Source organism: Kribbella sp. DT2 (assembly GCF_049844575.1).
Classification (GTDB): Bacteria; Actinomycetota; Actinomycetes; order Propionibacteriales; family Kribbellaceae; genus Kribbella.
In genome coordinates this window covers 1,659,318-1,830,336 of the sequence record NZ_JBNCLH010000001.1, presented here as the reverse complement: position 1 = coordinate 1,830,336, position 171,019 = coordinate 1,659,318, and the positions used below count along the sequence as shown (strand labels likewise).

The 171,019-nt window shown below is 69.2% G+C and carries 169 protein-coding genes, 1 tRNA gene, 1 rRNA gene and 1 pseudogene (1 of these 172 running past the window's edge); 41 read left to right on the top strand and 131 right to left on the bottom strand.

Features of this window, described 5'->3' with window-relative positions; genetic code table 11:
- The 3 genes from ACLQ2O_RS08775 to ACLQ2O_RS08765 all read right to left on the bottom strand — a co-directional run.
- A 16S ribosomal RNA gene (locus ACLQ2O_RS08775) occupies positions 1-66 on the bottom strand; the annotation flags it as partial.
- Positions 67-586: 520 nt separating this feature from the next.
- Complete coding sequence (tyrS, locus tag ACLQ2O_RS08770; protein WP_425829034.1) at positions 587-1,870, bottom strand: tyrosine--tRNA ligase; 1,284 nt, start codon at positions 1,868-1,870, stop codon at positions 587-589.
- A gap of 76 nt (positions 1,871-1,946) precedes the next feature.
- Positions 1,947-2,984 (bottom strand): App1 family protein, encoded by a 1,038-nt coding sequence (locus ACLQ2O_RS08765; RefSeq protein ID WP_425829032.1) that lies wholly within the window; start codon positions 2,982-2,984, stop codon positions 1,947-1,949.
- Between the two features lie 75 nt (positions 2,985-3,059).
- Here ACLQ2O_RS08765 and ACLQ2O_RS08760 point away from each other — a divergent pair, with 75 nt between their 5' ends.
- Together ACLQ2O_RS08760 and ACLQ2O_RS08755 are read left to right on the top strand one after the other, a co-directional pair.
- Complete coding sequence (locus ACLQ2O_RS08760; protein ID WP_425829030.1) at positions 3,060-4,007, top strand: LLM class flavin-dependent oxidoreductase; 948 nt, start codon at positions 3,060-3,062, stop codon at positions 4,005-4,007.
- A 257-nt stretch (positions 4,008-4,264) separates the two neighbouring features.
- Positions 4,265-5,236, top strand: coding sequence for a phosphotransferase (locus tag ACLQ2O_RS08755; protein ID WP_425829028.1), 972 nt, complete (start codon positions 4,265-4,267; stop codon positions 5,234-5,236).
- Between the two features lie 120 nt (positions 5,237-5,356).
- Here ACLQ2O_RS08755 and ACLQ2O_RS08750 read toward each other — a convergent pair whose 3' ends face one another.
- From ACLQ2O_RS08750 to ACLQ2O_RS08710, 9 genes are all read right to left on the bottom strand, one after another.
- Positions 5,357-6,109, bottom strand: a complete 753-nt coding sequence (locus ACLQ2O_RS08750; RefSeq protein ID WP_425829026.1) for an alpha/beta fold hydrolase — start codon at positions 6,107-6,109, stop codon at positions 5,357-5,359.
- Positions 6,106-6,546: a GNAT family N-acetyltransferase gene (locus tag ACLQ2O_RS08745; RefSeq protein WP_425829024.1), complete on the bottom strand. Its 441-nt coding sequence runs from the start codon at positions 6,544-6,546 to the stop codon at positions 6,106-6,108. The genes ACLQ2O_RS08750 and ACLQ2O_RS08745 overlap by 4 nt, the downstream gene beginning before the upstream one ends.
- 117 nt (positions 6,547-6,663) lie before the next feature.
- Positions 6,664-7,716: a tRNA (adenosine(37)-N6)-threonylcarbamoyltransferase complex transferase subunit TsaD gene (tsaD, locus tag ACLQ2O_RS08740; protein ID WP_425829022.1), complete on the bottom strand. Its 1,053-nt coding sequence runs from the start codon at positions 7,714-7,716 to the stop codon at positions 6,664-6,666.
- Positions 7,713-8,204, bottom strand: coding sequence for a GNAT family N-acetyltransferase (locus ACLQ2O_RS08735; protein ID WP_425829020.1), 492 nt, complete (start codon positions 8,202-8,204; stop codon positions 7,713-7,715). The genes tsaD and ACLQ2O_RS08735 overlap by 4 nt, the downstream gene beginning before the upstream one ends.
- A complete protein-coding gene (gene tsaB / locus ACLQ2O_RS08730; RefSeq protein ID WP_425829018.1) occupies positions 8,201-8,869 on the bottom strand; it encodes a tRNA (adenosine(37)-N6)-threonylcarbamoyltransferase complex dimerization subunit type 1 TsaB in 669 nt (222 codons plus the stop codon). The genes ACLQ2O_RS08735 and tsaB overlap by 4 nt, the downstream gene beginning before the upstream one ends.
- Positions 8,870-8,871: 2 nt before the next feature.
- Positions 8,872-9,801: a tRNA (adenosine(37)-N6)-threonylcarbamoyltransferase complex ATPase subunit type 1 TsaE gene (gene tsaE / locus ACLQ2O_RS08725; protein ID WP_425829016.1), complete on the bottom strand. Its 930-nt coding sequence runs from the start codon at positions 9,799-9,801 to the stop codon at positions 8,872-8,874.
- On the bottom strand, positions 9,798-10,907 hold the full coding sequence (locus ACLQ2O_RS08720) for an alpha/beta fold hydrolase (protein ID WP_425829014.1): 1,110 nt from the start codon (positions 10,905-10,907) through the stop codon (positions 9,798-9,800). Before ACLQ2O_RS08720 ends, tsaE begins: the two co-directional genes overlap by 4 nt.
- Positions 10,907-12,046, bottom strand: coding sequence for an alanine racemase (gene alr, locus ACLQ2O_RS08715; protein ID WP_425829012.1), 1,140 nt, complete (start codon positions 12,044-12,046; stop codon positions 10,907-10,909). Before alr ends, ACLQ2O_RS08720 begins: the two co-directional genes overlap by 1 nt.
- 39 nt (positions 12,047-12,085) lie before the next feature.
- Complete coding sequence (locus tag ACLQ2O_RS08710; protein ID WP_425829011.1) at positions 12,086-12,727, bottom strand: HAD family hydrolase; 642 nt, start codon at positions 12,725-12,727, stop codon at positions 12,086-12,088.
- Positions 12,728-12,800: 73 nt separating this feature from the next.
- Between ACLQ2O_RS08710 and ACLQ2O_RS08705 the strand changes: the two genes are divergently transcribed.
- Positions 12,801-13,556: an META domain-containing protein gene (locus tag ACLQ2O_RS08705; RefSeq protein WP_425829107.1), complete on the top strand. Its 756-nt coding sequence runs from the start codon at positions 12,801-12,803 to the stop codon at positions 13,554-13,556.
- A 9-nt stretch (positions 13,557-13,565) separates the two neighbouring features.
- Here the strand turns inward: ACLQ2O_RS08705 and ACLQ2O_RS08700 are convergent, their stop codons facing one another.
- From ACLQ2O_RS08700 to ACLQ2O_RS08690, 3 genes are read right to left on the bottom strand one after another with little or no spacing between them, the layout of a single operon-like run.
- Positions 13,566-16,547 (bottom strand): sugar-binding protein, encoded by a 2,982-nt coding sequence (locus tag ACLQ2O_RS08700; RefSeq protein ID WP_425829009.1) that lies wholly within the window; start codon positions 16,545-16,547, stop codon positions 13,566-13,568.
- A gap of 58 nt (positions 16,548-16,605) precedes the next feature.
- The gene (locus ACLQ2O_RS08695; protein ID WP_425829007.1) at positions 16,606-17,997 is read right to left on the bottom strand and encodes an NAD(P)H-hydrate dehydratase; all 1,392 of its coding nucleotides are present in this window, start codon (positions 17,995-17,997) and stop codon (positions 16,606-16,608) included.
- 1 nt (position 17,998) lies between these two features.
- Positions 17,999-18,349 (bottom strand): holo-ACP synthase, encoded by a 351-nt coding sequence (locus tag ACLQ2O_RS08690; RefSeq protein ID WP_425829005.1) that lies wholly within the window; start codon positions 18,347-18,349, stop codon positions 17,999-18,001.
- Between the two features lie 108 nt (positions 18,350-18,457).
- Between ACLQ2O_RS08690 and coaA the strand changes: the two genes are divergently transcribed.
- Positions 18,458-19,423, top strand: a complete 966-nt coding sequence (coaA, locus tag ACLQ2O_RS08685) for a type I pantothenate kinase (RefSeq protein WP_425829003.1) — start codon at positions 18,458-18,460, stop codon at positions 19,421-19,423.
- Here the strand turns inward: coaA and ACLQ2O_RS08680 are convergent.
- From ACLQ2O_RS08680 to ACLQ2O_RS08650, 7 genes are all read right to left on the bottom strand, one after another.
- On the bottom strand, positions 19,420-20,397 hold the full coding sequence (locus ACLQ2O_RS08680; RefSeq protein ID WP_425829001.1) for a LuxR C-terminal-related transcriptional regulator: 978 nt from the start codon (positions 20,395-20,397) through the stop codon (positions 19,420-19,422). The two genes, coaA and ACLQ2O_RS08680, sit on opposite strands and share 4 nt — an antisense overlap.
- A 279-nt stretch (positions 20,398-20,676) precedes the next feature.
- Positions 20,677-21,618, bottom strand: coding sequence for an MFS transporter (locus ACLQ2O_RS08675; RefSeq protein WP_425828999.1), 942 nt, complete (start codon positions 21,616-21,618; stop codon positions 20,677-20,679).
- Between the two features lie 103 nt (positions 21,619-21,721).
- Positions 21,722-23,005, bottom strand: coding sequence for a PLP-dependent aminotransferase family protein (locus tag ACLQ2O_RS08670; RefSeq protein WP_425828998.1), 1,284 nt, complete (start codon positions 23,003-23,005; stop codon positions 21,722-21,724).
- Positions 22,998-24,125 carry an alpha-hydroxy acid oxidase gene (locus ACLQ2O_RS08665; RefSeq protein ID WP_425828996.1) on the bottom strand — a complete coding sequence of 376 codons (1,128 nt, stop codon included), beginning with the start codon at positions 24,123-24,125 and terminating at the stop codon, positions 22,998-23,000. Before ACLQ2O_RS08665 ends, ACLQ2O_RS08670 begins: the two co-directional genes overlap by 8 nt.
- Positions 24,115-25,008 carry an alpha/beta hydrolase gene (locus ACLQ2O_RS08660; protein ID WP_425828994.1) on the bottom strand — a complete coding sequence of 298 codons (894 nt, stop codon included), beginning with the start codon at positions 25,006-25,008 and terminating at the stop codon, positions 24,115-24,117. Before ACLQ2O_RS08660 ends, ACLQ2O_RS08665 begins: the two co-directional genes overlap by 11 nt.
- 16 nt (positions 25,009-25,024) lie before the next feature.
- Entirely contained in the window at positions 25,025-26,395 is a 1,371-nt protein-coding gene (locus ACLQ2O_RS08655) for a cytochrome P450 (RefSeq protein ID WP_425828992.1), read from the bottom strand.
- A 6-nt stretch (positions 26,396-26,401) separates the two neighbouring features.
- Complete coding sequence (locus ACLQ2O_RS08650; RefSeq protein WP_425828990.1) at positions 26,402-27,697, bottom strand: SGNH/GDSL hydrolase family protein; 1,296 nt, start codon at positions 27,695-27,697, stop codon at positions 26,402-26,404.
- 192 nt (positions 27,698-27,889) lie between these two features.
- Between ACLQ2O_RS08650 and ACLQ2O_RS08645 the strand changes: the two genes are divergently transcribed.
- Genes ACLQ2O_RS08645 through ACLQ2O_RS08630 form a run of 4 tightly spaced genes read left to right on the top strand, consistent with a single transcriptional unit; the run spans position 27,890 to position 32,550 of the window.
- Complete coding sequence (locus ACLQ2O_RS08645; protein ID WP_425828988.1) at positions 27,890-29,443, top strand: class I adenylate-forming enzyme family protein; 1,554 nt, start codon at positions 27,890-27,892, stop codon at positions 29,441-29,443.
- On the top strand, positions 29,440-30,840 hold the full coding sequence (locus ACLQ2O_RS08640) for an MFS transporter (protein WP_425828986.1): 1,401 nt from the start codon (positions 29,440-29,442) through the stop codon (positions 30,838-30,840). Before ACLQ2O_RS08645 ends, ACLQ2O_RS08640 begins: the two co-directional genes overlap by 4 nt.
- A gap of 32 nt (positions 30,841-30,872) precedes the next feature.
- Positions 30,873-31,574 carry an SGNH/GDSL hydrolase family protein gene (locus ACLQ2O_RS08635; protein ID WP_425828984.1) on the top strand — a complete coding sequence of 234 codons (702 nt, stop codon included), beginning with the start codon at positions 30,873-30,875 and terminating at the stop codon, positions 31,572-31,574.
- A gap of 1 nt (position 31,575) precedes the next feature.
- Complete coding sequence (locus ACLQ2O_RS08630; protein ID WP_425828982.1) at positions 31,576-32,550, top strand: methyltransferase; 975 nt, start codon at positions 31,576-31,578, stop codon at positions 32,548-32,550.
- A 5-nt stretch (positions 32,551-32,555) separates the two neighbouring features.
- Here the strand turns inward: ACLQ2O_RS08630 and ACLQ2O_RS08625 are convergent, their stop codons facing one another.
- From ACLQ2O_RS08625 to ACLQ2O_RS08565, 13 genes are all read right to left on the bottom strand, one after another.
- Positions 32,556-33,917 (bottom strand): hypothetical protein, encoded by a 1,362-nt coding sequence (locus tag ACLQ2O_RS08625; protein WP_425828980.1) that lies wholly within the window; start codon positions 33,915-33,917, stop codon positions 32,556-32,558.
- The gene (locus tag ACLQ2O_RS08620) at positions 33,908-35,266 is read right to left on the bottom strand and encodes a hypothetical protein (protein ID WP_425828978.1); all 1,359 of its coding nucleotides are present in this window, start codon (positions 35,264-35,266) and stop codon (positions 33,908-33,910) included. The genes ACLQ2O_RS08625 and ACLQ2O_RS08620 overlap by 10 nt, the downstream gene beginning before the upstream one ends.
- On the bottom strand, positions 35,263-36,231 hold the full coding sequence (locus ACLQ2O_RS08615; RefSeq protein ID WP_425828976.1) for an alpha-ketoacid dehydrogenase subunit beta: 969 nt from the start codon (positions 36,229-36,231) through the stop codon (positions 35,263-35,265). Before ACLQ2O_RS08615 ends, ACLQ2O_RS08620 begins: the two co-directional genes overlap by 4 nt.
- A complete protein-coding gene (locus ACLQ2O_RS08610; protein WP_425828974.1) occupies positions 36,231-37,181 on the bottom strand; it encodes a thiamine pyrophosphate-dependent dehydrogenase E1 component subunit alpha in 951 nt (316 codons plus the stop codon). Before ACLQ2O_RS08610 ends, ACLQ2O_RS08615 begins: the two co-directional genes overlap by 1 nt.
- Before the next feature lie 4 nt (positions 37,182-37,185).
- Entirely contained in the window at positions 37,186-37,971 is a 786-nt protein-coding gene (locus tag ACLQ2O_RS08605) for a DUF3050 domain-containing protein (protein WP_425828972.1), read from the bottom strand.
- Positions 37,972-37,983: 12 nt separating this feature from the next.
- Complete coding sequence (locus tag ACLQ2O_RS08600) at positions 37,984-38,892, bottom strand: phytanoyl-CoA dioxygenase family protein (protein WP_425828970.1); 909 nt, start codon at positions 38,890-38,892, stop codon at positions 37,984-37,986.
- On the bottom strand, positions 38,889-39,962 hold the full coding sequence (gene hppD / locus ACLQ2O_RS08595) for a 4-hydroxyphenylpyruvate dioxygenase (RefSeq protein WP_425828968.1): 1,074 nt from the start codon (positions 39,960-39,962) through the stop codon (positions 38,889-38,891). The genes ACLQ2O_RS08600 and hppD overlap by 4 nt, the downstream gene beginning before the upstream one ends.
- A 9-nt stretch (positions 39,963-39,971) precedes the next feature.
- Positions 39,972-41,246: a beta-ketoacyl-[acyl-carrier-protein] synthase family protein gene (locus ACLQ2O_RS08590; RefSeq protein ID WP_425828966.1), complete on the bottom strand. Its 1,275-nt coding sequence runs from the start codon at positions 41,244-41,246 to the stop codon at positions 39,972-39,974.
- A complete protein-coding gene (locus ACLQ2O_RS08585) occupies positions 41,243-43,282 on the bottom strand; it encodes an AMP-binding protein (protein WP_425828964.1) in 2,040 nt (679 codons plus the stop codon). The genes ACLQ2O_RS08590 and ACLQ2O_RS08585 overlap by 4 nt, the downstream gene beginning before the upstream one ends.
- Entirely contained in the window at positions 43,279-43,785 is a 507-nt protein-coding gene (locus ACLQ2O_RS08580; RefSeq protein ID WP_425828962.1) for a beta-ketoacyl synthase chain length factor, read from the bottom strand. Before ACLQ2O_RS08580 ends, ACLQ2O_RS08585 begins: the two co-directional genes overlap by 4 nt.
- Positions 43,782-44,663, bottom strand: a complete 882-nt coding sequence (locus ACLQ2O_RS08575) for a beta-ketoacyl synthase N-terminal-like domain-containing protein (RefSeq protein ID WP_425828960.1) — start codon at positions 44,661-44,663, stop codon at positions 43,782-43,784. The genes ACLQ2O_RS08580 and ACLQ2O_RS08575 overlap by 4 nt, the downstream gene beginning before the upstream one ends.
- A gap of 298 nt (positions 44,664-44,961) precedes the next feature.
- Positions 44,962-45,267, bottom strand: a complete 306-nt coding sequence (locus ACLQ2O_RS08570) for an acyl carrier protein (protein ID WP_425828958.1) — start codon at positions 45,265-45,267, stop codon at positions 44,962-44,964.
- A gap of 68 nt (positions 45,268-45,335) precedes the next feature.
- Positions 45,336-45,590, bottom strand: a complete 255-nt coding sequence (locus ACLQ2O_RS08565; protein WP_425828956.1) for an acyl carrier protein — start codon at positions 45,588-45,590, stop codon at positions 45,336-45,338.
- A 17-nt stretch (positions 45,591-45,607) separates the two neighbouring features.
- On the opposite strand from ACLQ2O_RS08565, the gene ACLQ2O_RS08560 reads away from it, so the two are divergent.
- Complete coding sequence (locus tag ACLQ2O_RS08560) at positions 45,608-46,408, top strand: 4'-phosphopantetheinyl transferase family protein (protein ID WP_425828954.1); 801 nt, start codon at positions 45,608-45,610, stop codon at positions 46,406-46,408.
- Here ACLQ2O_RS08560 and ACLQ2O_RS08555 read toward each other — a convergent pair.
- From ACLQ2O_RS08555 to ACLQ2O_RS08495, 13 genes are all read right to left on the bottom strand, one after another.
- Positions 46,339-47,739, bottom strand: a complete 1,401-nt coding sequence (locus tag ACLQ2O_RS08555) for a class I adenylate-forming enzyme family protein (protein ID WP_425828952.1) — start codon at positions 47,737-47,739, stop codon at positions 46,339-46,341. The two genes, ACLQ2O_RS08560 and ACLQ2O_RS08555, sit on opposite strands and share 70 nt — an antisense overlap.
- A 237-nt stretch (positions 47,740-47,976) precedes the next feature.
- Complete coding sequence (locus tag ACLQ2O_RS08550) at positions 47,977-49,005, bottom strand: GNAT family N-acetyltransferase (protein ID WP_425828950.1); 1,029 nt, start codon at positions 49,003-49,005, stop codon at positions 47,977-47,979.
- A 165-nt stretch (positions 49,006-49,170) separates the two neighbouring features.
- On the bottom strand, positions 49,171-50,061 hold the full coding sequence (gene murQ, locus ACLQ2O_RS08545; protein ID WP_425829105.1) for an N-acetylmuramic acid 6-phosphate etherase: 891 nt from the start codon (positions 50,059-50,061) through the stop codon (positions 49,171-49,173).
- 34 nt (positions 50,062-50,095) lie between these two features.
- Positions 50,096-50,998, bottom strand: a complete 903-nt coding sequence (locus tag ACLQ2O_RS08540; RefSeq protein ID WP_425828948.1) for a MurR/RpiR family transcriptional regulator — start codon at positions 50,996-50,998, stop codon at positions 50,096-50,098.
- A 35-nt stretch (positions 50,999-51,033) separates the two neighbouring features.
- The gene (locus ACLQ2O_RS08535; RefSeq protein WP_425828946.1) at positions 51,034-52,761 is read right to left on the bottom strand and encodes a serine hydrolase; all 1,728 of its coding nucleotides are present in this window, start codon (positions 52,759-52,761) and stop codon (positions 51,034-51,036) included.
- Entirely contained in the window at positions 52,758-54,050 is a 1,293-nt protein-coding gene (locus ACLQ2O_RS08530) for an exo-beta-N-acetylmuramidase NamZ family protein (RefSeq protein ID WP_425828944.1), read from the bottom strand. Before ACLQ2O_RS08530 ends, ACLQ2O_RS08535 begins: the two co-directional genes overlap by 4 nt.
- A 26-nt stretch (positions 54,051-54,076) precedes the next feature.
- Entirely contained in the window at positions 54,077-56,620 is a 2,544-nt protein-coding gene (locus ACLQ2O_RS08525; protein ID WP_425828942.1) for a glycoside hydrolase family 3 N-terminal domain-containing protein, read from the bottom strand.
- 5 nt (positions 56,621-56,625) lie between these two features.
- The gene (locus tag ACLQ2O_RS08520; RefSeq protein ID WP_425828940.1) at positions 56,626-58,431 is read right to left on the bottom strand and encodes a glycoside hydrolase family 3 protein; all 1,806 of its coding nucleotides are present in this window, start codon (positions 58,429-58,431) and stop codon (positions 56,626-56,628) included.
- 52 nt (positions 58,432-58,483) lie between these two features.
- Complete coding sequence (locus ACLQ2O_RS08515) at positions 58,484-59,572, bottom strand: Gfo/Idh/MocA family protein (RefSeq protein ID WP_425828938.1); 1,089 nt, start codon at positions 59,570-59,572, stop codon at positions 58,484-58,486.
- Complete coding sequence (locus tag ACLQ2O_RS08510; RefSeq protein ID WP_425828936.1) at positions 59,565-60,341, bottom strand: ThuA domain-containing protein; 777 nt, start codon at positions 60,339-60,341, stop codon at positions 59,565-59,567. Before ACLQ2O_RS08510 ends, ACLQ2O_RS08515 begins: the two co-directional genes overlap by 8 nt.
- Positions 60,342-60,359: 18 nt before the next feature.
- Entirely contained in the window at positions 60,360-61,175 is an 816-nt protein-coding gene (locus tag ACLQ2O_RS08505) for a carbohydrate ABC transporter permease (protein WP_425828934.1), read from the bottom strand.
- A 9-nt stretch (positions 61,176-61,184) separates the two neighbouring features.
- Positions 61,185-62,129, bottom strand: coding sequence for a carbohydrate ABC transporter permease (locus ACLQ2O_RS08500; protein ID WP_425828932.1), 945 nt, complete (start codon positions 62,127-62,129; stop codon positions 61,185-61,187).
- 5 nt (positions 62,130-62,134) lie between these two features.
- A complete protein-coding gene (locus tag ACLQ2O_RS08495) occupies positions 62,135-63,361 on the bottom strand; it encodes a sugar ABC transporter substrate-binding protein (protein WP_425828930.1) in 1,227 nt (408 codons plus the stop codon).
- A gap of 139 nt (positions 63,362-63,500) precedes the next feature.
- Between ACLQ2O_RS08495 and ACLQ2O_RS08490 the strand changes: the two genes are divergently transcribed.
- Positions 63,501-64,511: a LacI family DNA-binding transcriptional regulator gene (locus ACLQ2O_RS08490; RefSeq protein ID WP_425828928.1), complete on the top strand. Its 1,011-nt coding sequence runs from the start codon at positions 63,501-63,503 to the stop codon at positions 64,509-64,511.
- A 3-nt stretch (positions 64,512-64,514) separates the two neighbouring features.
- Here ACLQ2O_RS08490 and ACLQ2O_RS08485 read toward each other — a convergent pair whose 3' ends face one another.
- Both ACLQ2O_RS08485 and ACLQ2O_RS08480 read right to left on the bottom strand, forming a co-directional pair.
- A complete protein-coding gene (locus tag ACLQ2O_RS08485; RefSeq protein ID WP_425828926.1) occupies positions 64,515-65,198 on the bottom strand; it encodes a hypothetical protein in 684 nt (227 codons plus the stop codon).
- Positions 65,195-65,944 (bottom strand): TetR/AcrR family transcriptional regulator, encoded by a 750-nt coding sequence (locus ACLQ2O_RS08480; protein WP_425828924.1) that lies wholly within the window; start codon positions 65,942-65,944, stop codon positions 65,195-65,197. The genes ACLQ2O_RS08485 and ACLQ2O_RS08480 overlap by 4 nt, the downstream gene beginning before the upstream one ends.
- Positions 65,945-66,260: 316 nt before the next feature.
- Between ACLQ2O_RS08480 and ACLQ2O_RS08475 the strand changes: the two genes are divergently transcribed.
- Entirely contained in the window at positions 66,261-66,686 is a 426-nt protein-coding gene (locus ACLQ2O_RS08475) for a hypothetical protein (protein WP_425828922.1), read from the top strand.
- Between the two features lie 223 nt (positions 66,687-66,909).
- Here the strand turns inward: ACLQ2O_RS08475 and ACLQ2O_RS08470 are convergent, their stop codons facing one another.
- From ACLQ2O_RS08470 to rplM, 4 genes are all read right to left on the bottom strand, one after another.
- Entirely contained in the window at positions 66,910-67,251 is a 342-nt protein-coding gene (locus tag ACLQ2O_RS08470) for a glutaredoxin domain-containing protein (RefSeq protein ID WP_425828920.1), read from the bottom strand.
- Positions 67,252-67,358: 107 nt separating this feature from the next.
- A complete protein-coding gene (gene glmM, locus ACLQ2O_RS08465) occupies positions 67,359-68,705 on the bottom strand; it encodes a phosphoglucosamine mutase (protein ID WP_425828918.1) in 1,347 nt (448 codons plus the stop codon).
- A 7-nt stretch (positions 68,706-68,712) separates the two neighbouring features.
- On the bottom strand, positions 68,713-69,234 hold the full coding sequence (rpsI, locus tag ACLQ2O_RS08460) for a 30S ribosomal protein S9 (RefSeq protein ID WP_425828916.1): 522 nt from the start codon (positions 69,232-69,234) through the stop codon (positions 68,713-68,715).
- Between the two features lie 36 nt (positions 69,235-69,270).
- Entirely contained in the window at positions 69,271-69,714 is a 444-nt protein-coding gene (gene rplM, locus ACLQ2O_RS08455; RefSeq protein ID WP_425828914.1) for a 50S ribosomal protein L13, read from the bottom strand.
- A gap of 281 nt (positions 69,715-69,995) precedes the next feature.
- Here rplM and ACLQ2O_RS08450 point away from each other — a divergent pair, with 281 nt between their 5' ends.
- Entirely contained in the window at positions 69,996-71,282 is a 1,287-nt protein-coding gene (locus tag ACLQ2O_RS08450) for a citrate synthase (RefSeq protein ID WP_425828912.1), read from the top strand.
- A 216-nt stretch (positions 71,283-71,498) separates the two neighbouring features.
- Here ACLQ2O_RS08450 and ACLQ2O_RS08445 read toward each other — a convergent pair whose 3' ends face one another.
- Positions 71,499-71,954, bottom strand: coding sequence for a nuclear transport factor 2 family protein (locus tag ACLQ2O_RS08445; RefSeq protein ID WP_425828910.1), 456 nt, complete (start codon positions 71,952-71,954; stop codon positions 71,499-71,501).
- 124 nt (positions 71,955-72,078) lie between these two features.
- Here ACLQ2O_RS08445 and ACLQ2O_RS08440 point away from each other — a divergent pair, with 124 nt between their 5' ends.
- The 4 genes from ACLQ2O_RS08440 to ACLQ2O_RS08425 are packed head-to-tail and all read left to right on the top strand — an operon-like array spanning position 72,079 to position 75,454.
- Positions 72,079-72,627 (top strand): TetR/AcrR family transcriptional regulator, encoded by a 549-nt coding sequence (locus ACLQ2O_RS08440; RefSeq protein WP_425828908.1) that lies wholly within the window; start codon positions 72,079-72,081, stop codon positions 72,625-72,627.
- A 58-nt stretch (positions 72,628-72,685) separates the two neighbouring features.
- Complete coding sequence (locus tag ACLQ2O_RS08435) at positions 72,686-73,720, top strand: hypothetical protein (protein WP_425828906.1); 1,035 nt, start codon at positions 72,686-72,688, stop codon at positions 73,718-73,720.
- 52 nt (positions 73,721-73,772) lie between these two features.
- Positions 73,773-74,393 carry a TetR family transcriptional regulator gene (locus ACLQ2O_RS08430; protein ID WP_425828904.1) on the top strand — a complete coding sequence of 207 codons (621 nt, stop codon included), beginning with the start codon at positions 73,773-73,775 and terminating at the stop codon, positions 74,391-74,393.
- A 5-nt stretch (positions 74,394-74,398) separates the two neighbouring features.
- Positions 74,399-75,454: an NAD(P)-dependent alcohol dehydrogenase gene (locus ACLQ2O_RS08425; RefSeq protein ID WP_425828902.1), complete on the top strand. Its 1,056-nt coding sequence runs from the start codon at positions 74,399-74,401 to the stop codon at positions 75,452-75,454.
- On the opposite strand, the gene ACLQ2O_RS08420 is transcribed toward ACLQ2O_RS08425, so the two are convergent.
- Positions 75,400-77,082 carry an ABC-F family ATP-binding cassette domain-containing protein gene (locus ACLQ2O_RS08420; protein ID WP_425828900.1) on the bottom strand — a complete coding sequence of 561 codons (1,683 nt, stop codon included), beginning with the start codon at positions 77,080-77,082 and terminating at the stop codon, positions 75,400-75,402. The genes ACLQ2O_RS08425 and ACLQ2O_RS08420 overlap by 55 nt on opposite strands.
- A 105-nt stretch (positions 77,083-77,187) precedes the next feature.
- Between ACLQ2O_RS08420 and ACLQ2O_RS08415 the strand changes: the two genes are divergently transcribed.
- Positions 77,188-78,192, top strand: coding sequence for a hypothetical protein (locus tag ACLQ2O_RS08415; protein ID WP_425828898.1), 1,005 nt, complete (start codon positions 77,188-77,190; stop codon positions 78,190-78,192).
- A gap of 3 nt (positions 78,193-78,195) precedes the next feature.
- Here ACLQ2O_RS08415 and ACLQ2O_RS08410 read toward each other — a convergent pair whose 3' ends face one another.
- The 11 genes and pseudogenes from ACLQ2O_RS08410 to infA form a co-directional block, all read right to left on the bottom strand.
- Entirely contained in the window at positions 78,196-78,951 is a 756-nt protein-coding gene (locus tag ACLQ2O_RS08410) for a hypothetical protein (RefSeq protein WP_425828896.1), read from the bottom strand.
- The gene (locus tag ACLQ2O_RS08405) at positions 78,944-79,462 is read right to left on the bottom strand and encodes a SigE family RNA polymerase sigma factor (RefSeq protein ID WP_425828894.1); all 519 of its coding nucleotides are present in this window, start codon (positions 79,460-79,462) and stop codon (positions 78,944-78,946) included. Before ACLQ2O_RS08405 ends, ACLQ2O_RS08410 begins: the two co-directional genes overlap by 8 nt.
- A 16-nt stretch (positions 79,463-79,478) precedes the next feature.
- The gene (locus ACLQ2O_RS08400) at positions 79,479-80,099 is read right to left on the bottom strand and encodes a class I SAM-dependent methyltransferase (RefSeq protein WP_425828893.1); all 621 of its coding nucleotides are present in this window, start codon (positions 80,097-80,099) and stop codon (positions 79,479-79,481) included.
- The gene (gene truA / locus ACLQ2O_RS08395) at positions 80,092-80,904 is read right to left on the bottom strand and encodes a tRNA pseudouridine(38-40) synthase TruA (RefSeq protein ID WP_425828891.1); all 813 of its coding nucleotides are present in this window, start codon (positions 80,902-80,904) and stop codon (positions 80,092-80,094) included. The genes ACLQ2O_RS08400 and truA overlap by 8 nt, the downstream gene beginning before the upstream one ends.
- Positions 80,905-81,094: 190 nt before the next feature.
- A pseudogene (gene rplQ / locus ACLQ2O_RS08390) lies at positions 81,095-81,673 on the bottom strand (50S ribosomal protein L17); the annotation flags it as partial.
- A 67-nt stretch (positions 81,674-81,740) separates the two neighbouring features.
- A complete protein-coding gene (locus ACLQ2O_RS08385) occupies positions 81,741-82,766 on the bottom strand; it encodes a DNA-directed RNA polymerase subunit alpha (protein ID WP_425828889.1) in 1,026 nt (341 codons plus the stop codon).
- A 103-nt stretch (positions 82,767-82,869) separates the two neighbouring features.
- A complete protein-coding gene (gene rpsD / locus ACLQ2O_RS08380) occupies positions 82,870-83,478 on the bottom strand; it encodes a 30S ribosomal protein S4 (RefSeq protein ID WP_184798727.1) in 609 nt (202 codons plus the stop codon).
- A 24-nt stretch (positions 83,479-83,502) separates the two neighbouring features.
- A complete protein-coding gene (gene rpsK / locus ACLQ2O_RS08375; protein WP_012923659.1) occupies positions 83,503-83,910 on the bottom strand; it encodes a 30S ribosomal protein S11 in 408 nt (135 codons plus the stop codon).
- 53 nt (positions 83,911-83,963) lie between these two features.
- Positions 83,964-84,335: a 30S ribosomal protein S13 gene (gene rpsM / locus ACLQ2O_RS08370; protein ID WP_184798729.1), complete on the bottom strand. Its 372-nt coding sequence runs from the start codon at positions 84,333-84,335 to the stop codon at positions 83,964-83,966.
- A 183-nt stretch (positions 84,336-84,518) separates the two neighbouring features.
- Positions 84,519-84,632, bottom strand: coding sequence for a 50S ribosomal protein L36 (gene rpmJ, locus ACLQ2O_RS08365; protein ID WP_008361054.1), 114 nt, complete (start codon positions 84,630-84,632; stop codon positions 84,519-84,521).
- 30 nt (positions 84,633-84,662) lie between these two features.
- Complete coding sequence (gene infA, locus ACLQ2O_RS08360; protein ID WP_012923661.1) at positions 84,663-84,884, bottom strand: translation initiation factor IF-1; 222 nt, start codon at positions 84,882-84,884, stop codon at positions 84,663-84,665.
- Positions 84,885-85,116: 232 nt separating this feature from the next.
- On the opposite strand from infA, the gene ACLQ2O_RS08355 reads away from it, so the two are divergent.
- Entirely contained in the window at positions 85,117-85,980 is an 864-nt protein-coding gene (locus tag ACLQ2O_RS08355; protein ID WP_425828883.1) for an NAD(P)-dependent oxidoreductase, read from the top strand.
- Here the strand turns inward: ACLQ2O_RS08355 and ACLQ2O_RS08350 are convergent.
- From ACLQ2O_RS08350 to rpsL, 30 genes are all read right to left on the bottom strand, one after another.
- Positions 85,964-86,776 (bottom strand): hypothetical protein, encoded by an 813-nt coding sequence (locus tag ACLQ2O_RS08350; protein WP_425828881.1) that lies wholly within the window; start codon positions 86,774-86,776, stop codon positions 85,964-85,966. The genes ACLQ2O_RS08355 and ACLQ2O_RS08350 overlap by 17 nt on opposite strands.
- Positions 86,773-87,225 carry a DUF1707 SHOCT-like domain-containing protein gene (locus tag ACLQ2O_RS08345; RefSeq protein ID WP_425828879.1) on the bottom strand — a complete coding sequence of 151 codons (453 nt, stop codon included), beginning with the start codon at positions 87,223-87,225 and terminating at the stop codon, positions 86,773-86,775. Before ACLQ2O_RS08345 ends, ACLQ2O_RS08350 begins: the two co-directional genes overlap by 4 nt.
- Before the next feature lie 100 nt (positions 87,226-87,325).
- Positions 87,326-88,150, bottom strand: coding sequence for a type I methionyl aminopeptidase (gene map, locus ACLQ2O_RS08340; protein ID WP_425828877.1), 825 nt, complete (start codon positions 88,148-88,150; stop codon positions 87,326-87,328).
- A gap of 265 nt (positions 88,151-88,415) precedes the next feature.
- Positions 88,416-88,988 carry an adenylate kinase gene (locus ACLQ2O_RS08335; protein ID WP_425828875.1) on the bottom strand — a complete coding sequence of 191 codons (573 nt, stop codon included), beginning with the start codon at positions 88,986-88,988 and terminating at the stop codon, positions 88,416-88,418.
- Positions 88,988-90,289 carry a preprotein translocase subunit SecY gene (gene secY, locus ACLQ2O_RS08330; protein WP_425828873.1) on the bottom strand — a complete coding sequence of 434 codons (1,302 nt, stop codon included), beginning with the start codon at positions 90,287-90,289 and terminating at the stop codon, positions 88,988-88,990. Before secY ends, ACLQ2O_RS08335 begins: the two co-directional genes overlap by 1 nt.
- Positions 90,290-90,421: 132 nt before the next feature.
- Positions 90,422-90,862: a 50S ribosomal protein L15 gene (gene rplO / locus ACLQ2O_RS08325; RefSeq protein WP_425828871.1), complete on the bottom strand. Its 441-nt coding sequence runs from the start codon at positions 90,860-90,862 to the stop codon at positions 90,422-90,424.
- A gap of 1 nt (position 90,863) precedes the next feature.
- Positions 90,864-91,046 (bottom strand): 50S ribosomal protein L30, encoded by a 183-nt coding sequence (gene rpmD, locus ACLQ2O_RS08320; protein ID WP_020388092.1) that lies wholly within the window; start codon positions 91,044-91,046, stop codon positions 90,864-90,866.
- The gene (gene rpsE / locus ACLQ2O_RS08315; RefSeq protein ID WP_425828869.1) at positions 91,046-91,645 is read right to left on the bottom strand and encodes a 30S ribosomal protein S5; all 600 of its coding nucleotides are present in this window, start codon (positions 91,643-91,645) and stop codon (positions 91,046-91,048) included. The genes rpmD and rpsE overlap by 1 nt, the downstream gene beginning before the upstream one ends.
- A 31-nt stretch (positions 91,646-91,676) precedes the next feature.
- Positions 91,677-92,060: a 50S ribosomal protein L18 gene (gene rplR, locus ACLQ2O_RS08310; protein WP_425828867.1), complete on the bottom strand. Its 384-nt coding sequence runs from the start codon at positions 92,058-92,060 to the stop codon at positions 91,677-91,679.
- 2 nt (positions 92,061-92,062) lie between these two features.
- Positions 92,063-92,605: a 50S ribosomal protein L6 gene (gene rplF, locus ACLQ2O_RS08305; RefSeq protein ID WP_425828865.1), complete on the bottom strand. Its 543-nt coding sequence runs from the start codon at positions 92,603-92,605 to the stop codon at positions 92,063-92,065.
- Between the two features lie 27 nt (positions 92,606-92,632).
- Positions 92,633-93,040 (bottom strand): 30S ribosomal protein S8, encoded by a 408-nt coding sequence (gene rpsH / locus ACLQ2O_RS08300; RefSeq protein ID WP_184798754.1) that lies wholly within the window; start codon positions 93,038-93,040, stop codon positions 92,633-92,635.
- A 94-nt stretch (positions 93,041-93,134) separates the two neighbouring features.
- Complete coding sequence (locus ACLQ2O_RS08295) at positions 93,135-93,320, bottom strand: type Z 30S ribosomal protein S14 (RefSeq protein WP_012923674.1); 186 nt, start codon at positions 93,318-93,320, stop codon at positions 93,135-93,137.
- Between the two features lies 1 nt (position 93,321).
- Positions 93,322-93,894 carry a 50S ribosomal protein L5 gene (gene rplE / locus ACLQ2O_RS08290; RefSeq protein ID WP_425828862.1) on the bottom strand — a complete coding sequence of 191 codons (573 nt, stop codon included), beginning with the start codon at positions 93,892-93,894 and terminating at the stop codon, positions 93,322-93,324.
- Complete coding sequence (gene rplX / locus ACLQ2O_RS08285; RefSeq protein WP_425828860.1) at positions 93,894-94,301, bottom strand: 50S ribosomal protein L24; 408 nt, start codon at positions 94,299-94,301, stop codon at positions 93,894-93,896. Before rplX ends, rplE begins: the two co-directional genes overlap by 1 nt.
- 1 nt (position 94,302) lies before the next feature.
- Entirely contained in the window at positions 94,303-94,671 is a 369-nt protein-coding gene (gene rplN, locus ACLQ2O_RS08280) for a 50S ribosomal protein L14 (protein ID WP_077019238.1), read from the bottom strand.
- A 106-nt stretch (positions 94,672-94,777) separates the two neighbouring features.
- The gene (gene rpsQ, locus ACLQ2O_RS08275) at positions 94,778-95,074 is read right to left on the bottom strand and encodes a 30S ribosomal protein S17 (RefSeq protein ID WP_425828858.1); all 297 of its coding nucleotides are present in this window, start codon (positions 95,072-95,074) and stop codon (positions 94,778-94,780) included.
- On the bottom strand, positions 95,071-95,367 hold the full coding sequence (gene rpmC, locus ACLQ2O_RS08270; protein WP_425828856.1) for a 50S ribosomal protein L29: 297 nt from the start codon (positions 95,365-95,367) through the stop codon (positions 95,071-95,073). Before rpmC ends, rpsQ begins: the two co-directional genes overlap by 4 nt.
- Complete coding sequence (gene rplP, locus ACLQ2O_RS08265; RefSeq protein WP_344181539.1) at positions 95,367-95,786, bottom strand: 50S ribosomal protein L16; 420 nt, start codon at positions 95,784-95,786, stop codon at positions 95,367-95,369. The genes rpmC and rplP overlap by 1 nt, the downstream gene beginning before the upstream one ends.
- Positions 95,787-95,789: 3 nt before the next feature.
- Complete coding sequence (rpsC, locus tag ACLQ2O_RS08260; RefSeq protein ID WP_425828853.1) at positions 95,790-96,647, bottom strand: 30S ribosomal protein S3; 858 nt, start codon at positions 96,645-96,647, stop codon at positions 95,790-95,792.
- Positions 96,647-97,123, bottom strand: coding sequence for a 50S ribosomal protein L22 (gene rplV, locus ACLQ2O_RS08255; RefSeq protein WP_425828851.1), 477 nt, complete (start codon positions 97,121-97,123; stop codon positions 96,647-96,649). The genes rpsC and rplV overlap by 1 nt, the downstream gene beginning before the upstream one ends.
- Positions 97,124-97,174: 51 nt before the next feature.
- Positions 97,175-97,456: a 30S ribosomal protein S19 gene (gene rpsS / locus ACLQ2O_RS08250; protein WP_077019233.1), complete on the bottom strand. Its 282-nt coding sequence runs from the start codon at positions 97,454-97,456 to the stop codon at positions 97,175-97,177.
- 17 nt (positions 97,457-97,473) lie between these two features.
- Positions 97,474-98,307 (bottom strand): 50S ribosomal protein L2, encoded by an 834-nt coding sequence (rplB, locus tag ACLQ2O_RS08245; RefSeq protein WP_425828849.1) that lies wholly within the window; start codon positions 98,305-98,307, stop codon positions 97,474-97,476.
- Complete coding sequence (gene rplW / locus ACLQ2O_RS08240; RefSeq protein WP_425828847.1) at positions 98,307-98,612, bottom strand: 50S ribosomal protein L23; 306 nt, start codon at positions 98,610-98,612, stop codon at positions 98,307-98,309. Before rplW ends, rplB begins: the two co-directional genes overlap by 1 nt.
- Complete coding sequence (rplD, locus tag ACLQ2O_RS08235) at positions 98,609-99,304, bottom strand: 50S ribosomal protein L4 (protein ID WP_425828845.1); 696 nt, start codon at positions 99,302-99,304, stop codon at positions 98,609-98,611. Before rplD ends, rplW begins: the two co-directional genes overlap by 4 nt.
- The gene (rplC, locus tag ACLQ2O_RS08230; protein ID WP_425828843.1) at positions 99,301-99,957 is read right to left on the bottom strand and encodes a 50S ribosomal protein L3; all 657 of its coding nucleotides are present in this window, start codon (positions 99,955-99,957) and stop codon (positions 99,301-99,303) included. Before rplC ends, rplD begins: the two co-directional genes overlap by 4 nt.
- A 14-nt stretch (positions 99,958-99,971) precedes the next feature.
- A complete protein-coding gene (rpsJ, locus tag ACLQ2O_RS08225) occupies positions 99,972-100,280 on the bottom strand; it encodes a 30S ribosomal protein S10 (protein WP_012923688.1) in 309 nt (102 codons plus the stop codon).
- Between the two features lie 382 nt (positions 100,281-100,662).
- Positions 100,663-101,856, bottom strand: a complete 1,194-nt coding sequence (gene tuf / locus ACLQ2O_RS08220) for an elongation factor Tu (RefSeq protein WP_425828839.1) — start codon at positions 101,854-101,856, stop codon at positions 100,663-100,665.
- A 72-nt stretch (positions 101,857-101,928) separates the two neighbouring features.
- Positions 101,929-104,010 (bottom strand): elongation factor G, encoded by a 2,082-nt coding sequence (fusA, locus tag ACLQ2O_RS08215; RefSeq protein ID WP_425829103.1) that lies wholly within the window; start codon positions 104,008-104,010, stop codon positions 101,929-101,931.
- A 100-nt stretch (positions 104,011-104,110) separates the two neighbouring features.
- Positions 104,111-104,581 carry a 30S ribosomal protein S7 gene (gene rpsG / locus ACLQ2O_RS08210; protein ID WP_184798782.1) on the bottom strand — a complete coding sequence of 157 codons (471 nt, stop codon included), beginning with the start codon at positions 104,579-104,581 and terminating at the stop codon, positions 104,111-104,113.
- Positions 104,581-104,955 carry a 30S ribosomal protein S12 gene (gene rpsL / locus ACLQ2O_RS08205; RefSeq protein ID WP_012923692.1) on the bottom strand — a complete coding sequence of 125 codons (375 nt, stop codon included), beginning with the start codon at positions 104,953-104,955 and terminating at the stop codon, positions 104,581-104,583. The genes rpsG and rpsL overlap by 1 nt, the downstream gene beginning before the upstream one ends.
- A 455-nt stretch (positions 104,956-105,410) precedes the next feature.
- On the opposite strand from rpsL, the gene ACLQ2O_RS08200 reads away from it, so the two are divergent.
- Entirely contained in the window at positions 105,411-107,186 is a 1,776-nt protein-coding gene (locus ACLQ2O_RS08200; protein WP_425828836.1) for a DUF1800 domain-containing protein, read from the top strand.
- 60 nt (positions 107,187-107,246) lie between these two features.
- Positions 107,247-108,614, top strand: a complete 1,368-nt coding sequence (locus tag ACLQ2O_RS08195; RefSeq protein ID WP_425828834.1) for a DUF1501 domain-containing protein — start codon at positions 107,247-107,249, stop codon at positions 108,612-108,614.
- A gap of 49 nt (positions 108,615-108,663) precedes the next feature.
- On the opposite strand, the gene ACLQ2O_RS08190 is transcribed toward ACLQ2O_RS08195, so the two are convergent.
- From ACLQ2O_RS08190 to ACLQ2O_RS08125, 14 genes are all read right to left on the bottom strand, one after another.
- Entirely contained in the window at positions 108,664-109,929 is a 1,266-nt protein-coding gene (locus tag ACLQ2O_RS08190) for a nuclear transport factor 2 family protein (protein ID WP_425828832.1), read from the bottom strand.
- Positions 109,930-110,145: 216 nt separating this feature from the next.
- Positions 110,146-114,006 carry a DNA-directed RNA polymerase subunit beta' gene (locus tag ACLQ2O_RS08185; protein ID WP_425828830.1) on the bottom strand — a complete coding sequence of 1,287 codons (3,861 nt, stop codon included), beginning with the start codon at positions 114,004-114,006 and terminating at the stop codon, positions 110,146-110,148.
- Between the two features lie 71 nt (positions 114,007-114,077).
- Complete coding sequence (gene rpoB / locus ACLQ2O_RS08180) at positions 114,078-117,563, bottom strand: DNA-directed RNA polymerase subunit beta (RefSeq protein ID WP_425828828.1); 3,486 nt, start codon at positions 117,561-117,563, stop codon at positions 114,078-114,080.
- A gap of 257 nt (positions 117,564-117,820) precedes the next feature.
- Positions 117,821-118,447 (bottom strand): hypothetical protein, encoded by a 627-nt coding sequence (locus ACLQ2O_RS08175; protein WP_425828826.1) that lies wholly within the window; start codon positions 118,445-118,447, stop codon positions 117,821-117,823.
- Entirely contained in the window at positions 118,447-118,941 is a 495-nt protein-coding gene (locus tag ACLQ2O_RS08170) for a hypothetical protein (protein ID WP_425828824.1), read from the bottom strand. The genes ACLQ2O_RS08175 and ACLQ2O_RS08170 overlap by 1 nt, the downstream gene beginning before the upstream one ends.
- Positions 118,938-120,230 carry an MCE family protein gene (locus ACLQ2O_RS08165; RefSeq protein WP_425828822.1) on the bottom strand — a complete coding sequence of 431 codons (1,293 nt, stop codon included), beginning with the start codon at positions 120,228-120,230 and terminating at the stop codon, positions 118,938-118,940. The genes ACLQ2O_RS08170 and ACLQ2O_RS08165 overlap by 4 nt, the downstream gene beginning before the upstream one ends.
- The gene (locus ACLQ2O_RS08160; protein WP_425828820.1) at positions 120,227-121,459 is read right to left on the bottom strand and encodes an MCE family protein; all 1,233 of its coding nucleotides are present in this window, start codon (positions 121,457-121,459) and stop codon (positions 120,227-120,229) included. The genes ACLQ2O_RS08165 and ACLQ2O_RS08160 overlap by 4 nt, the downstream gene beginning before the upstream one ends.
- Complete coding sequence (locus tag ACLQ2O_RS08155) at positions 121,456-122,655, bottom strand: MCE family protein (protein ID WP_425828818.1); 1,200 nt, start codon at positions 122,653-122,655, stop codon at positions 121,456-121,458. Before ACLQ2O_RS08155 ends, ACLQ2O_RS08160 begins: the two co-directional genes overlap by 4 nt.
- A complete protein-coding gene (locus ACLQ2O_RS08150) occupies positions 122,652-123,665 on the bottom strand; it encodes an MCE family protein (RefSeq protein ID WP_425828816.1) in 1,014 nt (337 codons plus the stop codon). The genes ACLQ2O_RS08155 and ACLQ2O_RS08150 overlap by 4 nt, the downstream gene beginning before the upstream one ends.
- Positions 123,662-124,696, bottom strand: coding sequence for an MCE family protein (locus tag ACLQ2O_RS08145; RefSeq protein WP_425828814.1), 1,035 nt, complete (start codon positions 124,694-124,696; stop codon positions 123,662-123,664). The genes ACLQ2O_RS08150 and ACLQ2O_RS08145 overlap by 4 nt, the downstream gene beginning before the upstream one ends.
- Entirely contained in the window at positions 124,693-126,012 is a 1,320-nt protein-coding gene (locus tag ACLQ2O_RS08140; protein WP_425828812.1) for an MCE family protein, read from the bottom strand. The genes ACLQ2O_RS08145 and ACLQ2O_RS08140 overlap by 4 nt, the downstream gene beginning before the upstream one ends.
- Positions 126,009-126,836: an MlaE family ABC transporter permease gene (locus ACLQ2O_RS08135; protein WP_425828810.1), complete on the bottom strand. Its 828-nt coding sequence runs from the start codon at positions 126,834-126,836 to the stop codon at positions 126,009-126,011. Before ACLQ2O_RS08135 ends, ACLQ2O_RS08140 begins: the two co-directional genes overlap by 4 nt.
- A gap of 1 nt (position 126,837) precedes the next feature.
- Positions 126,838-127,611 (bottom strand): MlaE family ABC transporter permease, encoded by a 774-nt coding sequence (locus ACLQ2O_RS08130; RefSeq protein WP_425828808.1) that lies wholly within the window; start codon positions 127,609-127,611, stop codon positions 126,838-126,840.
- A complete protein-coding gene (locus ACLQ2O_RS08125; protein WP_425828806.1) occupies positions 127,608-128,555 on the bottom strand; it encodes an ABC transporter ATP-binding protein in 948 nt (315 codons plus the stop codon). Before ACLQ2O_RS08125 ends, ACLQ2O_RS08130 begins: the two co-directional genes overlap by 4 nt.
- 183 nt (positions 128,556-128,738) lie before the next feature.
- Between ACLQ2O_RS08125 and ACLQ2O_RS08120 the strand changes: the two genes are divergently transcribed.
- Together ACLQ2O_RS08120 and ACLQ2O_RS08115 are read left to right on the top strand one after the other, a co-directional pair.
- Positions 128,739-129,983: an acyltransferase family protein gene (locus ACLQ2O_RS08120; protein WP_425828804.1), complete on the top strand. Its 1,245-nt coding sequence runs from the start codon at positions 128,739-128,741 to the stop codon at positions 129,981-129,983.
- Positions 129,980-130,714, top strand: coding sequence for an acyltransferase family protein (locus ACLQ2O_RS08115; RefSeq protein ID WP_425828802.1), 735 nt, complete (start codon positions 129,980-129,982; stop codon positions 130,712-130,714). The genes ACLQ2O_RS08120 and ACLQ2O_RS08115 overlap by 4 nt, the downstream gene beginning before the upstream one ends.
- A gap of 69 nt (positions 130,715-130,783) precedes the next feature.
- On the opposite strand, the gene rplL is transcribed toward ACLQ2O_RS08115, so the two are convergent.
- Complete coding sequence (rplL, locus tag ACLQ2O_RS08110) at positions 130,784-131,170, bottom strand: 50S ribosomal protein L7/L12 (protein WP_425828800.1); 387 nt, start codon at positions 131,168-131,170, stop codon at positions 130,784-130,786.
- Between the two features lie 67 nt (positions 131,171-131,237).
- The gene (gene rplJ, locus ACLQ2O_RS08105; protein WP_425828798.1) at positions 131,238-131,861 is read right to left on the bottom strand and encodes a 50S ribosomal protein L10; all 624 of its coding nucleotides are present in this window, start codon (positions 131,859-131,861) and stop codon (positions 131,238-131,240) included.
- A gap of 316 nt (positions 131,862-132,177) precedes the next feature.
- Between rplJ and ACLQ2O_RS08100 the strand changes: the two genes are divergently transcribed.
- The 4 genes from ACLQ2O_RS08100 to ACLQ2O_RS08085 are packed head-to-tail and all read left to right on the top strand — an operon-like array spanning position 132,178 to position 137,297.
- Positions 132,178-132,933: an ABC transporter ATP-binding protein gene (locus ACLQ2O_RS08100; RefSeq protein ID WP_425828796.1), complete on the top strand. Its 756-nt coding sequence runs from the start codon at positions 132,178-132,180 to the stop codon at positions 132,931-132,933.
- Positions 132,930-135,407, top strand: a complete 2,478-nt coding sequence (locus ACLQ2O_RS08095; protein ID WP_425828794.1) for an FtsX-like permease family protein — start codon at positions 132,930-132,932, stop codon at positions 135,405-135,407. Before ACLQ2O_RS08100 ends, ACLQ2O_RS08095 begins: the two co-directional genes overlap by 4 nt.
- 19 nt (positions 135,408-135,426) lie before the next feature.
- Positions 135,427-136,665, top strand: a complete 1,239-nt coding sequence (locus ACLQ2O_RS08090) for a sensor histidine kinase (RefSeq protein ID WP_425829101.1) — start codon at positions 135,427-135,429, stop codon at positions 136,663-136,665.
- Entirely contained in the window at positions 136,653-137,297 is a 645-nt protein-coding gene (locus tag ACLQ2O_RS08085) for a response regulator transcription factor (protein ID WP_425828792.1), read from the top strand. The genes ACLQ2O_RS08090 and ACLQ2O_RS08085 overlap by 13 nt, the downstream gene beginning before the upstream one ends.
- Here the strand turns inward: ACLQ2O_RS08085 and ACLQ2O_RS08080 are convergent.
- From ACLQ2O_RS08080 to ACLQ2O_RS08065, 4 genes are read right to left on the bottom strand one after another with little or no spacing between them, the layout of a single operon-like run.
- Positions 137,294-138,481 carry an MFS transporter gene (locus ACLQ2O_RS08080; RefSeq protein WP_425828790.1) on the bottom strand — a complete coding sequence of 396 codons (1,188 nt, stop codon included), beginning with the start codon at positions 138,479-138,481 and terminating at the stop codon, positions 137,294-137,296. The two genes, ACLQ2O_RS08085 and ACLQ2O_RS08080, sit on opposite strands and share 4 nt — an antisense overlap.
- Before the next feature lie 52 nt (positions 138,482-138,533).
- The gene (locus ACLQ2O_RS08075; protein ID WP_184798828.1) at positions 138,534-138,938 is read right to left on the bottom strand and encodes a RidA family protein; all 405 of its coding nucleotides are present in this window, start codon (positions 138,936-138,938) and stop codon (positions 138,534-138,536) included.
- Positions 138,939-138,953: 15 nt separating this feature from the next.
- Positions 138,954-139,688 (bottom strand): IclR family transcriptional regulator, encoded by a 735-nt coding sequence (locus tag ACLQ2O_RS08070; protein ID WP_425828787.1) that lies wholly within the window; start codon positions 139,686-139,688, stop codon positions 138,954-138,956.
- On the bottom strand, positions 139,685-140,680 hold the full coding sequence (locus ACLQ2O_RS08065) for a sugar kinase (RefSeq protein WP_425828785.1): 996 nt from the start codon (positions 140,678-140,680) through the stop codon (positions 139,685-139,687). The genes ACLQ2O_RS08070 and ACLQ2O_RS08065 overlap by 4 nt, the downstream gene beginning before the upstream one ends.
- A gap of 124 nt (positions 140,681-140,804) precedes the next feature.
- On the opposite strand from ACLQ2O_RS08065, the gene ACLQ2O_RS08060 reads away from it, so the two are divergent.
- The 4 genes from ACLQ2O_RS08060 (at position 140,805) to ACLQ2O_RS08045 (ending at position 145,897) form a co-directional block, all read left to right on the top strand.
- Positions 140,805-142,118 (top strand): amino acid deaminase, encoded by a 1,314-nt coding sequence (locus ACLQ2O_RS08060; RefSeq protein ID WP_425828783.1) that lies wholly within the window; start codon positions 140,805-140,807, stop codon positions 142,116-142,118.
- Positions 142,118-143,701, top strand: coding sequence for an N-acyl-D-amino-acid deacylase family protein (locus ACLQ2O_RS08055; RefSeq protein ID WP_425828781.1), 1,584 nt, complete (start codon positions 142,118-142,120; stop codon positions 143,699-143,701). Before ACLQ2O_RS08060 ends, ACLQ2O_RS08055 begins: the two co-directional genes overlap by 1 nt.
- Before the next feature lie 95 nt (positions 143,702-143,796).
- The gene (locus tag ACLQ2O_RS08050) at positions 143,797-144,426 is read left to right on the top strand and encodes a bifunctional 4-hydroxy-2-oxoglutarate aldolase/2-dehydro-3-deoxy-phosphogluconate aldolase (protein WP_425828779.1); all 630 of its coding nucleotides are present in this window, start codon (positions 143,797-143,799) and stop codon (positions 144,424-144,426) included.
- An 82-nt stretch (positions 144,427-144,508) separates the two neighbouring features.
- Positions 144,509-145,897: a GntP family permease gene (locus tag ACLQ2O_RS08045; protein ID WP_425828777.1), complete on the top strand. Its 1,389-nt coding sequence runs from the start codon at positions 144,509-144,511 to the stop codon at positions 145,895-145,897.
- On the opposite strand, the gene ACLQ2O_RS08040 is transcribed toward ACLQ2O_RS08045, so the two are convergent.
- A complete protein-coding gene (locus tag ACLQ2O_RS08040; protein ID WP_425828775.1) occupies positions 145,890-147,011 on the bottom strand; it encodes a hypothetical protein in 1,122 nt (373 codons plus the stop codon). The genes ACLQ2O_RS08045 and ACLQ2O_RS08040 overlap by 8 nt on opposite strands.
- Before the next feature lie 288 nt (positions 147,012-147,299).
- Between ACLQ2O_RS08040 and ACLQ2O_RS08035 the strand changes: the two genes are divergently transcribed.
- Both ACLQ2O_RS08035 and ACLQ2O_RS08030 read left to right on the top strand, forming a co-directional pair.
- Positions 147,300-148,355 (top strand): alpha-hydroxy acid oxidase, encoded by a 1,056-nt coding sequence (locus ACLQ2O_RS08035; protein WP_425828773.1) that lies wholly within the window; start codon positions 147,300-147,302, stop codon positions 148,353-148,355.
- A 191-nt stretch (positions 148,356-148,546) separates the two neighbouring features.
- On the top strand, positions 148,547-148,750 hold the full coding sequence (locus ACLQ2O_RS08030; RefSeq protein ID WP_425828771.1) for a hypothetical protein: 204 nt from the start codon (positions 148,547-148,549) through the stop codon (positions 148,748-148,750).
- Positions 148,751-148,820: 70 nt separating this feature from the next.
- Here ACLQ2O_RS08030 and rplA read toward each other — a convergent pair whose 3' ends face one another.
- The 5 genes from rplA to ACLQ2O_RS08005 form a co-directional block, all read right to left on the bottom strand.
- Complete coding sequence (gene rplA / locus ACLQ2O_RS08025; RefSeq protein ID WP_425828769.1) at positions 148,821-149,540, bottom strand: 50S ribosomal protein L1; 720 nt, start codon at positions 149,538-149,540, stop codon at positions 148,821-148,823.
- 117 nt (positions 149,541-149,657) lie between these two features.
- Positions 149,658-150,092: a 50S ribosomal protein L11 gene (gene rplK, locus ACLQ2O_RS08020; RefSeq protein WP_425828767.1), complete on the bottom strand. Its 435-nt coding sequence runs from the start codon at positions 150,090-150,092 to the stop codon at positions 149,658-149,660.
- 9 nt (positions 150,093-150,101) lie between these two features.
- Positions 150,102-150,959 carry a transcription termination/antitermination protein NusG gene (nusG, locus tag ACLQ2O_RS08015; protein ID WP_425829099.1) on the bottom strand — a complete coding sequence of 286 codons (858 nt, stop codon included), beginning with the start codon at positions 150,957-150,959 and terminating at the stop codon, positions 150,102-150,104.
- Positions 150,960-151,342: 383 nt separating this feature from the next.
- Positions 151,343-151,585, bottom strand: coding sequence for a preprotein translocase subunit SecE (gene secE, locus ACLQ2O_RS08010; protein WP_145802759.1), 243 nt, complete (start codon positions 151,583-151,585; stop codon positions 151,343-151,345).
- A 55-nt stretch (positions 151,586-151,640) separates the two neighbouring features.
- Positions 151,641-151,713 (bottom strand) — tRNA-Trp (locus ACLQ2O_RS08005).
- Between the two features lie 279 nt (positions 151,714-151,992).
- On the opposite strand from ACLQ2O_RS08005, the gene ACLQ2O_RS08000 reads away from it, so the two are divergent.
- From ACLQ2O_RS08000 to ACLQ2O_RS07985, 4 genes are all read left to right on the top strand, one after another.
- Entirely contained in the window at positions 151,993-153,186 is a 1,194-nt protein-coding gene (locus ACLQ2O_RS08000) for a pyridoxal phosphate-dependent aminotransferase (protein WP_425828765.1), read from the top strand.
- A gap of 104 nt (positions 153,187-153,290) precedes the next feature.
- Positions 153,291-154,346 carry an adenosine deaminase gene (locus ACLQ2O_RS07995; protein WP_425828763.1) on the top strand — a complete coding sequence of 352 codons (1,056 nt, stop codon included), beginning with the start codon at positions 153,291-153,293 and terminating at the stop codon, positions 154,344-154,346.
- A complete protein-coding gene (locus tag ACLQ2O_RS07990) occupies positions 154,346-154,804 on the top strand; it encodes a histidine phosphatase family protein (RefSeq protein ID WP_425828761.1) in 459 nt (152 codons plus the stop codon). Before ACLQ2O_RS07995 ends, ACLQ2O_RS07990 begins: the two co-directional genes overlap by 1 nt.
- Positions 154,805-154,813: 9 nt before the next feature.
- Positions 154,814-156,187 carry a TrpB-like pyridoxal phosphate-dependent enzyme gene (locus tag ACLQ2O_RS07985; RefSeq protein WP_425828759.1) on the top strand — a complete coding sequence of 458 codons (1,374 nt, stop codon included), beginning with the start codon at positions 154,814-154,816 and terminating at the stop codon, positions 156,185-156,187.
- Positions 156,188-156,190: 3 nt separating this feature from the next.
- Here ACLQ2O_RS07985 and ACLQ2O_RS07980 read toward each other — a convergent pair whose 3' ends face one another.
- Positions 156,191-156,700, bottom strand: coding sequence for a hypothetical protein (locus ACLQ2O_RS07980; RefSeq protein WP_425828757.1), 510 nt, complete (start codon positions 156,698-156,700; stop codon positions 156,191-156,193).
- A 34-nt stretch (positions 156,701-156,734) separates the two neighbouring features.
- Between ACLQ2O_RS07980 and ACLQ2O_RS07975 the strand changes: the two genes are divergently transcribed.
- Positions 156,735-157,184: a hypothetical protein gene (locus tag ACLQ2O_RS07975; RefSeq protein ID WP_425828755.1), complete on the top strand. Its 450-nt coding sequence runs from the start codon at positions 156,735-156,737 to the stop codon at positions 157,182-157,184.
- 1,255 nt (positions 157,185-158,439) lie between these two features.
- Positions 158,440-159,768, top strand: coding sequence for a hypothetical protein (locus ACLQ2O_RS07970; protein WP_425828753.1), 1,329 nt, complete (start codon positions 158,440-158,442; stop codon positions 159,766-159,768).
- 590 nt (positions 159,769-160,358) lie between these two features.
- Here ACLQ2O_RS07970 and ACLQ2O_RS07965 read toward each other — a convergent pair.
- The 6 genes from ACLQ2O_RS07965 to ACLQ2O_RS07940 are packed head-to-tail and all read right to left on the bottom strand — an operon-like array spanning position 160,359 to position 167,899.
- The gene (locus ACLQ2O_RS07965; RefSeq protein WP_425828751.1) at positions 160,359-162,572 is read right to left on the bottom strand and encodes an FAD-dependent oxidoreductase; all 2,214 of its coding nucleotides are present in this window, start codon (positions 162,570-162,572) and stop codon (positions 160,359-160,361) included.
- A gap of 11 nt (positions 162,573-162,583) precedes the next feature.
- Positions 162,584-163,471 (bottom strand): MurR/RpiR family transcriptional regulator, encoded by an 888-nt coding sequence (locus ACLQ2O_RS07960; RefSeq protein WP_425828749.1) that lies wholly within the window; start codon positions 163,469-163,471, stop codon positions 162,584-162,586.
- Positions 163,472-163,481: 10 nt separating this feature from the next.
- Positions 163,482-164,855, bottom strand: a complete 1,374-nt coding sequence (locus ACLQ2O_RS07955) for a hypothetical protein (protein WP_425828747.1) — start codon at positions 164,853-164,855, stop codon at positions 163,482-163,484.
- A 14-nt stretch (positions 164,856-164,869) separates the two neighbouring features.
- On the bottom strand, positions 164,870-165,685 hold the full coding sequence (locus ACLQ2O_RS07950; RefSeq protein WP_425828745.1) for a carbohydrate ABC transporter permease: 816 nt from the start codon (positions 165,683-165,685) through the stop codon (positions 164,870-164,872).
- Positions 165,678-166,607, bottom strand: a complete 930-nt coding sequence (locus ACLQ2O_RS07945) for a carbohydrate ABC transporter permease (protein ID WP_425828743.1) — start codon at positions 166,605-166,607, stop codon at positions 165,678-165,680. The genes ACLQ2O_RS07950 and ACLQ2O_RS07945 overlap by 8 nt, the downstream gene beginning before the upstream one ends.
- A complete protein-coding gene (locus ACLQ2O_RS07940; RefSeq protein WP_425828741.1) occupies positions 166,607-167,899 on the bottom strand; it encodes an ABC transporter substrate-binding protein in 1,293 nt (430 codons plus the stop codon). The genes ACLQ2O_RS07945 and ACLQ2O_RS07940 overlap by 1 nt, the downstream gene beginning before the upstream one ends.
- Before the next feature lie 406 nt (positions 167,900-168,305).
- Between ACLQ2O_RS07940 and ACLQ2O_RS07935 the strand changes: the two genes are divergently transcribed.
- Genes ACLQ2O_RS07935 through ACLQ2O_RS07925 form a run of 3 tightly spaced genes read left to right on the top strand, consistent with a single transcriptional unit; the run spans position 168,306 to position 169,862 of the window.
- The gene (locus tag ACLQ2O_RS07935; protein ID WP_425828739.1) at positions 168,306-168,662 is read left to right on the top strand and encodes a helix-turn-helix domain-containing protein; all 357 of its coding nucleotides are present in this window, start codon (positions 168,306-168,308) and stop codon (positions 168,660-168,662) included.
- Positions 168,659-169,459: a hypothetical protein gene (locus tag ACLQ2O_RS07930; RefSeq protein ID WP_425828737.1), complete on the top strand. Its 801-nt coding sequence runs from the start codon at positions 168,659-168,661 to the stop codon at positions 169,457-169,459. The genes ACLQ2O_RS07935 and ACLQ2O_RS07930 overlap by 4 nt, the downstream gene beginning before the upstream one ends.
- Positions 169,460-169,475: 16 nt before the next feature.
- Positions 169,476-169,862, top strand: coding sequence for a pyridoxamine 5'-phosphate oxidase family protein (locus ACLQ2O_RS07925; protein WP_425828736.1), 387 nt, complete (start codon positions 169,476-169,478; stop codon positions 169,860-169,862).
- A gap of 345 nt (positions 169,863-170,207) precedes the next feature.
- Here ACLQ2O_RS07925 and ACLQ2O_RS07920 read toward each other — a convergent pair whose 3' ends face one another.
- Positions 170,208-171,019, bottom strand: the 3' portion of a protein-coding gene (locus tag ACLQ2O_RS07920; RefSeq protein WP_425828734.1) for a type IV toxin-antitoxin system AbiEi family antitoxin domain-containing protein. 58 nt of this gene lie beyond the right edge of the window; the window shows 812 of its 870 coding nt (coding positions 59-870); the start codon falls outside the window, past its right edge; its stop codon occupies positions 170,208-170,210.

Sequence of the window (171,019 nt, the reverse complement as noted above, 5' to 3'; positions counted from 1 at the left end):
CTCGACTTGCATGTGTTAAGCACGCCGCCAGCGTTCGTCCTGAGCCAGGATCAAACTCTCCGTTGAAATCTATATGTTTAACTGCGGCGAACCACAGAAAACAGACAAAACGAAAAACGATCCAATGCAATCAGAAACAAATCAAACTGACTTGAATCCAGAAAAATTACAAAGGAATCCAATCACGAAACCATCAAAGATGACTCGTGAATGGGGGTTAATGCTAAATTTCGGCATTGACTTTCGGCACGCTGTTGAGTTCTCAAGAATCGGGCGCACACCGCGTCCGTGACTTTTCAGCCAGGACTCCGGGGCAACCTGCGTTACTCTACCGGATCAGATCCACCGAGTCAAGACCCGATTTTTCCGACCACCTCCCCGCGCCAGATCCGCCGACCCGAGTCCGAAGACGCGTTTCGACTGCGCTAACTTCTGGGGGTTCGGAGCGACCGGCCGCTTTCGCGTCCCGCGCCTCGCTCCAACAAGAAGAACAGTACGTGGCTGTGAGGTAGCCGGTCAAATCGGCGTCCGGTGGCCAGCATCACAACGGTGTAATTTGCCTCCGGCATCGACCCCGTGGCATACGTCAGCCGGCCAGAACCCCTGCGAACGAACGCTTCCCGCGCCGCAGCACCAGCGCGCCACCCGGCAGCAGGTCGTCGGTCGTCGGCACGTACTCGGCGTCGCTGACCTTCTCGTTGTTCAGGTACGCGCCACCTTCGGACACCGTCCGGCGCGCTGCCGACTTGCTCGCCACCAGGCCGGCCTGCACCAACAGGTCCGCCACCGTCGGCATGGCCGCGGCAGACACCTCGGTGTGCGGCGCCTCCCGGAGCGCGGCGATCAGCGTCTCCCCGTCGAGCTCCCGCAGATCGGACTGCCCGAACAGAGCCTTCGCAGCCAGCTGCACCTGTGCCGTCTCTCCAGCACCGTGCACCAGCGTCGTCACGTCCTCCGCCAGCACCCGCTGCGCCTCCCGTGCGTGCGGCCGATCAGCAGTCGCCTTCTCCAGCTCCGCGATCTCGTCCGCCGTGCGGAAGGTGTAGTACCGGACCAGCTGCATCACGTCGCGGTCGTCGGTGTTGAACCAGAACTGGTAGAACGCGTACGGCGACGTCAGCTCCCGGTCCAGCCAGACGGTCCCCGACTCGGTCTTCCCGAACTTGGTCCCGTCCGCCTTCGTCACCAGCGGAGTCGCCAGCGCGTGCGCCTTGCCCGACTCCGTACGGCGGATCAGCTCCACCCCAGCGGTCAGGTTCCCCCACTGGTCACTGCCACCGGTCTGCAGGGTGCACCCGTACCGCCGGTAGAGCTCCAGGTAGTCCAGCGACTGCAGCAGGACGTAGCTGAACTCCGTGTAGCTGATCCCCTGCTCGAGCCGGGCCTTCACGACCTCCCGACCGAGCATCCGGTTCACCGGGAAGTGCTTGCCGATGTCCCGGAGGAAGTCGAGGGTGTTGAGGTCCTTGGTCCAGTCGTAGTTGTTCACCATCCGCGCCGGGTTCGGCAGCGAGGTGTCGAAGTCCAGGAAGCGCTCCACCTGGCTCCGGACCCGCTCCACCCACTGCTGGACGACGTCCTTCGGGTTCAGCACCCGCTCGGAGGTCTCCTTGGGGTCACCGATCAGTCCGGTGGCCCCACCGACCAGGCCGATCGGGTTGTGCCCGGCCAGCTGGAGCCGGCGCAGCGTCAGCAGCTGCAGCAGGTTCCCCATGTGCAGGCTCGGCGCGGTCGGGTCGAAACCGACGTACGAGGTGATCGGTCCCTCGGCCATCGTGGCGCGCAGGGCGTCGGGATCGGTCGAGTGCGCGATCAGGCCGCGGCTGTCCAGGTCGTCGAGCACCTGCGTGCGGCTTGCGCTGTCGGTCACTGTCGGTTCTCTCCTCGGGTACGTCGGAACACCCCAAGCCTGCCAGGCGCTCCCCCGCCCAGCACGAGCGGACCGCCTACATGGCCTCCGGCCGAGACAGTACGGCGCGCAGCTGCGCCACCAGAGCGTGCCCGTCCGGCCCGTGCACGGTCGCCGCGGTCGGACGCTGCGGGTCGTGAGCACCCGGGTCCGGGTTGGGCACCGGGAGACCGTGGGACAGCACCTGCTCGGCCGGGGTCAGCTGGCGGATGCCGATCGCCCGGACGTGGTCCGGATGCGTCTGCGCGAAGTCGCCGTACAGCTGCGGGTCGTGCTGCCCGTCGTCGCCGACCAGGACCCAGCGAACCGCCGGGAACTCCTTGGCCAGCCGGCGCAGCGCGGTGCGCTTGTGCTCCTGCCCGCTGCGGAACCAGCCCGTGTTGGTCGGTCCCCAGTCGGTCATCATCAGCGGACCGGCCGGGTACCCGTGGCGGGCCAGGAAGCGGGTCAGGGTGGGCGCCGTGTTCCAGGCGCCGGTCGACAGGTAGAAGATCGGCGCGCCGGGCTGGTCGGTCAGCAGCTCGGCGTACATCTCCGCCATGCCCGGTACGACGCGACGCGCCTGCTCGTCGCGGACGAACGTGTTCCACGCGGCGATCAGCGGTCGCGGCAGCATCGTCAGCATCACCGTGTCGTCGATGTCGCTGACCAGGCCGAAGGTGGCGTCCGGGTCCGGCACGTACACCTTGCCGCGAGCCTGCCGCTCCCCGTGCACACCCAGGCTGATCTCATGCCAGCCAGGGGGCAGCACCACCGGTACGGCGAGGTCGACGAAGCCGCCGCGGTCGGTCAGCGCGTCGAAGCTCTCGCCGGCGACGGTGACGGAGACCTGGACCTTGGTGGCGGGCGCGGTGACGAACATCTTCCAGCCGCGCACCACCTGGTCCTCGTCGTACCGGGGCTGGTTGCGGGGGTCGCGGCTGAGCACGACCCGGGCGAGCACGCGGACGTACTCGGAGTTGCCGTAGCCGACGTGCGGGATGATCCGCTCCCGCCAGCCACGCCGGCGCAGGAGCGCACCGATCCCGAGGTTGAACCAGTCCTCCAAGCGGGAGGAGTAGTGCGGACGGGCCATGTCCCGAACCTACCCGTCCACAGGTCCCGTACGCCTACCGGGACGACTGTCGGTCCAGACCTTTACGTTCTCGGTATGACAGCAATCGGAATGTGCTTCCCGCGGACCTGGCCCGCTGCCCTGGTGACCGACGTCGCGCGCCGGCTGGACGCCGGTGGTGCCGACGAGCTGTGGATCATCGAGGACTGCTTCTACACCGCCGGGCCGACGCTGTCCGCGGCGGCACTGAGCGTCACCGAACGGCTCACGGTCGGCCTCGGCATCCTGCCCGCCGTCGCCCGTACGGCGGCCGTCACGGCGATGGAGATCGCGACGCTGTGCGCGCTCGCGCCGGGGCGCTTCCTGCCGGGCATCGGGCACGGCGTGCAGGAGTGGATGGGCCAGATGGGTGTTCGGCCGAAGTCGCCGTTGACCGCGCTCGACGAGGTGACTGTCGCCGTCACCCGGCTGCTCGCCGGGGAGACCGTGTCGGTGGACGGCAAGACCGTCTTCCTCGACAACGTGAAGCTGGATGCTCCCCCGGCCGACCCGCCGCCGATCCTGCTCGGCGTCCGCGGCCCGAAGTCACTCGCCCTGGCCGGTCGCGTCGGCGGCGGTGTCGTGCTCGCCGAGCCGGCCTCACCGTCGTACGTGCGCGCCTCGGTCGAGAACGCGGGATCGCCCGACGGCTTCGTGGTCGCCGCGTTCAGCGCCTTCTGCGTCCGCGCCGACCGCAAGACGGCGTACGAGTGGACCGCGCCCTGGCTGGCCGGCCTGCTCGAGCAGAAGAACCCGGCCCTGCCGGCGCTGCCGTTCTACGACGACCTCGTACTCCGGTACGAGGCGTCCGGCGTACCGGGACTGGTCTCGATGCCCACCGAGTGGTGGCTGGAGCTCGGCCCGATCGGCACTCTGGACGACGCGGCCACGCACCTGGACGCACTGGAAGCTGCCGGCGTGCACCACGTAGGCCTGTTCCCCGACCCGGAGGTCGAGCACGGCCTGCCGCAGCTGGAGCACGTACTGGCCCTGGCCAACCGGTAGGAGCCGTCGTCCCGAGGGTCGATCGTGGACCCCGCGGATCAGCGCACGGCCCAGGAACTCGGTGGGCCAAGACGGCCCAGCAGGCTGGCGGCCCGGACCGCCCAGCAGCCCGGTGGGCCTGGACGGCCAACTGGCCGGCGCCGCCGGTGGTCCCTTGGGTCAACAGGGTTTCACCGGCGACCATGCCTGCGGCTCTGGAGAGCGAGCAATCGCGCTCTTGAGGCGCGGATGGCATTCCGGGCTGGAATGCTGAGCGCGTGGGCCGTGCCGAGATCGCGATGACGCCGGAGATCGCGTCGGCGGTGGAGACCGAGTGGGGGCTGGGCAGCTTCTCCACCGAGACCGCCGAGCGGCTGACGGGTGGGGAGGAGTCAGCGGCCTACCGGGTCGACCTCCGCGCCAGGCCCGGCGGGACCGGCGGGACCGGCGGGACCGGCGGGACCGGCGGGACCGGCGGGACCGGCGGGACCGGCGGGACCGGCGGGACCGGAAGGTCAGGCGGGACCGGAAGTGCCCGCGGGGTGGTTGTCCGGCTCGGGCCCGTCCGCCGTGGAAGTGCGGTGATGGAGTGGTGTCACCAGGTGGCTGCCTCGGCCGGGGTCGGGGAGGTGGTGGTGCCGCTCCGGACAGCGGGAGGCGCGAGCGTCGTACGGGTTGATGGGCGGCCGGTGAGTGTGTGGCCGTTGGTGGGCGGGCGGTGGCTGGATGCGGGTGAGCCGGCGGAGGTGGAGCAGGCGGCGCGGTTGTTGGCTCGGCTGCATCGGGGGCTGCGGGATGTGGCGATGCCCCCTCGGCCGGAGAGGTCGTACCTGGAGTTCGGTGGGGAGACCGGGGAACTGCAGGACGTAGAGCTGGATCGATGGCTGGCAGGGTTCACGCGGAAGAAGCAGCCGCTGCACGGGGACTACTACCGGGGGAACTTGCTGGTCGACCGCGGGCGGATCAGCGGGGTGATCGACTGGGACGAGGCCTGGGTGGGGGCTCCCGAGGTCGAACTGGCGGGGGCGGCGCGGGAGTTCGGGGATCAGTGGTCGACGGAGCTGGGTCGGGCGAAGGCGTTTGTCGCCTGGTACCACGCCGCGGGTGGGACTGCGGGAGCACTCGACGACGAGACGTTGGTGCAGCTGATCAGGCACCGGTTGCGGGCTGAGGTGGTCGCGTTCGGTGGGGACGGGAGCGACGAGTACTACGACCGGCTACGGAAGCTCTTCGCCGATCTCCGGCCCTAGCCGGAGGATCCGTTCGGCGCGGCGTCGAGCGTTGACTGACGCGCAGTTTCACGACTGGCGCGATGTATCGCGGCAGCCGTCGAACAACGCGCTGGTGAAGGCGGGGGCAGCGGTCGCGCGTTAGAGGCGGGCGGTGACGCGCAGGGTGAGGCGGGTGCGGGCGATGTCAGCGATGGCGGCTGGTGCGGCGTCGCCTTGGTGAGTGGTGGGGACCTCGTCAGTGCGGTTGGTGGTGGTGATGAGGGGGCAGCCGGCCGATGGGTCGATGGCGTGGGTGACGAAGCGGCGGACGATGTCGTTCCAGTCGGGGGCTCGGTGGAGCATCGCGTGCTTCTCGCCGTCGAGGGTGAGCAGGGCGACGGGGATCTCGGCGGCGCGGAGGCGGGCGGCGTACGACGCGGTGGCTGCCGGTGAGGTGATGCGGTCGGCGGTGCCGTGGGCGAAGGCGACCGGGCCTCGGAGGTGGACGAGGGGCTCGCCCTCGGGGAGCCAGGGGGCCAGGCCGAGCACTCCGGCGACCAGAGGATGATTGCCAGCAGCAACTACTGCTCGGCCGCCCATGGAGTGACCGATGAGAATGACCCGGCCGAACCGGGCCGCGGACGCCGCGGTCAGGCGGTCGAGGACGGTGCGCAGGTCCGTGGCGGAGTCGGCGGCGGCGCCGTTCCAGCCTTGGTAGCGGTAGCGCATCAGGCCGATCGCGGCGTGCGGTGCTGCCTTGCGGGCGACGGCGGCGAACGGCCACATGCGGAGGATCGGCGCGCGCCAGCTGTGCGGGGTGGCGGTCGAGTTCTCCATGCCGCCGTGCGCGAGCAGAATCAGGTCGCGCGCGCCGGCGGGTGCGGCGACCAGATCGATGCCGGGGGCACTCACTGGTAGAGCACCGTCGGATCCTGGGAGATGTGCAGGAAGGCGTCCGGCTTGTCCAGCGCCCGGAAACCGTACGACTGGTACAGGGTGTGTGCGTCGGCGGTCGCGAGCAGCGTCCGCCGCAACCCCTGCAGCTCCGGGTGCTCCAGCAGCGTCGACACGACGAACCGCCCGAGACCGTGCCCGCGCGCGCTCTCGACGACGAACACGTCAGCGATCCACGCGAACGTCGCCCGGTCCGTCACCGCCCGCGCGAACGCGACCTGCGCGCCGTCGGCCGCGTAGACCGCGACGCACAGGCTCCCGTCGAGCGCCTTCCGCACCAGCTCGCGCGAGATCCCCGGCGCCCAGTACGACGTACTCAAGAACCCGTGCACCACGTCGACGTCGATCCGCCCCCGGTCGTCGTCCGCAACGAACTCCCCAGAAGTCCACTGCATCAGCAATCCCCCACAATCGTCGTCATCAGCGATCCACCCCGGCGAGCCCGTCGCCGCACGCACCCGGAGGACGGCCGACGACCACAGGGAGCGCCGGGGCCCCACCGCGGTCGAGCATCAGTTCAGCACGGTGGTGATCGGCATCGACGAGTCCGCCGGCAACCCGAGTGGCGACGGCGTCTTGCCCGCGCGTACCAGCTCCGACCCGAGCGCGGCGACCATCGCGCCGTTGTCCGTGCACAACCCCGGCCGCGGAACCCGTACGGCGATGCCCGCCGCCGAGCACCGCTCCTCGGCCATCTGCCGCAGCCGCGAGTTCGCCGCGACGCCGCCGCCGATCAGCAGGTGCTCGTAGCCCCGGTCCTTGCAGGCGTCGATCGCCTTGCGGACCAGTACGTCGCAGACCGCCTCCTGGAAAGCCGCCGCGACATGGTTCACCGGGACGTCCTCGCCGTCGCGCCGCTTCGCCTCGACCCACCGAGCCACGGCGGTCTTCAACCCGGAGAACGAGAAGTCGAACCGGTGCTGCTCCAGGTCGCGCTGGCTGGTCAGCCCGCGCGGGAACTTCACGTACGCCCGGTCCCCACCGTCGCGTGCCGCTTTGTCGACATACGGACCACCGGGGAACGGCAGGCCGAGCACCCGCGCGACCTTGTCGAAGGCCTCCCCCGCGGCGTCGTCGATGGTGCTGCCCATCGGCTCGACGCCGTCGGTGATGTCCTCGACCGCGAGCAGCGACGAGTGCCCGCCGGAGACGAGCATCGCGATCGCGCCCTTCGGCAGCTCGCCGTGCTCGAGGGTGTCGACGGCGACGTGCGCGGCGAGGTGGTTCACGCCGTACAAGGGCTTCTCGAGCGAGAGCGCGAGGCCCTTCGCGGCGGCGACGCCGACCAGCAGCGCGCCGGCCAGGCCGGGCCCGCTGGTGACGGCGATCGCGTCGACGTCGGACGGTTTGACGCCCGCGGTCTCGCACGCGCGACGGATGGTCGGGACCATCGCCTCCAGGTGCGCGCGACTGGCGACCTCCGGTACGACGCCGCCGAAGCGGGCGTGCTCGTCGACGCTCGACGCGATCGCGTCGGCCAGCAGCGTGTGCCCGCGGACCAGCCCGACACCGGTCTCGTCGCAGGACGTCTCGATGCCGAGGATCAGCGGCTCGTTCTCACTCATCGTGGTTCTCCAACGCGTTGCATGACGACGGCGTCCTCGCCGCCGGTGTAGTACCCCCGCCGCCGGCTGAGCTCGGCGAACCCGAACCCGGCGTACAGGCCGATCGCCGCTTCGTTGCCAGCAGCAACTTCCAGCAGGACGGAGCGGGCCTGGTGCTGCTCGAGAGCTGCCGCGAGCAACCGTCTGCCCAATCCTGTACGCCGGTACGCCGGGTCGACGGCGATCCGCAGCAGGTCCACCGGATCGTCCTCGACGGCCGGCACCAGCAGCACCACGAACCCCCGCAAGCGTCCCGAGTCGGCACCGCTTGTGCTGGGAACGACTGGGGAGCTCTCGCCGGCCGAAGGTCCGGCGACCAGGATCTCGCGGTCGGCTCGGGTGAACTCGCCGGCCCAGGAGCCGGAGCTCCAGGCGTCCTTCGGAAAGCACGCGGCATCGAGCGCGACGACCGCTGGTTGATCAGAAGCTGTAGCCGGTCGGATGCTCACTTCGGCAGCACGCTCTTCGGCCCGCCCGACATGGTGACGTCCGGCCGCCGCAGGTACAGCGGATCAGGAGCAGTCACCTGCAAGGTGCCGGTGGCAACACCGGAAGCAAGCACCTCCGCCGACGGGTACTCGAGCACGTCCACAGCTTCCGCTCCGAGCACCTCGCCGTACAGCACAGCTCCTCGACCGATCACCGGAAGACCCGCCAACACATGCGCGACGTCGGCAGGCTTGTCCACCGCCGGCCCCTCCAACCGCCGCCGACTTCCATCCGCAGCAGGCCCGTCGTACAACGCCCAGTAGATCTCTTTACGCCGAGCATCCGTGGCGACGGCGACCGGCAAAGCCAGGTTCGACTGCTTGGCGAGGATGTCGAGGCTGCACACCCCAACGACCTCGATCCCGAGCACATCCCCCATCGTCCGCGCCGTCACCAGACCGACCCGCAACCCCGTGAACGGCCCAGGCCCAGCACCAACGGCGATCCGCGAAAGCTCCTTCACTCCACACCCGGCAGCAGCCAGCACCTCGGCGATCGCCGGAGCCAGCAACTCCCCGTGCCGCAACGCGTCCACCGTCGTCGACGAGGCAGCAACAGCCCCGGAGACCGGATCGGCGAGAGCGACCGTCACCGCCGCGCTGGAGGTGTCAAAAGCAAGCAGCACGATCAGTTCACCTCAGCAGTAGCAGTCAAACGAACCCCAACGGCGGCCCAGCGAGGCCCGGCCGGCGCGATCCGCAGCGACCGAGACTCGTCCACGTCGTCGTCCCCACGAGTGATCGTGAGCTCCAGCCGATCAGGAGCGAGCGACTCCGCCAGCCCATGCCCCCACTCGACCACCGTCACGGCGTCGTCGAGCGAAGCATCCAGATCCAGGTCGTCCAGCTCGGCGATCCCACCGAGCCGGTAGGCGTCGACGTGCACCAACGCCGGCCCACCGACCAACGACGGATGCACCCGCGAGATCACGAACGTCGGCGACGTGATGTCACCCCGGACCTTCAGCCCGGCCCCCAACCCCTGCGTGAACGTCGTCTTCCCGGCCCCGAGATCACCCGACAGCACCAGTACGTCGCCCGCCCGCAACTGCCCTGCCAGCTCTTCGGCCAGGGACCGCATCTCGTCGGCCGTCGGCACCACGCGCTCGAGAGGCATCGCCTTCGCGTGGATCAGGTTCTGCCCTTCCCGCGCGACGATCGAGTACCCCCGCCGTCCCCAGAACTCGACCGTCTCCGGCAGCTCGACCCGCGCGACCAGCCGCACCCGCGCCAGCCCCCGCGCCCGCGCCGCCTCCTCCGCGCACCCGACCATCGCCGACGCGACCCCGCGTCCCTGGAAGCGCGGGTTCACCGACACGCGCCGCAGCTCGAGCACGTCGCCGTTCACGTGGAACAGCATCGCGCCGGCCGGCGCGCCACCGATCCGCGCCAGCAGTCCGCCGTACGCCGCCACCGCCTCGCCGACCGTCGTCGCGTTCTCCGTCAGCGCGGTCGACGGCGGGTCGAGGGTGCGCCGGTTCGCGAAGGCGTGATGGATCACGCCGACGATCTCGTCCACGTGCTCGGCCGTGGCGTCCACCACGTGCAGGTCGGTCATCTGTGTCCCAAGGATTGTTCGGCCCGCTCGATCATCCCGAGCAGGGCGGCGGTGAACTCGCGGTGATGCTCGATCAGCCCGAGGTGCCCGCAGTTGCGGACCTCGACCAGCTCCGCGCCGGGCACGTGCCGGACGATCTCCTCGGAGTGCTCGAACGGCGTCAGGTGATCGGAGTCGCCGCCGACCACCACGCACTCCACCTTCTGCAGCGGCTCCAGCGACCCGGTCTTGTCGTGCAGCGCGAAGATCGGGTAGAACTCCGCGATCACCGAGATCGGGGTCGCGGCGATCATCTCGTTGACGAACTCGGTGAAGGCCGGCGGCACCTCGGAGCCGAACGAGTACTTCCGGGTCAGCAGGTAGCTGATGTCGGTGCCGGCCTTGCGGCTGCGCTCGACCACGTCCGGGATCCGCGCGAGCGCGGCGACCGTCGGGGTGGCGAGCGCGCGGGCCAGCATGCCGACCCGGCCGGGGAACACGATCGGTACGCCGTCCAGCCCGGCCGCGCTGGTCGAGCACAGGCCGACGCCGATCACCCGGTCGCCGAACAGCTCCGGGTGCTGCTCGGCCAGCGCCATGATCGCCATGCCGCCCATCGAGTGCCCGATCAGGATCACCGGACCGCTCGGCGCGTACTCCTGCATGATCCCGTACAGGTCGCGGCCGAGCTGGTCGATGCTGACGTTCTCCTTCGGCGACCGCCCGGACCGGCCGTGCGACCGCTGGTCGTAGAAGACCATCGTGCCGATGCCGGCCAGGTCGCGGCGCTCGAAGTGCCAGCAGTCCATGTTCAGCCCGTAGCCGTGCGCGAAGATCAGCGTCAGGTCGTCCGGCACGGCCTGTTTGCGCAGCCGGCGCCGCTGCGGCGCGGGCCGGCGGGACCGCTTCAGGCCGTCGACCTCGACGTACAGCTCGACGCCGTCGTCGGCGGTGAACACGTGCGGCGTCCCGCGCAGCGACCCGAACGGCTCGGCTTCCAGCTGCGCGCGCTGACCGGACCGGCGGCCGATCACCTGCCGCTCGACCGCGACCCCGGCCGCCGCTCCCGCGGCCAGCACCCCGACCGCCGCGCCGATCAGGCCTGCGGTGCGACCTGCCTTGGACATCAGTCGAGCTCCTCGTTCACGTAGCGACGGGGGATGCGGGGACCGAGCCGGGTGACGATCTCGTAGTTGATGGTTCCGGCGGCGTCGGCCCAGTCGTCCGCGGTCGGCTCACCACCGGTACCCGGCCCGAAAAGCACGACCTCGTCCCCGGCCGCGCCCTCGTCGTCCTCGAGGTTCACCACGCACTGATCCATGCAGATCCGGCCGACGACCGTACGCCGGACGCCACGCGCCTGGACCGGTCCGCCGTTCGACGCGTGCCGCGGCAGGCCGTCGCCGTACCCGATCGGGATCAGTCCGAGCGTCGACGGCCGCGGCGCCGTCCAGGTCAGGCCGTACGAGACGCCGGCGCCGGCCGGGACCCGCTTGACCATCGCCAGCCGCGCCGTCAGCGTCATCGCCGGCCGCAGCCCGAGCTCCGACGACGGGAGCGCGTGCCCGAACGGCGACAGCCCGTACGTCGCGATGCCGGGCCGGACCAGGTCGAAGTGCGTCTCGGGCAGGGCGAGCGTGGCCGCCGAGTTCGCCAGGTGCTTGAAGCCCGGGTCGATGCCGAACGCCTCGGCGACGTCGACGGCCGCGGTGAAGGTCTCCAGCTGGGCCTCGTTCGCCGGGCTCTTCGGCTCGTCGGCGGACGCCAGGTGCGACCAGATGCCGGTGATCACGACCCGGCCGGACCGCTGCGCCTCGAGCGCGGCGCGGATCAGCGTCGGCCACTCCTCCGGTACGGCGCCGCCGCGGCTCATGCCGGTGTCGATCTTCAGGTGCACCCGGGCCGGCCGCTCGGTGACGCCCGCGGCGATCTCGTCGATCTCCCAGGGCGCTCCGGCGGACAGGTCGATGTCGTTGGCGATCGCCTGGGCCAGCGGCTCGCCCGGGGTGGTCAGCCAGCAGAAGATCGGGCCGTTGTCCCCGGCGGCGCGCAGCTGCAGCGCTTCTTCGAGCACAGCGGCGCCGATCCAGTCCGCGCCGGCCTGCCGGGCGGCCCGCGCGACGGGCACCATGCCGTGGCCGTAGGCATCGGCTTTCACCACGGTCATCAGCTCGGCCGACGTCAGCCGGTCACGCAGCGTGGCGACGTTGTGCCGGACGGCGGCGAGATCGACGATCGCCTCGGCACGGCGCAGCGCACGATGCATGGAGGGCTCCACAGACTCAGACATAGCCCTACCAGTGTCTCAGGCGGCCCCGATGAGGGCGGGGAGGGCGCTCATCTGGTGGAAGATCGCGTCCGCGGAGGCCAGTTTCGCCGGGTCGGTCATCGCGGCGTACCCGAAGACCGTCATGCCGGCCGCGTTGGCCGCGGCGACCCCGAGCGGGCTGTCCTCGACGACGACGCAGTCGGCCGGCTTCGTGCCGAGCGAGCTCGCGGCGTACAGGAAGAGGTCGGGCGCGGGCTTGCCGTGCTCGACGTCCTCGGAGCTGAAGATCCGGCCCTCGAACCGGTCCCAGAAGCCGACCGCGGTCAGCGCGGTGTGGATCCGCTGGTGGGTGCCGGAGGAGGCGAGACAGTACGGCGTACCGGTGGCGTCGAGGTGGTCGAGCACCGCGCCGACGCCGTCGACGGCCTGCAGGTGGGCGAAGCCGTCGAAGAGTCGCTGGTGGTAGCGGTCCTCCAGGTCGGCGGGCAGCGGCCGGCCGAGCTGGGCCTCGGTCTTCTGCCGCATCGAGACCATGCTGCCGCCCATGAAGTCGCGGACCGCCTCCTCGAAGGTGTACGGCAGCCCGGCCTCCGTCAGCAGCTCGGCCAGGATCGTGTTGGCCAGCCGTTCGGAGTCCACCAGCACGCCGTCGTTGTCGAAGATCACCAGAGCGGTCACATCGGCACCTTACAAACTGCAACGCCTGGCCGCTCAGGGGCGTCCGTAGGGCGTGAGGACATCTTTCGTGGTGATGGCAGCAGCGGGACTCGTCGTACTGACCGCCTGCGGTGACGAGTCAGGCGCGGGTGGATCGAGTGGGCTGAGCGGCAAGACCTACCTGGCGACCGCCCTGACCGAGAACGGCGCCCCGAAGAAGCTCGCGCCGAGCACGCAGATCTCGCTCACGTTCAAGGACGACGGCTCGCTGGGCGCGAACGCCGGCTGCAACTCGATCGGCGGCACGGCGTCGACCGACGGCGGCACGCTGAAGGTCGCCGACCTGAACATGACCAACATGGCCTGCGACACACCGCGGCAGCAGCAGGAGGACTGGCTGCTCTCCGTCCTGAACAGCGAGCCGACCTGGAAGACCGAGGCCGACCAGCTGACGATCACCGGGCAGGACAAGGTGATCGTGCTGCAGGACCGCGAGACCGCGCAGCCCGACGTCGCGCTGGACAGCACGAAGTGGGTCCTGGAGAGCGTGATCGCCGGCGAGACCGCGTCCACCCCGGGCAACGGCGGCGCCTACCTGACCATCAACGGCGGCCGCGTCACCGGTTCGACCAGCTGCAACGAGCTGCAGGGCGTCGTCGCGCGGACCGGCGACAAGCTGACCTTCGGCGAGATCGGTACGACGCGCCGCGCGTGCTCCGGCGCGGCCGGCGCCCTGGAGAAGACCATGCTGGCGACGCTGAACGGCGAGGTCACCTACACCCTCGACGGCGGCAAGCTCCAGCTCCGGACCCCGGCCAGGACCGGCCTCGACTTCAAGGCCGGCGGCTGAGCCGGACCGTCACCGCCTGAGCTTGACGTCGAAGGCCTGCACCTTGTTGTCCGGGGTCTCGTAGGAGAGCAGCAGGTGGCCGTCGGTCTTCAGCTTCGTCTGCTGGGCTGCGGTCAGCGGGAGCGACCAGTGCTGCACGCCACGCGTCAGCTGCTTGGACGACTGCTTCACCAGATGCCCGCTCATGTCCGGAGCCCACGGCGGAATCCCGCCGTCGGTCACGGCACACGGCGTCAGGCCGTAGTCCGGCGGCGGATCGGTCGTGCAGCTGGTCGTGTAGACCGGGATCGCCGCCAACTCCCCCGTCGTCAGGAAGCTTCGCGCAGTACCAGGCCCCTTGGCCAGAGTGATGAGGTCAACACCACCCGGCCGCAGCCCGGCGTACAGGATCTTCAAGTCGTCCGTCGGCACCCGCCCCGAGATCGGCACGTGGTTGCGCGCCGACTGCGCGATCGTCTGCGGCGAGAGCGCGCCGTTCAGGTTCGGGTTCGACACGTCCGGCGGCGCCGGCGTGGTCGGCCGGTCGGCAGGCGGCGTGTACCCCGGCAGCGTCGCGCGCCCCCAGCGGTACGGATCCGACTGCACCGACCCGATCGCCGACCACCCGAGCCGGGTGCTCTGGTCGATGTGCCGCAGCGTCGTCGTGCCCGGCGCGGACGTGTCGTCGTTGTCGTACGGCGTGATGTTCAGCCCGAGGTTCGCCGGGTCGGCAGCAGCCGGGAGATCGGCGAGCGGGATCTTCACCTCGAGGTCGTAGCCGGTGTAGGTGTGCGGGACGGTCGTCTCGTTGCTGCCGACCCAGGTCGCCGTCGACTTGACCTCGACACCGGGCGCGTTGCCGGTGTCGAGCGATCCGCTGGAGTAGCCCTGGTGATTGTCGGCGTCCCGCGACCAGCACGGGCCGTTGCCGTTGGCGGCGTCGTTGCTGAACGGGAAGATCCCGAGCTTGAACGTGTTCGCCGTGTCCATCAGCGCCTGCGACGCCGTACCGCGCGGGTCGAGCAGGATCTCGACCGAGTCGGCCTGCCAGTGCCCGACGCACTCCGCCGGCGTCACGGCGTACGACTGGTAGTCGTCGCGGACGTGGACGAAGAAGTAGAGCGCGTCGTCGGACCAGCTGACCTTCGCCGTGCTCCCCTCGCCGGTCGGTGAGACGCCGCAGTCGTCGACGCCGGTGCAGGTGTTCGCGCCCTGCCAGATCCGGCCGAGGTCGAGCGTCTGCCCCGGGTACTCGCCGTCAGAAGCCTTGCCGTCGACGGTCGGCGCCGCCGTGGTCTGCGCGATCGCGGTCGTCGGTACGACGGACAGCGTGAGCGTCTCGCTGCCGGTGCCCCCGGCGTACGTGGTGGTGATCGGGACGTCGACGTTCTGGTTCGCGGGCAGGGTCGTGTCGGTGTTGGTGACCTTGAAGGTCACCGTGGTCTCGGCGCCGGGAGCGATGCTCGGGTAGGTCTTGCTCGCCGCGTCGACGGTGAAGTTCGGCGGCAGGGTCAACGACACCGCGCCGGTCTGCGGCTCGGCCGACCAGTTGTGCACGACCACCGGTACGTCGAGCGTGCGGCCGACGCCGATCGACTGGATCGCGGGCGAGCGGCCGAGGCGGGTCGCCTGCGGCGCGGTCTCGGCCAGCCACTCGTCGTACTCCTGCCAGTTGCCCCAGCGCTGGAACCGGCCCTCGGTCGCCGAGACGATCCGCACCACGTTGTCGGTGTAGCCCGTGGCTTTGCCGGTGCTGTAGAGCGCGGAGATCTTGGCGAGCTGGTTGACGGGCGCGGTTGCCGACGGCGTGACCGTGAACGTGATCGCGGCGTCCGCGCGGCTCGGGACCTGCCGCGGGCCGTCGGTCGTCCAGCCCGGCGGCACGGTCAGCTTGAGGTTGCCCTTGGCAAGCTTTCCGCGCGGCGCCTGCAGGTGGACGGTGGCCTGGAACGGCTCACCCGCGACGTTGGCGAAACGGGAGAAGGTCAGGTACTGGAGCGTGCCGACCGGCAGGCCACCAGGATCGGGCTTGGCCGCGCCGAACAGGATCGCCTCGTCGAGCCCGGCCTTGGGGTTGGCCGTGCCGTCGGGCAGCGTGTTCGGCTGGAACGGCACGAACGCCTGCGTCATGCCGAACCGCGAGCAGGCCGGTGCCGAGGTGCCCTTGAACATCACGCGGCTCTGGGTCGGGTACGCCGCGCGGCCCTCGTCGGCGACCTGCTGCCAGGACTTCGCCGTACCGGCCGGTTGTCCCTGGACGTTCCCGGCCGGCCACTTGGATGGCGAGTCGTAGCCGGTCCAGACGCCGGCGACGGTGTCCGGGCCGCTCGGGACGAGACCGGTCGTGCAGTTCGCGGCGGTCGTCGTACCGCCGGTTCCCGCGGTGCTGCCGCCGGAGAAGACCTTCTTGACCTGCCAGGTGCTCAACGCGTTCTTCCCCTGGAGCTGCTCGGGGAACTTCGTCGGGTCGGCCGCGGCGAGCACGCCCTCCCAAATCAGCCGGCCCGCCTGCTGGTGGTTGCCGTGGCCGGCGGCAAGCGTCGGGGTGAAGCCGATGTAGATCTCCGGCTGCGTCGTACGGATCACGCGGGTGACCCGGCGCAGCGTCTCCTCCTCGTCCCAGAAGTACTGCGTCAGCGGCGCGCTCTGGTTGTAGAAGAAGTCGATCCGGTCGAGGTTGAAGATGTCGACCGTGCCCGAGCGGTAGTGCGCGACCCGGTCCTCGTTCTCCCGGCGCAGCCCGAGGTCCGGGCCCAGCTCGGTCCCGGCCGCGTTGCCGCCGCCCTCACCGCGCGTCACCATGATCACGCCGCACTTCACGCCGTACCGCTGGTGCCACACCCCGCACGGTCCGATGATGCTGGTGTCGTCGTCGGGGTGCGCCCACTCCCCCATCACGTCGATCTTCGTTGCCCGGTCCGCCTTGTACGGCGCGGCCTTGGCCTGGGCCGTCGCCGGGAGGCCGGCAATCAGCAGAACGACAACAGCGAGCAACACACCAAGACGCTTCACGCGCGAACTCCCAGGGCGGCGGGACACCAACAGGTCCGTCCTATCCCGGGCGCACCAGTCAGTACAAGATCTGACCGGTCGCCACGGGCAGAGCGCGCGCGATTGCCATCGCCGTGATAGGCCCTGCCTCTGACGCCAGCTGCGCGGCCGCCGCGTGCAGGTAGGCACCGACACTTCCCGCGTCCAACGGGTCGAGTCCGGACGCCAGCAGCGCGCCGCAGAGTCCGGCCAGTACGTCGCCCGACCCGGCCGTCGCCAGCCAGGGCGTCGCGTTCGTGTTGACCCGCGTCCGGCCGTCCGGAGCGGTGATCACCGTGGTCGAGCCCTTCAGCAGCACCGTCACGTCGTAGTGCTCAGCGGCCAGCCGCGCGTGCTTCAGGCGCTCGGCCTCGACCGTTGCCCGGTCGACGTCGAGCAGCCGGGCGAGCTCACCGGCGTGCGGCGTGATCAGCACGTTGGTGTGGTCGCCGGAGTCGTCCAGGGCTTTGAGGCCGTCGGCATCCAGCACCACCGGTTCCTCGGAGTCGAGCAGCTCGCGGACCTTGTCGACGTCCAGCTCCTCGCCGAGACCTGAGCCGATGGCCCACGCCTGCACCCGGCCTTCACCGGCGACGATCTCCGGGTGCGCCGCCCGGACCTCGTCGGCGACCGCGTCCGGACCGACGTACCGGAGCATGCCGAGCGGACCCGCGAGCGCACCCGACGTCGCGATCACCGCGGCGCCCGGGTACTGCTTCGATCCGGCCATCAACCCGAGCACACCCCGCGAGTACTTGTCCGACTCCCCGCGCGGTACCGGGTACAGCGCCCGTACGTCGGCCGCCTGCATCGCCTCCACCCCCGGCGGCAGCTCCAGCCCGATGTCGACCAGGTGCACCGGCCCGCACGCCGACGCCGCCGGGTCCACGAAGTGGCAGATCTTGTGCGTCCCGAACGTCACGGTCAACGCGGCGCGGACGTGCTCAGCAGGAGTCTCGCCGGTGTCGACATCTACTCCCGAAGGCATGTCGACGGCAACCACCGGCACTCCGTACTGCTCCGCCAACCGGACCGCGGCCAGCGCCTCGGGCTTCAGCCCGGGCCGCCCACCGATCCCGACGATTCCGTCCACCACCACGTCGGCCCGCGCGATCTCCTCCGCCGCACCGACTCGCCCGCCCGCGACGCGCAGCGCCTGCAGCCCTTCCGGGTGGACCTTTTCCGACAGCAGGACGGCGACCACGTGCGCGCCGCGCCGGGCCAGCTTCTCCCCGGCGTACAGGGCGTCGCCGCCGTTGTCGCCCGAGCCGACGAGCAGCACCACGCGGACGCCGTACGTCCGCCCCACGAAGTTGCCAATGGCAACGGCCAGCCCGGTCGCGGCCCGCTGCATCAGCGTGCCCTCCGGCAACCGCGCCATCAACGCGGCCTCGGCCGCCCGGACCTGCTCGACCGTGTGTGCCCGACGCATCTCAGCCCTCCAGTACGACGACCGCCGACGCGATCCCCGCGTCGTGGCTCAGCGACAGGTGCAGGCTCTGGACGCCCAGCTCGGACGCCTTCGCCGCGACCGTCCCGGTGACCTCGAGCCACGGGCGGCCGGTCTCGTCGCTGCGGACCTCCGCGTCGTGCCAGTGCATCCCGCCGGGCGCACCGAGCGCCTTGGCGAGCGCCTCCTTGGCCGCGAACCGCGCCGCGAGCGACGCCGGCGGCCGGACCGCCTCGGTCGGGGTGAAGACCCGGTCGCGCAGGCCCGGTGTCCGCTCCAGGGTCTTCATGAAGCGTTCGACGTCGACCACGTCGATGCCCACGCCGACGATCACGAGAGGGGTCCGGACGAGGTTCCTGATGTGACAACTACCACACCCGCAGAGTCAGTGCCGCACATGCCGGTCAGCGTAGCCCGGGGTGATGTGGGAACAATGGGGCCCATGCTGCAGCCGCCACGGGAGGTGACTCCCTACACCGAGCTGGACCGGGCCGCCTGGGCGCAACTGGCCGAGACCACCGAGTCGCCGCTCACCGCCGCGGAGATCGAGCGGCTGCGCGGTCTCGGCGACGAGATCGACATCGACGAGGTGCGGGAGGTCTACCTGCCGCTGTCGCGGATCCTGTCGCTGTACGTCCGGCACGCCCGCGCGCTGCACACCGACACCGAGGCCTTCCTCGGCAACCAGGCGCTCGGGCACACCGCGACCCGGACGCCGTTCGTGATCGGCATCGGCGGCTCGGTTGCCGTCGGCAAGTCGACCACCGCGCGCCTGCTCCGCGAGCTGCTGGCCCGCTGGCCCGAGCACCCGCGGGTCGCGCTCGTCACGACCGACGGCTTCCTCTGGCCGAACGCCGAGCTGGAACGCCGCGGCCTGATGCTGCGCAAGGGCTTCCCCGAGTCCTACGACCGCAAGGCGTTGCTGCGGTTCATCATCGAGGTCAAGTCCGGGATGGACGCGATCGAGGCGCCGGTCTACTCGCACCTGCACTACGACCGGATGCCCGACGTACGGACGACGGTCGAGCAGCCCGACATCCTGCTGCTCGAAGGCCTCAACGTGCTGCAGCCCGCGCCGCGGCACGCCGACGGCAAGAGCGGCCTCGCGGTCAGCGACTTCTTCGACTTCTCCGTGTACGTCGACGCCGCCGCGGACGACATCCGCTCCTGGTACGTGCACCGCTTCCTGAAGCTGTGGGAGACCGCGTTCCGCAACCCCGAGTCCTACTTCGTCCGGTACGGCGAGCTCAGCCGCGGCGAAGCGGTCGCCAAGGCCGAGTCCCTCTGGGACGGCATCAACGGCCCGAACCTGCGCGAGAACATCCTCCCCACCCGCTCCCGGGCCACCCTCGTGCTCCGCAAGGGCGCTGACCACGCCGTCCGCTGGGTCCGGCTGCGCAAGCTCTAACGCGCCAGGTACCGGCGGACGTCGTCGGCGACCTGGACGCGGCTGTCCATCTCGTACTTGCGCAGGATCGTGCCGAGGTGCGACTTCACGGTGTTGAGGCTGATCCCCAGCTCGGCGGCCAGCGCGTCGTTGTCGAGGCCCTGGACCAGCAGCACCGCGATGCCCTGCTGCGCCTTGGTCAGCCGCCCAAACCGTTGCTCAGGGCCCTCATCCGCGTCGAGCATCATCTCGATCAGCTCGGACTGGATCTGTTCGGCCGTCGTCCGCAACGTGGTCAGCTGTCCGCGCAGCGGCTCACCCCGCGCCTGCGGCTCCTCGAGCGCCCGGTCGGCCAGACCACGCAGTACGCCGATCCGGTTGGACAGGTACTCCATCACGTGGTCCGACGTGAGCAGGTTCGGCGTCTCCTCACCGGCCGGCAGCAGCCTGAGCGCCTCGCGGTCCTCGGCCTCCCGGTTGAGCACCCGGGCCACGGTCCCGGTCAGCCACTCGAACGCGCGCACCGCGTTGTCGTCGTACGCGTCCGGCCGGTAGCTCTGGATCGACATCATCCCGAGCATCCGCTCGCCGCCGGCCCGGAACATCGGCACGATCACGGCGTCGGCCGACACCTTGTTCACGTCACCGCACGGGATGCCGCCGTTCAGCACCGCGCCGTTGTCGTAGGCGAACCGGTACGTCTGCCGCTGGGCCAGTAACCAGGCCGTCGGCCCGTTGGGCCCGAACGTGTGGGTCGCCGGGTCGTCGTACTTCCCGTCCTCGTAACCGAACGGGTACCGCACCCGGTTGGCCCCGTGCAGCAGCCCGACGTAGAACGTGTCGACCCGCGCGATCTTCGCCGCCACCGCCCGCGCGTAGTCGTACAGCCCGTAGTGGTTCCCCCGGAACTGCGCGTCGATCTTGTGGTAAGCCTCCCGCAGCACGATCGCGGTCCCCGCGTCGAACCGCGACGGCACGACCTTGCCGTCCCCCATCGGACCCCCTCGGTGCCCCTCCGGACACCGAGCCACTATCCCGCGACTACACACAGTTGCCAAGCCTTCAGGCCCGTGAGCTCCCCGTCGCGGTCCCGATGCCGGGACCGTCGATCACGGTCCCGGCCCTCCCCCCGGAGTGGGACCCAGCCTGTCACCGACCGTGTTCGTGGGCCATCGCCCTACGGATGAGGCCGCGGGGCCGGCGGTCTCATCCCCAGGGTGACGGTCTCATCGCCAGGGTGACGGTCTCATCGCCAGGGTGAAAGGGGCGGTCCTTCAGGCCGACTTCACTCCGCGGACCGCCGGACCGATCGCCAGCGCGACGATCGCCGCGGTCAGTGCGAAGGCGGTCGGATAGCCGATGCCCGCGACGACGAAGCCGAACAGGATCGCGCCCGTGCCCCAGCCGCCGTCGTACGCGAGGTTCCACAGCGCGCTGACCTGGCCGTAGCGGGAGCGCGGCGAGCGGTCGTACATGATCGCGAGCGTGAGGTTCTGGGCCGCGCCGAAGCCGATGCCGAAGAGCGCGGCGCCGCCGAGCACCGCCGCCGGAGTCCCCACGAAGGCCAGCGCTCCCGCGCCGAGGGCCGCCAGCGCCAACGCCGGTACCAGCAACCGTCGCGGTCCGATCCGGTCGCCCAACCACCCGGCGACCCAGCGTGCGCCCGGCGCGGTCACCGCTTGGACGAGTAGCGCGGCCGCCACCAACTTGTGGTCCTGCGAGGCCAACGGGAGAAAGGTGACACTGATGCCCGCGGCGAGAGTCACCGCTGCGAACACTCCGGCCGGCATCAGCAGCCCGCTGCCCCGCAGACCTCCGAGCACCTTCACGTGGTGCTCCTCGTCGGTGACACAGGCCGGTCCACCAGGGAGGACGGCGAGCCCGGCCAACGAGCTGACCGCGGCGAGGACGAACAAGGTCTCGAACCCGACCACACCGGTGAGGTAGACACCGAGCGGCAGACCGAGCGCGGCCGGGAGGCCAACCACCACGCCGTACACGCCGAGTGCTTCGCGACGCCGAGCTGCCGGGGTCACCTCGGCGACCAGCGCGACGGCGCCGGAGGCCGCGAGGTAGAGCGGCACGACCGAGGTCAGCAGGTACATGCTCAGGCCGGAGCCGAAGATCACCAGCAGCAAACGCGCGAACTGCGCGGTGACAAGACGTCCGGGCCGGAGCCGCACGGCGGCGGTGGGTTCACAGGCGAGGCTGGTCATACGACCACGCTAGGAACGGACCGGTCTGGCCGACAGATCCAGTTGGCCGGCCGGGTAGAGGACCAGTTGCGGCGGCCCGGGTTGCCGTTGCCCAGCCGACCGCTCAGAGCTGGTCGCGAATCAGCGCGGCCAGCCGGTCCAGGGCCGGTTCGAGCTCCGCCGGGGTGACCGAGCTGCAGGACAGCCGCAGCGCGTTGACCGGCGCATCGGCGTCGTAGAAGTGGCTCATCGGGGTCCACAGGACGCCGTAGTCCTGCGCCGACTTCGCCAGCAGGGCGTCGTTGACCGGGAACGGGACCGTGACGACCAGGAAGAACCCGCCGGACGGGACGTTCCAGGTGACCTCGCCGTCAGGAAATCGAGCAGCGAGGCCCTCGGTCAGGGCTCTGAGGTTCGCCGCGTACGTCGAACGCTCACGGGTGTTGGCCGCGACCAGGCTGCAGCCGTGCTGAAGCAGCTTGCCGCCGATCATCGCCTGGCCGATCGCCGACGTGTTCACGGTGACCATGCTCTTGATCTTCGACAGCTCGTCGGCGAGCAGGCTGGTCGTGCCGTCCGGGTGCGCGACGAGCTGGTCGGCGACGACGTACCCGACCCGCGCGCCGGGCAGCGCGGTCTTGGCGAACGATCCGAGGTAGATCACCCGGCGTTCGGTGTCGAGCGCCTTGAGCGTCGGCACGCGGTCGACGCCCTCGGCGGGGAACAGGCCGTACGGGTTGTCCTCGAGCAGCAGCAGGTCCTGCTCGGCCGCGACGTCGAGCAGGCGTTGCCGGGTCTCCAGGTCGAGGCTCAACCCCGACGGGTTCGCGAAGTCCGGCATCACGTAGCACGCGCGTGGCCGCAGCCCGTCGGCCCGGGCGGCCTTGACCACGGCCACGAGATCCTCGAGATCGATCCCGTCGTTGCCCCCGGCAACTGGCAGCACGGGGAGGTCGAGCAGACGCGCCGCGCCGGTGATGCCGACGTACGACGGTGCGACCGCGAGCAGGACGTCGTGGGAGTCCTTGCGCAAGGCCCTCAGTGCGAGCACCATCGCTTCCTGGCAACCGACCGTCACGACCAGCGCCTCGGGATCGACGGTGATGCCCTCGTCGGCGAGCAGGTTGCGCGCGACGAGCCGGTGCACGATGCCCTTCGTGCGCCCGTACTGGAAGACCGTCCGCCGTACCGCCGCGTCGTCGTACCCGAGCTCGTCCCGCAGGTGGTCGCAGAAGGTGTCGAGGTAGGAGTGCAGGTCCTCGATCGCGTAGAACTCCTCCGCGGGGCGGCCTGCGGCGAGGGAGATCGCGTCGGGGTAGTGCTGGGCGACCTCGTTGAGGAAGTTCATCGAGTTGAGTGCTTTGTCGGTGAGCGCACCGTGCAGATCCGCGATGTCGAGATCAGCCATCGTTCCTCCAGCTCAGTTCCTTGACGGCCGCCAGGTCGGCGCACCCCGCGAGCAACATGGCGTCGGTCAGCTCGGTCCGCAGCAGCCCGAACGCCTCGTCGCAGGCATCCACAGCCAATGCCCACAGCAACGGTCTTCCGACCAGTACGCCGTGCGCACCGACGGCGAGCGCCTTCAGGACGTCGGTGCCACTCCGGATGCCGGAGTCCATCAACACCTCGATCTCGTTGCCCACCGCATCGACAACCGCCGGCAACGCGTCGATCGAAGCCACCGCGCCATCCAGCTGACGCCCACCGTGGTTCGACACCACCACCGCACTGGCACCGGCCTCCACAGCCCTTCGCGCGTCCCGCGGATCCAGAATCCCCTTCACCACCAGGGGAAGCTCGGTCCTCCGACGCAGCCACTCCAAGTCACTCCAGGACACCGTTGGCGAGAAGGCCGACTGCGTGTGCGCTGCTACGGCCGACAACCCCGGCACCGCGGTGTGCGCTTCTTTCGTGGTCTCCAGGTTCGCCGCCACCACACCGTCCGGCAACGCGAACCCGTTCCGCACGTCCCGCAACCGTCGTCCCATCACCGGCACATCCACCGTCACCACCAACGCCGAACACCCAGCAGCCCGAGCAACCAACTCCTCAACCACCCGCCGATCCCGCAGCCAGTACAGCTGGAACCAGCAGTCCCCCGGAATCTTCTCCAACGGCACGCTGCTCAACGTCGACACCACGTACGGCACCCCGGCTACGGCCGCAGCCCGAGCCAGCTCCAACTCCCCCTCCGAATGCACCAACCGCTGATAAGCCATCGGCGCCACAGCAACCGGCAACGAGGCCGCCGTCCCCAGCAACTGCTGCGTGGGATCGGCAACCTCAACCCCCGCCATCACCCGCGGGGTGATCCGTACGCGTTCCAGCGCACGCCGATTACCGTCCAGGGTCGACTCGGTTCCGCTCCCACCAGAGATGAAGTCACGCAGTGGCTCGGGGAGCAGGTCGCCGGCGAGATGCTCGTAGTCGGCCAGGCACACGGCGCCCGCGCGCCTACCGGCAACACCCGCCGAGGCGCCGGCGCGCGGAGCGTGCTCGGCTTCGGGGGCGATCGGCTCAATCCCCACCGAACAGCTCCCTCAGCCAGGTTGCTGCCTCGGCGATCGCTCGGCGGCCGCCGTCCAGGGCTCCGGACATCGCGAAGAAGCCGTGGACCATGCCGTCGTAGCGGGTCAGCGTGGTCGGGACTCCCGCGGCGTACAGCTTTTCGGCGTAGAACTCCCCCTCATCGCGGAGCGGGTCGTACTCGGCGGTGATCACGAGGGCCGGCGGCAAACCGCTGTGGGAAGAGGCGAGCAGCGGGGACGCCAGCGAGTCGGCGCCCTGGGAAGGATCGGTCAGGTAGTGGTTCCAGTACCAGCTGACCGACGTGCGGTTGAAGAGGTGCGGGTCGGTGCCGGCGCGCATCGACGCGGTGTCGGAGCCGTACAGGGTGTTGGGGTAAACAAGCAGCTGGCCCGCAAGCGCAGGGCCGTTGTCTCGGGCAAGCAGAGTGGTTGCCGCCGCCAAGTTGCCACCGGCACTGTCGCCGCCGACGACCAGACGGTCGGGGTCGACGAACGGCGCCTTCGCGATCCACTGGGTCGCGCGGTGGCAGTCGTGAACTGCCGCAGGAAAAGGGTTCTCGGGCGCGAGGCGGTAGCCGACGGTGATGACCTGGCAGCCGGCGGCGTTGACCAGCCGGCGACAGATGCCGTCGGCGATCTCGATGCTGCCGAGCGTCCACCCACCGCCGAAGAAGTACACCAGCGTCGGCAACGGGCCGTCACCGAAGGGCCGGTAGATGCGCAGCGGCACCCCGAGCTCGTCGACGAAGGCGTCCTCGACCGAGTGCACAGGCTCGACCTCACCGCCCGCGGCCTGGATCGACGCGAGGTCCGCGGCGCGCGCCTCGGCGAGGGTCTGGGTGTAGAGCTGCGGTACGTCGTCCGCCGCGCGCTGCGCACGCATCGCTTCCACCTGCGGGTCAAGGGGCATCGCACACCTCCACTGGCATCGACTCGTACCCCCGCAGGAACTGCTGCGGGTACCGCACCGCCGCCCGAGCCGCCCGAAGCCCTGGCAACCGCTCCATCAGGAGAGGAAACGCCAGCTGCGCCTCGGTCCGGGCAAGAGCAGCACCCAAGCAGAAGTGTGGTCCCGCCCCGAAACTCAGAGGTCGAGCACCCGTGGGAGTGGGGGGCGTGGCGGCGCGCCCCCGACCCGCGTCGCCTGCGGCGCCGCGAGCAACACCCCCGGCTACGGCTGAGTCCCCGGCCGCGTCTCCTCGCCTCCCCACCCCACCCGCTCGACGTTCTGCGGTGTGGATCTCGGGGTCCGGCATGAACCGGGCCGGCTCGAAGCGATCTGCGTCCGAGAAGGTCTCCGGGTCGCGGTTGGCGGCGCCGAGCATCACCAGGACGACCTCCTTCGGCGGGATCGTCGTCCCGGCGACCTCCACAACATCATCGGCGTACCGAGCGACGAACTGCACCGGCGACTCGTACCGCAACACCTCCTCGACGAAAGGCTCGACCGGGTACGAGCGAAGCTCCGGATGCTCCAGCAGCAGCGACAACCCGTTGCCCAGCAGGTGGATCGTCGTCACGAAGCTCGCGTTGAAGAGAACCAGCAGGTTGCAAACGAGCTCCTCGTCCGAAACCTCGGAGGAGCCCTCGGCAACCAATCGGCTGATCAGATCGTCAGCAGGCGCAGCACGCCGTACGGCGATCAACCGCCGGTAGTAGTCGCTCAGCTCAACCGTCGCCTCGTCCGCCCGACGCAAGACCTCGGCCGTCTTGCCCGTCACGTCCAGGAACTCGTTGATCCGCTGCACCCGCGGCCGGAACCACGCCAGGTCCTCCGCCGGAATCCCCAGCAACGCCGCGACCACCGAGCTCGGCAGGAGGTAGGCGAACTCCGCCATGAAGTCCGCCTCCCCGTCTGCCGCCAGCCGCGCTTCGAGCCCGTCGATCAGCAACGAGATCTGCGCGACCATCGCCGGCTCCAGCTCCTGCACGCGCCGCGGCGTGAAGACCTGCTGGAACAACCCCCGCGCCGCACCGTGCCGCTCACCGTTGCTGTACATCATCGAGTTGTTGAGCGCGGCAAGTAGCGGATGAGCACGCCACGCCGTTCCACCGTGCGTGTCGGAGAACGCGTCGTCGGTGACCCGCACCCGCGGGTCGCGCAGCACCTGGTTCACCGCGTCGTACCCGGTGACCACCGCCGGGTAGGGGCCGCTGCCCCCGATGAGGGAGACGGGACCGTGTCTTCGCAGCTCGGCGTAGTACCGGTACGGGTCCTCGAGACCCGCTGCGCTGAACAGTCCTTGCAGCACCTGGGCGGCGGTGGTCATCTCAACTCACCGGACCAGCTGCAAGGGGATCGAGTTCGCCATCGCCTGGTACCCCGCGTCCGTCAGGTGGATGTGGTCGCCCGCGTCGTACGCGGCCTTGAGCTTGGTCGGCGCCGCGGGATCGCGGACCACCTTGTCGAAGTCGATCACCCCGTCGAACTCGTGCGTGTTGCGCAGCCACGAGTTCACCGCCTGCCGGTTCGCCTCCCGCTCGGCCGTCCAGCCGCCGGGCGTGGTGAACCCCTCGTACGGCGTGATGGTCGCTCCGATACTGCGGATCCCGTGCTCCTCGAGCTGCGCGTTGATCTGCTTCAGCGACGCGATAATCTGGTCCGCGGACGCGTTGTCCATCCACAGGTCGTTGACCCCGAGGTGCGTGATCACCGCCTTCGGCCTGGTCTGCCCGAAGACGTCCTCGTTCAGGCGGGCCAGTGCGTTCGGCCCGATCTGCTCGAACCCGGGCGTGCCCAGGATCGGGTCGGTCCCGTCGCGGTTCAGCCGGCTGCCGGAGATCCCGACGTTGAGCACCCCGGCCGAGCCGTGCCGGCGGTCGGCGGCGAGCCGCTCGGCCAGCTGGTCGGGCCAGCGGTTGTTCGCGTTCGCCGTACTGCCGACGCCGTCCGCGATCGAGTCACCCAGTACGACGACCGCGCCGTCGGCCTCGTCGGTCTGCACGTCGACGCCGGACAGGAACGTCCAGCAGCACGCCCGCGTGGTCGTGTACGCCGTACCGGCGGCCTCGTTGGTCAGGTCGCCTGGGCCGAAGTAGTTCTCCTGGAACGACTGGGCGTGCCAGGACACCGGGCCGGTGGCAGTCGGGTAGTAGACGCTGATCACCAGCGTGGCCAGGTCGGGGACGCGCAGGTTGACCGGGTCGCTGAGCAGTTCGCCGCCCTTGTTCATCGTGGCGGTGGTCTTGCCGCCGAAGGTCAGCGCGCGCTTCGAGGCCGGCTCGAGGTCCGACATCGCCGGAGTCGCGGTGTTCGCCTTGGCGACGGTCGCGGCACCGATCTGGACCGGCCGGTCGCCGTAGATGTTGGAGAAGCGGATCCGGACCTTGTCGCCGCCGACCGACGGGCGTACGACGTACCGGGCGCTCTGGTTGGTCAGGCCGGTGGCGCTGAAGCCGGTGGTCTCGGCCTTGGTGACGGCGGTGGTCCAGCTACCGACCCACGTCGACCGGCCCCCCTGCGACGACGTGCTGGTGCTCTGCGCCTCGGAGCCGGTGAAGACCAGCGCCGAGCCGGCGAGTGAGACGGCCGCGGCGAGCGCGGCCGTTCGGATGGTACTGGGAATGCGCATGGAACAACCCCCCATTGGGTTGAAGCGCGGCGGGCCAGAAATACCCGGCGCGAGTGGCGTGACGGAAACCTAGTTCCGGAAACCTGTCGCGTCAACGGATACTTTTAATCGGCCACTTGAATTCACCCGACACCTGGTCGCCGGGTAATTCCCCAAGTACAGTCCTGCCCGGATCGAGAAGGGTGGGGTGCCATGTCGGTCGATCTCGTGGTGGGCGAAAACCTGGAGCATTCCGATTCCTACGTGGTGACCGCGCTCGGCCTGTTCGCCGCGTACGGCGACCGGCCCGCGATCGTCGCCGGGGACCGCCGGCTGAGCTACGCCGAGCTCCGGGCCCAGGTGCTCGACCTGGCCGCGACGCTGCAGGAGCGCGGCGTCGGTCCGGGTACCGGTGTCCTGGTGCTGGCCGGGAACACGCTGGAGCTGCCCGCACTCCAGCTGGCCCTGCACCTGGTCGGCGCACGGAGCATGTGGATCGCACCGATCGCCGGGCGCCGGGAGATCGAGGCGTTCGCGCGGCTGTCCGCGCCGGACGTGTTCGTCTACGACCCGACGAGCAAGGCCGTGCTGGGCGAGCGCCTGGCCGTCCAGCTCGGCGTACCGGTGCACTGCCTGGGTCCTGGTGGGCTCGGCCCCGACCTGCTGCGGCCGCCGTCGGGACCCTTCACAGCCGAGTACGACGACGCTGAGCCGACCACCTGCCTCCAGACCAGCGGCACAACCGGCGAGCCGAAGCTGGTGCACCACCGCCAGGCGTTCTACGAGCAGATCCTCACGCTGGCCGCGGACTACCTGGCGGCCGGGCTGCCGGTGCTGCGGCACCTGACGCACTCGCCGATGGCGTTCGCCAGCGGGCAGATCACCACGTTCTTCAACCTGTTCCAGGGCGGCGTGCTGTACGTCGAGGACCAGTGGGACGCCGGGGGTGCACTGGCGACGATCCAGCGTGAGCGGATCAACTCGACGTACGTGTCACCGCCCCTGCTCTACCAGCTGCTCGACCACCCGGACCTGGCGACGACCGACGTGAGCAGCATGTTCATGCTGAACGTCGGAGCCGGACCGGCGGCGCCGTCGCGGCTGCGGCAGGCCATCGCGCGGTTCGGGCCGGTGCTGCGGATCGTGTACGGGCTGAGCGAGGTCATCGTCGTCACGGCGCAGCCGGGGCTCACCGAGGACCCTGAGCACCCGGAGCGGCTGCGGTCGTCCGGCCTGCCGTACGGGGACGTGCGGGTGGAGATCCGGGAGGCCTCTGGCGGGGTCCTGCCCGCTGGTGAGACCGGGGAGATCTACGCGACCAGCAAGCTGCGCTTCGCGGGCTACTGGGGGCGGCCGGACCTCACTGAGCGGGCCATCGTCGACGGGTGGGTGCGGACGGGCGACCTGGGCTACCTGGACGCCGACGGCTACCTGTACGTCGTCGACCGGGTACAGGACACGATCGTCACCGGAGCGAGCAACTGGAACGTCTACTGCCGGCCGATCGAGGACCTCCTCGCCGCGCAGCCCGGGGTCCGGGCGGCGGCGGTGGTCGGCGTACCGGACGAGGAGTTCGGTGAGGTGCCGCACGCGTACGTCGTCCGGTACGACGGTGCGCCGGTCGACGCCGCGACGCTGCAGGCGGTGGTCCGGGACGAGTTCAACGACATGTGGGTACCACGGTCGGTCGAGTGGCTGGACGAGCTGCCGCTGACGTCGGCCCACAAGATCGACAAGGTCGCCCTGCGCTCCCGGCACGCGACATGAGGCCGTCCCCTCGCAACGCCCTGATCAGCCTGTTCACCGCGGACATCCTCTCCGCGCTGGGCACCCGCGTCTCGGCCGTCGCGATCCCCTGGCTCGTCCTCACGACCACCGGCAGCGCCGCCAAGATGGGCGTCATCGCGGCCGCCGAGATGCTCCCGTACGCGCTCACCGGAGTCCTCGCCGCGCCGCTCGCCGACCGCTTCGGCCACCGCCGGACGTCGATCGTCGCCGACACCGGCAGCGCCCTCGCGCTGATCGCCATCATCCTGATCCCCGGCACCACGTTCCTCCAGCTCGCCCTGCTGGTGGCCGTCGGAGGATCCCTCCGCGGCATCGGCGACCGGGTGAAGCACGTGATGCTCCGCCCGCTGGCCGAGCAGTGCGAGGTCTCGATGCTCCGCATCACCTCCCTGTACGAGGGCCTCAGCCGATCGGCCACCCTGGTAGGAGCCCCACTGGGAGGCCTCCTGATCGCCGCCCTGGGCACCCACGGAGCCCTCTGGGCAGACGCGTTCAGCTTCGCCGCGTGCGCACTCCTCGTCGCCACCCTCGTCCACCTCCCCGCGGAACCGGGGGTGGGGGAAGGGGGGCCTGCCGCCCCGGCGCCAGTCGCCTCCGGCGACGGCGAGACACCCGTGGCGCTCTCCGCCGAAGTCGCCGGAGGCGACAAGCCCGGCGGGGCCGCGACGCCCCTCCCCCGCTCTCCCGCCGAGGCCGCCGCAGGCGGCGAGGCGAAGCCGGCCCCCGAGCCTTACTGGACCGCTCTCCGGGGTGGGTTCACGTTCCTCCGGGGGGACCGGGTGCTGATCGGGATGATGCTGATGACCTTCGCCATCAACGTGTTCGGGCAGGCCAGCGCGGCGGTCTACACGCCCTTGTGGGTGGAGGAGGTGGTGGGGACGCCGGTCGTGCTGGGCCTGCTGTTCGGCGGGTTCGCCGGTGGCGCGCTGCTCGGCAACGTGATCTTCACCGTGTACGCCGACCGCATCCCGCCGTACCGGGCGTTCGTCATCGGGGCTCTGATCGGCGGGGCGCCGCGCCTGCTGACCATGGGGCTGTCGGACACCGTCTGGCTCGTCGTGTCGGTCAGCTTCCTGTGCGGGATCGCCAACGCCTCGCTCAACCCGGTCATCGGCGCCACCCTCTTCGAGCGGGTCCCAGCAACCCTTCAGACCCGCGTCTTCGGCGTCATCGGCGCCCTGACCTTCGCAGGCATCCCCGTGGGCAGCCTGCTCGGCGGCTGGAGCGCCTCGGCGCTCGGACTGCGCCCGGCGCTCCTCCTGTCCGGCGGACTCTTCCTGCTCGCCACGCTCATCCCCGTCGTGCAGCTCTACCGCCGCCCTGGCTCGACCCCGCAGTTCAGCGGCGCCGCCAAACCCAAGGAGGAGCCCGCTTGAGCGGGCTCCCCGACCCCAGGCCGGGAGGCCCCATGACCGAGGACACCGACCCCCACTGCCTCCGCCCAGGCGAGTCCACCGAGCTGCTGGCCGGCCACCCCTGGCGCCGTTTCGTCGTACTGGGTGACAGCGTCGCGGAAGGCCTGTGCGAACCCCTCCTGGGCTACAGCGACCTCCAGTGGGCCGACCGCCTCGCCGCCGAGCTCACCGCGGCAGCGCCCGAGCTGGAGTACCTCAACCTCGGCGTCAGCGGCCTCCGCGCCCACGAGATCCACCAGACCCAGCTGGCCCCGGCGCTGGCCTTCCAGCCCGACCTGGCCCTCGTGGTCGGCGGTGGCAACGACGCCTTCAGTGCCCGGTACGACGCCGACCGCGTCGACGCCGAGCTGGAGACGATGATCATCGCCTTGAAGGTCGCGGGCGCCGACGTGATCACGCTCGGCATGTTCGACGTCTCGGCCAGCCCGGCCATCCAGGGCTGGCTCCGCCCAGGCCTGCACCAGCGCATGCGGCTGCTCTCGGAACGCACCCGCGCACTGGCCGAGAAGCACCGCACGATCCACGTGCACCTGACGACCCATCCGCTGTCCACCGACCCCGGGTTGTATTCCAGCGACGGCCGGCACGGAAATGCGCGCAGCGACGCCGTCGCCGCAGCGGAAACAATTCGAATTCTGGGCACGCGAAAGCGCCGCAACGACAAATACACACATTCAGCTCGGAGAGGCCAGTGAAATGACGTCCCTCGGACTGCTCGAATTCTGGGCGATGACCGACCTGGTCACGCCGATGGCTTTACGGACCGTCGCGACCCTGCGCATCGCCGACCACCTCGCGGAAGGACCACGCGACCTCAAGGACCTGGCCCTCGCGACGAACGCCGACGCGGACGCCCTCGGCCGCGTCCTGCGCTACCTGGCGGCCCGCGGCATCTTCGAGGCGGGCGACGACGACCGCTTCGCGCTCGGCGAGACCGCCCGCTGGCTCCTGGACGACGACCCGAGCGCGGCCCGCCGCTGGCTCGACCAGACCGGGTACGGCGCGACGATGGACCGCGCCCACCTCGACCTGCTCGGCGTCACCAGCCGAGGAGGACCAACGGCGGCCGCCAACAAGACCAGCCTCGACGCGACCGCCGCCGCGTCGTACGACCAGCTGATGGAGGCCAACACCCGGAACGAAGCGGTGCTGCTCGTCCGCGCGATCGGCTGGAGCCGCTTCGAGCACCTGGTCGACGTCGGCGGCGGGACCGGCGTACAGCTGGCAGCGATCCTCGCGGCCACCCCGGAGATGCGCGGCACGCTGGTCGAGCTGCCGACCAGCGTCGACAGCGCCGAGCAGCGCTTCGAGCAGGCCGGCCTGACCGGCCGCTGCGCCATCCTCGCCGGCGACGTGCTGCAACTGGAGCTGCCGACCGCCGACGCGTTCCTGCTCCGGATGCTGCTGCACTCGTTCGAGGACGACCAGGCCGTCGACGTGCTGACCCGCTGCCGCCGGGCGCTGCGTCCCGGCGGCTCGGTCTTCGTCGCCGAGGCGGCCGACACCCATCAGGCGGCCTTCACCGCGATGGACCTGATCGTCCTGGTGCTCGGACACGGCCGCGAACGCACGCTCGCCCAGTACGACGAACTGGCGGCCGCGGCCGGCCTGCGCCGCACCGGCATCCACACCCCACCGGCGGGACCCCGCGCGCTCGAGTACACGGCCTGACCACGTCATTCGACCAGCAGCGGGCCGGTGACGTGCACGGCCCGCTTGAGGTTGAGCACCTCGCCGTGCTCGTGGGACCCGACCCGCAGGAAGCACCCCGCCGCCTGGCGCCCGAAGGTGTACTGGCCGACCGAGTACGGCACCTCGGCCTGCAACTGCTCACCGGTCTTCACGTGGACGAAGTCCATCGTCAGCCGGTCCGGCCGCACGTAGTCCTGCAGCAGGAACGACCCGTTCCCGGCAACAGCCTCGGCCAGCCCAGCCCGCCACTCGTCGACCGGACACTCGTGCCCGACCAGTACGCCGGACCCGCCGTACTCGTCGGCCGGCTTGAGCACGAGCTCGGCCTGCCGCTCGGTCGCGGCCTCGACCAGCTCGGGCGTCATCACCCGGCTCCACGGGATGTGCCGCCGTACCAGGACCTGATCGTCAGGGCTGAGCAGGTCCAGGTCGTCCCACAGCCAGGCGAGCAGCAGCTTGTTCGCCAGCAGCCATCCAGCCGACGAGGTGAACAGCCTCGATTGCCCGGACGCGACCGCCGCCTTCAGCGCGGCCTGCCCCTCGTTCTGCGGCATGTCCGTGCAGACGAACAAGCGGAACACCGACTCCACGAGGCGCCCCTGGTTGACCAGCCTCCCCTCGTCATCGGCCGACAGCCAGTGCACCGGAGCGACGTCGACGTCGAGCCCGAACGCCTTGCCCCGCTCGATGAACGGGTCGAGCAGCTCGAGGATCGCCGGGATGTTGTCGCTGCCCGGGTACTCCCCCTCGGTCCGCAGCACCATCGTCAACCGGCTCCCGGGCTCCAGCCCGAGCAGGTCCACGATCGCCTGGTACCGCCGGTCGACCGGCGACGGCGGCGCGTCCACGCCGAGCAGCGAGTCGAGCCCGTGGTTGCGCCACATCTCCAGGAACCGCGTCGACACCCCCTCGGTGTCCCACACGCACCCGACCTCGCTGCCGATGTTGAACTCGACGAACTTCGGGATCCCACCACTGATCAGTACGTCGGGCCGCCCGGACTGCAGCAGGTGCTCGCCGAGCACCTCGTCGTCGTCCAGGTACTCGATCAGGCCGTCCGGTGTCCCGAGCAACTTCCGCAGCTCCCCGGCGGTGGTTGCCCGGCGCAACGCGGTCTCCAGGACCAGGCCGAGCAGCCGGTCCATCACGCGGCCCAGTTCGTCGTACCGGCCGCGGTCGATCAGGACCGGGCGCAGCGGCCGCCAGGACCGGTTGAAGGTGAGGACCCGGTCGAAGACCCGCTTCCAGTCCTCGTGGCCGGCGGCAAGCACCTTCTCGCGCGTTGCCTGAGGCACCTTCTCCCACACGTCGAACGGCTCGGCCCGCCAGTCGTAGCTCAGGTCCATCGCTTCAGCTCCGTTTCGTCCACGAGCAGCAGACCGCCGGTCAGCGCGCCCTGGGTGAGGTTCACGACGCCACCGGCTCCGGGTGGCGAGAAGCGGGTGAAGACACCCGCGGGGATCCGGTCGAACAGGTACGTCGACACGCAGTACGAGACCTCGGCCTCGACCACGTCACCGCTCGCCGGCTGGAGGAACTGCATGGTCAGCGGGTCCGCCTCGATCAGCTCCTGGATGATGTGCGGCCCGGTCGCCGCGTCCAGCGCGGCCACCCAGTCCTCGTCCGAGGTCAGCGGGCCGATGAAGACGCCGTGCCCGCCGTAGTCGTCGGTCGGTTTGAGCACGAGCCGCGCGCGGTCGTCGATCGCGCGCTGCCGCAGCTCCGGCCCGTACACCCAGGTCTGCGGGACGTGCGCCCGGATCACCTCGGCGTCCTCATCGGGCAGGCTGTCCAGGTCCTCCCACAACCAGGCGAAGATCGTCTTGTTGCTCAGCAGCCAGACCGCGCTCGGCAGGTACATCCGGAACGTCCCCGCCTCATGCGCGAGGCGCACTGCCGCCATCCCAGGGCTGTCCTGAACGTACGGCGGCACGAACATCCGCCACACCGCGTCCAGCGTCAGCTCACCGGCGACCAGCCGCCCCGCGGCATCCTGCTCGATCCACTCGACCGGATAGACGACCAGGTCGACCCCGAGCTCGCGTCCCCGGTCGGCGAAGGGCCGCAGCCGGTTGATCAGGTAGTTCGGCCGGTCCGCGCCCGGGTAGCCACCCCCCGCGGTGAACAGCATCGCCGTCACCTTGCCCGGCCCGACGTCGGCCCGGATCGCGTCGAACCGCGCGTCGATCGCCGACGGCGGCGCGGCGGCCTTCAGCTCGCGGAACATCGGCTCCTCGGCGTACGCCGCCATCCACCGCTTGATCACGCCGTCCGCGTCGAGCACCCCGCCGAGCGCGCTCTCCACGTTGCACTCGACCATCCGCGGGACGCCGCGCTCGAGCAGCAGGTCGGAACGGATCGCGTTGATCAGCCGCCCGGTCAATGGCTCGCTGTCGTCGAGCAGCTGGATCCGCCCTTCCGGTACGCCGAGCAGTTCGCGCAGCTCGCCCGCCGTACGGGCTCGGCGGCGGCAGCACTCGAGGACGAGCCGCGACACCTCCTGGGTCACCCGGTTCATCTCGTCGTACGCCGCGTGCGTGGCGACCGGCGACCTCAGCGGGATCCAGTTCTGGTTCTGCAGCGCGACGTCGTGGTACACCTGCTCCCAGTGTTCGTGGCCGTAGGCAAGTAACTTGGCGCGCACCGGCTCCGGCAGCACCGGCCACAGCTCGGCAGCCGACGGTCGCTGCGTCATCGCTCCCCCTCCAGTACGGCGTGAATCGCGGCCAGCAGGTGGTCCCGCCCCGGCTGCACCGCGCGATCGAGCGCCGGCGCGAACGGCAGCACCGCGCCGTCCGGACGCGTCACCCGGCGCGGCGGAACGGCCAGCTCGAAACGCTCAGCGGCGACCGCGAGCACCTCGGCGCCGAACCCGCTGGTCCGGTTCGAGTCGTCGATCACCACCAGCCGCCGGGTCTTCGCCACCGACGCGGCGATCCCGTCCACGTCCAGTGGGTAGACCGTCCGCGGATCGAAGACCTCGACCCGGCCGGGCAGCTCGTCGGCCACCGCCAGGGCCTCCTGCACGAGGTGGCCCAGGGCAACGACTGTCACGTCGGACCCCTCCCTGACGACCTGCCCTCTACCCAGCGGCACCGCCTTCAGGTCGGCGTACTCGACGTCGTCCCGGATCCCCAACGCGCCGGCCGGCGCGAAGACCACCACCGGATCGTCGTCCCGGATCGCCGACAGCATCAGCCCGTACGCATCGGCCGGCGACGACGGCACGACCGTCTTCACCCCGACGTGCGCGAACAGGTTGTACGGATGGTCGGAGTGCTGCCCGGCCCAGCCGGTGCGTGAGCCGGAGCCGGTGACGACGTACGTGACCGGCACCCGGCACTGCCCGCCGGTCATCAGCGAGAACTTGTGGGCCTGGTTCGCGATCTGCTCGAACACCAGGAACAGCAGCGATGGGATCTGGAACTCGATCACCGGCCGCAACCCGGCCAGCGCCGCGCCGGTCGCGAAGTTCGTGAACGCCTGCTCCGACAGCGGCGTGTCCAGCACCCGCTCAGGGCCGAACCGGGCGAACAGCCCGGCGGTCAGGTTGGAGGCCGCCACCCGGACGTCCTCGCCGAGCACGAAGACCGCGTCGTCCGCCGCCAGCTCGTCGCCGAGGGCGCGGTTGAGCGCCTTCAGGTAGGAGAGTTTGGGCATCAGCGCATCACCTCCGGGGACGCGTACAAGAACTCGAGAGCGGCAGCCGGGTCGGGATGGGCGGAACCCATCGCGATCCCGGCCGCCGCGTCGAGCAGGGCCTCGACCTCGGCATCCACGGCTGCCCGTTGTTCGGCAGCCAGCCGTGCGCCCTGGATCTCCACTGGGTCCCGCGACCGCCCAGTCGAGAGCTCTTCGGTACTGCGGTAGGTCAGCCTGGTCCGGTGCTCGAACGTGTGGTGCGCGTCGAACCGGTACGTCGTGCACTCCAGGAACGTCGGCCCCTTGCCGGACCGGGCCCGGCCGACGGCGGCAGTGGTTGCCGCCAGCACCTTCTCGGCGTCCTGGCCGTCGATCGTGAAGGCCGGCATCCCGAACGCCCGGGCCCGGCCGGTGATGCTGCCCGCGACCGCCGACCCCACCGGCATCGTGGTGGCGTAGCCGTTGTTCTCGCAGACGAACACCACCGGGACCCGCCAGAGCGCGGCCAGGTTGAAGGCCTCCAGCAACATTCCCTCGTTCATCGCCCCGTCACCGAAGAAGCTGACGGCAACGATGTCCTTGCCCTGGCGCTGGTACGCCCAGGCGGCGCCGGTCGCGATCGACCCGGCCGCGCCGACGATCGCGTTCGCGCCGAGGATGCCCAGGCCGAAGTCGGCCGCGTGCATCGAACCGCCGCGGCCCTTGTTCAGCCCGCCTTCGCGGCCCATCAGCTCGGCGAGCATCCGGGCCGGGGCCGCGCCCTTCGCCAGCACGTGACCGTGCCCGCGATGGGTGCTGGTGATCACGTCGTCCGGGCGGAGCGCCGCGCACACGCCGGCCGCGATCGCCTCCTGGCCGACGTACGGGTGAATGCCACCGACGATCTCCCCGGACCGGACGAAGGCGATCGCCCGCTCCTCGAAGCGCCGGATCAACCGAACGGTCCGGTAAAGATCGACGGTGGTCATCTCGTCAGCCCTTGATCGCCGCGAGGATGGCGTCCCACAGGCGGGCGCGAGCGGCCAGCGCGGTGTTGATGGTGTCCGCGCACTGGTCCCACTTGGTGTCGTCGTCACCGCACAGGTCGGCGACCATCTGCATCGCCATCGGGGTGTGGAACTCGCCGTCCACCTCGATGTGCCGCTCCAGGTAGTCCACGAACGTGTTCAGCTTCTTCGACCGCTCGTTCACCGAGACGACCTGCGTGAACATGTCCGGGATCAGGTCCTCGCGGCCGAACGCGAACGCCGCCGCCTGGCAGTGCACCGGCGCCTGCTCGATGATCTGCCAGGTCGTCCCGGCGAAGTCGATCGACGCCTGCGGTACGCCGGCCGCGTGCAGCGACTCCACCACCGTGCCGCCGTCGCGCAGCAGGTCGATCAGCTTCTCGATCGCCGCGGTGCCGGCGCCGGCCTCCTTCATCCCGTTGACGTACAGCTCGAAGTGGCTGATGAAACCGTTGCCGAGCTCGTCGGACTCCTCGACCATGACGATGTCGTTGATCAGCCGCCGGCTGCCGGTGTGCGCGGTCGGGATCCACGGCACCGTGACGCAGGTCAGCTCGCGCTGCAGCGACTTGAGCAGTGACATGAAGTCCCACACCGCGAAGACGTGGTGCTCCATGAACGTGACGAGCGACTCGTGCGTGTCCAGGTTCGCGTACAGCGGGTGCTGGACCACGGTGTCGCGGGCCTCGCCGACCGCCTTCTCCAAGCGCTCGATGCCCGGGTGGGTCTGACCCCAGTCGTAACGTGACATGACTTTCTCCTTCTAGCGGTCGGCCCAGAGGGTGGGGCAGAAGTCGGGATCGGCGTAGTCGGGCCGTCCGTCCGGCGTACGACGGACGACGGCGTCGTGGTTGTACGCCGCCAGGGTTCCGTCGCTGAGCGGGAACTCCCGGTAGGAGTTGCCGCCGTCCTGCAGGTGCAGCGAGATCGCGCGGCGCGGGCGGTCGCTGACGTTCGCGCCCGAGCCGTGGTAGGTCCGGCAGTGGTGGAAGTTCAGGTGCCCGCGCGGGATGGTGACCGGGACCTTCACCACCTCGACGCCGTTGTGCTCGGCGTTCTCGGTCAGCATCTGGTCCAGCTGCGAGCGGTCCCGCTCGGCGAAGTGCCGGACGACGGTGTCGTCGGAACCGATCTCCTGCCAGCGGTGGCTGCCGTCGACCATCGTGATCGTGCCCATCTCGGGCGGGCAGTCGTGGAACGGGATGAACGCGGTCAGCATCCGCTCCGAGGACGACGACGACCAGTAGTGCTTGTCGAAGTGCCAGGGCACGATGTTCGACGGCTCGCCGGAGATCGGTGGCTTGTAGATCAGCGTGGACTGAAAGATGCGGATCTCGTCCACCTGCGCCAGCCGGGCGGCGACCGCACCGATCAGCGGCTTGCGCAGGATCTTCGCCAGGCCGTCGTGCTCGTAGTGCACGTAGTCGTTGTGCCGCTGGACGTCGCCCTTCGACGGGTCCCAGTAGGCCAGCTTCGGCGGTGCCGTCGGCAACGTCCGGTCCCGCTCGCCGGCGTAGTACCGCTCGCTGGCGTTGACCAGCTCGTCGGTCTCGTCGTCGGTGAGCAGCTTCTTCGACAGGTACCAGCCGTGCTCGGTGTAGAACGCGACGTCCTCGTCGGACGGCAGCAGCGCGACCTCTTCCTCCGACAGCCGGAACTCGAGCGCGGTCATACCTCGACCCCCTGCAGCTCGCGCTCCTTGGCCTCGTACAAGGCCTTGATGTTGCCGCTGCCGAACGTCATCGCGCCGCGCCGCTCGATGATCTCCAGGAACAGCGTTCGTCGGACGTGCATCGACTCGGTGAAGATCTGCAGCAGCTGGCCCCAGTGGTCGCGGTCGACCAGGATGCCGAGCTTCTCCAGATCCTCGATCGGCGTCTCCACCTCACCGACCCGCTCCGGCAGTGCCTGGTAGTACGTCGACGGCGAGGCGAGGAAGTTCACGCCGCGCTCGGCGAGCGTGCCGACCGCCTCGACGATGTCGCTGGTGCGCAGCGCGATGTGCTGCACGCCGGCGCCGGCGTGCCAGGTGAGGAAGTCGTTGATCTGGCCCGGGCGGCGGTTCGGGTCCGGCTCGATCAGCGTGAACGTGACGTGCTTCGACGGGCTCTGCACGACCGTCGACTCCATGCCCTGGCCCGCGACCTCGATGTACTCGTCGAAGATCGGCAGGAACCCGAAGACGTGCTCGTAGAAGTCCACCGTCGGCTTCAGCTGCCCGGACGGGACGCAGATCGCCAGGTGGTCGATCTCGCTGAACAGCTTCTCGTCCGGCCCGCTCGACGGCTCGCTGATCTGGAACGCGCCGGGCAGGAACTCCCGCCGCGGCCCGTGCCGCTCGACCAGCCGGTGGATCACGTCGCCGAAGCCCGCGACCTCCGCGACCACGACGGTGGTCTCCAGCTCGTCGGTGTACGACGTCGGCTCGGTGACCGACTCGGCGCCGCGGGCCAGCAGCTCGGTGTAGGCGACGGAGGCGTTGTCGACCTCCAGGCCGACCACCGCGACCCCGTCCCCGTGCCGCTGCACGTACTCGGCCGCCGGGTGCTCCGAGGACAGCCCGGAGGTGAGCACGATCTGCACCGCACTCTCCCGCAGCAGCAGCGATCGCTGGTCGGCCAGCCCGGTCTCCGGCCCTCCGTGGCCGTGCACCTGCAGCCCGAACGCGTGCGTCAGGTAGAACGCCGCCTGCTTCGCGTCACCGACGTACAGCTCCACATGGTCGATCCCGTAGATCTCCATCCCGTCCCCTCACTGGTTGTTCTCTGTGCGCGGTGTGTTGTGCTCTGTCCGCGGCGCGCTCGTCGGTCCGAGCAGCAGGCTCACGTTCTGGCCGCCGAACCCGAACGAGTTCGACAGCGCGTACTGCGGCCGCGCGGCGCGCGGTTCCTTCCGGACGTGGTCCAGCGGGCATGCCGGGTCCGGGTCGTCGAGGTTGTACGTCGGGGGCAGCAGCCCGCGCTGCACGGCGAGTGCGCTCGCGGCGGCCTCGACGACGCCGGAGGTGCCGAGCAGGTGGCCGGTCAGTGCCTTGGTAGAGCTGACGGCGGGGGTTGCTGTGCCGAACGCCAAGGCGATCGCTGTCGACTCGGCGACATCGCCCAGCTTGGTGCTCGTCCCGTGGGCGTTGACGTAGCCAACCTGCCCGGGCGTGACGTGTGCGTTGGCGAACGCCTTGCGCATGCAGTCCGCCGCGCCCGTGCCGTCCGGCCTCGGCGCTGTCGGGTGGTGGGCGTCGGCGTTGACGCCGTACCCGGCGAGATCGGCGTAGCCCTTGGCGTTGCGGGCTATCGCGTGCTCGGCGCTCTCCAGGACGAGGAGGCCGGCGCCCTCCGAGAGCACGAACCCGTTCCTGCGCAGGTCGAACGGCCGGCTCGCCTGGGTCGGGTCGTCCCACCCTCTGGCCAGCGCTCTGGCGTTGGCGAAGGTCTCCGCGAAGGTCGGGAACAGCGGCGCCTCGCTCGCTCCCGCCAGTACGACGTCCGCCTCGCCCGAACGGATCAGCCGCACCGCGTCGGCGATCGCCTGCGCGCCGGACGCGCACGCCGTACCGACCGAGCTGGTGTACCCGCGGATGCCGAACCGGATCGCGACCCGGGCGGCGGGCATGTTGGGCAGGATTCCTGTCAGCAGGTAAGGACTGACAGCAGCCCGCCCCCGCTCGGCCCGCGCCAGGACCTGGTTCTCGAGCGTGGCCATGCCGCCGACGCCCCCGATGATCACGCCGATCCGGTCGGGGTCGACGTTCTCTCCGATGCGCAGCCCGGCATCGTTGAGCGCGTCCTCCGCGACGAGCTGGGCGAGGATGACCGTCCGGTCCATCACCTTGCCGTCGGGGCCCTTGGTGATCTCCCCGGTGTCGACCTCTCCCAGGAACCCGCCCAACTCCACGGAGTTTTCTACGGGATGCCCCTCCGGCGGCCGGCTGATCCCCGACCGCCCGTGCAGCAAGGCATCGAAGACTTCTTCGACCCCACGCCCCACAGGCGTGAGCAGGCCCATCCCGGTGATCGTCACTGCACTCATGGCGACACCAACCGGTCCTGCCGAAGCGCCACCTTGCGGACCTTGCCCGTCACCGTCACCGGGACGTCGTCCGCACCCACCACGGTGACCCGCCGGATCGTCGCGGCAACCTCTTCACCAACAGCCGCCTTGACCTGTTCTTCCAGTTCGGCCTCGGAGTCCGGCTTCAGCTCCAGCAGCACATCCGTGACGAACCCATCGCCCTCGGGCACCACGATCACCGTGCAGTCGAGCACCTCCGGCAGTGCTGCCAGAATCCGCTCCTCGGACAGCGACGTGTACAGCTGCGGCCCGTCGAACCCGGCCACCGCGTCAGGAACCCTGTCCAGGTGGAAGAAATGCCCACCCGCATCCCGGTACGCCAGATCCCCGGTCAGGAACCACCCGTTCAACCGGAACCGGTACGTGTTGACCGAGTCGTTCCAGTACCCCGGCGACACCGACGGCGACCGGAACCCGAGCATCCCCGGCGTACCGTCCGGCAACTCGTTGCCCTGGGCATCAAGCACCGCCGCCTGGGCGAACTGGTAAGGCTTCCCGATGCACCGCCCGTAGTGCGCGGAGTCCGGCGTGTGCGTGATGTGGAACCCGTTGTGCCCCATCTCGCTCGACCCGAGTCCGTCGACGAAGTGCGACCCCGGCACCGTCACGCGCCCCTCCCGCGTCACGGCCTCCCGCGACCCGGCCGCAACCAACTTCCGAATGTGCGGCTCGTGCGCGCAGTCCCCCGTGTTGAACCACATCCGCACCGAGCCCACGGCGTACCGGCTCAGGTCCTCCCGCGCGAGCCCGGCCCACGTCACCGCGAACCCGTACACACCACGCGGTTGCCACCGCTCGATCGCAGCCAGCACCACCGGCGCGTCCTGACTCGACAGCAACAGCATCTCGGCACGATTCCCGAGCACCTGGTTCACCATCAGGATCGTCGCCGTGTGCGGAACCGGCAGCGCGTTCAAGATCCGGTCGGTCCCCTGCGCCTGCGGCATCGTCAACAGATGCTTGAGCGCGGCGTACAAGGTGGTGTGCGTGTGCAGCACCGCCTTCGGCACCCCGGTCGTCCCGCTGGTGTGAGTGATGACGACCGGATCATCCCGGTGATGCTGGTAATGCCCAGGCGCCTTCGCCGGATCCCCGGCCCCAAGCTCCTTCAGCGTCCCCAGAATCGGAGCCCCGTGCAACAAGCTCGGCCCGGCGCCCGGCGCGCCTCCTACGCCCACCGCTCCCCCGCCAGGCGTAGCCGGCCCGGCGCCCGAACCACCCGCCTCACCCACCGCTCCCCCGCCAGGCGTAGCCGGCCCGGCGCCCGAACCACCAGGCGCGGCCGGCCTGGCGCCCGCCTCACCCACGGCTTCGCCGGCAGGCATCGCCGCCGCGACTACCCCTGCAGTTTCTCCGGCGGGCATCGACCTCAGCCCGGCAGCGACCTCTTCCGCCGCATCGCCAACAGCCCTTCCCCTGCCAGGCCTAGCCAGCCCGGCGCCCGGCGTGCCCGCCTCACCCACGGCTTCGCCGGCAGGCATCGCCGCCGCGACTACCCCTGCAGTTTCTCCGGCGGGCGCCGACCTCAGCCCGACAGACACCTCTTCCGCCGCATCGCCGACAGCCTTGCCCCGCGCCTGTTCTTCCAGCAACGCGCGATGCGCGTTGTCGGCCAAGATGCCGTTCACGCGGAGGCGGCGGATGTACTCCGAGGCGATCGGGGGCGCCATCTTGCCGTTCAGCAGGGCGGGGATCGCGCCGACTCGGGTGAGCGCGAGGAAGCTCAGGACGATGTCGGCGGCGTCGGTCGCCCAGATCGCGACCACGTCGCGCCGGCCGATCCCCCGCGCGTGCAACCACGCCGTACGGGCTTGGACCCGCTCGTCCAGCTCGCCCAGCGTGAGCGGGCGCTCGGCCGGGAAGTGGTCGACGGCGGTATCGAAGGTCAGACCCGGTCCGTTCAGGTCGGCGCCGAGTGCGATCACCGTGGCCAGGACGTTGCCGGTGCCGACGGACGGGTCCGCGGCCAACTGGGCCCGGAGGCTTGTCTTCACTGTTCTCCCCCACTCACCAACAGGGCGACTGCGGTGTCGCCGGTGCTTGCTTGTTCGACCAGGACGACAAGGACCTGCTCGGCCTCCCCGTCGGCCAGCAGCAGCGCGGCCTCGTCGAGCCCGGCGCGATGCGGGTCGTTCGACGGGCTGACGCACACCACCGGCCCGTGCAGCCCGAACCGGCTGGCGACGTACCCGGCAACCGAGTTCGGGACGGACTGGAAGAAGTAGAGCGGACCGATTCGCTTGCCATTGGCAACGGCTTCGCGGACGTGCTGGGTGCTGTCGAGGTCACCGGTGCGGCTGACCAGGACGATCCCCGTGCGCTCCAGCGGAGTCGCCTGCGCGAAGCAACGCTCCGCGACGACGGCGACCATCGGGCTGAACGTCGACCCGACGAAGCCTGGCAGCGCGGGCGGGCCTGCCACCGCGTCGTCACCCGGCTGCGGCCAGTGACTGACGGTGACCACGACGGGGTCCGGGATTCCGAGCGTGGGGATCATGCAGCACGCACCAGCAGGGCCGTGTTGGCGCCACCGAAGGCAGCGTTCAGCGTCAGCCCGTACGCCGAACCAGCCGGACGCGGCGCGTCGGCGATGACGTCGAGCCTGCAGTCCGGGTCGGGCGTGGTGTAGCCAGCGTTGACCGGAAGCTTGCCTTCGCGCAGCGCCTGGATCGTGATGATCAGCTCGAGCAGGCCGGAGGCCTCCAGCGCGTGACCGTGCACGGCTTTGGTCGAGCTGACCGGTACGCGGGGGCCACGTGAAGGTCGGCCACTGGGATCAGCCTGCTGAGACCGTACGTCGGCCGCGAAGACCCGGTTGATCGCGGCGGCTTCGGAGGCGTCGCTGAAGCTGGTACCGGTCGCGTTGGCGTTGATGTACCCCACGACCTCAGGCGGAAGCCCAGCTCGGTCGAGCGCGGACCCGATCGCCCGAGCCAGCCCGCGGCCATCGGGATCGGGTCGGCAAGGGTGGTAGGCGTCCCCCGCCCGCCCCCAGCCGGCGATCTCCGCGATCCCCTCCCCCGCTTCCAACACCACTGCCGCTACCCCGTCGCCCAGCAGCAACCCCCGCCGGTCCAAGCTGAACGGCCGAACCACCCCGTCGTCAGCCAGCGCCCGCCCCGCGTCGAACAACGCGAACTGGTCAGCCTCCACGAGGTAGCCCGCGGCAACCACCACCCGATCAACCACCCCCCGGCTGATCAAGCTCGCCGCATCGGCAACCGCCGTACTGGCCGAAACACAAGCGCTCGTGTAGATCCGGCTCGCCCGCGATGCCAACGCCCGCACCTCGGACCGCCCGTGCACCGCCAACATCAACGGCGCCCCGGCCCGCTGCCCAGGAGTCAGCCCCGCCCCCGCACACGCGATAGTCACCGCTTCCAGCAGTTCTTCTTCCAGGGTCCCCGCATCCCCAGCAGTAGCCGCAACCCGCACCCGCCGCTGCCCAGTCCCAAACCGCAACACCTCGCTGAACGCCGAGGCCGCCGTCAACGCCCCCGCCAACTGAGCCTCAGGCCCCCGCCCCAACGCACTCATCACCGAAACCCCGGTAACAGCCACCGGCCGCCGCACCCCCGCCCGCCCCGCACCCGCGGTGCCCACCGAAGCGGTGCCCGCCGGAGCGGCACCCGCCTTCCGGCCTGCGGGCGGGGCGGCGGGTGGGGATTGGGAGTCAGACATGGACGGTCAGCGCTTTCGCCAGTACGGCGACGGCGTCGTCGATGGTGTGGATCTGGTCCAGGTGGTCGTCGGTGAGCTCGACGGCGTAGCGCTGCTCGACCTGGTGGACGAGCCACGCGAGCTCCATCGAGTCGATGCGCTCGTTGCCCGCCGGACGCTCACCGAGGCCGGCGAGCCAGTCGACGATCTCCGCACGCCCGGGCGGGGGCGGAGCGGCCTGGGCCCCGGGCTGCGGCAGCGCCTGGACCTGGAGCCCGGGCGGGGGCGGAGCCTGCGCCTGAGACACGGGCTGCGGCAACGCCTGGCTCCGAGCCCCGGGCTCTGACAGAACCTGGGGCTGAGACGGGGGCGGGAGAATCTGGCTCATCAGACCTGCTGCGCAACCCGGCCGGCCACCTCGGAGGTGAACTCACCGACGGTCATCAACGCGAGCTGCTCGGACTCGTCGTCCGAGAACCGCACGCCGAACTTGTCCTCGACGCGCACCGACAGATCCGCCAGTGCCAGCGACTCCAGATCGACGCCGGCCGGGCCGAGCGTCGTACCGTCGTCGACTCCCTCGACGTCGTAGTTCATGTCCACCAACTGCGCGAGCACGAACTCGCGAACTTCATCCCTCATCGCGTTACCTTCTCCCTGTGAACCAACCCGCGGGCCCCACTCCGGAACCCGTGCACGTCTGGGTGAGCACCACCACCGACAACCCCCGCGATGCCGCCCACCATCTGCTCCGGCAACTCGCCAACTCCCTCGGCCACCAGGCCCCGTTGACCCACACCCCCACCGGCCAACCACTCATCGAGGGCCTCCACATCTCCCTCACCCACACCACCGGCGTGGCCGCAGCAGTCGCCACCCACGCGGGCCCAGTCGGCATCGACGCAGAACTCTTCCGAGACTTCCCAGTCGCTGAGCTGTCCCGCCGCTGGTTCGCCCCAACCGAGGCCACCAACACCCCCGAGACGTTCCTGCACCTCTGGACCGCCAAAGAAGCAGTAGGCAAAGCCCTCGGCCGCGGCCTGAGAGGCAACGGCCTCAGCCGCCCCATGCCCCCCGCCCTGGCGGGCGGGGGTGGGGGGAAGGAGCCGAGCGCCCCCGAGCCGATCGCCTCCGGCGACGGCGGCGTGGACGAGCGCAAGCTCGTCGCCGGAGGCGACGGTGGGGTTGGAGGGGCCGGGGAGGCGGCTGGCGCCGTCGGCAGCCCGCGGCAGCTGGTCGCCGGAGGCGACCGCGTCCCGGGTGAGGGCGGCACCCTCCTCGCTCAGGTGGTTCCGTCCGAGCCGGAGTTCGCCGTTGTACACGTTGGTGTTCGGCCCGACCTGGTACTGGCTCTGGCGTTTCCCGTAGGGGTGACCGAAGTGGTGCTTCATCACGGGACCGCCTTGCGGAGCACCGTCAGGTCTCGGACGAGCTTTCCCGTTGTTGTGCGGGGCAGTTGAGTCAGCAACCGGACAGTCCGGGGACGCTTGTACGGCGCCAGCTGGTGGGCCAGTTCGGCTTCCAGGGAAGGGATTTCTCGGGGCTGGTTCAGCTGCACGTACGCCGTGATCGCGTTGTCGTAGACGACCACCGCGGACTCCACGCCCTGCAGCGTGTTGAGGGTGTACTCGACCTCCGTGAGGTCGACCTTCAGGCCGCCGACGGAGACCTGGGAGTCGAGGCGGCCTCGGACGGAGACCAGGCCGGACGCGGGGTCTACGACTCCGGCGTCCTTCGTGTGGAGCCAGCCGTTGGACCAGCGGGCGGGGTCCGACAGGCCCAGGTACGGCGAGTCGGGGCGGCAGATCTGGAGCTCGCCGTCGACGGCGCGGACCTCGATGCCGGGGGCGGGCAGGATCTGCGGGCGGTGGGCACCGAACAGGTCGGTGCCGATGACACCGACCTCGGTCATCCCGTACATGTTGCCCAGCGGTACGCCGTACTTGTCCTCAAAAGCCGAGGACACCGAAGCGGGCACCAGCTCTCCACCGGTCGTCATCCGCTTGAACTGCGGCAGCGACGGCGGCTGCTCCACCGACGCCAGCAGCCCGATGTGGAAAGGCACGCCCAGCACCGTCGCCGGCTTGGAGCCGGAGGCAATGGCCTGCAGGATCGCGTCCCCGGTCAGCCGAGCCGGCGGGACCAGCTCGACGCCCGCGTGCAACCCGTACAGAAGCCCACCGACGAGCCCGAGCACGTGCACCATCGACGGCAGCAGGATGATCCGCTCGCCAGGCTCCGGCACCCCGTCGATCTGCGTGTACCGGAGGACCTCTTCGACCAGGTCCTCAGCGGTCCGCCCGATCACCTTCGACGGCCCGGTCGAACCCGAGCTCAGCTGGACGACGGCGTGCGAGGTCCCCGCCGGGTGCCCCGAGTACGACGCGACGTCCGTGTCGATGTCCACGAACGTCCGCAGCCCCGACGCGACCGGTCGTTGCGGCGACACCAGGACCTGCGGCACCAGCCGCTCGATCGCGCGCCGGACCTCGTAGTCGGTCAGCCGGTGGTCGAGCAGGATCGCCTGCCCGCCGCTGCGCCAGACCGCCAGCAAATGCGTCACAAATGCCAATGACGGCGGTAAACGCAATGCGGCGGCCCCACCGGCGCGTAAACCGGACTGGGCCAATTCCAGTTGCCGGTCGCGGACCAGCCGCCGCAGCATTCCGCGGTCGACAGCACCGGGCAAGGAAAAGCAGACGTCGCCTGCCGGTCCAGCCAGCAGCACGTCGTCGACCCACTGGGCACCCACGGTGGTTCCGGGCACCACGACAGCACCGTCCATGGTCATCAGGGCTCCGAGTTCGCCTTGAACACAAAGGATTCGAAGCACCAGCACCCCCACCAAGGCCTGGCGATGACGTGACGATACGACACGGAACGGAGCGTGCGCTACGGACCGAAAGTGATGGACTTACTACCTAAAGCAACCGGCGGTACGGACCTGTGAAAAAGCCTCGGAAACCAAGCGCTGGATCATAAAACAAACCACAGATTCAGCGCTTGCCGGTTAGCTTTTACGAGTACTTCAGTTTCCCGCAAGGGTCTCGGCGCGCAGAATTTTCTGCCACTCCTCGTGCCGTTCGACGGGCTGGAAGCCGAGCTGGGCGTTGACCGCGTTCATCGCGGTGTTCTCCTCGCCGTTCCAGGTGTGCACCACCAGCGGCTCGGTGTGCGTCTTCTGCAGCTCGCGGTGGTTGTGGGCCTTGAGCCCCAACCCGAGCCAGTGCCCGCGGTGCGCGGGCGCGACGAGCGTTCCCCACTGGAACACCTTGCCCGGATCGTGCTCGCCCTTCACCAGTTCCGTGTGCCCGGCCAGCGTCCCGTCCGGCGCGACGGCGACCGTGGTCCACGAGTTCCGCCCCTGAGCGACGTTCTGCTCCTCGTTCAGCCGGATCCGCGCCGCGTCCCAGTGCTCGGCCTCGACCTCCAGGTCCCCTGTCGGCGCCTCCAGCACGAACGTGGTCTGCAGCGCCGCGAACGCATCCACCAGATCGTCCGGGCAACGGTCCCGCCAGCTGCGCAGCGCGTAACCCTGGTGCCGCTCAGCCGCCTTCGCGGACAGTTCGTCGAGCAACTCCGGCGCCAGCGGCAGTTCCAGCACCCGGTGCACCTCGAAGTTCGCCGCCGAGAACCCCAACGCCGTCGCGAACCGCTGTCCCGGAGTCGACTCCGTGGCTCCGCTCGGCACCTCGACCTGGGAGATCAGCACCGACCGCCCGTGCTCAGCGGCCCGCTCGTCGAGCAGCCGGCCCAGAGCCCGGCCGTGTCCTCGCCGCCGGGCGTCCGCCCGGACCGCCACGATCCCGCTGATCAGCGATGTGTTGTCGAGCAGCGGAGCCTCCAGCTCCAGCCCACCGACGATCTCGCCGGCCTCCCGCAGCGCCCAGAGCTCCTTGAGCTTGTACGGATTCTCCCGGGTCAGCGCGGCCCGCATCTCCTCGCGGGCGAACCCCACGGGGTACTGCCGGCCGTCGTCCACGGCCACGCTGAAGACGTCGTACCAGCTATCGAAGGAGGAAGTGTCGTGCGGGTCGACTCGCTCAGGTGTGCTCACCTACTCACTGTAGGGACGTTCCCAAGACCAATAACAACTCCCCCGAGGTTTTGGGGCCGTCCGCTCTGGACTGAGGAGAGAGGGAGCGCAGCGACCGAACGACGAGGGAAGAGCGGGCGAAAAGCCCCAAAACCCGCCGAGCCGGAGGCGAGGCCAAAAGCACAGCTACGCGGGCGCGCCGAGCTTGCCGAGCGCGACGGCCACCCGGCCGTCAGCCTCCGCCAGCGCCTCACGGGCCGCGGAGACCGGGCTGCCGGTCAGCAGGTGCACCAGCGCCGGCTTGAGCTCACCGTCCGCCTCGACCAGCGCGGCCGCGCACGCGTCGGCGTCAGCGCCGGTCGCCTCGGCCAGGATCCTCAGCATCCGCCCGCGCAGCTTGTTGTTGGTGGCAACCATGTCGACCATCAGGTTGGACCAGGTCCGGCCGAGCTTGATCATCAGCGTGGTGGAGAACGCGTTCAGCACCATCTTCTGCGCGGTCCCGGCCTTCAGCCGCGTCGACCCGGCGATGACCTCGGGCCCGGTGTCGGCAGCGATCAGTACGTCGGCCAGCGGCGCGAGCGGCGCCTCCGGGTTCGACGTGATCAGCGCGGTGGTCGCCCCGACCGACCGCGCCTGCCGCAGCGCACCCGCCACGTACGGCGTACTGCCGGAGGCCGCGAGCCCGATCACCACGTCCAGCCCGGTGACCTCGGAGGCGTCGGCCGCGCCACCCTCCTCGGAGTCCTCGACGTTCTCGACCGCGCGCAGCAGCGCGGGCATCCCGCCCGCGTGGTGCGCGACGACCAGGTCGTCGGGCGCGTGGAACGTCGGCAGCAGCTCAGCGGCGTCCAGGACGGCCAGGCGGCCCGACGTACCGGCGCCGAAGTAGTGCACCCGCCCACCGGCCCGGACGGCCTCCACGGCCGCGTCGACGACCTTGGCGATCTCGGGAACGACGGCACCCACCGCGGCGGCGACCCGCGCGTCCTCGGCGTTCATCATCGCCAGGATCTCGGCGGTACCCACCGCATCGATCGCGAGCGTCCGGGGGTTGCGCGCTTCCGTGGGTGTCATCACCCCTCGATGTTAGTTTTCTACTGAAGATATTTCAATTCTGTTGATCGTTGACGGAACTCTTCACCCGGTGCCCACGGACCGCGGTCGCGGTCTCCTCGAGCGCCTTGCGGGCGTCCGGGAGCACCGACTGGGCCACCCCGATGAACAGGCAGTCGATCACCATCAGCTGCGCGATCCGGCTCGACATCGCTCCCGACCGGTACGTCGTCTCCCGCGCGGCCGTGGTCAGGACCAGGTCCGCCGTCTGCGCCAGCGGCGAGCGCGGGAAGTTCGTCACCGCGACCGTGGTGGCGCCGTGCCGCTTGGCCTCCTGCAGGGCCTCGATCACCTCGACCGTGGTCCCGGTGTGCGAGATCCCGATCGCGACGTCCTCGGCGCCCAGCAGGGCCGCGCTGGTCAGCATCACGTGCACGTCCGACCAGGCGAACGCGACCCGGCGGATCCGGTGCAGCTTCTGCTGCAGGTCGAGCGCGACGAACGCGCTCGCGGCCACGCCGTACAGGTCGACCCGCGGCGCCTTGGCGACCGCGGCCACGACCTTGGTCAGCGCGGCCACGTCGAGCTGCTGGGCGGTCTCGCGGACCGCCCGCTCGTCGGCGAACGCGACCTTGCCGACCACGTCGTCGAGCGAGTCACCCGGTTCGATGTCACCGCCGACCTCGGGTCTGACCATCTCCCGCGCCGACTGGGCCGCCAGCTGCAGGCGGAGCTGCGGGTAGCCCGGGACGCCGATCTGCTTGCAGAACCGGATGACCGTGGTCTCTGAGGTGGAGGCCACCTCGGCCAGTTCGGAGATCGTCATCGCCGCGACGCCGCCCGGGTCCGCGAGGACCGCGTTCGCCACCCGCTGCTCGGCCGGGGCCAGCGCGGGCATCACCGCGCGGACCCGGACCAGCAGCGGCCCCGTGGGTTCAGGAGAGGTCGAGGTATTCATGACGCCACGGTACGGCGAATGAGCACCCGACGGGGTCACCGACGCGAAAGTCTCCAACCTGTCGCGGTAAATGCCTCCGGGCTGCGCTCACCGTCGAAAAGCACCTTCCGGCCGTCGGTGAGCTTCACGCCGTCCACGAAGACTCCCCGGCCCTGGTACAGCGGGTCGGACGTGTAGCGCCAACGCAGTGTCTGCTGACCGCCCGGGACCTCCGCCGACACCTGGTGCCAGTGCCGGTCACCGGACCCGCTGATCGAGCCGTCGGTGTCGATCACCGTCCCCCGGTCGCGCACGGTGAACGGGACCTTGGTCCACGTCGCCCCGTCCGTCGAGCTCTCCAGGTACAGCAGGTCGGTGTCCTCGGTGTCCACGAACAGGTCGAAGGCCAGTTTCGCACCAGCAGCCGGTACGGCGACCGGCAGCGCGAGCATGGTCGTCGCGGCGTCCGTCGTACCGGAGAACCAGGCGTCCTTGCCGTGCCGCGGCCCGACCCCGAGCGACAGCGCCAGCCCCTGGACGACCGCGCGCCGGGCCGGGTTGTTGCTGCCCCAGTTCCGGCTCGGGTGCACCCGGTTGCTCAGCAGGATCGCGAACGAGCGGGAGTCGAAGTCGATCACGATCGACGTCCCGGTGTACCCGGTGTGGCCGGCCGCGCGGGGACCGGACAGGCCGCCCATGTACCAGCGCTGGTTGAGCTCGAAGCCGAGGCCGTGGTCGTTGCCCGGGAAGCCCTGGTTGAAGTTCGTGATCATCGCGGTGACGGAGCTTTCCTTCAGGATCCGGGCGTGCCGGTAGCTGCCGCCGTTCAGGAAGGTCTGCGCCAGCACGGCGAGATCGTCGGCGGTGCTGAACACGCCGGCGTGACCGGCGACGCCGCCGAGCGACCAGGCGTTCTCGTCGTGCACCGAGCCCCAGACCATGCCGCGGTCCGGCGCGACCTGGAACTCCGTCGCGGCGATCCGCGGCTTCTTCTTCGGGTCCGGGTTGTAGCCGGTGTCCTTCATCTGCAGCGGCTTGGTGATGCCGTCGGCGACCAGCTTGTCCAGCGTCTTGCCGGTCACCCGGTGCGCCAGCTCGCCGAGGGAGATCAGGTTCAGGTCGCTGTAGAGGTACGTGCTACCCGCCGGGTTGACCAGCTTGGCGGTCAGCGCCATGTTCATCCGCGACGCCGGGTCGGGCTGCGCGCTCCACAGCGGCAGGAACGCGGGCAGGCCGGTGGTGTGCGTGAGCGCCTGCCGGACCGTGATGGCGGCCTTGCCGTTCTCGGCGAACTCCGGCACGTACGTCGCGATCGGCTCGTCCAGCGAGACCTTGTTCTTCTCCACCAGCTGCAGCACGACGATCGAGGTGAACAGCTTCGAGACCGAGGCCATGTCGAAGATCGTGTCGTCGCGCATCGGGATCTGCTGGTCCTTGGGCAGCTCGGTGCCGCTGCCGTCGGCGTACTTCAGCGCGAGCCCGGTCGCCTCGCGGGTGACGATCTTGCCGTCGTGACCGAGCAGCGTGACCGCACCGGCGTACAGGGGTTTGACCGTGCCGCTCGGCTGCGTCCAGCCGGCCACCTGGGCCAGTGCCGCGTCGATCGGCGCCGGGTCGAGACCGGCCTTGGCAGGAGTCGCGTCGCGCAGCAGCGTTCCCTTCGGCGCGTAGCCGGAGAACGGCTCGTCGAAACGTCCGGATTTGTTGCCCGTAGCAACTGCAGGGGCGGCCATGGTGAGCATCAGGGACGACACTACCGCCACACCGAGTACGGTTCTCTTCACCGGTGGTCTCCCTTGTACAGCAGGTACTTGGCGCGTCGCGCGGTCCACGCGTTGGTCTCGGACTTCCAGGCCGCGACGATCGCCTCGGCGGTCGCGCCACCGTCCAGCATCGTCCGGAAACGGTCCGACCCGGTCAGCAGGTCGATCCACCGGCCGGGCGGGTTGTCACCGGTCCGCCAGGCGAAGCCCGGGTAGAGCTTCTTCGCCTCGACGATCATGTGCGTCGCCGCGACGATCGCCTCGACCTTGTGCGGGTCGGTGATCTGCACCTGGACGCCGCCGCACAGCACGTTCGCGTTCTTGGAGATGAACGGCGTGAAGTACGCCTCGCGGAAGTCGATGCCCGGGATGTTCTTGGCCTGCAGCGCCTGCGCCCACTTGTAGTCGATGTACGGCGCACCGATCAGCTCGAACGGCCGGGTGGTGCCACGGCCCTCGGACATGTTGGTCGCCTCGAACAGGCAGGTGCCCGGGTAGAGCAGGGCGGTGTCCGGCGTCGGCATGTTCGGGCTCGGCATCACCCAGGTCAGGCCGGTGTCGGTGAAGATCTGGTCGCGCTTCCAGCCCTCGACCTTGATCACCTGCAGCTCCTTGAGCCGGGCGCCGTTCGCGTCCACCGGGAGGTACTCGGCGTTGAACAGCCGGGCCAGCTCGCCCACCGTCATGCCGTGCTGCTGGATGATCTCCTCCTTGCCCACGCCGGAGGTGAAACCGGGCTTCAGCATCGGCCCGCGCGCGTACCCGCCGACCGGGTTCGGACGATCCAGTACGACGAACTTCGCACCGGTCCGGACCGCCGCGAGCATCGCCTCGTACATCGTCCAGATGTAGGTGTAGAACCGCGCGCCGACGTCCTGGATGTCGAAGACGACCGTCTCGACACCGGACTTCTGGTAGAGCGTGACCAGCTTGGCCGCGTCCGCGCCGTACGCGTCGTAGACCATGATCCCGGTCCGCGGATCGACGTGGTCGCCCTCGGAACCGCCGGCCTGCGCGCTGCCGCGGAAGCCGTGCTCGGGCCCGAAGACCGCGACCACGTTGACCTTGCCGGAGGCGTGCATGGTGTCGACGACGTGGTTCAGGTCGTTCAGGATGCCGGTCGGGTTGCTGATCACGCCGACCTTCTGGCCGGCCAGTGCCCGCCAGTTGTCCTTGGCCAGCGCCTGGGCGCCGGTCAGCACCCCCTTGCTGCCGTGCTTGGGCTGCTCGGCCGCGGACGCGGCCTGGGTGGTGATCAGCGGTGCGGCGGCCAGGGCTCCGGCACCCGCCAGCAGACTGCGGCGCTTCATCGGGGTTCTCCTTCAGGCAGGGGAGGTTACGGGCGGAAGTGCAGACCGGCCACCACAGGGCGATGGTCGCTGGCCTCGGACTCTTGAGGTACGGCGGCGTGCGCGACCCGGAAGCCGCGGCCGACGGTGACGAAGTCGATCCGCTTCACCGGTACGCCGGCCGGGTAGGTCGACGGACCACCGGTGGTCGTCGCGGCGGCGGTCCAGCTGTCGTCGAGCTTGCGCCACACCTTGGCCAGCTCGGGCGCCGACGCCTCGGCGTTGAAGTCACCCGTGAGGATCTGCAGGTCCTTCGCCCGGTCCCGGGCCAGGATCTTCACCGTGTCGTCCACCTGCGCCCGGCGTACGGCGGGATCCTCGCGGTAGTCCAGGTGGGTGACGTAGACGTGCACCCGGCGGCCGCGCACGTCGAGCTCGGCCTCCAGGAACCCGGGTCCCGGCGCGGGCACCGGGTTCGGGTCCTGGGTCGACAGCCGGGTGATCGAGTGGTTCTCCGTGCGCACCAAGGGGAAGCGCGACAGCAGCCCGACGCCGTACTGACGTCGCGGCTGCCCGGCGGCGGGCGGGTCCAGGTCGTAGATCGGCGCGAACCCGGCGTGCATCCCGAGCTTCTCCGCCAGCGAGCCGAGCGTGTCGAGCCACTGGCTGCGCGCGTCCCAGTGCACGTCGACCTCCTGCAGACCGATCACGTCCGCGTCGAGCGCCTTCAGCGCCAGCGCGGTCCGGTCGAGGTCGAACACGTTGTCCTCGCCGGCGCCCGCGTGGATGTTGTACGACGCCACCGTCAGCCGGGTCTCCCGCGCGTCCCAGGTGAGCCCGTGCCCGAACGGGTGCAGCGGTTTCGACGGATCGTCCACGGTCGGGACGTCCACCGGCAGCTTGCCGGTCGGCGCGACCTCGCCGGTCAGGACCTTGGCCAGCGCCTCCATCGACACCGCGGCGTACGAGTACGTCGCCAGCGTCGTGGCAGCGGCCGGGAAGCGCGAGACGTCGTACGGGTCGCGCACGGCGACGACGACCACGGGACGGCCGGTGGCGAGCAGGTCGTTGACCAGCTTCTGCTGCTTGGCCTGCTTGTCGGTGACGTCGGTGTCCCACGCCTTCATCGTCAGTACGACGGTGAGGTCGGCCGCCTCCGACGCCGCGACCGCCTCGGTGATCTTCGCGTCGGTCGGCGTCGCGCCGGTGTCCTTCACGACGGTCGTGTGCCCGCGGCTCTGCAAGGCCGCGCCGAGCCCGGCCGGGGTGTAGCCCGCGACCAGGATCGTGCGCGGCGCGGACGAGAGCGGGAGCAGCCCGGCGTCGTTGCGCAGCACGGTCGTGGTGTGGTCGGCGATCTTCTGCGCGACGGCGTAGTTGGCCGGCGTACCGACGACCTTCGCGACCTGCGCGAGCTCGACGTACGGGCGGTCGACGACACCGGTCTTGAGCTTGAGCTTCAGCACCCGCTCGACGCTCTGGTCGATCCGCTGCTCGCTGATCCGGCCGCTGCGCACCGCGCTCAGGACCGAGTTGTACGCCAGGTCCAGGTCGACCGGCATCAGCAGCTGGTCGACGCCCGCCTCGAGCGCGCGCAGCGGGATCTCGGCGTCGCCGTACTTGTCGCGCACGCCCTGCATGCCGAGCGAGTCGGTGATCACGACCCCGTCGAAGCGCAGCTGCTCGCGCAGGATCCCGGTCAGGATCGGCTTGCTCAGCGTCGCCGGGTCGCCGGACGGATCCAGCGCCGGTACGACGATGTGCGCGGTCATGATCGAGTCGATCCCGGCCCGGATCGCCGCGTCGAACGGCGGCCGGTCGATCGCGTTCCACTCCTGAACGGTGTGGTTGATGACCGGGATCCCGGTGTGGCTGTCGGTCGCGGTGTCGCCGTGGCCCGGGAAGTGCTTCGCGGTCGAGACGATCCGGCCGTCGCGCTGGTAGCCCTGCACCTGCGCGGCGGTCAGGTCCGCGACCAGCTTGGTGTCGGACGAGAACGAGCGGACGCCGATCACCGGGTTGAGCGGGTTCACGTTCACGTCGGCGACCGGCGCGAAGTCGGTCGTCACGCCGACGGCCTTCAGCTCGCGACCGCCGATCCCGCCCGCCTGACGGGCGAACTGCACGGACCGCGTTGCCCCGAGCGCCATCGCGCCCGGGAACTGCGTGGCCGGCGGGCCGACCCGGAACACGACGCCGTGCTCCTGGTCGGTGCTGATCTGCAGCGGGACGCCGCCGGTGCCGAGGGCCGCCGACTGCAGGCCGTTCGACAGCCGGGCGATCTGCTGCGGGTCCTTCACCGAGTCGGTCCAGGCGAAGTAGATGACACCGCCGAGGTGGTACTTGCGGACCACCTCGGCCGGCGTCGCGACGCCGTACAGGTCGGTGTTACGGGGATCGGCGGTGGAGGCGGCCGGGCCGTAGGCGTAGCAGACGAACAGCTGCCCGACCTTCTGCTCCAGCGACATCCCGTGCAGGGTCTCGCGGACCCAGCGACTGCCCGCCGCCCGCGCGGGAGCAGTCGCACCGAGCGTCGTACCGGCGACAGCCGCGGCCGCGAGGCCGAGCGTCTGCCGTCGGGTGAGCTCCATCCGGGTCACCAGCTCAGACCGTGGCCGAACGGGTAGAGCGGAGTGGCCGGCTGACCCGCCACCGGGATGTCGACCGGGAGCTTGCCGGTCGGCTTGATCTCGCCGTACAGGACCTTGGCCAGCGACTCCATCGAGACCGCCGCGTAGCCGTAGGTCGCCAGGTAGGTCGGGGCCTCGTCGAAGTACGCGATGTCGTACGGGTCGCGGACGGCGACGACGATCACGGTCTTGCCGGTGGCGAGCAGGTCCTTGACCAGCTTCTGCTGCTTGGCCAGCTTGTCGGTGACGGTCGTGTCCCACGCCTTCTGGGTCAGTACGACGGTGACGTCGTTGGCCTGGGCCTTCGTCACCGCGTCGGTGATCGCCGCGTCCGTCGGGGCCGCGCCGGTCTGGGCGACGGTCGTGGTCGCGCCGCGCTTGGTCAGGCTGTCGCCGAGCGCCTGCGTGGTCGAGACTCCCCACCCGGTGACCAGGACCTTGCGCGGGGTGTTGCTGAGCGGCAGGTTCTTGGTGGTGTCCTTGACCAGCGTCACGGACTTGTCGACGATCTTCTGCGCGGTGGCCAGGCTGGCCGGCGTACCGACCTTGCTCGGGATCTGCGCCGGGTTCGAGAACGGCGACAGCAGGCTGCCGTTCTTCAGCTTGACCAGCAGGATCCGCAGCAGGCTCTCGTCGATCCGGCGCTCGCTGAGCCGGCCGGACTTCACGGCGTCGACAACGGCCTTGAACTGTACGTCGGGAGCCGGCGGCAGCAGCAGCTGGTCGGCACCGGCCTCGAGCGCGCGGACCGCGACCTCGGCGTCGCCGTACTTGGCCCGGACCGCGGCCATCTCCAGCGCGTCGGTGATGATCAGGCCCTTGAAGCCGAGCTGGTTGCGCAGCACGCCGGTCATGATCGGCTTGCTCAGCGTCGCCGGGTCGCCGGACGGGTCGAGCGACGGGACCGCGATGTGCGCGGTCATGATCGAGTCGATCCCGGCCTTGATCGCGGCCTTGAACGGCGGCGCGTCGATCGTGTTCCACTCCTGCAGGGTGTGGTTGATCGTCGGCAGCGAGTTGTGGCTGTCGTCGCGGGTGTCACCGTGGCCCGGGAAGTGCTTCGCGGTCGCCGTGATGCCGGCGTCGCGCTGGTAGCCCTGGACCTGGGCGACGGTCATGTCGGAGACCAGCTTCGGGTCGCTCGAGTAGGAGCGGACACCGATCACCGGGTTGAGCGCGTTCACGTTCACGTCGGCGTCCGGCGCGTAGTCCTGCCGGATGCCCATCGCCTTCAGCTCGCGGCCGGTGATGCCGGCCGCGGTCCGGGCGTCCGTCGTGCTGCGAGTGGCGCCGTGGGCCATGTTGCCGCCGAACTGCGTGGCCGGCGGACCGATCCTGACCACGACGCCCTGCTCCTGGTCGGTCGCGATCGTCAGCGGCAGGTGCAGTCCGGTCTTGAGGGCCGCCGTCTGCAGCTGGTTCGAGTACGTCGCCAGCTGCGTCGGGTTCTGCACGTTGTCGCGCGCGTTGAAGTAGATCCAGCCGCCCGGCTTGTACTTCGCGACGACTTCGGCCGGCGTCGCGACGCCGTACAGGGCGGTGTTGCGCGGATCGGGCTTGCTCGCGTCCGGGCCGTAGGCGAACAGCACGAACAGCTGGCCGATCTTCTCCTCCAGCGACATGCCCTGCATCGCCTTCGTGGCCTGCTGAAGGCTGGTGATCGGCTGCCGCGGTTCGGGTGGCGGCGCGGCGCCCGCAGCCGCGGGAAGGAGGCCGGCCACGGTCGCGGCGGCAAGACTGGCGATGGCAGTACGGCGGCGCAACGACGACATGACCGGCCCCTTGAGGTAATTGAGTTACACGCATCTCCCCCGCACGCGAAAGTTACCCACGCCTCGCAGGTGGGTCAAGGGGAAACGGCAAGTCATCCTCCCAGGCCTTCAGCGTTTCCAGCAGTTCCGGCTGCTGAACCGTGGCCAGCGCGTCGGTGAACGCGGCGCTCACGACGTCGGCGATCCGCACCGGCACACCGAGACCAGCAGACCGTACGGCGGCCTCGACCATGGCGACGCTGACCAGGTTGGAGTGGACCTCCGACTGCGGGGTCCTCCCGGACCGGACCGCCTCGACGAACTCGGCCAGCGAACCGGCGATCTCTTCCGGCTCGTCGGGCAGTTCGGCGCCAAGGCCCTCGGAAACAGGTGGGTTGTCGCCGTCCCAGGTTGCCGTGCCGGCGGCAGTGACGGCTCGCCAACGGCCGTTCCACGAGGTTTCCTGGCCGGCGGCGCACCAGCTCCCGGTGAAGGAGAACCGGGTGCCGTCGGCGAACGTGAAGATCGCGTTCGCCGCCGCGTTCCCGGCGAACCAGCTCCAGTCCGGGTTGTACGACTCGCAGTACACCGACACCGGTTCGGCACCGATCAGTTTGCGCGCCAGGTCGAACTGGTGGATCGCCATGTCGACCAGCAGCGGCTCGGCCATCCGCTCGCGGAACCCGGCGAAGTGCGGAGCCTTGAAGAACTCGCACGACAGCGACCCGACCGGGCCGAGCTCGGCGAGCTGCCGGCCGAACGCCGTACCGGCCCGGAAGTAGCGCCGCGACTGCGAGACCATCAGCAGCTTGCCGCTCACCTCCGACGCGGCGACCATCGGCAGGCACTCCCGCACCGTCTCGGCCAGCGGCTTCTCGCAGAGCACCGGCAGCCCACGCAGCAACGCGCTGATGCTGACCGTCGGGTGTGCCGCCGGGACGGTCACGTCGATCACCGCGTCGGCCCCGGCCGCCAACTCGTCGAGCGACCGGGCCACCGGTACGTCGGCGTGGCCGTGCTCGGCGGCCGCCGTACGGGCGACGTCCAGGTCGAGGTCGACCAGGCCGGCCAGGGCGACGTCGTCGTTGGCGGCGATCGTGCGCAACCAGGCCCGGCCCATCCCTCCTGCCCCGACCTGGATCAGGCGCAACGGATCAGGCATCGGCAGGCTCCTCGATCGCGCCCTGGTAGCCGTGCCCGGTGAAGAAGTCGCCGGACTCGTACCGCAGCAACGTCGGTACGGCGCGCTCCGGCCGGACCGTCCGCGCCCAGGCGACGCCGTTCGCGATCACCCTGCGGACGTCCTTGTGGTGGTAGACCGGGAAGTCCTGGTCGCCGGGCGAGAAGTAGAAGATCTTGCCGTGCCCGCGCCGCCAGGTGCACCCCGAACGGAACACCTCTCCGCCGGAGAACGACGAGACGAAGATCAGCTCGTCCGGCACCGGGATGTCGAAGTACTCGCCGTACATCTCCTGCTGCTCGATCTCGATCGGGTGCGGAACGCCCTGCGCGATCGGGTGCGTCGGCGCGACCGTCCAGACCAGCTCACGGTCGCGCTCGCTGCGCCAGCGCAGCGTGCACGACGTCCCCATCAGCTTGCCGAAGATCTTCGACCAGTGCCCGGAGTGCAGCACGACCAGGCCCATCCCGGCCAGCACGTGCTGGTGCACGCGGTCGACGACCTTGTCCTCGACCTCGCCGTGCGCGGCGTGGCCCCACCAGACCAGGACGTCGGTGGTGGCCAGCACCTCCTCGGTGAGGCCGTGCTCGGGTTCGTCGAGCGTCGTCGTACGGACTTCTGCCTGGTCACCGAGGTTTTCCGCGATGCCGGCGGCGATCGCTCCGTGCATGCCGTCGGGGTAGAGCTCGGCGACGTGCGGCTCGACCTGCTCGTGCCGGTTCTCGCCCCAGACCAGAACTTTCAGCGTCATCTGCGTTGTCCTTCGAGGTTATTTGACCGCTCCGCCGACGGCGCCGGCGGCGATGTACTTCTGCGCGACGACCAGCAGCACGACGGCCGGGATCGCCGAGAGCACCGCGGTGGCCATCACCGCGTTCCAGTTCTGCACCTGGGTGCCGAGGTACTGGTAGATCCCGAGCGTCACCGGCCGGACGCCGTTCTTGGTGGTCAGCGTCAGCGCGAACAGGAAGTCGCTCCAGGAGAAGAGGAAGCTGAACAGGCCCGCGGTGATCAGCGAGTTCTTCGAGATCGGCAGCACGATCGCGACGAACGCGCGGACCAGCCCGGCGCCGTCCACCCGCGCCGCCTCCACCAGCGACGGTGGCAGCGAGAGCATGAACGAGCGCAGGATCAGGATCGCGAACGGGATCCCGCTGCTGCAGTTGGCCAGGATCAGCCCCGGGACCGAGTTCAGCAGCCCGATCCGCTCGTACGCCGTGTAGAGCGCGTTGGCGATCACGATGCCCGGGATCATCTGCGAGATCAGGATCGCCAGCAGCCCGATCGACACCCACCGCGAGCGGAACTGCGAGAGCGCGTACGCGCACGGCGTGGCGATCAGCAGGCTGAGCACGACCGTCCCGGTCGCGATGATCAGGCTGGTGACCAGGTGCCCGCCCTGCTCGCTGAGCGCCCGGCGGTACCCGGAGAAGCTCGGATCGAGCGGGAGCAGCCCCGCGGTCAGCGTGTTGCCGGACGGCTGCAGCGACGCGTTCACCATCCAGTAGACCGGGAACAGCATCACGATCAGGATCAGGACGCCGAGCACGGAGAAGACTGTCCGGCGTACGGTCGAGTCGGTCATCTGGGCCTCCTACTCGTCGACCGCACGGCGGGTGCCGCGCAGGTAGAAGATCGCGAACAGGAACGACAGGGCGATCAGCAGGTTGCTCAGCGCCGCGCCCTCACCGAACTTGAAGTCGACGAACGACCGCTCGTACGACTGGGTGGCGAGCGTCTGGGTCGCGTTGGCCGGGCCACCGCCGGTCAGGCCGAGAATGATGTCCAGCACCTTGATCGTGTAGACCACCCCGAGCATCAGGACGACGCTCGCGACCGCCCGCAGATTCGGCCAGGTGATGTGCAGGAAGGCCCGCCAGCCCGTCGCGCCGTCGAGCTGCCCGGCCTCGTAGAGCTCGTCGGGGATCTCGCTCAGCCCGGAGTACAGCAGCGTCACGTTGAACGGGATGCCGATCCAGACGTTCACCCCGATCACCGCGATCAGCGCCACCGACGGCGAGTTCAGCCACGGCACCGGGTCGTCGAGCAGGCCGGCCCCGATCAGCGTCCGGTTGAGGATGCCGTTGTCCTGCTCGAGGATCGAGCGCCAGGTCGCGCTCGACACGATCAGCGGCAGCAGCCACGGCAGCAGCAGCATCGACCGGAGGAACCCGCTGAGCGGGAACCGGCGCCGGAAGAACAGCGCCAGCCCCAGCCCGATCGCGAACTGGAAGGCGATCGAGCCGATGGTGAACAGGCCGGTGTTCACCATCGCCTGCGAGAACAACTGGTCCTTCACCATCGCGGTGTAGTTGGCCAGCCCGACGAACGGTGCCTCGCCGGTGAAGAAGGTCTTCAGGCCGTAGTCCTGCAGGCTCATCAGCAGGTTCTTCACCACCGGGTAGCCGAACAGCGCGAGCATCGCGAGCGCGGCCGGCAGGACGAACAGCAGCTTGGTCAGCTCCTCGCCCCGGCGGCCCCGCCCGCCCAGGCGCGGCAGCCGCCGTACGGATGGACGTGTCAGCGTTCCGTCCGCCATCGCGATCAGCCGCCGGAGGCCTGCTTGAAGGCGTCCTGGGGAGAGGCCTTGCCGGTCAGCGCCAGCTGCACCGCCTGGTAGATCACCTTGGCGGCGTCCGGCCACTTCTCACCCAGCTTGCCGGTCCGGGACCGGGCGTTCTTGACCTGCTCGGTGAACGCGGCCATCGACGGCACGTTCTTGACGTAGGTGTCGAGCAGCGCGGTCCGGGTCGGCACGGTGAACCGGGCCTTCGCCCAGGTCAGCTCGTTCTCGTCCGAGGTCAGGCACTTCACGAAGTCCGCGGCCTTCTGCTGCTTGGCCTGGTCCTTGTTCAGCGGCACCGTCCACGCCTCACCACCCAGCGGCGCGACCGGCGTCTGGCCGGCCTTGTTCACCGGGAACTGGACGACGCCCCACTTCACGGCCGGCGTGCTCTGCAGCGACGGGATCTGCCACGGGCCGTTCACCATCATCGCGGCCTTGCCCGCGGCGAACTGGTCCTTCGCGTCGCCCTGGGTCCAGTTGACGACGCTCTTCGACGCCGACCCCGACTGCACCAGATCCGTCCACAGCTGCAGCGCTTCGGTCACCTGCGGGCTGGTCAGGTCGGTCTCGTCGCCGCCGTTGGTCCACATCGCCGGCAGGAACTGCCAAGCACCCTCGTACGTCGCGTTGGCGTTGAACGCGATGCCGTAGCGGCCCGGCTTGGTCAGCTTCTTCGCCGCCGCCTTCAGCTCGTCCCAGGTCTTCGGCGGCTGAACGCCCGCCTCGGTGAGCATCTGCGTGTTGTAGAACAGCGCGATCGTGTTCACCACCGGCGCGAGGCCGTAGAGCTTGCCGTCGTACGAGCCGGCATCGACGATGCCCTGCGCGAAGCCCTCCGCGGTGACGCCCATGTCGTTCAGCGGAGCGAGCGCCCCCGTGGCGGCGATCTGCTGGACGTCGGGGTTGTCGAGCATCAGCACGTCGGGCAGCGTCTTCGACGACGCCTGCTGCAGCACCTTCTGGATCAAGGTGTCACCAGGCACCGTCTCCCGCTGGATGCTGATCCCGAGCTTGGTCGCGCAGCCGTCCAGGCCCTTCTGGACCAGGGCGTTGTCGGGTTCGTTGTTGTAGTAGTCGAGCACGGTGAGGCTGCTGACGTCTCCGCCCGACGCGGACGGGCTGTCGCCGCTGTCTCCACAGGCTGCCAGCAGGAGCGGGAGCGCTGTCGCGCCCGCCAGAAGAGCGGTGATCCGCTTGCTGATCATGGCATCGGACTCCTTCGGGGAATCGACGATCACAGCGCTCGACCACGCTTGCGGCGGCGTTGGTAAAGCGCTTAACTGAGATTCCAAGGACTATGTTCCTTGGGTCACACTGCTGTCAAGGGCTCGAGGGGGAACGTCGATGGCGACGATGCAGGAGGTCGCGGACCGCGCCGGGGTGTCGATCGCGACCGTGTCGTTCCTGCTGAACGACACCAAACCGGTCGCCGCCGCGACCCGGGCGCGGATCGAGCAGGCGATGGCCGACCTCGGCTACCGGCGCAACGTGGTCGCGCGGGCGCTGGCGAGCCGGCGTACGCACATCATCGCGATGGCGTACCCGGCGCTGGAGCACCGGTTCGGGACGTCGACCGCGGAGTTCTTCACCAGCGCGGCCGAGACGGCCCGCGAGGACGACTACCACCTGGTGCTCTGGCCGGTCGGCAACGACGGCGTCGAGCTGCGCGAACTGCTGGGCCAGGGCCTCGTCGACGGCGTCGTCCTGATGGAGGTCCAGCTCGACGACGCCCGCGTCGGCGTCCTGCGAGAGACCGGTACGCCGTTCGCCATGATCGGCCGGACGACGGAGCTCGAGGGCCTGACCCACGTGGACATCGACTTCGACACCACGGTCGCCGACGCCGTTCAGCACTTGTACTCGCTAGGGCACCGCCGGCTGGTCCTGGTCTCCGGCGACCTCGACGACCCCCGCTTCCACGCCTACGGCCCCTGGGTCCGGATCGGCGACGCCTACCGCCGCATCGCCGCCGAGCACGACCTGGAGGTCGTCGTCGTCGAGTGCGCCGACACCACCCGGGCCGGCCACGAGGCCGCCGCCCAGGTCCTCCGCGACCACCCCGCCACGACCGCGATCCTCGTCATGAACGAGTTCGCCGCCCTCGGCCTCACCGCCGGCCTGCAGCGGCTCGGCCGCGACGTCCCCCGCGACCTCTCGGTCCTCCCCCTGCTGATGGTTCCCGAGACGGCGGCCATGAGTAACCCGGAGCTCACGATCATGCGAACCCCCGGCCCCGAGCTGGGCCGCCTCGGCACCCAGTCCCTCATCCGGCACCTCGAAGGCGCCGCTCCCCTCCCCCCGCAACTGGTCCCCGCCAAACTCCTCCCCGGCGAGTCGGTCGCACCTCCACGCTAGGGCTCAGGCGTTGGCGCCGATCGGAGCCGCGGGGGTCATGCTGCGGCGGCGGACACTTGCCAGGACCGCGACGCCGACGGCGAGGGCCCAGTAGACGATGAGCGCGGCGGTCAGGGCGCTGTTGCCCCAGCCGACGGCGCTGTAGAACTGGGCGGCGTCGGTCCCGAAGAACAGCGACGGCACGAACGCGAGGTTGATGGCGGCAACGACGTACGCGCTGTGCCCGGCCCAGCGCGGCAGGACCCCGCTGCGCAGGATCGCGTGCCCGGCGGCGATCAGCGTGACCGCCGTCAGCAGTCGGGCGACCGATCCGTGCAGGAGCATGTTGGCGTGCGCCAGCGGGCCGTCAACCGTGGGGTCGAGCGTTCCGTCGGGTGTTTCGAGGACGACGCCGGCTTCGATGGAGGCCGCGATCAGCGTGACGATGACGTACCCCAATCCGGCGCCGAAGGCCAGGCTCGCCGGCCACTCGAAGGCGGCGCCGGCACTGCGAATCAGGTGGCGCAGTCCGGTCAGGAAGACCAGCAGGACGGCGCACGTCAGCAGGTTCAGCAGGATCCTGGTGAGCACGTTCGAGGCCGGCGGCGCGCCGGAGTACAGAAAGTACAACGGGATCCCGACCGCGGCGAAGACGCCGGCGGCGATGCCACAGCTCCCCATCCAGCGTCGAATCTGAACTTCGGTCATCCCATTTCTCCTTGTTTCGTTGCGGAATCCAGTGCGGCCTCGATGCCGTCGAGCAGGCGTTCGATGCCGTAGCGGACGATCGGCGTGACGTCACCGTCCTCGTCCTCGTCGAGGCCGTCCTCGGCCGCGAGCGAGCACAGGACGGGGAACTGCTCGGGGTTCAGGCGCTCGGCCAGCACCTGGCCGTAGGCGGCGGCCCCCGCGGGGTCGAGCTCGGTGGCCACCCGCGCGAGGTCGCGCACGGCGCTCGAGATGAACGTGGCGATCGGGATCATCTCGGCGCGGGCGATCCCGGCCCGGGCGAGCGGGCTCAGCAGAGCCTCGAACCAGGCCATCTCGTTCGGGCCGACCGGTGCACTCAGCGTGGGTGCCCGCAGCATCCAGGGCCGCTGCAGGTAGAGGTTCCACACCGCGTGGACCCACGCCTCGACCTCGCTCCGCCACGCTCCCGGCGGAGATGGCGGCACCGGCGGCCTGCCCGTGGCGGCATCGACCATCGCCACCACAAGATGCTCCTTGCTGGGGATGTGCCGGTACAGCGCCATCGTCGTGTAACCCAACTCGGACGCGACCCGCTGCATCGACACGACCTCCAGCCCCTCGCCATCGGCGAGGGCAACAGCAGCCGTCACGATCCGCCGCGCACTGAGCCTGAGCCGGGCGTCCTCCCGCCGGTCACCCTCGGTCCGCCACAGCAGATCAGCGATCCGCCCCAGGTCGGACGCGCCCTCTGCTTCGTCTTCCATGTTTATACGATACACATTGTGGATGACATAAACTAGCGGGCATCGAAAACTGGCCGGTGAAGTGTCAGCGGAGCTGGTCGGTGGAGAGTCAGCGGAGCTGGTCGCGGACCCAGTGGGGGTCGGGTTTCACGCGGCGCTCGGGTCCGGCGACCACCGTGGGCACGGTTTCGTTGCCTTGAGCAATCGACCGGACGGTGGCCGCGGCCGCCGGGCCGGCCGCGCATCTCGTACAATGGTGTCTGACTTGAGTGAGGGAGTCGTCCCTCGCCGAGTTCCTCGGCGCACCCCGCGCACCACTCGACGAAGGAGTTCACCAATGACCGGTTCCGTTCGGCGCCCTGCCGTCTCGGGGCTCACCGTGTCCGGCCTCGCCCAGATCGCGGCCGGGGCTGCCACCGGATTCGCCTACGCCGCGGTGGTCTACCGGCCCGGAAGCCTGGACCGGTTCGGCGTGCGGGCGCCCGGCCGGATCCGGCAGCTCCACCTTGACCTCGTGATCATGGGTGGCCTCGTCACTGCCACGTCAGCCGCCCTTGGCCGGCTGCCGCGCAAGGTCGCGGTACCGCTCGCGGTGGGCTGCTGGACCAACGCACTCGCGTTCGCGCCGCCGGCATTCGCCCCATCGGTTGAGAAGGTACCGGCCTACCGTGTGCTGGTCGCTGCCTCCTTCGTCACGACAACAGCCGGCTGGATCGCTGCTGCCGCGGTGGCAGGCAGGCGCTGGGCCGACCAGAAGCGCTGACGCTGCCTCGACTGCCGGCCGCACGCGGGCAAGCGGAGGTCCTGGATGCACCGGCGGTGCCAGGCGGTGGCCGTCGAACTTGCCGATGCTCTTGCTGACCGAGCCGGCACACCCCGGCAGGCCATCCCGGCGACGTGGCCGGCCCCCCGCTCGAACTCGACCACACGACCCGGCTCCACAGCGTCAGGCCGACGCGGTAACAGTTCGAAGGGTGGTGAAAAGGTCAGTGCAGCTGGTCGCGGACCCAGCGGGGGTCCGGGTTCACGCGGTGCTCGGGTCCGGCGACCACCGTGGGTACGGTTTCGTTGCCTTGGGCAATCGATCGGACGGTGGCCGCGGCCGCCGGGTCGGACCAGATGTTCACCCAGTACGCCGTACCGCCGCGGCGGCCCAGCTTGAGGCGGAGTCGGAGGCAGAACTGGCAGCCGGGACGCCAGTAGACGATCGGGCGGCCGGTCTCGGCGCTGCGGGCGCCGGCCTCGGCGTCGGTGAGTGAGCGCGGGAAGACCAGCGGCGAGAAGACCAGCGCGATGACGCCGAACAGGACCAGCTCGACGATCCCCACGACGGTCGAGCCGGTGGCGAACTGGCTCGCGGCGATCAGTACGCCGGCAAGCAGGAACGCCCCGGCCAGGCCCCAGACTCGGAGCGGGCCGGAGCGTCCCGTCGTACTCAGAGCTTCAGTGCGCCGGCCACGACGTCGGCCAGCGAGTGGGCGACCTCGTGAGCGGTGTCGGACGACTCGGCCTCGACCATCACGCGGACGAGCGGCTCGGTGCCGGACGGACGGAGCAGGACGCGCCCGGTGTCGCCGAGGCTGCGGGTGGCCTCCGCGACGGCGGACTGAACGGCCGCGTCGGTGCCGGCGCGGAACTTGTCGACGTTCGGGACGTTGACCAGGACCTGCGGCAGCCGCGTCATCACGGCGGCCAGGTCGCGCAGCGACTTGCCGGTCGCGGCGACCCGGGCGAGCAGCATGACCGCGGTCAGCGTGCCGTCGCCGGTGGTGGCGTGGTCGGACAGGATCACGTGCCCGGACTGCTCACCGCCGAGCTTGTGACCGCCGGCCTTCATCGCCTCCAGCACGTACCGGTCGCCGACCTTGGTCTGCTCGACCGCGATCTGCTCCCGGACCATCGCCTGGACGAAGCCGAGGTTGCTCATCACGGTCGCCACGACGGTGTCGTTGGACAGCTGCCCGCTGTCGCGCATCGCGAGCGCGAGGACGGCGAGGATCTGGTCGCCGTCGACGAACTCACCGGTGTTGTCGATCGCCAGGCAGCGGTCGGCGTCACCGTCGAGCGCGATGCCGAGATCGGCGCCGTGCCCGATCACCTCGCGGCGCAGCCCCTCCATGTGGGTGGAGCCGCACTCGAGGTTGATGTTCAGGCCGTCCGGGCTGGCGGCGTACGTGATCACCTCGGCGCCGAGGCGCCGCAGCGCTTCCGGTGCCGTCAGGGACGCGGCACCGTTCGCGCAGTCGATCACGACCTTGAGGCCGTCGAACCGGTTGGGCGCGGACCGGACCAGGTGCGCCACATAGGTCTCGAAGCCCTGGCCGTCGTCGAGCACCCGCCCGACGGCCTTGCCGGTCGGGCGCTGCCACTCCTCGCCCATCCGGGCCTCGATGGCGTCCTCGATCACGTCGTCGAGCTTGATCCCGCCCCGGGCCAGGAACTTGATGCCGTTGTCGGGCATCGGGTTGTGGCTGGCCGAGAGCATCACCCCGAGATCGGCACCGGTCGAACCGGTCAGGTACGCGACCGCGGGGGTCGGCAGGACGCCGAGCTTGAAGACGTCGACGCCGGCGCTGGCCAGACCGGCCACGACGGCGGCTTCCAGGAACTCACCACTGGCACGCGGATCCCGGCCCACAACGGCGCGTGGCCGGTGCCCTTCGAAGGCACCGGCCTCGCCGAGTACGTGAGCGGCGGCGACCGAAAGGTCGAGCGCCAGCTCCGCGGTCAGGTCCACGTTCGCCAGGCCACGGACGCCGTCCGTGCCGAACAAACGCGGCATCAGGTGATCAGCGCTTGCTGTACTGCGGAGCCTTACGGGCCTTCTTGAGACCGGCCTTCTTCCGCTCCTTGATCCGCGCGTCGCGGGAGAGCAGACCGGCCTTCTTCAGACCCGCACGGTTCGCCTCCTCGTCGGCGGCGTTCAGGCAGCGGGCGATGCCGAGCTGCAGGGCGCCGGCCTGGCCGGTGATGCCACCGCCGTTGATCCGGGCGATCACGTCGTAGGAGCCCTCGAGACCGGCGACCACGAACGGCTCGTTCACGTGCTGCTGGTGAACCTTGTTCGGGAAGTACTGGTCGATCGGCTTGCCGTTGACGGTGATGCTGCCCGCGCCGGGGATGAGGCGGACGCGAGCGACGGCCTCCTTGCGGCGACCGGTCGCACCGGCCGGGTTGATCACCGCGACGCGGCCGGACTCGGCGCGCTGCTCCGGGCTCGGGTTCGTCTCGGAGGTGTAGGCGACCGGTCCCTCGTTGTCGATGGGGACCTCAAGGTCGGTCTCGGTCTCGGTGGTGGTGACGTCGCTCACGCTGGAAATCCTCGTTTACCTGGCTCGTCGATCGCTCTACTGGGCGATCTGGGTGATCTCGAACGGCTTCGCCTGCTGGGCCGCGTGCGGGTGCTCCGGACCGGCGTACACCTTCAGCTTGGTGAGCAGCTTCCGGCTGAGACGGTTCTTCGGCAGCATGCCCCAGACAGCCTTCTCGACGGCCTTACGGGGGTCCTTGTCCAGGATCTCGCCGATCGGCGTGGCCGTCAGACCGCCCGGGTGACCCGAGTGGCGGTAGGCCAGCTTGTCCGTCCGCTTGCTGCCGGACAGGCTGATCTTGGAGGCGTTGACGACGACGACGAAGTCGCCTCCGTCGACGTGCGGGGCGAAGGTCGGCTTGTGCTTGCCACGCAGAAGAATTGCGATCTGGACGGCGAGCCGACCGAGCGTGACGTCGGTGGCGTCGATCACGTGCCACTCACGGGTGACGTCAGCAGGCTTCGGGCTGTACGTGCGCACGGTCGTTGACCTTCGTTTCTCAGAGGTTGACAGAAAGTGGGGCGTCGGCGAGCGGTATCACCGAGGACCGGTGCAGACCTGAAACGCACAACAGCAGCCCAGAATACCGGCGGGGACACGTCGGGGTCAAAGTGAGCGTCAGCGACCCGGGGACCCCGGGTTGGAACCGAACTCCGACCGCACTAGTTTAGCGGTGAAGAACAGAAGTCCGAACCGCGTCCCGCCGCTGACGATCACCCTCACTGGCACCGGCGATGACGCCAGCTTCCGAAGAGGGCACCGTGACCGAACAGTCGCTCACCGTCCGGGACAACCGGACCGGCAAGGACTACGACCTTGCCATCACCGACGGCACCATCCGTGCCGGAGATCTCAAGCAGATCAGCGCTACCGACGGAGACGGTGGCCTGGCCACCTACGACCCCGGCTTCGTCAACACCGCCTCGACCCGTTCCTCGGTCACCTTCATCGACGGTGACAAGGGCATCCTGGAGTACCGCGGCTACCCGATCGAGCAGCTCGCCGAGCAGTCGAACTACCTCGAGGTCGCCTACCTGCTGGTCAACGGCAAGCTGCCGAACAAGGCCGAGTACGAGGGCTGGGCGCACGACGTGACGTATCACACGTTCGTGCACGAGAACCTGAAGACCTTCATGCAGGGCTTCCGGTACGACGCCCACCCGATGGGCATGCTGCTGGCCTCGGTCGGCGCGCTGTCCACGTTCTACCCCGAGTCGCGGGAGATCTTCGACGAGGAGTCGCGGGCGCTGCAGATCCGCCGGCTGATCGCGAAGATGCCGACGCTCGGCGCGTTCGCCTACCGCCACGCGCAGGGCAAGCCGTACGTCTACCCCGACAACGAGCTCAGCTACGCGGCGAACTTCCTGTCGATGCTGTTCAAGATGAGCGAGCCCAAGTACGCCGCCGACGACCGCCTGGTGCGCGCGCTGGAGATCCTGTTCATCCTGCACGCCGACCACGAGCAGAACGCCTCCACCAACGCGGTGCGGGCGATCGGCTCGACCCAGGTCGACCCGTACAGCGCCGTCACCGGTGGCATCGCCGCCCTCTACGGCCCGCTGCACGGTGGCGCCAACGAGGCCGTGCTGAAGATGCTGCGCCGGATCGGCACCGTCGACAACGTGCCGTCGTTCATCGAGGGCGTGAAGAACGGCGAAGAGCGGCTGATGGGCTTCGGCCACCGGGTCTACAAGAACTACGACCCGCGCGCCAAGATCATCAAGAAGGCCGCCGACGACGTCTTCGAGGTCACCGGGATCAACCCGCTGCTGAAGATCGCCGTCGAGCTGGAGAAGATCGCGCTGGAGGACGAGTACTTCGTCTCCCGCAAGCTCTACCCGAACGTGGACTTCTACTCCGGCCTGATCTACGAGGCCCTGCAGTTCCCGCCGGAGATGTTCACCGTGCTGTTCGCCATCCCGCGCACCTCGGGCTGGCTGGCCCAGTGGCTGGAGAGCCTCGGCGACAGCGACCAGAAGATCGCCCGCCCGAAGCAGATCTACACCGGTGCCCGCGGCATCGACTACGTGCCGATGGGCGACCGCTAGTATTTGCCCAAAGCAACGAAGGCCCCCACGGATCCCCGTGGGGGCCTTCCGCGTACTCCCCCAGTACGTCCTGAAGGACATCGTGCTCGCCGCGGCCGCGCTGGTGATCGCCGCCAAGGCCGTCACGCCGCTGAAAGGCCTGCGGGCTTGAGGAATTGGGACGACCCCGGCCCGGCATGTCTGCCGCGGACCGGGGCCGTTCTGCGCTTCTGCCGACTACGACGCGGCCACCGGGCCGCTCGGTTCCCGGGCCGCGGCGACGAGTTCGTCGAGGGTCCCCCGGGCCCTCGCCATCGCGACGTGGTCGATGTAGTCGCGGGACTCCACGATCAGGCCGTCGCGGACCCGCAGGACGAAGACGCACGGTGCCCGGAACGGCTGGCCGGCCGAGCCCGTCCCGGCGTACTCGAACTCCGCGACGACCACCTCCGGGTCGGTCGTCTCGTGGATCCGGATGTTCTCCGTCCGGTACCGGGCCAGCGCGGCGACCCGCGGCGCGTTGCGGCCGAAGTGCTCGGCCAGCGCCTCCCGGCTGAGCAGCGGGTGGTCGCCGCCGGGTGCCATCGGGTGCCGGACGTCGGTCTGTTCGGCGTACAGGGCGGGCAGGGCGTCGAAGTCGCGGCCGGCCACACCGTGGACCAGGCGCAGGAAGACCTCGCTGGGCGTCGTCATGTTCCCCTCCTCCTCGAGATAAACGAAGTGATGACTCCGAATATACGGAGTCGACACTTCGGTTACAACCGAATGGCCTCGGCGTGCGTCTCCTACGCTGTGCGGGACGAAGGAGGGTGGGCGGGTGCGAGCTGACGCGCGGGACAACCGCGAGCGGATTCTGACCGCGGCCGAGCAGGTGTTCGGGCGGTCGACGGCCGCCTCGACCGACGACGTGGCGAAGTTGGCGGGGGTCGGGATCGCGACCGTGTTCCGGCACTTCCCGACCAAGGTGGAGCTGCTGGAGGCGGTGCTGACGCTGCGGCTGCAACGGCTGCGCGACACCGCCCGTGAGCTGGCCGGCGCGAGCAACCCCGGTACGGCGTTCTACGAGTTCTTCAGCCAGGTGGTCGCCGAGGCGGGGTCCAAGCTGGCGATCGCGGAGGCGCTCAGCGCGGCCGGCAGTGCTCCTGGTGAGCAGGCCCGCCAGGCCGGGGGCGAGATGCGCCAGGCCTTCGGCGAGCTGCTCGTCAAGGCCCAGCGCAGCGGAGCGGTCCGTGCCGACGCCCAGTTCCCCGAGGTGTACGCCCTGCTCGTCGGGGCCTCCCGCGGCGCGACGGCGGCCGGTCTGGACCTGGAGGTCCGCGACCGGATGCTCGCCATCCTGTACGACGGACTGCGGCCGCGCCGGTGAGCGCCGTTGCTGCGCCGGCGAGAGCCGTGACTGTGCCGGCGAGAGCCGTGGCCGCGTCGTGAAGCGCCGGTGGCAGCACTGGTCCCGCCGGCGCCGGGTGATCACCGTCCTGCTGCTCGTCCTCCTGCTGGCGATCCCAGTACCTCTCGGGGCGTACGCCGTGTCGCTCCGCCTCCACTACATCGGCGACCCGTCACCACAGGCCCTCACCCGCGGCCGTGACGCGCTCTGGCTCGGCCACGCCTGGGTGGACGGCCGCAAGACCGCGGCTGACGTCACCGCCCTGGCCAACCGGCTGGCGACGACCGGAGTGCGCGACCTCTACGTCCACGCCGGCCCGCTGGAGCACGACGGCAGCCTCCCGCTGGCGAAGGTCTCCCCCAAGGCCCGCTGGTTCACCGACGCCATGAGCAAGGCCGCGCCCGGCGTACGGGTGCAGGCCTGGCTGGGCGACATCGTGCAGCCCGCCAAGAACCCCGGGATGGACCTGGACGACCAGGCCGTCCGCGACCGGGTGACCGCGTCGTCCGGGGCCGTGCTCGACCAGGGCTTCGACGGCATCCACTTCGACTTCGAGCCGGTCGAGTCCGGGTCCGCGGGCTTCCTCGCCGTCCTGGACCAGGTCCACCAGCTCACCGCCGGCCGCAACGTCCCGCTCTCGGTCGCCGCCGCCCAGATCGATCCGCTCTGGTCCGTGAACTCGCTCGCCCTGGCCATCGCCGACGAGGGCAAGTGGTGGTCCCAGGACTACTTCGCCGAGGTGGCCCGCCGGGTCGAGCAGATCGCGGTGATGTCCTACGACACAGCCATGCCCCTGGAGTCCCTGTACGGCGGCTACGTCGCCAAGCAGACCCAACTGGCCCTGGAGGTCACCCCCGACCGCGTGGACCTCCTGATGGGCCTTCCGGCGTACTGGGAGAACAACCCCAGCCACTGGGGCAAGGCCGAAACCGTCGAGGCCGCCGTCCGCGGCGCCCGCCTCGGCCTGGGCAACTCCCCCAAGCAGAACTTCGGCCTGGCGATCTACGTCGACTTCACCGCGACCGACGCCCACTGGGACGCCTACCGGAACGGCTGGCTGCCGCGCGAATAATTGCTGAGCGCGGAAATTTGCGCGCCCCGCAATTATTGCTACTGTGGTCGCCATGGCGACCACAGGTGATCTCGGACATCGGGAGCGGAAGAAGCTGGCCACCCGCGCCGCGCTCAGCGCGGCGGCTCTCCAGCAGGCGGTGGAGGGCGGCTTCGAGCAGCTCCGGGTCGAGGAGATCGCGGCCGCGGCCGACGTCTCACCGCGGACCTTCAACAACTACTTCGCCAGCAAGGAAGCGGCGATCGTCGACCTGTTCGCCGCCCGGGTCGAGCGGTTGCGGTCCGAGCTCGCCGCCCGGCCGGCGGACGAGCCGCTCTGGGACGCGATCGCCGCCGCCGCGACCGCCCTGGTACCCGCTCCCGCCGAGCTGCCACGCTGGCTGGAGTCGGCCCGGCTGATCGCGCGAACGCCGTCGCTGGAAGCGGAGTATCTACGCGCCTACGCGACGCTCGAACGCATCCTCACCGCCGAGATCGCGGCCCGCACCGGCACCGACCCGGACCGCGACCTCTTCCCACGCCTCGCGGCCAACGTCGCGGCCGGCGCGATCCGGGCCGCCTTCCAGTACTGGGTCGACACCCCCGCCACCGGCCCGTACGGCGAGCTCCTGCAGCGCGCCGTCGTCGAAGCCGGCACCGGCCTGCACCTACCGACCACCAGCGAACAGGGATGAGTCAGATGACCGACAAAACGATGCGAGCAGTGCGCTACGACCGGTACGGACCGCCCGACGTGCTGAAGGTCCAGGAGGTTCCGGTCCCGACGCCAGGCCGCGGCGAGGTGCTGGTGAAGGTCGTCGGCACCAGCGTCAACCCGGTCGATGCCGAGATCCGCGGCGGCCGGCTACGACCGATGAGCGGCTGGCGGTTCCCCAAGGGCACCAGCCAGGACTTCACCGGCGAGATCGTTGCCGTCGGCACCGATGTTGACGTCGCGCTCGCCGGACGGCTCGTCTGGGGTGCCACCCCAGGACTCAGCAGCGCGACGGCCGCCGAGTACATCCGTGTGCGAGAGTCCGCCGCTGCACCGGCGCCCGAGGGCCAGGACCTGTTGACGACCGCAGCGCTTCCGACCGTCGGCCTGACAGCGCTGATGGCCCTCCGGGCGGTCCGGGTGGAGGCAGGCCACCGAGTGCTGGTCGTCGGCGCCGCCGGCGGCGTCGGCAGCGCGACCACACAGCTCGCCGTCGCGAAGGGCGCACAGGTCACCGCGGTCGCCGGCCCAGGCGGTGCCGATTTCTGCACCGGCCTCGGCGCCGAGCAGGTCTACGACTACGCGGACCCCGAAGCCTTGGCGGCCTCGCTGGCGGCAGCACCGCCGTACGACGCGGTCGTCGACTGCGCAGGCCGCTCGCTGGCGCGGTACCGCCGACGGCTGCGGTCCGGCGGGCGCATGATCACACTCTCCAGCAAGGGCATGGGGTACGCCGTACTGTCAGCGATCCTGCCCGGCCCGCGGGTCCGGGTCGCCGTGCTGAAGGCGCGCCGCGCCGACCTGGACGAGCTCGCAGGTTTCGTCGGCCGGGGCGAGCTCCGGGCACTGGTCGACCAGATCTACCCGCTGGCCGCGATCGCGGAGGCGCACCGGTCGATCGAGACCGGCCACAGCCGCGGCAAGCGGGTCATCCAGGTGTCGGCCGCAGACCGGACCACAGACCAAGCGGCGGATCGGCCCGAGGATCAGCGGGCGCGCTGGACGCGGCCCTCGTCCCAGACCGGTTCGGTCGACTCGTAGACCGAGCCGTCGGCGCCGAAGACCAGGTAGCGGTCGAAGTCGCGGGCGAACCAGCGGTCGTGGGTGACCGCCAGCACCGTGCCGTCGAAGCTGTCCAGGCCTTCCTCCAGCGCCTCCGCCGACTCCACGTCCAGGTTGTCGGTCGGCTCGTCGAGCAGCAGCAGCGTCGCGCCGGACAGCTCGAGCAGGAGGATCTGGAACCGGGCCTGCTGACCACCGGACAGGCTGTCGAAGCTCTGCTCGGCCGCGTGCGCCAGCTCGTACCGGTCCAGCTTCCGCGACGCCAGCTCGCGGCCCATGCCGTCGCGGTGCTCGTCGCCGCGGTGCAGGATCTCCAGCAGCGTCCGGCCGGCCAGCTCCGGGTGCTCGTGAGTCTGCGCGAACCAGCCGGGCCGCACGCGCGCACCGAGCTTGGCGCTGCCGGTGTGGGCGACCGACGGGATCTCCACCTCGCCGACCGGCTGGTGCTCGACGTCCGGGTCGGAGCCGCCGTTGGCCAGCAGCCGCAGGAAGTGCGACTTGCCGGAGCCGTTGGAGCCGAGCACGGCCACGCGTTCGCCGTACCAGACCTCCAGGTCGAAGGGCTTCATCAGGCCGGTCAGCTCCAGCCCGGTGGCGACGACGGCGCGCTTGCCGGTGCGGCCGCCGGTGAGCCGCATGCTGACCTTCTGCTCGCGCGGGATCGCCTCCGGCGGACCGGCCTCCTCGAACTTGGCCAGCCGGGTCTGCGCGGCCCGGTACCGCGACGCCATGTCGGAGTTGTACGCCGCCTTCTGCTTGTACATCAGCATCAGGGCCCGCAGCTTGGCATGCTCGTCGTCCCAGATCTTGCGCAGCTCCTCGAACCGCTCGAAGCGGTGCCGCCGGGCCTCGTGGTACGTCCGGAAGCCGCTGCCGTGCGTCCAGGCGGTGTTGCCGGCCGCCCCCAACTCGACGGTGACGATCCGGGTCGCCGTGTTGGCCAGCAGCTCCCGGTCGTGGCTGATGTACAGCACGGTCTTGGTGGTCGCGTTGAGCTGCTCCTCGAGCCAGCGCTTGCCCGGTACGTCGAGGTAGTTGTCCGGCTCGTCCAGCATCAGCACCTCGTCCGGACCGCGCAGCAGTGCCTCCAGCACGAGCCGCTTCTGCTCGCCGCCGGACAGCGTCTTCACCTCGCGCCAGCGGCAGTTGTCGAACGGGATGCCGAGGGCGGACGTCGTACAGACGTCCCAGAGCACCTCGGCGTCGTACCCGCCGACCTCGCCCCAGTCCGAGACGGCCTGGGCGTAGCGCAGCTGGGTCTTCTCGTCGTCGGCCTCCATCATCTTCAGCTCGGCCTCGTCGAGCTTGGCCGCGGCGGTCCGGATCACCTCCGGCGCGACGCCGAGCAGCAGGTCACGCACGGTCGAAGTGTCCCGCACCGAGCCCACGAACTGGCGCATCACGCCCAGCCCGCCAGACCGCGCGATGCTGCCGCTGTGCGGTTTGAGGTCGCCCGCGATGATCCTGGTCAGCGTCGTCTTGCCGGACCCGTTCGCACCGACCAACGCCACCTTGGCGCCGTCGCCGACCCGGAACGTGATGTCGTCCAGCAACACCCGCCCGTCCGGCAGCTCGAACCCGATCCCGGCAACGTCCACGTGACCCATGGCCCCAGTCTGGCCGTCCGGTCGTCCCCAGGGCGAACCGTTATCGGCCGGACGGTAGATTCGCCGGGTGGCCAGACGAACCCGCGGCGGCCTCGCGACGGCCGGATGAGCGCCGGGCGGCCGGTCCCACGCAACAGCTACGAGTACCGCTGGGTGGCCAGTGTCATCCGCTCGGTCGAGAAGCTGTCCGGCCTTCCGTCCCGCTGGAACGGCGAACTGTTCGAGGAGACGGAACGCTTCGTCGCCGGCCGGATCCTGCACGACGGCAGCCTGACGGTCAGCGCCGACGAGGTGCTCAAGCCCGTCGCGCTGGCGTACACCGCGGGGCGCCCGCTCGACAAGGCCGAGCTGTCCGCACTACGCGAGGCCGTACTCAGCACGGTCCACGAGGCCAAGCACCTGACCCACGCGCTCGGCGACCAGAGCGCTCCCGGGGCGGTGCCGGTCTACTCCCGGGACGCGCAGGCGCTGGAGGAGGGGCTGACCGAGCACTGGGCCGAGGAGAACCTCGACGCCGTGATCAAGGACCTCGAACTGGACAAGGTCCAACCGGGGCTGCTCGAGGCCGAGACCGAGAAGGGCTACCCCACTTACACGGCTGCGACCGACGAGGTGGTCCGCGGTACGGCGGAGGGCAGCGGGCTGGCCGAGGGCCAGGTACGTCGAGCGCTCGAACACGCTGACCGGACACAGCGCTGGGCAGTGGCCGCCGACCTGGTGATCGACGGACGGCTGGCCACGGTGATGCCGCCACAGCACCGGGATCACGTCAGAACGCAACTGATCCAGGCGATGCGGGTTCAGTTCCGGGAGATCCCCGTCGCACGGCCGGACGAGCTCCCTTCCGAGCAGTCCGTCACCGCCGCTCGCCAGGGCGCCGAGCTCGCGATGGCGGCCCTCAGCGCGACGACGACCGGCATCGAGAACCACTACCGGGACTGGTACCGCCGCCAGGCGGCTGTCGGTCCCGAGGTCGACCACCTGCGGAAGCTGCTGGACACGCAGGCGCCGGACGCCGGCGCCGGACGTGGTGGTCAGGACGACGGTGCAATGCCGGCCACCGTCCGCCAGATGCAGGGCCGGGAGGCCCGGGACCAGTCGCGGGGGTGACGGTCACCAGCCCTTCAGGTGGTCCAGATAGATCCCACCGGACGGGCGCACAGTGCCGGTCATGAACAGCTTGAGCGGTGCGGCGAACAGCCCGTACGTCGTGCTGCCGTTGAGGAAGCCGGCGGTCGCGCAGCCGTCGTACTGGACCCAGAGCTCGCGGACGCCGATCGCGGTGTTGAAGCGCAGCACGATGGCCTCCTTCGGCCGGGCCGCCTCGGGCGTGCACTTGAACACCGGCAGCTCCGGGTTGCGCTCGGGCAGGACCTTGATCGCGTCGACGACCTGCTGGGCCACGTTCCCGTTGAAGTGCTGCGAGCCGACCAGAGCCTGGGCCCCCGGGGTCAGCCGGTAGCGACAGGCGTCCATCTCGCCGACCGGTGTCTCCAGGTCGAGGCCGACGGCGGCTGAAGGCCCGGCGTCCCCGCTGTAGATCGCCGGCCGCGGGTCGCACGCCACGGCGGCCTTGTCGGCTCCCGGCTGCTCGCGGCTGTACTCGGGAGCAGCGGCCCCGCTGTCGGCACTGCTGCTCGACACCGGCGACTGCGAATCGATGGCAGTCCACACACCACCACCGACCAGCGCCACAGCAACCACCGCCGCGGCAGCACCCAGCAGATTCGTTCGGCGCTGCCGGACCCGGTACCGCGCCTTGGCGGCCATCCCCCCGCCGTCGAGACCGGATGCAGTGCCGGCCTTGGTCTTGAACGCGTCAGCCAGGGCAGGGCCGAGCTCCTGCTCCTGGTCGTCGTACTCAGGCATCGTCGGCTCCTTCCTTGGTCAGCGTCTTCTTCAGTACGGCGAGCGCCCGGTGCACGTGCGACCTGGCCGTTGCCTCCGCGCAGTGCAGCAGGACGCCGATCTCGGCGTACGACAGCTCCTCGTAGAAGCGCAGCACCACCGCGGCCCGCTGCCGGTCGGGCAGGGTCTTGCAGAGCTCCCAGACCGCCTCGGCCTCCGCCCGGTCCGCCGTACCGTCCGGGGCCGCGGCAGACCGCTCCGGCTCCGGCACCGGCGCCTCCCGCCGGCGAAAGCGACGCCACCAGGAGATGTGCGCGTTGACCACCATCCGCTTGACGTAGGCCTCGGGGTCGTCGGCCCGGCTGACCCGGCCCCAGCGCGCGCAGGCCGTCGTCAGCGCGTCCTGGACCGCGTCCTCGGCCAGCGACCTGTCGCCGGTCAGCACGTAGGCGAACCGCAGCAGCGCGTCGGCGCGCTCGGCGACGAAGGTCTCGAAGTCGAGCGCGGGCGCACTGGTCACCGGTTCGGCCAAGGCTGCCTCCATACGCCTAGGACGGCGATCCGACCTGCTTCGTTGCGGTCGCCTTCAGAATTCGGAAACCCTTCGAGCTGGCGATCCGCTCGCACGGGTAGCCCTGCTCGGTCAGCCAGCGCTGCAGCGAGTCGCCGCCGAGGTTCTTCCCGACCACCATCCAGCCCACTCCGCCGGGCTTCAGCCGGCCGAACCAGCGCAGCAGCATCTTGTGCAGCTCCGGCTTGCCGATGTGGATCGCCGGGTTGGACCAGAGCTCGTCGAACACCACGTCGTCCGGTACGTCGTCCGGCTGCACCGCACGGACCCGCTCGGCCACGCCCGCGGCGGTCGCGTTGAGCCCGGTCAGCTCCAGCGCGCGGTTGTTCACGTCGACGGCCCAGACCACCGCCTGCGGCACCTCGACGGCCAGCGCGCACGCGATCGGCCCGTAGCCGCTGCCGAGATCGAGGATGGTCCGCGGGCCCGGCGCCGGGCGCACCTCGCGCAGCAGGATCGACGTACCGGGATCCAGCCGGTCGCGCGAGAAGACGCCGCTCGCGGTGGTGAACTCGTAGTCCCGGTCCCAGATCCGGGCCTGCACAGTACGCCGTACGTCGGCCGAGGTCGGGTCCTCCGAGAAGAAGTGGTCAGTCACGCCGGTACACCTCTCCTCGGACCTGTCGGGTCTCCACAGCTCGGGCACCCACCTGATCGTCCTCCGGGTAGCGCACTTCCTCCAGCGTGAGCCCGTGCGCAGGCAGCACCGTCACCGCCGAGTTCCGCACCCGGGCCGCGAGCACGGTCGCAGGCCAGCCGAGATCCCGCCGCCCGTCGCCGACCGGGACGACCGAGCCCACCAGCGCACGCACCATCGAGTGGCAGAAGGCATCGGCGATCACCGTGCTCTCCACCCGCCCGGGCGCGACCCTGACCCAGGAGAACTCGTGCAGCGCCCGGACCGTGCTCGCGCCCTCGCGCTTGCGGCAGAAGGCGGCGAAGTCGTGCTCACCGAGCAGCTTCTGGGCGGCGTCGTTCATCCGGTCGACGTCCAGGGCGAGGCCGACCCGCAGGACCTCTTGCCGGCGCAGCGGATCCCAACCGACCGAGTCGTCGCAGATCCGGTACACGTACCGGCGGAACAGCGCCGAGAATCTGGCGTCGAAGCCTTCCGGAGCCTCCACGACCGAGACCACCCAGACGTCATCGGGCAGCACGCCGTTGAGCCGGCGATGCAGCTCGCGGGCGGTCATCGAGGTGTCCAGGTCCACGTGGGCCACCTGGCCACGGGCGTGGACCCCGGTGTCGGTCCGGCCCGCACAGGTCACGGTCGGGGCCAGCTCGGTCCGCAGGATCGTCCGCAGGGCTTCCTCGAAGTCGCCCTGCACGGTCCTGAGCCCGGCCTGCTTGGCCCAGCCGTGGAATCCCGTCCCGTCGTATCTCAGGTCTATCCGCCAACGCACAGGGCAATCTAACGCAACAGCGCCCCCGCACCGTGACCGGTGCGGGGGCGCTGTGACGTACTGGGAGTTACTTGTCCTCGGTCTCGCCGGCCTTGGTGAAGCCGGCGGCCGCGGCCGCCTCCTCGGTGGCGAACCAGACCTCAGCCTCGGTCTGGTCGTACCACGGCGAGTCGGTGGTGTGGAACTTCATCGAGTTCTCGTTGCCCTTGATGTCGAAGCCCTCGGGCGCCGAGCCGTCGGCCAGCGGAGCGGCCGAACCCTCGTACTTGGCCGCGACGACGTCCTGGACCTTGTCGTCCTTGGCCTCGTCGGCAACCGGCGCGTCGTCGGCCTTGGCGGCCGCCTTCTTCGCCGTGGCCTTCTTCGCCGGAGCCTTCTTGGCCGCCGCCTTCTTCGCCTTCGGCGAGTCCGCCAGTGCCTCGACCAGCTCGATCTTCACCATGGGGGCGTTGTCGCCCTTGCGGGGGCCGAGCTTGATGATCCGGGTGTAGCCGCCCGGACGGTCGGCGTACCGCTCACCGATCTCGGTGAACAGCACGTGCACGACGCTCTTGTCCTTGATCCGCTTCATCACCTGACGGCGCGAGTTCAGGTCACCGCGCTTGGCCTTGGTGATGAACGACTCGGCCAGCGGCTGCAGGCGCTTGGCCTTCGTCGCGGTCGTGGTGATCGCGCCGTGCTCGAACAGCGACGTCGCGAGGTTGCTGAGGATCAGCTTCTCGTGCGCCGGGCTGCCGCCGAGGCGGGATCCCTTGGTGGGGGTAGGCATTGTCCAACTCCAGAAATCTCAGGCCCGGGTGCGGACCTTGGGAACAGGCCGTGAGGCCTTCGAAAGGTCAGTACTGCTCGGTCTCGGCGAAGCTCTCGTCCTCGTCCTCGGCGTCGTCACCGTAGGCCTCGGCAGCGGCGCGCAGGTCGAAGCCGGGGGGCGAGTCCTTCAGCGACAGGCCCATCTCGGCCAGCTTCAGCTTGACCTCGTCGATCGACTTGGAGCCGAAGTTGCGGATGTCCAGCAGGTCCTGCTCGCTGCGCGAGATCAGCTCACCCACGGTGTGGATGCCCTCGCGCTTGAGGCAGTTGTAGGACCGGACGGTCAGCTGCAGGTCCTCGACCGGCAGCGCCAGGTCGGCGGCCATCTGCTCGTCGACCGGCGACGGGCCGATGTCGATGCCCTCGGCCTCGACGTTCAGCTCACGGGCCAGACCGAACAGCTCGACCAGCGTCTTACCGGCCGACGCGACGGCGTCGCGGGGCAGCATCGACTGCTTGGTCTCGACGTCGACCACGAGCCGGTCGAAGTCGGTGCGCTGCTCGACACGGGTCGCCTCGACCTTGTAGGTCACCTTGAGGACCGGCGAGTAGATCGAGTCGACCGGCATCCGGCCGATCTCGGCGTCGGCGGACTTGTTCTGGACCGCGGACACGTAACCGCGGCCCCGCTCGACGACCAGCTCCATCTCGAGCCGGCCCTTCTCGTTCAGGGTGGCGATCTTCAGGTCCGGGTTGTGCACCTCGACACCGGCCGGCGGCGCGATGTCGGCGGCGGTGACGTCACCGGGGCCCTGCTTGCGCAGGTACATGGTGACCGGCTCGTCGTGCTCGGAGGAGACGACCAGGTCCTTGAGGTTCAGGATCAGCTGGGTGGCGTCTTCCTTGACACCGGCGACCGTCGAGAACTCGTGCAGCACGCCGTCGACCTTGATGCTGGTCACGGCGGCGCCCGGGATGGACGACAGCAGGGTGCGGCGGATGGAGTTGCCGAGGGTGTAGCCGAAGCCCGGCTCTAGCGGCTCGATGACGAACCGCGAGCGGTGCTCGCCGACGACCTCTTCGGTCAGGGTAGGACGCTGTGCGATCAGCACGTTTGCTACTTCCTTCTTCTGTCGCGACGACCACTATTTGAGGTCGCGAGGTGAAGAACGACCGGACCCGCCGGCGGCCCGGAGGCCACCGGCGGGTGCCGGATCAGTTCTTCGAGTAGAGCTCGACGATCAGGTGCTCTGCGACCTGGGTGTCGATCTGTGCCCGGGTGGGCAGCTGGTGCACGAGGATCCGCAGCCGCTCCGGCAGGGCCTCGAGCCATGCCGGGACGACCCGCTCCGAGTGCGTCTCCCGCGCGATGATGAACGGGGTCATCTCGTTCGACTTCGCGCGGACGTCGATCACGTCGTGGGCCGCGACGCGGTACGACGGGATGTTCACCTTGATGCCGTTCACGGTGAAGTGACCGTGCACGACGAGCTGACGGGCCTGACGACGCGTCCGGGCCAGACCGGCGCGGTACACGACGTTGTCGAGGCGGGACTCGAGGATGATCAGCAGGTTGTCACCGGTCTTACCCGGACGCCGCGAGGCCTCCTTGTAGTACAGGCTGAACTGCTTCTCGAGCACGCCGTAGGCGTAACGGGCCTTCTGCTTCTCACGGAGCTGAAGCAGGTACTCGCTCTCCTTGGGACGGCCGCGGCCGTGCATACCCGGCGGGTACGGACGACGCTCGAACGCCTTGTCGCCACCGACGAGGTCGACCCCGAGACGGCGCGACTTCTTGGTCATGGGTCCGGTGTAACGGGCCATTTTCGCTGCCTACCTTTCCTGGGATCAGACCCGGCGCCGCTTGGGAGGGCGGCAGCCGTTGTGGGCGGTCGGGGTGACGTCCTGGATGGTGCCGACCTCGAGGCCGACAGCTCCCAGCGAACGGATCGCGGTCTCACGGCCGGAGCCGGGACCCTTCACGAAGACGTCGATCTTGCGCATGCCGTGCTCCATCGCCCGGCGCCCGGCGGCCTCGGCGGCCATCTGCGCGGCGAACGGGGTCGACTTGCGCGAACCCTTGAAGCCGACGGTGCCCGCGGAGGCCCACGAGATGACCGCGCCGGTCGGGTCGGTGATCGTCACGATCGTGTTGTTGAACGTGCTCTTGATGTGCGCGTGGCCGGCGGCCACGTTCTTCTTCTCCTTGCGGCGCACCTTCTTCGCGCCGGCCGCGGTGCGGCTCTTGGGAGGCATAAGTCAGTTGCTCCTGCCGGTTTGGGCTTGTACAGCGTCGACGGTCATCCGGGTCACTTCTTCTTCTTGCCGGCGATCGCCTTCTTGCGACCCTTCCGGCTACGGGCGTTGGTCCGCGTGCGCTGACCACGCACCGGCAGGCCGCTGCGGTGCCGGCGACCCTGGTACGACCCGATCTCGATCTTGCGGCGGATGTCCGCGGTCACCTCGCGACGGAGGTCACCTTCGATCTTGTAGTTGCCTTCGATCCAGTCCCGGAGCTTGACCAGTTCCTCGTCGCCCAGTTCGTGGACGCGCTTGTCACCGGAGATGCCGGTGGCTTCGAGCGTCTTCAGGGCGCGAGTACGACCTACACCGAAGATGTAGGTGAGTGCGACCTCGATGCGCTTGTCGCGCGGGAGGTCGACGCCAACGAGGCGTGCCATGTGGCGGTGTTCCTTTCGTCGGCAGAGGTGTGGGGGCGCGCCGCGTCCTTGCCCGCCTCGGTGATGTTGCCTTCACCGGCAAGGCCCCGGCCTCTGTTCCGGGGGCGACGTCCAGCGTGTTGCCGTGCTGGACGAGCGTGCGCGCTGTGGTGCGAAAGTGCCGTGGTGCGAGGTAAGGCTGGATCAGCCTTGCCGCTGCTTGTGCCGCGGGTTCTCGCAGATCACCATGACCCGGCCGTGACGGCGGATCACCTTGCACTTGTCGCAGATCTTCTTGACGCTCGGATTGACCTTCATCGAGCTTCTTTCTTCGACAGGTGGCTGTGGTTACTTGTACCGGTAGACGATCCGACCCCTGGTGAGGTCGTACGGCGACAGCTCCACGACGACCCGGTCCTCGGGGAGGATCCGAATGTAGTGCTGCCTCATCTTGCCGCTGATGTGCGCGAGCACCTTGTGCCCGTTGGACAGCTCCACACGGAACATCGCGTTCGGCAGAGCCTCGACGATGGTGCCCTCGAGTTCGATGACTCCCTCTTTTTTGGGCATGTCCTCGCACTTCTGTAGACGACGTACTGAATGATTGGTGGTGCACGGTCGCACGGCCCGGAACGAGCGTTGGGCATAGCAACCAGAGGCTACAAAGAGCCAAGGGAAGAGTCTACGCCACCTACCGGCCGGAAACCCAATCGACCCTCGGTGGGCATGCTTACCTTTTGGTGCGTACCTGACTAATTAGTCGGTACTTGTCCACTCTACAGGCACCGGTCAGGCTCGACACATGAAGACTCCCGTGACCGTTCTCGGCCTCGGTGCGATGGGTTCGGCCCTCGCCCAGGCCCTCACCGCCGCCGGCCACCCGACCACCGTCTGGAACCGCACCCCCGGCCGCGCACCCGAGCTCACCGACGTCACTCGCGCGAAGACCGTCGCCGACGCGGTCAGCGCGAGCTCGCTGATCGTCGTCTGCCTGCTCGACGACGCCTCCGTCCAGGAGGCGCTCGCCCCGGCCGCCACCGAGTTCGCCGGACGCACGCTGGTCAACCTCACCAACGGCACACCCGCGCACGCCCGCCGTACGGCCGACTGGGCCACCCAGCAGAGCGCCGACTACCTGGACGGCGGCATCATGGCCGTCCCGGAGATGATCGGCGGGCCGGGCGCGTCCATCCTCTACAGCGGGTCCGAGGATGCCCTCGAGGCCCACCGCGAAGCACTGTCCACCCTTGCCCGTCCCCAGTTCGTCGGAACGGATCCCGGTCTCGCCGCGCTGCACGACCTCGCCCTGCTGAGCGGGATGTACGGCATGTTCTCGGGTGCGGTCCAGGCCCTCGCGCTGACGTCCAGCGAGAAGGTCTCCCCCACCGCGTTCGCCGAGGAGCTGCTGGTCCCCTGGCTCACCGCGATGCTCGGCAGCATTCCCCAGATCGCGAAGGACCTGGAGTACGGCGCCCAAGGTCCGGCCGGGTCCAACCTGGCCATGCAGTCGGCCGGCTACGTGAACCTGCTCGACGCCTCCCGCGACCAAGGCGTCGATCCCGCGCTGCTCGTACCGATGGGTGAACTGCTGGCCCGCGCGGTCCGGGAAGGCCACGGCGACGGCGACACCGCGGCCGTCGTACAGCTGCTCAGGACTGCTGGGTAGCCGCCCACTGCTCGCCGGTCTGCCAGACGTGCTCGGGGATCAGCGCGAGCAGGTCGCAGGCCGCGTCGAGGTGGGCCAGCACCACCGAGGCTTCCCGGTACGCCGGGAGGATCGCCACGAACCGCCGCCCCTCGCAGCTGAAACCGAACGGCGGCACCTGACCCAGTACGTCGACCGCCCGCCGGTGCAGCACCTCGAGCGCCAGGTCCTCGCGACCGTTGAACAGGCAGTACTTCTCGGGCAGCCCGTCGACCGTCAGCTTCAGCGGTGCCAGGCTGGCGGCGGCGACGGGCGCCAGTGAGGTGGGCAGCAGCTGCATCGGCGGCAGCGGCCGGTCCACCTCCAGGTCCAGGAAGTCGAAGCCGAGCTGGCGGCGCCGTACCTTGTGGCGGAAGCGGCCTGCGATCAGCTCCCGGCCGCGGTGCCGGCCGATCGTCACGTCGTACACCTCGGCGGCCGGATCGACGTCGAACGGCGGGAACGGCCAGCGGTCGACGAGATCGGGATCGCCCGCGCTGACCTGCCAACCGAGCTGCCGGGCCATGTCCGCCCAGCCCCGGCGCTGGCGGTTCTCCGAGATCCGGAACGCCGCGGTCAGCCCGACCAGCACCACGAACCAGGCCAGCACCAGCCAGCCGACCCAGCGCGGCTCGACCAGCAGGCCGACGACGACCAGCGGGATCGCGACCAGGAACCACAGCACGTAGACCAGCGCCGAGCCCTGGCGCAGCTGCCAGGCCCAGGCCGGGCGCAGCCGCGAACTCTCGGCGCGACGGCCGGGCGGGCTCTCGGTCACCGCCGCTTTCCGAAGTGACCCATGCCCATCAGGGCCCACGGGATCAGCAGCCAGACCGGCCAGAAGTTCGGCCAGTGGCCGCCGTTGGCGACGCCGATGACGAACCAGATCATCACGTTGATCACCACGACGCCGGTGAAACCGCCGAGCAGTCCCTGCAGGTTCCGCTGCGGCTGGTTCTCCTTCTTCCGCTCCGGGAAGGTACCGGGCTCCGGGGCGGGCTGCGCGTTCTCGACGACGGCGGGGGTCTGGTACGTCCGGACCGGCGGGAGGTCGCGCACCAGCGGCTCGAGCTGACCGTAGGTCTGCGCGCCGTACAGGTCGTCCAGCCGCCGGCTGAACTCCGGCTGGTCCAGCCGCCCGTCCGCGAAGGCGTCACGCAGCCGGCCGGCGATCTTGTCGCGGTCGGCCTCGGTGAAGCGCTGGTGGGGCTGGTACGAGCTGGGCATGCCCCCAGTGTGCCTCAGCCCGGGAGCGCGCGGCGTCCCCCGATGGGTTGACCCGCGCGTCCGTCGTACGGCTGCCCGGAAGTCTGCCCGGCCGCGCAGGTCAGTCGGCCAGTGGGCCGAACTTCACTCCGAGCTCGGCCAGCTGCGCCTCGCCACCGTCCAGAGCGGTCAGCACCCACGGGCCCTGCGGGGTCAGCGTGAACGTGTGCTCGGTGTGCGCGGCGACGGTCCCGTCGTCGGTGACCACGGTCCAGTCGTCCTCGAGCGTGTGGTTGTCCTGCTTGCCCAGCGTGATCATCGGCTCGACCGCGAGCGCCAGACCCTCGACCAGTTTGGGCCCCTTGCCCGCCTTGCCGAAGTTCGGCACGTTCGGCGGCTGGTGCATCGCCGACCCGATCCCGTGCCCGACGAAGTCCTCGACGATCCCGTACGACGAGTTGGCGCGCACGTGCGCCTCGACCGCGGCCGAGATGTCGGTCAGCCGGCCGCCGAGCTTCGCGGCCGCGAAGCCGCGCCACATCGACTCCTCGCAGATCCGCGCCAGGTCGAGCAGCTCGTCGCTCGCAGTCCCGACGCCGACCGAGATCGCGGCGTCGCCGTGCCAGCCGTCGACGATCGCGCCGCAGTCGATCGAGATCAGGTCGCCGTCGGCCAGCACCCGGTCGCCGGGGATGCCGTGCACGATCTCCTCATTCACCGAGGCGCAGATCGACCCGGTGAAGCCGTGGTAGCCCAGGAACGACGGTGTCGCGCCGGAGGAGCGGATGTGGTCCTCGGCGAGCGCGTCCAGCTCACCGGTGGTGATGCCGGGCTTCACGGCGGCGCGGAGCAGCTCCAGCGTGCGGCCGACCACCAGGCCCGCCGTGCGCATGGCCAGGATCTGCTCGCGGGTCTTGATCTCGATCCCGCGGTCCTTGAAGATCATCTGCTCCGTACTCCGTTTCGACGGCGGCCCTGCTCGGGTCACCTAGGGTGTGTCTGGCAATTGTCGCCGTAGCGAGCAGGTGCTCGGTGCGGTAGCTCGGAGTGCTGGAGTGAAGCCCCTCGATGTTTTTCCATCGTGGGCTTTGCTCCAGTGCTCCGAGGTGCCGTGCCGAGTGCCGCGCAGTAGGCGAGAATTGCCAGACACACCCTAGGACAGCAAAAGGGTCCGCCCGGCGACACGGTGCGTCGCCGGGCGGACCCGGAGTTCATTCGCCGAGCGACTTGAGGGCGGCGAGCACGCGCTCGCTGACCTCGTCGATCTCGCCGACGCCGTCCACCTCGACCAGCAGGCCGCGCTGCGCGTACACCTGCAGCAGCGGCTTGGTCTCGGCGGTGTAGACGTCCTGGCGGTGCCGGACGACCTCCTCGGAGTCGTCCGACCGGCCGTCGATCTTGGCCCGCTTGAGCATCCGGTCCACCAGCACGTCGGCGTCGGCGGTCAGCGCCACCACCGCGTCCAGCTTGTGGCCGTGGTCGGCCAGGATGTCGTCCAGCGTGCCGACCTGCGGCAGCGTCCGGGGGTATCCGTCCAGGAGGAAGCCGGCGCCGGCGTCCGCTTCGGACAACCGGTCCCGCACCATTGCGTTCGTGACCTCGTCGGGGACGTAGTTGCCCGCGTCCATGTACCGCTTCGCCTCGAGACCCAGCTCGGTCTCGTCCTTCACGTTCTGCCGGAAGATGTCGCCGGTGGAGACTGCCGGGATGTTCAGACGCTCCGCAAGCACCTTTGCCTGCGTGCCCTTGCCCGCCCCGGGCGGACCCATCAGCAACATTCTCATCAGCGCAGGAACCCTTCGTAGTTACGCTGCTGCAGCTGACTCTCGATCTGCTTCACCGTGTCCAGTCCGACGCCGACCATGATCAGGATCGACGTACCACCGAACGGGAAGCTCTGGCTGGCGTTCAAGAGCACCAGCGCGATCAACGGGATCATCGAGATCACCGCGAGGTAGAGCGCGCCAGGCAGCGTGATGCGGGACAGAACGTAGGAGAGGTACTCCTCGGTCGGCCGCCCCGCCCGGATCCCCGGAATGAAGCCGCCGTACTTCTTCATGTTGTCAGCAACTTCCTTCGGGTTGAAGGTAATCGAGACGTAGAAGTACGTGAAAAAGATAATAAGCGCGACGTACGTCACCATGTAGATGGGATGGTCGCCCTTGACCAGGTTGCCCTGGATCCACTGCGCCCACTTCTCGTCCTGCCGGAACTGGCTGACCAGGACGGGCAGGTAGAGCAGGCTGGAGGCGAAGATCACCGGGATGACGCCGGCCTGGTTGACCTTCAGCGGGATGTACGTCGAGGTGCCGCCGAACATCTTCCGGCCGACCATGCGCTTGGCGTACTGGACCGGGATCCGGCGCTGCGCCTGCTCGATGAAGATGACCGCGGCCATGATCACCAGGCCGACCGCGAGCACGGCCAGGAAGGTCGGGACGCCGTGGCTCTTGCGGATCGCCCAGAGCTGGGTCGGGAAGGTGGCGACGATCTGGGTGAAGATCAGGATCGACATACCGTTACCGACACCACGGTCGGTGATCAGCTCGCCGAGCCACATGACCACACCGGTACCGGCGGTCATGGTCAGGACCATGACGACGACCGGGAACGCCTTGTCGCTGTGCAGCAGCGGCTCGTTGCAGCCGTTGAAGAGCCGGCCGGGGGTCCGGGCGAGCGCGACGAACGCGGTCGCCTGCAGGATCGCCAGGCCGACGGTCAGGAACCGGGTGTACTGGGTGATCTTGCCCTGGCCCGCCTGCCCCTCCTTCTTCAGCGACTCCAGCCGCGGGATCACCACGGTGAGCAGCTGCAGGATGATGCTGGCGGTGATGTACGGCATGATGCCGAGCGCGAAGATCGCGAGCTGCAGCAACGCCCCGCCGGAGAACAGGTTGATCAAGTTGTAGAGGTTCGCGTTCTCACCCTGCTGGGAGAGCTGCAAACAGGTGTCCAGCGACTTGACGTTGACGCCAGGCGCCGGCACGACCGAACCGATTCGGAAGATCACGACGATGAAGAGCACGAACAAGATCTTCCGGCGCAGGTCCGGAGTCTTGAACGCGTTGGCAAAGGCGCCTAACACCCTGTCCTCCCACATTTATCCGATGCCCGGTCAGGGCAAGGGCCTAGCAAAGCAGCTGGGCAAGAGACGAACCAGGGCTCGTCCGACGACCAGCGCACAATATCAGCGCTGGCGCCGTACGAGCCCTGGCACTCACACCTCGGTGGTGGTGCCCCCGGCCGCCGCGATCTTTTCCTTGGCGGACTTGGAGAACTTGTTCACCGAAACCTGCAGTGCCACGGTCAGTTCGCCGTCACCCAGCACCTTCACCGGCTGACCACTTCGGACCGCGCCCTTCGCGACGAGCTCGGTCACACCGACCTCGCCGCCCTCGGGGAACAACTGTCCGAGCTTCTCCAGGTTAACGACCTGGAACTCCACTCGGTTCCTGCTCTTGAAGCCCTTGAGCTTCGGAAGCCGCATGTGCAGCGGCATCTGGCCACCCTCGAACCACTCGGGGATGTTGTTGCGGGCCTTGCTGCCCTTGGTACCGCGGCCGGCCGTCTTGCCCTTGCTGCCCTCACCACGACCCTTGCGGATCTTGGTGGACTTGGCTCCGGGCGCCGGACGCAGGTGATGAACCTTGAGCGCCATGTCAGTCAACCTCTTCGACGGTGATGAGGTGGCGAACCGCGCGCACCATGCCGCGAACCTCGGGCTTGTCCTCGTGGACGGCGGTGTCGCCGATCCGCTTGACGCCCAGGGTCCGCAGCGTGTCGCGCTGGTTCTGCTTGCCACCGATGCCGGAACGGGTCTGGGTCACCTTCAGGCGTGCCATCAGGAGATTCCCTCCGCCCGCGCCTTCAGCAGCGCCGCCGGAGCGACGTGCTCGACCGGCATGCCGCGGCGCGCGGCCACGGCTTCCGGGGTCTCCAGGGCCTGCAGCGCGGCCACCGTGGCGTGCACCACGTTGATCGCGTTGGAGGAACCCAGCGACTTGCTCAGGATGTCGTGGATCCCGGCGCACTCCAGAACCGCACGCGCCGAGCCACCCGCGATCACTCCGGTACCAGGAGCAGCCGGACGCAGCATGACGACGCCGGCGGCCTTCTCACCCTGGACGGGGTGCGGGATGGTGCCTTGGATCCTCGGGACCTTGAAGAACGACTTCTTGGCCTCCTCGACGCCCTTGGCGATCGCCGCGGGCACCTCCTTGGCCTTGCCGTATCCCACACCGACGGTGCCTTCACCGTCGCCGACGACCACGAGGGCGGTGAAGCTGAAGCGACGACCACCCTTCACGACCTTGGCGACACGGTTGATGGCTACCACGCGCTCGATGTAGGCGGTCTTGTCAGCTGCCCCACCGCGACCACCGTCGCGGCCACGGCGCTCACCACCGGCGCCGCCTCCGCGACGCTGCTGGCCTCCGCTCATTTCGAACTACCTTCTTCCCTTGTCGCCGTCATCAGAAGCCGAGCCCGCCCTCGCGGGCGGCGTCGGCCAGTGCCGCGATGCGGCCGTGGTACTTGTTCCCGGCCCGGTCGAACACGACCGAGTCGATACCGGCGGCCTTGGCACGGTCGGCGATCAGGCCGCCCACCGTCTTGGCCTTGTCGGTCTTGTTCGCCTCCGCGCCGCGCAGGTCGGACTCCATCGTGGAGGCCGACACCAGCGTCACGCCGGCCACGTCGTCGATGACCTGAGCGAACAGGTGCTTCGAGGACTTGCTGACCACCAGGCGCGGCCGGTCGGCCGTGCCGTTGATCTTCTTCCGGACGCGGATCTGACGACGCAGCCGCGACGCTGTCGTCTTGGCGGCGTGCTTGTTGTGCCGCAAACCGATCGCCATCGTTACTTACCAGCCTTTCCGACCTTGCGGCGGACGACCTCGCCCGCGTACCGCACACCCTTGCCCTTGTACGGCTCGGGCTTGCGCAGCTTGCGAATGTTCGCGGCGACCTCACCGACGGACTGCTTGTCGATTCCCTGCACCGAGAACTTGGTCGGCGTCTCGACGACGAAGGAGATCCCCTCCGGCGCGTCCACCGTGATCGTGTGGCTGTAGCCGAGCGAGAACTCCAGCTGGGTCGGTCCCTTGGCCAGGACGCGGTACCCGACGCCGACGATCTCGAGCTTCTTCTCGTAGCCGTCCGTCACGCCGGTCACCAGGTTGGCGAGCAGCGTGCGGGACAGGCCGTGCAGTTCCTTGCTCTTGCGCAGGTCGTCCGGACGCGCGACGGCGATCGTGCCGTCCTCGTCCCGGTTGACCACGATGGGCTCAGCCACGACGTGCGAGAGCTGACCCTTGGGACCCTTGACGGTGACCGTCTGGCCGTCGATCGTGACGTCGACGCCGGACGGGACCGAGATCGGGAGCTTACCGATGCGAGACATGAATGTGGTCCTCCTTCCGGTTCTTCGTCACCAGACGTAGGCGAGGACTTCCCCGCCAACGCCCTTGTTCTTGGCCTGCCGGTCCGTGAGCAGCCCCTGCGACGTCGAGATGATGGCGACGCCCAGGCCTCCCAGCACCTTCGGCAGGTTGGTCGACTTCGCGTAGACCCGCAGTCCCGGCTTGCTGATCCGGCGCACGCCCGCGATGGAGCGCTCTCGGCTCGGCCCGAACTTCAGGTCGACGATCAGGGTCTTGCCGACGGCGCCCTCCTTGGGCTCCTCGACCTGGTAGGAGGAGATGTAACCCTCCTGCTGCAGGATGTCGGCGATGCCCTGCTTGATCTTGCTGTACGGCATCGAGGTCGACTCGTGGTACGCCTGATTGGCGTTGCGCAGACGCGTCAGCATGTCTGCGATCGGGTCGGTCATCGTCATGGCCTGGGGCCTCTTTCCCGCCGTGGTTTCGCCGGCCGGCGACCTACGGTGACTAGATGGTGGGTGGAGAAAAGTTCGGTGCTGAAGAGCTCGGTCACCAGCTGGACTTGGTCACGCCGGGCAGCTCGCCCCGGTGCGCCATCTCCCGCAGGCAGATCCGGCACAGGCCGAACTTGCGGAAGACCGCCTTCGGCCGGCCGCACCGCTGGCAGCGCGTGTAGCCACGCACCGCGAACTTCGGCTTCCGGGCCTGCTTGACCTTGAGTGCTGTCTTCGCCACGTCAGTTCTCCTTGAACGGGAAGCCGAGCTGCCGCAGCAGCGCGCGCCCCTCGTCGTCGTTCTTGGCGCTGGTCACCACGGTGATGTCCATGCCCCGGACCCGGTCGATCCGGTCCTGGTTGATCTCGTGGAACATGACCTGCTCGGTCAGACCGAAGGTGTAGTTCCCGTTGCCGTCGAACTGCTTCGGGGACAGGCCGCGGAAGTCGCGGATCCGGGGCAGCGCGAGCGCCAGCAGCCGGTCCAGGAACTCCCACATCCGGTCGCCGCGCAGCGTCACGTGGGCGCCGATCGGCATGCCCTCGCGCAGCTTGAACTGCGCGATCGACTTGCGGGCCTTGGTGACCTGCGGCTTCTGGCCGGTGATCGCGGCCAGATCCTTGATCGCGCCGTCGATCAGCTTGGAGTCGCGAGCCGCCTCGCCGACACCCATGTTCACCACGATCTTGGTGAGTCCGGGCACCTGCATGACGTTGTCGAACTGGAACTGCTCCTGCAGCTTGCCGACGATCTCTTCGCGGTACTTGGTCTTCATCCGGGGCTGAACCTTCGCCTCGGTCACTGCGGTGGTCATCAGATCTCCTCGCCGGTACGCCGAGCGATCCGGACGCTCCGGAAACCGGTGTACGTCGAACCGTCCGGGCGCCGCTTCTGCACCTCGACGCGGTTGTACCCGACGCGGGTGGTCACCTTCTGCTTCTTGCCGTCCTTGTCGACCTCGACCAGGAGCATCACGTTGGAGACGTGGATCGGGGCTTCCTGGGTGACGATGCCACCCGTCGTGCCGCCGCGCTGGGCCTGCTGCACCTTGGTGTGCTTCTTGACCCGGTTCACGCCTTCGACGATGACGAGCTCGTCGTCGGGCTGGACCGAGATGATCTTGCCCTCGAGTCCCTTGGACTTGCCGGTGACCACGCGGACGAGGTCACCCTTCTTCACGTGCAGCTTGCGCTGCGCCTTGCCTGCGGTCTTGTCTGCCATGTCAGAGCACCTCCGGAGCGAGCGAGATGATCTTCATGAAGCGCTTCTCGCGCAGCTCCCGGCCGACCGGCCCGAAGATGCGGGTCCCACGCGGCTCACCATCGGCCTTGAGGATGACGGCGGCGTTCTCGTCGAAGCGGATGTAGGAGCCGTCCGGACGACGGCGCTCCTTCACGGTCCGCACGATGACAGCCTTGACGACGTCACCCTTCTTCACGCCACCACCCGGGATCGCGTCCTTGACGGTGGCGACGATCGTGTCCCCGACACCGGCGTAGCGCCGACCGGAGCCACCGAGAACGCGGATGCAAAGAATTTCCTTCGCACCCGTGTTGTCGGCGACCTTCAGTCGCGACTCCTGCTGGATCATCTGTTGATCTCCTGGTTGTCTCGCTGGTTCTCACTCACGTGAGCCTTGCGGAACGAATAATTTCGATTGGGTACAGCTGGGCGTTGCCGTGACCTCGAGGCCTTGATTACTTGGCCTTCTCGAGGATCTCGACGATGCGCCACCGCTTGGTGGCCGACAGCGGCCGGGTCTCCATCAGGAGAACGCGGTCGCCGATGCCGGCGGCGTTCTGCTCGTCGTGCGCCTTGAGCTTGCTGGTGCGGCGAATGACCTTGCCGTACAGCTTGTGCTTGACCCGGTCCTCGACCTCGACGGTGACGGTCTTGTCCATCTTGTCGCTCAGCACCAGACCCTCACGGGTCTTGCGGCGGCCTCGCGCCTCGGTCGTGCTCACGGTCTCGTCCTTCGCTGTGTTCTCGGTCATGCCTTGCTCCCAGCCTTCTCGCTGTCGTCTGCCGTCTCGTCGGCCTCAGTATCGGCGTCGGTGGCGGCGACCGGAGCGTCCACCTCTTCGGTGATCCCGAGCGCGCGCTCGGTCAGCACCGTGTAGATGCGGGCGATGTCCTTACGGACGGCGCGCAGCCGGCCGTGGGACTCCAGCTGACCCGTGGCAGCCTGGAACCGGAGGTTGAACAGCTCCTCCTTGGCTTCGCCGAGCTTGCTCAGCAGCTCGTCCTTGCCCAGGTTCCGCAGCTCGGCGGCGGTCAGGGTAGCCATCAGTTCTCACCTGCCTCTCGGGTGATGAATTTGCACTTCATCGGCAACTTGTGAATCGCGCGGCGCATCGCCTCGCGAGCGGTCTGCTCGTCGACACCGGACAGCTCGAACATCACGCGGCCCGACTTGACGTTGGCGATCCACCACTCCGGCGAACCCTTACCGGAACCCATCCGGGTCTCGGCAGGCTTCTTGGTCAGCGGGCGGTCCGGGTAGATGTTGATCCAGACCTTTCCGCCACGCTTGATGTGCCGGGTCATCGCGATACGCGCCGACTCGATCTGCCGGTTGGTGACGTAGTGGCTCTCGAGCGCCTGGATGCCGAAGTCACCGAAGGCCAGCGTGGTACCACCCTTGGCAGCGCCGGAGCGCTTCGGGTGGTGCTGCTTGCGGTGCTTGACCTTACGGGGGATGAGCATTGTTCAGCTCTCCGTTCCGGTCGTCTCGGCCGGCTTGTCCGCGGCCGGAGCAGTGGTGGCCCCCGCCTTCGGGGCCTCGGTGCGGGCGCTGCCGCCATCACGACGGTCGTCCCGACGGCCACCGCCACCGCCGCCACCGCGCTCGCCACCACGACCACCACGGTCGTCGCGACGGGCCGGACGGCGCTGCTGGTTGGCAGCACGGGCCGCGGCCTGCGCCTCGCGCTCGGCGCGGGAGCCGGACACGTCACCCTTGTAGATCCAGACCTTCACGCCGATCCGGCCGAAGGTCGTGCGGGCCTCGTAGAAGCCGTAGTCGACGTCCGCGCGCAGCGTGTGCAGCGGGACGCGGCCTTCGCGGTAGAACTCCGACCGCGACATCTCGGCGCCACCGAGCCGGCCGGAGCACTGGATCCGGATGCCCAGGGCGCCGCCACGCATGGTGGTCTGCATCGCCTTGCGCATCGCGCGGCGGAACGCCACGCGGCCGGACAGCTGCTCGGCCACGCCCTGGGCGACCAGCTGCGCGTCGACCTCGGCGTTCTTGACCTCGAGGATGTTCAGCTGCACCTGCTTGCCGGTGAGCTCCTCGAGGCTGCCCCGGATCCGGTCCGCCTCGGCGCCGCGGCGACCGATGACGATGCCCGGACGAGCGGTGTGGATGTCGACCCGAACGCGGTCACGGGTGCGCTCGATCTCCACACGGGAGATGCCGGCGCGCTCCATGCCCTTGCTCAGCAGACGACGGATCTTGACGTCCTCGCCCACGTAGTCCGCGTACAGCTTCTCGGCGTACCAGCGGCTCTTGTGGTCCGTGCTGATACCGAGGCGGAACCCGTGCGGGTTTACCTTCTGGCCCACTAGCGGGTCCTGCCCTTCTTCTCAGCGGCCTTCTTGCCATCGGCCTTCTTGGCGTCGGCCGCCGGCTTGGCGGTCTCTTCCTCGGCCCGGGGGCCGACGACCACGGTGATGTGGCTGGTCCGCTTGTCGATCCGGGTGGCGCGGCCCTGTGCACGCGGGCGGTGACGCTTCAGCGTCGGCCCCTCATCCACGAAGGCCTTCACCACGACCAGGTCGGCGCGGCTCAGGTGTTCGGTGCCCTCGGCGTTCGCCGCGGCGCTGTCGACGACCTTGTACACGGTCGCGGCAGCGGCCTGCGGGGCGAACTTCAGAGTGGCGAGGGCGTTGTCGATACCCATCCCACGCACCAGGTCCAGCACGCGACGCGCCTTCATCGGCGTCACGCGGACGAAGCGCGCGACCGCGAAGGCCCCGGGCTCGTCGCCCAGCAGGCTCTCGCGGCGGGCACTGACGGCCCTACGCTCTTGAACGCTCATGATGTTCGAATCTCTCCGTAGGTAGCTTGCGCGTCGTCAACTGACCAGAGGTCAGCGACGCCGTGACTTCCGGTCGTCCTTCTCGTGACCCTTGAACGTGCGGGTCGGGGCGAACTCGCCGAGCTTGTGCCCGACCATCGCGTCAGTCACGAACACCGGCACGTGCTTGCGGCCGTCGTGCACCGCGAGCGTGTGGCCGATCATGTCGGGAATGATCATCGACCGGCGAGACCAGGTCTTGATCACGTTCTTGGTGCCCTTTTCGTTCTGCACCTCCACCTTCTTGAGCAGGTGGTGGTCGACGAACGGGCCTTTCTTGAGGCTGCGTGGCATCTCTGTCCGGCTCCCTATCAGCGCTTCTTGCCGGCCTTGCGGCGCCGGACGATCATGCGGTCGCTTTCCTTGCGGGTGCGGGTACGGCCCTCAGGCTGACCCCACGGGGACACCGGGTGGCGTCCACCCGAGGTCTTGCCCTCACCACCACCGTGCGGGTGGTCGACCGGGTTCATCGCGACACCGCGGACGGTCGGGCGCTTGCCCTTCCAGCGCATCCGGCCCGCCTTGCCCCAGTTGATGTTCGACTGCTCGCCGTTGCCCACCTCACCGAGGGTGGCGCGGCAGCGCACGTCGACCATCCGGACCTCGCCGGACGGCATCCGCAGGGTGGCCATCCGACCCTCCTTGGCGACCAGCTGAACGCTGGCGCCGGCGGAGCGGGCCATCTTGGCGCCGCCACCCGGACGCAGCTCGACGGCGTGCACCGTGGAGCCGACCGGGATGTTGCGGAGCGGCAGGTTGTTGCCCACCTTGATGTCGGCGGCCGGACCGTTCTCGACGATCGTGCCCTGCTTCAGGTTCGACGGGGCGAGGATGTAGCGCTTCTCGCCGTCGACGTAGTGCAGCAGTGCGATCCGCGCGGTGCGGTTCGGGTCGTACTCGATCTCGGCCACCTTCGCCGGGACGCCGTCCTTGTCGTACCGCTTGAAGTCGATCAGGCGGTACGCCCGCTTGTGACCGCCACCGTGGTGCCGAGTGGTGATCTTGCCGGAGCTGTTCCGGCCACCCTTCTTCGGCAGCGGGCGGAGCAGGGACTTCTCAGGGGTCGAACGGGTGAGCTCGACGAAGTCGGCCACGCTGGAGCCACGACGGCCCGGCGTTGTCGGCTTGTATTTGCGGATACCCATTACGACTGGCCTCCGAAGATGTCGATGCGGTCGTCGCCGGACAGGCTGACGATCGCTCGCTTGATGTCCGGGCGCTTGCCCCAACCGGCACGGGTGCGGCGGCGCTTGCCCTTGCGGTTCAGTGTGTTGACGCTGGTCACGCGGACCTTGAACACCTTCTCGACCGCGAGCTTGATCTCGGTCTTGTTGGCGTCCGGGGCGACCTCGAACGTGTACTTCTGCTCGTCCAGCAGGCCGTAGCTCTTCTCGCTCACGACCGGCCGCAGCAGCACGTCCCGCGGGTCCTTGTTGACTCCGTGGCTCATGCTTCTACCTCCTGCTCGGCTTCGGTCGACGTCGCGACAGCCTTGACGGACTTGCCCTTGGGCGCGCCGGCGACGAAGGAGTCGAGCGCGGCCTTGGTGTAGATCACCGCGTCGCTGCAGAGCACGTCGTACGCGTTCAGCTGGTCGGCGGCGATCAGGTGCACGGTCGGCACGTTGCGCAGGCTCAGCCAGGTCAGCTCGTCGTTGCGGTCGACAACGACCAGCAACTTCGCGTGCTCGGTGACCTCGGCCAGCACCTTCAGCGCCGACTTGGTCGACGGCGCGTCGCCGTCGACGAACTGCTCGACCACGAAGACGCGGCCGTCACGGGCCCGGTCCGAGAGCGCACCGCGCAGAGCGGCGGCGATCATCTTCTTCGGGGTCCGCTGGCTGTAGTCGCGCGGGGTCGGGCCGTGGACGACGCCACCACCGGTGAACTGCGGCGCCCGGGTCGAACCCTGGCGGGCGCGGCCGGTGCCCTTCTGGCGGTACGGCTTGGCGCCACCACCGGAGACCTCGGCCCGGGTCTTCACCTTGTGGGTGCCCTGGCGTGCGGCGGCCAGCTGGGCCACCACGACCTGGTGGATCAGCGGGATGTTCACCTGAACGTCGAACAGCTCGGCGGGGAGCTCGGCAGAGCCCTTCTTACTGACCTTGTCGCCCTTGACGACGACTACGTCGACGGTGCTCACTTGCTCGCTCCCTTCGCGGCGTTGCGGATCAGCACGAGGCCGCCCTTGGGACCGGGGACGGCGCCCTTGATCAGGATGAGTCCGCGCTCGACGTCGATGGCGTGCACCTTGACGTTCTGCGTGGTCACCTGCTCGTGGCCCATCCGGCCGGACATCTTCATGCCCTTGAAAACCCGCCCCGGGGTGGCGCAGCCACCGATGGAGCCCGGCGAACGGTGCTTCTTGTGCACACCGTGCGTGGCGCGCAGGCCGTGGAAGCCGTGCCGCTTCATGACACCGGCGAAGCCCTTGCCCTTGCTGGTGGCGGAGACGTCGACGATCTCGCCGGCCTCGAAGGCCTCGGCGTTGATCTCCTGGCCCAGCGTGTACTCGCTGGCGTCAGCGGTGCGCAGCTCCAGCAGGTGCCGGCGCGGGGTCACACCGGCCTTGTCGAAGTGGCCGCGCAGGGGCTTGGTCACCTTGCGCGGGTCGATGTCGCCGAACGCGATCTGCAGGCCGTCGTAGCCGTGGGTGGACGAGGTGCGAACCTCGGTCACCACGCACGGACCGGCCTGGATCACGGTGACGGGGACGACTCGGTTGTTCTCGTCCCAGGTCTGGGTCATGCCGAGCTTGGTGCCCAGCAGCCCTCGCGTGTTCTTCTGCTTGCTCATAGGTCAGCGTTCCCTCAGAGCTTGATCTCGATGTCGACACCGGCCGGGAGGTCGAGCCGCATCAGCGAGTCGACGGTCTTCGGCGTGGGGTCGATGATGTCGATGAGCCGCTTGTGGGTGCGCATCTCGAAGTGCTCGCGGCTGTCCTTGTACTTGTGCGGCGAGCGGATGACGCAGAACACGTTCTTTTCCGTCGGCAACGGCACCGGGCCAGCAACCTTCGCACCAGTACGCGTCACCGTGTCGACAATCTTGCGTGCCGAGCTGTCGATGACCTCGTGGTCGTAGGCCTTCAGCCGGATGCGGATCTTTTGTCCCGCCATCGCTTCGCTTCGTCCTTCTCTATCGTCTTCGTTGCGTTGCTCCGACCCCCGAGGTCGGGTGTGTCGCGTACCGGGCACATACGTGCACCAGTCACAACTCTTCGACCCCTGATGGTTCCATCCAGCGATGGAGATCGGGATTCGGTCTCGGACCGAACCTCGGCATGGTCTCCGGTCCGGCGCGACCTGCCAGACCCTGAATACGGTCTGGGGCGCGCCCCGGCGGCCTCGCCTGAGCAACCTGAATAGTGTGCCAGAGATCGGCACCGGAATGCCAATCGAGTGGCCTCATGCCTGGATCCGACACCACCTGAGTGCCGGATCAGGCACAAAGCAGAGGTCCGCGGGGCTCAGCGTGCGAGCCCTCGCGGACCTCGTGAGATCACTTGATGATCTTGGTGACCCGGCCGGCGCCGACGGTACGGCCACCTTCCCGGATCGCGAACTTCAGGCCCTCTTCCATGGCGATCGGCTGAATCAGCTCGACCGACATGTCGGTGTTGTCGCCCGGCATGACCATCTCGGTGCCCTCGGGCAGCGTGACGACGCCGGTGACGTCCGTGGTGCGGAAGTAGAACTGCGGGCGGTAGTTCTGGAAGAACGGCGTGTGACGGCCGCCCTCCTCCTTCGACAGGATGTAGACCGACGCGTCGAAGTTGGTGTGCGGGGTGGTCGTGCCCGGCTTGATCACGACCATGCCGCGCTCGACGTCCTCGCGCTTGGTGCCACGCAGCAGCAGACCGACGTTCTCACCGGCCTGGCCCTCGTCGAGCAGCTTGCGGAACATCTCGATGCCGGTGACCGTGGTGGTCTGCTTGGCCTCGCGGATGCCGATCAGGTCGACGGTCTCGTTGACCTTGACCACGCCGCGCTCGATCCGGCCGGTGATGACCGTGCCGCGACCCGTGATGGTGAAGACATCCTCCACCGGCATCAGGAACGGCTTGTCGATCTCGCGCTCCGGCTGCGGGATGTACTCGTCGACCGCGGCCATCAGCTCGAGGATCGACTCGCCCCACTTGGCGTCGCCCTGCAGCGCCGGGTGAGCGGCGACGCGGACGATCGGCGCGTTGTCGCCGTCGAACTCCTGGTCCGAGAGCAGCTCGCGGACCTCGAGCTCGACGAGCTCCAGGATCTCCTCGTCGTCGACCATGTCGCACTTGTTCAGGGCGACGACCATCGCCGGCACGCCGACCTGACGGGCGAGCAGCACGTGCTCACGCGTCTGGGGCATCGGGCCGTCGGTGGCGGCGACGACCAGGATCGCACCGTCCATCTGGGCCGCACCGGTGATCATGTTCTTGATGTAGTCCGCGTGTCCCGGGCAGTCGACGTGGGCGTAGTGCCGGGCCTCGGTCTGGTACTCGACGTGCGCGATCGAGATGGTGATACCGCGCTGGCGCTCTTCCGGCGCCTTGTCGATCTGATCGAAGGCCGAGGCCTCGTTCAGAGTCGGGTACTTGTCGTGCAGCACCTTGGTGATCGCCGCGGTAAGAGTGGTCTTACCGTGGTCGATGTGACCGATGGTGCCGATGTTGACGTGCGGCTTAGTCCGCTCGAACTTCGCCTTAGCCACTGGGGCCCTCCTGGAAAATGTTGACTTACGCCGTACGCCGACGCGCTGTGGGTTGGTTGGTCCGGGGCGAGATTACTCGCCGCGGGCCTTCTTGATGATCTCTTCCGCCACGTTCTTCGGAACCTCGGCGTAGGAATCGAACTGCATCGAGTACGACGCGCGACCCTGGGTCTTCGACCGCAGGTCACCGACATACCCGAACATCTCGGACAACGGCACCGTTGCTTTGATAGCCCGGCTGCCACCGGGGCCCTCGTCCATCGACTGGATCTGGCCGCGGCGTGAGTTGAGGTCACCGATCACTTCACCCATGTAGTCCTCAGGGGTGATGACCTCGACCGAGAACATCGGCTCGAGGATGATCGGGGTCGCCCGCCGGGCGGCGTCCTTGAAGGCCATCGAACCGGCGATCTTGAAGGCGAGCTCGGAGGAGTCGACGTCGTGGTAGGCACCATCGGTCAGCGTCACCTTGATGTCGACCATCGGGTAGCCGGCCAGTACGCCGAACTCCATCGCTTCCTGCGCGCCCTCGTCCACCGACGGGATGTACTCCCGCGGGATCCGGCCACCGCTGACGGCGTTGACGAACTCGTACCCGCCCTCACCTCCGGCCTCGACGGAAGTCGGCTCGATGTTGATGATCACACGCGCGAACTGACCCGAACCACCGGTCTGCTTCTTGTGCGTGTAGTCGACCTTCTCGACCTTCTTCTTGATGGTCTCGCGGTAGGCGACCTGCGGCTTGCCGACGTTGGCCTCGACGCGGAACTCACGCTTCATCCGGTCGACCAGGATCTCCAGGTGGAGCTCGCCCATACCGGCGATGATCGTCTGGCCGGTGTCCTCGTCGGTCCGGACCTGGAAGGTCGGGTCCTCGTCGGCCAGGCGCTGGATCGCGACGCCGAGCTTCTCCTGGTCGGCCTTCGACTTGGGCTCGATGGCGACCGAGATCACCGGGGCCGGGAACTGCATCGACTCCAGGATGATCGGCTTGGCCGGGTCGCACAGCGTCTCACCGGTGGTGGTGTCCTTCAGACCCATCACGGCGACGATGTGGCCGGCGCCGACCGACGCGATCTCCTCACGCTTGTTCGCGTGCATCCGGTAGATCTTGCCGATCCGCTCCTTGCGCCCCTTGGTGGGGTTCAGGACCTGGGTGCCGGTCTCAAGCTTGCCCGAGTACACCCGGATGAAGGTCAGCTTGCCCAGGTGCGGGTCGGCCGCGATCTTGTACGCCAGCGCCGAGAACGGCTCGGCGTCGGCCGGCTTGCGGCTCACGACGACCGACTCGTCCTTGACGTCGTGGCCCTCGATGTCGGGCACGTCGAGCGGGCTCGGCAGGTAGGCGTTGATGGCGTCGAGCAGGGGCTGCACGCCCTTGTTCTTGAACGCCGTACCGGTCAGCACCGGGGTCAGCTTGCTGGCGATGGTCGCCCGCCGGATGCCCGCGACGAGCTGCTCCTGGGTGGGCTCCTCGCCCTCCAGGTACTGCTCCATGATCTCGTCGTCGGCCTCGGCCAGCGTCTCGATCAGCTTGTCGCGCCACAGCGCGGCCTGCTCGGTGTGCGTGGCGGGGATCTCCTCGACGGTGTAGTCCTCACCCATCGTGGTCTCACCGCGCCAGGTCAGCGCCCGCATCCCGACCAGGTCGACGACGCCGATGAAGTCGGCCTCGGCACCGATCGGCAGCTGCAGCACCAGCGGCACGGCGGCCAGCCGGTCGACGATCATGTCGACGCAGCGCATGAACTCCGCGCCGGTTCGGTCCAGCTTGTTGACGAAGCAGATCCGCGGTACGCCGTACCGGTCCGCCTGACGCCACACGGTCTCGGACTGCGGCTCGACACCGGCGACTCCGTCGAACACCGCGACGGCACCGTCGAGGACGCGCAGCGAGCGCTCCACCTCGACGGTGAAGTCGACGTGCCCGGGGGTGTCGATGATGTTGATGGTGTGGTCTTTCCAGGTGCAGGTCGTCGCGGCGGACGTGATGGTGATGCCGCGCTCCTGCTCCTGCTCCATCCAGTCCATCGTGGCGGCGCCGTCGTGGACCTCACCGATCTTGTAAGTGATACCGGTGTAGAAGAGAATCCGCTCGGTCGTCGTCGTCTTGCCGGCGTCGATGTGGGCCATGATGCCGATGTTGCGCACCATGCTCAGGTCGGTGGTGATTTGTACGGCCACCTCGGTGGTCTACCTCTCGCTTCTGTAGTGCGTCAAAGAAAGTGAGCTGGGGCCCGGTGCGGGCCCCGCGTCACCAGCGGTAGTGGGCGAAAGCCTTGTTGGCTTCGGCCATCTTGTGCGTGTCCTCGCGGCGCTTCACCGATGCTCCGAGACCGTTGGAGGCGTCCAGGATCTCGTTCATCAGGCGCTCGCCCATCGTCTTCTCGCGACGCGCGCGGGAGTACGAGGTGAGCCAGCGCAGGGCGAGCGTGGTCGAGCGGTTGGGCTTGACCTCGATCGGCACCTGGTAGGTGGCACCACCGACACGGCGGCTCTTCACCTCGATGCTGGGCTTCACGTTGTCCAGCGCGCGCTTCAGCGTGATGACGGGATCGGTGCCGGTCTTCGTCCGGGTGCCCTCGAGCGCCGTGTAGACGATGCTCTGCGCGATCTGCTTCTTGCCGTCCACCAGGATCTTGGAGATCAACTGGGTGACCAGCGGCGAACCGTAGACCGGGTCGATGATGACCGGCCGCTTCGGGGCGGGACCCTTGCGCGGCATTAGCTCTTCTCCTTCTTCGCGCCGTACCGGCTGCGAGCCTGCTTGCGGTTCTTGACACCCTGGGTGTCGAGCGAACCGCGGATGATCTTGTACCGGACACCGGGAAGGTCCTTCACACGACCGCCACGCACGAGCACGATCGAGTGCTCCTGCAGGTTGTGGCCGACACCCGGGATGTAGGCGGTGACCTCGATGCCGCTGGTGAGGCGGACACGGGCAACCTTGCGAAGCGCCGAGTTCGGCTTCTTCGGGGTGGTCGTGTAGACGCGCGTGCAAACACCACGACGCTGAGGAGAACCCTTCAGGGCCGGCGTCTTGTTCTTCGACACCTTGTCCTGGCGGCCCTTGCGGACCAGCTGCTGAATGGTGGGCACCGCGTAGGTCTCTTTCTGTCGTCCGGTCAGTTCCTGCGCGCCTGACCCCCGCGGTCGGGTGTGTCGCGTGCGCACGGGCGTACCGGAGCCGTAATCTTTCTGACTGTCGGCAGATGTCCCGTGCCACGCGCGCAAACCCGCGAAACGAGGGGCACGCATGACGGCCCAGGATGACCCGGGCACGATCGTTAAGACTAGCGGCTGCCCCATGCACGGTCAAAACAAGGCACCGTGCGGCAAGGGGACTAGGCCGCCCTATCAGTCTACCGGACTCCGGACGTGGTCCAAGCCAGTTTCCCCAGGCACCATCACGATCGTGAATGTGTGATCGGCGTAAATCTCCTCCCGCGCCCGTTTGGCCCGCTCGATCGCTGCGGCATAGTCACGCCCATCAGGCGTAACGACCTGATAACGGGGATCCATTCGTACGCCGTTCCGCCGCCCTGGAGCACTCTGTGGATCACGACCCTGTCCCCCGTCCCCCCGACCCCTCCCCCGTCGCGCGGCGGGCAGCGATCGGTACGGTCGCCGGCGTACTGGCCGCTGGTGGGCTGGGTGCCGAGCTGCTGTCCCGGCACGGCAGCCTGAGCGAGCGAGTCGCCGCGACACCCGGTGCGCCCGACAGATTCGGTACGTCGCCCAGCAGATCGGCCGTAGCGGAGCGACCGGGACTGGCGACCCAGGAGGACGACCGGGACTCCAGCTACGTCGCCGGCGACCAGCGGAAGAAGCCACCGACCCAGACCGGCTCCACCCGTGACTACGCCGGATTCGCCGAGGCTGCCAAGGCAGGACGCGTCGTACCGGGCCTGCTGGTCGACAAGGCCGGACCGCTCACCACGGCCCAGGCCCAGCGGCACCTGCTCAACCGGGTGACCTTCGGCCCGCGCCCGTCGGACGTGAAGAGCCTGGCGAAGCTGGGCATCGACCGCTGGCTCGCTGCTCAGCTGTCCCCCACCACGAAGGACCCGGCCGGCGACCAGGCCTGGTCGGCGTTCAAGCTCGCGGGTGCCGATGTCGCGACCGTACGACGCTCGATCAGTCAGTACTCCTGGGACGCCATGTTCCAGACCGGCTTCGCGACGCTCGGCCGTCAGGTGTTCGGGCAGCGGCAGCTGTTCGAGGTGGTCGTCGACGTCTTCGCCAACCACCTGCACGTCGCCACCCCGTCGGACCGCGGCTGGGACGTCGCTCCGCACTACGCAGCCGCCGTGATCCGCAAGCACGCCTTCGGCCGGTACGCCGACATGCTCAAGGCGGCCATGCGGCACCCGGCGATGCTGCACTTCCTCGACAACGACACCTCCACCCGGGAGAGCGTCAACGAGAACCTCGGCCGCGAACTGCTCGAGCTGCACACCGTCGGCGTCTCGTCGGGCTACACCGAGAAGGACATGCGCAGCAGCGCGTACGTGTTGAGTGGACGCGGCTCGAACGACGACGGCGAGTTCGACTACAAGCCGGAACGGCACCGGACCGGGCGGGTGAAGGTGCTCGACTGGTCGGCGGCCAACACCTCCGCCAAGGGCGGGCTGGCGCTGGGCGACAAGTACCTCGACTACCTGGCCAAGCACCCGGCGACGGCCAGGACGATCGCGCGCAAGCTCGTCGTACGGTTCGTGGACGACGTACCGCCGCCGGCCCTGGTCGCTCGGCTGGCGCAGGTCTACCTGCGCAACAACACGGCGATCCTGCCGGTACTGACAGCGTTGTTCCGCAGCAGTGAGTTCTGGAACTCCCTTGGACGCAAGACGAAAAGGCCGCTCGAGGACGTCGTCGGGACCGCCCGGACGCTCGACCTGCCGTTCGGTCCGACGACCGGCAAGGGCTTGGAAGCCATGTACTGGCAGCTGAACAACCTCGGCCACGCACCACTCGCCTGGCCGTCGCCGAACGGCTACCCGGACGTCGCACCGGCCTGGTCGTCCGCAGGCCAGATGCTGGAGCGCTGGTCCTCGCACCGGGCTCTCTCGTACGGGTGGTGGGACGGCCTGAAGCGCGAGAAGCTGCCGGCCGACCTACGCCCGAAGTCCGGAGACACGTACCGGGAGTGGTTCGACCGGCTGGGGCTGCGGCTGGTCGGGCAGCGCCCCAACACGCGGCAACGCAGCGCACTGGCGACCTTCGTCGGCGCCAAGAGCACGTCCCGCGTCGACCAGGGCCGGATGGAGTGGCAGGCAGGCCACGTCGTCGCCCTGGTGCTCGACTCTCCGCAGTTCCTCGCCCGCTGATCGTGGCCCGGCCGTGCCGCCCCTGCGGCCGGGCCATCTCCCCTGTAGGAGTCCTGTTCCGTGAAGCACTCAGAAACGCTGTCCTCTCTGCACCCCGACTGCCCTGACTGGCAGCAGCTCGGACCGACACCTGCCGACGCCGCCGTACGGGCTCAGGCCGCCGCAGTCACCGCCGACGTGGACGAGCGGCGCGAGAAGTGGAGCCGCGGGTTCACCCGGCGGCGGCTGCTCGCCGGCGGGCTCGGCGTCGGTGTCGCCGCCGTGGCCGACCAGCTGGTGACCACGCGGATCTCCTGGGCCGCGCCGGGCGCTTCGTCGACCGGAACGTTGGTGGTGATCTTCCTGCGCGGTGGGATGGACGGGCTGTCGGTCCTCGTCCCGGCGGACGATCCCCAACTGCTGAAGGCCCGGCCGGGCATCGCCGTACGGGGTGCTTCGCTGATCGACTTCGGGCGGGGCTTCGGGCTGCATCCGGCGATGGCCCCGTTGACGCCGCTGATCACGTCGGGCCGACTGGCCGCCGTACCGGCTGTGTCGACGCCCGACCTGACGCGCAGCCACTTCCAGGCGCAGGACTGTCTGGAGCGCGGTGGAGCAGCGAGGTCGTCGGTGCAGTCCGGCTGGCTCGACCGGGTGATCGCTCAGCTGGGACCTGGTACGACGTTCCGCGGGCTCGGGATCGGCGCGCGGATGACGCGGTCGCTGCTCGGGCCGACCAACCCGGTGATGCTGACGTCACTGAAGGACTTCGGCGTCAAGGGGATCGACGGGGTGGCGCCGCAGACGCTGAAGGCGCTGGAGACGCTCTACACCGGGATCGACCATCCGCTCGGCGTCCAAGGGCTTGCCGCGTTGCAGGCGTCGGCGAAGGCGCAGAGCTACCAGCAGGCGATCCAGACCGAGCCGAAGGACCGGGGTTATCCCGAGGGCGAGTTCGGTAACTCGCTCGCGACACTCGCTCAGCTGATCAAGAACAAGGCCGGCGTACGGGTGGCCGCGGTGGACCTCGGTGGCTGGGACATGCACACCGACATCGGCACCGTCGACAACGGCGATCTCACCAGGTCGCTGAAGACGGTCGCCGAAGGCCTCGCCGCGTTCACCGCCGAGCTGGGGCCGGAGCTCGACAACACGACGGTCGTGACGATGAGCGAGTTCGGCCGGCGCGTCGAGCAGAACGGCAACAGCGGCGCCGACCACGGCCACGGCGGCGTCGCGCTCGTCCTCGGCGGCAAGGTCAAGGGCGGTGCGCACGGCCGCTGGGAAGGCCTGGACCCGAAGGTCCTCGACCAAGGCGATGTCCCGGGCACGAACGACTACCGCGACGTGCTGGCGGACGTCGCGATGGGCCGGCTCGGTCTGAGCTCGACCCAGGCCGGCAAGGTCTTCCCGGGCTGGAAACCCAAGCCGCTCGGCGTGATGGCCTGACGGCCCCCGCGCGGGCAGCTCGGCACGACGTCCGAGCTGCCCGAGACGGTCAAGCGAGGAAACGGACCTCGACGATCAGGCCGTCCTGGACGCGGTACAGCACGATCGTCGGCAGTGGGCCCTGGTCGGTGTCGTGGCGGACGGACTGCTCCACCACCCACTCGCCCAGCATCATCCGCTGCTGGGTCTCGGTCTTGCACTTGCCGGCGTCGAACAGAGGCCCGTAGTACTCGCGCAAGGAGCGCCGCCCCCGCAGTACCGCCCCGTCGGCGAACTGCAGCAGGGCGGTCGGCGAGTACAGGGCGAGGAACGCCTCGAGATCGTGCGCGGCGTACGTCGCGTGCTCCCGATCGACCACGCGGGTCGCCGCGGTGTCGAAGGAGAAGGCAGTAGCCACCACAGCCGTCAGATCAGGCGCGACTGACGGTGCGGGACTCGATGCTTCCACTGGTACGGCCTTCGCTGCTGCCGGTGTGTTCTTGACCGTGGTGGTCGTCTTCGGCGCCGGGGAGCTGGCGGGGCTCACAGGTGCCTGCTTCGTGGTCGGAGTGGGAATCGGGAGGGTGTCGGTGGAGGTCGCGGTGGGGTCTTCGCCCAGGTGGGCGATGGCCCAGTCCAGCGCCTTGGTGACCGCGGCGCGGGACTCTTCGGTGTGGTCGAGCATGTCGAAGCCGTGTTGCCCTTTCGGTACGTCGATGATGTCCAGCGCGGCGCCGCCGGCGGAGACGAGCTCCGCGACCGGACCGGCGAGCTCGGCGCGCTCGCGGCCGACCCTCGTCAGCAGCACCGGCAGGTCCTTGTCCTTCTGTTTGCCGATCACTTCGGCAGCGTTGACCAGTACGTCGACACCGGGCGGGGTGGCGAGCAAGGGGTAGGTCAGCAGCAGGCAGCGCAGCCAGTCCGGCCGGCTGTCCAGCCACTCCCCCGCGAGCAGCCCGGCCCCCGAGAAGAACCAGAGCGCGACGCGCCCCGGATCCACCCGCGGGTCGGCCCGGAGAACACCGACGGCGGCCTCCACGTCGTCGGCGGCGGCCACCAGCTGGTCGTAGCCACGGATCAACCCGTGCTCGACCACAGCAGCCACCTGACCGCGCTGCGCAGCCGCGGTCGCGTATCCCTGGTACACCGGCCAGTCCCGAGGCAGCACCTCGAGGCCGGGCGGCATGGGACCCCCGTGCACCAAGAGGATCGCGCCCGTCCGGGCGGTACCTGCCGGGTGGTAGAGGTCGACGTGGCCGACCCGTTCCACCCGCACTTCCCCGGCGTCGGCGACCGGCAGAACAAAGGGCCGCAGGTAGGGCGGGAGATCCGTCATGGAGTCATCTTGGCCTATCCCGCGGACACTTGCAGCCGCCACCCCGCGAGGCTGTTCCGACACGCCGAAAACGACCGCAGACAAGCGTTTGAGGTACCCCGGTACGGCGTACTGACCGCCCTGTTCCAGTACGCCGTACCGGCAGGCCCCGGGAACGCCGCGAGGGCGGCACCCCCTGGTGGGAGTGCCGCCCTCGGCGGTGCGTGGTGCTTCGGCTCAGTTCTTGTACGAACCGAGGTCGAAGTCGTCCAGCGGGACCGACTGCCCGGCGGACGGGCCGAAGTCGTAGTCGTACGACTCGTAGCCGACCATCGAGTACATCGCGGCCTTCGCCTCCTCGGTGGGCTCCACCCGGATGTTGCGGTAACGGTCCATGCCGGTACCCGCCGGGATCAGCTTTCCGATGATGACGTTCTCCTTCAGACCGACCAGCGAGTCGGACTTGCCGTGGATCGCGGCCTCGGTCAGGACCCGGGTCGTCTCCTGGAAGGAGGCGGCCGACAGCCACGACTCGGTCGCGAGCGACGCCTTGGTGATCCCCATCAGCACCGGACGACCCGAGGCCGGCGTACCGCCCTCGGCCACGACGCGGCGGTTCTCCGCCTCGAACATGATCCGGTCGGCAAGCTCACCCGGCAGCAGGTTCGCCTCGCCGGACTCGATCACCGTGACCCGGCGCAGCATCTGCCGGACGATGATCTCGATGTGCTTGTCGTGGATGGCCACACCCTGCGACCGGTACACGGCCTGGACCTCGTCGACCAGGTGCTCCTGCGCTTTGCGCACACCCAGGATCCGCAGAACCTCCTGCGGGTCGGGCGTACCCTGCGTCAGCTGCTGACCGACCTCGACGTGCTGACCGTCCTCGATCAGCAGGCGGGCCCGCTTCGACACCGGGTAGGCGACCTCCTCGGAACCGTCGTCCGGGGTGAGCACCAGCTTCCGGGTCTTGTCGGTGTCCTCGATCGCGATCCGGCCGGCGGCTTCACCGATCGGCGCCTTGCCCTTGGGCTGGCGGGCCTCGAAGAGCTCGACCACACGCGGCAGACCGTGGGTGATGTCATCACCCGCGACACCACCGGTGTGGAAGGTCCGCATCGTCAGCTGCGTCCCCGGCTCACCGATGGACTGCGCCGCGATGATGCCGACGGCCTCACCGATGTCGACCGTCTTACCGGTCGCCAGCGAACGGCCGTAGCACTTCGCGCAGGTCCCGGTCTTGGCGTCGCAGGTCAGCACGGAGCGGACCTTGACGACCTCGACCCCGGCCTCGACCAGAGCGGCGATGGACACGTCGCCCAGGTCGCTGCCCGCGGTCAGTACGACGGTGCCGTCGGCGCCCTCGACGTCGGTGGCCAGCGTCCGTGCGTAGGCGCTGGTCTCGACGTTCTCGGCGTGCACGACCTTGCCGTCCGGACCCTTCTCACCGATCTGCTTGGGCAGACCACGCTCGGTGCCGCAGTCCTCCTCGCGGATGATGACGTCCTGCGACACGTCCACCAGACGACGGGTCAGGTACCCGGAGTCGGCGGTGCGCAGCGCGGTGTCGGCCAGACCCTTACGAGCACCGTGGGTGGCGATGAAGTACTCGACCACCGACAGGCCCTCGCGGAAGTTGGACTTGATCGGCCGGGCGATGATCTCGCCCTTCGGGTTGGCCACGAGGCCACGCATACCGGCGATCTGCCGGATCTGCATCATGTTGCCTCGGGCACCCGAGTGGACCATCATCCAGATCGGGTTGGCCTTCTCGAAGTTCTCCTCCATCGCCTTGCCGACCTCGGCGTTGGCTCCGGTCCAGATCTCGATCAGTTCCTGGCGCCGCTCGGACGAGGTGATCAGACCCCGCTCGAACTGCTTCTGGACCTTCTCGGCCTGCGACTCGTAGCGCGCCATGATCTCGGGCTTCGAGGGCGGCGTGCTGAAGTCGTCGATCGACACCGTGACACCCGAGCGGGTGGCCCAGCGGAAACCGAGGTCCTTCAGCGCGTCCAGGCAGTTGGCGACCTGGACCTTCGAGTACCGCTCGGCCAGATCGTTGACGATCGAGCCCAGCTGCTTCTTGCCGACCTCGGTGTCCACGAAGGTGTAGTCGGCCGGCAGCGCCTCGTTGAACAGGGCGCGACCCAGCGTCGTCTCCAGCGAGAACCCACCGTTGTCGAGCGCGAGCGAGCCTTCCGGCGCGGCCGCCTCGTTCAGGCGCAGGGTGATCTTGGCCTGCAGCGACAGCTCCTTGCGGTCGAAGGCCATCAGGGCCTCCGCCACGGAACCGAACGCCCGGCCCTCGCCCAGCACACCGTCCTTCAGCATCGTCAGGAAGTAGATGCCGATGATCATGTCCTGCGTCGGCATCGTGACCGGACGGCCGTCGGCCGGCTTCAGGATGTTGTTCGTCGACAGCATCAGGATCCGCGCCTCGGCCTGGGCCTCGGCCGACAGCGGCAGGTGCACCGCCATCTGGTCACCGTCGAAGTCCGCGTTGAACGCGGAGCAGACGAGCGGGTGGATCTGGATCGCCTTGCCCTCGATCAGCTGGGGCTCGAACGCCTGGATGCCGAGCCGGTGCAGCGTAGGCGCACGGTTCAGCAGGACCGGGTGCTCGGTGATGACCTCTTCCAGCACGTCCCAGACCTGGGCGCGCTGACGCTCGACCATCCGCTTGGCGGACTTGATGTTCTGCGCGTGGTTGAGGTCGACCAGCCGCTTCATCACGAACGGCTTGAACAGCTCCAGCGCCATCGCCTTCGGCAGACCGCACTGGTGCAGCTTCAGCTGCGGGCCGACCACGATGACCGAACGGCCGGAGTAGTCGACGCGCTTGCCCAGCAGGTTCTGACGGAAACGACCCTGCTTGCCCTTGAGCATGTCGGACAGCGACTTCAGCGGCCGGTTGCCCGGGCCGGTGACCGGACGGCCACGACGGCCGTTGTCGAACAGTGCGTCGACGGCCTCCTGCAGCATCCGCTTCTCGTTGTTGACGATGATCTCCGGAGCGCCCAGGTCGAGCAGACGCTTGAGCCGGTTGTTCCGGTTGATCACCCGGCGGTACAGGTCGTTCAGGTCCGAGGTGGCGAACCGGCCACCGTCGAGCTGGACCATCGGCCGCAGGTCCGGCGGGATGACCGGGACGCAGTCCAGGACCATGCCCATCGGGCTGTTGTTGGTGGCCAGGAACGCGGTGACGACCTTGAGCCGCTTCAGGGCGCGGGTCTTGCGCTGGCCCTTGCCGGTCTTGATCGTCTCGCGCAGGCTGTCGGCCTCGGCCTTCAGGTCGAAGGTCTGCAGCCGGCGCTGGATCGCGGCCGCGCCCATCGCGCCCTCGAAGTACTTGCCGAACCGCTCCTTCATGGCGCGGTAGAGGATCTCGTCGCCCTCGAGGTCCTGGACCTTCAGGTTCTTGAACCGGGTCCAGACCTCGTCGAGGCGGTCGATCTCGCGCTGCGCACGGTCGCGCAGCTGCTTGACCTCACGCTCGGCGCCTTCCTTGACCTTGCGCCGGACGTCGGCCTTGGCGCCCTCGGCCTCGAGCTGCGCCAGGTCCTCCTCCAGCTTCTTCATCCGGGTCTCGATGTCGTTGTCGCGCCGGTTCTCGAGCTGCTTGCGCTCGACGTCGGTCCGGCCCTCCAACGACGCGAGGTCGCGGTGCCGCGCCTCGTCGTCGACGTCGGTGATCATGTACGCCGCGAAGTAGATGACCTTCTCGAGGTCCTTCGGAGCGAGGTCGAGCAGGTAACCAAGTCGCGACGGGACACCCTTGAAGTACCAGATGTGGGTGACCGGCGCGGCCAGCTCGATGTGGCCCATCCGCTCACGGCGCACCTTCTGACGGGTGACCTCTACGCCACACCGCTCACAGATGATGCCCTTGAACCGAACGCGCTTGTACTTGCCGCAGTAGCACTCCCAGTCCCGGGTGGGACCGAAGATCTTCTCGCAGAACAGACCGTCACGCTCCGGCTTGAGCGTCCGGTAGTTGATCGTCTCGGGCTTCTTGACCTCGCCGTGCGACCACTGGCGGATCTCATCCGCGGTCGCCAGGCCGATCCGAAGCTCGTCGAAGAAGTTCACGTCGAGCACGATGTGTTATCTCCCGATTGTCAAAAGTTGGGTCTGAGTGAGTTGGTTGTTGATCAAAAGCGGCAACCCGCTCAGACCTCTTCGACGCTGTTCGGCTCGCGCCGGGACAGGTCGATCCCCAGTTCCTCCGCCGCGCGGAAGACATCCTCTTCGCTGTCGCGCATCTCGACCCGGCTTCCGTCGGACGAGAGCACCTCAACGTTCAGACACAGGGACTGCATTTCCTTGACCAGAACCTTGAAGGACTCCGGGATACCCGGCTCCGGGATGTTCTCGCCCTTGACGATCGCTTCGTACACCTTGACCCGGCCGACCACGTCGTCCGACTTGATCGTCAGCAGCTCCTGCAGCGCGAAGGCGGCACCGTAGGCCTCGAGGGCCCACACCTCCATCTCGCCGAACCGCTGACCACCGAACTGCGCCTTACCACCCAGCGGCTGCTGCGTGATCATCGAGTACGGGCCGGTCGAGCGGGCGTGGATCTTGTCGTCCACCAGGTGGTGCAGCTTCAGCATGTACATGTAGCCGACCCCGACCGGTGCCGGGAAAGGCTCACCCGAGCGGCCGTCGAACAGGTTGGCCTTGCCGGTGCTGTCGACCATCCGGTCGCCGTCACGGTTCGGCAGCGTGGAGCCGAGGAGGCCGGTGACCTCTTCCTCCCGCGCGCCGTCGAAGACCGGGGTGGCGACGTTCGTCATCGGCTCGGCCTCGCCGGCGCCGATCTTGATCAGTCGCTGCGCCCACTCCTCCGGGCTGTCCGGGTCGACCTTCCAGCCGCGGCTGGCGACCCAGCCCAGGTGCGTCTCGAGGACCTGACCGACGTTCATCCGGCCGGGCACGCCCAGCGGGTTCAGGATGATGTCGACCTGGGTGCCGTCCTCCATGAACGGCATGTCCTCGACCGGCAGGATCTTGGAGATGACGCCCTTGTTGCCGTGGCGTCCGGCGAGCTTGTCGCCGACCGAGATCTTGCGCTTCTGCGCGACGTACACGCGGACCAGCTGGTTCACGCCCGGCGGCAGCTCGTCGCCGTTGTCGCGGTCGAAGACGCGGACCCCGATGACGGTGCCGTTCTCGCCGTGCGGGACCTTCAGCGAGGTGTCGCGCACCTCGCGGGCCTTCTCACCGAAGATCGCGCGCAGCAGCCGCTCCTCCGGGGTCAGCTCGGTCTCGCCCTTGGGCGTGACCTTCCCGACCAGGATGTCACCGGTGGTGACCTCGGCGCCGATCCGGATGATGCCCCGCTCGTCCAGGTCCGCCAGCATCTCGTCGGAGACGTTGGGGATGTCGCGGGTGATCTCCTCCGGGCCCAGCTTGGTGTCGCGGGCGTCGACCTCGTGCTCCTCGATGTGGATCGAGGTCAGCAGGTCCTGCTGCACGACGCGCTGGCTGAGGATGATCGCGTCCTCGTAGTTGTGACCCTCCCACGGCATGAACGCCACGAGCAGGTTGCGACCAAGAGCCATCTCGCCCTCGTCGGTGCACGGACCGTCGGCCAGCGGCGAGCCGGTCTCGACCCGCTGCCCCGCGTCGACCAGCGGACGCTGGTTGATGCAGGTGCCCTGGTTCGAGCGACGGAACTTGGCCAGCCGGTAGGTCTGGTACGTGCCGTCGTCGGCGGCGATCTCGATCAGGTCGGCCGAGACCTCCTTGACCACACCCGCCTTCTCCGACACCAGCACGTCACCGGCGTCGACCGCTCCACGGAACTCCATGCCGGTACCGACCAGGGGGGCGTCCGCGGTGATCAGCGGAACGGCCTGGCGCTGCATGTTGGAGCCCATCAGGGCGCGGTTGGCGTCGTCGTGCTCGAGGAACGGGATCATCGCCGTCGCGACCGACACCATCTGGCGCGGGCTGACGTCCATGTAGTCCACGTCCTCGACCAGCACGAGCTCGACCTCACCGTGGCGCCGGCGGACCAGCACCCGGTCCTCGGCGAACACGTCGTCGTCGGTCAGTGCCGCGTTGGCCTGAGCGATGACGAACCGGTCCTCCTCGTCCGCGGTCAGGTAGTCGACCTGGTCGGTGACCCGGCCGTCGACGACCTTGCGGTACGGCGTCTCGACGAAGCCGAACGGGTTCACCCGGCCGTACGTCGCGAGCGAGCCGATCAGGCCGATGTTCGGGCCTTCCGGGGTCTCGATCGGGCACATCCGGCCGTAGTGGGACGGGTGCACGTCGCGGACCTCGAAGCCGGCCCGCTCACGCGACAGACCACCCGGGCCCAGCGCCGACAGGCGGCGCTTGTGGGTCAGGCCCGCGATCGGGTTCGTCTGGTCCATGAACTGCGACAGCTGTGAGGTTCCGAAGAACTCCTTCAGCGCCGCCACCACGGGACGGATGTTGATCAGGGTCTGCGGCGTGATCGCCTCGACGTCCTGGGTCGTCATCCGCTCGCGGACCACGCGCTCCATCCGGGCCAGGCCGGTGCGGAGCTGGTTCTGGATCAGTTCGCCGACCGTGCGCAGACGGCGGTTGCCGAAGTGGTCGATGTCGTCCTCTTCGACGACGATCTCGCCCTGCGGCGCGTCCAGCTCGGTCTTGCCCTCGTGCAGCGCGACCAGGTACTTGATCGTGGCGACGATGTCGTTGATCGTCAGTACCGCGGTGTCGTGCTGCTCGTCGCGCCCGAGCTTCTTGTTGATCTTGTACCGGCCGACCTTGGCCAGGTCGTAGCGCTTGCCGTTGAAGTAGTAGTTGTCCAGCAGCGCCTGCGCGGCCTCGCGCGTCGGGGGTTCACCCGGGCGCAGCTTGCGGTAGATGTCCAGCAGCGCGTCGTCCTGCCCGGAGGTGTGGTCCTTCTCCAGGGTGAGGCGGATCGACTCGTACTCGCCGAACTCCTCGAGGATCTGCGCGTCGGTCCACCCGAGCGCCTTGAGCAGCACGGTGACGTTCTGCTTGCGCTTGCGGTCCAGCCGTACGCCGACCAGGTCACGCTTGTCGACCTCGAACTCCAGCCACGCACCGCGCGACGGGATGATCTTGGCGGTGAAGATGTCCTTGTCGGACGTCTTGTCCGGCGTGCGCTCGAAGTACACACCGGGCGAACGGACCAGCTGGGACACGACGACACGCTCGGTGCCGTTGATCACGAACGTGCCCTTGCGCGTCATCAGCGGGAAGTCGCCCATGAAGACGGTCTGGCTCTTGATCTCGCCGGTCTCGTTGTTCATGAACTCGGCGGTGACGAACAGCGGCGCCGAGTAGGTGACGTCGCGCTCCTTGCACTCGTCGACCGTGTTCTTCGGCGGCTCGAACCGGTGGTCGCGGAACGACAGCGACATGGTGCCGCTGAAGTCCTCGATCGGGGAGATCTCCTCGAAGATCTCTTCCAGGCCGGACGGGCCGGACAGTTCGGTCCGTCCCTCGGCCTCGGCGGCGGCCACACGGCCTTGCCAGGTTTCGTTGCCGACCAGCCAGTCGAAACTGTCCACCTGCAACGCCAGAAGGTCCGGCACCTCGAGAGGCTCGGAGATCTTGGCGAAGGAGATGCGGCGTGGTGAGCCGGAAACGTCGGTAATGCTGTCGGACTGGGGGTTGCGCGAGGCGACCAAGGGGCGTCCTTCCACGGGCTCGCAAACTTCGGTGCTGGGAGCGCACGCCGAACTCCCCTAGTCAAGTCTTGACCTGAGCCAGAGTGAGGAGTAAAGGCAGCGCAAAGCAATAGGCTACCCGATCTGGACAAGGCTGTCCAATGGGGTCCAACACTATGCCGTCGGACCACCCACTGAGTCAAGGACCGACCCGGGATCTCGAGCGGGAAGACACCCGCGAGCCAATCCGGTCAATCCGTTCCTCAGTCACCAGCAGACTACAGTCCGGCGATCTCCTGGACCAGCCATCGCGAGCCGTTTCGGACCATCGTGAAGCGGGTCCGGTTCAGATCGACCCGGGGTTTACCCTGCGTGATCGTGCTGGTGGTGGTCTGGTTCACGAAAATCACCAGCGTGACGCGGTTCGCGTCGGCGTCGCGGACACCGACCTCGCGAACCTCGGCCCGGACCGTCGCCTTGGTCTTGGTCGCCAGCTCGCCGGCCACCTTCGCGGTCTCGTCGAACTTGCCGGCGAACTCCGGCGTCATCGTCCCGCGCGCGGCGGCGAAGCTCTTGTCGAGCGTCCGGTAGTCGTAGCTGAGCGCCGTCTCGGCAGCTTTCCGCCCGGCGTTCACCGCCTGCCCCCGAGCCTCCTCGGTCTGCTGCCCGCGCCACGCCTTGAGCCCCAGCACCGCGCCGAGCGCCAGCACGAGCACGAGCACCACCGACAAACCCACCGTCAGCACAAAGCTCACCCGACGCGCGGCAGGCGGTTCTGCCTTCTCCGCCTTCTCCGCCTTCTTCTCAACTCTCTTCTCTACTCTTGGTTCTCTTTCCACCACCGGCTCGTCACTGACCGTGACAGGCTTCTCGTGACGCCGTTGGCCGGCGATCTTGCGGGGCATCAGCCCACCACCTGGAGGTCGGCGGTCAGCCAGCGGTCGGCGTCACGCACCAGGTCGAGCTTGATCCGGTAGCGGCGCTCGACGCCGTCCTTGGCGGCGGTGTTGGTCACCACCGCGTTCACGATCACCAGCACCTGCGCGGAGTCCTTGTCGTTCGACACCACCGCGGCCTCCTTCACGTCGCCCTTGGAGGTCGCCTTGTTCGCCACCACCTCGGTCTTCACCGAGTTCGAGCCGGCCTGGAACTCCTCCTTGAACTGACCCGTCGAGTCGTTCAGCACCCGCTGCGCGTCGGCGTCCCAGCTGTCGTACTTGTACGTCGTGAAGTCCAGCGCCAACTGCCGCGCGGACCGCATCGCGCCGACCCGGTCCTCGGCCCGCACGTCCTGCTTGCGCAGCGCGACCACCGACACCGTCACCGCAGCCAGCGCGACGATCAGCAGCACGCTCAGCGCCCACGCCAGAATCAGCGAACCTCTCCGAGACGCCGTCACTTCGCGGTCACCGGTCCGAGGATGAGGCCCTTCCAGGAGTCCGAGCCCAGGTACTCCGCCTGTCCGCCGGTCGACCCGAGCACCATCTCCGGCATCCCGCCGGTGCCACCCGCCTCGCCGGTCGCCGGGTCGTAGCCGACGCCGTACCCAGGCCGGTTCAGTCCCTCGCGCGACGACGGCGCCGGCTTGTTCTGCGCGCCGCGCACGTTCTGCCCGGTGCTCGGTCCCGCCGTGCACGAGGCCTTGGTGTTGGCCTGCTTGTCGGTCGTGTCCTGCGGCACCCGCTTGTCCGTCCCGTTGTAGCCCGCCCGGCAGGCCGGTGGTGAGAAGCCGAGCACCAGACCGAAGTGCGCGTCGTAGTGCCCGGTCCCCTTGTCCTTGCCCGGTACGACGTACCCGCCCATCGACACCGCCGGATAGACCACCAGCAACTGCTCGACGGCGTCCAGCCGGACGGCGGTCAGTTGGCTCACCGTCAGCAGGTTACCCAGCAGCACGGCGATGTTGGCCCGGTTCTCCGAGATCAGCCCGGTCAGCTGCTGCGACGCGCCCGAGCCCTGGTCGATCACCGAGCGCAGGCTGGAGTCGGAGCTGACCAGCGTGTCGGACAGCAGCGCGAGGTTCTTCGCCCAGGTCCGGATCGCGTCGCCGCTGGCGACCTGCGTGGCCAGCACGGTGTTGCCGTCGTTGATCAGCTTGATCGTCTGGGCGATGTTCGCGTCGGCGTCGTCGATCAGCAGCCCGGAGCTGTCGATGATCTTCTGCAGGTCGCTGCCCTTGCCGCGCAGTGCGTCGCCGAGCTCCTTGACGGTGGTCTTCAGGCTGGTCTTGTCGACCGAGTTCACCAGCTGGTCGAGGTTCAGCAGCAGCTCGGTAGTGTCGATCGGCAGCGCGGTGTCGGCGCGGGCGATCTTCGAGTTGTCCTGCAGGAACGGCCCGCCGTCGCGGCGCGGCTGCAGGTCGACGTACTGCTCGCCGATCGCGGACCGGTTGGCCACCACGGCGACCAGGTCGTTCGGGATCTTCTGCTTCTTCTCGATGTCCAGGTCGACCTCGACACCGTCGTCGAGCAGCGTCAGCTCACCGACCCGGCCGACCGGCTGGCCGCGGTACGTGACCTCGGCGCCGCTGAAGATGCCGCCGGACTCGGCGAAGCTGGCGCTGACCGTGAAGTCGTCGTCGAACAGCAACTGGTCCACCTGCGCGTACTTGCCGCCGACGTACGCGATGCCGACGACGGTGATCAGCAGGAACACCATCAGCTGGATCCGGACGGTCTTGGAGATCACTTGGCCACCCCCGGCATCAGGACCTTCGCCAGCTCGGGGTCGAAGGCGGGCCGGTTCAGCGTCGGTGTGCAGACCGGAAGACCGAGCAGCGTGACGCAGCTGGTCGCCGTACCGGTCGGCAGGGGCAACGGCGGGAGGCCGCCCGACTTCGGTGGGAACTTGGGCGAGTTGCGGAACGGCAGGCTCAGGTTCGCCGTCGGCAGCGCGGTCGGCCCGACCGTCGGCAGGTTCAGCCCGAGCAGGCCCTTCAGCGCCTTCTGGGTGTCGACGTCCAGCGTGATCACCAGGTTCGTGAAGTCACCCTGTACGGCGTCCGCCGCGGCGTCGGGGAACGGGTACGTGAGCAGGAGCTCCAGCGACTTCGGCAGGTTCTCCCCCGCCTCGGCCAGCTTGGTCAGCACCGGGTACAGCGACTTCAGGTTGGCGACCAGGTCCTTCTGCGACGCGGTGATCACCCGGGTCGCGGTGTTGCCCAGGTTCGCCAGCGCCTGCAGCGTCTTCACCAAGGCGGCGCGCTGCTGGTCGAGGGTCTTGATCGACTTCGGCAGCGAGTCGATCGCGGTCGCCAGCGTCGTCTTCTGCGCGTTCAGCTTCTTGGCCAGCGCGTCGACGGCGGTGATCGCCGTGACGATCTTCTGCCGGTTGGTGTCGAGCGTGCCGACGAAGGTGTTCAGCTGGGTGAGCACGCTGCGGATGGCCGGCTCGTTGCCGGTCAGGGCCTTGTTCAGCTCCTGGGTGATGATCTGCAGCTGGGCCACGCCACCGCCGTTCAGCAGCAGCGACAGCGCCGACAGGACTTCCTCGACCTCGACGTTGCTGGTGGTCCGCGACAGCGGGATCAGCTCGCCGTTCTCCAGCTTGCCGCGCGGCTTCTCGGTCCCGCCGGGCGGCGCGAGCGAGACGAACTTCTCGCCCAGCAGGCTGGTCTGGCGGATCGTCGCGCGGGCGTTGTCGGGCAGGTCGAGGCTCTTCGGCAGCTTGATCCGGATCTTCGCCACGAACCCGTCCAGCCAGACCTTCTCGACCGTGCCGACGGTGACGTCGTCCACCTTGACCGTCGACTTCGGCACCAGGTCGAGCACGTCGGTGAACTCCACGGTCACCGTGTACGACGGCCCCTTGATCTTGGCGCCACCGGGCAGCGGCAGCGAGTAGACGGTGAAGTCGCAGCCGGACAACAGCGTCGCCATCGCGACCACGCCCGCCACGAACGCCGTACGCCGTCTCATCGCGTGCCCTCCGGGAACAGCCCGCCGAGCGACGGGTCGACCGGGTCGGGCGTCGGCATCTTGGGCGCCGGAGCCGGCGCCCACGGCGTACCGGCCGGGCCGCCGCTGGCCGGAGCGCCGCCGGTGAGCTGACTGAGCAGCGGCAGCTTCGGCAGCGCGTCGAAGATCGGCTTGAGCGCCGAGCACGCGGACAGCGGCTGGTTGGCCTGGATCAGCAGCGAGCAGATGAACGTCGCCGGGTCGTCCAGCTGGGCCAGGTTGATCCGCTGGTCGAGCGTGCCGAACTGCGGGTTGTAGACGCGGGCCAGGTTGCCCAGGCCGAGCGGCGCGGTGTCGATGATCTCGGCCAGCGCGGCCTTCTCCTTGACCAGGATCTGGGAGATGTCGGTCGCGCCGGAGATCGTGGTCTTCAGCAGCGACCGGTTGTCCTTGACGAACGACGCGACCTCGCCGAGCGCGGTGGCCAGCAGGTTCAGCGCGGCGGCCAGGTCCTTGCGCTCGCCGGCCAGCGTCGTCGAGGTGGCGGCGAAGTTGCTGTTGAACTGCTTCACCAGCGCGTCGTTCGCGGCCAGCGAGGAGACGAACGTCTGCAGCTGCCGAACGGTCGCGAACAGGCTCTTGGAGTTGCCTGCCAGCGTCTGGGACAGCTTGGACACGTCGGTGATGGTCTGGTTGAGCTTGGCGCCCTGGCCGTTCAGGTTCGCGGCCGAGACGTCGAGCAGCCGCGACAGCGCGCCCTGGTCGTTGGCACCCTTCGGGCCGAGCGCGACCGAGAGGTCGTTGAGGCTCTGGTAGATCTGGTCGAGCTCCAGCGGTACGGCGGTGCGCTCGAGCGGGATCTGCGCCCCGTCGGCCATCACGTCGCCCTTGCTGTACGCCGGGGTCAGCTGGATGTAGCGGTCGGCAACGATCGACGGCGACGCGATGACAGCCTTCGCGCCGGCCGGCACCTTGTGCTCGGCCTCCCACCAGAACTTCACCCGGACCGTCCGCCCGGCCGGCGTGACGCTCTCGATCTCGCCGACCTTGATGCCGAGGATCCGGACGTCGGAGCCCGGGTAGACGCTGACCGCGCGCGGGAAGTACGCCGTGGCGCTGACCCGCTCCGGGTGCGGCCACAGGGAAACGACGCTGACGGCGAGGACCACCAGAACGACACCGATCGCGACCAGCCGCGAGAACGACGCGAGCTTCACCGTCCACCACCGCCCAGGATCGGCGGCAGCCCCGGGATGAGCGGTGGCAGCGGGATCTCCGGGACCGGCGCCAGGTTCTGCACGTAGGTGTCGAACCACGGACCGGTGCCGAGCGTGTTCGTGAAGACCCGCGCGTACGGCGCCAGGCCCTTGATGCTGGCGTCCAGCGCGTTCTGGTTCTTCAGCAGGATCGCGAGCACCGCGTTCACCTTCTGCAGGGTCGGTGTCAGGTCCTTGCGGTTCTCCCGGACCAGCGCGGTCACCTGCGCGGACAGCTTCTGCGTCGAGACCAGCAGCTGGTGGATCAGCGCGCGCCGGGCCTGCACCGCCTGGAACACGGTGTTGCCGTCCTTCATCAGCTTGATCAGCTGCTGGTTGCGGTCGGCAAGGACCTTGGTGACGGTGTCGGAGTGCTTGAGCAGGGTCTTCAGCTCCTCGTCCCGCTTGGCCACGTTGCGCGACAGCCGGGACAGCCCGTTCAGCGACGCCTTCACCTCCTCCGGCGTGTTCTTGAAGGTGGTCGACAAGGTGTCGAGGGCCCGGGCCAGCTGGGCGGTATCGATCCGCTCGGTGGTGTTGGCCAGGTCGGTGAACGCGTCCACGACGTCGTACGCCGCGACCGTCCGCGCCAGCGGGATCTCCGAGCCTTCCTTGAGCTCACCGCCACCGGCCGGGTTGAGCTTGAGGTACTTCTGGCCGAGCAGCGTCTTGATCTTCATCTCGGCGCCGGTCTGCTCGCCGAGCTCCACGCCCCGGTCGACGACGAAGTCGACCCGAACGTGGGTGCCCTCGAGCTCGACCCCGCGGACCTGTCCGACCCGGACGCCGGCCACCCGGATCTCGTCGTTCTTCTTCAGCCCGCCGGCCTCGGAGAACTGCGCGGAGTACTTCGTCCCGCCCCCGATCAGCGGCAGGTCCTGCGCCTTGAACGCGGCCAGCATGATCAGCCCGATCACCGTCAGGCCGACCACGCCGATGGTCACCTGGTTCTGTTCGCGGAAGGGCTTCACGGGTGGTCACACCTCGCCGAGTTGTTGTCGTACGAGATCGGGATGCGGGTCCCGAGCGGCAGCGTGACGTTGCCGTCGAAGCCGCAGAGGAAGAAGTTGAACCAGGAGCCGTACGACGCGGTCCGGGTCAGCGTGTTCAGCTTGCTCGGCATCTTCTGCAGGGTCTTGACCCAGATCGCCTGGGTGTCGTCCAGCGTGGTGGAGACCTGGCGAAGCCGGTCGAGGTCGGCCTTGATCGGCACGCGGGTCTGCTGCAGCAGGCCGGCCGTCTTGTTGTTCAGCGAGTTGATCGAGCCGAGCGAGCCGAGGATCGGCTGGATGTCCTTGCTCAGGCCGGTGATGAACTGCTGCAGGTTGACCAGCAGCTGGGAGAAGTTCTGCTGCCGCTGCGAGACGATCTGCAGCGTCGAGGTCAGGTTGGTGATCAGGTCGCCGACCACCTGGTCGGCGTCGGCCAGCGTCGTGGTCAGCGACGCGGTCCGGGCGAGCAGGCTCTCGATCGTGCCGCCCTCGCCCTGCAGGACCTTGATCACCTCGAAGGCGAACTGGTTCACGTCGGCCGGGGTGAGCGCTGTGAACAGCGGCTTGAACCCGTTGAACAGCACCGACAGGTCCAGGGCCGGCGCGGTCCGGTCCTTGTCGATGGTCTCGTTCTCCTTCATCCGCTCGCCGCCGCCGACGCCCTCGGTCAGCGCGACGTAGCGGTTGCCGACCAGGTTGCGGTAGCGCAGGGTCGCGCGGGTGCCGGTGTCGAGCACCTGCTTGGAGTCGACACTGAACGTGATCAGCGCGAGCGTGTCGTCCTTGAGCGCGATCTTGTCGACCTGGCCGACCTTGACGCCGGCGATCCGGATGTCGTCGCCCTTGTTCAGGCCGACGACGTCGGTGAAGACCGCCTTGTACGTCGTGGTCGCCGTGAAGCTGATGTTGCCGATCGTCACCGCCAGCAGCGCGGTCGCCACCGTCGTGACGACCACGAAGATCGCCAGCCGCACGCTGTCGAGCGAGGTCTTCTTGTCGAGCAGCTTCACTTGAGGTTCACCTGGCCTCCGCGGACGAGGGGGCCGATCATCAGCGTGGTCAGGTCCGGTACGTCGTCCGCCGGGACGCCCATCGCCGGGCCGGCGAAGGAGTTGACCACCTTCTGCTCGGCCGGCGTGCCGGCACCGCCGGTGTCCAGCGCGAAGCCGGGAGCGGACCGGTTGAGCTGCAGGTTGAGCGGGAAGCGTTCGAGCTTGTTGTGGTCGCCGATCACGCCGTCCTCACCGGTGATGTACGGCGCCGGGTTGTCCTGCGTGTACGGACCCGGCTTCTCCCCCGGGTGGCTGTAGTTCTTGCCCACGCAGGTCGGGCCGCGCTTGTCGAGGAACTTCGGCTTCTCCTCCGGCTGGTACGGCGTGGGCTGGTTGGTGATCAGCTCGAGGTTGATGTGCAGCGCGCCGTCGCGGAACATGTCGCTCAGGACCGGGGCGGTGTCGGTCATCACCTTGAGGAAGCACGGGAACTCCGGCGAGTACCGCTCGAGCAGGTCGAGCACCGGCTTGCTCACCTCGCCGAGGCGGATCACCCGGTCCTCGTTCTCGCGCAGGAAGCCGTTCGCCGTACCGGACAGGGTCTGGACGTCGGTGAAGAACGTCTGCAGCTGCTTCTCCTTCTCCACCACGGTGTTGCCGGTGACGGTCAGGTTGCGCAGGGCACGGACCAGGTCGGGCGTCACGTCGCCGTACAGCTGGGAGACCTGGGTCAGCTTGGTCAGCGCCTCCATCAGCTTCGGGACGCTCGGGTTCAGCTTCTTCAGGTACCCGTCGAGCTGGGTCAGCGTCTCGGCGATCTCGGTGCCGCGGCCCTCGAGCGCGGTGGCCAGCGTGTTCAGCGTGGCGTTCAGGTCGGCCGGGTCGACCGCCTGGAGCAGCGGGAGCGCGTCGTTCAGCACCTTCTCGATCTCGATGCCGACCGCGGTCTTGTCCCGCGCGATCACGTCACCGGCCTTGATCGGCCGGGAGTTCTCGCTCGCCGGCGGCGGGACGAGCGCGACGTACTTCTCGCCGAACAGCGTCTTGGGCAGGATCCGCGCGCTGACCGCGGCGGAGATCTCCTGGACCTGCTCGGGCTTGAGCGACAGGTTCACCGTCGCCTCCTCGCCGTCGGTGGAGACCGACCGGACCTCGCCGACGATGATGCCGCGCAGCTTCACGTCGGCGTGCGTGTTCAGCTGCAGGCCGATGTGGCTGGTCTTCAGCCGGACCTCGACGGTGTCGGTGAACACCTTGGCGTAGAAGGCGTAGGTCAGCCAGAGCAGGAAGCAGAGCACGCCGATGAAGGCGACTCCCAGCACGCGTCGCGTCATCCGGCCAGCCTCACGGTCGTCGTCGTCCCCCAGATCGCCATCGACAGCAGCAGGTCGACCACGTTGATCACCACGATCGAGGTCCGGACCGCGCGGCCGACCGCGACGCCGACGCCGGCCGGGCCACCGGTCGCGTGGTACCCGTGGTAGCAGTGCACGAGGATCACCAGGACGGCGAACACCAGCACCTTGCCGAAGGACCAGAGCACGTCGCCGGGTGGTAGGAACAGATGGAAGTAGTGGTCGTACGTCCCCGTACTCTGCCCGTAGAACTGGGTCACCGTGAGCCGGGTGGCGAAGTACGACGAGAGCAGGCCGACGACGTACAGGGGCACGACGGCGATCAGGCCCGCGATGATCCGGGTGGTGACCAGGAACGGCAGCGACGGGATCGCCATCACCTCGAGCGCGTCGATCTCCTCGCTGATCCGCATCGCGCCGAGCTGCGCGGTGAAGCCGCAGCCGACCGTCGCGGCCAGCGCGATGCCGGCGATCAGCGGGCCGATCTCGCGGGTGTTGATGTACGCCGAGACGAAGCCGGCGAACGCCGACGTACCGATCTGGTTCAGCGCCGAGTACCCCTGCAGGCCGACCTCGGTGCCGGTGAAGAAGGCCAGGAACGTGATCACGCCGACGGTGCCGCCGATCACCGCGAGCGCGCCGCTGCCGAGCGTCACCTCGGCCAGCAGGCGCAGGATCTCCTTGCGGTACCGGGTGATCGCCTTGCCGGACCAGGCCAGCGCCTTGAGGTAGAAGGTCAGCTGCTCGCCGAGCCGGTCGAGCGAGTTCAGCGGTTTCTTGATCAGCACGTCCAGGGCCGGCACGTCAGGCCCCCTTCGGCGGGACGAGCTGGAAGTAGATCGCGGTCATCGAGAAGTTCGCGACGAACAGCAGCATGAACGTGATCACGACCGACTGGTTCACCGCGTCCCCGACGCCCTTCGGCCCGCCGCCGGCGTTCATTCCCTTGTACGACGCGACGACGGCCGCGATGAAGCCGAACACCAGCGCCTTGGCCTGGCCCTGCCACAGGTCGGGCAGGTGGGCGAGCGCGGTGAAGCTCGCGATGTAGGCGCCTGGAGTGCCGTCTTGCAGTACGACGTTGAAGACGTAACCGCCCATCACGCCGACGACGCTGACGAAGCCGTTGAGGAAGAAGGCGACCAGCATCGTCGCCAGCACCCGCGGGACGACCAGCCGATGGATCGGGTCGATCCCGAGCACCATCATCGCGTCCAGCTCCTCGCGGATCTTGCGGGATCCGAGGTCGGCGCAGATCGCCGAACCGCCGGCGCCCGCGATCAGCAGCGCGGTCGCGATCGGCGACGCCTCCCGGACCACGGCCAGCACGGCGGCCGAACCGGTGAACGCCTGGGCGCCGAACTGCTTGATCAGCCCGCCGACCTGCAGTGCGATCACCGCACCGAACGGGATCGCGACCAGCGCGGTCGGGATGATCGTCACGCTGGCCACGAACCAGGCCTGCTGCAGGAACTCGCGCACCTGGAACGGCCGGCGGACCGACGCCCGGGCGGTGTCCAGGGCAAAGGCGAACAACGAGCCGGCAGCCTTCAGCGGGGCGGTGGCTGAAACCGTCACAGAGCCCCCACTGACGCGGAGGCGAAGGAACCCGGGGGCGGTGTCACTCCGTTCTCCTCGCACCACTCGCCCGGCGGGCGCTGGGTCGGGCGGAGCATGCCGCTGCTGGGCAGCTGCTGCAGCGGGATCGGCGGCAGCGGCGGGAGCTCCTGGTCGGCCTCGGCCGCCAGCTCCTCGGCGTCCTTCTCCTCCGACATGCCGATCGGGCCGATCATCTGCGCGTTCAGGAACTGCCGGACCACCGGCTCCTCGCTGGACAGCAGCATCTCGCGCGGGCCGAACATCGCCAGGTGCTTGTGGTAGAGCATGCCGATGTTGTCCGGCACCGTGCGGGCCGTGTTCACGTCGTGGGTGACGATCAGGAAGGTCGCGCCGAAGGCCTCGTTGAGGTCGATCATCACCTGGTTCAGGAACGACGTCCGGACCGGGTCGAGGCCGGAGTCGGGCTCGTCGACCAGCAGGATCGCCGGGTCGAGCACCAGGGCACGGGCCAGCCCGGCCCGCTTGCGCATCCCGCCGGAGATCTCGCCGGGTAGCTTCTTCTCCGCGCCGACCAGGCCGACCATCTCCATCTTCTCCATCACGATGGAGCGGATGTCGGACTCGGACTTCTTGGTGTGCTCGCGCAGCGGGAAGGCGACGTTGTCGTACAGGTTCATCGACCCGAACATCGCGCCGTCCTGGAACAGCACCCCGAACAGCCGGCGCACCTCGTACAGCTCACGCTCCGAGCAGGTGGCGATGTCGGTGCCCTCGATGAAGACGTGACCGCGGTCCGGCTTGAGCAGACCGATCAGCGTCTTGAGGAAAACGGACTTCCCGGTCCCGGAAGGACCCAGCATCACGCAGATCTCGCCGGCCGGCAGCGTCAGCGACACGTCGCCCCAGATCAGCTGCTTTCCGAAGGATTTCGTGAGTCCTTCGACGCGGACTTCTACGCCCACCGGTCCTCCTCACGGGAAAAGTTGGCCCCCGACCGACGACGTTCCACCGGAACAACGAGGGCGCGGTGCCCTAGGTTACGCACGAGTACGCTTTTCTGTAACCCCTGTCTGTCAAGTCATGACAACTCTGTGGGTACAGTCCTGTGCCACACCGAAGCGTTCTAGTTGCCGGAGGGAACCCTTGTGCCGCGGTCAGCTACCTGGTTGAACCGGCTGCGGCACCGGCCGCCGCAAGGTATCACCTCGCCGCAGCACGGGGACCAGCTCCCACATCCGCGTTCGGAGATCCTAGCGCTGACCGGAGTACGGGCTGCGGCAGCACTCGCCGTGGTGCTTCATCACATCGGGTTACCAGCTTCCGCTCCCGAACCGTTACGCAACCTCGTCCAGTCCGGGTACATCGGCGTGCCGTTGTTCTTCATGCTGTCCGGCCTGGTGCTGGCCTGGAACTACTCCACGCTGACGGTCTCGTCGCCCGGCCGGCTCTGGCGGTTCTACGTCGCGCGGATCGCGCGCGTGATGCCGCTGTACTGGGTCGTCCTGGTCTACCTGGTGCTGCAGCGCGCGGCGCACGACGTACCGCAGGAATCGCTGTGGCGGCACCTGCTCGCGATCCAGGCCTGGTCGGGCGACTACGCGATCGGGCAGGCCAGCTACAACCCGCCCGGCTGGTCGATCTGCGTCGAGCTCTTCCTGTACGCCGTGTTCCCGTTCCTGGTGCCCCTGGTCGCCTTGCTGTCCAGGCGTTTCGGCGTCGCCGGACTGCTCGGGCTGATCGCCTTCGCGTTCGCCGTACAGCTGTTCCTGGTCGCGCTGTTCACCACCGAGGGCTGGGCGTTCCTGTCGGTGAAGGACGCGTCGTCCGGGCACCGCTGGCTCTACCGGAACCCGTTGCCCCGGCTGTCCGAGTTCGTGATCGGGGTGTCGCTGGCGTTCCTGCTGCTGCGCGGGTTCCGGATGCGCGCGCGGGTGGCCGGCTGGGTGCAGGGGCTGTGCGTCGTGGTGGTGCTGGTGATCGCCGCGGCCGGGCCTTCGCACGCGCGCTGGATGCTGCCCGCGTTCTACGGCGCGATGTGGACGCTGCCGTTCGCCGTACTGCTGCTGATGCTGGCGGCGGCCCCCGGCGCTTGGCTGTCGCGGTTCTTCGCGACGCGCGCTTTGGTGACGCTGGGTACTGCCAGCTACGCGGTCTACCTGACCCATCGGCCGTTGCTGTCGTTCCTCGGCAAGGACCGCGGCAGCATGCTCGAGCACCCGGCCGGCTGGGCGCCGTACGCCGGTGTGCTGGTGGTGGCCGCGCTCTGCTTGCTGATCGGTGAAGGAGCGCACCGGCTGATCGAGGTGCCGGCCCGGCGGTTCGTTCTCCGGCTGGTGCCACGGTCGCGTCCGGCGGTCACTGACCGTACGACGTCGGAGGTGTCGGCGTGAGCGGTCTCACATCGGTTGCCGAAGGCGCCGCGCTCTCGCACCCGCGGCCGGAGCTGCTGCCTGTCACCGGCCTACGCGGCCTGGCCGGGCTCGCGGTCGTTGCCTCGACCGTCGGCGTCTGGCGCGGAGCGCCGGGATACCTGAAGGACGTGGTCGACCTGACGGCATCGGTGGCTGTCGTCTTCTTCTTCCTGCTGTCGGCCTTCGTGCTCACCTACAACTACCCAGGCCTGTCCTACACCTCCGGCCGGCGCGTCATCGGCCGGTACGCCGCGGCCCGGGTGGCTCGCGTCGTCCCGCTGTACTTGGTGGTCGGCCTTGTCGTCCTGCTGCTCGGCATGCTGAACGGCGGTGACTGGGTCCGAGCCGTGTGGGCCGACCAGACCTGGTTCGTCGGTGCGCTCGCCCTCTTCTACGCGGCGTTCCCGCTGCTCAACCGGCCGCTGGCCTTCGTCCTCGGCATGATCATCCGCCGAGTGCCTTCACTCCCCTGGCTGGCCCAGCCGTTCCTGGTCCGTCTCGGCGTGATCGGCTACCCGCTCTTCCTGCTGCAGGCCCTCGTCCTGCACGGCTTCGGCCCGGTCCACGCCGGCACGATCTCCAACGCGTTGCTCGCCCTGTGCTGGATCGGCCTCACGGTGCTCGTTGCCGAGGGCGCCCACCGGTACGTCGGCGTACCTGCTCGTCGTGCGGTGCTGGATCTCGCGCGCCGCCTCGATCGCCGGACATGACGAAGGGCGGCTCCCCTGGGGGAACCGCCCTTCGTTCTACTGCTGGGTGTGCGGCCTAGGCCGCACAGGTCACTTGACGGAGACGGTGGCCCCGGCGCCCTCGAGGGCCTCCTTGGCCTTCTCCGCGGCAGCCTTGTCGACCTTCTCCAGGATGGCCTTCGGCGCGCTCTCGACGAGGTCCTTGGCCTCCTTCAGGCCGAGGCTCGTGAGGCCACGCACCTCCTTGATGACCTGGATCTTCTTCTCGCCGGCCGACTCCAGGACGACGTCGAACTCGTCCTGCTCGAAGGCCTCTTCGGCCGGGGCGCCGGGGGCACCCGCGGCGGCGGCGACGGCGACCGGAGCAGCGGCGGTGACGCCGAACTCGTCCTCGAACGCCTTTACGAACTCCGAGAGCTCCAGCAGGGTCAGTTCCTTGAACTGGCCGAGCAGCTCTTCGGTGCTGAGCTTCGCCATGGTGGCGGTCCTTCCTAAACGTCTCACTGGGTGATCACTGAATGGGGTACTGCGTGAGTCGAACGGGTCAGCTGTCAGCTGACGCGGTCTCCTCGGTGCTCGCCTCGGCAGGTGCGTCAGCGGGTGCGTCCTGCACCGCTTCGGCAGCCGGAGCCTCGTCCGCCACGGGGGCGGCCTCGGCCGGCAGCTTGTCCTGCAGCGCCGCGAACAGGCGCGCGGCCTGCGACAGCGGAGCAGCGAACAGCGACACCGCTTGCTGCGGGGCCGCCTTCATCGCACCTGCGAGCTTCGCGAGGAGGACCTCACGCGACTCCAGGTCAGCGAGCTTGTTGATCTCGTCGGAGCCGAGTGCCTTACCGTCCAGCACACCGCCCTTGATGACGAGAAGGGGATTGGCCTTGGCGAAGTCACGCAGCCCCTTGGCCGCGACCACCGGGTCGCCCTTGATGAAGGCGATGGCCGACGGACCCTGCAGGAGCGAGTCGAACGACTCCACCCCGGCGTCCTTGGCCGCGATCTTGGTCAGCGTGTTCTTCACCACGGCGTAGTTCACGTCGTCACCGAGCGTAGTGCGGAGCTGCCGCAGCTGCGCCACGGTGAGTCCGCGGTACTCGGTCAGCACGGCGCCGTTGGAGCTCTTGAAGTTCTCAGTGAGCTCTGCGACGTCGGCGGCCTTGTCCGGCCTCGCCATGGGTCTCCTTCCGCTCTGTCTTCCGACAGAGTTGGACTTGTCTGCCACACCGCCGACCCACAAAACGAAAACGCCCTTGCGCAGGCGCAAGGGCGTGAACAAACAAAGCTGTCACTTCCAAGTCAACCTGCGCGGGCCGCCCACCTTCGTGGGACCTTCAACTGCTCGAGAGCAGTAACCAGCGGTCTTCGGCAATCACAGAGTAACCGTCGTCCTCGCCTGAACCAAATTGGTTCTAGGGGTAGGGCTGTCCCTACCTCCAAGTGCCAGGGTCGCACGGTGGGCCGGAAGAGCCTGCTCGCGAAGGATCGTGACCATGATCCTGACGCGCAGTTCCAGCAGCACGCGGACCACCGACGTGGTCGCGCTCGAGGCGGTTTCGAAGGTGTACCCGGGCCGGACCGGGGTCCGGGCGCTCGACGAGGTGTCGGTCGCGTTCGGGCGCGGGTCGTTCACCGCGGTGATGGGCCCGTCGGGGTCGGGCAAGTCGACGCTGCTGCACTGCGCGGCCGGCCTGGACCGCCCGACCAGCGGCACGGTCCTGCTGGCCGGGCAGGACGTCGGCGCCCTGAAGGAGCCGAAGCTGACCACCGTACGGCGCAAGCACGTCGGCTTCGTGTTCCAGTCGTTCAACCTGGTCGACGCCCTGACGGTCTGGGACAACGTCCTGCTGCCGCAGCGGTTCGCCGGTATCCGCCCGGACCGCGCGTGGGCCGAGGAGGTGCTCGATCGGGTCGGCCTGACCGGCCGTGAGGATGCTCGCCCGGGTCAGCTGTCCGGTGGTCAGCAGCAGCGGGTCGCCCTCGCCCGAGCGCTGGCCGCTCGGCCCGAGGTGATCTTCGGCGACGAACCGACCGGTGCGCTGGACCTGTCGACCGGCCGCGAGGTGCTCGGCCTGCTGCGCCGGTTCGTCGACGAGTTCGGCTCGACGATCGTCATGGTCACGCACGACCCGGCCGCCGCCGCGTGGGCCGACCGCGTGGTCTTCCTGGCGGACGGCCGGCTCGCCGGCGACCTGATCGACCCGACCGCCGAGCTCGTAGCGGCCCGCATGATGGAGCTGACCAAGTGAACACCCGTCTGGCCGCCGCCACCCTGCGGCACCGCATCGGCGCCTTCGCCGGAACCTTCCTTACTTCCCTTCTCGCCATCACCCTGCTGGCCGGCAGCGGCCTCCTGCTCTTCTCCGTTCTGACCGCCGGCACCGAGACGAGCCGCTTCGGTGCAGCCGACGCGGTGATCGCCGGGGATCGTGCGGTGACGCTCAGCACGGAGAAGAACAAGGGCGACAGGGTCAAGGTGAAGACCAAGAGCGAGCAGCTCACCGGAGCAGCCGCGCTGCCTGCTGGGCTCGCCGGCACCGTCGCGAACGTCCCGGGCGTTGCTCACGCCGTACCGGACACTGCGTTCCCGGTGGCACTGGAGGCGGACGGCCGGGCGCTGCAGGCGCCGGAGCGTGCGTCCGTCATGGCTCACGGCTGGCAGTCCGCCCAGCTCGCGCCCTTCAATCTCACCACCGGTACGGCGCCCCGCCCGGGCGAGGTCGTGCTCGAAGGCGCGCTCACGGACGGGATCGCACTCGGTCAGACCATTCGGCTCACCAGCAAGACCGGCACGCACGACCTGCGACTGGTCGGCGTCGTCGCGCCGGCGGAAAAGGTCCCGGGACAGGCCGGGGTCTTCGTGAACGACCAGTCGGTCCAGCAGCTGTCCGGACTGGCCGGGCCGACCGCGGTCGCCGTACTGGCTGAGCCTGGTGCGACTCCTGCGCTCGAGAAGGCGGCGGCCGGCTTCACCGTGTACAGCGGCGAGGACAAGGCGCGGGCGGACCTGCCCGGTGCGGTGCCGGACTACATCAGTGCGATCTCGATCTTCGGGTTCGTGCTGGGCATCACCGGTTTCACCGCGGTGTTCGTGCTGACCGGGACGATCTCGCTCGCGGTCCGCCAGCGGCTGCGGGAACTGGCGCTGCTCCGGACGATCGGCGCCACTCCTCGCCAGCTCCGCCGGATGCTCGGGCTGGAGAACGGGCTCGTCACGCTGCTGGCCGCCGTACCGGCGCTGCCGCTCGGGCTCGTGGCCGCCAACCTGATCGCGGGCCGGATGCGTGACCTGGGTGCGGTGCCGGCCCAGTTCACGGTCAGCCTGAACCCGATCGTGCTGATCGTCGCGGCCGTGCTGGGGCTGGTCGTGTCGCAGGTGGCGACGCTCGTGGCCGCGCGCCGTACGGTCAAGATCGCTCCGACGCAGGCACTGCAGGAGACGGTGACCGAGGCCAGGGGCGGCTCGGTCGTCCGGGTGATCGCGGCCGCCGTACTGGCTGGTGGCGCGGCGGCGGTGCTCGTGCTGGTACCGATGGGCGGCGCGTTCGGGATGGGGATGGGGTTCGTCAGCGCCTCGCTGCTGCTCTGTGCGGCGGCCGCGCTCGGGCCGGTCCTGGTGCGTGCGCTGACCGCGGTGGTGTCCCGGCTGGTCGGACTGACCGGGGTCACCGGCCGGGTGGCCGCGTCGATGAGCCGGGCGGAGATCCGCCGGATCGCCGGAGTGGCGATCCCGCTGACGCTGATGTTCGCCATCAACGCCACGATGCTGCTGAACGGCGACATCCTGACCAAGGTCACCGCCGACCAGCAGGCCGACCGGACCTCGGCGACGACCGCCCGGGTGACCAACCTGCCGCTCGGTGTCGCCAACCAGGTGTCCGCGCTGCCGCAGGTGACCGGCTCGGCGGCGACCGTCCCGACCCGGGTCGTCCTGAACGAGGGCGGCAAGCCGGAGGACCACCCGGCGCAGGGCCTGCGGCAGACGGGTGAGCAGAGCGTGCTCGACCTGGCCGTCGTCTCCGGGAAGCTCACGAACCTGAAGGCGAACACGCTGGCCGCGAGCCGTCCGGTCGCGGACCAGCGGGGCTGGAAGGTGGGCGACAAGACCGAGGCCTGGATGGCCGACGGCACCCACAAGTCCCTGACCGTGGTGGCGATCTACGACAACTGGCGCGGCTTCGGCGAACTGGTGCTGCCCGCCGAGCTCGTCGCCCAGCACGATCCGCGCGGCCTGGTCGGCACGCTCTACCTGGCCGGTACGCCGGACCTCGCCAAGGCGATCACCGCAACGGGGCTCACCGTCGTCGGCGGTACGGCGAACGAGCCGGCCGACGCGAGCAACCAGCAGGCCGCGTGGGAACTGATGGTCCTGATCTCCCTGGGGTTCACCGCCATCGCCGTGGCCAACACCTTCGCGCTGTCGACCAGCGCCCGGCGGCGGGAGTTCGCGGGCCTGCGCCTGACCGGGGCGACCGCGCCCCAGCTGCACCGGATGCTCGGCCGCGAGGCGGCGATCACCGTGGCGGTCGCGCTGCTGATCGGTTGCCTGATCACCGGGATCGTGGTCGGCGCGTTCAGCATCGCGCAGGACGGTCAGTGGCGCCTGTTCGCCGAACCCGCCCGGTACTTCGGCCTGCTGGCCGGCGTCGGCGCCCTCGGAGTGGTGACCGCCGCGATCCCCGCGCGACTGGTCGTCCGCCGCAAGTCGTTGCCGAACCTGTGAGGAAGCTAGGTTGAGCGCCGTGCTTCGTCGTACGGCCCGCGGTCTGGCCTACCTGCTGCCGAGCGTGCTGCTGGGACCCGTCGCCTTCTTCTGGGCCCTGGCCGGCACGCTGGTCAGCGCGTTGCTGTCGATCACCTACCTCGGGCCGCCGGTCTTCCTCCCGATCACCTGGCTCACCCGGCTGATCGCCGGCCTGGAACGCCGCCGGGCCGGGTGGTTGCTCGGGGCACGGATCGAGTCGCCGTACGAGACGGTCGGCGCGCGGAACCCGTGGACCCGTGGGCGGGCGATCGCCCGGCAGGCGGCCACCTGGCGCGACCTGAGCTGGCTGGTGCTGATGTTCCCGCTCGGGGCCGGGATCGGGTTCGTCGGCAGCCTGGTGGCGGTGATCACGACGGCGACGGTCCTCGCCCCGGTGTGGCTGTGGTCCGTGCCGAACCCGAACCTCCCGCCGGTGCCGTACTGGCTGTTCAACTCGGTACCGGGGCGCTTCGTCCTGACGGTGATCGGGTTGCTGCTGGCCCCGGTGGCGGCCTGGCTGGTCCGCCGGTTGTCGATGCTGCAGGCAACGATCGCCGGGCGGCTGCTCGGTCCTGGTCCCCGGCAGCGCCTCGAGGACCGGGCGACCGAGCTCGCGAACACCCGGCGCCGGGTGATCGACGCCCAGGCCGCCGAGCTGCAGCGGATCGAGCGTGACCTGCACGACGGCGCCCAGGCCCGGATCGTGGCCGCCGGGATGACGCTCGCGCTGACCGACCGCCGGCTGCGACTGGCCGGCCTGGAGGACGAGGATCCCGCACGTGCGGGCGTCCAGACCGCTCGGCGTCAGCTCGACGACGCATTGGAGGAGCTGCGCCGGCTGGTCCGCGGGATCTACCCGCCGATCCTCACCGACCGCGGGCTCTCCGCCGCGCTGACCGCGCTCGCGGGTGACGCACCGATCCCGGTGCTGATCCGCGCCGACGAGACCGGCAAGGTGCCGCCTGCCGTGGAGTCGGCGGCGTACTTCGTGGTCGCCGAGGCCCTGGCCAACGCGACCAAGCACAGCGAAGCCACCGAGTGCAGCGTCGTCGTACTGCGGACCGAGGACGCGCTGTCGGTCGAGGTCCGCGACGACGGCCGCGGCGGCGCCGACCCGGCCGGATCGGGCCTGGACGGCCTGCGCCGACGGGTCGAAGCACTCGACGGCACCATGATCGTCACCAGCCCGCCCGGCGGCCCGACCGTCCTACTCACGGAGTTCCCATGCGCATCGTGATCGCGGAAGACCTGCTGCTGCTCCGGGACGGCCTGGTCCGGATGCTCACCGACACCGGCCACACCGTCGTCGCGGCGGTCGACAACGCCCCCGACCTGGAGAAGGCGGTCGAGCAGCACCAGCCCGACCTGTCCATCGTCGACGTCCGGCTCCCACCCGGCTTCCGCGACGAGGGTCTGCGGGCCGCCCTCGCGATCCGCGCCCGCACGCCGACCGCCCCGGTACTGATCCTTTCCCAGTACGTCGAACGCGTGTACGCCGCCGAGTTGCTCGCCGACGGCCGGGGCGCGGTCGGCTACCTGCTCAAGGACCGGGTCACGGCGCTGGACGAGTTCCTCGACGTGATCGACCGCGTCGCCGCCGGCGGGACCGCGATGGACCCGGAGGTGATCCGCCAGCTGTTCGCCCGCAACAACCGCGACCAGGGCATCGGCACGCTGACCTCGCGCGAACGCGAGGTCCTGGCGCTGGTCGCCCAGGGCCTGTCGAACTCGGCGATCTGCGCCCAGCTGGTGCTCGCCCCGCCGTCGGTCGAGAAGCACATCACCAACATCCTCACCAAGCTCGACCTGCCGCCGGCCGACGAGTCACACCGGCGGGTGCGCGCTGTGCTGGCTTATCTCAACCACTAACCGGATCTGGCGTTGTGAGGTGGGATCCAGCGTTTCATCGCCAGCGCCGCCGCCCAGCCGGTCAGGCCCATCACCACGATCGCCGGAGCCAGCGCGCTGATCGCGGTGACGGCCGACAGCAGGAACGGACCGGCGGCGCTCCCGGAGTCCGCGAACAACCGGAACGCCCCGAGGAACTGTGCCCTGCCGACCGGCGGCGAGGCGTCCGCGCCCAGCGTCATGATCACCCCGGCGCCGAGCCCGTTGCCGACGCCCATCACCAGCGCGACGGCGGTCAGCGCGCCCGCGGAGTGCGTCAACGGCAGCAGCAGGTGCGCCAGGCCGAGCACGGTCATCGACGGTACGGCGACCCACTTGCGCCCGAACCGGTCCATCACCGAGCCGGCCGGGTAGAACAGCAACATGTCGACGGCGCCGGAGACGCCGAAGATCAGGCTGGTCGTCTGCGGATCCAGCCCGATGTGCTCGGCCCAGAGCGGGATCACCACCTGCCGCGACGCCCGGACCGCTCCGACGAGCAGCGCACCGACGCCGAGCGTCCGCAGTACGGGCAAGTGCTCGCGGATCACGGCCCGGGTGGACTGCATGACGACCGGCCGGGCCAGGCGGTTGCGGCGTACGGACTCGATGTCGGGAAGGCTCAGCAGTACGACGCACGCCAGCGCGGCGGCGACGAGGTGGACCCAGTAGGCGCCGTCGGTGCCGAGGAAGCGCATCACGAACGCGCCGAGGAACGGACCGATGAACGAGCCGATCCGCTGGACGCCGCCCAGCGTCGACAGGGCCCGGGCGCGCAGCTCCAGCGGGACGGCTTCGCTCAGGTAGGCCTGGCGGGCGAGCCCCCAGACCGAGCCGGCCAGACCGGTCGCACCGATCGCGAGCGCGAGGCCCAGGACGTTCGGTACGACGAGGCACGCGACGAGCGCGAAGGAGACCAGCACGGTCGCGAGCAGCATCGCGCGGCGCTCGCCGACCTTGGTGGTCAGCGTGCCGGCGGGGATGTCGCCGATCACCTGGCCGACACCGGCCGCCGCGACGACCAGGCCGGCGACCGCGAACGACGCACCCAGGTCCCGCGCCGACAGAGCGACAACGGGAGCGATCGCCCCCTGGCCGATGCCGTACAGCAGGGCCGGCAGGTAGACCGAGGGGGCGATCTTCCAGAGACTGACGGGAGCTGCCATCCCGCTTATCGTCCCACCTTCAACCAGGTGGCTTCGCGGCGGGACTACGTATTCAGGACAGGACGGCCAGGGCGTCGATCTCGACCAGCATCTGCTCCAGCGGCAGGCCGGTGAAGACGGTGGTGCGCGACGGCAGCACGCCGCTCGGGGTGCGCTCGCCGACGAACTCGGCGTACGCCTCGTTCATCGGGACGAACAGGTCGCGGGACGTCAGGTAGACGCGCAGCATCACGACGTCGTCGATGCTCGCGCCGCCGGCCTTCAGGATCGCCTCGATGTTCTGCAGCACGCGGGTGGTCTGCGCCTTCACGTCGCCCTCGTGGACGAACGCACCGGTCGCCGGGTCGACCGACCCCTGGCCGGACACCTGCAGGATGTTGCCCTTGCGCACCCCCTGGGAGAACACGGGCATCGGGGCGGGCGCGTCGGTGGTGGAGACGACGGTCTTGTCGGACATCAGGTGAAGGCCTTTCTAGTGGTAGTCGGCGCCGATGGCGGCCGTGGTCGCGAGCAGGTCGGGCAGGAGCTCCAGGACCTGTTCGTAGTTGAGCAGCACGTCCGGCGCCGAGACCGAGACCGCGCCGACGACCCGGCCGGAGCGTTCGGTGATCGGGGCGCCGATGCAGTTGATGAAGGACTCGTGCTCGGCCCGGTCGTGCGCCCAGCCCTGGGCCCGGACCTTGTCCAGCTCGTCGCGCAGCTGGTCCGGCCCGGTGATCGTGTTCGGCGTGAACGGGTGGTACTCGATCGTCGCGAGCAACGCCTCCCGCTGCCGCTTCGGCTGCGCCGCGAGCAGCACCTTGCCGACCGCGGTGCAGTGCAGCGCCGCCGGGACGCCGATCTGGGAGTACATCCGGACCGACTGCACGCTGTCGAGCTTGTCGATGTAGATGACCTGCCCGTTCTCGTACGCCGCCAGGTGCACGGTCTGGCCGGTCCGCTGGTTCAGCTTGCGCAGGTGCGGCGCGGCGACGTCCCGTACGACGTGCTGCTCGCGGGACGCGTCGGCCAGCGAGAACAGCCGGGAGCCGAGGCGGTAGCGGTGCGCTTCGTCACGGCGTACGAAACGCTCGGTCTCCATCGTGCGCAGCAGACGGAGCACGGTCGTCTTGTGCACGTCGAGCTCGGTCGCCAGCTGGTCGAGCGAGCGGTCGCCCTCACCGAGACTGACCAGGATCTGCAGGGCGCGGCCCAGACTCTGACTCACACGGTCACCCCCATCGGGCCGACCCTTGCCTCGGCCCATTCCTCGGCCGGGCACTGCAGCAACGCCTGCCGGAGGGAGGCTTCCGGCGGCTCGGCGTGGTCGTTCGGGACGGTGAGGACGGCCGCGGCGCTCAGATGGCCGGAGCGCAGCCGCTGCTCCATCGGCAGGCCTTGCAGCGTCGCTGCGAGGAAGCCAGCAGCGAAGGCATCGCCTGCGCCGACGGGCTCGACGACGTCGACCTTGAGCGCGGGGACTTCCGTACGGCGTTCATCTGCTTCCAACGCGAGCGCAACGTGGGCATCCGACTTCACCACAATGGTTGCCCTAGGCCCTAATAGTTCGCGCAGCTCGCCGGGGTCACTGGTTCCGGCGAACAGCATCGCCTCGTCCGCACCGATCAGTACGACGTCTGCCGCGCGCAGGAGACGCCAGAGCGGCGCGGGGTCCTTGTCCCGCCAGAGCGCGGGTCGCCAGTTGAGATCGACGCTCAGCAGGAAACCGAGGGTGTTCTTGAGCGCCGCGAGCCGGTCGAGCATGCCCGCGGTCTGCTCGGACAGCGCGGCCGTGATCCCCGTCGTGTGGACCAACTCGGCGCCAACCAGCCGGTTGCGCACCGCGGGCCGATCCAGGAAGCCGGCATCCATCACCGACGCCGCCGAACCGGACCGGTAGTAGTGCATCCGGGTGCGCCCGCCGAGCGTGTGCTTCACGTACAAGCCGGTCGGCCTGTCTGGATCGTCTTCCACGCCGCCGACCTCGACGCCTCGATCGCGCAGGTCCTGCAGCACGTGCCGGCCGAAACCGTCAGCTCCGAGGCGCGAGATCCAGCCGGTCGGGATGCCGAGCGCGGCCAGTCCGCCGGCGACGTTGCACTCGGCGCCGCCGACCGAACGACGGAACGTCTCGACATCCTCCAGCGGGGCACCGGTGTCGGCGGCGAGCATGATCATCGCCTCACCGAGGCAGACCGCGCGGGGCACCAGGTCGACCATCGGGTGTCCTCTCTCGCAGTCCGTTGACGGGAGTTCTGGCGCGATGCTACAACCGAGTGGTCAGAATGCGCAACGGTCGTTGCGTACCTTGCAATCCTCACCGAGCTCCTGGAGGAACCAGCCGATGTCAGCTTCCTACGACGCAGCCGCGGTCGCAGCCCTGGCGGACCAGCCGGTGAGTTGGCAGGACAAGGCGCTGCCCCCGGCATGGTGGGGCCGGACCGTCCGCGAGATCCTCGCCGACCGGCCGCGGCTGTCCCAGCTGCCAACCCCGCTGCTGACGCTGTCCGGTCCCGGGATGGAGCACAACCTCGGGACGCTGTCCCGCTGGTGCACCGAGCACGGCGTCGAGCTGGCGCCGCACGGCAAGACCACCATGGCCCCCGCGCTCTGGGCCGCGCAGCTCGACGCCGGCGCGTGGGCGATCACGCTCGCCAACGCGTTCCAGCTCGGGGTCGCCCGGGCTTTCGGCGTACGGCGGGTGATGGTCGCCAACGCGGTGATCTCCCCGCTGCAGCTCCGCTGGATCGCCGACCAGCTCGCCGCGGACCCGTCGTTCGAGGTCCTCGTCTGGGCCGACTCCGTGCAGACCGTCGAGCAGATGGAGGCCGCACGGTCCGCGCACGTCGGCGCGGACGCGCGGCCGCTCGACGTACTGGTGGAGATGGGTGGTTCGCACGGCCGTACTGGTGCCCGGGACGCTGAAACCGCCCGCGCTGTAGGTGAGGCCGTCGCCGCTTCCTCCACCCTTCGCCTCGCCGGAGTCGCCGGCTACGAAGGCGCCATCGCCCACGGCGCCGACGAGGCCGGCCTCGAACACGTCCGCGCGTACCTGCAGACGCTCGCCGATGTCCACACCCAGCTGGCTGATGTGTATCCGGACGACATCACACCGGTGGTCTCCGCCGGCGGCAGCGCCTACTTCGAACAGGTTGCCAAGGTCCTGGGCCCGCTCTCGTCGTCCGGCGCCCGAGTGGTGTTGCGTTCCGGCGCCTACATCGCCCACGACGACGGCTACTACCGCCAGATCTCCCCCCTCGGCTCGGCCCCCCGCACCGACGGCGACCGCCTGGTCCCGTCCATGCACGGCTGGGTCCGCATCACCTCCCAGCCCGAACCAGGCCTAGCCATCTTCGACGCCGGCAAACGAGACCTCCCCTTCGACGAGGGCCTGCCCGAGCCCCAGCTCCTCCGCCCCCGCGTCGCGTCGGATGCGCCCACCCCGTTGAAGGGCCTGACCGTCACCAAGCTCAACGACCAGCACGGCTTCCTCCACTTCCCCGAGACCGGCGAGCCCCCGGTCGTCATCGGCGACGAGCTCAGAGTCGGTCTCTCCCACCCCTGCACCGCCTTCGACAAATGGGGCCTCATCCCGGTCCTGGACGACCCGGACGCGGCGGACCCGGTAGTGGTCGACCTGGTGAGGACGTTCTTCTGATGCTGCAGATCACCAACGCCACAGTCCTGGACGGCACCGGCGCCCCGGCGTACCAGTCGGACGTCACCATCGACGACGGCCGCATCACCGTCATCGGAACAGCAGCACCCACTGAAAAAACCATTGATGCTTCCGGGCTCGTACTCTCCCCCGGCTTCATCGACATGCATGCGCACTCCGACCTCCAGATCCTCGCCAACCCCGACCACACCGCAAAGGTCAGTCAGGGCGTCACCTTGGAGGTCCTCGGGCAGGACGGCCTCTCGTTCGCTCCCATCGACGACCCCACCCGAGCGGCCGTACGCCGGCAGATCGCCGGGTGGAACGGCGAGCCCGACGACTTCGACTTCTCGTGGGACTCCGTCGAGGGCTACCTCGCGCGCCTCGACCAGGGGATCGCCTGCAACGCGGCGTACCTGGTCCCCCAAGGCACCCTGCGCATGATGGTCGTCGGCACCGAGAACCGCCCGGCCACACCCGCCGAGCTCGACGAGATGAAGCGGCTGCTCGCCGAAGGACTGCAGCAAGGCGCGCTGGGCATGAGCAGCGGGCTCACCTACACCCCCGGCATGTTCGCCACGACCGACGAGCTGGTCGAGCTGTGCACGATCGTCGCCGAGTACGGCGGCTACTACAGCCCGCACCAGCGCTCGTACGGAAAGAACGCCCTCGACGCGTACGGCGAGATGATCGACGTCGCGCAGCGCTCCGGCTGCGCCCTGCACCTCACCCACGCCACGATGAACTTCGAACCCAACCGCGGCCGCGGCGTCGACCTCCTGCAGATGATCGACGACGGCCTGGCGCAGGGCGTCGACATCACCACCGACACCTACCCGTACTTGCCCGGGGCAACAACTCTTGCCGCGATCCTCCCGAGCTGGACCTCCGCGGGCGGCCCGGACGCGCTGCTCGCCCGCCTCCAGGACCCGCAGGACCGCGAACGGATCACCCACGAGCTGGAGGAGATCGGCACCGACGGCTGCCACGGCTGCGTCACCGACTGGAACACCATCGAGATCGGCGGCGTGAAGAACCCGGCCCTCTCCGGCGCCGTCGGCAACACCGTCGCCGAGATCGCCGCGGGCCTCGGCAAGACCCCGTCCTGGGTCTTCTTCGACCTGCTGGTCCGCGACAACCTCGCCACCACGATCCTGCAGCACGTCGGCCACGAGGAGAACGTGCGCGCGATCATGCAGCACCCGACGCACACGGGCGGCTCGGACGCGATCCTCGTCGGCGGCAAACCACACCCACGCGCCTGGGGCACCTTCCCGCGCTACCTCGCCCACTACGTCCGCGAGCTCGGCGTCCTCGAGCTCGCCGACTGCGTCCACCACCTCACCGGCCGCCCGGCCCGCCGCCTCGGCCTCACCGACCGAGGCCTGATCCGCGAGGGCTACCACGCCGACCTGGTCCTGTTCGACCCCGCAACGGTCAAGGACACCGCGACCTTCGCCAATCCCCGCCAACAGGCCGAAGGCATCCCCTGGGTCCTCGTCGGCGGCGTACCGGTGATCGAGAACGGCGTCCGGACGGACGCCCTCCCCGGCCGAGCCATCCGCCGCGCCCCCACCCCCTGACCGACCCCGCCCCCACGCCTCTCCGCTCGCACACCCCGCCTCTCCTCCTGACCCACCCCAAGCCCCCCGACCCGCCCCCGCGAAAGGACCCACCCATGTCCACCCTCGACCTCCTCCGCGCCGACCGTGTGCTGAGCGTCGTCCGCGCCCCCGCGATCGGCGACGCCCGCGACCTCTGCTCGGCGCTGGTTGCCGGCGGCATCCACGTCATCGAGCTCACCTTCACCACCCCCGACCTCCCCAAGCACCTGGAACGCGCCGCCTCCGGCGACACCGGCGCGGTGGTCGGCGCCGGCACCGTCCAGACCGCCGCCCAGGCGAAGACCGCGGTCGACGCCGGCGCCAAGTTCCTCGTCACCCCCGGTCAAGGCCCGGAGGCCGCGGCGATCGTCGCGGCAGCCCACGACGCCGGCGTACCGATCGTCCTCGGTTCACTCACCCCCTCCGAGGTGATGACCGCCCTCGCACTGGGCGCCGACGCGGTGAAGATCTTCCCGGCGCACCAGTTCGGCCCGAAGTACCTGAAGGACCTCAACGGCCCGTTCCCCGGTGTCCCCCTGGTCCCGTCCGGCGGTGTCAACGCCGGCAACGCCAAGGCGTTCCTCGACGCCGGCGCGCTCGCGGTCAGCGCCGGCACCGACGTCGTCGCTCCCACCGATGTTGCCTCCGGCAACTGGTCCGACATCACCGCGAAGGCGAAGGCCTTCTGCTCCGCCCTCAACTGACACCGTACCGAGGCACCACCCGCACCACCCCGTACTGCGGTATGTCCCGACCGCAGTCCCTCCCCACCCCTCGGAGTCCCCCATGTCCGGAGCCGTCGACTGGCTGCACACCAGCACCCCCGGGTTGCTGCTGCTGTGCGTGGTAGCGATCGCGCTGCTGCTGTTCCTGATCATCAAGGTCAAGCTCGAACCGTTCATCTCGCTGCTCGCCACCAGTCTGTTCCTGGCGCTGGCGGCCGGCCTGAACGTCCGCACGATCGTCGGTACGGCGCTCAAGTCCAGCGACTCGCTGCTGGAGAAGGGGTTCGGCGGGATCCTCGGCCACATCGCCGTGATCATCGGTCTCGGCACGGTCCTCGGCGCGCTGCTCGAACGCTCCGGCGGCGCCGACGTCCTGAGCCGGCGCCTGCTGAAGTTGTTCGGGCCGAAGGGTACGCCGGTCGCGATGGGCCTGGTAGGCCTGATCTTCGGAATCCCCGTCTTCTTCGACATCGGCATCTTCGTTCTCGCCCCGCTCGTGTACGTCGCGGCGAAGCGCGGCGGCAAGTCACTCGTCCTCTACGCGCTCCCAGTGCTCGCCGGCCTCTCGATGACGCATGCCTTTCTCCCGCCGCACCCCGGCCCGACCGCGGTCGCCGGGTTGCTGCACGTCGACATGGGCTGGCTGATCATCATCGGTCTCGCCTGCGGCCTGCCCGCGTTCGCCGTCGCCGGTGTGCTCTGGCCGCTCTACATCGCGCCGCGCGTCCCGGTCAGCGTTCCCGCCGACTACGTGGTCGAGGAAGAGGAGTCCCGGCCCGAGCCGTCCCTGGCTCTGGTGATGAGCGTGATCCTGCTCCCGCTGGTCCTGATCCTCGGCGCCACCTTCGGCACGCTGATCCTCGACCCCGACCGCGACCTGCTCAGCGTCCTGACCTTCCTGGGCAACCCGGCCGTCGCGCTGCTGCTCGCCGTACTGCTCGCCTACTACCTGCTCGGCGTCCGCCGCGGCATGACGAACGCCGAGTTCAGCGAGCTGAGCAGCAACTCCCTCAAGCCGGTCGGCATGATCCTGCTCGTGGTCGGCGCCGGCGCCTTCTTCGGCGCGGTCATCTCGGCCACCGGGGTGGGAGCCGCGCTGGCCAAGAGCCTGTCCAGCGCGGGACTCCCCGTTCTCCTTCTGGCGTACGTGATCTCCTGCGGTCTTCGCATCGCGCAGGGTTCGGCGACGGTCGCCATCGTCACCACCGGCGGCATCGTCGGCCCGCTGCTCACCGCGGACGGCTACTCCCAGGCGCACCTGGCCCTGATCGCCGCCGCCATCTGCGCCGGTTCGATCATCCTCAGCCACGTCAACGACGGCGGCTTCTGGATCGTCGCCAAGTACTTCAACATGACCGTCAAGGAGACCCTGCTGACCTGGTCGGTCCTGGAAACCGTCTTGTCCCTGGTCGGCTTCGGCATGGCAGCGTTGCTCTGGGTCATCATCTGAGGTTGCTGATCAGCTCCAGGACCGGGCCTTCGTGCAGCGCGGAGTAAACCTGGTCCCGGAGCTGGTTCGCCTCGGCGTCGGTCAGCGTGTGGTCGACCGGCCGCAGGACCAGCCTGACCAGCACGTTCCGCTGGCCGGGCGCGATCTGGAGCCGGGTGCGAGCGGCCTCCGGCAGTTCGTCGTACGGCGTCTCGCTCAGCACCTCGACCGACTCGGCCGCGTCCGTCCCCAGGGCGTCCCGGACCCGATCACCGAGCAGCTCGGGCGACAGATCGGTGTCCGGGCCGACGACCACCGACAGGTCCCGGCGTACGGCGGGCATCGCCGAGACGGCCTTGTACGGCAGCAGATCCAGCATCTGCCCCGCCACCCGCGGATCCGTCGACCGCAGCAGCCGGATGTCCCGGATCCCCTTGCGCAGCATCATCAACCGGTCGAGCCCAGGCCCCATCGCGAGCCCGGTCCAGCGCTCGTCGAGCCCGGCCCGGCGTAGCACGGCGGGCGCGGCGACCCCGCACTCGCCGATCTCGATCCACTGGTCGTCGAGCAGCACGTCGATCTGCCGCCCGTGAATCGTGTACGGGTGGACGGCGGGCACGGTCCGGTAGGTCTGACCGGGCAGCACGATCGTGACGAGCCGCTCGATCATGTCCTCCAGCTCGGGCTCGCCCAGCACGACGTCGCGGCTGATCCGCCACAGGTCGAGCTGGTGCGGCGTCCCGGTGTGCTGCCAGTCGACCGAGTCGCGGCGGTAGCAGATCCCGGCGCAGATCATCAGCACGTCGGTCGACTCCGACGCGGCCAGCTCGCGCAGCGCCGGCGGGATCATCGCCGAGGTGTGGCTGCGCAGGACCTCACCGGGTGAGGCGTAGCGGGTGTAGCGAGCGTCCCGGGTGACCGCGTCGGCGGCGTACCCGAGGTTGTCGTAGTTGTCGGCGAGCGGGACGACCGGGTGGTCGCGCCGGATCCAGGTCTCGGTGTACGGCCAGGCCTGGCCGAGCGCCGTCCGGATCGAGTCGACGATCAGCTGGAGCGCGTGCGGCCCCTCGGCGGGATCGGCGAGGTCGCGCAGGGCGAGGGCAGCGTGCAGTTCAGAGGTGGTGAGGACAGCCATGGGAGTTTCTCCTGAGGTGAGCAGGTACGGGGGAAACGCACACCCCGACCGGCCGCGGTCACCTCAGGGAGAGAACGCAGCAGCGGCCCACCCCGTCGGCACCGCTGTGCCGGCCGGGGCGCGGAAATCGCTGCCCGTGCTGCTGCATGCCTCTACTTTACCGGGTTCGCGGTACCGAACGACAGGATGTCTCCGGATCCGGCCGGCAGCCGCACGCTCAGCAGCGTTATCCGTCGGCGCCATCGGCCGCACACCTCCTGTCGCGCGGCACCTGCGAGGATCGGGACCATGCGATGGATCGACACCTTGGAAGCGGCCGCGGCGGAGAAGCTGCCCGAGCCGGTGCACAGGTACTTCCGCCAGGGCTCGGCCGGTGGCGTGAGCGTCGGCGAAGCGGTCGACGCCTGGTCGTCGTACCGGTTCCGCCCGCGCGTACTGACCGACGTGTCCACGATCAGCACCCGTACGACGGTGCTCGGGACACCCGTCGCCGGGCCGGTCCTGGTCGCGCCGACCACGCTGCAGCGGCAGGCCGATCCCGACGGCGAGGCGGCGATGTCGGCCGGCGTCGCCGCGGCGGGGTCGGTGCTAGGGGTGTCGAGCAACGCGGGCAGGACCTTCGCGGAGATCGGTGCGGCCGGAGCGCCGTGGTGGCTGCAGATCTACGTGACGCGCAACCGCGACTACACCCGGCAGATGCTCGACGCGGCCGTGGCGGCGGGCGCGCGGGCCGTCGTACTGACTGCTGACACGCCGGTCGTCGGCCGCAAGGAGGACGACGGGCCGACCGTGTGGGACGTCGTCCAGCCAGGTCACCTGCGCGCGAACGTCGACGAGTCGGCGTACTCCGACGACGACCTCGCCAAGGCCGACGACCTCACTCCGGACGTGATCGAGTGGCTCGGCTCGATCACCGGCCTACCGGTCGTGGTGAAGGGCGTCCTGCGCGGCGACGACGCCCGCCGCTGCGTCGACGCGGGCGCGGCCGGCCTGATCGTCTCCAACCACGGCGGCCGCCAGCTGGACGGCGCGATCGCCACGGCCCACGCGCTGCCCGAGGTCGTCCAGGCCGTCGCCGGGACCGACGCCGAGGTGTACGTCGACGGCGGCATCCGCCGCGGCGAGCACGTCCTCACCGCCCTCGCCCTCGGCGCCCGCGCGGTCTTCGTCGGCCGCCCGGCCCTGTGGGCCCTCACCGTCGACAGCTCCCCCGGAGTCACCCGCCTCCTCACCGACCTGTACGCCGAACTCACCCACGCCCTCGCTCTAGTCGGTGTCCCCAGCCCGGACCAACTCACCCCCGACCTCATCACCCATCACCCCCACGGATCCCTCCCACTTTGAGTACCCCCCAGCCACCGATCCGCCCCGAACACGACTGACCGGTGCACAAGGCCGCACCCCACCCCGCCCCAACCCCACTTTGAGTACCCCCCAGCCACCGGAACGCGCCACAACCGGCTGAGCCGTACACAAGGCCGCGCTCCGCCCCCGCGCTCGACTCCGGCCCACCGTGAACACTTGTCAGCCCATACATGGCGCCGCGTCAGGCTGCGGCGCTCAACATCACCGCGGTGAGAGCCCGGGTCGTCCTCGACGGGACCGAGTACCTGGTCGCCCGGACCGAGCCGGCCAAGGCTGCCGCCGGAGCGCCGGGCAGCATCGTCGCGTCGCACTCCGACGGCTTCACCGTCCGGACCGCCGATGGGACGCTCCGCCTGGTCGCCGCTCAAGCCTGAGCGTCTGGGGACGGCGAAAGGCCCCGGTCAACCGACCAGGGCCTTTCGGGTGCTACTGGTGAGCCGAAGCTCAGGCGTCGTCCTCGCCCAGCATGTTGCGGGTGATGCTGGGGTCCACCTGGACGCCCGGACCCATCGTGGTCGAGATGACGGTCTTGCGGATGTAGCGGCCCTTGGAGCTGGAGGGCTTCAGCCGGAGAATCTCCTCCAGCGCGGCGCTGTAGTTCTCCACCAGTTGGGCCTCGTCGAACGAGCCCTTGCCGATGATGAAGTGCAGGTTCGCGTGCCGGTCGACCCGGAACTCGATCTTGCCGCCCTTGATCTCGGTGACAGCCTTCGTCACGTCCGGGGTGACCGTTCCGGTCTTCGGGTTCGGCATCAGACCACGCGGTCCGAGCACGCGGCCCAGGCGGCCGACCTTGCCCATCAGGTCGGGGGTGGCGACGACGGCGTCGAAGTCGAGCCAACCGTCGGTGACCTTCTTGATCAGGTCGTCGTCGCCGACGAAGTCGGCGCCGGCGGCCTTGGCGGCCTCGGCCTTCTCACCGGTGGCGAAGACGAGGACCCGTGCCGTCTTGCCGGTGCCGTGCGGAAGGTTGACGGTGCCGCGCACCATCTGGTCGGCCTTGCGGGGGTCGACCCCGAGGCGCATCGCGACGTCGAGCGTCGAGTTGAACTTCTTGCTGCCGGCCGCTTCCTTGGCGAGCTTGATCGCCTCGAGCGGGGTGTAGAGGTGATCGAAGTCGATCTTGTCCGCGATGGTGCGGTAAGACTTGCTGCGCTGTGCCATTTCTGGGTTCTCCTGTTTGCGAACGGTTGCTCGATCGTTCGCGGTTGTGGTCTTCACGGGCGAGCTTTCTGTTCGCCCTTCCACACCAACTGGTTCACCGGGGTGAACCGGGGTGCATTACTTCTTGTCGACGGTGACGCCCATCGAGCGGGCGGTGCCCTCGATGATCTTCATCGCGGCGTCGATGTCGCGGGCGTTCAGGTCCGGCATCTTGGTGGTGGCGATCTCGCGGACCTGGTCCTTGGTGATCTTGCCGACCTTCTCCTTGTGCGGGACCGGCGAGCCCTTCTGCAGGCCTGCCGCCTTCTTGATCATCTCCGGCGCCGGCGGCGTCTTGGTGACGAAGGTGAAGGACCGGTCTTCGTAGATCGTGATCTCGACCGGTACGACGTTGCCACGCATGGACTCTGTCTGGGCGTTGTACGCCTTGCAGAACTCCATGATGTTGACGCCGTGCGGACCGAGAGCGGTACCGACCGGCGGTGCCGGCGTCGCGGCACCGGCTTGCAGCTGCACCTTGACCAGGGCAGCGATCTTCTTCTTGGGAGGCATTTCGGGTCCTTAGACTTTCTGGATCTGGCTGAAGCTGAGTTCCACCGGGGTTTCCCGGCCGAAGATCTCCACCAGCGCCTTGATCCGCTGGGCGTCGGCATTGATCTCCGTGATCGTGGCGTGCAGGGTCGCGAACGGCCCGTCGACGACCATGACCGAGTCGCCCACACCGAAGTCGGCGACCTCGACCTTCTTCTTGGCCGCGGTCTTGGTGGGTGCGGCACCGGTCTCGGCAGCCGCCGCCTCGGCCGCCGCCACGACGGCCGGAGCGAGCATCTTCTCGACCTCTTCGAGGCTGAGCGGTACGGGCTTCTGGCTGTTGCCGACGAAGCCGGTCACCGACGGTGTGTGCCGCACGGTCGACCAGGACTCGTCGGTCAGGTCCATCCGGACCAGCACGTAGCCGGGGAGCACGGTGCGCTTGACCATCCGGCGCTGCCCGTTCTTGATCTCGGCGACCTCTTCGGTCGGCACGACGATCTCGAAGATGTAGTCCTCCATGTTCAGGGAGGTGATCCGGTTCTCCAGGTTGGACTTGACCCGGTTCTCCATCCCCGAGTACGTGTGCACCACGTACCAGTCGCCGATCTGCGAGCGCAGTGTGGCGCGCAGCTCCTCCAGCGGGTCGCCCGGCTCCTCCGGCTCGGCCTCTTCCTCGGCCTCGTCGTCGGTGTCGGCGTCGTCCGCGGCGGCAGCCGGTACGGCGGCCTCGGCGTCGTCGTCGTCATCATCGTCGTCGGAGTCGTCACCGGCGGAGAAGACGACCTCGTCGTCCTCGACCTGCTCGGTGGTGTCGTCCGGCGCGGTCTCGGCGGTCTCGGTGGCGAGCTCGTCGGTCGCGTCGTCGACGTCGGCGGCGGTGACCACCTCGGCGTCCTCGGCGTCGTCGGCCGCGGCCACGATCACCACCGGCTCGTCGTCGGAGTCGTCCTCGTCGGCGTCACCGGTCTCGGCGTCGTCGTCGGCGGCGTACTCGGCCTCCGCCTTGTCGTTGACCTCGGCGAACGGATCGTCGTCGTCATCGGCGATCACGACATCGTCGTCATCGTCGTCGTCGAGGTCCAGGTCGAGATCCAGCTCGACGTCGTCATCGGCGTCGGCGTCAGCGGACAAGTCGATGTTGTCCTCGTAGTCGAGGACCTCGTCGTCACGCTCGGACACGTTGTACTCCGTCATCTCTGCATCGGGTGTTGTCTGTGGCGGTCAGCTCTGAGGACCGCGCGGCCGGTGGATCGCTACGGCGGAGGCGGTCAGCCGAAGATCTTGAACATCGCCCAGCCGAAGGCGAGGTCGAGCACCGACACGATCGCGATGACGAACACCACGAAGGTCAGCACGACCACGAAGTAGGTGGAGAGCTGCTTGCGCGTCGGCCAGACGACCTTGCGGAGCTCGGCGACCACCTGGCGGTAGAAACGCAGCAGCCGGTTGCCCGACTTGCCTTCCGCAGGCTTGCCGGCGCCGGACGGTGCCGGGGTGCGCGTCTCCGTCACGACCTACCTCTTTCGCTAGCGGCGGCCTGACCGGCCCTGCGCCGGTCAGGAGTTGCAGGGCACGAGGGACTTGAACCCCCAACCTTCGGTTTTGGAGACCGATGCTCTGCCAGTTGAGCTAGTGCCCTCTGCAATCTCTCCCGGACGCCGCTGACCTGATCTCGGGCATGCCGGATCAGGGCCATCTACGCCCGGACTAGAAGAGTGTACGGGGTCGAAGCCACCTGGTCGAACTGAGGCCTACCCGCCACGACCCCACCGGGCGCCGTACCGCGAGCAGAACCTTACAGCCTTCACCGGGTACAAACGCCACCCACCCCACGATGGTTCCCGGTCCCCGGCAGCTCTCGGTGTCACCAACCGATACCGAGATGTCACCGGCGCACCGGTGGTGCCAGGATGGGGTCATGGCTTCCCGCATCTCTGCACGGATTGGTGCAATCTCCGAGTCGGCCACGCTGGCGGTCGACGCCAAGGCGAAGGCGCTCAAGGCGGCCGGTCGCCCGGTGATCGGCTTCGGCGCCGGCGAACCGGACTTCCCGACGCCCGACTACATCGTCGAGGCGGCCGTCGCGGCCGCCCGCGATCCGAAGAACCACCGCTACAGCCCGGCCGGTGGTCTGCCCGAGCTCAAGCAGGCGATCGTCGAGAAGACCAAGCGGGACTCCGGCTACGAGATCGAGGCGGCCCAGGTCCTGGTGACCAACGGCGGCAAGCACGCGGTCTACAACACCTTCGCGACGCTGCTCGACCCGGGCGACGAGGTGCTGCTGCCGGCGCCGTACTGGACGACGTACCCGGAGACCATCCAGCTGGCCGGGGGCGTCCCGGTCGAGGTGCTGGCCGACGAGAGCCAGAACTACCTGGTCACCGTCGAGCAGCTGGAGGCGGCCCGGACCGAGAAGACCAAGGCGCTGCTGTTCTGCTCCCCGTCGAACCCGACCGGCGCGGTGGACACCCCCGAGGCGATCGAGGCGATCGGCCGCTGGGCGCTCGAGCACGGCATCTGGGTGATCACCGACGAGATCTACGAGCACCTGACCTACGGCGACACGAAGTTCACCTCGCTGCCGGTCGCCGTCCCGGAGCTCGCCGACCGGACCGTCGTGCTGAACGGCGTCGCCAAGACGTACGCGATGACCGGCTGGCGGGTCGGCTGGATGATCGGCCCGAAGGACGTCATCAAGGCCGCGACCAACCTGCAGTCGCATCAGACCTCGAACGTGAACAACGTCGCCCAGCGCGCCGCGATCGCCGCGCTGACCGGCGACCTGTCGGCCGTCGACGAGATGAAGACCGCCTTCGACCGGCGCCGCAAGCTGATGGTGTCGATGCTGAACGAGATCCCCGGCGTCGAGTGCCCCGAACCGACCGGCGCGTTCTACGCCTACCCGTCGGTCAAGGGCGTCCTCGGCAAGGAGATCGCCGGCAAGACCCCCACCACCTCGGCGGAGCTGGCCGAGATCATCCTCGACGAGGCCGAGGTCGCCGTAGTCCCCGGCGAGGCCTTCGGCGCCCCCGGCTACCTGCGCCTGTCCTACGCCCTCGGCGACAACGACCTCACCGAAGGCGTCTCCCGAATCGCCAAGCTCCTCAGCTGACATTCGCGCGTACGACGGCCCGCCGGAGAGCTTCCGGCGGGCCGTCGCCGTTTGCGGGACCGCCCGGTTTCCCGGTTTCCGCAAGGTGTCGGTAACCTTCTGTGATGGCGCCACGCGACCTTCGGCTGCTGCCGAAAACCCATCTGCATCTGCACTTCTCCGGGTCGATGCGTCACCTCACCCTGGTCGAGCTGGCCGACAAGCACGGCGTCCGCCTCCCCGACGCCCTTCGCACCGACTGGCCGCCGGACCTTTCGGCGGCCGACGAGCGCGGCTGGTTCCGCTTCCAGCGGCTGTACGACATCGCCCGCTCGGTGCTCAGGACCGAGGACGACGTACGCCGTCTGGTCCGCGAGGCCGCCGAGGACGACGCCGCGGACGGCTCCCGCTGGCTGGAGATCCAGGTCGACCCCTCCGGCTACGCGAACCGCTTCCACGGCATCACCGAGTTCACCGACCTGGTCCTGGACGCCGCCCGCGACGCGGCCGCCACGACCGGCATCGACGTCCAGGTCGTGATCGCCGCCAACCGCACCCGTCACCCCCTCGACGCCCGCACCCTGGCCCGCCTGGCTTCCCAGTACGTCGGCCGAGGCGTCGTCGGCTTCGGCCTCTCCAACGACGAACGCCGCGGCACCACGTCCGAGTTCGCCCCCGCGTTCCGCATCGCCCGCAACGCCGGCCTGCTCGCGGCACCCCACGGCGGCGAGCTCTGTGGCCCGTCCACCGTCCGCACCTGCCTGGACGAACTAGGCGCCGGCCGCATCGGCCACGGCGTCCGCTCGATCGAGGACCCCGACCTCCTGAAGCGCATAGTCGACGCCCAGGTAGCCCTGGAGGTCTGCCCCGCCTCCAACGTCTCCCTCGGCGTCTACCAACGCCCCGAAGACGTCCCCCTCCGCCAGCTCTACGAAGCCGGCGCCCGCATCGCCCTAGGCGCCGACGACCCCCTCCTCTTCGGCTCCCGCCTGGCCGAGCAGTACGAAACAGCCCGCACCATCCACAACTTCACAGACCTCGAACTGGCCGACCTGGCCCGAGGCTCAGTCCTGGCCTCCACAGCCCCGGCCGACATCCAGAAGGCCCTACTGACCGACATCGACAACTGGCTCGGCACAGACGCGCCCTCCCCGGCCACAGCACCTGCCACGACGTACTAGTGCTCTTCGACACCGTCTACCTCGCCCGTCACGGCCAAACTGAGTGGAACGTCACCGGCCGCAGACAAGGCCGACTGGACTCCCCTCTGACCCCGCTCGGCATCGATCAGGCAAGCCGCAACGCGGTTCTCCTCAGCACCCGCCAGATCGACGCCGTTTTCACCAGCCCCCTCGCCCGCGCCCGCCGCACGGCCCAGATCATCGCTGACGGCTTGGGCTTACCGGTCGCGGTGCTCGTCGCCGGCACCGGATCGCGCCGCCCGCTGCTCGTGTCGCACGAGATGATCGGGCGAATGCCGGCCAAGCAGCTCGCCGGACTGACCCCTGCCGAAGCACTGGTGCGCGACCAGCCCTCTGACGTCGTCTACGTGATGGTTGCCGACGGCGCGATCGACATCCTGAAGAGTGCCGGACAAGTGCCGGTTCGGTTCATTGCCGAGGAGCCCACGCAGCTCTAACTTTGCTGCATGACGACGCCGACGAAGATCCTGTTGCCCGAGGACGAGATGCCGACCCGGTGGTACAACGTGCTGCACGATCTGCCGACACCTCCGCCGGCGGTGCTGCATCCGGGGACCGGGCAGCCGATCGGGCCCGAGGACCTCGCGCCGTTGTTCCCGATGGACCTGATCCTGCAGGAGGTCTCGCAGGACCAGTACGTCGACATCCCTGGTGAGGTCCTCGACGTCTACCGCCTCTGGCGACCCAGCCCGCTGTACCGCGCGCACCGCCTGGAGAAGGCACTCGACACCCCGGCACGGATCTACTACAAGTACGAAGGCGTCTCCCCCGCCGGCTCCCACAAACCGAACACGGCCGTCCCCCAGGCGTACTACAACGCCAAGGCCGGGATCCGGAAGCTGACCACCGAGACCGGCGCCGGGCAGTGGGGCACCGCGCTCGCCTTCGCCTGCGCGCAGTTCGGGCTGGAGTGCGAGGTCTGGCAGGTGCGGGCGTCGTACGACCAGAAGCCGTACCGGCGGGCGATGATGAAGGTGTTCGGCGCGACCGTGCACCCGAGCCCGTCCGACCTGACCGAGGCCGGCCGCAAGATCCTCGCCGAGGACCCGGCGTCGACCGGTTCGCTCGGAATCGCGATCAGCGAGGCCGTCGAGATGGCGGTGCAGGACGAGTCTGTGCACTACGCGCTCGGCTCGGTGCTCAACCACGTGCTGATGCACCAGACGATCATCGGCGAGGAAGCGCTGATGCAGCTCGCGATGGTCGGTGAGACCCCGGACGTGATCGTCGGTTGCACCGGCGGCGGCTCGAACTTCGGCGGCCTGGCGTTCCCGTTCCTGCGGGAGAAGTGGGCCGGCCGGCAGTCCCCGGTGATCCGTGCGGTCGAGCCCCAGGCCTGCCCGACGCTGACCCAGGGCACCTATGCGTACGACTTCGGCGACACCCTCGGGATGACGCCGCTGATGAAGATGCACACCCTCGGGCACGACTTCGTCCCGGACCCGATCCATGCCGGCGGCCTGCGGTACCACGGGATGAGCCCGCTGATCAGCCACCTGTACGAGACCGGCGAGATCGAGGCGATCGCCAAGCCGCAGTCGGAGTGCTTCGCGGCCGGCGTCCTGTTCGCCCGGACCGAGGGCATCGTGCCGGCGCCCGAGCCGACGCACGCGCTCGCCGCCGCGATCGACGAAGCCCAACGCTGCAAGGAGTCCGGCGAGGAGAAGGTCATCCTCACCGCCCTCTGCGGCCACGGGCACCTGGACCTGGCGGCGTACGACTCCTACCTGTCCGGCGAAATCACCGACCGCGCCTGGGACGACGCCGACCTCCAGGCCTCGGTCGCCGCCGCCCTCGAAAAGCTCCCCGCCGTCAACTGACGCTCAACGGCCGCGCTTCCACCAGGGCTTCGGCTGCTTCGGAAGCGCGGTCAACCAGCTCTCCGGAATCTCCCATCGCTTCGCCTCCAACGTCGCGAAGTACTGCTCCTTGAGAGAGTCCGGCAACCAGTACGTCGCCCGATGGTGATCCACCACCTCGAAGTACGTCGTATGACGCCCCCGGCTCCACACCGTCGCGGCCGACGAGCAGTAAGCCAGCCGCGTGTAGTCCCACCGAGCCTGATCGTCGTCCACCGCGAACCGCCGCTCGTGCACGGTGAACGGCCCCCACTTCACCACCGGCCAGCCCGCCGATTCCTCGATCAGCCCCTGCACCAGCGCCCGATCGTCAGTCATCTCGTCCGGCAACAGCAACCGCCGAGGATCCAGCACCGCCTCGACCCCCCAGGCCCCCGCCACCTGCAAGAAGGTCTCCAGCAGAGCGAACCCGATCTCCGCCCGCCCGAACCCACCCAACTCAGCCCTCAGCGTCGTGATCGCTTCCTCCGGCACGTTGCCCAGCTTATCGGGCGGGTACCGCGTCCCCATGAGCGATGATCCCCAAGAATCCCCGCGCCCAAGACCGCCAGGAGTCGACGACCAGACCGTCCAGGCCGTCGGCCGCCTCACCCACGCCCTGGAAACGGTCAACCGAGCCCGCGGCTACCTCTACGGCTTCCACGAACTCACCGGCCGCGCCGACAACGAACTCGACGAGGTCCTCCAACTCTTCCGCGAGGCGGGCCACGAGGAGTTCGCCGCCCAACTAGAACGCGACCTCCTGGGCCGCAACGTCATCGAAGACCGCTGGACCTTCCAAATTGTCGACGACTACGACACCGGCTACTACGCCCTCTTCACCGCCCTCGAACAACAAGCCCGAGACACCTTCTGCGAAGGCGTCCGCCACCTCCGAGAAGCCGAAATGAAACGCGACCGCCGAACCCCAGGCAACCCAAACCACACCCTGAAACCCGACGACGACCATCCCAAGTAGCCCACCCCCACGCTTCACGGCATCCGAGATTCCACGGCAGACCGAGGACCACCCTCAACAGCCGCGAGCCCGTCCTCGCCGCCATGATCCGCGCCCGCCACAAGCTCCACGAGGCAAGCCGATCCCCTGCCCCCAGCGGATGACCACTTGCCTGCTCGGGTAACCCCCCGCCCCACCCCAGCCGACCTACCCCGGCCCGGCGACCGCCTGCCCGCCGTACCGTCGCCGCCCGGGCAAATCACCGGCGCAGCCGCAGTACAACCCACGCTGTCCCGTGCGCCGGCACGGCGAGCCATGTGCGGTCCTGACGGTCGCTGGCGCTGCTGCCGGGTTGCCGACGGCCGCCGCCGCCCGCCTGCGGCCGCCGGCACGCTGGGCCTGCGTACGACGCAGTGATGGCCCGCGGGTAGTGCCGAGCCGGCTGACAACCGGCGCGCTTGGTGTGCCGCTGCAGCGCTGGCCAACACGAGTGGTATCACCGCTGGATCCCTCGCCGTGCACGGCGGGCGACCAGCTACTCGTTGGCGCCGGTCCTCTTGGCCGAGGCGTCCGGACGTGCCCGGTGCTGTTGGCCAAGGCGTCCGGTGGCGTGGGCGTGGCTACGGACGGTGGGTGCTCGGGGACTTGCGGGGCAGGTGCGCGACTGTCGGCATCGGGCCGGTCAGCCTCCGTGGGGCAGATCGCGAAGCATCCCCCGCGTGCCAAGGGCCCAGATCGCGGCGCTGCCCCGGCCGCGTCAAGAGGCTTTCGCCGTGGGATCGCCGGAGACCTCGGCGTACGGCGGTGGCCGGCCGCTCTGGAAGGCGGAGCGGGCACCCACCGACCGGCTGCTACCGGCCCGCTCTGGAAGGGATTGGCGCCACACCCGCCGACCGTCTGCTGACCGGCCTGCTGTGGAAGGGTCCGGCAGGGCACCCGCCGGCTGCCTGCTGACCGGCCTGCTGTGGAGGGCCTGGCAGGGCACCTGCCGACCGGCCTGCCGTGGAACGGCTTGGCGGGGCACCCGCCGACCGGCTGCTTCTAGGGACGATCCCACCACGGGAAGCGTCACAGGGCTTCGCCGTACCGGCGCTGGCCGGTTGCTGCTGGTGCGCTTGGTCGAGGGCCCCGGGACGGCTGGTGAACGCCTTGCGGGCGGGGGGTTGGGGCATCGTGGGGCAGATGGGCGGGGCAGGTCGGGGCATCGTGGGGCAGTTCGTCCACAGGGGTGGTTTTTGTGGTCACCGAGCGTGTTCGCGCTCCTACAGTTGCGGGCATGTCGGAGGTGAACGGATTGTTGCGGGACGCCCGTGAGCGGACGCCGTCGCGGCGCGCGCCGGGTGAGCACATGTCCAGGGGCGAGCTCGCGGAGGCGGTCTGCGGATGGTTGTGGGAGACGACCGGGATCGAGTACGACCTGGACGGGCACTACATCGCGAAGCTCGAGCGTGGTGTGGTCCGCTGGCCCGGTGCGGCGTACCGGGCCGGGCTGCGCCAGGTCCTCACCGTTGCTACGGACAACGAGCTCGGGTTCTCGCCGGGGAGCCGTCCAGGGCTGGGTGAGCTCGACACGAGCATCTCGTCGATGGTCGGTCTGGACGACGAGATGGTGCGGACGGCCGACGAGTCGGTCTCGATCCTGCCGCTCGCGGAGACCTCGAACGTCGGCGACCTGACCGTCGAGCAACTGCAGGCCGACATCGAACGGGTCTGCCGGCAGTACCTGCGCGTGCCGACCAAAGACCTGTTCCTGCGCACCCGCGCGATCCGCGACCGTGCGTTCGAGCTGCTCGCCGGACGCCAGTCACCGGCGCAGACCCGCGACCTCTACACCGCGGCCGGTTGGGCGCTCACCATCCTCGGCTGGATGTCGGTCGACCTCGGCCGCCCCGACCTCGCCGAGAACCACACCCGTACGGCGTGGGCCTGCGCCGACGCCGCCGACCACGGTGACCTCCGCGCCTGGGTGCGCGCGACCCAGCACACCGCCGCGTTCTGGCAGGACGACTTCACCCGCGCCGCAGAGTACGCCGAGGCCGGGCTGCGGCACGCCGTCGGCTCGTCCAAGCTCTTCCTGTCCAGCGCCCTCGCGGTCGACCTCGCCCGAGCAGGCCGTACAGACCAAGCCCGTACGGCGCTCGCCGATGCCCAACGTGTGTCCGTACCGCCCGTCGACCAGGAACTCTTCGGTTTCCTCCTGTGCACACCTGCCCGGGCCGAGGGGCTGTGGTCGGACGCCCACCTCGCGCTGGGGCAGGCCCGGGAGACTCTGGCCTGCGCCGAGCACAGCACGTCGCTGTTCGAGCGAGCTCCCGAAGCCAAACGCAACGCCGGCGCCGAGCGCATGGTCCGCCTCCAGCAGGTCAAGGCCCACCTCGAGCTCGGCGAGCTCGACGGCGCCCTCGAAGCCCTCAACGTCGTCCTCGAAACCCCGATCGAGTTCCGCGTCCGCCCACTGATCCACCGCATCGGCGAGATCGGCGCCATGACCCGCACCGACCGCTACACCGGCGAAGCAGTCGCCGCCCAGATCCACGTAGCCACGCGAACCTTCCTCCGCCTCCCCAAACGCCCCAAGCCCGAACCTTTAGCCGAATCCGCCTGATTCCCCGAGCTGGGCCCGGATGGTTGAGCCCGTACGACGAACGAGTGGACGTATGTGCCACACCAATCGCGTACGAAGTGCCGGCATCTGCTCCCCTCCCCTTCCGCCCAGGTCCAGCGCCACCGTCGCAGTAAGACGCAAACGAACTGGTCCCGACGGTGACCGAGCAGCCTGAACGCTGCGGCGCCCACCATCGACGGCTCCCGGCGGTTTGCCCGGTCGAGCCAGTCCCGACCGCATTCAGCTCGGACGATCCGATCCGCGCCCCGGTCGAGGGTCCACCCGCGGGCGACCTGTCCAGCAGAACCCTCAGAAGCAGTCAGCGACGCGGCGGCACCCGATGCTGAGTGCCCACGAGCAGTTCGACGGCGAGGCCCGCGCGAGCGACGGACGAGCCGAGAACCGGCCCTCCAGTTGCTGGGAGGCCAGCTCGCGTGCGGTGCAGAGCGGCGCGGCGCGGCGGGGCGAGTGCGGAGCAAGGCGGGTGCGGCGGCGGACGGGCTGCTGTTGTCGCCCGACTGGGCCCAGTCGGGCCCTGGCCTCCCTAGCGGACGGAGGCCAGGGCGCTCGGGTGGGCGCAGCCGGGCAGGCTAGTACGCGCGGATGGAGACCACGTGGGCTCTTGGGGAGCCGTTGGTGGTGGGGGTGGTTAGGCGGAGGGCGGAGACGCGGGTGGGAGTAGAGAGGGCGTGGCGGTGGAGGCGGTGGTGGTTGGACGTGATGGTGGTCAGGGGGCGCCATTCGCCGTTGGGGGTGCGGGTTTCGAGGGTGTAGGTGTGGAGGAGCGTCGGGAGCACCTCGTACGGCGTGCGGTGGTGGTGGAGGTTGATGAGGTCTTCCTCCACGTTGTCGTCCAGGACGACTACTACCTCGGTGACCTCGACCGGTGACGGCCAGGTGAGGGTGATCGCCGGTGCGGAGTCCCAGGCGAGGTCTTCGGAGGACCAGAGGTTGGGGCCGCCGTACGGGCGGGAGTAGCCGCCGATGACCTTCGACGGGGAGTAGGCGTCGGAGTCGCCGGCGCGGTAGCAGAGGCCGGCGCGCGGGAGGATGTGTTTCCAGGAGCGGAACTGTTCGGTGTACTGCTCGTCGGGGGCGGGGTCCCGGTGCGAGAAGCAGAGGGTGCCGGGGAGAGCCGTGGCCGCGGTGTGGACGGCGACCGACGGATTGCGCTTCAGGACCACGACCGCATTGCCGGGCGCTGAGGGGTGCCAGGAGAGAGGGACCGAGACCCAGCGCTTCTCGCCGGCGGGCACAGGGACCTCGCAGGAAGAGAGCAGAGCCAGGGGCAGGTAGTTCTGCGGCTTCAGGGGGTCGTGGAGTTCAACAACCAGAGTGGTGTCCTCGGCGGCGTCGAGGAGGAACTCCAGGCCGCCCAGAGAAGGATCGACGGGGAGGACCATCGCCAGGTCCTCGTCGAGAGCAAACGAGCCGTCGGAGACTTCCACGGCCAGGCGGCGCAGGGTGGACGAGGCCGAAGCGGTCGCCGTCAGAACGAGGTTGGCAGGGTCGGCGTCGGCGACGCCGAGGACGGACGCGTCGGCGCGGTGCAGGGCGTTGCGGACCAGATCGAAATGCTCAACAGCTAACGACCGCGGCGTCAGGTCGTTGCCAAGAGCAACAGCAGCAGCAACTCCGACAGCCTCGCCGAGGACCGCGCAGGTGGCCATCACGCGCGTCGTACCGAAGGCTACGTGGCTCGCGGAGATGTTGCGGCCGGCCATCCACAGGTTCCGCACGTTGCGCGAGTACAGCGAGCGCAGCGGGATGTGGTAGTTCCCGTCGGGATGCCAGTGCTTCGACCCGCGCTCGGTCGCGTACATCCCACCGGGCGGGTGCAGATCGATCGACCATCCGCCAAAGGCCACCCGGTCGTCGAAGAGACGCTGCTCCAGTACGTCGTGCTGCGTGAGCACGTGGTCGCCGACGAACCGCCGGTACTCCCGCTTCCCCGGCACCGCCCCGATCCACTCCAGCGTCAGATTGTCGGCCTCAAAACGGCCCGAGTTCTTGATGTGGTCCCAGATCCCGTACACCGCCGCCTGCAGCTCGTCCCGGATCGCCTCGTTGTCGTCGACGACGTCGAGCGACCCGCCCCACTCGATCCACCAGTACGCACACCCGTAGGCATCGGTCCGGATGATCCGCCGTTCCGGGATCGACGTCTCGGTGATGTCGCGCGCGAACGACGGCGGCACGAACCGCACCGGCTCGCCCGCGTCCTTGGTGTAGAAGAGGATCGTGCTGCCGAGCGTGTTGTCGTCGGGCACCTCCGGCGCCCACGACTCGTCGTACGCCGACCGCGGCTCGCGCCCGGTGCGGAACTCGGCACCGGCCAGGAACCCGATCAGCCCGTCGCCGGAGCAGTCGGCGTACGCCGGGCTGTGGAAGGTGATCTCCTTCTCCGAGCCCATCTGCCAGCCGGTCACCGAGCGGATCTCACCGTCGGCGGCGTCGAGCGTCCTGACGTCGGTGTTGAGAAACAACCGGATGTTCGGCTCGGCCCGAACGGCCTCGAGCACGACGAGGTCCCAGTAGTACGGGTTGCCCTGCGGGTTGCGGTACTGGTTCTCGACGAACAGCTCGCCCATGATCCCGGTCTCGCGCGCGAAGTGCTGGACGCCGTGCGCGGTCGCGCCGCAGACCCAGACGCGCACCTCGCTGGAGGAGTTGCCGCCGAGCACCGGGCGGTTCTGCACGAGTGCGACCGTACGGCCCTGCCGGGCGGCGGCGATCGCGGCACAGACTCCGGCAAGACCTCCACCGACGACGGTCAGATCGGTACGAACGTCGAGCTGCTGCATGCAGGAACCTCTCAGGTGTCGGGGTGTACGACGGGCTGACCCGGCCCGTTCGGGTGGTTGGCGGTGAGGTGGTCGGGCACGCGCTGCGCGACCAGGACGAACAGCAGCCCGGCGGTCAACGTGTCGCTGGCGCGCCCGGCGAAGAACTCGGTCCAGGTGCCGCCGACCGGCGTACCGGTGTCGAAGGTGACGTCGGCGATCTCACCGACCGGCGAGGAGACCACGCCGGTGATCGCGACCGACAGCGCACCCTGGGCGGTCACGCGGCGTACGAAATCGAGCGTCGTCCCATCGGTCCCTGACCGGGTCACGACGAGCCCGACATCACCGGGCCCGAGCAGCCCGCCGGCGATCTGCGCCGACTGGGGGCCGTCGAAGAACCAGACCGGGATGCCGATCCGCAGCAACCGGATGTACAGCTCGCGGGCCGGGATCGCGTCGCCCCACTCGCCGTAGATGTGCGTACGACGGGCGCCCGCGATCGCGTCCGCGACCCGGGTCGCGGCGTTCAGGTCGATCGACGAGAGCGCGTTGCGCAACGCGTTCGCCTGCGTCGAGGCGAGCACGTTGAGCACCTGCTCGGGCGGGTCCGCCGGGCCGATCGCCAGCCCGATGTCACTGGCCCAGCCGGCCTCCATGCCGCGCCCGATCTCCATCGCGAGCGCGGCCCGAAGCGCCGGGTACCCGGCGAACCCGAGGTGCGTGGACAGCCGTGTCACCGTCGCGGCCGAGGTCTGCGCGGCCTCGGCCAGCTTGGTGATCGACCCGCGCGCGACGTCGTCCGGGTTCGCCAGCAGCTGCTCGGCGACCCGCAGCATCGCGCCGTTCAGGTCGGGCAGCGCGCGTTTCGCCAGCTGCAGCGGGCTCGGGGTTCCAGCTCTGTCCACGTCGTTTCCCATCCAGCGATCATCACGTATAGACGAACTGGGCACTCGCGATCCCGTCGGTGTCGCTGACGACGCGGACCCAGTGCGCGCTGAACCCCGGCGGGAACACGTGCGTGTGCACGGCTCCCGGCTCGACCGTGAACGAGGACGACGCCCCGAACCGCCCGTGCCCGTGGAAGTCGATCTCCAGCGTCACGGTCATCGTCGACGTCCCCAGGTTCTCCAGGTGCAGGCACTTGTTGTCGAACCCGGTCATCAGGTACGGATCCGACGGCACCCCCGCGGAAACCGGCGTCTCCCACCAAGGACCACCCCAACCAGCGGGTTTGCCGAAGTTCCACAGGTCGTCGGTCTTGCCGAACCACAACCCCGACTGCGGTTCCGCCGTCGTCGGGTTCAGCCCATGACTCGGCGACGCGTTGTCAGCCCCCGCGACGAACATCCCGCGCCACGAGCAGAAGTCCCCGAGCACCCACAGGTGCGTCGAGATCGGCCGCACGCCCCAGATCCTGCCGCCGTACGCCCACGGTGACAGCTCGTAGAACATGCCGTGGTGGTCCAGCATCAGCCGCTCGTGCTCGACCTCGCGGATCCGCGGCCACTCGGTCTGCCACTTGTGGTCGAAGGTGTGCGACGCCTTCGGCAGCCGGTACCGGGTCCACTTGCCGTCCGCCTCGGTGAAGACCTCGAGGATCGCCGACGCCTGGTCCCAGCCGGAGGCGAAGATGGTCCCGCCGAACTCGTGCCGCCCGCCGATCGCGGTGAACGGCTTGCGGGCCAGGATCCGCCACTCGCGGCCGTCGTACTCGGCCAGCCGTCCGCGCGCCTGGCGCCCGTCCCAGTCGGCCTCCTCGTACTCGTTGGAGCAGACCACGAGCCGGCCGAAGCTGGTGTAGCAGTCCTTGTAGTGCACCTTCATCTCACCGTCGGTGCCGAGCTCGTCGTTGAGGTCGAAGACCTGCACACACTCGTACGTCGTGAGGTCGAGCTCGAAGGCCTCACCCTCCATCGCCAGCACGTACACGTGCGTGTCGGGCTTGGTCAGGTGCCGCGACGTCCCGCAGACGCGGTGCGGCGTCAGCTCCGGGATCGTGGTGATCTTGTGCTCGCGGTCGATCACGTGCGGGCCGAGCACCAGCTGCGACGTCGGGAAGTGCACGAACCGGTTCGTGTACGTGCCGTCGACACCGAGCGTCTCGGGCACGATCTCCATCGAGAAGTCCGGGTCGATCCGGCGCAGGCTGACCCCTCCCCCGCTGGCCGCCTTGTGCGAGTTGTAGTTCTGGACGTAGAGCTTTCCGTTCCACGGCATCAGCGAGCCGACGCCGAGCTCACTGCGCGGCGGGCCGAAGTCGCCGACCTGCGCGAGGTCCGAAAAGACACCTGAGACGTTCACCAAAGACTCCCTGATCACTTGATTCCGGTATGGGTCATCGCGGCGATGAAGCGGCGTTGCAGCAGGACGAAGACCAGCAGCACCGGCACGATCGAGACCACCGAGGCGGCCATCGTCAGGCCGGGCGCGATCGCACCCTGCTCGTCCACGAAATCCGTCAGCCCGAGCGGCAAGGTGAAGTTCTCCGGGCTGCTGATCAGCACCAGCGGCGTCTCGTAGTCGTTCCAGGACCAGACGAACGCGAGGATGCCGAGCGCGCTGAGCACCGGCGTGGCCAGCGGCAGGTAGATCCGGCGGAAGATCTGCCACTCGTTCGCGCCGTCCATCCGGGCCGCCTCGGCGAACTCGGCCGGCTGGGCGACGAAGAACTGGCGCATCAGGAACGTGCCGAGCACGGTGAACATCCCGGGCAGGATCAGCGCCCACAGCGTGTCGTACAGGCCGAGCTTCTGGAAGTAGATGAACCGCGGCACGAGCAGCAGCTGGGCCGGGATGATCGCGGTCGCCAGGTAGAGCAGGAACAGCTTGTCGCGGCCCTTGAACGTCATCCGGGCGAAGGCGTAGCCGGCCATCGTCGCGGTCAGCAGCTCGCCCGCGACGCGCAGGACGGCGACGAAGACGGACCGTCCGAACGCCGGCAGCACCGAGGTCTCACCGACCAGCACGGTCTTGAAGTTGTCCCACTGGAACGGGTCCGGGATCCACTGCATCGGGATCTTGTACGCGTCGATGTCGGCCTTCAGCGCGGTCGAGATCATCCAGGCGAACGGCGCCAGGAAGGCCAGCGCCAGGATCCACAAGGGAATCCCCCACAGCCACTTCTTACTCATGAAGTGCCCTCCCTCGCTGGGCGCGCCAGGTCAGCAGCGTCAGCACCAGTACGCCGACGAACGTCACCAGGCCGATCGCCGAGGCGTAGCCGAACCGGTAGAACTGGAAGCCGGTCTGGTACATGTAGTACGAGATCGTCGTGGTCGCGTCGCCCGGACCGCCGGCCGTGATCAGCGCGATCAGGCCGAACCCCTGCGACGCCCCGATGATCAGCGTGACCAGCAGGAAGACCGTTGTCGGCAGCAACGACGGCCAGGTGATCGTGCGGAACTTCGCCCACACCCCGGCGCCGTCGATGTCGGCCGCCTCGTACAGCTGCTTCGGTGCGTCCTGCAGCGCGGACAGGTAGATCAGCGAGCAGTACCCGACGCCGCCCCAGACGGCCATCACGATCAGCGCCGGCAGCGCCCAGTGCGACGAGGCGAACCAGCCGGGCTCGAGGCCGAAGACGCCGAGCACCTGGTTGACCAGGCCGGCCTTCGGGTTCATCAGCATCAGCCAGGTCATGCCGATCGCGACCGTGTTGACGATGTACGGCAGGAAGAAGATCGCCCGCAGGATCGCGCGACCGGGCAACGGCCGGTTCAGCGCGATGCCGAGCGCCAGCCCCAGTACGACGGTCAGCGGCACGCTCACCCCGACGTACACGGCGGTCAGGCCGACGGCGTTCCAGAAGCCGGGGTCCTTGGCGATGGCGACGAAGTTGTCCAGGCCGGCGAAGCTGATGCCGCCGAAGCCGGAGACCAGGTTCCAGTCGGTGAAGGCCAGCAGGATCACGCTGATCAGCGGGATCAGCGTGAACGCGATCACCCCGAGCAGGTTGGGGGCGATGAACAGGAAGCCGATCCAGCCGCGCGGCTTGATCCCGGGCTGCTTCTCGGTGCGGACCGCGGGCGCCGCGGCGACAGTGGCCGTGGTCATCACGAGCTCCTCTCGGTACGGGCGATCGCGGCGTCGGCGAGGCGCCGGACGTCACGGATCGCGGGGCCGGGGTCCTTCTCGCCGAGCCAGCACAGGTCGCGCTGCTGTCCGTGGGCGAGGCTGATCTCGGGGAAGCCGGCCAGCCGGGTGTCGGTGGCCAGCTTCGGCTCGGCGCCGAGCACGACCCGGCGGAACGAGTCGACGTCGAAGTACTTGTCCGGCTCCTTGCCGAGCACGCCGGTGATCATCTGGTCGTCGGTGACGTTGCCGAGCGTGGGCAGCTTGCCGCCGGCCAGCATCGGGCCGGAGCCCTGCGTCAGCCAGAACTTCACGAACTCCCAGGCCGCGTCGGCCTTCGGGGACTTCGGGTTGACCATCACGAAGTTGTTGTACGAGCCGCCGTTCCAGTCACCACCGTCGACGGTGGGCGGCGGCGCGAAGGCGACCTTGAAGTCGTGCGGGTACAACTTGGCGTCGTACAGGTAGCGCAGGTTGAACGGCGCGGTCGACCACAGATGGAACTCCTGGGTCAGGAACGAGTTCTGCTGGTAGGCGTCGAGGTGGCGGGCGAGCACCTCGCGCCAGGGGAAGGCGGTTCCGTCGGCGATCATCTCGCGGCCGAGCGCGAACGCCTGCTCGAAGTGCGGGTCGCCGAAGTTCGAGCGGTCGCCGTCGTACCAGTAGTTCGGTCCGAGCTTGATCCGCGGGACGTCGGGGATCGTGTAGCAGCCGAAGGTCCGCGCGGTGGTCAGCTTCTTGGCCGTCGCGCGGTAGTCCTCGATCGTCCACGCGTGCGGGAGCTCGACGCCGGCCTGCTCGCGGAGCTTCTCGTTGAACAGCACGAAGTACGGCTCCCGCGCGGTCGCCAGCGCCTTGATCCGGCCGTTGTCGAGAAACGCGCGCGGCTGGTCGGTGTCCAGGAACACCTTCAGCTCGGGGTCGGCCCGTACCCGCTCGGTCAGGTCCGCCGCCAGTCCGGACCCGGCTCTGAGCGCGAGGTTCTCCTGCGCGTAGGTGAAGTACACGTCGATGTCGATCCCGCCCTGCAGGGCGGTGTCGAGCTTCAGGTTGCCGCGGTCGTCGTTGACGAACCGCGTGTAGTTCACCTTGTACTGCGGGAACTTCGCCTGGAACGCGTCCACCACCTTCTGCGGCCCGGAGGCCGCCGGCACGCCACCCCAGACCTGCAGCACGCTCGACTTGGACCCACCACCCGGCGAACACCCCGCCGCGGCGGCCGCCACCGCACCCACTCCAGCGAGAAACCCACGCCGGGACAACTCGTTCCGCATCCTCACACCAACCCCTCACCGTGGTTGTTGCAAGACATTATCCAGATCAGCGCGTCTTGCCAACCCTCGATGCAAATCTTTTTCAGACTACGCTCTGTAGTTGCATAGCGCAACGGCTCTATCAATTCTTGGCAAATACCGGCGACGCGTCAGAACTCTGCAAAGAATTCATCGCCACCGGCCACCCCCGCGGCCGCCGGCAAATATTTGATCAGACCGGTATCCCTTTGTGGGGTTGGGCTTTCGAGCGGCTCTCGCATCGGAAGATTCACTGCGAAATGCATGTACCGGCCAGTTCGAACTCGCACCAAAGAAACTTCACCGGCGCGCCTGACGGACACTAGTTTCGTCCCTGGCAGCATTCCCCGGACAGCACGGTCCGTGACTGGAAGGAACACCGCAGGTCATGCCTCGAGTCGAGAACGAACTGGTGTGTGACGACGGCTCACCGTTGAAGGCCTTCGCCGCAGGGCTTCGGCGGCGGCGCGCCGCGACCGGACGGACCTACCGCGAACTGGCGGCCGGCGCGCACTACTCCCACACCAACCTGGTGCGCGCCGCGAGCGGTCGCACGCTGCCTACGTGGGAGCTGGCCAGTGCCTACCTGGTCGCATGCGGCGCCTCCGAGCGGGAGCTGTCCGGCTGGTACGACGTGTGGACCGCGATCGACGCGCTCCCGCGGACCCGCCGGCACTACGCCCCCGCCGAGGTCGCCGTCGTCCTCGCGCGGATCAACGCGCTGAGCGGCGGTGTCCACGCATGACGGTCAAGTGGGAGGACCGCAGAGGGCAGCGGCCGCGGACCCTGGTGGCACCGCACGACAGCGAACTGCCACCGGAGATCCCCGCCGGCGAGTACTGCATCCCCTCGCTCAGTTTCAGTCTGGCCGAGCTCAGCAGACTGTTCCGGTTCCTGGAGGACGGCACCTACCTGCCGGCCACGGCGCCCAGCGGAGGGAGCGTCTTCCATGGAGTCGAGATCGTCTGGCGCGGCGGAGGCCAGACGACCTGTGCCGCCCACGACCTGCTGGGCGTGCAGCGGCCGGCGGACATGTCGACGGTCGAGGGCCGAGCCCTGTACGCCGACGGCAGCAGTCTCACCTTCCTGTTCCGCCCAGGGCGGCGCGGCCGGCGGTGCACGGGACGGATCCAGTGGAGCGGTACCGGCGAGGCACGGGAGCGGGCCGAGGCCTGGGACACGTACGCCCGGGAGCTCTGCCGCGGGCACCGCGGGTTCACCACCGCCGTCGCCGACAAGCCCTGGGCCGCGGCCCTCGCGATCGCCGTCCCCACGGCGGTGGTCGCGCTCGTCGTCGCGTACGTCGTACGGGCTGTCAGCATGTCCCCCGACCACGACTCGCTGGCCTGGATCATGCTGCCGCTGCCCGTCGGCGCGGTCGCGGGCGGGCTGTGGCTTGCCCTCAGCAACCGACTCATCCTGGACGGCCGCCTGGTGCGGTCCCGCCCCTCCCCCGACTGGCCCGCCGTCGGCACGCTCGCCAGTATCGTCGGCGTCGCCCTGTCCAGCGCGATCGCACTGTTGGCTATCATCGTCGGCTGACTTCTGAGGAGACCCAATGCAGACAACACCTGAGATCGAGGCCACGCTCGCCAAGCCGCTGCACGCGGTGGTCGGGTTCAACAGGCCGGGGCGACCGCCGCAGCTGAGCATCGTGTGGTTCGAGTGGGACGGTACGACGTTCCGGCTGTCCACGCTGCGGACCCGGCTGAAGTACCGGCTGTTCAGCGAGGACCCGCAGCTGTCGCTCATCGTCAACGACCCGGAGTCGCTCACGTACGTCGTCGCAACCGGCGTGGCGCACGAGGAGGAAGACGGTCACGCGGAGCTGTCGGCGCGGCTGTTCGCGCGATACCTGCCCGGCCAGGACCCCGGTGACCGGCCGGTCGACCCCGATCGGGTCGTGCTCGCGCTGACGCCCGAGCGCATCACCTCGGGCGCCTAGCACTGACCCCGTTCGGCGGCGGAACCTCGCTGAATTCCGAGGCGAGCCCGGCGGATCGTTGAGAGAGTCCCAGGAGGAGGTGGGACATGCAGACGAGTGCTAGTGCGACGACCGGACAGAGCGGGGCCGAGCCGGCGGGGCTGGGGTTTGCTGTCGTTGCTGCGCCCACCTCGGGTGGGTCGGGGCCGTTTGCCAAGGCGTTGATCGGTGTGGGGGTGTCGCCGCAGCAGGCGGCGTGGCTGCGGTTGCTGGGGGCTGCGGTGCTGCTGGTCCCGCTGGCGTTGGTTCTGCGCGGCACGGCCGGCGTACGCAGTGCTCGGCGGCCCTGGGTCCTGGTCGGCGCCTTCATCGCCCAGTCGTCGATCGAGGCCGTGTCATCGCGCGACGGATCGTCGCGACCACCCAGCCAGGATCACCGAGGACCTGTTCGTAGGTGATCCGCAGCACCAGCCACCCGGCGGCCACCAACTCGTCGTACCGCCTGCAGTCGGCGGCGAAGTCACGGCGTGATCCGTGGAACTCGAAGCCGTCAGCCTCCAGCGCGATCTGCGCATGCCGATGCCCGAGATCCACGCGCGCGCGGAAGGCCCCGGCCGTCACCAACACCTGCGGCTCGAACCCGTCGATCTCCTCCGTGATCAGGAGCGCCCGGAGCATCGACTCGAGGAAGCTGCCGGACAGCGCGGTGGCCGAGGCGGCGACACGATGTGCCTTCGGGCAGCCGGGGCCGCGCAAGGAAGTGGCGGCCGTGAGGAGCTCCTCTGCTCCCAGGGTTCCGCCGGCGAGCGCGGCGTCTGCGACAGCCAGGCCTTCCGAGTAGGGGAGGACGCGGGCGCAGTCGAGCACAGTCCGGGGCAAGGAAGTAGTCCTTGCCCGGCGCTCGTCAGCCGAGGTCGGCGCCCAGTGCAGGACAGCCGGCGGACCAGGCCGCGGGCGTCGCTTCGGCGGGAGCATGATGTGAGGCTTCGGCGGAGTTGCCAGCAGCGGGAGATTCCAGGCGGCCGCAGCGCTGACGTGCGAGAGGACTCCGTCGTAGGCCAGTGCGGTGAGCATGTCGGCCGAGTAGCCGGGCAGGACGTAAACGCCGCGGGCAAGGCGCGCGACCTCCCCTCGATCCAGCGCTCTCGCCACAGTCTTCCGCGAGGTCACCGCGATCA

Excerpts from the sequence above, each read along its gene's own strand:
- ACLQ2O_RS08345 (WP_425828879.1), bottom strand. The coding sequence starts at position 87,225 with ATGCCCAGCTCGTACCAGCCCCACCAGCGCTTCACCGAGGCCGACCGC.
- ACLQ2O_RS08615 (WP_425828976.1), bottom strand. The coding sequence starts at position 36,231 with ATGCCCAAACTCTCCTACCTGAAGGCGCTCAACCGCGCCCTCGGCGAC.
- rplE (WP_425828862.1), bottom strand. The coding sequence starts at position 93,894 with ATGACCACCGCAGTGACCGAGGCGAAGGTTCAGCCCCGGATGAAGACC.
- rplC (WP_425828843.1), bottom strand. The coding sequence starts at position 99,957 with ATGAGCAAGCAGAAGAACACGCGAGGGCTGCTGGGCACCAAGCTCGGC.
- tsaD (WP_425829022.1), bottom strand. The coding sequence starts at position 7,716 with ATGAGTGAGAACGAGCCGCTGATCCTCGGCATCGAGACGTCCTGCGAC.
- ACLQ2O_RS08610 (WP_425828974.1), bottom strand. The coding sequence starts at position 37,181 with ATGACCACCGTCGATCTTTACCGGACCGTTCGGTTGATCCGGCGCTTC.
- ACLQ2O_RS08050 (WP_425828779.1), top strand. The coding sequence starts at position 143,797 with ATGTCCACCCTCGACCTCCTCCGCGCCGACCGTGTGCTGAGCGTCGTC.
- ACLQ2O_RS08485 (WP_425828926.1), bottom strand. The coding sequence starts at position 65,198 with ATGACCGAAGTTCAGATTCGACGCTGGATGGGGAGCTGTGGCATCGCC.
- ACLQ2O_RS08510 (WP_425828936.1), bottom strand. The coding sequence starts at position 60,341 with ATGACGCTGAAAGTTCTGGTCTGGGGCGAGAACCGGCACGAGCAGGTC.
- ACLQ2O_RS08080 (WP_425828790.1), bottom strand. The coding sequence starts at position 138,481 with ATGGCAGCTCCCGTCAGTCTCTGGAAGATCGCCCCCTCGGTCTACCTG.
- ACLQ2O_RS08600 (WP_425828970.1), bottom strand. The coding sequence starts at position 38,892 with ATGACCGCGCTCGAGTTCCGGCTGTCGGAGGAAGAGGTCGCGCTGCTG.
- ACLQ2O_RS08565 (WP_425828956.1), bottom strand. The coding sequence starts at position 45,590 with ATGAGGGATGAAGTTCGCGAGTTCGTGCTCGCGCAGTTGGTGGACATG.
- ACLQ2O_RS08480 (WP_425828924.1), bottom strand. The coding sequence starts at position 65,944 with ATGGAAGACGAAGCAGAGGGCGCGTCCGACCTGGGGCGGATCGCTGAT.
- ACLQ2O_RS08675 (WP_425828999.1), bottom strand. The coding sequence starts at position 21,618 with ATGACCAGCCTCGCCTGTGAACCCACCGCCGCCGTGCGGCTCCGGCCC.
- ACLQ2O_RS08760 (WP_425829030.1), top strand. The coding sequence starts at position 3,060 with ATGACAGCAATCGGAATGTGCTTCCCGCGGACCTGGCCCGCTGCCCTG.
- ACLQ2O_RS08705 (WP_425829107.1), top strand. The coding sequence starts at position 12,801 with ATGGCAGCAGCGGGACTCGTCGTACTGACCGCCTGCGGTGACGAGTCA.
- ACLQ2O_RS08515 (WP_425828938.1), bottom strand. The coding sequence starts at position 59,572 with ATGCCTGATCCGTTGCGCCTGATCCAGGTCGGGGCAGGAGGGATGGGC.
- rplW (WP_425828847.1), bottom strand. The coding sequence starts at position 98,612 with ATGAGCCACGGAGTCAACAAGGACCCGCGGGACGTGCTGCTGCGGCCG.
- ACLQ2O_RS08190 (WP_425828832.1), bottom strand. The coding sequence starts at position 109,929 with ATGACGGATCTCCCGCCCTACCTGCGGCCCTTTGTTCTGCCGGTCGCC.
- rplP (WP_344181539.1), bottom strand. The coding sequence starts at position 95,786 with ATGCTCATCCCCCGTAAGGTCAAGCACCGCAAGCAGCACCACCCGAAG.
- ACLQ2O_RS08505 (WP_425828934.1), bottom strand. The coding sequence starts at position 61,175 with ATGACCGACTCGACCGTACGCCGGACAGTCTTCTCCGTGCTCGGCGTC.
- ACLQ2O_RS08745 (WP_425829024.1), bottom strand. The coding sequence starts at position 6,546 with ATGCAGTGGACTTCTGGGGAGTTCGTTGCGGACGACGACCGGGGGCGG.
- rpsE (WP_425828869.1), bottom strand. The coding sequence starts at position 91,645 with ATGAGCGGAGGCCAGCAGCGTCGCGGAGGCGGCGCCGGTGGTGAGCGC.
- ACLQ2O_RS08655 (WP_425828992.1), bottom strand. The coding sequence starts at position 26,395 with ATGACCACCGCCGCCCAGGTGCTGCAAGGACTGTTCAGCGCAGCGGGT.
- rplJ (WP_425828798.1), bottom strand. The coding sequence starts at position 131,861 with ATGGCGAGGCCGGACAAGGCCGCCGACGTCGCAGAGCTCACTGAGAAC.
- ACLQ2O_RS08660 (WP_425828994.1), bottom strand. The coding sequence starts at position 25,008 with ATGCGTGCGCAGCGCGCGGCGGACGACGTACCGCAGCTCTACACCCAG.
- ACLQ2O_RS08060 (WP_425828783.1), top strand. The coding sequence starts at position 140,805 with ATGTCAGCTTCCTACGACGCAGCCGCGGTCGCAGCCCTGGCGGACCAG.
- tsaE (WP_425829016.1), bottom strand. The coding sequence starts at position 9,801 with ATGACCGACCTGCACGTGGTGGACGCCACGGCCGAGCACGTGGACGAG.
- ACLQ2O_RS08520 (WP_425828940.1), bottom strand. The coding sequence starts at position 58,431 with ATGTCGTCGTTGCGCCGCCGTACTGCCATCGCCAGTCTTGCCGCCGCG.
- rplV (WP_425828851.1), bottom strand. The coding sequence starts at position 97,123 with ATGAGCGTTCAAGAGCGTAGGGCCGTCAGTGCCCGCCGCGAGAGCCTG.
- rpmC (WP_425828856.1), bottom strand. The coding sequence starts at position 95,367 with ATGGCTACCCTGACCGCCGCCGAGCTGCGGAACCTGGGCAAGGACGAG.
- ACLQ2O_RS08075 (WP_184798828.1), bottom strand. The coding sequence starts at position 138,938 with ATGTCCGACAAGACCGTCGTCTCCACCACCGACGCGCCCGCCCCGATG.
- fusA (WP_425829103.1), bottom strand. The coding sequence starts at position 104,010 with ATGGTGCGCAACATCGGCATCATGGCCCACATCGACGCCGGCAAGACG.
- ACLQ2O_RS08525 (WP_425828942.1), bottom strand. The coding sequence starts at position 56,620 with ATGGAGCTCACCCGACGGCAGACGCTCGGCCTCGCGGCCGCGGCTGTC.
- ACLQ2O_RS08055 (WP_425828781.1), top strand. The coding sequence starts at position 142,118 with ATGCTGCAGATCACCAACGCCACAGTCCTGGACGGCACCGGCGCCCCG.
- ACLQ2O_RS07965 (WP_425828751.1), bottom strand. The coding sequence starts at position 162,572 with ATGCAGCAGCTCGACGTTCGTACCGATCTGACCGTCGTCGGTGGAGGT.
- rpsK (WP_012923659.1), bottom strand. The coding sequence starts at position 83,910 with ATGCCTCCCAAGAGCCGCACCGCGGCCGGCGCGAAGAAGGTGCGCCGC.
- ACLQ2O_RS07960 (WP_425828749.1), bottom strand. The coding sequence starts at position 163,471 with ATGGGAAACGACGTGGACAGAGCTGGAACCCCGAGCCCGCTGCAGCTG.
- ACLQ2O_RS07930 (WP_425828737.1), top strand. The coding sequence starts at position 168,659 with ATGACGGTCAAGTGGGAGGACCGCAGAGGGCAGCGGCCGCGGACCCTG.
- rpsD (WP_184798727.1), bottom strand. The coding sequence starts at position 83,478 with ATGGCCCGTTACACCGGACCCATGACCAAGAAGTCGCGCCGTCTCGGG.
- ACLQ2O_RS08500 (WP_425828932.1), bottom strand. The coding sequence starts at position 62,129 with ATGGCGGACGGAACGCTGACACGTCCATCCGTACGGCGGCTGCCGCGC.
- ACLQ2O_RS08065 (WP_425828785.1), bottom strand. The coding sequence starts at position 140,680 with ATGGTCGACCTGGTGCCCCGCGCGGTCTGCCTCGGTGAGGCGATGATC.
- ACLQ2O_RS08645 (WP_425828988.1), top strand. The coding sequence starts at position 27,890 with ATGTCGGTCGATCTCGTGGTGGGCGAAAACCTGGAGCATTCCGATTCC.
- ACLQ2O_RS08490 (WP_425828928.1), top strand. The coding sequence starts at position 63,501 with ATGGCGACGATGCAGGAGGTCGCGGACCGCGCCGGGGTGTCGATCGCG.
- ACLQ2O_RS08415 (WP_425828898.1), top strand. The coding sequence starts at position 77,188 with ATGAGCGCCGGGCGGCCGGTCCCACGCAACAGCTACGAGTACCGCTGG.
- ACLQ2O_RS08445 (WP_425828910.1), bottom strand. The coding sequence starts at position 71,954 with ATGACGACGCCCAGCGAGGTCTTCCTGCGCCTGGTCCACGGTGTGGCC.
- ACLQ2O_RS07995 (WP_425828763.1), top strand. The coding sequence starts at position 153,291 with ATGGCGCCACGCGACCTTCGGCTGCTGCCGAAAACCCATCTGCATCTG.
- ACLQ2O_RS08425 (WP_425828902.1), top strand. The coding sequence starts at position 74,399 with ATGACCGACAAAACGATGCGAGCAGTGCGCTACGACCGGTACGGACCG.
- rplR (WP_425828867.1), bottom strand. The coding sequence starts at position 92,060 with ATGGCGATCGGTTTGCGGCACAACAAGCACGCCGCCAAGACGACAGCG.
- ACLQ2O_RS08355 (WP_425828883.1), top strand. The coding sequence starts at position 85,117 with ATGAAGACTCCCGTGACCGTTCTCGGCCTCGGTGCGATGGGTTCGGCC.
- rplX (WP_425828860.1), bottom strand. The coding sequence starts at position 94,301 with ATGGCAGACAAGACCGCAGGCAAGGCGCAGCGCAAGCTGCACGTGAAG.
- rplK (WP_425828767.1), bottom strand. The coding sequence starts at position 150,092 with ATGCCTCCCAAGAAGAAGATCGCTGCCCTGGTCAAGGTGCAGCTGCAA.
- hppD (WP_425828968.1), bottom strand. The coding sequence starts at position 39,962 with ATGGAGATCTACGGGATCGACCATGTGGAGCTGTACGTCGGTGACGCG.
- rpsQ (WP_425828858.1), bottom strand. The coding sequence starts at position 95,074 with ATGACCGAGAACACAGCGAAGGACGAGACCGTGAGCACGACCGAGGCG.
- ACLQ2O_RS07950 (WP_425828745.1), bottom strand. The coding sequence starts at position 165,685 with ATGAGTAAGAAGTGGCTGTGGGGGATTCCCTTGTGGATCCTGGCGCTG.
- ACLQ2O_RS07935 (WP_425828739.1), top strand. The coding sequence starts at position 168,306 with ATGCCTCGAGTCGAGAACGAACTGGTGTGTGACGACGGCTCACCGTTG.
- ACLQ2O_RS08650 (WP_425828990.1), bottom strand. The coding sequence starts at position 27,697 with ATGCGCATTCCCAGTACCATCCGAACGGCCGCGCTCGCCGCGGCCGTC.
- ACLQ2O_RS08625 (WP_425828980.1), bottom strand. The coding sequence starts at position 33,917 with ATGGACCTGAGCTACGACTGGCGGGCCGAGCCGTTCGACGTGTGGGAG.
- rpsJ (WP_012923688.1), bottom strand. The coding sequence starts at position 100,280 with ATGGCGGGACAAAAGATCCGCATCCGGCTGAAGGCCTACGACCACGAG.
- ACLQ2O_RS08420 (WP_425828900.1), bottom strand. The coding sequence starts at position 77,082 with ATGGGTCACGTGGACGTTGCCGGGATCGGGTTCGAGCTGCCGGACGGG.
- ACLQ2O_RS07925 (WP_425828736.1), top strand. The coding sequence starts at position 169,476 with ATGCAGACAACACCTGAGATCGAGGCCACGCTCGCCAAGCCGCTGCAC.
- ACLQ2O_RS08720 (WP_425829014.1), bottom strand. The coding sequence starts at position 10,907 with ATGTCCAAGGCAGGTCGCACCGCAGGCCTGATCGGCGCGGCGGTCGGG.
- ACLQ2O_RS08695 (WP_425829007.1), bottom strand. The coding sequence starts at position 17,997 with ATGCGTCGGGCACACACGGTCGAGCAGGTCCGGGCGGCCGAGGCCGCG.
- rpsS (WP_077019233.1), bottom strand. The coding sequence starts at position 97,456 with ATGCCACGCAGCCTCAAGAAAGGCCCGTTCGTCGACCACCACCTGCTC.
- rplL (WP_425828800.1), bottom strand. The coding sequence starts at position 131,170 with ATGGCGAAGCTCAGCACCGAAGAGCTGCTCGGCCAGTTCAAGGAACTG.
- ACLQ2O_RS08410 (WP_425828896.1), bottom strand. The coding sequence starts at position 78,951 with ATGCCTGAGTACGACGACCAGGAGCAGGAGCTCGGCCCTGCCCTGGCT.
- rpmD (WP_020388092.1), bottom strand. The coding sequence starts at position 91,046 with ATGGCACGCCTGAAGGTGACCCAGACCCGTTCCGGCATCGGTGGCAAG.
- ACLQ2O_RS08035 (WP_425828773.1), top strand. The coding sequence starts at position 147,300 with ATGCGATGGATCGACACCTTGGAAGCGGCCGCGGCGGAGAAGCTGCCC.
- ACLQ2O_RS08630 (WP_425828982.1), top strand. The coding sequence starts at position 31,576 with ATGACGTCCCTCGGACTGCTCGAATTCTGGGCGATGACCGACCTGGTC.
- rpsG (WP_184798782.1), bottom strand. The coding sequence starts at position 104,581 with ATGCCGCGCAAGGGTCCCGCCCCGAAGCGGCCGGTCATCATCGACCCG.
- rplO (WP_425828871.1), bottom strand. The coding sequence starts at position 90,862 with ATGGCGCTCAAGGTTCATCACCTGCGTCCGGCGCCCGGAGCCAAGTCC.
- rplN (WP_077019238.1), bottom strand. The coding sequence starts at position 94,671 with ATGATCCAGCAGGAGTCGCGACTGAAGGTCGCCGACAACACGGGTGCG.
- ACLQ2O_RS08475 (WP_425828922.1), top strand. The coding sequence starts at position 66,261 with ATGACCGGTTCCGTTCGGCGCCCTGCCGTCTCGGGGCTCACCGTGTCC.
- ACLQ2O_RS08495 (WP_425828930.1), bottom strand. The coding sequence starts at position 63,361 with ATGATCAGCAAGCGGATCACCGCTCTTCTGGCGGGCGCGACAGCGCTC.
- ACLQ2O_RS07940 (WP_425828741.1), bottom strand. The coding sequence starts at position 167,899 with ATGCGGAACGAGTTGTCCCGGCGTGGGTTTCTCGCTGGAGTGGGTGCG.
- rplF (WP_425828865.1), bottom strand. The coding sequence starts at position 92,605 with ATGTCTCGCATCGGTAAGCTCCCGATCTCGGTCCCGTCCGGCGTCGAC.
- ACLQ2O_RS08765 (WP_425829032.1), bottom strand. The coding sequence starts at position 2,984 with ATGGCCCGTCCGCACTACTCCTCCCGCTTGGAGGACTGGTTCAACCTC.
- ACLQ2O_RS08175 (WP_425828826.1), bottom strand. The coding sequence starts at position 118,447 with ATGCCCCGCAAGATCGCCGGCCAACGGCGTCACGAGAAGCCTGTCACG.
- ACLQ2O_RS08160 (WP_425828820.1), bottom strand. The coding sequence starts at position 121,459 with ATGAGACGGCGTACGGCGTTCGTGGCGGGCGTGGTCGCGATGGCGACG.
- ACLQ2O_RS08540 (WP_425828948.1), bottom strand. The coding sequence starts at position 50,998 with ATGAATACCTCGACCTCTCCTGAACCCACGGGGCCGCTGCTGGTCCGG.
- ACLQ2O_RS08635 (WP_425828984.1), top strand. The coding sequence starts at position 30,873 with ATGACCGAGGACACCGACCCCCACTGCCTCCGCCCAGGCGAGTCCACC.
- ACLQ2O_RS08085 (WP_425828792.1), top strand. The coding sequence starts at position 136,653 with ATGCGCATCGTGATCGCGGAAGACCTGCTGCTGCTCCGGGACGGCCTG.
- rpmJ (WP_008361054.1), bottom strand. The coding sequence starts at position 84,632 with ATGAAGGTCAATCCGAGCGTCAAGAAGATCTGCGACAAGTGCAAGGTG.
- ACLQ2O_RS08000 (WP_425828765.1), top strand. The coding sequence starts at position 151,993 with ATGGCTTCCCGCATCTCTGCACGGATTGGTGCAATCTCCGAGTCGGCC.
- ACLQ2O_RS08045 (WP_425828777.1), top strand. The coding sequence starts at position 144,509 with ATGTCCGGAGCCGTCGACTGGCTGCACACCAGCACCCCCGGGTTGCTG.
- map (WP_425828877.1), bottom strand. The coding sequence starts at position 88,150 with ATGATCTTCAAGGACCGCGGGATCGAGATCAAGACCCGCGAGCAGATC.
- alr (WP_425829012.1), bottom strand. The coding sequence starts at position 12,046 with ATGCATCGTGCGCTGCGCCGTGCCGAGGCGATCGTCGATCTCGCCGCC.
- ACLQ2O_RS08040 (WP_425828775.1), bottom strand. The coding sequence starts at position 147,011 with ATGGCTGTCCTCACCACCTCTGAACTGCACGCTGCCCTCGCCCTGCGC.
- coaA (WP_425829003.1), top strand. The coding sequence starts at position 18,458 with ATGCTGCAGCCGCCACGGGAGGTGACTCCCTACACCGAGCTGGACCGG.
- ACLQ2O_RS08680 (WP_425829001.1), bottom strand. The coding sequence starts at position 20,397 with ATGGGGGACGGCAAGGTCGTGCCGTCGCGGTTCGACGCGGGGACCGCG.
- ACLQ2O_RS08580 (WP_425828962.1), bottom strand. The coding sequence starts at position 43,785 with ATGATCCCCACGCTCGGAATCCCGGACCCCGTCGTGGTCACCGTCAGT.
- ACLQ2O_RS07945 (WP_425828743.1), bottom strand. The coding sequence starts at position 166,607 with ATGACCACGGCCACTGTCGCCGCGGCGCCCGCGGTCCGCACCGAGAAG.
- ACLQ2O_RS08605 (WP_425828972.1), bottom strand. The coding sequence starts at position 37,971 with ATGTCACGTTACGACTGGGGTCAGACCCACCCGGGCATCGAGCGCTTG.
- rpsH (WP_184798754.1), bottom strand. The coding sequence starts at position 93,040 with ATGACGATGACCGACCCGATCGCAGACATGCTGACGCGTCTGCGCAAC.
- ACLQ2O_RS08670 (WP_425828998.1), bottom strand. The coding sequence starts at position 23,005 with ATGGCTGATCTCGACATCGCGGATCTGCACGGTGCGCTCACCGACAAA.
- rpsM (WP_184798729.1), bottom strand. The coding sequence starts at position 84,335 with ATGGCACGCCTCGTTGGCGTCGACCTCCCGCGCGACAAGCGCATCGAG.
- ACLQ2O_RS07985 (WP_425828759.1), top strand. The coding sequence starts at position 154,814 with ATGACGACGCCGACGAAGATCCTGTTGCCCGAGGACGAGATGCCGACC.
- ACLQ2O_RS08430 (WP_425828904.1), top strand. The coding sequence starts at position 73,773 with ATGGCGACCACAGGTGATCTCGGACATCGGGAGCGGAAGAAGCTGGCC.
- ACLQ2O_RS07975 (WP_425828755.1), top strand. The coding sequence starts at position 156,735 with ATGAGCGATGATCCCCAAGAATCCCCGCGCCCAAGACCGCCAGGAGTC.
- ACLQ2O_RS08640 (WP_425828986.1), top strand. The coding sequence starts at position 29,440 with ATGAGGCCGTCCCCTCGCAACGCCCTGATCAGCCTGTTCACCGCGGAC.
- ACLQ2O_RS08620 (WP_425828978.1), bottom strand. The coding sequence starts at position 35,266 with ATGACGCAGCGACCGTCGGCTGCCGAGCTGTGGCCGGTGCTGCCGGAG.
- ACLQ2O_RS07970 (WP_425828753.1), top strand. The coding sequence starts at position 158,440 with ATGTCGGAGGTGAACGGATTGTTGCGGGACGCCCGTGAGCGGACGCCG.
- rplB (WP_425828849.1), bottom strand. The coding sequence starts at position 98,307 with ATGGGTATCCGCAAATACAAGCCGACAACGCCGGGCCGTCGTGGCTCC.
- ACLQ2O_RS08100 (WP_425828796.1), top strand. The coding sequence starts at position 132,178 with ATGATCCTGACGCGCAGTTCCAGCAGCACGCGGACCACCGACGTGGTC.
- ACLQ2O_RS08335 (WP_425828875.1), bottom strand. The coding sequence starts at position 88,988 with ATGAGAATGTTGCTGATGGGTCCGCCCGGGGCGGGCAAGGGCACGCAG.
- ACLQ2O_RS08030 (WP_425828771.1), top strand. The coding sequence starts at position 148,547 with ATGGCGCCGCGTCAGGCTGCGGCGCTCAACATCACCGCGGTGAGAGCC.
- ACLQ2O_RS08555 (WP_425828952.1), bottom strand. The coding sequence starts at position 47,739 with ATGACCATGGACGGTGCTGTCGTGGTGCCCGGAACCACCGTGGGTGCC.
- ACLQ2O_RS08590 (WP_425828966.1), bottom strand. The coding sequence starts at position 41,246 with ATGAGTGCAGTGACGATCACCGGGATGGGCCTGCTCACGCCTGTGGGG.
- glmM (WP_425828918.1), bottom strand. The coding sequence starts at position 68,705 with ATGCCGCGTTTGTTCGGCACGGACGGCGTCCGTGGCCTGGCGAACGTG.
- ACLQ2O_RS08530 (WP_425828944.1), bottom strand. The coding sequence starts at position 54,050 with ATGAAGCGCCGCAGTCTGCTGGCGGGTGCCGGAGCCCTGGCCGCCGCA.
- ACLQ2O_RS08140 (WP_425828812.1), bottom strand. The coding sequence starts at position 126,012 with ATGACGCGACGCGTGCTGGGAGTCGCCTTCATCGGCGTGCTCTGCTTC.
- rplA (WP_425828769.1), bottom strand. The coding sequence starts at position 149,540 with ATGGCACAGCGCAGCAAGTCTTACCGCACCATCGCGGACAAGATCGAC.
- infA (WP_012923661.1), bottom strand. The coding sequence starts at position 84,884 with ATGCCCAAAAAAGAGGGAGTCATCGAACTCGAGGGCACCATCGTCGAG.
- murQ (WP_425829105.1), bottom strand. The coding sequence starts at position 50,061 with ATGACACCCACGGAAGCGCGCAACCCCCGGACGCTCGCGATCGATGCG.